Raw genomic sequence first — 230,686 nt, forward strand, 5'->3', positions numbered from 1 at the left:
CCGCCCTCAAGGACGCGCATTTCCGCAATAGCGGCGCGCCCCTCGGCCTGCCGATGGGGGAACTCCCCTTCGATGGCCCGATCCGCTCGCATATGCGCGACAACGCCCCCCTTGCCGACCATGCCGCGCAGGAACGCGAGGTTCTGGAGGTGGTGGAGCGGATGCTGACGGAAACCCCGTCGATCGGCGCCATCGTATCTGAATGCGCCAACCTGCCCCCGTTCTCCGCCGCTATCCGGCAAACCTTCGGGCTGCCGGTCTATGATATCGTCTCGCTGGTCGAATGGATGTATGCCGGGCTCAAGCCGCGCCGCTTCGACGATGCCACGCGGGCGCGCTGATGCCGCCGACGTCGACCCATGACCTCATCGTCGTCGGGGGTGGGCTGATCGGCTCCGCCATTGCCTGGGGTGCGAGCCGGGCCGGCGCGGATGTCATCCTTCTCGATGAGGGCGACGTCGCCTTCCGTGCGGCGCGCGGCAATTTCGGCCTGATCTGGCTTCAGGGCAAGGGGGTGGGCAAGCCGCCCTATATGCGCTGGTCGCTCCAGGCCGGACATCTCTGGCGCGAGTTCGCGACCCTTCTCGTCGAAGAAACGGGGATCGATATCGGCTGGAGCCAGCCGGGCGGCCTGCAATTCTGCTTCTCCGAAGCCGATATTGAGAAATGCCGGCGCATCGAAGCTGAGACACGGACCGACGGCGGCGACATCGCCATTACGGTGATGGATCGCGCCGGCGTCGAGGCGCTTGTTCCCGCCATCGGACCCGAGGTCATCGGCGGCGCCTATTCGACCCTCGATTCGCATGTGAGCCCGCTTTATCTGCTGCGCGCCCTGCAGCAGGGGCTACAAGCCCGCGGCGGTCACTACTGGTCAGCTGCGCCAGCCACCGCAGTCCGGCGGGACCAAGGCGCTTTCGCCGTCGAGACCCCGCGTGGCCGCGTGGCTGGCAAGCGCATCGTCATCGCGGCAGGGCTCGGTGCGGCGAAGCTCGCGCCCGAGGTCGGCCTCGCCATGCCGGTACGGCCCGAGCGCGGGCAGATCGTCGTGACCGAGCGGGTGAAGCCGTTCTTTCCCTATGTCGGATCCGGCGTGCGGCAAACCGTGGAAGGCTCCTTCCTGATCGGCAGCAGCCACGAGGAGGCCGGCTTCAGCGAGGCAACGGACGTCAGCACGGGCGCGGCCCTTTGTGCCTCCGCCATCCGCGCCTTCCCCCAGCTCGCAGAGGTGGGCGTGGTGCGGAGCTGGGGGTCGCTGCGGGTGATGACGCCCGACGGCATGCCGATCTATGAGGAATCAGAGCGCTGCCCGGGCGCCTACAGCGCCACCTGCCACAGCGGCGTGACGCTTTGCAGCGCCCATGCCCTCATCCTCGGCCCGGCGCTTGCCGCCGGCACATTGCCCGAGGCCGTTTCCTATTTCCGGAGCGATCGGTTCGATGTTCAGGCGCATTGACGGCGGCGACAACGGTACGGCCGGCGCCCTGTCCTTCGACGGACAGGCCATCCCGTTTCGAGCCGGGGACACGGTCGCAGCAGCCTTGCTCGCCGCGGGGGTCGCCGATGTCCGCGATAATCCCGTCGATGGCTCGCGGCGCGCGCCCTATTGCATGATGGGCGTCTGCTTCGAATGCCTTGTCGAAATCGACGGCCGGCAGAATCAGCAGGCCTGCCTCGTCGCCGCAAAGCCTGGCATGCGGATCCGCCGGCAGGCCGGTGCCCGGCTCCTGCCGGAGGGCGCGTTGTGAGCGAGCCCTGGGATGCGGTCGTCATCGGCGCGGGGCCGGCCGGCATGGCGGCTGCGTCGACGCTGGCCGAGGGCGGCGTGCGCACGCTCCTCGTGGACGAGCAGGCGGAGCTCGGCGGCCAGATCTATCGCGCGATCGAGCGCAACCGCGCCGATCCGGCGCTCGCCCGTATCCTCGGGCCCGACTATCTCAAGGGCGGGATGCTGGTCGACCGGCTCAGGGCGAGCCCCGCGCAACTGGCCCTCAGCACGCTCGTCTGGCGCATCGACGATGATCTGACGGTCTGGACGCGGACCGCCGGCACGGTTGCGGCCGTCCGGGCGAGCGCGATCATTGTCGCGACCGGCGCCATGGAACGGCCGGCCCCGACGGCGGGCTGGACGCTGCCGGGGGTGATGACCATCGGCGCCCTGCAGATCCTGCTCAAATCGGCGCGGCTCACCCCGTCCGGCCGCCTCGTTCTCGCGGGCAGCGGCCCGCTGTTCTATCTCTTCGCACGCCAATGCGTAGCGGCGGGCGTCAAGGATCTCACCCTGCTCGATACGGCGCCGACGCGGCAGATGTGGAGCGCCTTGCCCCTCCTGCCGAGCGCGCTCGGCGGCGAAGGCTGGCGCTATCTCACGAAGGGCGTGAAACTGCTGGCCGCCCTGCGCCTGGCGCGTGTGCCGGTCTATCGCGATGTGCGGGACATCGCCATCGAAGGCGACGGCCGTGCGGAGGCGGTCCGCTTCACCACAGGCCGACGCGCCCATCGCCTGCCGTGCGACACGGTGGGGCTGCATGAGGGCGTCATTCCGCACCAGCAGATGACGCGTTCTCTCGATGTCGCGCATGATTTCGACGAAGCGCAGCGCTGTTTCCGGCCACGGCACGACGCGTCCGGCCGCCTGTCGAAGCCCGGCATTTTCGTGGCCGGCGATGCCGGCGGCATCATCGGTGCGGAAGCGAGTGCCCAGGATGGGGCGATCGCGGCGCTCTCGGCCCTCCACGATCTAGGGCGCCTGACCGACGAGGCGCGCGACCGCCGCATCGCGGAGGCCGGGCGCGTGCGACGCGCGCATCTCACCGCCCGCCCGTTTCTCGACAGGCTTTATCAGCCGCGGGCCGCGGTTCTCGACCCGCCCGACGCGGTCACCGTCTGCCGCTGCGAGGTCGTCACGGCGGGAGCACTCCGCGACGTCGCCAATAAGGGCGCGCCTGGCCCGAACCAGGCCAAGGCCTTCCTGCGCTGCGGCATGGGACCATGCCAGGGCCGGCTGTGCGGACCCACCGTGACCGCGGTGTTCGCGCGCGAAACCGGCCTCGACCCGGCGGAGACGGGCTACTACCACATCCGCAGCCCGCTGAAGCCCATTACGGTGGGCGAGCTCGCAGGGGCGGCTGGCGCGGTGGAACGGGAGGGCTAAGATCCGAAGGGTTGATTCGTGATTTTCCCGCATGGGGGTCATCCGGAGGTCGAACGACTTTCTCGGATCCATGCTGGAGCCCTTGGACCGGAGCCGCGCCATGACCTCCCCCCTCAAGACACCGCTCTGGGACTTCGCGCTCGACCTTTACGGCCGCCCCGGCGTATCGCAGGCCTGCCTGACCTTGCAGGACGAGGCAGGCGTCGACGTCATCCATCTCATCGTCATTGCCTATGCCGACCACGTCGGTTCGCCACTGAGCGCGGACGAAATCCGCGCTTTGCACGAGGCCATGGCGGACTGGCGCACCGGCGCGGTGCTGCCACTGCGGGCCGCCCGCCGCTTCCTGAAGGCACCGCTGCCGGTCCTCGACGCGGAGAAGGAGGCCCTGCGTGATGCGGTGAAAGCCGTCGAGCTCAAGGCCGAACAGTTGCAGCTCGCGATGGCCTATGGCTGGCTCACTGCACGTGCAGACAAGGAAGGCTTGCCGAAGGAAGGCCTGCCGCTCGCGCAGGCCCTGGGCAACCTGCTGGTTTCCTCGCATGGCCAAGCTGGCATGCTACCCGCGGTTGAGCAGGCGCTCGCGACGGTGATCGACGCCGTCAAAACGATCGACCGGCGGTAACGGGTAGCTCGGAGCGAACGCCGCCGTCATCTGCCTCCGCCCTCTGCCGGCCCCGCCCCACACACATCTTGAAGCACCGCGTGTGGCGCGCCGACGGCGCGATGTCGTGCCCCGGACGCAGGCAAAATTTGAATGATAATCAAATTCCTGAACGACAGGTTCCGCGCGGGATGCCGCCGCGCGGAGCATTTCAAACTTGAACCGGCTCGCCCCGAGCAGTACCCGAATTTTATTATAATAGAAAATATTTGAAGTAATATTCAAATCGTGCAGAATGGCAGCCAAGATCGGAGCCCGCGTCGCGCCGTCTCAGAATAAATGGAGGTGGGAAATGTCCCAGATGCATCTTGGCGTGTTCGTTCTCGGAACGGGACACCATGTATCCGCTTGGAAGCTCCCCGACTCTTGGGGTAATGCCGAAGACCTGAGCCTGCTGCAGCACGTCGCAAAGACGGCCGAGCGCGGAAAATTCGATCTGATCTTCTTTGCCGATGCACTGAATACCGGACCGAACGTGCATCCCTCCATGATGGTGCGGCTCGAACCTCTCACACTTTTGTCCGCCCTTGCGATGACGACGAGCCATATCGGGCTCGCGGCGACGGCGTCAGCGACCTACAGCGAGCCCTACAATCTCGCGCGTCTGTTCGCGTCGCTCGATCACATCAGCGGCGGGCGTGCGGCCTGGAACGTCGTCACCGGCGCCTTTCCTGAAGCGGCCTTGAACTTCAGCCGCGATCACCATCCCCCGCATGCCCAGCGCTATGCCTCCGCGACGGAATTCGTCCAGGTCGCCAAGGGCCTCTGGGACAGCTGGGATGACGGCGCCATCGTCATGGACAAGCGCGAGGGCCGCTTCGCCGATACGTCGCGCATGCATGTCCTCGACCACAAGGGCGAATTCTATACAGTCAAAGGGCCGTTGAATATTTCGCGGCCGCCGCAAGGCCATCCCGTCATCATCCAGGCAGGCGCCTCCGATGCCGGCCGGGCGCTTGCCGCCTCGATTGCCGAGATCGTCTTCGCCGTCCAGCAGGACCTCAATGCGGCGAAAGCTTTCCGTGCCGATCTCCGCGAACTCGCCAGCCAATCAGGCCGCAATCCCGACCACATGAAGGTCATGCCCGGCGTTTCGCCCATCATCGGCGAGACCGAGGCCGACGCCAAGGCAAAGCTCGCCATGCTCGTCGAGATGATGGATCCGAAATCGGCACTCAAGGTTCTGTCAGAGCGCCTCGGGCAGGATCTGTCGGACTACCCGCTCGATGGCCCGGTTCCCGATCTGCCGCCGTCGAGCATGATGCAGGGACACGCCGTCACACTGACCGCGATGGCCAAGGCGAAGAACATGACCCTGCGGGAGTTGCGCGATTATGCGGCGGCGGCCATGGGGCACCGCCTGCTCGTCGGCACGCCCGAGATGGTGGCCGATGGGCTCGAGGAGTGGTTCGTCGCCGGTGCTGCCGACGGCTTCAATGTCATGCCGTCCTGGTTCCCCGGCGCCTTCGACGACTTCGTCGATCACGTCGTCCCCATCCTCCAGAAGCGCGGCCTGTTCCGCACGGACTATACCGGGCGGACGTTGCGCGATCACCTCGGCCTGCCGCGACCGGCCGCGCCGACGCGCTAGGTTCAATCGACATTCAAGAATTGGCGCAAGAGTTACATTGTCATCACCGGGCTTGTCCCGGTGATCTCCATCGGAAAGGTGCCTCGGTTCATCGGGATGGCAACGGAACTCAGCTATTGCCGAGTTCCGCGTTGGTCAAGTCGAAGTCGGGCAAGCCCAACTTCAATGACAAGCCCGGCCATGACGGCGGAGGACGCTGAATGTCGATTGAGCCTAGTCATCCAGCACAGGCGGGCGCCTGAGGCCATACTGGTCGAGCATGGCCGCGAATGCCTTGAGGCGCTCGCGGCGATAGGCATCGATGTCAAGATTTTCGTAGTCGAGAAACCCTTTGCCGGTCTTCAAGCCGATGCGGCCGTCCGCCATGTTGCGCTCGATGATGGCGGCCGGCGCATGACGCTGGTCATCGAGCGCCTTCGCCAGGTAATGGCTGGCATAGTAGAGAATATCGCCGCCGCCCCAGTCGATGAACTCAAGCAAACCCAGAACCGCGAAACGGAAACCGAATCCATATTTGATGGCCTTGTCGAGCTCTTCCGCCGTGGCCACACCTTCCGCGACCATGCGCGCGGCCTCGTTCATGGCAAGCGCCTGGATGCGCGGCACGATGTAGCCGGGGCTCGGGGCACAGGTCACCGGCACCTTGCCGACGGCCTCCAGCAAGGCGCGCAGCCGCGCCGTGACGGCCGGATCCGTCGCCTTGCCCGGCGACAGCTCGACCAGCGGTACGAGATAGGCGGGGTTGAGCCAATGGGCATTGAGAAATCGCTCGGGATGCTCCACCGCGCCGGAGAGATCGTCCACGAGGATCGTGGACGTGGTCGAGGCGATGATCGGTTCCGGCCCGGCGAGCCGGGACGCCCTGGCCAGCGCCTCGCGCTTGAGATCGAGCACCTCCGGCACGCCCTCGAAGATCACGGCGGCACCGGACAGCGCGGCACCTGCCTCGGCCTCCGGCACCACCGAAACCCTTGCCGCAAGCTGATCGACGGCCGCGCCGTCAAACAGGCCGAGCTCCGCCAGCATGCCAAGCGTGCTGCGCACCTCACCCAGCGCCTCGGCCGCGAGGCGCGCGAAATCCTCGGCCGGGCGGGCCTTGAGATCGACGATGGCGACGGGATGGCCGGCATAGGCAAAGACCGCGGCGATGCCGCGTCCCATGCGGCCGGCGCCGAGACAGGCGATGCGTTCGCGCCCACTCATTGGAAACCATTCCTCAAAAGCGTCTGCAGCGCGGCGCGGTCGTAGTTGCCGAAGCCGATGCCGGAAAGCGTGCGGCCGGTCTGCATGAAATCCTGACCGCAGACCGCGCCGCCGATCGCCGTGAAGGCCCGCATCAACGGCGTTTCAACGCCGGCCAGTTCCCCGACCGAACGGAAGAACGACAGGCCGATGCGCGTGTCCTCCATCATGTAGCGATGCTCTGTCAGCACGATGTTTTCGCGCCAGTCGCCGGAATCGGTGAGCCGGTCGTGCGAGCCGCGCCCATACATCCATTCCTCGCCCTCGCGCGCATAGTGATGGGCGAGCGGGAAATGCGGCCCGCCGTAGCCCAAAGCCTCGCGAATGGCGATGCGCTCCGCATCGAGCGCATCGGTCACGCGGCGGATGGCGGGCTGCGTGCCCTCCTTGTGGATGTCCCAGCGGGGGAAATGCTCCAGCGGCCCCGCGTTCATGGTGATGAGCGGCGGGTGGATGATCGGCCCGGCATTCATCAGCGCGCCGGACAGGGCATCGCCACAATCTTCGATCACGCCCGGAAAGGCCCGACCGATGACGTCGAGCGCATGGGCCTTGCGCGTGAGCGGGAAGACGCCGGTCGGCAGGCGCTTCGCGCGCACGGTGATCGCCACCTCGAAGGGGCCGTGCTTGCGCGTCAGCCAGGGCAGCGTGCCGGTCTCGGCGAAGGCGACCGCCGCGCGGTTGCCGGCATCATGGGCGGCCTTGGCGAAGATCATCGAGCCGAAAGTCCCCGGCGGCAGATAGACCACCTGGCCGTCAGTGAGATGGGGGGCGAGCCAGCGCGCAATATCGGGCTGGGCGGTCGCGGGCGCCGGGCAGACGATGAGTTCGGCATCACGCACGGCGGCGGCGATATCATCGGTGATGAGCCCGACGGTCGCCTCGTGCCGACCTGCGAAATCCTTGATCGCAATGGTGCGGCCGGCGGCGTTGTGGGCCTTCACCGCTTCCCCGTCGCGCCGCCACAGCCGGACGTCATGGCCCGCAAGCGCGAAATCTCCGGCCGCCGCGAACGAGCCGTTGCCTCCGCCAAGAACGGCAATCTTCATCACGGCAATCTTCATCAGGGATCTCCCATCACGCCTGTTGTTGCTTGAGAATGAAATGCTGCACCTTGCCCATGGCATTGCGCGGCAGGCTGTCGACGAAGACGATCTCGCGCGGCACCTTGAAGCGGGCGAGATTGTCGCGCGCATGGGCGATGAGCGCCTCGGCGTCGACCGCGCAGTCGCGGCGGACCACCACATAGGCAACCGGCACTTCCTGCCATCGCGGATCCGGGGCGCCGATCACCGCGACTTCCGCGACCGCGGCATGCTCGCCGAGAACACGTTCCAGCTCGGCCGGATAGATATTCTCCCCGCCCGAGATGATGACATTCTTCTTGCGGTCATGGATGTGGAAATAGCCGTCCGCGTCGCGCGTGCCGATATCGCCGGTGTGATACCAGCCGTTCTTCAAGGCCTCGCCCGTCGCGGCCTCGTTGCCCCAATATTCGAAGAAGACGCTCGGCCCGCGCACGACGACCTCACCGGCGGTGCCATGCGGCACCTCCGCGCCCTGGTCATTGACGATGCGGGCCTCGCAATGAAGGCCCGGCAGGCCGGTCGAGGTGCCGCGCGGCGCGCCGCCGAGGCGCGTGTAGACGGCGATCGGGCAGGTCTCGGTCGAGCCATAGACCTGCAGCACCGGGATGCCGCGCGCAGCGACCGCGTCGATCAGCGGCTGCGGCACGTTGACGGAGCCGGTGGACAAGGCCCGCAGGCTGGAGAGATCCGTCGTCGCCCAATGCGGGTGTTCGACCACCGCCTGGATGGTGGTGGGCACGAGCACCGTATGCGTCGGACGGTCCTTGGCGATCGCCGCCAACGTCGCGTCGGGCGCGAAACGGCGATGGATGGTGACGGTCGCGCCCAGCTGCAGCGCGGGCGTCGTCTGGATATTCAGGCCGCCCACGTGGAAGAACGGCAGCACCGTGAGGATATGGTCGTCGCTCGTCAGGCCGTGCATGTGCAGGCTCATGGCGGCGTTCCACACCAGAGCCTCCTGCCGCAGCACCGCTCCCTTCGGCCGCCCCGTTGTGCCTGACGTGTAGACGATCAGGAGCGGGCAGGAATAATCGATATGGGGATTGCGTCCGTCACCCGTGCCCACGGCCAGGAATTCGTCGAAGGCAATCGCATCCGGGGGGGCGAATTCAAGCCCGACGACGCGCGTCTCCGGCGCGGCCTCGGCCAGGGGAGCAAGCACAGCCGCGTAGGTCTCCTCGACGAACAGCACCTTCACCGAGGCGTCGGTGAGGATGAACACCTGCTCCGGCACCGCAAGCCGCCAGTTGATCGGCACGAGCATCGCCCCGAGCCGCGCGCAGGCATAGAGCAGCACGAGATAGTCGGGATGATTGGCGGCGAGGATCGCCACCCGGTCGCCGCGCCCCACGCCGAGATGCGACTTCAGCGCGCGCGCCGTTGCGGCGATCCGCTGCGACAGGTCGCGATAGGTGAGTGTCGCGCCCTCGAAGCGGATCGCCAGCTTGTCGGGCGTGAAGGCCGCGTTGCGGTCGATGAGATCCGACAGATCCATGCGTTTTCTCAGTCGTCCTTCTCGCCCGGCTCGTAGAGGGCCTCGCGACCGATGCGGTCGACGCAGATTTCGGCGGTCCAGGGCAGCATGAGCGCGCCGCAGCGGCTGTCGCGGTAGATGCGCTCGAGCGGCAGGCTCTTCAGCATGGCCTGCCCGCCGCAGGTGCGGATCGCCTTCACGGCGATCGCATTGGCGTTCTCCATCACCGTGTGCTGCGCCGCATAGGCACGCAGGACCTGCTCGCGGCTCGGATTGGCGCGCGCCTCCGTGATGGCCTGGAACCACAGCGCCTTGGTCTGCTCCAGCATGATGCGCATCTCGGCGACGGCGATCTGCTTGGTGGGGAACATGCGCCGCTTCACCGGCGGCATGCCCGGCAGTTCGCCGCGCAGATAGCCCACGGTGAAATCATAGGCCGCCTGCGCCAGCCCCATATAGGTCGGCGACAGGGTGATGAACATGTGCGGCCAGCGGCTCGCCGCCTGGAAATAGACGCCGTGCGGCATCAGCATCGCGTCCTCGGGCACGAACACATCCTTGAAGAGAAGCGTCCGCGAGACCGTGCCGCGCATCCCAAGCGGGTCCCAGTCGCCGACCACGGATACCCCTTCCGCATTGGCCGGCACAGCGAGATAGAGCGTGTTGCGCCGGCTCGCCGCCTCGCCCTCGGCGCGTTCCGTGCACAGCACGCCGTAATAGTCGGCAGCGCCCGACAGCGAAGCGAAGATCTTCTTGCCGTTGACGATGAAGCCGCCCGCGACCGGCCGCGCCTCCGTGCCGAAGGCGATGGCCCCGGCGGCCGCGGCCCCGCCCTCCGAGAAGGGCTGGGCATAGACCGCGCCGTCATTGACGATGCGCTGATAGTGGACGCTGCGGCGGGCCCGGTGCGCGGCGCGATCCGCGGGCGTCATCTCGAGCTCGTCGGCCAGGGGGCCGGACCACAGCGTCGAGCAGACATGCATGTTCCAGGAGAGCGCGGTCGCCCCGCAATAGCGGCCGAGTTCGGCGGCTGCGAGACAATAGGTCTGGAAGTCCGCGCCGAGCCCGCCCTCATCCTTTGAAATGCAGAGCCTGAGAAGCCCCTCGCCATGCATGTCGCGGAAATTCTCGATCGGGAAGGTCGCCTCCCGGTCGTGGAACGCGGCGCGCGGCGCCACCACGCGCTTGCCAAAGGCGCGGACCTTGGCGGTCAGCGCGGCCTGCTCGTCGCTCAGCCGGAAAGCGTCCGGCGCGAACAAGGGCGCGTCGATGGTTTCGCGGTCGAGACCGGTGGTTCCGGCATCATGGGCTTGGGCGCTCATCGGAACGTTTCCTTCATCGGTTCTGGTCGAGCTCTGCCAGACAATCGAGAATGGCGGCGTTGAATAGGGCTGGCGCCTCGCAGTTCGGCAGGTGGCCGACGCCGGGCAGAAGCCGAAAACGCGCGCCGGGGATGCGCGAGGCCATGCGCTCCATCATCTGGGGAGGCGCGTTGCGGTCATGCTCGCCGACGAGGCACAGCACGGGCACGCGGATAGCGCCGAGATTGGCGCGCTCGTCGAAATTCACGAGGCACAGCACCGCCGCGCGATAGGTCGCGGCAGGGGTCACGGCCATGGTCGCGATGGCGAGCGCGCGCCCCTGCGCTTCGGGGTGCGGCCCCATCATGCCGTCGACCATCTCCGGCGCGAGCTCCGCCATGGTCCGGCCGCTCGCGAGCGGCGCGAGCCGCGCGGCCACGAAAGCCTTCTGGAAGTCGCCCTGCGGGTTGCCGAAGGCGGGGCTGGTGCCGACCAGGACGGCGGCATGATAGGCGTCCGGTTTCCGCCGCAGCATCGTCTGCACCACCATGCCGCCCATGGAATGGCCGACAAGGACGGGCTTCAGTTCGCCGACCTCCCCGATCGCCGCCTCGACATCGGCGGCGAGCTCCTCGAAATCCATGGTGGTGACGGCCGGACGGGCGCCATAGCCCGGCATGTCGAGCGGCACGGGCCGGAAGCCCGCCGCAGCGAAAGCCGCCATCTGCGGATCCCATACCCGCGCGCTGCCGCCGATGCCGTGGATGAACACGACCGCGCGCCTTCCGTCATTCCCCTCGCCGAGGTGATCGCCTCGCGCGTCCGCGCTCATATGGGCCTCCCGAGCGTTCTTACGCAGCGTGCATGCTAGCAAACCCCATCTATATGAAAAGGAATATTTCTAGGCAGTGCCGGATAGAAAACAGGCGACCGCCCGGTCAGGCCCGCGGCCTGGCAGGCAGTCGCCTGGTGCGTATGATCGCCTTTGGAGTGCGAACAGGGCTGGCCTGCGGACCGATTCAGCCCTGCGTGACGCTTGCCGCCGCCTTGAGCCACAGCGCAACGGCCTCCGCGCCCGGATCCGGATAGCCCAGCGCGCGCGCCGATATAGCTGGAACGCCCCCGGCGCGGCATCATGTCGGCTGTGCGGGCAGCGCCCTTGCTGGCGGCCTCGGCGGCGGCGCGCAATTGCGCGGCGATCCCGCCGCCCGGGCCATGGCTTCGGCGGCCGGCCAAAGCGCATCCACCATGGTGCGGTCGCCCGCCTTGGCCCTCACATTCAGGCGCGGCCGCGAATGGCCCACGCGCGCGTCGTGAAGCGAAGGGTGCCGTCCTGCGCGGGGGCAAGGGTTGCGGCGAGCTTGTCCGCGAGATGCCGGCGCGTGTCCGGGCTCAGGCGCGCGCAATAGCCCGAGGCCGGCCCGGTGCCGAGGGTGAACGGGTGCCAGAAATCGTCGAAATTCCGGAAGACGGCCTCCGCCTCGATGGCCCGCGCCTCGACTGCAACGAACCCGCCGCGCTCCGCCAGCGCGCTGAGCTCAACGGGCGTGCAGAAGGGAAAGCGCTTGTTTTCCTGGAGCTCTTCCGCCGCGGGGTCGATCTCCGCCGCGGCGGCCCAGAAGGCGCGCACGAAGCCGAGCCCACCGCCCGGATAATCCCACACATAAAAGCCCACCGCGCCGCCGGGACGCGTGACGCGCCGCATTTCCGCAAGCGCCCGCTCGCGATCGGGCACGAAATTGAGCACGAGGGCTGATACCACGACATCGCGGCTGCCGGTCTCGACGGGCAGCGCGCCCGCCTCCCCTATCTGGAAGACGGCCCGAGGATCGTGCACATGGGCGCGTGCACGCTCGAGAAAGCCCTCAGAGGGATCGATGCCGAGGAGACTGCGCGGATTGGCGCGCGCCAGCACGGTCGCGGACAGCGCGCCTGTTCCGCATCCCACCTCGAGCCAGTCGCGCCCCTCGCCGGCATCGAGCCAGTCGATGAAAATCGGCGCGATCTGCCGGCTCCAGCGGCCCATGTAAAGGTCGTAGCTATCGCCTGCCACCCAGGCGTCATGACGGGATGTATCGGGCATGGCACGCGCTCCGGCCCCCGTGACCCGGCGGGAGGTTACACCCAAACCGCGCCACCGGGAACGCCGGCCCTTTCGCCGCAGCGCAACATGGCCTAAAGCCACGGGCAAAGTCCCTCGACAGGTTCCCGTGCGCGCATGATTCGTCTCGACAACATCGGTAAGCAGAACGGCAAGCAGATCGTCTTCATCGAGGCCGGCATGGCCCTGTTGAAGGGCGAGAAGGTCGGCCTCGTCGGCCCCAACGGCGCCGGCAAGACCACGCTGTTTCGCATGATCACGGGCGAGGAACAGCCGGACGAGGGCCAGGTCTCCATCGATCGCGGCATCACCATCGGCTATTTCAGCCAGGACATCGGCGAGATGGCCGGCCGCAGCGCGATCGCCGAGGTCACCGACGGCGCCGGCCCCGTCAGCACCGTCGCCGCCGAGCTGCGGGAGCTCGAGGCGGCGATGGCCGATCCCGACCAGGCCGACCGGATGGACGCGATCATCGAGCGTTACGGCGAGGTGCAGGGGCGCTTCGAAGAACTCGGCGGCTATGCACTGGAGGGCCGCGCGCAGGAGGTGCTGGCCGGCCTCGGCTTCAGCCAGGCGATGATGGACGGCGATGTCGGCGGCCTCTCCGGCGGCTGGAAGATGCGCGTCGGGCTGGCGCGCATTCTCCTGATGCGCCCGGATGTCATGCTGCTCGACGAGCCGAGCAACCATCTCGACATCGAGAGCCTGATCTGGCTGGAGCAGTTCCTCAAGGGCTACGACGGCGCCCTGATGATGACCTCGCACGACCGCGCCTTCATGAACCGCATCGTCACCAAGGTGGTGGAGATCGACGGCGGCGCGCTCACCACCTATTCCGGCGACTACGAGTTCTACGCCGCGCAGCGCGCGCTCAACGAGAAGCACCAGCAGGCGCAGTTCGAGCGCCAGCAGGCGATGCTTGCCAAGGAGATCCAGTTCATCGAGCGCTTCAAGGCGCGCGCCTCGCACGCCGCCCAGGTGCAGAGCCGCGTCAAGAAACTGGAGAAGATCGACCGCGTTGAGCCGCCGAAGCGCCGTCAGACCGTCGTCTTCGAGTTCCAGCCGCCGCCGCGCTCGGGCGACGATGTCGTCAGCCTGAAGAACGTGCACAAGCGCTACGGCAGCCGCAGCATCTATGAGGGGCTCGATTTCGCCGTGCGCCGCCGCGAGCGCTGGTGCGTCATGGGCGTCAACGGCGCCGGCAAGTCGACGCTCCTGAAGCTCATCGCCGGCACGACGACGCCGGATGACGGCACGGTGGCCATCGGCGCCAATGTGAAGATGGCCTATTTCGCCCAGCATGCGATGGAGGTGCTCGACGGAGAGGACACCATCTTCCAATCGCTGGAGCAATCCTTCCCGCAGGCCGGCCAGGGCTCGCTCCGCGCGCTCGCCGGCTGCTTCGGCTTTTCCGGCGACGACGTGGAGAAGCGCTGCCGCGTGCTCTCGGGCGGCGAGAAGGCGCGGCTGGTGATGGCCAAGATGCTGTTCGACCCGCCGAATTTCCTGGTGCTGGACGAGCCCACCAACCATCTCGACATGGCGACCAAGGAGATGCTGATCACCGCGCTCGCCAATTACGAAGGCACCATGCTCTTCGTCAGCCACGACCGCCACTTCCTCGCCGCGCTCTCCAACCGCGTGCTCGAAGTGAGCCCCGACGGCGTGCACCAATACGGCGGCGGGTACACGGAATATGTCGCGCGCACCGGCCAGGAGGCGCCGGGGTTAAGGGGGTGATGGGGGGTGAGGACAGCCAAGCTCTGATTATCCCACACTATTAGCGATGAATTATTGCCGGATGATACCCCACTAAGCGACGGCGAAAGCACGGTGAGAGAATTGCCCCGATCTGATCGGCCATTTTATCCAATAACATACGAAATTACATTGTCGCATGGCATGTAAGATTATCAACCTGTAGCTGTCGTATCGTCAATCGTCACGGCGATATTTAAACCATTCCTTAGCTAGAATCGAGAATCGTCGATAAACCGGTCCGCGAAACTATGCTCGGATCTAGGGCACCGCGGATGTCTATAGAACATAAAATTTGCTGAAAAAAAGCTCATCTGCTACCTTCCGTCAAGGGGATCGATCTACTGGGGCAGGAGCGAATGAATAAGGAAGCTCATTTTTCCGTCCATACGAGGTTGACTAGAATCCTTGGAGAAACATATCGCTCTAGTGAAGTCGCTATTAAGGAACTTGTTGATAATGCCTGGGATGCAGACGCCCAACATGTGTGGATCAATCTGCCCGATCCGTTATCAAACGAAGCTATTGTTGTAAGGGATGACGGCACCGGAATGACATCCCGAGAGATACGCAGTGAGTATCTCAATATCGCGAGTGACAAACGCACTCGAACTGGTGAGAGAACGCCAGTATACCGACGAAAAGTGAAGGGAAGAAAAGGAATTGGAAAATTCGCTGGCTTGACCATTGCTAATAAGATGGAAATATCTACAGCAGCCCGCGGCTATATTTGCACCATTATTGTGGACAAGCAGGAGCTGATTGACAATCAAAACGATCTTGAAGCAGTTCCCCTTCCCTTCACTGAAGCCCCGCAGAATGAATCCGCGACGGGAACCACCATTACACTTTCGTCGCTCGACGATCGATTAAATTTTCCGAATCCTGATCGTCTTAGAGAGGTTTTGATACAAGAATACGGGCGAGAGGACAGATTCATCGTTTCTGTTAACGGAACCGCACTGTCCGTCGATGATGTACCGGGCCAGACCTCCCAGGCAGAGGAGGTTTTACCTAATGCCGGCAACATAAATCTACACTTCACTATAGCCGACAGCAAACGTCTTCCAAAACTTCCCGGAATTATTTTAAAAGTTGACGGGAAGGCGGTCGGACGACCTTTACTATTTGGTCTAGATCAAGATGATGAAATTCCCACCAAACTCGCCCGTCGCGTCTATGGTGAAGTCAATCTCAGCGGACTGTCGGATTTTGTTACCGCCGATTGGGGAGGCTTTATCGAGAACAGCAAGGCATTTCAGGAAGTACAGACTTATGTGCAGCTTGAAATAAAGAAAGGACTTAAGGATACGCATGCTCGCGAAATGAACCTTCAGCAGGCGCGATTAAAGAACGAACTACGTCAACGCCTGATGCGGCTTCCTGAACACCGCCGGCAGTATGCAGAAGAAGCCTTAAACCGAATACTTAGGCGCTTTTATGGAGAAAGCGATGAACGTGTTTCAACCATTGCAAGCGTAGCGCTGGACGCGATGGAACACGATGCGTACTGGGCCGTTTTTGAGCGCATCAGCGTATCCAGCCGTAGTGACGTTTGGTCATTCGCAGAGTCATTGGAGCAATTTGGTCTAGTCGAGCTATCTAGCATTGCCCAACAAGCGGTACGCCGCGTAAAATTCTTAGATTTTTTTGATCAACTCGCCAACAATCCAGACACGCTTGAGAAAGATGTTCACAAAGCACTGGAAACAAACCTTTGGATTCTCGGCCGCAATTACTCTGCAATGTCGTCTAATGCGACGCTTCGCACCATAGTCGAGACTTATTGCGGGACTTCGTTAGAAAGCGGCAGGGCCTCAAAGCGGCCCGACCTGTTGCTTTCGCAGCGCTACGGGGACGCCTACCTGCTAATCGAGTTTAAGCGCCCCAATCACAGCATATCGCGGGAAGACATCGCGCAAGCCGAGAAGTATCGGGATGATCTTTGCGTACGACTATCATCAACTACAAAAATGGAGATAATGATGATAGGAAAAGGCCGAGTTAACACCTTAGACACGAAGAATCTTCTGGAAACGATAAAAATTAATTCCTATGCAAGCGTGATATCTAATGCCCGGTCCGAATTAGAATGGCTTATTGCTTCCTTATCTAATCTTCGAGCCTAAATGTCAATTTGATACATCATAATCGGGCACGAAAGCCCTTCACAGCCCGCGAGTTCGTATATCATCATTTCCCCTCACCCCCCATTCGCCTCCCGCACATGCACCAGGAGCCCCTGGCCGCCGCGTTCGATGTCCTCGCGGCTGGCGGCGCTGGCTTTGTCGGGGTCGCGTTCGCGCAGCGCGCTGATGAGGCGCAGATGCGGGTGGGGTTCCCAGTCCGGCAGACCCTCGTCGTAGAGATGCGAAAGGATGGGCCCGCAGCGCACCCATAGGCCCTCGACGATATCGTAGAGAATGGGCAGGCGCGCCATGCGGCAGAAGGTGAGATGGAACTCGGTGTTGAGATCCACCGCCTGCACGAAGTTCCGGCTCGCGTGGCATTGGGAAATCTGCGCGTGGATGGCGACGAGGGCCTCGATCTCGTCTGCTGTCGCCACGAGCGCCGCCGCCGCGGCCGCGCGCCCCTCGAGATCCGTGCGGATGGCGCGGATCTCCTGCAGCTGCTCCAGCGTCAGGGTCGGCACCACCACCGAATTGCGGGCATCGAGCGCCAGCGCCTTCTCGCCGACGAGCCGCAGCAGGGCCTCGCGCATCGGCGTCGCGCTGATGCCGAACCTCACCGACATGGGCCGGAGCCTGAGCCGCTCGCCCGGCCTGAGCCGCCCGCGCATGAGCGCGGCGCGCAGATCCATATAGGCGCGCTCGCTCAGGTTCTCCTTGACGATCGGCTGCACCCAATCGCCCGTCGCCGGGGTTTTCTCATTATTGTTTGGCATCCGACTTGACACAGACCAGTTTCCTCGCCCAAAACTGTTATAACAAATTACTTATTGCATCAACCCAAGGCCCGGACCCACGCGACCGGGCAGCGACAGCCAAGGCCAAAACGGCCTTTGCCGGCGCGCGGGCTGATAAAGGGAGGAAGCGGTGATCGCGCTTCGCAAGACAACCTCGGCCTTTGGTGCCGAACTCGTCGAGATGGACACCGAGCCCACGCCGCGTGAGGGCGAGGTGGTGATTGCCGTGGCGGCGGCCGGCATCTGCGGCAGCGACATCCACGCCTATGAGTGGACGCCGGGCTACGAATTCATGACGGCCGCCATGCCGCTCACCATCGGCCACGAATTCGCCGGCACGGTGCAGGCACTCGGCGCTGATGTCACGGGCTTCAAGCTCGGCGACCGCGTCACCTGCTGGCCGACCGTGAGCTGCGGCCATTGCCCCGCCTGCGATGCGGGCACGCCGGAGCATTGCCAGAACCGCAGCATCATCGGCCTGCATATCGACGGCGGCTTTGCCGACCGCGTCCGGGTGCCGGCCATCAACTGCCGGCGCATTCCGGACGATCTGCCGTTCACGGTCGCGGCGCTGACGGAGCCGCTCTCGGTCGCCGTCAATGCCGTCGACGTGGGCGATGTGGCGCCCGGCGACCGGGTGGTGGTGCTCGGACCCGGCCCCATCGGCCTCGGCATCGCCTTCGTGGCGCAGACGCGCGGGGCGAAGGTGCTGCTCTGCGGGCTGAACGATGGGCTGCGCCTCGACAAGGGGCGCGAGATCGGCATCGCCCATTGCGTCGATCTCGCCGAGGAAGACCTGACTGATGCGGTGCAGCGCGTCTTCGGCGGCCCCGCCGACCGCGTCATCGAGGCAACCGGCGTCGCCCGCTCGGTCAGCGACGGGCTTGCCGTGCTGCGCTCGGGCGGGGTGCTGGTGGTGGCGGGCATCCATTCCGGTCATCTCGATCTCGATCTGACGCGATTCGTGCGGGACAAGAAGCAGCTTCGTGCCGCGCACGATACCACTGCGCAAGCCCTTGAGAATGCCATCGCGCTGCTCGCCGCCCATGCGGACGTGCTGGCGCGCCTCATCACCCACCGCGAGCCGCTGAGCCGCGCCATCGAGGCCTTCGAACTCGCCCGCAGCCGCCAGGCGGTGAAGGTGCTGCTCGTTCCGCAGCCCCCGTCGCAAGATTTGCCCGAACGGCAGGATCTGCCCCAAACCGCAGATCTTCCTCAAACGGAAAGTGAAATCGCATGACCTCGGTCACACGCGTCGTTGTCGCGCCCGTCCCCGGTGGTCCGGACGCGCTGAAGATCGTCGAGCGCGAGCGCCCCACGCCTGGCGAAGGCCAGGCGCTCGTCAGGGTGCATGCCGCCGGCATCAACCGCCCGGACGTGATGCAGCGGCAGGGCAATTATCCGCCGCCGCCCGGCGCGAGCGACGTGCTCGGGCTCGAACTCGCCGGCGTGGTCGAGAGCCTCGGCCCGGGCACCACGCGCCTCAAGCCCGGCGACCGGGTGATGGCGCTCGTCGCCAGCGGCGCCTATGCCGAATGGGCCGTCATCGACGAGACGGTGGCGCTGCCCATCCCGGACGGCATGTCCTTCATCGAGGCCGGCGCCTTCCCCGAGACCTATTATACGGTCTGGTCGAACCTCTTTCAGCGCGCGGGCTTGAAGGCCGGCGAGACCGTGCTCATCCATGGCGGGACGTCCGGCATCGGCACCACGGCCATCCTGCTCGCCAAGGCGCTCGGCGCGCGGGTTCTCGTCACGGCGGGCTCGGATGAGAAATGCGCGGCGAGCCGCGCCGTCGGCGCCGATGTCGCCATCAACTATCGCACCGCGGATTTCGTGGAGGCCGCGCGCGCCGCCACCGACGGCCGGGGGCCCGACGTCATCCTCGACATGGTCGGCGGCGACTATATCCCGCGCAATCTCGACTGCATCGCCGCGGACGGGCGCATCGCGCAGATCGCCTTCCAGCATGGCTCGAAGCTCGAGCTCGACCTCTTGCCGCTCCTGATGAAGCGCATCACCTTCACAGGCGCGACGCTCAGGGCGCGGCCCGTCGCCATGAAGGCCGCCCTCACGGCCTCGCTCGCCGCGCATGTGCTGCCGCTCATCGCCGCCGGCAAGGCCAAGCCCCTCATCGATTCAACCTTCCCCTTCGAGCGCGTCGCCGCGGCCCATGCCCGCATGGATGCCGGCGAACATGTGGGGAAGATCGTTCTCGTCATGCAAGAGGGCGCCTAGGCGCCAGGAAAAGCAGGCGCCTCGGCGCCACACCAACACGGCGCAGGAGCGCCACGGAAGGAAGCAGGAGCATGAACGCAGTGACCAAGCCCGCGCCGCGCGCAGCCAGCAATATCACAGGCGCGCATCTGATCGCCGCGGCCTTGCAGCGCCATGGCGTACGGGAGATCTTCGGGCAGAGCATTCCCTCGGCGCTCTTTCTCGCCGCGCCCGACTACGGCATCCGCCAGGTCGGCTATCGCACGGAGAACGCGGGCGCGGCCATGGCCGACGCCTATGCGCGCATCTCCGGCAAGGTCGCCGTCGTCACCGCGCAGAACGGCCCGGCCGCGACGCTGCTGGTGCCGGGCCTCGCCGAGGCGCTGAAGGCCTCGATCCCGGTGGTCGCCATCGTCCAGGACGTCAGCACCAAGTTCACGGACAAAAACGCCTTCCAGGAACTCGACCATTTCGCCTTGTTCGGCGGTGTCGCCAAATGGATCCGCCGGGTGGCGGACCCCGCGCGCCTCGACGACTATGTCGACATGGCCTTCACCGCGGCCGCCAGCGGCCGCGCCGGCCCGGCCGTGCTGCTGGTGCCGCTCGACGTGCTGGATGAGCGCCCGGATTTCGCGCCCGAGGCGCCGCAGCGCGCAAGCCATCTCGGCACCTTCCCGCTGGACCGCACCGCCGCCGACCCGGCGCGCGTCGCGGAGGCGGCCAAGCTGATCGCCGCGGCCAAGGCGCCGATCGTCATCGCCGGCGGCGGCGTCCACGCCTCGCAGGCCTCAGCTGAACTCGCGGCCCTGCAGGCGCTCGGCATCCCCGTCGCGACGACCGTCATGGGCAAGGGCGCGGTGGACGAGACCGACCCGCTCTCCGTCGGCGTGGTCGGCTATTTCATGGCGCCGCGCGGGCGCTCCTCCCATCTCCGGGATCTCGTCACCGGGGCGGACGTGGTCCTGCTCGTCGGCAACCGCACCAACCAGAACGGCACGGACAGCTGGTCGCTCTATCCGCCGCAGGCGCGCTACATCCACATCGACATCGACAGCAACGAGATCGGCCGCAACTACGAGGCGCTGCGGCTGGCTGGCGATGCCAAGCTGACGCTCGCCGCGCTCACGGCGGCGCTCGAAGCCCTGAAGCCGGGCTCCTTCGCGGCGCGAAAGGCCGCCCTTACGGACAAGATCGCGAAGGGCCGCGCCGGGCACCTCGCGGACATGAAGCGCCTCGTCGATCTCGATGCGGTGCCGGTGCGCCCGGAACGGCTGATGGCCGACATCGACAGCGTGCTGACGCCGGAGAGCATCGTCGTCGCGGATGCGAGCTATTCGTCGATCTGGATCGCCAACTTCCTCACCGCCCGCAAGGCCGGGCAGCGCTTCCTGACGCCGCGCGGCCTCGCCGGCCTCGGCTGGGGCCTGCCCTTCGCGCTCGGCGCCAAGGCCGCCCGCCCCGATGCCCCCGTTATCGCCCTCACCGGCGACGGCGGCTTCGGCCATGTCTGGTCCGAGCTCGAGACCGCCCGCCGCATGAAGCTGCCGGTCGTCCTCGTCGTCCTCAACAACCAGATCCTCGGCTACCAGAAGCACGCCGAGCTCAGCCTCTTCGGCGATTTCACCGATGTCGTCGACTTCGAGGCCGTGGACCACGCCGCCATTGCACGCGCCTGCGGCTGCAGCGGCGTCCGCGTCGAGAATCCGGCGGATTTCCTGCCGGCCTTGCAGGAAGCGCTCGCGCGCAACGACGTCACGGTCATCGATGTCATCACCGACGAGCGCGCCTATCCGCCGATCACCGTCTTCGAAGGCAAGGACGCCCTGCATTACTGACCTTCAGACGATCCCACAAATAAATCACCCTGGGAGGGAACTATGAAACTGTCTCTATTGCTGAAAACAACAGTCGCGGCCGTGCTCCTCACGGCCACGGCGGCGCACGCGGATGTGAAGTTCGGCGCGCTCTATCCCTTCAGCGGCCAGCTCGCCCTGCTCGGAGACGAGAGCGCGCGCGGACTGGAAATCGCTGTCGATGAAGTCAACGCCGCCGGCGGCGTCCAGGGCGAAAAGGTCGTGCTGGTGCGCGGCGACGCGGTGGACAACAACCAGGCGATCGGCGAAGCCCGCCGCCTGATCTCCCGCGAGAAGGTCGCGGCGATCTTCGGGTCCTATTCGTCGGCGCGCTCGATTGCGGCGAGCCAGGTGGCCGAACTCTCCGGCATCCCCTATTTCGAGATGGGCGCGGTTGCCGATGAAGTCACCGGGCGCGGCCTGAAGTTCCTCTATCGCACCAACCCGACCGCCGAAGACATGGGCAAGTTGATCGTCGAGATGATCGTCAACAAGGTCGCCCCCGGCATCGGCAAGAAGCCGGAAGATCTCAAGATCGGCATCATCCATGAGGATTCGAGCTACGGCACGTCCGTCGCCGGGCACCAGAAGAAATACGCCGCCGAGGCAGGCTTGAATGTCGTATCGACGCAGGGCTACCCTGCCTCGACCGTCGACATGTCTTCACTCGTGCTCGATCTCAAGCAGCGCGGTGTCGACGTGGTGCTGCAGACCTCCTATCAGAACGACTCCGTGCTCTTCCTGCAGCAGGCCAACGAGGCCGGCTTCAAGCCCGCCGCCATCATCGGCGGTGGTGGTGGCTATTCCATGCAGCCCACCGCCGACGCCGTCGGGCACAAGGTGATCGACGGCGTGCTCGATGCGGACTTCACGCAGTTCCTCGTCAACACCAAATATACGCCCGGCCTCGAGACGTTCGTTGAGGCCTACAAAAAGAAATACGGCGAGGCGCCCCGCTCCGGCCACTCGCTCAACAACTATGTGGGTGCGAAGATCCTGCTCGACGCCATCAACAAGGGCAAAGGCTTCACGCCGGATGCGCTCGTGGCCGCCGTCAACACCATCGATATCGGCGAGGGCGTGACGGCTGCGGGCTACGGCCTGAAGTTCGGGAAGAACAACCAGAACGAACGCGCCAAGATGATGGGCATGCAGTGGCAGGACGGCAAGCTTGTGACCGTCTATCCGGAGGCCGCCGCCGTCGCACCGATGCGGCTTGCCAAGTAACGGGCCACTCCGGGGGATGCGCGCGTGTCCCCCGCTTTGCCCCGAAAGCGCGTCGCGATTGTCTGAATTCGCCCCGCGCTTCCGATTTTGGTTTATCGCATGGCGATGACGCGAGACCTTCAAACAGTCTGGCACGACATGCTTTAGCGAGGCGCGATGGATACCATTCTCCAATTGCTTGCCAACGGGCTGATGCTCGGCGGACTTTTCGCGATCGTCGCGGTCGGGCTGACGCTCATCTTCGGCATCGTCAAGGTCGTCAATTTCGCCCATGGCGAATTCCTGATGGTCGGGATGTATCTGACCTTCCTGGTGACGCGCATGCTCGGGCTTCATCCGTTCGTGGCGGTGATCGTCGTCGTTCCCGCGCTGTTTCTGATCGGCGCTCTGACCCAGCGTCTCATCATCCAGCCCCTGATGAGCGCACGCGATGACCACATCCAGATCTTCGCGACGGTCGGCCTGTCGACGGCCTTGATCAATCTCGCCCTTCTCGTGTTCGGCGCGGATATCGCCAATACGCCGGCGAGCGGTCTGCGGACGCCCATCGAGATCGGTCCCGTACGTGTCCTCTCCGGTCAGATCGCGATCTTCGTCGCATCGATCGCGCTGGTGATCGGACTGCAGCTCTTCCTGCAGAACACGGCAATGGGCCGCGCCATTCGTGCCGTCGCGCAGAACCGCTCCGCCGCCCAGCTCATGGGGATCAATGTCGACCGCATCTACATCCTGACCTTCGGCATCGGCGCCGCCTGCGTCGGCGTCGCGGCCGTGCTGATCGCCCCGCTCTATCCGACCTCACCGACCATCGGCACCTATTTCGTGCTGACCGCCTTCGTCGTCGTCGTCCTCGGCGGGCTCGGGTCCATTCCCGGCGCCTTCGTCGGTTCGCTGGTCATCGGGCTGATCGACAGCTTCGCGGGATTCTATATCGGTTCCGACATGCGCGAGGTCGCCGTCTTCGGCGTCTTCCTCCTCATTCTCATCCTGAGACCGGCCGGCCTGTTCGGTAAGCAGCTGAACCTGTCGCACGTTTCGCCATGACCGACGCCATGACAGAATTGCCATGGGCAGGATTGCCATGACAGACATCTCACTCGCCCCTCCCGCCCCCGCGCGGCTTGCCGGCTTGACGTGGCGCAACGTGTTCGCGCTTGCGGGCTTCCTGGCCGCCCTCTTCGTCATCCCTGTCGTGATCGATGATGACTTCATCTATCACATCTTCGTCACGCTCTTCATCTTCGCGGCACTGTCCACGGCCTGGAATATCGTCGGTGGCTTTGCCGGGCAGCTTTCCCTCGGCCACGCCATCTTCTACGGGATCGGCGCCTATGTCGGCATCATCCTGATGAACATGGGCATCAGCCCGTGGCTGGGTATGTTCGCGGGTGCCGCCGTCGCCGTGGTCGTGGCAGTTGCCATCAGCTATCCCTGTTTCAGGCTGCGCGGCCCCTTCTTCGCCTTGGCGACCATCGCCTTTCTCGAAGTGTTCCGCGTCCTGGCCCTGCATTTCCGGGAGCTCACGGGCGGCGCGACCGGCCTGATGATCCCGCTGAAATTCGGCTGGGAGTGGATGGTGTTCCGGGAGCGCCTGCCGCCGCTGATCATCGCCTTCGGCATGCTGCTCGTCTGCCTGGCCGTCGCCTGGTGGATCCGTTCGCATCGCATCGGCTTTCAGCTTGTCGCGACGCGGGAGCGCGAGTCCGCTGCGAAGGCGGCCGGCGTTGATACTGTCAAGGTGCGCCTCATCGCGGTGTCGGTATCGGCGGCCCTGACGGCCATGGTCGGCACCTTCCATGCCATGTATCTCACCTTCATCGAGCCGGCAGCGATGTTCTCGCTGCCCTTCTCGATCCAGATCGCCATGTTCGCCCTCATCGGCGGTATCGGCACGGTCTTCGGCCCGCTGCTGGGAGCCGTGCTGCTGGTGCCGATCTCGGAAGTGGCGCGCGGCTGGCTTGGAGCCCATGCGCTCGGTCTGCACGGCTTTGTCTATGGCGCGGTGCTGATCCTCGTCGTGCTCTTCATGCCCAACGGCCTGATGGGACTTCTCTCGCGCCTGAACAAGAGCAGCGAAACGAGCCGCCAGCGACAGGCCCAGACGATCACCGCGGCCCAGGCTCCGTCAGAACGGCCTAGCCTCGGTGACGCGATCGTCAAGGTTGAAAGCCTGGAGAAGCATTTCGGCGGCCTGCATGTCACCAACAATGTCGGCTTCACCCTGCGCGAAGGGGAGATCCTCGGCTTGATCGGCCCCAATGGCGCCGGCAAGACCACCGTGTTCAACATGATCTCGGGCTTTCTCGCCCCGGACAGTGGCTCCGTCTCCGTGCGCGGTGCCGACGGCACCTGGCACAAGCCGACGACACCCGCCGATTTCGCAGCGATCGGCGTCGGCCGCACCTTCCAGATCGTCCAGCCCTTCGCGGCCATGACGGTCGAGGAGAACATCATGGTCGGCGCGTTCCACCGCTTCAGTGATGTCCATGAGGCGCGCGAGGTGGCACGCGAGACGGCCCACCGCATGGGGCTCGGCCCTTGGCTCGACGCGGAGGCACGCGGCCTGACCATCGGCGGTCTGAAGCGGCTGGAGATGGCACGCGTCATGGCGATGAAGCCGCGGGTCCTGCTGCTCGACGAGGTGATGGCCGGCATTAACCAGACGGATGTCCGCCGCGCCATCGACCTGACCCTGTCGATCCGCGACAGTGGCGTCAGCATCATCGCCATCGAGCATGTCATGCAGGCGGTGATGTCGTTGTCGGACCGCGTCATCGTGCTTTCTTCCGGGCAGATCATCGCCCAGGGCAAGCCGCAGGAGGTGGTCCGCGATCCCACCGTCATCGAGGCCTATCTCGGCAAGGAGTTCGTCCATGCTCAAGCTTGAGACCATCGATGCCGGCTACGGCGCCACGACGATCCTTCACGACGTGTCGCTGGATGTGAACGCGGGCGAGGTGGTGACGATCGTCGGCGCCAATGGCGCCGGCAAGACGACGACGCTGCGCACCATCGCCGGGCTGATAAGGCCGACATCGGGACGTATCCTCTTCGAGGGGCGGGACATCACGCGCCTGTCGGCCCACGAGACGGTCGACCTCGGTATCACGCTCATTCCCGAGGGGCGCCAGCTCTTCCCCGAGATGACGGTGCACGAGAACCTGCTGATGGGCGCCTATCGCAGCGCCGCCCGCGAGAAACAGGCCGATACGCTGGAGGAAGTGCTCACGCTCTTCCCCCGGGTACGCGAGCGCCTCGACCAGAACGCGGCCTCGCTCTCCGGCGGCGAACAGCAGATGGTCGCCATCGCGCGCGGCATGATGGCGCGGCCGAAGCTCCTGATGTTCGACGAGCCCTCGCTCGGCCTCGCCCCCATCATCGTCGCGCAGGTCTTCGCGGTGATCGACACCATCGTCAAGACGGGCGCGACGGTCCTCATCGTGGAGCAGAACGTCTTCCATACGCTGAAAGCGGCGGATCGCGGCTATGTGCTTGAAAACGGGGAAATCGTCCTGACGGACAGCGGCAAGGCCCTGCTCGCCAATGATCATGTTCGCCAGGCCTATCTCGGTATCTGAACGTTCTTCGCGCCCGCACAACGACCAGAACTGCACAATCCTGAACAATTCCCAAATCCTGGAAACTCCCATGGCAATACGTGAAGTCAATTCCGCCGAGATCGCCGCGCGGCCGAGTCATCAGGACCGCAGGGTCCTTGTCACCGGCGCGGGTCGCGGCATCGGGCAGGCGATCGCCATCGGTTTTGCCCGCCGTGGCGCGACCGTCGGTGTCGCCGATGTGACCAGGGCCGACGTCGATGCGACCGTCGCAGCGATCGAAGCGGCGGGCGGCAGGGCCGTTCCGCTCGTCCTCGACGTCGCCGATTATGCCGCAGTGGAGAGCGGGCTGGCGGAAGCTGCCCGCGTGATCGGCGGGCCGTTCGACACCATCATCAACAATGCCGGTATATCGCCCAAGCACGATGGCGTCGCGCACAGGGTCTGGGAGATGGATCCGGCCGAATGGGGCCGCGTCGTCGCGGTCAATCTGTCCGGTCCGTTCAACACCATCCGCGCGCTGAGCCCGGCCATGCGCGAAGCCGGGCGCGGCTGGATCGTCAACATGTCCTCCGTTGCCGGCAAGACCTATTCCCCCATCGTCGCCTGCCACTATGCGGCGACGAAATCCGCCCTGATCGGTTTCACCAAGCATCTTGCCGCCGAGCTCGGGCCGTTCGGCATCCGCGTCAATGCCCTGGCACCGGGCCGGATCGAGACGCCGATGGTCAAGGCGGTGGCCGGCGCAGTGAATGAGGAGCAGGTGCGCCTGACGCCGATGGGCCGTCTCGGCGCGCCGGATGAAGTGGCCGACGTGGCACTTTATCTGACGTCGGCGGAGGCGAGCTTCGTCACCGGCCAGACCGTCGATGTTGCCGGCGGCCTCTATATGACGTGAAGTCGGCGGAGGCAAAAAACGACGACGGCAGGGGAACGGACCGCATGCAAGAGATCACCGGGCGCACACGGATACTCGGCATCCTGGCCGACCCGATCTACCATGTGAAGACACCGCAGGTGATGAACGCCCTGCTGGCGCGCCACGGCGTTGACGCCGTGCTGGTGCCCTTTCATGTCGCGCCTGCGCAACTTGCGACGTTGCTCGAGGGTCTGCGTACGATGCAGAACTTCGGCGGCTTCATTGCCACGGTGCCGCATAAGCCGGCGATGCTGGCGCTTTGCGACGAGACGACGCCGGAAGCCCGCCATATCGGCGCGGTCAATTGCGTCAGGCGCGAGGCCGATGGCCGCATGGTTGGCGCCATGCTGGACGGCATCGGCTTCGTCGAGGCGTTGCGCGCCTCCGGCGTCGAGCCGAAGGGCCTGCGCGCCTATCTCGCCGGCGCGGGTGGCGCTGCAAGTGCGATCGCCTTCGCCCTCGCCGAGGCCGGCGTTCGCGCGCTCACCATCGCCAACCGCACGCGCGACAAGGCCGAGGCGCTCGCGGGCCGCCTGCGCCATGTCTATCCGACGCTCGCCCTCAGCACGGATGCGGACCGGGTGAGGGAGCAGGATCTCATCGTCAATGCCACATCGCTGGGCATGCGCCCCGAGGACCCGCCGCCGCTCGACATTGCCCAACTCGAGAGCCGGCAGTTCGTCGCCGAGGCCATCATGGACCCGGAAATGACGCCGCTGCTCAAGACCGCGGAAGCTAGGGGATGCCGCATCCAGCGCGGCCTGCCCATGCTCGAATCCCAGATCGTCCTCATGGCCCGGCACATGGGCGCGCTCTGATTTTCTTTGGAAACCTGCAGCCATCCGGCCACCGGATGGCCGGACAGTGTCGCAGTAACCTGGACAACACCGCCATGACCGACATCTCCGCTGAAACCTTCGACTACATCATCGTCGGCGGCGGCACCGCGGGTTGCGTCCTGGCCAACCGGCTCACCGCCTCAGGTCAGCACTCGGTTCTGCTGCTGGAGGCGGGCCGTGAGGCGAGAAGCCCATGGGTTCCCATTCCGGCCGGCTTCAGCAGGCTTCTCACCAATCCCACCTATAACTGGCGCTTCCAGACCGAGCCCGAGGAGGCCACCGGCAATCGCGTCATCGCCGTGCCGCGGGGCAAGGGCCTCGGCGGCTCCACGCTGATCAACGGCATGATCTATGTGCGTGGCCAGCCCCAGGACTACGACGGCTGGGCGCAGCGCGGCTGCCTCGGCTGGAGCTTCGAGGATGTCCTGCCTTATTTCAAGCGATTGGAGGATTTCGACGGCGCCACAGGGACCCTGCGCGCCCGGGGCGGACCGCTGCCCCTCGTCGAGGTGTCCGAACGCCCCGCCATCGCCGAGGCCTTCATCGCGGCGGCCGGCCAGGCCGGCTTCCCGCGCAATCCCGATTATAACGCGGACCACCAGGATGGCTTTGGCTATTATCAGGTGAACCAGCGCCATGGCCGGCGTGTGAGCGCGGCGGAAGCCTATCTCAGACCCGCGCGCGGGCGTGCCAATCTCGCGGTGCGCACGGATGCCCATGTGCTGCACGTCGTACTTGAGGGCAGCCGCGCCGTCGGCGTCACCGCCCGCGTCGGCACCCAAACCCTGCGCTTCGCGGCTCGGGCGGAGGTGATCCTGGCCGCGGGCGCCGCCCAGACGCCCCAGCTGCTGGAACTGTCCGGCATCGGCGATCCCGCGATCCTCAAGGCCCTCGATATCCCCGTCGCGGCTGCGCTGCCGGGCGTCGGCGCGAACTACATCGACCATTTCTGCACGCGCATGAATTGGCGGGTGAAACAGCCCGTCACACTCAACGAGCAGACGCGCGGCGTGAAGCTCGGCCTCTCGGTGCTGCAATATTTCGCGACACGGCGCGGCATCCTCACGCTCGGTACGGGCCTCGCCTTCGGCTTCGTGCGCACGCGGCCGGAACTCGTCGGACCCGATGTGCAGTATTTCTTCATGCACGCGAGCTACGCCAACGCCGCCGAGCGCAAGCTCGACCACCTGCCTGGCATGACCATCGGCGTCACCCAGTTGCGTCCGGAATCGCGCGGCACCATCCACGCCGTCTCACCGGATCCGATGCGCGCGCCGGCGATCCGCCCGAATTTTCTGGCCGCGGCGGAGGATTGCCGCGCCATGGTAGAAGGCATGAAGATCGCCCGGCATATCGTCGATCAGGCGGCGATGGACCCCTATCGCCAGGTCGAGATGGCGCCGGGGCCGGATTGCCGCACGGATGCGGACTGGCTCGCCTTCGCCCGCCGTGACGGCCAGACCATCTACCATATCTGCGGCACCTGCCGCATGGGCCTGGACAGCCTCTCCGTCACGGATCCGGAACTGCGCGTCCACGGCGTCGCGGGCCTGCGGGTGGTCGATGCCTCGATCATGCCGACGATCGTCTCGGGCAACACGCAAGCCGCCGTCTTCATGATCGCGGAAAAGGCGGCAGACATGATCCTGGCGGCAGCGAAGCAAAGCGCGCAGCCGATGCGGTCAGCGGTTGGTTGACGCCATGTCATCAAGCCCATCGCCTCGACGGCCTCGCCGATATCCGTGATATGATCCCCCGTCGAGGAACGCGGCCAACGCGCAGGAGGAGGTTCAGCTTTGGACAGGGATCCCGTCATCATTGCCTCTATCGCGCGCACGCCCATGGGCGGCTTCCAGGGCGACTTGAAGGGCTGCTCCGCTCCTGATCTCGGCGCCGTCGCCATCAGGGCCGCGGTAGAGCGCGCGTCGCTCACCGGCGATGACATCGACGAAGTGCTGATGGGCCATGTGCTCAGTGCGGGCGTCGGCCAGGCGCCGGCGCGCCAGGCCGCTCTCGGCGCGGGCCTGCCGCAAGCCGTGCCCTGCACCACCATCAGCAAGGTCTGCGGCTCGGGCATGAAGGCGGTCATGCTGGGGCACGATCTCATCGCAGCCGGGAGTGCCAATGTCGTGGTTGCCGGCGGCATGGAGAGCATGACCAATGCGCCCTATCTGCTCGACCGCGCCCGCCAGGGCCTGCGCCTCGGCCACGGGCGGGTGCTCGACCACATGTTCCTCGACGGCCTGGAGGATGCCTATGACAAGGGCCGCCTGATGGGCAGCTTCGCCGAGGATACCGCGGAACATTACGGCTTTACGCGGCGGATGCAGGACGACTATGCGCTGGCCTCGCTGGAACGCGCCAGGCGCGCCATCGCCGACGGCGACTTTGCGTCGGAGATCGCGCCCGTTGCGGTGAGTGGCGGCTCGGTCGACATCGACGAGCAACCGGGCAAAGCGCGCCCGGAGAAGATCCCCACGCTCAAGCCCGCCTTCCGTGCCGACGGCACGGTGACGGCGGCCAATGCCTCGTCCATTTCCGACGGCGCCGCGGCGCTCGTCCTGATGCGGCTCTCGCAAGCGGAGCGGCGCGGCATCACGCCTGTGGCCGTCATTCGGGGACAGGCCGGTCACGCCCGCGCGCCGGCCTGGTTCACCACGGCCCCGGTCGGCGCGCTGGAGGCCTTGTTCGCCAAGACGGGCTGGAACAAGGCCGATGTCGATCTCTACGAGATCAACGAAGCCTTTGCCGTGGTGGTGCTCGCCGCCATGCGCGAACTCGACCTGCCGCATGACAGAATCAACGTGAACGGCGGCGCCTGCGCGCTCGGCCATCCCATTGGCGCCTCGGGCGCGCGCATCCTTGTCACGCTGGCCGCCGCCCTCAGGGCACGCGGATTGCGGAAGGGGATCGCGACGCTCTGCATCGGCGGCGGAGAGGCAACGGCCGTCGCCATCGAGCTCCTGTCATAGGCGCAAGCTGACGGGCGGACGGGCTGATGACCGGATGGCTCCAGAGCATTTTCCGATCAGTTTGAAACACCTGATCCACCAGCGTCATCCCCGGCCTTGTGCCGGGGATCCCGATAAGTAAGGCTCAGCGCTTCAATGAGATCGGAAAATGCTCTACAGCCGCGCGATCGCCAGGGCGAGCGTCTGGGCGCGCGTCAAAAGCGTGTCGAGCTCGATATATTCGTCCGGCGTATGCGATCCGCCACCGACAGGGCCGACCCCACAGAGCGTGGGGATGCCTTGGCTGCAGGGGATGCCGGCATCCGAACATCCACCCGAGAATTCCTCCCCGAAATGAAGACCCAGCGAGGCGGCGGCCGCGTCATAGGTCGCATAAAGCGCGCGTTCGGGCTCTGATTGGACGAGCGGCAGGAACTCCCCGGTGATCGTCAAGGTAGCGCTCGACCCGGCCACGTCTTCCGCAGCGACGATGGCTTCGACCGCGGCCAGCATCCGGTCCCGGTCGGCCGGATCGACATAGCGAAGGTCGAGTTCCGCGAAGGCATCCGGCGCAACGGTGTTGAGCGTCATGCCGCCCCCGACGACACCGACATTGACGGTGATGCCGGCCTCGAGGTCGGTCAGCGCATGGAGACGTAGGGTCTTGCGGGCCAGGGCCTCGATCGCGCTGATGCCATGGGTGAAATGCGATCCGGAATGCGCCGCGCGGCCGCGGACCTCGATGCGCATGAACAGGCCGCCCTTGCGTCCGACCGTCACATTGCCGCTTGGGCGGCCCGGCTCGCCGTTGAAAACCGCCCGCATGCCCTGCACCTCGCGGGCGATGACATCACGCGACCACGGCGAGGCGATCTCCTCATCCCCCGTGAACAGCCCGACGACCGGCCGCGACGCCGCGCCGAGAGCGGCCATGGCAGCGAGCACAAAGGCATTGATCACCAGGCCGCCCTTCATGTCGGCGACGCCGGGGCCATAGGCGCGATCGCCTGCGATGGTGAAAGGCCGCCGTGACGCCTCGCCCGTCGGAAATACCGTATCGCGATGGCCGAGCAGCATGACGGGGGCAAAGCCGGCGCTGCCACATGGCACCGTCGCACGAATGATGTCGCCAAGCGCGTCATGCGGGATGACCTCGCAGCTGACGCCCGCATCCCGGAGAAAGGCTGTGATCCGGGCACCGACCGCGTCGACACCCGTCTTGTCGCCGGTATTGCTGTCGGTATTCACGAGATCCGCAAGCAGGCCGACCATGGCCTCCCGTCGGGCGGCGAACCATTGCGACAACGCGGCTTCACGATCTGTCGAGTGCATGTGAACTCCCAAGGCTGGAACGACCCCAGCGCGAGGCGATGGACCACGGATCGGCGGCGTTTCAATCAACGTCCGCCAGATCCGCCCCGGAACTAGCCTTCCGTCCGCTTACTAAAGACTGGACGGCGTCAGACGGGCCGCGAGCTCTTCCTGGGCCTGTCTGACAGCCGTCAAATGTTCGGAGGGATTGGACGGCTGGGGCGCCGGATCTTCATTGTTGCGGATGCGGCGGACGGCTTCCTCGATCGTTACGCCAACGGCCTGAATGTGGGTCGTCATCGCCGCCTGTGCCGCGTCGCCGTCCCGCGCGCGCAGGGCGTCGAGGATCGCCAGATGCTGCTCCACATGCGCACGGGAATCCGGGCGTCCATAGAAGGGAAGCATCTCTTCGGTAATCGCATATTCGTAGAAATCGCCGATGATCTTGATCAGTCGATGGCTGTGCGATGCCCGCGCGATCGCGCCATGGAAAATGTTGTTCAACGCTGCGCGCTCGGCAACGGAGGTGGACTCAACCGCTGCGATACTCGCGTGGCAGACCGCGTCGATTTCGTCGATCTCGACGTCGCTGGCATGTTCGGCCGCAAGGCGCGCTGCATAACCCTCCAGAACCTGGCGGATACCGAAGATCTCATGCAGTTCCGTCGCCATGTCGGCAACCACCTTGGCGGTGCCGTCCTCCTTGATGAACCCCTGGGCAAGCAGGCGCGATATCGCATCGCGCACCGGCGTACGGCTCACGCCGAAATCCTCGGCGACGCGGCTTTCGACAAGACGTGTCCCTGGTGGGAGCGTTCCCCGCAGAATGGCGCGCTTCAACTGCTCATAGACTTGGGGCACGATCGTGTTGCGCGCTTTTATCTTGTCGAAGCTCATCGCTGTTCCATTCCTATCGCACGAAGAGCCGCCGATCCGATCGGGTGAGTCGCTCTGCTCCGGTCGGCGTCACCAGTATTGTATCGCTGAACGCCAAGCCCTGCGCGTAGGTGTACATATGAAAGACCATACCGGCCTCAAGCGTCCAGCTCGAGTCCGGAAGAAATGCACGCGTGAAGTCGCTGGTCTTCGGCAATCCAATATATCCCAAAGTGTACCCCGTAAAGTTCGTATAGGTCTCGCGCAACCGCGAATCAAGTACGGCCCGGCGCAGGATACCATCCACATCACGCGCGGCGGCCCCCGGCTTCATGGCGTCGAACTGCGCCTGCTGCGCGGCGAGCAGAATATCGGCCGCGCGCGCGAGATCCTCCTCCGGCGCGCCGATCACCGTCGAGCGCATGATCCGCGCGCCATAGCCGCGCACAAGGGGGATTGATTCCACATGCAGGATGTCGCCCTTCTCAAACCGATGGTCGCCCAGGCGACCGTGAAGGGAATCGGTTCTCTTGCCGGCAGCCAGCAATGCACTGCGCCCATTGTCCGCGCCTTCGCGAAGGGCGGTTGCATAGAGTGCCGCGGCGCATTCACGCTCGCTCACGCCCGGCGCCGCGGCCTCGATGCTGGCGATCAGCGCTGCATCGGCAATCCGTGACGCCTCCCGCAAATAAGCGATTTCCCGCTCCGACTTGATGAGGCGGATTTCCCAGATCACCTTGGAAAAATCGATGAAGTGCACGTTGGGGAGAGCGCTTTCGATGGCGCGGAAACGCCCGACGGGCAGAAAATGGGAATCGAATTCCACGGCGATGGCGCGGCTCGCCCATCCTCTCCTTTGAACAACAGCAGCGAGAATGGTGACGGGGTCTTCATCATCGCCGAAGGACACATAGTCCTCGACCCAGGACTGCTCGGTGAACGTCGGTGCATCCAGCGTCCGCACGATCACGACGGGGTCGCCGTCAAGCGGCAGGAGCGCCGGCTGGTAAATCGCCGCGGGTGGGACGTAGCCGAAGAGATAAGCCATGTGCTCGACGCAATCGACAAGCAGGACGTCCGCACCGCGCGTGCGCATCTCGTCGCGGACTTTGGCGATCCTGGCCTCGTATTCGGCTTTCGGGAAGGCTCTATGGGCCGTGTCCGCTTCGGGAGCTTCGCTCATCTTCATTCCCTCTTATCGCATGACCGTGAGGGCGCGGGTCGCATCGTTGAACGACCGCCCGCCCTCGTCGGTCACGAGCATGATATTCTCGATGCGCACGCCCCAGCGCCCTTCGACATAGATGCCGGGCTCATTGGAAAAGACCATGCCGGGCGCGAGCTTCAGCGTATTGCCTTTCACGATGTAGGGTTCCTCATGGGCGTCGATGCCGAGCCCGTGGCCCAGCCGGTGCAGAAAACGGGCACCATGACCCGCCGCCTCGATCACGTCCCGCGCGGCGCGATCGATCGCCTGCGCCTCCACTCCGGGACGGATCGCCCGGCTGGCCGCCTCATAGGCCGCATTGACCACGTCATAGATCGCGACGAAGGACGGATCAGGCGCGCCGGCAACCGGGGTGCGGCAGGTGTCCATGTAGTAGCCATCAAGCGTCGCCGCGAAATCGATCACCACGGGATCACCCGGCTGAATGACCCGATCGGAATGGTGATGCAGCGGCGATGCCCCGTTCGGGCCGCTGCCGACGTCGCACCACGCCATGGGATCAAAGCCCTGCGCGCTGACGAGCTCGCCGATCTGCCGCACCACATCCCGCTCGGTTACGCCGACGAGACGCCCATGGGCGAAGAATTCAGCCCAGATCGCATCGAAGCGCCTGCCGGCCTCCTCAAGGAGGGCGATCTCTTCTTCGCCCTTATGCAGCCGCGCGGCGGCCGTCATGGGTGAGGCATCAATGAAGCGGACATTGGGATGCAAGGCTTGCAAGCGGAGCAGAAAAGAGCTCCAGAAATGGCCATTGACAGCGATCGTATGCGCGCCGATCGCTTCACTGTAGTTGGCGACGAGGGCAAGCGGATACTCCGTCTCATCCCACGCGGCGATATCGAACGTCTCGGCGAGGTCCTGGACGAGCGGACTTTGCAAGCGCGGAACGACGATGCACGGGCGCCCGGCGCTTGGGATCAACACGGCATTGAAACGCTCCGTCAGCGGCAGTTTCCGGCCGATGAGGTGATACATATCGGCGGACGGCGCGATGATCGCGAGATCGACATCGCGTTCCGCCATACCCTCTCGCAACGAGGAGATACGGTCCAGGATGGAAACCTTCATGCGGACGATCCTTGGTGAGCGGATGGCCATTCGCCGTAATGGCGTCTGAAGAACATGAGCGGCACACCGCGGCCGGCCTCGCCTCGGAGCACCAAGCCGACGAAAATGCGGTGATCGCCGGCCTCGATCATCTTCATCACCTGGCACTCCGCATAGGCGAGCGCCCCGTCGATCAAAGGCACGCCGAGTTCCCCCTCGGTCGTGGCAAGGCCCGCGAACTTGTCGACGGCCCGGGATGCGAAGCGCTCGGCGATCGCCTGCTGGTCGTGGCCGAGGAAATTGACGGCAAACCGTTCACTCCGGGCGATCGCCTGCGCCGTGAAGCGATCCTGCCCGAGGCATACCAGGAGCTGTGGAGGGTTGAGCGACACCGAACTGACGGCATTCGCCGTGAGCCCGACCGGCTCGCCATCGGCGCTCAATGTGGTGATCACCGTGACGCCGGTCGGGAAAGAACCCATGATCTCGCGGAAGGCGGCCGATGAAACGACATCCCGGCTCGTCAGGTCATGGCGCATGGTCATCGCTGATCTCCCTTGCGTAATGCGGCACGCCGGTCCCCGGCGATCTGGATCGCTCCTGTCCTCATGCCCATCGCCGCGCCTTCTTCAGGAGGTTCGCGGCGACCATGATGAGCACCGTGAGGGCGATGAGAAAGGTGGATACGGCCGCGATTGTCGGCTCGATCTCCAGCATCACGCTGTTCCAGATCCGCACGGCCAATGTCTGGGCGTTCGGCCCTCCGAGGAAGAGGGGTATGACGAGTTCGTCAAACGAGGTCAGGAACGCGAACAGGCCCGCGGAGATGATACCCGGGGCGATCAAGGGCAGGGTCACCCTGCGAAAGGCCTGGAAGCGGCTGGCGCCAAGGCTCATCGCGGCGTTCTCAAGCCGGGAATCCACGCCCTGCAGGGTCGCGGACAGGACGACGACGGCGATCGGCATGACGACGATGGTATGACCGATCGCAATGGCGATGACCGTCCCGCCCATTCCGATGCGCGCGAAAATGAAGTAGAGCGCAATGGCCGTGATGATGACGGGCACGATCATCGGCGCCAGCAACAGGCCGTAAATCAGGGTCTTGCGCGAAAAGTCACTGCGCACCAGCGGGATTGCGGCGAGCGTGGCAATGATGACGGTGAGGACCGCCGAGAGCGTCGCGACCTGTATGCTGACCCAAATGGCTGCCAGCCAGTCCTTGTTGCCCAGGAACCTCTCGTACCATTGCAGGGAAAATCCGGGTGGCGGGAAGCTCAGATATTGCGCCGAACTGAAGGACACCGGAATGATGATCAACACCGGGGCCATCAGGAAGGCCAGCATGATCCAGGCGAAGACCCGCACGGGAAGGCCAGGGTTGAGAAGTGCGTCCGATCCCATCACATCCGATCCCATGACATCCAATCCCTTGACATCCGATCCCTTGGCTAGACCTTGCTCGAGAGGAGCTGCTTGAGCCCGACCACGCGCGCGTAGAGGCCGAAGCAGGCCAAAGTGATGACGAGCAGGATGACCGCGATCGCCGAGGCGAAGTTGAAATTCAGCAGAACGTCGACCTGATATGCGATGATCGACGCCAGCATCTGATCGCGATCCCCGCCCATGAGACGCGGCGTGATGTAGAAGCCGGCAGCCAGGATGAAGACAAGCAGCGAGCCGCCCGCCACACCGGGCATGCTGAGCGGAAAATAGATGCGCCAGAACGCCGACCAGCGCCCCGCGCCGAGACTCTGCGCGACGGCGACAAACCGGCCATCGATGCCGCGCATGACGCTGTAGAGCGTGAGCACCATATAGGGAAGCATAGTATAGACCATGCCGATCATCAGGCCGCTGCGATTGTAGATGAGTTGTATTTCGCCGAGGCCGAGACCCGCGAATACCGTGTTGATCACCCCATTCGGCCGCAGGATGACCATCCAGCCATAAGTCCGCACGAGAATGCTCGTCATGAACGGCAGCATGACGCATAGCATCATGAAGGAGCGGACCGTCGGGCCGGAATTCGCCAGCACATAAGCGAGGGGATAGCCGACGATGAGACTGAATACGGTCGTCAGGAAGGCGATCTCGATCGTCAGGAGCAGCACGCGTATGTAGATCGCGCGGGAAAAGAAGGCCTCGTAGTTCTGCACCGTGAAGCCGCCCTGGCCGTCGCGAAAAGACCGCAGGACCACATCAAACAAGGGATAGGCGAAGAAGATCGCAAGAAATGCCAGCGCCGGCAGCAGAAGCCAGAGCTGGCCGCCCGGCAAGGCCTTTCTCACCGGCGGGCGCTCTGCTGCAGCCTCGGAAACGCGCACCGTAGCCTGGCCGTCCACATCGAGGGCCATGGGTCAGTGGCCCCCGGCCTGCATGGGCGGCAAAATGCGGGCGTCCGCCCGCGTGGGCGGCAGCACGCGCGCATCTGAGCGCGACCAGCGCACACGCACCGCATCCCCCTCCGAGAAGCGCCGATGCTCCGTCCCCCGGCGGGCGGCCTTGACCACCAGCGTCTCCGCGAGGGTGGGACGGTTCTCGCCGACAGCCACGTGGTAGCGGATCGCATCGCCGAGATACGTGACGGCGGCAATCCGCCCGTCCCACGCATTTTCAGGTTCCTCGGGCCCATCCGGACTTTCAATGCTGAGGCATTCCGGCCGCAGCGAGGCCGCGACATGGTCCCCCGCCTGGAAGCCGGATGCGCGCGCGATGATGCGGCGTCCCGTCGGATGGTCGATGCGCAGCGTTCCGTCTTTATCGGCGGCCATGACTACGCCGCGCACCAGATTCGTATCGCCCATGAAACCGGCGACAAAAGCGGTTGCGGGGCGATCATAGAGGTCTTCGGGCGTGCCGTTCTGCTCGATGCGCCCGCCTTGCATGACGACGATCTGATCGGCCATCGTCAGCGCTTCCTCCTGGTCGTGCGTGACATAGATCACGGTGACGTCGAGACGGCGCTGCAGGGCCTTCAACTCGATCTGCAACGACGAGCGCAATTTCTTGTCGAGGGCCCCCAGCGGTTCATCCATCAACAGGACCCGCGGCTCGAAGACGAGCGCGCGTGCCAGGGCAACGCGCTGCTGCTGGCCGCCGGATAATTCACGCGGATAGCGCCCACCGAGCCCCGCCAGTTCGACGGTCTCCAGCATGCGTTCCACGCGCTGGGCGATTTCGGCTTGCGGCACGCGCCGCATGATCAAGGGAAAGGCAACATTGTCGAAGACGGTGAGATGGGGAAACAGCGCGTAGTTCTGGAACACCACGCCAAGATTGCGCTTCTGCGGCGGAAGAGCCGCGATATCGCGACCGGAAACGAGGATCCGCCCGCGGGTCGGCGCGACAAAACCGGCGATCATCATCAGCGTCGTCGTCTTGCCCGAACCACTCGGCCCGAGGACCGTGCAGAACCGGCCCGCACCGACCGAAAGATCGATTCCACTCACAGCCACGAAGTTCGCATAAGTCTTCCAAAGACTCTCCAGAACGATCGGGGTCCCGCCTGTTACGTCCTTGATATGGCTCATCAACACATACCCGCTGTTCTTGGACCGGACTCATCGCGTCATCATGCGACAGAGAGCCGAGAAAGCCATGCGCAATCGTGACCTTCAATGCAGGGCGCCTGCGGCGGATCGCAGGATCCCGTCCGAGGACGACGCGCCGGGCGACGACGACGCAGCGACCCCGGACATTTTCATTTCACGGTTATGAAGGGTCAGCAGCGCGTGCCGGTGCCGGCGCGCTGCCGGCTTCGACTAACCGAGCAGAAACTCTTCCCAGCGGGTCGCCACTTGCGCCCGGTTTTTCAGCCACCAGCCGGCATCCTGCTCGAAGCCCTTGCTGGCGATCGCCGGAAAGGTCGGCAAGGTCTCCGCAACGTCCTTCGCGATGAATTCGAAGGCGCGCTTGTTCTCGGGGCTCAACCCGATCTGCGGCAATGTTCTGGCCTGCGCTTCGGGGCTCGACGAATAATCGAGCAGGCGCATCGCCGCGTCGCGGTTGGGCGCGTTCTTCAGCACGGCCGTATATTCGGTCAACCGCATCGCCTGGTTCCACTCGATCGCCAAAGGTGCGCCTCCCTTGCGCAACGTCTCGACACGATTGGTCCACAGGCTGCCCAGCACGGCCGTCTTCTCGGCCAGCAAGGATGCACCCAGCGCACCGCTATCGAAGAACTTAACGATATGCGGCTTGATTTGCTTGAGCTTGGCGAAGGCGCGATCGATGTCGAGGGGATAGAGCTTGTCGACGGGAACGCCGTCGGCCAGGAGCGCAAACTCCAGGTTGGGCGCGATAGCCTTGGCGTCCTGCAGCATTCTCTTCCCGGGAAAGCGGCTGACGTCCCAGAAGTCCTTCCAGTCTTTGGGATGTTCATTCGGAAACGCTTGCGTATTATAGACGAGCGCTTCGGCGAAAGACGCATAGCTGAGGAAATCCGGCCCGACGGTGCCTATATCCTTCGGATCGGTATATTCGAAACGCGAGACGTCCAGCGGCTGCAGCGCGCCCTTTGCCTGGAGCGTGAGGATCGCGACGGCGTTGCCCTCGACAATATCGAGTTCACGCGAACCCGCCTCCACCATCGCCAGCAATTTGCCGGTATTCGCGGCTACGCCGACGACTTCGATGCCGGTTTTCTGCGTAAAGCTGTTCCAGGTGCCGGCCTGCAGGGCGTCCTGGTAGGATCCCCCCGAGGTCCGGACAAGAACCCGCCCGCCGCTCTGCGCGCGAACGACATGGGGAGCGGCAATGACCGCCGCTCCAGCCGTAAGGCCGCCCAAGATCGATCGACGGCTATAGCTATTTCGATGCGCTTTATCGGTCATTCTGTTCCCCTGTTATTGGTGGTTACCGACCCTTTACGCGATAGCAGAAAGCTTTTCCTCCCGATTGAAGCCAAGATCGCGCCATGTCACTGGCCGATCGAGCTTCTGACCATATTTTGTTTTTGAAAACTGGCGGCCATCGGTCAAAATGCCCGAAGCAAGCTGCCCCATGAGCTGCGTATCCCGAGTGTGCAGCATGCTGGCTTTCACCTCGCGCCAGAAACGCTCGAAGGGGTGGAAGGTGAACAGCGCACGCGCACCACAGATTTCGAAGGCCTTGTCTGCCGCATTGAGCGCGACTTTCTTGGACGTATGCAAGGCACGATAAGATGCCAACATCGCCTCGTCAAAGCGCTCCTGATCCCACAACCACACGGCATAGGTGTAGGACGAACGGGCAGCCTGCAGCCCGGAATCGATCTCAGCGAGGTTGTACATCAGAACTTCGTCGCGGCTGAGATAGTCCCTCGCCTTGATGAAGGCGACGATATTATCGACAATCCCCTGGGCGCAGCCAACGAGATGCGCCGCGTGGGAGCATTCGTAGGTATAAGGATCTTTCTGGACGAAATCGCCAGGCTCGCCCATCACGTCCTGCCAGGGGATGAATACATTGTCGAGCTTCGCCGTCCAGGAGACGGTACCGCGCAGGCCAATGGATTCGCTCCAGCTGTCTTCGAAGCTCAAACCAGCCGCCGTGCGCGGCACGATGGAAATCACCAGACCTTCGCCATTGCTCTTGGCCCCGGGCGCGAGCGCCCAGAAAGCGAGAAGGTCAGCCGCCGGCGCCATCGAGCAGAAGTGCTTCTCGCCCGAAGCGCGGAAGCCCCCTTCGACCGGCTCGAACAGCGAGTCGAACGTCAGTTTCGTCGCGACGTTTTCCGCCTTGAACTGGCGCGGATTGACCTCGCTGCCGAGCGACCCCATCAGGGCATCGTCGTTGACGATCTGGCCAAGCCAGCGCTCCTTCTGCTCCTCACTGCCCATGCGGCTGACGAGGCCGACCTGATGGAAGTGAATGAGCAGATTCCAGGCCGTTGTCGGGCATGTGCGCGCCAGCTCCTCGGCCACCGCGAACTGGGTCATGCCCAGGCTTCCGCGCACCTGCGGATTGAAGCCGCCGAACTCTTTCGGAACCTGCAGAAGATGGAACTTTTGCTTGATCAGCTCCGCGAAATTCTCCGCAGGAAAAGCGGCTTCACGGTCGTATTTGACAGCATTGGCCTGGAGCAGCGGACGCAGCGCGCGGGCCTTTTCCACCCATTCGCGTTGTTCAGCACTGAGCGAGAAATCCATGGTCTGCTCACCTCTGTATACGGGATACAGAACTCTGGACACGGAACATCCCACTGTCAAGGCCCTTGAACGCGCCATTGCTTCAGCTTGACTGGCGCGCATTGGCGAGGGCCGATCCCCGAGGGCCCGGGATGATCAAGGGCCCGGGATCGTCATGGGGGGAAGATCCTCTTGGGTCCAAGATCTTCTCGGGTCCAAGATCCTCACGGGTCTCGGATCATGATGGAGGAAAGATCGTCCGGGGTAAGACATCATCATGGACGAATGCATGGTGTCGAAGCCATCTTTGCCGCGTCGAGCCGGTGGAAGCCGCGTGCACGACAGCGGTCGCTCAGATGGCGTCATGTCCGGGATCGGCGTGACGGTGCAGGCCGACCGCAGCCGTGCACCGCCGCCGCATTCTGCCAGGCCGGCAAGCCCGCCGCAGGAGGGCGTGCCACCGACGGCCGCGGGCACTGATTTCGTCGCGACCCGCCGCGTGACGACGCATAGCGCCGCTCAGCCGTAGATAAGATTGGGCAGAAACAGACTGATCGCAGGAATATAGGTAATTATGAGTAACGACAGCAGCAACATTCCGAATATCACCCAGAAGTACCGCATGAATTCCGATGATGAACATCCAACGATCGTACTCGCCACGAAGATGAGTGTCGCCACGGGCGGCGTCAGCGCGCCCAAGGTCAGATTGAACACCAGGACGACGCCGAAATGCACGAGGTCGACGCCGAGCCCGGTCATCAGCGGCACGAGGATTGGCGTCAGAATGATCAGCAGCGGCGGGCCCTCCAGGGCAAGGCCGAGCAGAAGCAGCAGCACATTGATGATCATCAGGATCACGAACTTGTTGTCGCTGGTGGCGAGGAACCAGTTCGCTATGGTTTGCGGCAGGCGCTCCCAGGCAATCGCATAGTTCAGCCCCGTACTGGACGCCAGAATGAACATGATGATGGCCGTCAGGAGCGCCGATTCCTGAAATATCGCCGGCAGTTCCTCGAGTTTCAGCTCCTTGTAGACAAAGACACTTACGACGAGGCAATAGAGGGCGACGAAGGCGCCGAGCTCTGTTGGGGTGAACAGGCCTCCGCGCAGGCCAACCCAGACGAAGACGGGAAACATCAAGGCCCAGAAGCCGCGCCGGACCGCCTGTACCAGATCGGCCATCGTCGCTTTCGGCCGCAGCGGGATCTCGATGGCGTGCTGTCGCATGACGAGGAGATTGGCGATCATCAGCGCAATGCCGATGACGATCCCGGGGACGACACCGGCCATGAACAATCGGCCGATGGAGACCTCCGCCATGAGACCGTAGAGGATCATCATGATGCTCGGCGGGATCATGGGGCCGAGCACGCCGGCGACAGCCGCGACGGACGCCGCAAAGCCGCGCGGATACCCCTCCCGCACCATCTCGCGCGATACCGTCTTGGACAGGATGGCGGTATCGGCCGTCGCCGAGCCGGACACCGCGCTGATCAGCGCGCCGCCGAGGACGCCGACCTGCGCGAGCCCGCCGCGCATATGGCCCACGGACACCCGGGCAACATCGATGAGGCGCCGCGCGATGCCACCGCGCTGCATGATCTCCCCGGCGAGGACAAAGAACGGTATCGCCAGCATGGGAAACGACGCGGTGCCGCTCGCAATCCGCTGCGCGAACAGGGCCTCCGGCAAACCCGCGGCCACGAAATACAGCGCGCAGGGAATGAGAACGGCAAAGGCGATCGGCATCCCGAGGCCGATCAGGACCATGATACCGATGAGGAGGAGCGTCATGTCAAACCTCCGGATCGGTATAGGTTTTTAAGCGGACACATTCGGCGTCCTGCCAGTTGCGCAGGATGTCGATGATCTGCGCCGCCGAATGGATCGCCATGAGCGCGAAGCTTATAGGTATCGCCAGGTAAACATAGAAGTACGGGATACCGACCATATCGATTTCGCGATCCCAGGAATTCATACTCAAGTTGTATCCGATCCTTGTCATATGCAGGGACACGACAAGAATGGCGGTCGACATAAACAGATGTAGCCAGGGCTTGCCCGCCTGCGGAATGAAGATCGAGAACCCCTCGATACCGATATGCTGCAATTTCCGCACCGCCCCCGCACTCCCGATGAAGACGAGCCAAACGAAGAAGGCGGTTGCGAGCTCGGCCGAGCCGGCGAAGGAGACATTGAGTATATAGCGGCAGAGGACATCGATGATGACGAGTACGGTCATCAACGCGAGCAGAAAGCCTGGAAGGAAATTCTCGGCTCGTTGCACGAGGCGCTTGATCAACATGGGAACCCGTCTTCCTGGAGAAAATCCGACTTGGATTGGATCACCCGATACTATCCAAGGCGGTGAATGTGCTCGTTTATCGCAAGGCGGAGCACTTTTCAGGTCTGATAGAATTAAAGAACGCCCCAGCTGTCATGGCCGGGCTTTGTCCCGGCCATCCCGATGGGTCTGGCTCACACCTTCCCAATCGGGATCCCCGGCATAAGTCTCGCTGATCGGGATGGCCGGGGATGACGCCGGTGAGGCAGATGCTTCAAAGTGTCCGGAAAATGCTCTATGAACGTTCCAATTACATTTGCGCGCCGACGATGGCCCGCACCTTGTCGAGCAGGCCGGGACTCCAGTCCTTGTAGTCCTTGTAGATCGGCAGGACGGCCGCCTTGTAGCCCTCGATGTCGGGGGTGACGAATGTGACGCCGGCTTTCTGCATCTGGGCCTGGAGATCACCCTGGCGATCGGCACCCTGCTTGCTGTAGCGCTCGCCACCTGCCAGCATTTCCTCGATGAGGATGGCCCGCTGGTCGGCGGGAAGACTGTCAAACACGGTCTTGTTCATCATCAGCCCGAGCACCTGCTTGACATGCCCTGTCTTGGTGACGAAGGGCGCCGGCTCATAGAGCTTCGAGCTGTAGATCGAGCCCGTCGGCCCTTCGGCAGCATCCACCACGCCTTGTTGGAGGGCACTGTAGACCTCGGCAAAGTCGAGCGTGACGGGCGAAACGCCGAGCGCCTTGAAGGAATCGATATAGATCGGGATCGGCGCAAGCCTGAACTTCACATGCGCGAGATCGCTGACTTTTGGATATCCCTTGCGGCCGACGATATGGCGATCACCGAAGAACCAGTTGAAGGCGAGCATCTTGATGCCATTCTTCTCGCCCTGGGCCAGCCAGCTCTTGGCGAGATCCGACTTCAGGACCTTGGTGACCTCTTCATAGTCCTTGAAGACGAAGGGAGCGGAGAGGATACCAACGTCCTTGTTGGCATAATTCGCAAAATAGCCGGAATCGACGATCGTGATGATGGGCGCGCCCATCTTCACCTGCTCATGCACATCGCGTTCGCTGCCGAGCTGCCCGCCTGGAAAAAGCTGCAGCACAAGCTGCCCGCCGGTGCGCTCCTTCACCCGCGCCGCGACGTCCTGCAGGATGACGTTCTGCAACTCGGCCGCCGCTTGGCCGGTGCCGATGCGCAACACCGTTTCGGCCTGCGCGGGCGCGGCAATCGCCAGCGCTGCGGCCGTCACACAAAGTCCAACAAAGCTCTTGAATGCTTTCACGTGACCCTCCCAGATCTTCTTTCAGCAGGAACTGCCTGCCATCGACCGTATTGCGGGCACTATCCTCACCCGGCGGCAGCAATGTGCAGGTCGTGGACGCGGTTTTGCTCCAGGACAGACACAATGCCGCATTGTTTGTTCGTCGGCCCTCGCGACCGATCTCACCATCTTGGGAGACTGCGTCTCCGTCTCCTTGTACGCGGCCATTTCCGCCAGAGCGCCCGCCGCTCAGGTCGTCGCCTGCGCCTGCGTCACGTCCACGAGCTCCCGCATCGCCCTCAGCAACGCCGACCGCGTCGTCTCCTTTCTCAGGTAAGAACCGACATGGCGACCGGCCTCCTTTTCGAAGCGGCCGAAGCCCTTGAAGCGCGGCCGGACCGCGGCCTGCTCCAGCGTTTCCCGCACCGACGCGAAATAGCCGTTGAAAGCGGCATCGATCGCATCGTCGTGCCAGGCTGACGTCGTCGCCGGCTGGCCGTGGTGCCGGGCAAAGATGCCATCTTGCGTGTTCTGTTGCAGGAGAAATGCGACATAGGCTTTCGCGGCATCCGGATCCGGGCAGTGCGCCGTTATACCGACCGCCGCGCCGCCTACCAACGTCCCCGCGCATGGCGGTTCGACAAGCCCCGGGAAAGGACCGAAGCCGAGACGCCGCGGTCCGAAATCCGCCTCGCCATAGGTGGCATAGCCATAGGTCAGCGGGCAGTAAACGAGATCATCGCGGCTCACCATCGCGTCGTGCAGCGCAATGGAGTTGAAATGCCCGCTGTCGGGATGGCCATAGCCATTGACCTCGTCAAGGACATCAAGCGCCCGGGCGAAGACATCGAGGTCGAAGACAAGGCCCCCCTCCGGCGTCGCCGTCCAGCGCGCGCCGAGATTGTGCATCAGCGTGCCGGCCGCGAGAAAGCCGTGGTGATCGCCATTGGCAAGGCCGAGCCAAAGCCCCTGCCGCCGCGCGGCACGACCCAATGCAATCACCTCATCCCAGTCCTGCGGCACGGGACAGTCGAGCTGATTGAGAAGGTCCGGCCGAAATACGGCGTTCATGGTCGCCGCATCGACCGGCGCGCCCCACACCTTGCCCTGCCAGCGATAGCTCCGCAGCGACGGCCCCGCGTAAGTCTCCTCGGCCGCGCCGCCGGGAACCCGCGCGAGCACATCGTCCAAGGGAAGAAACAGGCCGGAGCCGGCGATCTCTCCGACGAAAGGATGGTCGAACACCAGGAGATCGCAGTCGCGGATGGCCTCGGCGAGCGGCTGGTGTTCGAAAGCGCTGAGGTCGCGCACCGCCCAGTCGACCGTGCGGCCAGCGTTGTCTTCGGCAAAGACGCGGCTTGCCGTGACCAGGGGATCGATCGCGCGCCGATGTCCCCAGGTGATGCCACGGAGAGGTTGATGCGACTGCCTCTCCGTCCTCATCATGCTCGCCCCCGTCACGATGACTTCCGCGTGCTGAACAGCTCCGCGCCCGCCTTGTCATTGCCGGCCGCGAAGCACAGGGCCATGAGTTCGTTCTCGATCTGGAGGCCGAGATCGAGATTGCCGTTCATCCCGGCGCGCACCGCGGCCTTGGTCGCCTGGGTCGCCACCGGCGAATAGCTCGCGATCTGCCGCGCAAGTTCGCGCGCCCGCGGCAGTTCCTGGCCATCATCGACGACCTCCTCGACAAGGCCGATCCGCAACGCCTCTTCCGCTGTGATGCGCTGGCCGGTGAGCAGGATGCGCATGGCCTGGCCATAGCCGACGAGGCGCGGCAGATATTGGGAGGTCCCACCGGCGCCCACCCACCCAAGTCCGATCTCGGGCGAGCCGAGAACCGCACTGCGCGCGGCGATGCGGACGTCCGAGGCAACGGCAAGTTCATGTCCGCCGCCGAGCGCCCAGCCGCGCAGCACGGCAATAACGGGCTGGCGAATGGCGCGGATCTGGGTGACATAGTCCACGCGGTTGCGCCAATCCCAGAAGTCCTCGTATTCCTTGAGCGTATTGATGTCGGTGCCGGCGCAGAAGGCGCGCTCACCTTCGCCGCGCAACACCACGACATGGATCGAGCGCGTCTCGTTGATCTCCTGGCTGAGCTCGCGCAGCAATTTGAACATCGCCGGCGTCATGGTGTTCAGCTTGGCTGGACGGTTGAGCACAAGCTCGGCGACATGGCCGTCCTGCTCGATGTAGATTTCCGCTTTCATCGGGCCGCTCCCGTGTTGTGCAGCGCCTGTCGCGCGCCAGCATCAAAGCCGAGCTCCGCGAGCACCTCGTCGGTATGCTCGCCGAGGCGCGGCGCTGTCTTGACCTTGCGTGTCTCCCCGGTGTCGATCGCCGGCGCCAAGGTGCGATAGGGGCCGCCGGCGTGGTCGATCTCCGTGACGAAGGGGCGGAACTGCTCATGGTTGGCGAGATCCGCATAGCTCTGGACCGGATTGACCCAGATATCGAGCGGCGTGAGCCGGTTGATCAGGTCTTCCGTCGTATATCGGGCAACATGCTGCGCAATCTGGCCGGCCGCCTTGTCGCGCCAGCGCCGGCGCGCCGCGACATCAGCGTGCGGAGGCGCCTCATCGGCGAGGCTAGCGAGCGCGGGATCGCCGAAGGCCTCGGCGAGCGCCGGGAACCGCGCCTGGGCGATCGCGAGGAAGCCGTCGGCGGTGCGATAAATCCCGTAGGGCGGCTCCATATAGACGCTGGCGAAAGGACGATCCGACCGCGGCGCCAGACGCCCGGTGTTGAGGAAAGTGGAGATCTCCTGGATCTGGATTTCGAGGGCCGCTGCCAGCAGCGACACTTTGAACTCGCGCCCCTTGCCCGTCCGCTGCGCCTCGATATAGCCGGCAAGCGCGGCCTCAGTCGCCAGATGCGAGGCGCAGGTATCGACCATGTAGACCGGCGACGGATGCGGAAGCCCATCATCCGTGCCCGCGTTGAAGGCCAGACCCGAGAATGACTGTACAAGGAGATCCTGGCCCGGCCGATCGACCATCGGCCCCTCGTCGCCATAGCCGCTGATGGCGACATAGACGAGCTTCGGATTGATGCGATTGAGCGTCGCAAAATCAATCCCGAGCTTGGCGGCAACGCGCGGCCGGAAGTTCTGCACGAGAATGTCGGACTGGGCGACGAGTCGGTGCAGAATCTCCTGCGACGACGGCTGCTTCAGATCGAGGCAGATGCCCCGCTTGCCCCGGTTGAGCATGAGAAAGGCGCTCGATTCCCCGCCATGACGATAGCCATCGATCGGCCATTGCCGGGAGAAATCGCCGGCCGGCGACTCGATCTTGATGACGTCGGCGCCGAGATCGCTCATGCGCGCTGTCGCCAGCGGGCCAGCCATGGCGATCGTCAGATCGAGCACGCGGACGCCCTTGAGAACGGAACTGCTGGAATGGGTTGCGGAGGACACGGGCACCTGCCTGGTTGAACAATCCATAGATCATAAATCATATATGATCTATGATCGCAAGAGCTGAATGTGCCATCGCCGGCAAATGGCAGCAGCGCCCGCCGAAGGGCGGGGCTTGTCTCTCCCAGCCCCGCTTTCCCCTTCCGGGAATCGGGCAAAGGCGGTAAAGGTCACGATGATGGAGCCTGTACGCGAGCCCGCTTTGCCCCTTTCCGTCCGCGCAGGCCGGAGCGATCTGCAGCGCTCCAATCTGGTCGACCAGATTCATGACGAGCTACACCGCCGGATCACCGACCGGCTGATGACTGCGGGCGAGCGCATCATCATCGACAAGCTCGCCGCCGAATTCGGCGTCAGCCTGATTCCCGTCCGGGAGGCTCTCGCACGCCTGAAGGTCGAGCGGCTCGTCACCCACGAATCCAACAAGGGCTACCGCGTCGCGCCGGCGCCGGAAGGCTTCGAGATGCGCAAGCTCTTCGAGGCACGGCTGATCGTGGAACTTGGAGCGCTCGAGCAGGGCTTCGGCAATCTCACGGATGCGCTCGTCGAGCAGCTCGCCGCCATCAACGCGACCATCCGCAAGGGCGACTATGGGCCCGAGTTCGCGAGCTTCCGCGACTTCATCGATCGCAATGCCCATTTTCATCGGCTGATCGTCGGGCTCGCGCAAAATCCGTTCATCGACGAGGCCTACAGCATGCTGGGCTATCATCAGCGCGTGGCCCAGACGCTGTTCGGGCGCGGCCCTGACAATCTGGACATGATCGTGCGCGAGCACGACGCCATCGTCGAGGCGCTGCGCAAGCGCGATCTCGCCGCCGCCAAACAGGCGCTCGGCGATCATATCCGCAACGGCATGGACCCCTATCTGGCGTAGTCGGACGCGAGGCGCACCAGACAATTGATACGACACCGCCCGTCTCGACGGTGGATGCTTTTGGTCGTCCGGTCGAGACGCATCGGAACGCGTCCCGGCCGGACTCGCTCCATCCGGTGTCCCTAGGACCAATCGAGCGCTTTCAGCCGTCATGGCCGGGCTTGTCATTGAAGTCGGGCTTGCCCGACTTCAATTTGTCCAACGCGGAACTCGGCTACAGCCGAGTTCCGTTGCCATCCCGATGTATCGAGGCGCCTTTCCGATCGGGATCACCGGGACAAGCCCGGTGATGACGATGGTATCTCTCGGGCAATTCTCGAATGTCAATTCACCCGAAGCCTGATCATCAAATGCTTATCAGCGTGGGCGACCACAGCATGTGCTATAGCGGCCCCCCTCACGTGACATCTCACAAATCACTTGTGACATGTCACATGCTGTGCTCAACTGGGCCTATGCTCGATCGATCGTCCCCATTCCTGACAACGCTGCCGCCTGGACCCGCCACCAAAGGCGCCGTCGCCAGCCAGGTGCTGCGCCACGCCCTACTGACCTGCGATCTCGCTCCGGGTTCGGCCTTTTCCGAAGTGGAGATCGAGACGCGGTTCCGGCTGGGGCGCGCGAGCATCCGCGGGGCGCTCGCGGGCCTTGCCGGCGAGGGGCTTGTCACCGCCCTTCCCAGGCAGGGCTGGCGCGCGGCGCCGATCACCGGGGCCCTGATCGGCAGTCTGATTGCAGCGCGCCGCCAGATCGAGCCGGCACTGGCGAACCGCAAGCTATCGCCCGCCGAAATCACTCGCCTCGATTCGCTCGTGATGCTCGATGCCGCGCTCGTTGGCAGGGGGGACGTCCAGGCGCTCACCACGGCGCGCATCACGGATCGGCAGATCATGGACGTGATCGCGCTCGGCGCGGGGCTCTTTCAGCGCAAATGGCTCACGGAGACCTGGGATCACTGCGCGCGGGTCCTGGCCTTTCTCGAGAAAGGCGAGTTGACGTACCACCCGCTCTCGCGCGCCAATCTCGTTTCCGCCCTCAGGGATGGGGATGCCCAGCTGGCCGGCGTCGAACTTCTGCGCGATATCGAAGCCTTCGAGCGTTTTGTCACGCGGGCGCTTCTCGAACGATCCGATCTCACGATCGAGAGCGCGGCACAACGGTCCGCGCGCCGCATGCGCGACAAGCCGGCACCCGGCGCGACAGCAAACGCGCAATCTGGCGAGACATCGAAGCCCTCACGCAGATCTTGAGCATGGCAGTCTAACAGCTATTGGGGACAATAAAATGGCGTCACGCAGCTCGAAAATTGCAGCGATTTTACTTGGATTGTCTCTTGCGTCGGCGCCTGGCGCCCTTCTTGCCAAGGACAGGCTGACGGTGGATCTCGTCAACGAGCCCTCCTCGCTCGATCCGCAGGTGCAATGGAATCCGGACAGCTACTACGTCTACCGCAATATCTTCGACAATCTTCTGACCCGCGACGACAAGGGCGACATTGTCCCGCAGGTCGCGAAGTCCTGGAAATACCTGTCGGATACGGAAATCGAATTCGACATTCGCGACGACATCACCTTCCATGACGGCAAGAAGCTGACCGCCGAGGACGTCGCCTTCAGCGTCCAGCGCATCACCGATCCGAAGTTCGGCAGCCCGCAGTTGGGCCAGTTCAACAAGATCATCAAGGCCGAAGCGACGAGCCCAACCAAGGTCAAACTGACGACCGACGGCGCCTATCCCGCCCTCCTCGCCCAGCTTACCAAACTGTCGATCGTGCCGAAGCATGTCGTTGAGGCCGTCGGCAAGGATGCGTTCAACCTGAAGCCGGTCGGCAGCGGCCCGTACACGTTCGACACCTGGCAGCGCGGCGTCCAGGTGACGCTCAACGCCAACCCGAACTACTGGGGCGACAAGGGGCCATTCCCCACGGCCGTGTTCCGCGCCGTGCCGGATGCCGCGACGCGCGTCGCCAATCTCCAGGCCGGCACCAGCGATCTCGCCGTCACGCTCGATTCCGATCTCGCCGAGCAGCTCAAGAATTCGCAGAAGGCGAAGGTGCTTTCGGTGCTCACCGAGCGCGTCGCCTATCTTCGCCTCAACCCGACGAAGCCTCCCTTAGACAACCCGAAAATCAGGCAGGCGGTTGCCTATGCGATCGACAAGGAAGGCCTCATCGATGGCATCCTCGGCGGCTATGACAAGCCGGTGCCGGAGATGCTGACACCGTCGCACGTGGGCTGGGTCGCCGACATCAAGGCCCCGTCGTTCGATCTGGCCAAGGCCAAGGCCCTGGTGGCCGAGGCCGGGCCTGTCGCTAAAACGGAGATCGAGCTCGCGACCTCACCCGTCTTCGATCAGCGCATCGTGCAGGCCATCCAGCAGATGCTGACGGAAGCCGGACTGAACGTGAAGATCAACATGTCCGACATGGCGAATTACCTGAAGCGCGCCCAGGGCGGCCTCGACGCCACGCCGGCGCTGAGCTTCGGCCGCTGGTCCTGCGCGTGCCAGGATGCCGACGGCGTGCTGTTCCCGCTCCTCCACAAGAGCAGTTCCTGGTCCGTCTATCGCAACGACAAGGCCGATGCGCTGCTGGAGGCGGCCCGCGCGACGCTCGACGAAAAGAAGCGCCTCGATGCCTATCGGCAGATCCATGAGATCGTCGCCGAGGACGTGCCGCTGGTGCCGCTGTACCAGGTTGCGGCGATTTACGGCGCGGCGAAGCCCCTCCAGTGGCAGCCCTCGCCCGGCGAAAGCCTGTTTCTCAACCGTATGAGCTGGAAGGACTAAACAGCTTTCAGGGAGAGCCCACTCCTTACAACGCACAATAATGGGCCGTGAAACACAAGTCTTTCAGATGGAACTTGATGGGAGAACGGTTATGTCGATACGAGGCAGGGGGCTCGTGGCGGCCCTTCTGGGATTATGCCTGACAGTCGCACCCGGCGCGCTGATGGCCAAGGACAGGCTGACGGTGGATCTCGTCAACGAGCCATCGTCGCTTGACCCGCAGGTGCAATGGAACCCGGACAGCTATTTCGTCTACCGCAATATCTTCGACAATCTGGTGACCCGCGACGACAAGGGCGACATTGTTCCGCAGGTCGCGACGTCCTGGAAATACCTGTCGGATACGGAAGTCGAATTCCAGATCCGGGACGACATCACCTTCCACGACGGCAAGAAGCTGACCGCCGAGGATGTCGCCTTCAGCGTCCAGCGCATCACGGATCCGAAGTTCGGCAGCCCGCAGCTCAGCCAGTTCAACAAGATCATCAAGGCCGAAGCGACGAGCCCGACCACGGTCAAGCTGACGACCGACGGTGCCTATCCCGCGCTGCTCGCCCAGTTAGTCAAGCTGTCGATCGTGCCGAAACACGTGGTGGAAGCCGTCGGCAAGGATGCGTTCAACCTGAAGCCGGTCGGCAGCGGTCCGTACAAGTTCGACGACTGGCAGCGCGGCGTGCAGGTGACTCTGAGCGCGAACCCCAACTACTGGGGCCAGAAGGGGCCATTCCCCACCGCCGTGTTCCGCGCCGTCCCGGATGCCGCGACCCGCGTCGCCAATCTCCAGGCCGGCACTGCCGACCTCGCGGTCACGCTCGATTCCGATCTCGCGGCGCAACTCAAGAATTCACCAAAAGCAAAGGTGCTTTCTGTTCTCACCGAACGCGTCGCCTATCTCGCGATGAACGTGCAGAAGGCCCCCCTCAACAATCCGAAACTGCGCGAGGCGGTGGCCTATGCCATCGACAAGGAGGGGCTCGTCGACGGCATCCTCGGCGGCTACGACAAGGCCGTTCCGCAGATGCTCTCGCCGGCCCATGTCGGCTGGGTCGAGGGTATCGAGGCCCTGCCCTTCGATCTCGCCAAGGCGAAGGCGCTCGTGGCCGAGGCCGGTCCCGCGGGCAAGCAGGAGATCGGGCTGCTGACCTCGCCGGTCTATGATCAGCGGGTTGTGCAAGCCATCCAGCAGATGCTGCGTGAGGCCGGCCTCAACGTCAAAATCGAGATGACGGACATGGCGACCTGGCTGAAGCAGATGCAGAGCGGGCCGGATGTCATCCCGCAGATGGCGTTCAGCCGCTGGTCCTGCGCCTGCCAGGATGCCGATGGCGTCCTGTTTCCGATCCTGCATTCATCGAGCGGCTGGGCGAACGCCAACGACAAGGTCATCGACAGTCTCCTCGTCGAGGCACGCCAGACCCTCGACGAGAAGAAGCGGCTCGACGCCTATCGCGGCGTGCATGAGCGGGTGCGGACCGAGCGTTTCATCATCCCGCTCTATCAGGTCGGCATCGTCTATGGCGCCGCCAAGGGCCTGCAATGGACGCCGACACCCAACGAGAGCATGTTCATCAACCGCATGAGCTGGAAGGATTAGGACCGATCGGTATCCAGCCGAAAGGGATAGATCTCGGCTCGAGTCATCCCCGGCGGCCAGCATAGCTGGCCGGGAAGGGGATCCAGACATCAAGCAATATGGTCCATGGATCCCCTTTCCGGCGCTCCGCGCCGCCGGGGATGACACCGAGGGTCCAGACCCACAACCGGCAGATGCCTGAATGCCGGCCGTTCGCCATCCAGCGCTTCCAAGGGGGCATCATGCTCCACGGGAGCGATATCATCTCGTTTCACCTTGTTGGGCAGGACTTGAGATAGATGCGACGTTTCCTCGTCCGGAGGGTAGGCCAGGTGATCGGCACGATCTTCGGCGTCGTCACCCTGATCTTCTTCCTCCAGCGCCTGACCGGCGACCCGACCTTCCTGCTCGTCCCGGAAACGGCGACGCAGGCGGATATCGATGCCCTGCGCCATTCGCTGGGCTTCGACCGGCCGCTCTTCGTGCAGTACCTGGATTTTCTTGGGCAGATCGTCCGGTTCGATCTCGGCCGCTCGGTCATCCAGAATATTCCGGTCTGGGATATCATCGCCTCACGCGTGCCCTATACCCTGCAGCTCGCGGGCGGTGCTTTCCTTGTTGCCTTCGGGCTCGGCATTCCCGTCGGCATCGTGCTGGCCTTGCATCGTGAACACATCGCCGCGCGGGTGCTCGCCGGCATCGTGTTGTCCGCCCAGAGCATGCCGACGTTCTGGAGCGGCATCCTGCTCATCATGATCTTCGCGGTCACGCTCGGCTGGCTGCCGCCGTCGTCGGCCGGCGGCATCGATCATCTCATCATGCCGTCCTTCGCGCTCGGCCTCCTCAGCATGGCCACTTTCGCGCGCATCACGCGCACGTCGCTTCTGGACGAGTTGTCGAAGGACTATGTCCGGACGGCACGCTCGCGCGGCGTCCCGATCGGCAGGCTGCTCGTCCGGCATCTCGCCCGCAACGCCTCCATCCCGATCATCACGGTCTCGGCGCTGGAGATCTCCAACCTGCTCGCCGGCGCCGTGATCGTCGAGACCGTCTTCGCCTGGCCCGGCCTCGGCCAGGTGACCGTCCAGTCCATCCTGGCGCGCGATTTCCTCGTGGTGCAGGGTGTCGTGCTGCTCGGCGCCTTCGTCACCGTGGCGCTCAATCTCGCCGCCGATCTCCTCTACAGCGCCGTCGATCCGCGCATTCGCCTCGATGGAGGACGGAGATGAGCGCGGTCACCGCTCCCCCCGCCGTGAGCCGTCCACGCGCGAGCCTCGGCAAGCAGGCTCTGCGCTGGGCGCCGATCGGCCTCATTCTCTTCGCGGTCCTCGTCGCCGTCTTCGCGCCCTTCATCGCGCCCTATGATCCGAATTCACAAAATCTTCTCGGCCGCATGAAGCCGCCCGGCACGGTATCCCGGAGTTTCCACTACCTGCTCGGCAGCGACGAACTCGGGCGCGACCTCTTGAGCCGGCTCATCTTTGGCGCGCGCGTCTCGCTCTTCGTCGCCTTCGCCTCCGTCATCCTGTCCGGCGTCATCGGCGTCCTGCTCGGCATGCTCGCCGGCTACGCGCGGGGCTGGGTGGAAGTGGTCGTCATGCGGCTCGTCGACGTCTTCCTGTCGATCCCGGCGATCCTGCTCGCCATCATCACAGTGGCGGTGCTGGGGCCCGGCCTCATCAATGTCATCGTGGTTCTGGCGCTGACGCGTTGGCCGCGTTACGCGCGGATCGCCTACGGCCAGACGCTCGGCGTCGCCAACATGCCCTATGTCCGGCTCGCCGCCTTCATGGGCGCGTCGGCGCCGCGTGTCCTGTTGCGTCACATCCTGCCGAACATCATCGGCGCCGTCACCGTGGTGGCGACGCTTGAATTCGGCCTCATGGTCCTGTTCGAGGCGGGCCTCTCCTTCCTCGGCATGGGGGTGCAGCCGCCGACGTCGAGCTGGGGCGCCATGCTCTCCTCCGGGCGCAACTATCTCGCCACCGCCTGGTGGATTGCCACCTTTCCCGGCATCTGCCTGTTCCTGCTCGTGCTGTCCGTCAATCTGATCGGCGACGATCTGCGTGATCGTTTCGATCCGCGTTCACAATGAGGCCATCATGGATTTCTTTTCCGACATCGCCGGCAAACGCGCCGTCGTCACCGGCGCCTGCGGGGTCGTCGGCCGCTGGATCGCCGCATCGCTGCGCGAAGCGGGTGCCGCGCTCTGCCTGACGGATACGGACGCTCAGGCGCTCCAGGATTATGCCGAGGAGCTCGGTCTCGGCAGCGGGAGCTTCACCTTTGCCGCCGATCTGACCGACGAGGCGTCCATCAACGGGCTTGTCAATACGGTCGAGGAGCATTGGGGGGCCGCGGACATCCTGGTCAACAATGCCGGCATCTATCCCAGCGGCTTCCTGCTCGACATTTCCACGCAGGATTTCGACCGCATCTTCGCCGTCAATCTGCGCGCGCCGTTCATTCTGACCAAGGGCATCGCCCTGCAGATGATCGCCAAGGGCATCAAGGGCTCGGTCATCAACATCTCGTCGGGCGCCTCCCGCAAGATGCGCCGCACCGTGGTGCCCTACTGCACCTCGAAGACGGCGCTCGACCGGCTGACCAAGGGCTTCGCCATCGAACTCGCGGAATTCGGCATCCGCGTCAATGCGCTGGAGCCGGGCTTCGCGGCGGGCTCCGCCGTCAGCAGCCTCACGGACGAGCATATCGCCAATACGATCGCGGCGATCCCGCTCGGCCGGCCCTCCTCGCCGAGTGACGTCGCCAACGGCCTCCTCTATCTCGCAAGTGAAGCCTCGGCCTATGTGACCGGCGCCACGCTGACCATCGACGGGGGGAACTCGATCGGCTCGCTGGCCGTCCATCAGGCCAAGAAACATCCGTTGTGAGCGAGGCCCCAATGCCCCATCCGTCTCACCGTCCGAACCATCCCCGCTACGTCTGGCCGGAGGGGAAACAGAGCGCCTTCTGTTTCTCCATCGACGTCGATGCGGACGCCCCCCTTCTCTGGAATCTCAGGGAGGGGGCGCCGTCGCCCCTGCTCGGCCATATGGAACAGCGCCTGTTCGGGCCCCGTGTCGGCATCTGGCGGATCCTCGATCTGCTCGATCGCTTCGGCATCAAGGCGAGCTTCTATGTGCCGGGAGCCGTGGCCGAGCAGCACCCGGACCTCCTGCCGGCCTTCGTCGCGCGCGGCCATGAGATCGGCCTGCACGGCTATTTCCACGAGATCGTCTCGCAGATCTCCGACGCGGAATTCACCGGCGCGCTCGAAGCATCGCTGGCGATCTTCCAGGCGCAGGTCGGTATCAAGCCGAAGGGCTTTCGCTCACCGGCCTGGGAAATGACGCCGCATATGCTCGCCGAAATCAAGAAACACGGGCTCTACGACAGCTCGCTGTCCGGCTTCGATCACCCCTATACGATCGGCGACGTAGTCGAGGTGCCGGTGCAATGGGCGATCGATGACGCGATCTACTTCAAGTTCCTCGGCGGTGGCGCCGATTCCTGGCCGCCACAGGCAACCCAGCCGATCCTCGACAACTGGCTCGACGAATGGGATATGCTGCAGGCCGAAGGCGGCCTGCTGATGCTGACCGTGCATGACTGGATCTCGGGCCGCGCCCATCGCATCCGCATGCTGGAGCGCCTGCTGGAGAGGGTCACGACAACCCAGGGCGCGTGGATCGCAACCGTCGGCGAGGTTGCCGCGTATCACGCGCAGTCGGCCAATGCGGCCCAGTTCAAAGTACCGGTGAGAACGCCCGAGCCGATCGCTGATCGGCGTTTCGGGAGATAGAGCATCATGCAGACCTTTTCGATCCATAAACCGGCCGTACGCTCGCGGCATGGCCTCGTCGCCGCCCAGAACCGCTATGCGGCGGAAGCCGGCGCCGCCGTCCTGGCGCGCGGCGGCAATGCGATGGATGCGGCCGTCGTCACGGCGCTCGTGCTCAGCATCGTCGAACCCTGGCTCTCCGGCATCGGCGGAGGCGGCTTCCTGCTCCATGCGGATGGAGCGACCGGCAAGGTCTCGACGCTCGATTTCAACGTGATGTCGCCGCGCGCGCTCGACCCGGCGGACTATCCCCTGTCGCGCGCCAAGACCGGCAACTGGTTCGACTGGCCGACGGTGGACGGCGAGAAGAACGTCTCCGGCTACACCTCCATGTGCGTACCCGGCGCCATTGCGGGCCTCGCAGAGGCCTTGGCGCGCTTCGGCACGCTCTCGTGGGAGGAGGCACTGCAGCCGGCCATCGCCCATGCGGAGCGCGGCCTGGAGGTGGACTGGTACACGTCGCTGTCGCTTGCCGTGGAAGCGGCAGCGCTTGCGCAATATCCGGCCAGCGCCGCCCTCTTCCTGGAGAATGGCAGGGCGCCGCGTGCCGGGGATGCCAACACGCCGCATTATCGCCCGATGCCGGAGAAGGCGAAGCTCCTGAAGCGCCTCGCCAGCGCCGGAGCGCGCGACTTCTACGAGGGCGAGGTGGCGCGGCTTCTCCTCATGGATCTCGCGGACGGCGGCTGCGTCATCGATGCCGAGGATCTCGCCCGCTATCGCCCGGTCTGGCAGGAGCCGGCGACCGGCCACTATCGCGGCCTCGACATCCAGGCCATCCCGGGTCTCAGCGGCGGGCCGACCTTCCTCGACGCCTGCCGTCGCCTGGCGGATTACGATCTCGGGGCCAGCGTGCCCATGGCCGACGCGGCGCTGGCCTATGCCACGGCGATCCGACAGGCGTACGAGCAGCGGCTGACGACGATGGGCCACGCGGCGTCGCCGGAGGCCGGCTGCACCAGCCATCTCAGCGTCGTCGACGCCGGGGGTACGATGGTTTCGCTGACCAATACGCTCTTGTCGCGCTTCGGGTCCAAGGTCGTGCTGCCGCGCACCGGCATCCTGGTGAACAATGGTGTCATGTGGTTCGATCCGCGGCCTGGCCAGCCCAATTCGATTGCGGGCGGGGTCAAGCCGCTGGCCAATATGTGCCCGCTCATCATCAAGCAGGACGGCAGACCGACGCTTGCCATCGGCGCGGCCGGCGGCCGAACGATCTTTCCAACCGTCCTGCAGATCATCTCCTATATGGCCGATCGCGGGTTGACGCTGGAGGAGGCCTTTCACATGCCGCGTATCGATGCGAGCACGCCGACAATCCGGATCAACGCCCGGGCCGATCGCGCCATCCCCGCGACCGTGGGAACCCGCTATCCCGTCGAGATCGTCGAGGATACGCTCTATCCCGTCAACTTCGCCATTCCATCCGCGGTCCAGCGCAACGGCGCGGAGAATGTCGGGATGGCTCATCCGACAAGCCCATGGGCCGCCGTCGCAGTTGGAGCACCTGATGGCCGCTGACACCGCCGCGCGCGACGGCGAACCGCTGCTCGCGATCGACGGCCTCTCCATCGCGATCGCCGGCGTCGACGTGGTGGACGGCGTCTCGCTGACGGCCCGCGCCGGGCGTATCCTGGCGATCGTCGGCGAAAGCGGCTGCGGCAAAAGCCTGACGGCACTGTCCATTCTTCGACTTTTGCCGAAAGCCGCGCGTATCGTGGCCGGAACGATCGATCTCGAAGGAACGGACCTCCTCGGCATCTCGGACGACGCGCTGCAGGGCATTCGCGGCAATCGCGCGTCGATCATCTTCCAGGAGCCGATCGCCTCCCTCAATCCCCTGATGCGCGTCGGCGCACAGGTCGAGGAGGCCCTCATTCTCCATCGCGGATTGTCCGGCAAGGAGGCCCGGCGCGAGGCGGTGGCCATGCTCGCCAGCGTCGGCATTCCGGATGCCGAGCGGCGCGCGCGGCAATATCCCTTCGAATTGTCCGGCGGCATGTGCCAGCGCGTGATGATCGCCGCGGCCCTGATCTGCCGCCCTCGCCTCTTGATCGCCGACGAGCCGACGACGGCGCTCGACGTGACGATCCAGGCGCAGATCCTCGATCTCATGAAGCGGCTGCGCGACGACGTCGGCACCTCGATCGTCATCATCACCCATGACATGGGCGTGGTGGCCGAGATGGCCGACGACGTCGCGGTCATGTACGGGGGACGTGTCGTCGAGAGCGGCACGGCGGACACCGTCTTTTCCGCGCCGGCCCATCCCTACACGCGCCTGCTGCTGGCGACGGTCCCCCGCCTCGATGGACATCGCAAGGAGATCCTGCGCACCATCGAGGGCATGGTCCCGAGCGTCGACCAATGGCCGCAAGGGTGCCGTTTCCGCAGCCGCTGTCCGCTGGAGAGCGACATCTGCGCGACGCGGCCCTTGCTCAGCCCGGCCGATGGAGCGGGCCATACCGCCGCCTGCTGGCACGCCGACCGCGTTGCGGAACTGGTTTGAGGGAGTGCGCACGATGAATGCCGCAAGGCCGCTTCTCAGCGTCCGCGATCTCCGGGTTCACTTTCCCGCCCACGGCTCCGACAAAGGCGTCGTGAAGGCGGTCGACGGCATCTCCTTCGAGGTGCCGGTCGGGCGCACCGTGGCCCTCGTCGGCGAGAGCGGCTGCGGCAAATCGACGACGGCCTACGGCATCATCGGGCTCGAGTCCGTGACCTCCGGCTCCATCATTTTCGACGGGCGCGAGATTTCCCGCCTCGACCATCAGGCGCGGCGCGCGCTCGCCACCGAGATGCAGATCGTCTTCCAGGATCCAAGCGCGGCGCTCAATCCCAAGATGACGATCGGCGAGAGCATCGCCGAGCCGCTCATCGTGCAGGGGTGGCGGAAGGCGGACTGGCGAAAGCGCGTGGCGGAACTGCTCGACAGGGTTGGCCTGCCCACGGCCTATGCCGAGCGGACGCCCAATGCGCTATCCGGCGGCCAGCGCCAGCGCGTCGTCATCGCCCGTGCGCTCGCCCTGTCGCCGAAACTGCTCGTGCTGGACGAACCCGTGTCGGCGCTCGACGTCTCCATTCGCTCGCAGATCCTCAACCTGCTCATGGTGCTGCAGAAGGAACTCGGGCTCGCCTATCTGTTCATCTCGCACGACCTGTCCGTTGTCCGCCACGTGGCGGACGAGGTCATCGTCATGTATCTCGGCACGGTCGCCGAGCGCGGGGAAACCGGCGTCCTGTTCGACCATCCGCGCCATCCCTATACCCAGGCGCTGATCTCGGCGATCCCCCTTCCGGACCCGAGGGCCCAGCGCGCACGCGAGCGCATCATCCTCAAGGGCGACCTTCCGAGCCCGTTCAATCCGCCGGCCGGCTGCCCCTTCGTCAGCCGCTGCCCCATCCGGATCGAGCCCTGCGACGCGATCCGCCCCACCCTGCAACCGGTGGAGACCGGCACGGAGGCGGCCTGCCTGGTCAGGGCGCCGGCCGCCGGTCCCGCGTCTCTGCCCGCGGCACCCGCCAAGGTCCTCAGCGCATGATCGAACGCAAGACCATGAAGGCAAGACCATGATCGAACGCAAGAACCCGCCGAACCTCGCCCCGCCCGTCGGTCGCTATCATCACCTGACGGTCATTCCCGCCGGCAGCGACATCCTCGCCATCGCGGGACAGGTCGGTCTCGACGAGAAAGGCCATCTCCCCGATACGGTCGAGGAGCAACTCGCCAATGCCTTCGCCAATGTCACGCGGATCCTCGCGAGCGAAGGCCTCGACCACCGCGCCGTGTTCAAGATCAACATGTGGCTGACGAAACCTGTCAGCCGCGAACGCTATGTCGCGATCTGGCGCGGCTTCCATCACGACGAGCCACCCGCCAGCATGTTCGCCTATGTCGCAGCGCTGATCAGCCCGGAATATCTTGTCGAAGTCGAGGCCTGGGCAGCCCGGCCGGCCAAGACGCCGCCCGCGGCCTGAGGGAGGCGCGACGGGCGCGGGCTATCCTTCAGGGTCGATTCAGCATAGACCTTGCTTCGGCCTTGGAGCTGGGAAGACGCGACCACAGGGGGAGCAGTGCAGTGACACCGGAAGACAGACTTGCCGCCTTGGGGCTGACGCTGCCGACGCCGCCAAAGCCCGTCGCCACCTATGTCCCCTACCGTATCGTCGGCGATATGCTCTATCTCTCCGGCCAGGGCCCCCGCCAACCGAACGGCGGCTACAGCGTCGGCCGTCTCGGCAAGGATGCGACCATCGAGCAAGGCTATGCCGACGCGCGCACCGTCGGCCTGCTGCTCATCGCGGTCGCGAAGGACGCGCTCGGCGATCTCTCCCGTGTCAAGGGCGTCGTCAAGCTGCTCGGGATGGTCAATGCCGAGCCCGATTTCGCCGATCATCCCAAGGTCATCAACGGCTGCTCCGACCTGTTCGTCGAGGTGTTCGGCGAGGCCGGCCGCCATGCGCGGTCCGCCGTCGGCATGGGCTCCCTGCCCAACCGCATGACGGTTGAAGTCGAGGCGATCCTGCAGATCGCGCCGCCGGCTTGATCCAAGTGCTTGATTTTAGAAAGAATCCAGCCAGCTACGAAACGGTTGACCGCCCGGTTGGGGCGCAATAGACCAATCGCGATCAGGATGGATCAGACATCCTGACACTGTCCAGCCCGCCACGACAGGGGATGTCGGCGGCGGTGCTTGATATCATGAGCGACCGTACGACCATGCTGGATTACATCAAGCGTATCCTGACCGCGTCCGTCTATGACGTTGCGGTGGAAACTCCGCTCGACCCGATGCCGCGCCTGTCCCAGCGCCTCGGCATCAAAGTTCTGCTGAAGCGCGAGGATCTCCAGCCGGTCTTCTCGTTCAAGCTGCGCGGCGCCTATAACAAGATCGCCCGGCTTTCAGCGGACGAGCGTGCGCGCGGCGTCGTCTGCGCCTCGGCGGGCAACCATGCCCAGGGGGTCGCGCTCGCGACGGCGCGGCTCGGCATTCGGGCCGTCGTCGTCATGCCGCGCACCACGCCCGCCATCAAGGTGAGCGCGGTGCGCAGCCATGGCGCCGAGGTCGTTCTCCACGGCGACACCTTCGACGAGGCGCGCGTCCATGCCGAAGCGCTCGTGGCGCGCGACAATCTCGTTTTCGTCCATCCCTACGACGACCCCGACGTCATCGCCGGCCAGGGCACCATCGGCGTCGAGATCCTGCACCAATGCGCCGGCCCGCTCGATGCGGTCTTCGTGCCCATCGGCGGTGGCGGGCTCGCGGCGGGCGTGGCCGCTTATGTGAAATTTCTCAGGCCGGACGTGAAGGTCATCGGCGTCGAACCCGACGACGCCGCCTGCATGGCCGCCGCCATCGAAGCCGGCGAGCGCGTTGTCCTTCAACATGTGGGCCTCTTCGCCGATGGCGTCGCGGTGCGCCAGGCCGGGGCCGAGACGTTCCGGCTGTGCCGGGACCTCCTCGACGGCGTCGTCCGTGTCACCGGCGACGAGATCTGCGCGGCAATCAAGGACGTCTTCGACGATACGCGCGCCATTGCCGAGCCCGCCGGCGCGGTCGCGCTGGCCGGGCTGAAGCGCTATTGCGAGGACAATGCGGCCCCCGGCGCGGTGATGATCGCCATCAACTCAGGTGCCAATCTGAATTTCGATCGTCTCCGCCACGTCGCGGAGCGCGCCGAGATCGGCGAGCGCAGCGAGGCGCTCCTTGCCGTCACCATCCCGGAGGAGCCGGGCAGCTACCGCGCCTTCATCCGCATGCTGGGCGACCGCTCCATCACCGAATTCAACTATCGCTACGCGCCCGGCGCCGACGCGCGCATCTTCGTCGGCGTGAAACTCGCGGACGGCGACCGGGAGAAGCAGCACATCATCGGCCATCTCACCGGCAAGGGGTTTCCGGTGGTCGACATGACCGATAACGAGCTCGCCAAGCTCCATGTGCGCCACATGGTCGGTGGGCGCGTGGCGCAGCTGGAGGACGAGCAACTCTATCGGTTCCAGTTCCCGGAACGGCCGGGGGCCCTGCTCGCCTTCCTGGAGGGCCTCAGGCCGGACTGGAACATCTCCCTGTTCCATTATCGCAACCACGGCGCCGACTATGGGCGGGTGCTCGCCGGCGTGCAGGTCCGCAACGGCGGGCAGGCGGCCTTCGAGCGCTATCTCGACACGCTCGACTGCCCCTTCTGGAACGAGACCGACAATCCGGCCTATCGCCTGTTCCTGGACGGCCGTCCCGCAAGCTGAACGACGGCGCTCAGCGCGCTGCGGCCAACGCGCTCGCGATGGCGTCTTTCAAGGCAAGACGCTCTTTGCGCAGGGTGTTCTCGACATCCTCGCTGACGGGCTCGATATTCGTCTCCGCCCGATGCACCCGGTCGTTGACCGCGTCATACTCCGCGAGGATCTTCGCGAATCCGGCATCCTTCGCCTTGAGTTCATGGATTGCCTCGAGCTGGCCCGGGAATTCTTCGCCGAGAGTATGGGGGGTATTCGACATATCAACTCCTCGCTGAGAGCATCGGACCAAAAAGTGGTAAGTGACGTTGATAGATCCGACGCACGAACAAAAAGATAGAGCGGCGCAGCCCTGAGAGAATCAGAGCTACGCCGCTCTATCCGTCATTTCAACCTAAGAGGTTGGATCTATGTCCGCATTGATCGGCATCAATTCGCCATCGCGGGCCGTCGCAGGCGGAGGCTAGCGGTTCGACTCCGACATTTGCATCCGCCCGATAGCACCCTCGGAGCAAATGTCGGAGTCAAGAAAACCACTAGCAAGTTATTGGTTCGCCCTCAGTCTCGATCCGTCAGAACTGCGCCGTCTCCGTCGAGTCGTGCATGGCCGTCGTCGAACTCTGGCCGCTGCTCAAGGTCGTCGCCACCGCGTCGAAATAGCTCGTGCCGACCTCACGCTGATGCCGCGTCGCCGTGAAGCCCTGGGCTTCCGCTGCGAATTCCGCCTGCTGCAGCTCCGAATAGGCTGCCATGCCGTCGGCGAGATAGCGCCGGGCGAGATCGAAGGTGGTGTAGCTCAGGTTGTGGAACCCGGCGAGCGTGATGAACTGGTACTTGTAGCCCATCGCCGCGATTTCGCGCTGGAAGGCCTTCATGGCCGCCTTGTCCATGTGCTTTGCCCAGTTGAAGGAGGGCGAGCAGTTATAGGCGAGCATCTGCTCGGGATGGACCTTGTGCACACCCTCGGCGAAGCGGCGCGCCTCCTCGAGGTTAGGCGTCGACGTCTCGCACCAGATGAGATCGGCATAAGGCGCATAGGCGATGCCGCGGGCGATCGCCGCCTCGATGCCGCCCTTGAGGCGATAGAACCCCTCCGGCGTACGCTCATCCGTGACGAAGGGCGCATCATAATCGTCGATATCGGACGTGATCAGCCGCGCGGCTTCGGCATCGGTGCGCGCCATGATGAGGGTGGGCACCCCCATGACGTCGGCGGCGAGACGCGCCGCATTGAGCGTGCGGATGAAGGCGCGCGTCGGCACCAGGACCTTGCCGCCGAGATGGCCGCATTTCTTTTCCGAAGCGAGTTGGTCCTCGAAATGGACGGCGGCGGCGCCGGCTTCGATCATCGCCTTCATCAGCTCGAAGACGTTGAGCGGACCGCCGAAGCCGGCCTCGGCATCGGCGATGATCGGCACGAAATAGTCGATCTCGCGACCGCCCGCCTCGCCGTCGCGCCGATCATGCCGTTCCATGGTCTGGATCTGGTCCGCCCGCTGCAGCGCGCGGTTGATGCGGCGCACGACCGAGGGAACGCTGTCCACGGGATAAAGGCTCTGGTCCGGATACATATGACCTGAGGTATTGGCGTCGGCCGCGACCTGCCAACCGGAGAGGTAGATGGCCTTGACGCCGGCCTTCACCTGCTGCACCGCCTGGTTGCCGGTGAAGGTGCCGAGCGTCGGCACGAAGTCTTCCCGGTGCAGGAGCTCCCACAGGCGGCGCGCGCCGTTCTCGGCGAGCGTATGGCGAACGGGCAGCGACCCGGCGAGCCGCAGCACATCCTCCGGCGTGTAGGTGCGGGCGATATTGCGCCAGCGATCCGGCGCCCAAGAGGGTGCGGGGAAGGCCTCGGCAGAGGTGGAGGGAGCCTTGTCGAGCATGGTCCTGTCTTTCGCTTTCTCAGAAAAAAATGCGCCCGCTGGCGGGCCTGTGTAAAACCGAGGGGAGCGCCGTTGCGGCGGCGCCCATCGGGCTGATCCGCCTCGGACATATCCACCTTGGGAGGATCCGCCTTGGGAAGATCAAAGCCTTGGGAAGATCAAGGCCTTGGGACGATCCGGCGGGATGCCTCAGCCAGCCGTCCGCCGCGCATAGGTGGCGGCGATCAGTTGCCGTCCCTCGAACATGCGCTGGCCACCGTCGGCATCCGCCATGGTGAAGCTGTGCCGGCCCGTGCGATGGACGATGGAGAACTGGCGCTCAGAAAGACCCTGTTCCTGGAAGGCCCGGTGGATCTCGGTCATGTCGGCACCGATGATCGTGACGAATTCGGTGTCGTCGTGGGGGTGCTGAATGTTCATGGCGAACCTCGCTGTTTGCTGTCAGTAAATATTTGACAAGCGCGGCCCGATAGCAAGATATATAACGATATGAGGGTGTTAAGCTGTAAACCCTTGTGAAGATCGGCATCCATTTTTGTAAAGCGCGTGATCGGGAACTCGCCTATGGCCAAGGACAATCCACAAATCGGGGCTCGCATCCAGCGGCTGCGCCGGCAGGCCAGAACATCCCAGGCGGAGCTCGCCGAGATCCTCGGCATCTCGCCGAGCTATCTCAATCTCATCGAGCACAACCGGCGCCGCATCACGGTTCCGCTCCTGATGAAGATCGCCGGTCATTTCCGGGTCGAGCCGGGTGAACTCGTCGAGAGTGACGAAACGCGCCTGACCGGCGACCTCATGGAGATTTTCGGGGACGATCTCTTCGCCGACAGCGCGCTGACCAACCAGGATATCCGCGATTTCGCATCGTCGAACCCCGCGGTCGGACGCGCCGTCGTGCGCCTGTTCGACCAGTATCGCCAGCTCAAGACCAACAGCCGGCTCGGCTCCGGCGCGGCCGCCGAGGTCGGGCACCACGTCGCCACCGACGCGGTCTCCGATTTCATTCAGCTCAACGCCAACCACTTCCCGACGCTCGAAGCCGCCGCCGAGCGCGTGCGCGCCGACATCGACCAGATGTCGGAGACCCTGGAGCACGGCCTGCGCTCGTATCTGTTCAATGTCTTCGGGCTCAACTGGCGTCCAGCGGCGCTGCCGCCCGGGATCATGCAGCGCGTCGACGCGGCCGGCCGCGAGTTCCTGACGGCCGAGGCCCTGCCCCCGGAAACGAGCCTGTTCGCCGCCGCCCACCATCTCGGCCTCCTGGCCGCAGCCCTCGACATGGAGCGGCTGATCGCGGAGAGCGAATTGCCGGCGGACGCGCCGGTGCTGGCCCATAATGCGCTCGCCAGCTATTTCGCCGCCGCGCTGATCATGCCCTACGAGCCTTTCCTCAAGGCATGCCGGGACATGCGCTACGACATCGAGCGCATCGGCCGGCGCTTCCGGGTGAGCTTCGAGCAGGTCTGCCACCGCATGACGACCCTGCAGCGCCCGGGCCAGGCCGGCATTCCGCTCCATCTCGTGCGCACCGACATTGCCGGCAATATCTCCAAGCGCTTCTCGCTGTCAGGCATCCATATTCCCCGCCATTCCGGCGCCTGTCCGCGCTGGAACGTCTATGGCGCCTTCCTGCAGCAAGGACAGATCAACGTGCAGATCAGCCAGATGCCGGAGGGCCAGCGCTACTTCTGCATCGCGCGGACGCTGACCAAGAGCGGCCCGCAATACAATGCGCCGCGGCGGCATTTCTCCATCGGCCTCGGCTGCCACATCAGCCAGGCGACGCAGATGATCTATTCGGACGGGGTCGATCTCAACAACCCGGCGCTCGCGGTGCCGATCGGCGTCGGCTGCCGCATCTGCCCGCGGCTTGATTGCGAGCAGCGTGCCCACCCGCCGGCCGACCATCGCTTCACCTCCGACGGCCGCGAAGGCGAACGCGGCGAGAGCATCTATGTCCGCCCGAACGCACAATGGGGACGGTAGATCAATCGATACTCAAGGAAAGCCGGCCCAAGTCCTGGCTATCATCAAGTCCTGGCTATCATCAAGTCCTGGCTATCATGTTGCAGGCAAGGTTAGCACCGGAACCTTTGTGTCATCCCCGGCGGGCTGCCCTGCAGCCCGGGAAGGGGATCCATAAACCGGCGCGCATGATCTTTGGATCCCCTTCCCGGCGCTACGCGCCGCCGGGGATGACACCAGCCGAGAACGGCTCTTCTTCGCTGATTGTCGATTTGCCCTGAAGCAGTTCCGTCTCCCGCAGGCTTGCTCCGATTCAAGAAGAAGCGAGACAATCCATCCTCACTATGGCCGCCCTCACGCCTTGAAGAGGCGGCCATCGGCGGGCTCCCAGGAGAGGGTGACGGGCGTGCCCTGGGCGAAGACCGGGGCGCCGGCGCCATGGGGCTGCTCGGCGGTGATCTCCACCGGTGCGGCATCGAGCCCCACCACATATTGCACGCTGGCGCCGCCGAAGATCATCTGCCGTACGACGCCCGTCGCGCGCGCGACGCCGGCTCCCGCTGCCCCGGCCGCTTCCGCCGCAGGTCCCGCGCCGATGCGCACCCGCTCGAAGCGCAGCGCCAGGATCGCCTCCCCGGACGGCATGTCCCCGATGGACGTCTCGCGCACCGCGGCGGCAAAATGGAGGTCGCCGAGCCGGACCATCGCCAGCCCATTGGCCGCGCCGTCCGCCGCCCCTTCCACCGTCACCGGCAGGAGATTGGCATGGCCGATGAAGCCCGCCACGAAGCGCGTCGCCGGCGCATCATAAAGCTCCTGCGGGGAGGCGATCTGCTCCACCCGGCCGGCGTTCATGACGGCGACCTTGTCCGACATGGCAAGCGCCTCGCCCTGGTCGTGGGTGACGAAGACGAAGGTCGTGCCGATCTCCTGCTGGATGCGTTTCAGCTCGATCTGCATCTGGTGGCGCAGCTTGAGGTCGAGCGCGCTCAGGGGCTCGTCGAGCAACAGCACCTTCGGCCGCTTCACCAGGGCGCGCGCCAGCGCCACGCGCTGCATCTGCCCGCCGGAAAGCTGGCCGGGCTTGCGCGCGGCAAAGCCCGACAGCCCAACCAGCGCCAGCGCATCCCCCACCCGGCTGCGGATCTCGGCGCGCGGCCGGCCTTCCGCCTCCAGCCCGAAGGCGACATTGGCCTCCACGCTCATATGCGGGAACAAGGCCCAGCGCTGGAAGACGATGTTGGTCGGCCGCCGATAGGGCGGCACGTCGGCCATGTCCTGTCCGGCGATGCGGATTGTGCCTTCATCGGGCGCCTCGAAACCGGACAGCATCCGAAGCGTCGTCGACTTGCCGCAGCCCGACGGCCCCAGCAGCGAGAAGAACTCCCCGCTGCCGATCCCGAACGAAATGGCATCGACCGCAAGATGCGAGCCGAAACGCTTCGTCACGCCGACCAGTTCTACCGTTCCTGACACGTGGCTAGGTCCCCTCGCGACCACCGCTGAGCGATGCTCCCATTGCCACGGGGGACTGCACCGCCGTCAAGCGATTCTCGCGCACCGGGCCCGTTCAGGTGTCTGTTCACTCCAGGTGCCTCTTCACTCCAAGTGCCTCTTCGCTCCAAGTGCCTCTTCACTCAATGGGTGTTGAGGAGCAGAAGGCCGACACCCGCCACGATCAGCACCATGCCGGCGATGTCCCGCCGGCTGGTGTCCTGGGCCATCAGGCGATGGGATACGGCCTGGGCGAACAGCACCTCGACGAGGGCCAGCGTCCGCACATTCGCGGCGCTCGTCAGCGAAAAGCCGATGAACCAGAACTGCGAGGCGAAGGCCCCCGTCAGGCCGGCAAGGATCGACACGCGCCAGGCGCGCAGCGTGGCGAGAAGCTGAGGCCGGTTGAAGGCCAGCATCCAGACGACAAGGATCGCCGATTGCAGGAAGAGACTGAGCGCCAGGATCGTCGTCGCACGCACCGCGAAGGAGCCCGACGGCAGGTCGATGATCGCCCCGCGAAAGCCGATGGCCGAGAGCGCAAAGAGCCCGCCGGCGACGATGCCCATCGCCACCGAACGGCCACTGAGCCAGTTCGCCGCCGATCCCGGCTTCACGGACAACAGGACGACCCCGGCGGTGGCGATGACGATGCCGGCGGCCGCCAAGGGGGTCGGGATATCCCTGAGGATCACCATGCCGGCGAGCGCCACCAGGATGGGCTCGGTCTTGAGCAGCGCGATGGTCACGGAAAAGGAGCGCTCCTTCATCGTCACGAGCATGAGCGCCGTGGCGAGGATCTGCGAGACAGCGCCCATGGCCGTGAACAGCACGGCCTGCGGACCTAGACGGGGCAGGCTTTCGCCGCCGACGGCGAGGACGAGACCGAGGAAGAGAAGCGAGAAGGGCAGCCCGTAGAGGAAACGGACCTGCGTCGCCCCGACGGTGCCAAGGGCGCCGGTCAGGCTGCGCTGCATGGCATTACGCGCCGTCTGGGTCAAAGCCGCGACCAGCGTTGCGGGAATCCACAGGAGTGACAGACTGAACACGCCGAACCTCGCCATTGCCCCGTTCGCCCTCTCGACCCCGTCGGGAGCGGCGAACACGCACCAGGCGCAATTCATCCAGGCTGTGACTGGGCAGGTGAGGCGGGCGCAGCGTAGTGCAACGCAGCACAGGCGCAACCGCCTTGAGACGCAGGGCTGGCTTGCACGACAGGGCCTGGCTCCGGGGCTCCGATGCCGCGGCCGAAGATCAGTGCGGCGGCATCCAGCCGTGTCGGATCAGCATCCATCATCGCCGCTAGAGCGGCTCGACCGAAACGATCTGGTAGGTATGCATGTGCTCGTCCTCGCTGATCGAGACATACTCCCCGGGCTGGAAGCTTTCCTTGTTGAACCGGAAGCCCGATTCGTCATCGGAAGAGCTGCCCTGATCGTAGTCGAAATACCAGCTGCCGCCGGGCTTGCGGGCGAGACGGCCATGCTGATCCGCCTCATGGGCGCGGAAGCGCCGGACGCGGCAGTGCTCGGCATGCTTCTTCCACGACGCGGCATCGATATGCCCATCCGGCAACAGCGGCGCGGCGAATTCGTAGCCATCAAGCGGGCTTCCCACGGGATGGCCGGGTTCGCGTGCCAATTCCAACCTGATCCTGCGAAAATTCGCGGGCAGCTCGACCATGTCAACCTCCTTAGGGCCCGGATCGGCCGGACCGGTATGTCTATTCTCAACGCGGCAGACCCCTCTGCCGTTGCCATCATGGTCCAGCTAAGCAGAAACAATCTGTTTCGTCCTGATCCTGATCAAGAAATCGTGCAGCACCGTGCGTTGGCGACGCATGGCGAGACATCGTCGCCATGTTGACTCCCCGTCAGATCTTATGTCTTATATAAGATATGAATATGAGGTCGTGTGGCGTCTGAACAATGGTGAAGGTCGCATTCGCGACACGCGCTCCCGACACCAGAGGAAAAATCCCGACTGCTGCACGGACACGTCAGCGGCCGAGCCCGAAAGCAGGCCACGACAGGCCAGCACGATCATTACAGGGAGGTTGGAATAGTCCCATGAGCATTCCGCAATGCCTCGTTCACACCCCCCAGGACAGCTGCGGGGTTGTGGTCGTTGAAGACTTGAAAGCGGGCACAGACATGCTGTGTCTGATCACCGAAAACGATACGACCTTTACACTCAAGGCCACGGGCGACGTGCCGATCGGCCACAAGGTCGCCCTCAAGGACATCAAGGCCGGCGACACCATCATCAAATACGGCGAGGATATCGGCAAGGCGATCGCCGATATCGGCAAGGGCGAGCACCTGCACGTTCATAACGTCAAGACAAAGCGCTGGTGAGGAACGAGGCCATGCAGAGCAATTCGGAAGCTGCAATCGCAGCCTCGACCGCCCAGACACAATCCCTCCTGGCCGATGGGGATTATGGCAAGCTGACATTTTACGGCTGGAAGCGCGAAAACGGACGCGTCGGCGTCCGCAATCACGTCGTCATCCTGCCATTGGACGATCTGTCCAATGCCGCCTGCGAGGCGGTCGCCAACAGCATCAAGGGCACGCTTGCCCTGCCGCATGCCTATGGCCGCCTGCAATTCGGTGAAGACCTCGAAGTCTTCTTCCGCACGCTGATCGGCATCGGCTCGAATCCGAATGTCGCTGCGGTCGTGGTCATCGGCATCGAGGAAGGCTGGACCAAGCGCGTCGTCGACGGCATCGCCAAGACAGGCAAGCCCGTGACCGGCTTCGGGATCGAAGGCCACGGCGACATCGCGACCATCGCCCGCGCCTCCTATGCCGCCAAGCAGTACCTGCAATGGGCGACCGAACTGCAACGGGAGGAATTCCCGATCAGCGACCTTTGGGTGTCCACCAAATGTGGTGAATCCGATACGACCACCGGCCTGTCCTCCTGCCCCACCGTGGGCAACATGTACGACAAGCTGATCCCCAGGGGGATCTACGGCGTTTTCGGCGAGACCACCGAGATCACCGGCGCCGAGCATCTCTGCAAGGCGCGCGCGGCGACCCCCGAGCTCGGCGAACGCTGGTACAAGATGTGGAAGGCTTATCAGGACGATGTGATCGAGGCGTACAAGACCGACGATCTCTCCGACAGCCAGCCGACGAAGGGCAATATTGTCGGCGGTCTCACGACCATTGAAGAAAAGGCGCTCGGCAATCTCGAGAAGATCGGCCGGAACTCGAAGTTCATCGATATCCTTGAGCCCGCCGAAGCACCTGCGAAGGGCCCGGGGCTCTACTATATGGATACCTCGTCGGCGGCGGCGGAATGCGTGACCCTGATGGCGGCCGGCGGTTATGTCGTGCACACCTTCCCGACAGGCCAGGGCAATGTCATCGGCAACCCGATCCTGCCGGTCATCAAGATCACCGGCAATCCAAAAACCATGCGCACCATGGCCGAGCATATCGATGTGGACGTGACGGGCATTCTGCGCCGTGACCAGACGCTGGACAGTGCGGGCGACGCGCTGATCAGCATGATCCAGCGCACGGCCAACGGACGCCTGACTGCCGCCGAATCCCTCGGTCACCGCGAATTCGTCCTGACGAAGCTCTATCGCAGTGCCTGAGCGGTCTTTGTCACAGTCCCCGCGGCGCTATAGTGGCTGAGCCGGCGCGAGCCGCGCACAGCCATATGCACCTATCGAGGCCAAGCCGATGATCGTGATCACCGAGTTCATGGATGAGGAGGCCATCCGCAGCGGTCTCGACGGGTTCGAGGTGCTCTATGATCCGAGCCTCGTCGATCGCCCGGACGATCTGGCCGTCGTCGTCGGCCAGGCGGATGCGCTCATCGTCCGCAACCGCACCCAGGTCCGTGGCGCTCTGCTCGACGCCGCCCGCAATCTCAAGGCTGTGGGGCGCCTCGGCGTCGGGCTCGACAACATCGACATGGCCGCATGCGCGGCACGCGGCATCGCCGTCTATCCGGCTTCCGGCGCCAACGACACATCCGTCGCGGAATATGTGATTACGACCGCGATGCTGCTTTTGCGCGGCGCCTATGGCGCGACCAGCGAGGTGGCGGGCGGCGCCTGGCCGCGCAACCGGCTTGTCGGGCGGGAGATCGCCGGCAAGCGCCTCGGTCTCGTCGGCTTCGGCTCGATCGCCCGCGAGACGGCGCGCCGCGCCGCCGCGCTCGGCATGACGATCTGCGCGTATGATCCCCATCTGCCGCCCTCCGCCGAGGCGTGGACGCAACCGTGGGGTCGTGTTGAGGCGCAGCCGCTGAATTCACTCCTCACCGAGGCCGATGTGATCTCCCTGCACGTGCCACTCACGGATGAAACCCGCGGAATGGTCGACGGCACCGCCATCGCCCGGATGAAGAAGGATGCCGTGGTCATCAATGCGGCGCGCGGCGGCGTGGTGGATGAAAACGCCCTGGCCGCTGCGCTCCGCGCCGGTCATCTCGGCGGGGCGGCGCTTGACGTCTTTGAGGACGAGCCGCTCGACGCGGACCGCGGCTCGATTTTCGCCGGCATTCCGAACCTCATCCTGACGCCGCATATTGCCGGGGTGACCGTGGAATCGAACGTGCGCGTCTCCTGGGTCACGGTGGACAACATCCGCCGCCATCTCACCGGGGCCTAGCCTGGGCGATGCCCCGCTTCTTCACAAAAGCCGTCAGCACTCCACGCTTTTGTCATCGCAAGCTGTTGTCGGAGCGCCGGGTTCCTCTTGTTCCGCAGCATAGTCTATTTTGAAAGTATGCCATGCCTGTCCTGTCACTTGCCGAAGCCCGCGATCTCGTCGCAGCCGCTCTTGTGCGTTCGCGCGTCAATGAAGCCAATGCGGCGAGTGTCGCTCGTGCCTTGGTCGCCGCCGAAGCGGACGGGCTGAAGGGTCATGGCCTCTCGCGCGTGCCGAGCTATGCGGCCCAGGCCGAGGTCGGCAAGGTCGATGGCTTCGCCCGGCCTGCCATTACACGTCCCGCGCCCGGCGTTGTTGCGATCGATGCCGCGCACGGCTTTGCCTATCCGGCGATCGACGCCGCACTCGCGGCGCTGCCCGAGGTCACGCGGAGCCAGGGCGTCGCCGTCGCGCCGATCCGCCGCTCGCACCATTGCGGCGCCGCCGGCCATGCTGTCGAGAGGCTGGCGGAGGGTGGGCTCGTTGCCCTCCTCTTCGCCAATACGCCGGCGGCCATCGCCCCCTGGGGCGGGTCCCGTGCCGTCTTCGGCACCAATCCCATTGCCTTCGCCTGCCCGCTCGCGGAAGCGGCCCCCATCGTGGTCGACCTGTCCGTGTCGAAGGTGGCGCGCGGCAATATCCTGGCCGCCAAACAGAAGGGTGAGGCCATCCCCGCCGGCTGGGCACTGGACGCCTCCGGCCAGCCGACGACAGATCCTGATGCGGCGCTCAAGGGAACCATGCTGCCGCTTGGCGATGCCAAGGGCACCGCGCTTGCGCTGATGGTCGAGCTGCTGGCGGCTGGCCTCACCGGCGCCAACTATGCCGCCGAGGCCTCATCCTTTCTCGACGCCGAGGGCCCTGCGCCGGACACCGGCCAGTTGATCCTCGCCCTCGACCCCGTGCGTCTTGGCGGGCCCGATGCGATCGCGCGCTTCGCCGTGCTGGCCGAGGCGATCACCGCACAGGACGGTGCGCGGCTGCCTGGCGCGCGCCGTCTCGCCCTGCGCGCCAGGGCGGAGGCGGAAGGCCTGACCGTCGCCGACGGCCTCATTGCGGATATTCGGGCGCTGTAGGCGCGACTGACTGAATGACACGAGGCGGGATCGGGCACGCCGGAACCAGAGGCCCGCGTGCCCGGATCTGTTCGATCAGTTCTTCGCTTCATTCTTGCCGATGACGGCCTGCCAGGTCGCGACCTCCCTGGCGAATTGGGCCTGGTGGGCCGCCGGCGTCCGCTGGTCCGCCGGGAAGAGCTGCGTGCCGACCTCCGCAAAGCGCGCCTGCACGTTCTTGTCATCCAGCGCCTGCAGCAGCGCCTTGTTGAGCGTCGCCACCACCTCGGGCGGGGTCCCCGCCGGCGCATAAAGGCCGTGCCAGATGGTGAACGCGAAGTCCTTCAGTCCTGCCTCCTGCAATGTCGGCAAGTCTTTCAGAACCGGGAGCCGCTCTTTCGAGGTAACCGCGAAACCCTTGACGGTGTTACCCTCGATCTGCGGGACGGCGGTGGTCGACTGGTCGCAGAGAACGTCCACCTGTCCGCTCATCAGATCATTCATGGCCGGGCCGGTGCCCCGGTAGGCGACCTGCGTGAACGTGACCCCGAGTGCCTTCTGCAGAAGCAATGTGCAGAGATGCGAATTCGACCCGACGCCGGCATGGGCAATCGTCGCCTTCATGCCATCCGCCTTCAGCTTGGCGATGAGCGCGGCCGCGTCATTGGCCGGATAGTCCTTCTTCGACATCAGCACCATGGGCCCGGAATTGACGAGCCCGAGAGGCGCGAAGGCCGTCATCGTATCGTAGGTGAGCTTGGGATAGAGCGAAGCGCCTGCAGCAAGTGCCACGTGGTGGATCAGGAGCGTATATCCATCGGGATCGGCCTTGGCGGCGCGTGCCGCGCCCGCGGTACCGCCCGCCCCGGCGACATTCTCGATCACCACCTGCTGTCCCAGGGACTGCGACATGGACTGGCCGACGAGGCGCGCGATCGCATCGCTCGGACCACCGGCCGCGAAGGGCACGATCAGGGTGATGGAGCGTGCTGGATAGGTTTCTGCATGGAGCGCGCCGCTGGAAAGGACCAGTGCAGCGGCCGCGATGGCTCTCGTCAGTATTCGCATGGGTTCGTTTCCTCCCGCCTCGTTTGAGCGTTGCATTTGCGTCAGATGCGCGTGTGCACGATCCGTCCGCCAGACTGTCGCTGGCTTGTGACGTCAGGCCCGATCGCCTGTCAGCCTTCTGCGGGCCGGACGATAATATAACAGATATCTTATATAACACTAGCGGTCGGCCTGAGAGCTTCATGCCGTGCATTTCCAAATTTACTGATCGAAATGAGAGATCATGTAGTGGAGCGAATTTGACATGTGAGTCCCGCCTGACATGAGGCTCCAGATCAAATGTCAAATTCAAAAGCTCCACTAAAACCATTAATTTGCTAGTGGTTCTCTTGACTCCGACATTGGCTCCAAGGCCCGTATCAGGCGGATGCAAATGTCGGAGCAGAACCACTAGTGTTGCGCTTATCGTTGTGAGGGACGATAAGCGTGCGCTGCTTCGCCTGGACGGCCAGCTCTGCTATAAGATAGAAGAGTTATTGAACCGCCGCCCCACTCGCCTGTCTCCGGGTGGGACGGGCCGGAAGCCGGGACGGAGCGGAGTGCCAAGTTTGACGAACCTGTGCGGCGTCGCCCAACGGCTCGCCCCCATCGCGCCGGCGCTGGCCCACCGCCGATGACACGCATTCTGGATCAGACAGAAGTCCTCGGCTTCCGGCCGCTCTATCGCCAGGTCCGCGACCGGCTCATCCGCAATCTGGTCGACGGTGTATGGGCTCCGGGCGAGGCGCTGCCCAGCGAAATGCAGCTCGCGGCGGATCTCGGCGTGAGCCAGGGCACCGTGCGCAAGGCGCTCGACGCCATGGCGGCCGAAAATCTCGTCGTCCGTCGCCAGGGCCGCGGCACTTTCGTCGCGCGCCATGATGAAGAGCGTATCCTCTTCCAGTTCTTCAAGCTTGTCCCCGACAGCGGCGTACCGAGCTTTCCCGATAGCCGGGTACTTTCCCTGTCCCAGGGTCGTGCCGACGCCAATGAGCGCTCGCTGCTCGCCTTGACGCCGGGCAGCAAGGTCATCCGCATCAAACGTGTGCGATCAATAGAGGACCGGCCGGTCATTGCGGAGACGATCAGCCTGCCCGCAGCGCTCTTCCCCGATCTCGCCGGCATGGCGGTCCCGAACAACCTCTATGGCCTCTATGCCATGCACTATGGCATCACCATTGCCAATACGCAGGAGAAGCTGAAGGCCGTCGGCGCCTCACCGGACGATGCGGCGATCCTTGGTGTGACCCCCGGAACGCCTGTGCTGAGGATCGACCGCCTGGCGCTCGCCCTCGACAAGACACCGGTCGAAAGGCGGCTCAGCATCTGCCTGACGCAGGACCTGCATTATCTCTCGGATTTGAGCTGAGAACAGCCCTCCGCGGGGACCTGCCCCCCGGGGGGGCGGGCGTGGGCGGTCGTGCCGCCCGTGGCAGGGTCAGCCGTTCTTCGCGACGCGGGCCAACAGCGTTCCCTCGCTGACCTGCTCGCCCGTCATCGCCTTCAACTCGGTCACGACACCGTCGAAGGGCGCCGTGAGCCCGTGCTCCATTTTCATGGCTTCCAGCACGATGAGGCGCTCGCCCTGGCGCACCGCGTCGCCCTCCGCCACGTCGACGCTGATGACGCGGCCGGGCATCGGCGCCAGCAGCGCGCCGTCGGACGCCGCGCCGCCCGTAGCCACATCGGCAGCCGGTGCCGCGAATGGCCAGGCCTCGCCGTCGGCGAACAGCACACGCGTGCCGTCGGGCATCACCGCGACAGTGTCGCCGTCCGCCGGGCCATCCTGATCGAGGATCACGCGATGCCCTTTCCCGGCGACCGTCACCGCGACCGTGCGCTGCGCCGGCGCCGCCATGCGGAAGCCCGTCAGCGCCGTCCAGGGTCCTCCGTCGCCCGGCTCAAGCAGCGCACGCGCGGCCGCCTGCAGAATGCCGGCGTCGGGCTCGCCGCCCGGCACGAGACGATCGGCGTGGCGCTCGATGAAGCCGGTATCAACCCGGCCAGCCGCAAAATCGGCATCATCGAGACAGCGCGCGAGGAAAGCGGCATTGGTTCGGACCGGCCAGACTTCCACCGACCGGCAGGCCTCGGCCAGAGTGGCCTGCACGGCGCGCCGTTCCGGCCCATGGGCGATGAGCTTGGCGATCATCGGATCGTAGTAGGGCGTCACCGCCCCGCCCTCCTCGACGCCACTGTCGACGCGCACCGTCGCCGGCAGGTGGAGACGATCGAGCCGTCCCGTTGACGGCAGAAAGCCGGTGGCCGGATTTTCGGCGTAAAGCCGCGCCTCCATCGCCCAGCCGCGAATGGCAAGGTCGTCCTGGCGCAGCGGCAGCGGCTCGCCAGCGGCGACCCTGAGCTGCCATTCCACCAGATCCTGACCCGTGATCGCCTCGGTCACGGGATGCTCCACCTGCAACCGGGTATTCATTTCCATGAACCAGATGCGATCGGCCCGCAGGCCCGCGGAAGCATCCGCGATGAACTCGATCGTTCCGGCGCCGACATAATCGACCGCCCGTGCCGCCGTCACCGCGGCCGTACAGATCGCCGCACGCGTTGCCGCGTCCATGCCGGGGGCGGGCGCCTCCTCGATGACCTTCTGATGGCGCCGCTGCAGGGAGCAATCGCGCTCGAACAAATGCACCACATGGCCGTGGCTGTCGCCGAAGACCTGCACCTCGATATGGCGGGGATTGAGTACGTATTTCTCGATGAGGACGCGGTCGTCGCCGAAGGCCGCGGCCGCCTCGCGCCGGCAGGCCGCAAGCTCTGCCGCGAAATCCGCTGCCGCATTGACGCGGCGCATGCCCTTGCCGCCGCCGCCCGCGACCGCCTTGATCAGCACGGGGTAGCCGATCGCATCCGCTTCAGCCTTGAGGCGTTTTTCGTCCTGGTCCTCACCGAGATAGCCCGGCGTCACCGGCACACCGGCTGCCTGCATCAGGCTCTTGGCGGCATCCTTCAGACCCATGGCCCGGATCGCCGTGGCGGGGGCGCCCACCCAGACGAGCCCCGCCGCGACGACCGCCTCCGCGAATCCGGCATTCTCGGAGAGAAAGCCGTAACCCGGATGGATCGCGGCGGCCCCTGCCGCCTCTGCGGCCGCGATGATCTTCGCGCCATCGAGATAGCTCTCGCGTGCCGGCGCCGGCCCGATGCAGATGGCCGTGTCGGCCTCGCGCACGAAGGGCATGGCGGCGTCGACATCGGAGTGGACGGCAATGGTGCGGATGCCGAGGCGGCGCGCGGTGCGGATGATGCGGCGGGCAATCTCCCCGCGATTGGCAATGAGAAGGCTCTCGAACATCAGCTACATCCGGAAGAGGCCGAAGCGCGGCTCGCGCGGGATGGGGGCGTTGAGCGTCGCCGCGAGGGCAAGCCCCAGCACGTCGCGCGTCTCGACGGGATCGATGATGCCGTCGTCCCAGAGCCGCGCCGTCGCGTAATAGGGATTGCCCTCGGCCTCATAGCGCTCGCGGACAGGGGCCTTGAAGGCGTCCTCCTCCTCGGCCGACCATGTGCCGCCATTGGCCTCCAGCGCGTCGCGGCGAATGGTGGCGAGCACGGAGGCCGCCTGCTCGCCGCCCATGACGCTGATGCGGCTGTTCGGCCAGGAGAACAGGAACCGTGGCCCGTAGGCGCGGCCGCACATGCCGTAATTGCCCGCGCCGAAGGAGCCGCCGATCAGCACCGTGATCTTCGGCACGGTCGCCGTCGCGACAGCCGTCACCAGCTTCGCGCCGTCCTTGGCGATGCCGCCGGCCTCATATTTGCCGCCGACCATGAAGCCGGAAATGTTCTGCAGGAAGAGAAGCGGCACGCGGCGCTTGCAGGCGAGCTCGATGAAATGCGCGCCCTTGAGGGCGCTTTCCGAGAAGAGCACGCCGTTATTGGCGAGGATCGCAACCGGCATGCCCCAGATCCGCGCAAAGCCGCAGACGAGGGTCGTGCCGTAAAGCGGCTTGAACTCATGCATCTCGGAGCCGTCGACGATCCGCGCGATGATCTCGCGCACGTCGTAAGGCGCACGCACATCCATCGGCACGATTCCGTAGATATCGTCCGGATCGTGGCGCGGCGGGCGCGGCGCGGCGATGTCGATATCGAGCGTCTTGACGCTGTTGAGGGTCGCGGCGATCTCACGCACCATGAGCAGCGCATGCTCATCGTTCTCGGCCACATGATCCACCACCCCGGACCGGCGACCATGGGTGTCGGCGCCGCCGAGCTCTTCCGCCGAGATGACCTCGCCGGTCGCCGCCTTCACCAGCGGCGGTCCGGCCAGAAAAATCGTGCCCTGATTGCGCACGATCACCGTCTCGTCCGACATCGCCGGCACATAGGCGCCACCCGCGGTGCAACTCCCCATCACGCAGGCAATCTGGGGTATGCCCTCGGCCGACATCGTCGCCTGATTGTAGAAAATGCGCCCGAAATGCTCGCGATCGGGAAACACCTCGGCCTGATGCGGCAGGTTGGCGCCGCCGGAATCGACCAGGTAGATGCAGGGCAAGCGGTTCTCCCGGGCGATCTCCTGGGCGCGCAGGTGTTTCTTCACCGTCATCGGGAAGTAGGCGCCGCCTTTCACGGTGGCATCATTGGCGACGATCATCGCCTCGCGTCCGGCGATCCGTCCAACCCCGGCGATCAGGCCGGCACCGGGCGCCTCCCCGCCATAGAGGCCATTGGCGGCGAGCCCGCCGATCTCCAGGAAAGGCGAGCCTGCATCGACGAGCCTGTCCACGCGGTCGCGCGGAAGGAGCTTGCCCCGCGCCACATGCCGCTCGCGGGCACTGTCCGGCCCGCCACGGGCTGCTGCCGCGATCCTGGCGCGGAGCTCGTCGGCAAGCGCACGGTTGTGGGCGGCGTTGCGGCGGAAGGTCTCGCTGTCGCGATCGACCGAGGTCGCGAGTGTCGTCATCAGCCGCACCATCTCCCTCTTTCACGGCGTGTCGTCCTGGCGTGCTGTCGTGCCCCGGCCGCGTTTCCCGGCAAGTTTGCGCCGGCTTGTAAAATCACGCCACTGAAATTGCGGGGGCCGGCGTTCCTAAGGGTTCACCGCCGGGTCACGCGCGTCGACCACGCCGCTGATGAGGTTGAGCCCGAGCAATCGGCGCGAATCGAGGTCCGGCTGGGCGGGCTTCAACCGGCTCGCCAGGGCAGCGATGCGCGCGCGATACTGACGGGCGAGCCGGACAGCCTCCTCATGCGCGATGGCCCGGAACGTCACCTCGCTGCCGGGAACGCACTGCGCGAGACGATCGAGATCGGCACTGATCACCGTCGCGATCTTGGGATAGCCGCCGGTTGTCTGGCGGTCGCGCATCAGCACGATCGGCTGGCCATGGCCCGGGACCTGCACATGGCCGCAGACGATGCCGTCGGAGACGATATTGTGGCCGCGCGCGGCGATGAGCGCCGGCCCTTCCAGCTGATAGCCCATGCGGTCGATGCGCGCCGACACGCGGTAACACTCGCCGAGGAAGCGGGCGATGGTATCGGGCGCGAAATAGTCATCCTGCGGCCCGAGGACGACGCGGATCGGCCCGTCCGCACGAGACAGACCATCGGTCAGGCCATCGATCAGAACCTGGGGCGCGACATGTCCGGCCGCCGCACAGGGCAGGCGATCGCCGGCGGCCAGGGGGCGACCGACCATTCCCCCCATGCCCGAGCGGCGATGCAGCGCGATGCTGCCGAGTTCCGGCGCGACGTCGAAACCACCCGCGACCGCCAGATAGGCAAAAAGCCCCGTGCGGCAGGGGCTCACGGTCAGCCTGTCCCCCTCACGCACCAGGGTGGAGGTGAACGGCGCCACGGGATGGCCTTGAACGGAGAGCGTCGCACCGCCACCGGCGAGCGATACCAGCAGAGGGCCGTCCGCGCAGGTCAGGGAACCTCCCTGCGCCATGAACTCGACCGCGCCGGTCTCCGCGCCATTGCCGACGAGCACATTGGCAGCCGCGAGCGCCAATCGGTCCATCGCACCTGCCGGCGACACGCCGAAACGCTGGTAGCCATACCGTCCCCCATCCTGAAAGGATGTTGCCGGCCCGCAGTCGCGCATCATGAGAGCGCTCACGACGCCACCATGTCGGCAACCGGTTCGCCGGCAGCGGCCGCCTTGTCGAGCACCCGCCAGTGGTCCTCGGCGATGGGCTCAAACACGATTTCATCACCCGACGCGATGAGAAAGGCCGGATCGCGACCGGGATGGTACGGCCGGACGGGCGTGCGGCCCAAGAGATGCCAGCCGCTCGGCCCTGCGATGGAGCTGATCGCAGCCTGGGCACCACCGATGATGACCGAACTCGCGGGTATAAGCGGACGCGGGTCTGACCGCCGCGGCGTCGCGAGCCGGGGGTCGAGGCCGCCGAGATAGGTGAAGCCGGGCATGAAGCCGATCATGTAGACCCGATAGACGGGCGCGCAATGGGCGTCGATCAAAGCGGATGGCGAGAGGCCGTGCCGGGCTGCGACATCCGCGAGATCCACGCCGAATGCACCGCCATAGACAACCGGAATGCGCCACCGCCGCACGGCTTCGCCGGTGGGCGGCAAATTGGCCGCCATCGCCAGGAGATCGGCCGCGAGCGCTTCAGGATCCGCAATGACCGGATCGATGTGGACGAGCAGCGAGCGATAGGTCGGCACCGTTTCGAGAACGCCGGCGACGGGGTGCGCCGTGAGCTCGGCATCCAGCGCCAGAACCTTGGCGTTGAGATCGGGATCGATCGTTTCCCCGAATTCGATCGTCAGCGCCGTATCGCCGCAGGGACGCACGCGCGGATAGGCGCCATGCCCTGCGGCCCCGCGGCTCTCGCGCCCCATATCACGCGCCCTGGTCGATGGGGGCGAGCCTCGCGCCCCTGCACATGGGCAACGCGACACGGCCACGCGCCGGAGCGGCGCCCACCACGGGAATGACCGTCAGGATGCCTGAACCCACACACATTTGGGCGCGACCGAGGGCGGTGATCGAAACGCCTGCACCCGCAGCCAGAAATCCCGCCAATACATGCATGGAATTCGTCTCTATCATTGGCGTGCAGGTCAAACCCACGTCCTCCCGTGCCGCGTCGAAGATGGCCCGGCTGCCGCCAAAAGCTGTCGGGGCAGCGATAGGATAGTCCAGGGGGTCGCGCAAGATGCTCGCCCCGGCCATCCCGACAGCTGACGCGCGTGCCCTTACGACCGGGATCACCGGCACAAAGCCGGGGGATGACGCCAGCGATGTCTGGCGTCTCAATCCGAACGGAACGCTCTCGGGCTATCGGATCGCGCTGGTGACCTCGACGCCGTCGAGGAATTCGACAGGGACACCCGGCTCGATGAGCTTGACCAGTTCCTCCGCATCCCAATTGGTCAGCCTGATGCAGCCGTGGCTATTCGTCTTGTCGATGCGGCTCGGTTCCGGCGTTCCGTGGATGCCGTAGGTTGGCTTGTCCAACCCGATCCAGACCGACCCGACGGGGTTGTTCGGCCCTGGCGCAATGCGCAGCGCCTTGGTGTTGTCGCCCTGCTGGAAATTCACCGCGGGGCGATACCAATATTCCGGATTGACCGCGACGGCTCCCACAAGGTGAACCCCGGTGGGAGATGGCAGGTCCCGGCTGCCGATGGTCGCGGGATAGGCGACGACCAGTTCACCGGCACCGCCGTAGCCAAGGAGCTGCTTGGTCGACTTGTCCGCGACCAGTCTGGCGACCTTGGCGCGGGGCTTTTTCTGGCGAACATCGGCAACGACGATCGTCTCGCCCGGCGCCTGGAACGTCGCGCCCGGATTGAGGCGCCGGAGCAGGTCCTCGTCCATGTGGAATTTCTCGGCGAGCAGTTCCACGGGGCCACGGTAGCCGAGCCGGTAGAGCGTCGCCAACTCGGCATAGTCCTTCGGCATATCCGGCACGAACGGCCCGGCGACATCCTCCACCTTGATCGCATAGGTCATCAGCGGCGGCTCGGCGCTCTCCCGCTCCAGCGCTTCCCAGATCGCCTGGTTGAGGACGCCGTTCACGGGCAGGTTCCGCATGGCCTGGAAGGCGGCAATGGCCTTCGCGACATTGCTGCCGAGATGCCCGTCGATCACCCCCGGAGATGCATGGGCCCGATCAAGCATAATCTGCAGCTTCACAATCGCGGGGCTGACCTCGGACTGCATCGGCAGCGGCCGCGGAAAGGCTGCCGCGCGCGTCACCGCGACCCATTCGTCGCGCGTCGCCGGGAGTGCCACCTTCACCGGATTTGTTGTTCCCGGCCTGTCAGAGGCCGGGGCGCCGACACCGGCGGTCTGAGCCCGATCCCGGCCAGCCTCGGGCGCCGCCAAAGCTGGCATGCCGGAGAACAAGGCACCGGAGATGAGCGCAAGGGCGACACTCGAACGCATAGTCATTCACACCCTACCGATACGCGTCGCGACCAGCCGCGGGGCGAAATGCGGACAACATCCGGCATCTGCCGCTGCGGGCGATCGGAACTTAGCGCATAGGGTTTAAAAGGGATTGAACGCCACGACAGGATGCAGCCGCAGTTCCCATCGCGTCGGATTCGCTCCCGACACCGGATACTCCCGAACATGACATGGAAAGGGACCCAGAGGCATGGGGGCATGACCGCCAGGTCCCTTTCCTGGCCGGCGCAGCCGGCCACGCGCAGAGGGAAGAAGAACAACGGCTATCGTCTTCAGACCCTCAAGGCGAAGAAGGCATCAGGGCCCTCCGGGCGGCATGCGCCCTGACATGACCTGAGTTGCGGGAGAGCGCGCGGCCAATCATCACGGCTCATGTGGTCGTCTAGCCGCCGTTGACGAGGATCGTCTGTCCGGTCATCCACAGACCTTCCGAGACGAGGAAGCGGATATCGCCGCCAGCGATGACCAAAGCCTTACCTTTGACAGCGTGATCGGTCATGACAATCGGATTCCTTCACCAACAGACGGCCGAATGTCCGCCGCCGCATGTGAGAGAGGATATCGTCTAGGATCAGCTGATAAAGTCGCGCATTTTGACATAAGCTGTCAGAAATCACGAACAATAGGAACCATCGTCCGTGGACCGTATCGAGCTTTTCCGCATCTTCACGCGGGTGGTCGAATGTTCGAGTTTCACCCGAGCGGCCGGCACGCTCGGCCTGCCGCGCTCTTCCGTATCAGCGGCGGTCATCGAGCTCGAGGGACGGGTGGGAGCACGCCTTCTCCATCGCACGACGCGCAAGGTTTCCCCGACGCAGGATGGCCTCGACTTCTACAAGCGGTGCCAGCGTCTTGTCGCCGATGTGCAAGAGACTGAGAATTTGTTTCGCCAGACGCATGCGGGTCTGACGGGCAAGCTGCGGATAGACGTTCCCGGACGCATCGGACGTCTCATCGTCGCTCCGGCGCTGCCGGATTTTCTCGATCGGCACCCAGGCATCGATATCGATCTTGGCGTCACCGATCGCGCTATGGATCTCGTGGAGGACAGCATCGACTGCGTCCTGCGCGTCGGCAACCTGAGCGACTCAGGTCTGATCGCCCGGCCCATCGGCAGGCTGCCGCTCATCAACGTCGCCAGCCCCGCTTATCTCGATCGCTGCGGCGTGCCGCGGTCGCCTGAGGATCTCGCCGGCCACTGGGCCGTCAATTATGCGTCGCCTTCCACCGGCCGGGTTGAAGATTGGGAGTGGGTCGAGGGCGATGCGCTACGTGCCATGCCCATGCGCGGCCGTGTCACCGTGAACAGCGCGGAAGGCTATATCGCGTGTTGCCTCGCCGGGCTTGGGCTGATTCAAGTTCCCGCTTATGACGTCCGGTATCATATCGATGCCGGCGAACTCATCGCCGTGATGCCGGAGCATTGCGCCGAGCCGATGCCCATGACGTTGCTCTACCCGCACCGTCAGCACTTGTCCCGGCGGCTTGCGGTCTTCGCAGATTGGCTCGAAGTCCTGCTGAGACGCGAACTCCTCGCGGAGGATCGCACGCACCGTGGGCGCGTGCGCGATCAAGCACATCCTCGCTCCGAGGAATAGCCGCGAGCGGCGGCGCCGGCCTCACAGGCGCCTCAGTAGGTCGCGCGTCCGCCGGAGACGTCGAACACGCCACCGGTGGTGAAGGAGCATTCGTCAGAGGCGAGCCAGCAGATCAACGCAGCCACTTCCTCGATCTGGCCAAAGCGCCCCATGGGAATCTTCGACAGCATGAAGTCGATATGGGACTGGCTCATCTGGTCGAAGATGGCGGTGCGCACGGCCGCCGGCGTCACGCAGTTGACGGTGACCCCGCTCTTGGCGAGCTCCTTGCCGAGCGATTTGGTGAGCCCGATCACGCCGGCCTTGGAGGCGCTGTAGGCAGGAGCGTTGGGGTTGCCCTCCTTGCCGGCGATGGAGGCGATGTTGACGATGCGCCCGTAGCTCTTCTCGAGCATGAAGGGCACCACGGCCTTGTCGCAATAGAAGAGCCCGTTGAGGTTGATGTCGATCACCCGCCGCCAGTCCTCCACCGGATAGGTCCAGGTGGTGGTGTTGGGGCCGGTGATGCCGGCGCTTGCGACCAGGATGTCGATGCCGCCGAATGTGTCAGCGGTGGTTTTCGCCGCTGCTTCGACAGCCTCCCAGTCCGACACGTCGAGCGCGATGCCGAGGCTCGCGCTGCCCAGCGTCGCCGTGGCGGCCGCGATGGCGGCCGGGTCGCGATCCCAGAGGGCGACCTTGCCGCCCTCGGCGGCGATGCGGCTCGCCACCGCAAGGCCGATGCCCGCGGCGCCGCCGGTGACGACCGCGGTGCGGCCCGAGAAACGTGTTGGATCGGTCATCACTTTTTCTCCCATGCGAGCATTGCGCCATGGCGATGACATTGGATGGCGTTATCGGCCCTCTGTATCACCGCCATTTTAATACCAACATATGGTATTTTATTTCATATTGTGGGATAATAAGAAGCTGAATCACAGCGATGTCAAGAAGCATTGTCGATTCAGGAACCCTGCGAGGCCTCGGGGGAGACCCGTGCAACGTATGGGGCGTTAGACGTGAGGAGGCTGAACGATCGATGCGGAAGCCCTTATCAACCGGCTCGCGAGAGAGCAGCGCTGAGCCCGGCCGGACGAAAGAGCACCGGCCGGAGATCCACAGCACCCAGGGCGCCCAAACGCTCATGCGGGGGCTCGACGTGCTGGAAGCGATTGCGGCCGGCGCCACGGATCTTCCCGCGCTCGCAAAGACACTCGGCACCACGCGCACGACCACGCACCGCCTCGCGTCCGCGCTCGTCGATCGTCGCTATCTCAATTTTACACCGCGCGAAGGCTACAGCCTGGGACCAAAGCTGCTCGAACTCGGCTTTCAGGCGCGGCGTGACATGCCCCTGAGCAAGACAGCCCATCGTCACCTCGTGCGCCTGGCAGAGCAAACGCTCGACACGGTCCAGTTAGGCATCCTGGATGACGGCGTCGTCTTTTACATCGACAAGGTGCCTGGCCAGCGCCGGTTTGAAATCCGCTCCACCATCGGCGATCGCCGCCCGGTGTGGTCAACCGGCCTCGGCAAGGCGCTCGTGCTCGACATGGACGAAGCGCGGTGGGCCGGCTTCTTCGACGCGCGCGGCGCCGGCCTGCCTCCGCCAACCCTCGAAGCGCGGGAAACCTTTCTTGAACAGATGCGGACCTATGCGCGAGCGGGGGTGGCCTACGATCTCGAGGAATCGGAACCGCAGCTGCGCTGCGTGGCAGCGCCGATCAGGGACGCCAGCGGCGCCATCGTGGCGGCGGTCAGCGTATCCAGTATCGCCCAGTACATGCAGCCGGAGCGGATGCAGACGCTTTCCCGTGACGTATTGGAGACGGCAATGACCATCAGTTCCGCATTGGGCTGGCGCGCGTCGGGCGGTCCGGTTGCGGACGATCAACGGCCTGAATAGGCTCGTCCGCCCGATACAGGCCTCGGAGCCAATGTCAGGCCTGAATTTCCTTCCGCCGAAGGAACCACCATACACATCCGCCGACGGGAGCATCATCAGGTGGCAACTGAATTCACGCCGATCGCCTCATTTCTTGGTGGCACGATGATTGGACTGTCGGCGGTGCTGCTGATGCTCTTCGCGGGGCGCATCGCCGGCATCAGCGGCATCGCGGCACGGCTGCTGCCGCCCTATGGCGATAGTCGTCCGACCGGACGCCTGGCCTTTGTCGCGGGCCTCATTCTCGCCCCGCTGGCCTATGCCGCGGTGGCTGGCAGCCTGCCGGCCCCGACGATTGCCGCCAGCCCATCTGTCCTGGTGGTCGCCGGGCTTCTCGTCGGCTTCGGTTCGGTCTGGGGCCAGGGTTGCACCTCCGGCCACGGTGTTTGCGGGCTCGCCCGCCTGTCGCCGCGTTCGATGGTCGCAACAGCCGTTTTCATGGCCGTCGCCATCATCACCGTCTTTCTGACGCGTCACATCTTGTAAGAGCCATGGCTATTCTGCTGCAATTCCTCACCGGCCTCATCTTTGGCCTCGGCCTCATCGTCGCCGGCATGGCCGACCCGGCGAAGGTCCTGAACTTCCTCGATCTCACCGGCACCTGGGACCCGAGCCTCGCCTTCGTCATGGCCGGCGCCATCGCGGTGACCTTCTTCGGCTTCCGGCTCGCCCTGCGCCGCCCGCAGCCGATCCTTGCGAAGCGCTTCCATCTGCCGACCGCGAGCGGCGTCGACGCCCGTGTCGTCGTCGGTCCGGCGATCTTCGGCATCGGCTGGGGGCTGTCAGGTCTCTGCCCGGGGCCGGCGCTCACCTTGCTCGGGTTTGGGCTGCCTTCGGCCTTCATCTTTGTCGCCGCGATGGCGGCTGGCATGGCCATCGCGCGCTGGCGCGATGGGAGGCAGGCGGCGGACGTCTCCGGGCCGCAGCGGGCGCCACACCAGACCTGACGGGCCTGCGCCGCAAAAAGGATAAGGGCAGCACATCGTGCCGCCCTTTCCGACCGTGAACAGGCGTGTGAGACCTGAGGACGCCTATTTGACCTCGGTGTCCTCGACGGTGATGCCCGACTGGAAGGTCAGGAAGCCCGGAATATTGGTGAAACCCTTGACGGTCTTGCGCAGGCCGAAGCTCTGGTCGCGCCACATCAGATAAACGAAAGGTGACAACTCGAGGGCGCGATCGACGAACTGGCCATAGATCTTCTCGCGCTCCGCGGGGTCGAGCGTCACACGGCCCTTGTCGAGCAATGCGTTGATCGTCGGATCGTCGAAATAGGCCGAGTTGTTCAGGCGCACGAGTTGCTTGCCGCCGTAGAAGAAATTGCTCAGCCAGTCCGCATCGGCGATATCGCCGGCGGTACCGGCCACCAGGAAGTCATAGTCGCCGGCGTTGTTCTTGGCGATGCGGCCGGACCAGTCCGGCAGGTCGAGCGTGACCTTGATGCCGATCTTGGCAAGTTCCGCCTGCACGGCAACGGCGGTGTTGTTGTGGAAGCCGTATTGCGAGGTCGACAGAAGCCGGGCCTGGAAGCCGTCGGGATAGCCAGCTTTCGCCAGGAGATCCTTGGCCTTCTGTATATTGTGGCTGAAGTAGTTCGCCTTGTCTTTGGAATAGCCGAGATAGCCTTCCGGAATGGCGATGCCGAACAGCGGCGTGCCGCGGCCGTTGAAGGCCGTGTTGATGATCGCCGAGCGGTCGATGGCATAGGCGATCGCCTGGCGCACTTCCGGCTTGGAGAACGGCTCGAACTTGGTGTTGAACTGCAACATCATGAACGGACCGGAGGTGCTCGCAAGCTTCAGATCGGGATTGGCCTCGATCGCGGCGGCATCCTTCCACGGCACGTAGTCGATGATGTCCACGTCGCCCGACTTCAGCGCATTCACGCGCGTGTTCTCGTCGCCGTAGAACACATAATGCACGTCATCGAGATGTGGCTTGCCCTGCTTGTAATAGCCGTCGAACTTTTCAACCGTGAGCTCGCGGCCACGCTCCCAGTTGGCGAATTTGAACGGCCCGGCGCCGATCGGGGTGGCGTTGGGATCGTTGGCATGCTGCTTGAGCCAGGCCGCCGGGACGATCGCCGATTCCGGCAGGGCGAGATAATGGATCAACGGCACGAACGGCTTCGCCAGCGTCAGCTTGACGGTCTTCGCATCAGGCGTTTCGATGGTGTCGATGATGCCGATTTCGTTCCGATAGGTTGCCTTGCTGTCGGGTGCCTTGATGCGCTCGAGCGATGCCTTGACGTCCGCGGCGGTCACCGGCGATCCGTCGTGAAATTTGGCGTCGCGCAGCTTGAAGGTATAGGTCAGCGCATCCGGCGAGACATCGTAGAACGCCGCCAGCTCGTTCGACAGCTTCCCGTCGGCGCCGTAATTGACGAGCCCGCGATGGATGGCCAGTCGAATGGTGCGCGCCGGCGTGCCGGCGTTGATGGTTGTGTCGAGCGTCGAAGGCTCGCCCGAGAGACCGAAATAGAGCGTGCCGCCGTCGGCCGCGAAGGCCTGGCTGATGGCAAGGCTCGATGCGAGCGCGAACAGCGCTCCCAGGACCCGCTTCTTCATGATGCTACCCCTTGCTGGTGTTATGGTTCCGCATGCTTGTTCCATGGCGGCTATTCCTCCCTGAGCCGTGGATCGAGGGTGTCGCGCAGCCGGTCTCCCAGGACGTTGATGGAGAGCACGGTCAGCGCGAGAAGAAGCGAAGGCCAGATCGCATACATCGGGTGCTGGCTGAGATAGCCGCGTGCCGTGCCGATCATCTGCCCCCAGGACGGCTCCGGCGGCACGATGCCGAGACCGAGGAAGCTCAGGCCGGATTCGAGCAGGATGGCGGCCGCCACGGTCAGGGTCGCCTGCACGACCAGCGGCGACAGGATGTTCGGCAGGATGGCGACACGCACCACGCGCTGCACCGAGGCGCCCATCGCGTGCTCGGCCTCCATGAATTCCTGCCGCGTGACCTGCAATGTCGCGGAATGGGCGACGCGGGCGAAATGCGGGATATAGAGAACGCCGATCACCACCGCGAGGCTGAAGACCCCGCTTTCCCAGAAGCCGACGGCAAGCAGCGCCAGCAGGATCGGCGGGAAGCTCAACATGATGTCGACGCCGCGCATGATGATGAACGACAGGGCCGGCCGGCTATAGGCCCCGGCGATGCCGAGGAGGGTTCCGAAAAAGCCGGCGATCACCGTCGCCCCGATCGCCACCAGCATGGTCGGCCGCACGCCGATCAGAAGTCGGCTCAGGAGATCGCGGCCGAACTCATCGGTGCCGAGCCAATGCGCGGCGGAGCTGCCCTGGTTCACCGCGGACGGATTGATGGCGTAGGGGTTCTGCGGCGCGAGCCACGTGCCGAAGATGGCAACGAAGACAACCGCGCCCAGGATCGCAAGGCTCGCCGCGAAGGCCGGCTGGCTGCGCGATAGGCTGAGGAGCCTGCCCGTCATGAGCGCCTCCTGCGGATGCGCGGATCGAGCAGGCTGTAGAAGAGCTCGACGACCAGATTGATGAGGATGAACAAGGCAGCGATCGCCAGCATGGAACCCTGCACCAGCGGATAGTTGCGGGCGGAGACCGCGCTGACGAGAAGCGTGCTGAGGCCCGGCCAGTTGAACATCGCCTCAACGAGGACGGTGCCACCCATCAGATTGCCGAGCTGCAGGCCGATGATCGTGACGATCGGAATGGCCGCATTGCGCAGCACATGCTGCCAGATGATGCGATGCTCGGACATGCCCTTGGCCCGGAGCGCGCGCACGAAGTCACGGCCGAGGATCTCGAGCATCGAGGAGCGGGTCATGCGCGCGATCGACGCGGCCAGGCCGAAGCCGAGCGCGAACGCCGGCAGGGCGAGCTTGCGGAAATGCTCGACCACGTTGCGCGAGATATCGGTATAGCCGCTCGCCGGCAGCCAGCCGAGCTGAATGCTGAAGAACAGCACGAGCAGCGTCCCCAGGATATAAACCGGAACCGAGATGCCGATCGTGGCGATCGAGGTCAGGACCGTGTCGCGCAGGGAACCGCGCTTCAGCGCCGCCGCAATCCCAAGCGGAACCCCGATCAGCGCCGCCACGATGATGGCGGCAAAAGCCAGTTCAAGCGTGCGCGGCAGGTTGCTCGTGACATATTTCGCAACCGGATAGCCGTTGGTCAGCGACTTGCCGAAGTCGAGATGCAGCGCGTTCCAGAGCCAGACGAAATACTGGCTGATCACCGGCTGGTCCAGGCCGAGCTGGCCGCGCATCGCGGCGACCGCCTCGGGCGAGGGGTTGCTCTCGGCGCCGAGCAGGAGCAGGACCGGATCTCCCGGCATGATATACATCACCGAGAAGATCAGCGTCGCGACCAGCCAAAGCTGGACGAAGGCCGTCAGCAGCTTGCGGCCCACGAGGACAAGAGCACCCGAAAGCGTCGCGTTCATGCCCGTCCCCTCCTCGCGCGCTCAGCGCCGACGGTGGGAACCGCATCGAGAAGAAGGCGCGTATAGGCGTGCTGCGGCGCCGCGAAAATCGCCTCGGCAGGTCCTGCCTCGACGATGCGTCCCTTCTGCATGACGGCGATCGTGTCACTGATGTGCTCGACCACCGACAGGTCGTGCGAAATGAAGAGATAGGTCAGGTCGAACTCAACCTGCAGGTCCTTGAGCAGGTTCAGGACCTGCGCCTGGACCGACACATCGAGTGCCGAGACGGCTTCATCGCAGATGACGAGCGACGGCTTGAGCGCGAGCGCGCGGGCAACCGCGATGCGCTGGCGCTGGCCGCCGGAGAACTCATGCGGATATTTGGCGGCCGCTGCGCGCGGCAGGCCGACGGCGTCGAGCAGTTGCAGAACATGCTTGCTGCGCTCGGCCGGCGTGCCCTCCTCGAAGATCGCCAGGGGAGCCCCGATCAGGTCCGCCACAGTCTGCCGCGGGTTCAAGGAGCCATAGGGGTTCTGGAAGACCATCGCGATCTCGCGGCGGAACGGACGCATGGCCCGCTCGGACAGCCGCGCGATATCCTGGCCCTTGAACAGGATCTGCCCGGAATCGGGATTGGACAGGCGCATGATCGCCCGCGACAGCGTCGTCTTCCCGCAGCCGGACTCGCCGACGAGCCCCAGGGTCGTGCGCGGCGCGATCGAGAAGCTCACACCGTCCACCGCATGCATGGCGACGGCAGCCGCCAGCGGCGTCGGCTTCACCCAATAGGACTTGCGCAGGTCCTTGAGCTCGAGAAGCGGGTGCGGATCAACCGCAACCGGCACGTCGCCCCCGGCTGGCCGCGTGCGCGGCTGCGGCCTGACGCTGCGGACATTGCCCGCCGCGTCCCGCTCGATAACGGGCAGGCGCTCCTGCCGCAGCCCGAGCGACGGCATGGAGTCGATCAGCGCCTTGGTATAGTCGTTCTGGGGATTGGTGAAGAGGTCAGGGGTGGCCGCCTCCTCCATCAGTTCGCCGGCATACATGACGGCGACGCGATCGGCGACTTCATAGATCACGCCGAGATCATGGGTGATCAACAGGATGGCGGCGCCGACTTCCGCGTTGAGCCCACGCAACAGGTCCAGCACCTGCTTCTGGACGGTCACGTCCAGCGCCGTGGTCGGCTCGTCGGCGATGATGATGCGCGGCTTGCAGGACACCGCCATCGCGATCATGACCCGCTGGCATTGCCCGCCCGAGAGCTCATGCGGAAAGGCACGCATGCAACGGGCCGGATCCGGGATATGGACCTTCTCCAGGAGCGCGAGGGCTTTGCGGCGGGCGGCCGCCTTGCCGATGCGCTCATGCAGCAGGATCGCCTCGACGATCTGGTCGCCGCAGGTGAAGATGGGGTCCAGCGATGCCATCGGGTCCTGGAAGATCATCGCCACATGGCCGCCGCGCAGCCTGCGCAATTCGGCCGGCGTGCACTTGATGAGGTCCACGCCGTCGACCAGCACCTCACCGCGCGTGACAACGGCGTTCGGCGGCAACAGACCCATGACGCCGAGCGACGTGAGGGTCTTGCCGCTGCCGCTCTCCCCGACCAGGCCGAGGATCTCACCGGGCCTGATGGTGAAGCTGACGTCACGCACGGCGGGTTTGAGACCCGCTGCGGTCTTGAAAGCGATGGAGAGGTTCCTGATCTCGAGCATCGCGCCTCCGCCTCACGTCAGCGTTTCGGCGTCGATGGGCGCGGCATGGCCGAACGCACCCTCGATCCGGCAGATCCGCGCCGCGAACTGGGCGCCATGGCCGAGCGCCGCGCGCAGGACATCCGGCGGCGGACGCATCCCCCGGCGCCAGCCGGAGGCGATGAGCGCCAGCATAGTGGCCGTTATGAAGGCGTCACCGGCGCCGAGCGTATCCACCACGTCCGTCGGCTCCGGCACGACCGTGATGAAGTGCTCACCATCATAGGCGATCGCGCCCTCTGCGCCGAGCGTCGCCAGGGCGAGGCCACAGCCCTGGGCCACGGTCTCGCGCAGCGCGAGCATCGCGCGCTCGCGACCGACGTCCCCGGCCGACAGCGCCGCGAAATCGAGATGAGGAGCGACCGGGGCAATCAGATCATCCACCTGCCAGCGGTAGGAGAAGTCGTAGGACAGGAGCGCGCAGGCCGGACGCAGCACAGCGAGCTGCGGATTGAGGTGGCTGTAGCAGCTCGTATGTACCAGCGCGAAGGTCGCGAGATAGTCGAGATCGGCCGCATCCGGCACGAAGGGATGTTCGCGCGCGACGCCGCCCCGGTTGGAGAACACGAACTCGCGGTTTCCGTCGACGATCCGCACATCCGCATGGCCGTTCGCGCCTTCGACGACACGGCAATGCGGGGTCGGTATCGCGAGAGCCTCGAGCGTGTCCCGGACATGGCGGGCCGCCCGGTCCGTTCCAAACGTCCCGAGATAGGCTGCGTCGGCGCCGAGCATCTTCGCATAGGCCGCGAAATTCAGCGCATTGCCGCCGGGATACATGACCCCAGCGTTGAGATAGCGATCGACGACATTGTCGCCGAGCCCCAGCACCCGCAACCCGCGCAGCTCGTCACGTCCGGTCATGCCGGCCTCCTGACCGCTGGTCGAAGAGGCAGGCGCCCGCCCGCAAGCCGCTGTCCACGCGATGCGGCATGCGCGCGCGGTGGTCCGGCAAGAGTGCTGGCGGGCGCTTCGCCATCAGTAATCGACCTTCCACATATAGCGGCGCACCGAGAGCGGATGCTCGCGCAGCACCGAAAGCGTATGGGCGAACCAGTACCAGGTGACGCCGATGACGAAAGGCGACAGAAGCGGCGATACGTCCTCGTAGCGGCCGGCGTCGAAGGTGATGATCTTGTCCGTCACGCGGCGGGTGAATTTCAGCGCGCGCTGGTCGATCTTGCGGTTCTCGCCATTGTCCATGAGGAAGATATAGGCCATGTCCGCGTCGGCGACCTCGAATGGCCCGTGGCGGAACTCGCCGGAATGGATGTCGGAGGCGTCGAGCCACAGCATCTCGTTGAAGATGCAGATCGAATACTGGTAGTTGAGCGCCGAGAGAATGCCGCTAGAAAGAACATAATAGATGTTCTCGTCCTTGTAGCGGCGGGCGAGCTCCATGCCGCGCTCGCGCTCGGCATCCTTGATCTCGTGCAGGCGGGCCGGCATTGCCTCGAGGTCGCGCAGAAGACGCGCACCAACCGGATTGCCGAGATATTTCAGGAGATGCGCCGCGAAGAGATAGGCGACCAGGGTCTTCGGCATGCCCGGCAGTTCACGGCTGTAGGGCAGCAGGTGATCGCAGATCTTGGCCAGCCCGCTCTCATGGCCCGACGTCAGGGCGACAGTGACCGCGCCGGTCGTCTTGGCCCAGCGCGCGGCAACAACGGTGTCTTCGGTCTCGCCGTTATGCGAGGTGAGCAGCACCACGGCCTTCTCGTTGACGGGCTTGGGGCGCCGTGTCTCGAACTCCGTCGCATTGATGCGCTCGATGCGCAGATCACAGTATTTGTCGAGGATATACTTGACGGGCTCAATGTAGGAATTGGAGCCGCCGGCGCCGACGAGATAGACGGATTCGATCTCGCGCGACGAGAAGATCGCGTTCACGAGCGTCTCGGCGACCGGGTTGCCGTCGCGGAACGCCATCTCCAGGACGCCCTTGAGATAGTCCCCCTCCAGATAGTTGGGATTGGGCGCAGACTTGATCTCTGCGTCGCTCGGCGTCAGGTTTTCGAGGGCCATGTCAGTCATTCTCCAGAGGCTTCAGGTCGGGACGCGCGACCGAAGCCACCACCGCCCGGCGTTTGCAGGAACAGGCTGTCCCCGCGGTTCATGAGGATGTTGGTGATCGAGATGTCGTATTCGGTTGTCTTGCCGTCCACCGTCCCGAACTTGAGATGGGCCACCTCGCCGGCGCCGCCGCCGAAAACGCCGTCCGCGGGCGTCCGCAGACCCTCGCTGGAGGCATTGGCGCGGATGCCGTCGGTCATCGCGACGACCTCGCGGATGATGCCCATGCCGCCGACGGTATGCCCCTCGCCGCCCGAGCCATCGGCCAGCGCGTAGCGGCGGACCATGAGCGGATATTCGATCTCGAGCGCCTCGGCCGGCAGGTTCGACGTATTGGTGATATGCACCTGGATGCCGTTCATCCCGTCATGGGTCAGGCTCGCGCCCGCGCCGCCCCCCACCGTCTCGAGATAGACGAAGTTGCCTTCACGCATCTTGTGCGGGCCGAAGAAGATCATCGTCGCATTCATGTCGGCGGACGAGGCGAAGACCTTTTCCTTCGGCAGGACATCGGCGAAGGCCTGGAAGATCGCACGCACAACCCGCTGGCAACTCGTGGAGCGGATGCCGACGGCGGCCGGGAACTTCGGCCGTACGAGCGTGCCCTCCTCCGCCACGATGGTGACGGGAAGCGCCATGCCCTCGTTCGGCGGCAGCGTCGGGTCGAGCAGGGCCTTGATGGTGTAGTAGCAGGTGGCATCAAGCGCCGTCTTCGGGATGTTGACGGCGCCGCGCGCCTGCACGTCGGTGCCGGTGAAGTCGAAGGTGATGCCGTCCTCCTCGACCTTGATGGCGACCTGGATACGGCAGGGCTCATGGCCCACGCCGTCGCCATCGATGAAGGCCTCGCCGGTGTAGACCCCGTCCGGCAGGTCCTTGATGCGCTTGCGCAGACGGCTTTCCGAATAGGCGATGAGATCGTCGACCGCCCTCTCGACCGTCGCGATGCCGAACTGGTCGGCGAGCGCCACCAGCTTGCGCCGGCCGATCTCGTTGGTGGCGATCTGCACCTTGAGATCCAGCACGCGCTCCAGCGGATCGCGGCTGTTGGTGCTGATCAGCTTGACGATCTGCTCGTCGAGCACGCCTTCGCGCGCGATCTTCAATACGGGGATGCGCAGGCCCTCGGCGAAGATGCTGGTCTGGCTCGGATCGCAGGAGCCCGGCACGCCGCCGCCGACGTCGGAATGATGGCCGAGATTGGCTGCGAAGAAGCAAAGCCGCCCGTCGTGGAAGACCGGCGTCAGAATGGAGATGTCGGGCGTATGCGAACCGCCGGCGAGATAGGGATCGTTGCAGATGAAGGCGTCACCCGGCCGGATGTCCTCGGGCTTGAAATTCTCCAGCACCGCGGCCACGCCGCCCTGGAGCGAGCCGAGATGCACGGGGATGTGCGAGGCCTGCACGATCAGGCGGCCCTTGCCGTCGAACAGGCCGACGGAGCAGTCCTTGCGCTCCTTGATATTGGTGGAGAAGGAGGAGCGGACGAGGCTGAGGCCCATCTCGTCGGTGATCGACATGAACCGGTTGGAGTAGACCTCCATCTCGATGGCGTCGAACTCGCGCGGAGGCTTGACGTGCTGCTGCATCACGCACGACCCTTCACAAACTTGAGGATGATGTTGCCGTAGGCGTCGACGACGCCCTCCTGGTCGGGAAGCACATAAGCCGTCGAGGTCAGTTCCTCGATAATGGCCGGCCCGGAGAAGGCCTCGCCCTGGGGCATCAGCGCGCGCTTGTAGACCGGCAGGGTCAGCCAGCCGCGCTCGGGGCCGACATAGACCTCCCGCTCACCCACCTTGGCCGCGGCGATGGAGCCCGTCGCGCTGGCCACCGTCTGCAGCGGGCGACCGGCATGGCCGATGGCCTGGACGCGCAGGTTGACGATCTCGACCGGATGATCGTCGAGTGCATAGCCGTAGACCACTTTATGCGCCTCGGCGAAGCGGGCCGCGAAATCCTGGGCCGTGGTGAGCACGCCTTCCACGCGGATCTCGTGGTTCTGGCCGGCGTAGCGGGCTTCCACGATATGCTGCAAGGCGCGCTTGTCATCGGGAATGGTCTCGGCCTCCAGCCATGCGCTAGCCTGTTCTTCCAGCGCGGCGACAGCCGACGTGATCTCTTCCCAGCTTTCGCCTTCCGCGCGCTTGATCTGGGTGGAGACGAAGTCGCGCGTGACGTCGGACAACAGCACGCCGCGCGCGCACATGGTGCCCGGCGATTCCGGGATGATCACGGTCTCGAGCCCGGTCTCGGCCGCCACCAGCGCGGCGTGCAGCGGGCCTGCGCCGCCGAAGGCCATCAAGGCGAACTGCTTGAGGTCATGGCCCTTGTCCATGGACACGGCCCGGATCGCCCGCGCCATATTGGCCACCGCGATGCGGATGATGCCCCAGGCCGTATCCTCGACACTGCGGCCGATCTTCTCGGCGACCGCGCTGACCGCCTTGAGTGCGGCCTCGCGATCGACCGGCATGGCGCCGTCGAGCAGGGCGACGGGGTTGAGCCGCTGCAGGACGATATTGGCGTCGGTGATGGTCGCCTCCGTGCCGCCCTTGCCATAGGCAGCCGGGCCGGGGACGGCGGCTGCGCTTTGCGGGCCGACCTTGAGGCCACCGGCATCGTCGAGCCAGGCGATGGAGCCGCCGCCGGCGCCGATCACGCTGACGTCGACCATGGGACAGCGGATGGAATAGCCCGCCACGTCGCGGTCGGCGGAATAGGCCGGCTTGCCGCCCGCGATCAGCGCGACGTCGGTGGACGTGCCGCCGACGTCATAGGTGATGATGTCGGGGAAGGCGGCAGCCTTGCCGACGAGGGCCGCGCCGACGACGCCGGCCGCCGGGCCGGACAGGCAGGTGCGCACGGGATAGTTGCGCGCCGTCTCGGTCGACATCAGGCCGCCGTTCGAATGGATGGTGTAGGGCTTTGCCTCGACGCCGGTCTTGCGCGACCGCTTCATGAAGCGGTCGAGATAGCCATCCATGCGCGGCATCAGATAGGCGTTCATCACCGTGGTGGAGATGCGCTCGTATTCGCGGAACTCGGGCAGCACGTCGCTCGACAGGCTGATGAAGACGTCGGGCAGGAATTCCCGGATGATCGCCGCGGCGCGCTGCTCATGCGCCGGGTTGCGATAGGCATGCAGGAAGCCGATCGCGATGGCCTCGACCTCCTCTTGCCTGAAGCGGCGCGCGGCAGTCGCCACGCCGTCCTCGTCAAGGGGCAAGATCACCGCGCCATCCGGGCCGAGACGCTCGGTGACTTCGAGGCGCAGGGCGCGCGCCACCAGCGGGTCGGGCTTGCGCACGCTCATGTCGAACAGATCCGGCCGGGTCTGGCGGCCGATCTCCAGCACGTCGCGGAACCCTTCCGTGGTCAGGAGACCCGTCCTGCCGCCCCGACGTTCGATGACCATGTTGGTCGCGACGGTGGTGCCGTGGCCGAAATGCACGACGTCGGCAGCCGACAGCCCGCGCTCGGGGAAGCTTGCGATGCCGGTCTCGATGGCCTCGGACGGATCATGCGGCGTCGATGACACCTTGAAATGGCGCATGGCGCCCGTTTCGTCGTCGAGCACGGTGAAATCCGTGAAGGTTCCGCCGACGTCGATGCCAACCCTGATAGTGCCCATGATGATGCGGCTTCGTCTTTCCGGCGGCCGGGACAGCCGCCCTCTCCGTTGATCACCCACACTGTAGGAGGGGCTTCCCTATCCCGTAAAATTCAATTATTCGAGCTTTCCATTCCATAATGGAATGATGATGGAGGCTTTGCGAAGCATGCGCCGGATCAAGCTGCGCCACCTCGATACCCTCGCGGCCTTCATGAAGACGGGCTCGGTCACGGAAGCCGCACAGGTCCTCCACACGACCCAGCCGAACGCCAGTAAATCATTGAAGCAGCTTGAGGATTTCGCGGGCGTGCGGCTGTTCGAGCGCCGGGCCGGGCGGCTGCGCCCGACGCCGGAGGCCGAGCTCCTCTTCACCCACGCCGCCCGGCTGATGGACGAGCTGACGGTTTTCGAGAATCTGTCCCTCGACCTGACGACGATGGCGCAGGGTTACGTCAATATCGGCATCCTGTCGGCCTTCAGCACGGCGCTCATCCCGATGGCGATGGAGCGTTTCAACAGCCAGTATCCCGGCATCCAGGTGCAGGTCGACCTGCTCGATTCCGACAAGATTCACAGCTACGTGAGCCGCGGAAACTACGACTTCGGCCTCGTCCACCACCCCGAGCACGAATCGGACCTGATGACCCAGACGCTGAAGACCGCGTCGATGGTGTGCATCATGCCCAACGCGCATGAGCTTTCCAAACACCGCATCATCCTGGCGAGCGATCTGGCCGGGCAGCCCTTCGTCACCTATCCGCGGTCCGTGCCCTTTGGTGCCGCGATCTTCCGCTCGCTGTCCAACGAAGGCGTGCGGCCCTCCAACTACCTGATATCCAACCAGAGCCAGTTGATACGCCGGCTGGTGGAGCGCGGGCGGGGCGTGGCGCTGGTCGACCATTTTTCGGTCTGGGATGCCGGCGAATTCGACCACATCGCCGTGCGCCAGTTCGAGCCGCGCATTCCCGTCTCGATCGGCATGATCATTCCGAAACGCCGACCGCTGTCACTCGCAGCCCAGACCTTCGTGAACGTGTTGAAGGACGTGCTCACCCCCGAGGCCCTTTCGCCGCCCGGCACACCGAAGTCTGCCGAAGTCGGCGATGGACTATGATACGGGCATACATTTAACGACAAATAAAATAATGCGTAAATATTAATATACTCATCCAATTTCCAGTTCTATTATTATAGTTAAGCGAATAAAATAAAATCTATATTCATTTCTTGCAAAAAAATAATCTTGAAATAGGCATCTCCGGCGCGCGGCTGGGCCCGCCGCCTGCCGACCCCGGCTGCCCCGGCCGGACGGCCAGCTTGCAGGATGCCTATGCGCTGTGCATAGTCTGCCCCAAGCGGGCCGGAGAAGCCCACGGACAAAGGACATGCAAAGGGGACATGCAAGCGGCGTCGACCGACCCGGAAACAGCGTTCCGCCATGGCTGCTCCGGCATCCAGGCCTGGCTTGTAAGCTGGTTCCGAGCCCGGTGATGCGGCCTGCCTGCCATCGTCGTCCTTAGCAGCGCTTAAGCCGTTGTCGGTCATCGGGAGGGACGCATGAACAGACAGCGCGAAATGCGTCACGCGTGGGAGGCGTTCCTCGGCAAGGGGGAAGCCCCTCCCGGGCTCCCTTCTGCCCTTGTCGCATCCTGGATGCGCTCACGCGCGCTGGGCGTCAGCACGTCGCGTCGCGAGGCTCCCATCTCCACCGAGCCGGAAATCTACCGGCGACGGTCTATCAGCAAAGCCCTCCTGTCGGCCGCACGCCCCGCGCTGAACCGCTCCGGCCTGTTTCTCGCCGAAGCATCGTCGATGATGATCCTGACCGATGCCAGCGGCTTCATCGTCGAGACCGCGGGCGACCCGCGTATCGTGGACAATGGCCGCCGCAACCATCTCGAGACCGGCGGGCGCTGGGACGAGGCGGTCATCGGCACCAATGCCATCGGCACGGCCCTCGTCGACGGGAAGCCGACCGAGATCCGCGGAGCCGCCCATTTCTGCGAGGATGTCCAGCGCTGGACATGCGCCGCCACGCCCGTCCGCCATCCCCTGGATGGCGAGATCCTCGGCGTTGTCGATATCTCCGGGCCGGTTGCGCATTTCAATCCGCAGAGCCTGGCGCTCGCCATGTCCATCGGCCAGGAGATCGAGGCAACCCTTGGGCAGGCAGCCCGCACCGAGCATGAGCTCCTCCTGCGCGGCTTCGTCTCCAAACGGTCGATCTGGTTGAGCGAGGACATCCTCGTCATCGACAAGCGCGGTTTCGTCGTCCACGCCGCCGAAGGCGCCCGCCGGCGGCTGGATGCAGACCCGGACGGCCTCAAGCGCGAGTTGCGGCAAATCATCGGTTCGACCGCGCGGGACGACTGGGAGGAGAATTGCCGCCGGCGCTTTCCCAATGCCAGCGTGGAGATCGTGCAGAACGAGGGCGACGCGATCGGCTGCCTCATCGTCCTGCATCGCCCGCGCGGCCGGCCTGCCGCACCGCAGCCGAAGGAGACCGTCGAGCCTGGCCTGGGCTTCGACAGCATCCTTGGTGGAAGCACGGCCATCGCGGAAGCGCGGACGCGGGCCCGCAAGCTTGGCGCCAACAGCCTGCCGATCCTGATCGAGGGCGAGACCGGCGTCGGCAAGGAGCTGTTCGCCCGCGCGATCAAGAGCGCCGGGCCCGCCGCTGACGGCCCCTTCGTGCCGCTCAATTGCGGTGGCATGCCACGGGATCTGATCGCCAGCGAGCTGTTCGGCTATGCCAAGGGCGCCTTCACCGGCGCCGATGCCAACGGCCGGGCCGGCCGGATCGAGCAGGCCGACGGCGGCGTACTCTGCCTCGACGAGATCGGCGAGATGCCGCTCGATCTGCAATCCTATCTGCTGCGCGTGCTGGAGGACGGGATCGTCTATCGTATCGGCGAAGCCGTGGGACGGCGTGTCGATATCCGCATCCTGTCCATGACCAATCGCGACCTCGGCGCGGAGGTAGAGGCCGGGCGCTTCCGGCGTGACCTCTATTACCGCATCGCAGCCGCACGGCTGCGCATTCCGCCGCTGCGCGAGCGGCGGGAGGATATAGCCACGCTCGCGCTCAGCTTCGCAGCGAAGGCGGCGGGACGGCTCGGCAGGCCAGCGCCGGACTTCGCGCCCGCGCTGCTCGAACGCCTCACCGCCCATGATTGGCCGGGCAATGCCCGCGAACTGCGCAACGTCGTCGACGCCATGGTCGCCTTGGCCGAGACCGATCGGCTCGAATGCGCCGACCTGCCGCCGGAGCTTGCGCTGGGTCCCGCGCCTGGCACGCAGTCTACCCCGCGGGCGGCAGCGCCGCGTCCCGCCGCGAAGGCCGATCTGCGCGCGGCCGAGCGCGCCGCCATCCTTGCCCAGGTCGAGGCTTGCGGCGGCAATCTGACCGAAGCTGCGAAACGCCTCGGCATCGCGCGGTCAACCCTCTATCTCAAGCTCGCCGAATATCGGGCCGCGCCGTCGTCCGAACGATGACGCGACGTCCGTCGATCGGACGGACCAGCCGTCCGGCGTCCGACGATCGGACGGTGTGCGGACGCGAATAGCGACCTTCGCACATGCGGCAAGCGACTGGAAAATTTGAAGCCGCCACCCAGCGAGGGTGTTGGCACGCTCCCTGCCCTCCTTTTGATACCGGCTCGTCAGAGGCCGACCTCACAAAGGAGGACGCTCGTGAACATCCATACGCCCACCGAAAGAAGCGTGCAGGTGCTCGGCATCGATGCCGGCGGCACCATGACCGATACCTTTTTTGTCGATTCCGACGGTGATTTCGTCGTCGGCAAGGCCCAGAGCACCCCGCAGAACGAGGCGCTCGGCCTGATCGCCTCCAGCGAGGACGGCCTCGGAGCCTGGGGCCTGTCGCTCGATGCAGCGCTGAAGCAGCTCCAGACCGGCGTCTATTCCGGCACCGCGATGCTCAATCGTGTGGTCCAGCGCAAGGGATTGCGGTGCGGCCTCATCGTCAATCGCGGCATGGAGGATTTCCACCGCATGGGCCGGGCGATCCAGGCCTATCTCGGCTACGCCTATGAAGACCGCATCCACCTCAACACCCATCGCTATGATCCGCCGCTGGTGCCGCGCAACCTGACGCGCGGCGTCATCGAGCGTGTCGACATGTCGGGGACGGTCGTCATCCCCCTGCGGGAGGAGACCGCGCGTGAAGCGGCGCGCGAACTGATTGCGGCCGATGTCGAAGGCATCGTCATCAGCCTGCTGCATTCCTACAAGAACCCCGATCACGAACGCCGGGTGCGCGATATCGTGACGGAAGAAATCGCAGAAAGCGGCAAGTCGATCCCGGTCTTCGCCTCCGCGGATTACTATCCCGTGCGCAAGGAAACGCATCGCACGAACACGACTATTCTCGAGGGTTATGCGGCCGAGCCATCACGCCAGACGCTGAAGAAGATCTCCGACGCCTTCAAGGAGCATGGCACGAAGTTCGACTTCCGGGTGATGGCGACGCACGGCGGCACGATCTCCTGGAAAGCCAAGGAGCTCGCCCGCACCATCGTCTCCGGGCCGATCGGCGGCGTCATCGGCGCCAAATATCTCGGCGAGGTGCTGGGCTACAACAACATCGCCTGTTCCGACATCGGCGGCACATCCTTCGACGTGGCCCTGATCACCCAGGGCGAACTGACGATCAAGAACGATCCGGACATGGCGCGGCTCGTCTTGTCGCTGCCTCTCGTCGCCATGGACTCGGTCGGTGCCGGCGCCGGATCCTTCATCCGGCTCGATCCCTATACCAAGGCGATCAAGCTCGGCCCGGACTCGGCCGGTTACCGGGTCGGCGTCTGCTGGAAGGAAAGCGGCATCGAAACGGTGACGATCTCCGACTGCCACATGGTGCTCGGCTATCTCAACCCGGACAACTTCCTCGGTGGCGCGGTGAAGCTCGACCGGCAGCGCTCGGTTGATGCCATCAAGGTACAACTCGCCGATCCGCTCGGTCTCTCCGTCGAAGATGCGGCGGCCGGCGTCATCGAACTGCTCGATTCCGACCTGCGCGACTACCTGCGCTCGATGATCTCCGGCAAAGGTTACTCGCCCCAGAGCTTCGTGTGCTTCTCCTATGGCGGGGCCGGACCCGTCCACACCTATGGCTATACGGAAGGGCTCGGTTTCGAGGACGTCATCGTCCCGGCCTGGGCGGCCGGCTTCTCGGCCTTCGGCTGCGCTGCGGCTGATTTCGAGTATCGCTACGACAAGTCGCTCGACATCAACCTCGCGCCGGATGCGCCAGCCGCGCAACGCGAAGCTGCAGCAAAGACATTGCAAGCCGCATGGGAGGAATTGACCAGGAACGTGCTCGAGGAATTCAAGCTCAACGGCTACGAACCTGAGCAGGTGACACTGACTCCCGGCTACCGCATGCAGTATCGCGGCCAGCTCAACGACCTCGAGATCGAATCGCCGCTCGGCAATGCCGGCACGGCCGATGATTGGGAGCAACTCCAGGACGCGTTCAACGCCACCTATGGCCGCGTCTATGCCGCCTCGGCGCGCTCGCCCGAACTCGGCTATTCCGTGACTGGCGCCATCATGCGCGGCGCGGTGCCGATCCCCAAGCCGAAGATCCCGAAGGAGCCGCTCGAAGGCGAGACCCCGCCCGAGGACGCAAAAACCGGCACACGCAAGTTCTACCGCAAGAAGCGCTGGGTCGATGCACAGCTCTACCGCATGGAGGCCCTGCGCCCGGGCAACCGTGTCACCGGTCCCGCAATCATCGAATCCGACGCCACCACCTTCGTCGTTCCCGACGGCTTCGAGACCTTCCTGGACGGACATCGCCTCTTCCACCTGAGGGAAGTCTGACCGGTCCCAGAACGCGCAAAATCCGAAGGAATACGATCATGAACGTCAATGTTCGAGAGAAAGACCTCGCCTCGACGACGCGCGGCATCGTGCGCGGCGGTGAGACGCTCAAGGAGCACCGCGACCGCCTGATGGAGGCGACCAAGCGGACGAAGCACTACGCAGGCCTGGAGACGATGGAGCTGCGCGACAGCCAGCCCATCCTCTACAACAAGCTGTTCTCGCGTCTGCGCGCCGGCGTCGTCGACGCCCGCGAAACCGCCAAGAAGATCGCGGCTTCCCCGATCGTCGAGCAGGAAGGCGAACTCTGCTTCACCCTCTATAACGCGGCGGGCGACAGCATCCTGACCTCGACCGGCATCATCATCCATGTCGGGACCATGGGGGCCGCGATCAAATACATGATCGAAAACGGCTGGGAAAGTAACCCCGGCGTCAGGGACAAGGATATCTTCTGCAACAACGACTCCCTGATCGGAAACGTTCATCCTTGCGATATCCATACCATCGTCCCGATCTTCTGGGAGGGCGAATTGATCGGCTGGGTCGGCGGCGTCACCCACGTCATCGACACCGGCGCCGTCGGGCCTGGCTCGATGGCGACGGGGCAGGTGCAGCGCTTCGGCGACGGCTACTCCATCACCTGCCGCAAGGTGGGCGAGAACGACACGCTGTTCCGCGACTGGCTGCACGAGAGCCAGCGCATGGTGCGCACCACGCGCTACTGGATGCTCGACGAACGCACCCGCATCGCCGGCTGTCACATGATCCGCAAACTGGTCGAGGAGGTGATTTCCGAGGAGGGCATCGACGCCTATTGGAAATTCGCCTACGAGGCCGTCGAGCATGGCCGGCTCGGATTGCAGAACCGCATCAAGGCGATGACCATCCCCGGCACCTACCGGCAGGTCGGCTTCGTCGACGTGCCCTATGCGCATGAGGACGTGCGGGTTCCCTCCGATTTCGCAAAGCTCGACACGATCATGCATGCGCCGTCCGAGATCACCATTCGGGGCGATGGCACATGGCGCCTCGATTTCGAGGGGGCGAGCCGCTGGGGCTGGCATACCTACAATGCCCATCAGGTCTCGTTCACCTCGGGCATCTGGGTGATGATGACCCAGACGCTAATCCCCTCCGAGATGATCAACGACGGCGCGGCCTATGGCACCGAGTTCCGCCTGCCGAAAGGCACCTGGATGAACCCGGACGACCGGCGCGTCGCCTTCTCCTATTCCTGGCACTTCCTGGTCTCGGCCTGGACGGCGCTGTGGCGGGGATTGTCGCGCTCCTATTTCGGGCGCGGTTATCTCGAGGAGGTCAATGCCGGCAACGCCAATACGTCGAACTGGCTGCAGGGCGGCGGCTTCAACCAGTATGACGAGATCCACGCCGTGAACTCGTTCGAATGCGCCGCCAACGGCACCGGGGCGACCGCCGTCAGCGACGGCCTCAGCCACGCCGCCGCGATCTGGAACCCGGAAGGCGACATGGGCGACATGGAGATCTGGGAGCTGGCCGAGCCGCTCGTCTATCTCGGCCGCCAGATCAAGGCGTCTTCCGGCGGCGCCGGCAAATATCGCGGCGGCTGCGGCTTCGAGAGCCTGCGTCTGGTCTGGAATGCCAAGGACTGGACCATGTTCTTCATGGGCAACGGTCACATCTCCTCCGACTGGGGACTGATGGGCGGCTATCCCGCGGCGTCCGGCTATCGCTTCGCCGCGCATAACACGGGGCTGAAAGACCTGATCGCTGAGGGCAAGCCCATCCCGCTCGGCGGCGACACCGATCCCGAGCATCCGGTCTGGGACGGGCTCCTGAAGGATGCCCTCATCAAACGCGACAAACAGGCCATCACCACCGAGGAAATGTTTGCCGACTATGATCTCTACCTCAATTCCATGCGCGGCGGGCCGGGCTTCGGCGATCCGATCGACCGCGAGCCGCAATCGGTGGTCGACGATCTCAACGGTGGCTATCTGCTCGAGCGCTTCGCCTCCCAGGTCTACGGCGTGGTGGCGAAGAAGGGCGCCGACGGGGCCTTCGTGCTCGACACGGCGGCCACCGACAAGCGACGCAAGGCCATCCGCAAGGAGCGGATCGCCATGTCCGTGCCGACCGCGACATGGCTGAAGGGCGAGCGCGAGAAGATTGTCGCCAAACAAGCGGCGACCCAGGTCCAGCAGATGTTCGCGGCGTCCTTCAAGCTCGGTCCGCGTTTCGAGAAGGATTTCCGGACGTTCTGGAACCTGCCCGCAAGCTGGAGCCTGACCGAGGAGGAGATCGGCATCCCGCACTACGGCTCGCATTACTCCATGGACGTCTCCGAACTGCCCGACGTCAAGACGGTGCAATTCGTCGAGGAGTGATGAAGGCGCCGGGCCGGCTTCACGCGCGGCCCGGCTTGCCCGCCCGTTCAACAATCAACATTTGAGGAAACAGCCATGGCCTATACCCGCGCCAAGATCGCCGATCTCGTCGACGGCAAGATCGACCACGACACGCTCCACCAGATGCTCTCCACCCCGAAGGATCCGGAACGCTTCGCGACCTATATCGAGATCCTGCAGGACCGCGTGCCCTGGGACGACCGCATCGTGCTGCCACTGGGGCCGAAGCTCTACATCGTCCAGCTCAAGACGTCGAAGCAATGGATGATCCGCTGCGAATGCGGCCATGACTTCTGCGGCTGGCGCGAGAACTGGAAGCTGCATGCGCGCATCCATGTTCGCGACACGCCGGAAAAGCTGGAACAGATCTATCCGCGGCTGATGGCGCCCACCTCGACCTGGCAGGTGCTGCGCGAATACTACTGTCCGGAATGCGGAACGCTGCATGATGTGGAGGCGCCGACCCCCTGGTATCCGGTGATCCGTGACTTCGAGCCGGACATCGACACCTTCTACAAGGACTGGCTCGGCCTGCAAGTTCCCGAGCGCGCCGAGGCGGCTTAAGGCTATCGCGGGCGCGGTGAAGTCATCGCCGCGCCCGGGGTGCTGCGCCCGCCGCATGGCGAGCACCATGCCTGAACGTGGCCCGCCGCATTATTCCGTTCGGGCCGGCGCCGGCCCGAACAGGCGCGACGTCCAATCCTCCACCGCACGCGTCGCGAGACGGCGCTCGGCAAGCCGCTGCCAGCTCTCCGGCAAGCCCGGCAGATCGGCCATCGCCGTCAATTCGGCGTCGTCCAGCGGCGTGACATAGAGCAGCCGCCACAGCCGCCTGATCGTCCATTCCGGCCAGTGACGATCAAGCAGCACGAGGCTGTCGCCCGGTCCGACCTGTCCCGGCTCGATGACGCGATAGTACCAGCCCGTTCTGCCGCTCGCCTGCACACGCGACGCCATGTCGTCGACGCCGAAACGGATATTGAGCTTCCAGCAGGGCTGCCGCCCCTGGGAGACCTCGACCACGGCACCGCCCAGCCGGAAGACGTCCCCAACCGCCACCGCAGCCTCATCGAGGCCCGAGATCGAGAGGTTCTCGCCGAAGGCGCCGGGCCGGGCGAGCAGGGGCATGGGCCCGATCTCGCGGCGCCAAGCCTCATAATGCGCGAAGGGATAGTGGTGGACGGCCTTGTCCGGTCCGCCGTGATGCCGCCGGTCTCCCTGCGCGTCACCCTCGAAACCGCCAAATCCCAGTTGCAGCGGGGCGTCCACGGGGCGCTTGTCGATGCCGCTTGGGGTGTCGGTCTGCCCGAGCGGCCGAACAGGGCCGACAAGCAGATTGTCGAGGCGCAACTTCATCATAAAGGCTCATATGGTCACCGCAGCACCATAGAGGGAGCATCGCCATCGGTCACCTGTGGCTTCTCGGCCTTATGCCTTGCAAACGGTTGAGATCCCCGGAACGCATCGCCACGACAGCACGGGGACGCGCTGCTGTTTTAAGGACTATTCACAATTTTTGATTGCGCGTCGAGACGCCGCGCGCCGCCGATGCCGTCGTAACGCTCTGAAACTCCGGATATTCGGGCATTGGAACGCCGGACGATGAATTTTATTCTGTTTCAATTCGCCTTGCTTATATTCAAAAAGCCCATAGGATAGAATTATCAGAATGGACGTGCGATCGCGCGCCGCGAAGGCCGGGGCTCGCACGGCTTGCACCATGAACGAAACGGGCCGCCCGGCACGCGCCGGAGGGAGTGGGATGCTGCCTGCGCCATCATTCGGGACCGAATAAGACTCATGAAGCCTGCGTCATTCGACTACATCAGACCGGGATCACGCGCCGAAATCCTCGCCGCCCTCGCCGCCCACGGTGATGACGGGAAGATCCTGGCGGGCGGCCAGAGCCTGGTCGCAGCGATGAATTTTCGTCTGGCGCGCCCCGAAGTGCTCATCGACATCAACGGGACGAAAGACCTCGATTACCTCCAGCCGTCCGGCGACAGCCTTGCGATCGGCGCGTTGACGCGTCACGCGGCCTTCCACAAGCCGGTGGTCGATGGCCCGCTTGGCCCGTTGCTGGCCAAGGTCGTCCGGAACATTGCGCATTATCCCATCCGTCAGCGCGGCACCTTCACCGGAAGCCTCGCGCATGCCGATCCGGCGTCCGAATGGTGCCTGGTCGCGACGACGCTTGACGCCGAGATGCTCATCGTCAACGCCGAAGGCGAACGGCGCTGCCGCGCCGGGGATTTCTTCAAGGGGACCTTCACCACGGCCGTCGGCGCGCAGGATCTTCTGGCCGAAGTCCGGCTGCCCTTGCTCGACGACGGCTGGCGCAGCGGCTTCTACGAATTCTCGCGGCGAGCGGGTGATTTCGCGCTGGCGATGTCGCTCGCCGCGCTCAAGTTGGAGAACGGACGCATCACTGAGGCGCGGCTCGGCGTCGGCGGCGTGGCCGACCGGGCAATCCGATTGCACGCCCTCGAAAACGAGCTCGCCGGCAAGGCTCCGTCGCGCGAATTGTTCGAGGATGTGGCGGCCTCAGCGAAAGCCGCGATCAAGCCGAGCGAAGATATCCACGCCTCCGCCGATTATCGCCGCGACCTCATCCGCACCGTCGTTCTCAGGGCCTTGACGGAGGCCGCGGCATGAGCTGGATCGGCCGATCCCTGCCGCGGCTCGAAGACCCCTCGCTCCTGATGGGGCGCGGGCGCTATGTCGCGGACCTCGCGCGCGGGGCAGCGTCGGTAAAATTCGTGCGCAGCCCGGTTGCCGCCGGGCGCATCCTCAGCATCGACGTGCCAGACGGCGAACTCGTCTTCACGGCAGCGGATCTCGACGGCGTGAAGCCGATCTGTCCCATCCTGCACCGGCCGGACTATATCGCGGTCGAACAGCCCATATTGGCCAAGGACAGGGTGATGTTCTGCGGCCAGGCGCTGGCTGTCGTGGTCGCGGAGGACCAGGGCCTGGCGGAGGATCTCGCCGAAGAGGTCTATGCCGACATCGACGCCGAGGATGCGATCGTCGATATGGAGGCAGCGCTTGCCGAAGGCGCGGTGGCGGTCCACGCCCACGCACCGGGCAATGTCCTCGTCGAGGGGGTGCTGCGCAGCCCCGGCCTCGACGCTGCCTTCGCGGATGCGGCCGAGATCGTCACACTTGACCTGCGCTCCGGCCGGCAGTCGGCGATGCCGCTGGAAGGGCGCGGTGGCGTGGCGCAGTACGACCGGATTTCCGGGCGTGTGACGCTCTACGCTTCGGTGCAGATGCCGCATATGCTGCGGACGGGTCTTGCCGACGTGCTGCAGATCCCGGAAGCGGATCTCAGGGTCGTCGCCCCGGATGTCGGCGGCGGCTTCGGGCAGAAGATGTCGCTGTTTCCCGAATATGTGGCACTCGTCTGGCTCGCGCGAAAGCTCGAGCGCGACGTCGCCTGGATCGAGGATCGCCGCGAGAACTTCCTGGCGTCCTCCCACAGCCGCGACCAGTCCTTCCATGTGCGCGGCGCCTTCGCGAAAGATGGTACGCTGCTCGGCATCGACGCCGACCTGAAAAGCAATGTCGGCGCCTTCTCCTGTTATCCCGTGACCTGCGGCGTGGAGCCGCTGATGGCGCTGGCCGAACTGCCAGGCCCCTACAAGGTGCCGGAATATGGCGTCCGCTCGCGCGGCGTCACCACCAACACGGGCATGATGGCGCCCTATCGCGGCGTCTCAAGGCCCATGCTGACGCTCACCATGGAGCGCATGATGGATGTCGCGGCCAGGCGGCTCGGTATCGATCCGATTGAAATCCGCCGCCGCAACCTCATCGACAGCTTCCCGCACCGCTCGCCGACCGGTCTCGTCTATGACGAGGGCAGCTACAAGGAAGCCATGGACCGGGCCGTCGCGGCGATCGATCTCACAGGCTTCCGCGCCCGGCAGAAGGAGGCACGCGCCGCGGGACGGTATCTCGGCATCGGCTTTTCCGTGTTCAGCGAACGCACCGGCTACGGCACGCCGGCTTATGCCGCGCGCGGCATGAACATCGTGCCCGGCTATGAGATCGTCTCCTGCGCGATGGATCCCTCCGGTTTCGTCGAGGCGCGGATCGGCTCCTCGCCGCACGGGCAAGGTTTGAAGACGGCACTCGCCCAGCTCATCGCAGACGAGCTCGGCGTCGAGCCGGGCAAAATCAAGGTCTTCTCCGGGGATACCGACGCGACGCCCTATGGCTGGGGCACCTTCGCCAGCCGCTCGATGGTGATCGCGGGTGGAGCCTGCAAGCTCGCCGCCGGCAAGGTCGCCACCAGGCTGCGCTCCGTCGCGGCGGTCATGATGCAGGCCAGTGAGGACCATATCGTGCTGGAGGACGGGCTGGCCCGTGTCACGGGGACGAACCAGTCTCTGCCAATTCCCGAGGTCGCACGCGCCGCCTACCACCAGAGCCATCGGTTCCCTCAATCGGGACCGGGCCTGATCGAGAACGCGACCTACGATCCCGGCGGCACATTCTCAAATGCCTGCCATGCCTGCATCGTCGAGGTCGATATAGAAACCGGCGGCGTCAAGATCGAGCGGTTCATCGTCGCCGAGGATGCCGGCCTCCTGATCAATCCGATGATCGTCGACGGCCAGATTCACGGCGGCGTCGCGCAAGGCATCGCCAATGCGCTGTTCGAGGAGTTGATCTACGACGAGACGGGCAATCTGCTCACCGTTTCGCTCGCCGATTATCTTCCGCCCACGATGGCCGAGGTCCCGACAATCGAGATCGAGCATCTGGAGACGGTTTCCGACGCCACGATCACGAAGGCCAAAGGTGTCGGCGAGGGCGGCGCCATCGGCGCGCCGGCCGCGATCATCAATGCCATGGTCGATGCGCTGTCGCCCTTCGGTATCGAGATCGTCCGGATGCCAGCCACCCCGCAATATATCCGCAAGCTGATCCGCGAGGCCGAACGAGACGCCCATGGCTAACAAGCATGTCATCACGCTCATCGTGAACGGCAAGGATTACACCCTGTCCGTGGAGGCGCGGCGGACACTCGCCGATGCCCTGCGCGACGATTGCGGGCTCACGGGGACGCATCTGGGTTGCGAGCATGGCGTCTGCGGCGCCTGCACGGTTCTGGTCGATGACAAGCCGGTGCGCTCCTGCCTGATGTTCGCGGTGCAGGCAGAGGGTTGCTCCGTACGAACCGTCGAAGGCCTGGCGAAGGGTGACGCGCTGCATCTCCTGCAGAAGGCCTTCTGGGAGAACCACGGGCTGCAATGCGGCTTCTGCACGCCGGGCTTCCTGATGCTGGCCGCGGGCGCGCTTGAGGCCGACCCGGACCTGAGCGAGGAAGAGATCCGCGATATCCTGTCGTCGAACCTCTGCCGCTGCACCGGCTACCAGAACATCATCAAGTCCGTCTGTCTTGCTGCAAACGAGATGCGTGCATGTCCGCCATCGGCCGATCGCTGAAGCGGCTGGAGGATCGCCCGCTCCTGACCGGGGACGGGTGTTTCGCCGCCGACAACCGCGCCGATGGTCAGGTGCATATGCGCATCGTGCGCTCGCCCATCGCCTTCGGCCGCATCCTTGATATCGAGACGGACGAAGCGAAGGCGCTTCCCGGCGTGATTGCCGTATGGACGGCCGCCGATATTGCCGATCTTCCGCCGATCGACTTTCGCATGACGCGCATTGCCGGCCTCGAGCCCTATCGGCAGCATGTTCTGGCGCGCGACTATGTGCGCTATGTCGGTGATCCCGTTGCGGTTGTGTTCGCCGACAATCCCTATATCGCCGAGGATGCAGCCGAACTCGTCTTCTGCGATATCGAGGAGGAGACGCCCTGCCTCGATGCAACCGCGGACCCGGTCGCCTTCATGCCGGAACGCGATCCCGCGCTTTTGAGCGAGGCGGCGGTCATCACCAAATCCTACGGCGACATGGAGGCCGCCTTCGCGGGCGCGGCCGCCATCATCGAGATGGAACTGAAGGTCGGGCGCCATACGGGCGTGCCGCTGGAGACGCGCGGAGCACTCGCCGTGCGCGACCCGGAAACGGGTGTGCTCACCATGTATGGCGCGGCGAAGGTGCCGCATTACAACCGGGACAGCATCGCCCGCATGCTCGGGCTGGAGCCGGAGCAGGTGCGGCTGAGCGAGGGCCATGTCGGCGGCGGCTTCGGCATTCGCGGCGAGCTCTATCCGGAGGACGTTCTGGTCTGCGCCGCCGCCTGCCGGCTCGGCGTGCCCGTCAAATGGGTGGAGGACCGGCGCGAACATCTCATGGCGGCCAATCACTCGCGCGACCAGGTGCATCGCATCAAGGCGGCCGTCGATGCGAATGGCTTCGTACGTGGGCTCGTGGACACCTTCTATACCGACCAGGGCGGCTATGTCCGCACCCACGGCGGCACGGTGTCAGATCTCGCTGCAGCGCTTCTCCCGGGGCCTTATCTGATCCCGGCCTATCACGTCGAAGGCCATATCCGGCTGACCAACAAGACACCGTCCGGCACCTATCGCGCGCCCGGCCGCTACGAGACCACCTTCGTCCGCGAGCGGCTGATGGATGCCATCGCCGCCAGGCTCGGCCTCGATCCGATGGAGGTGCGCCGGGTCAACCTCATTCCCGAGGATCGGATGCCGTTCGACCGCGGCATCGAGGCGCTCGGCACCCATGTGCTCTATGATTCGGGCAAGTATCACGACCTGCTCGATCGCACCCTGACCCGTATCGGCTATCAGGACCTCAAGGCTGATCTGGCCCGCAGGCGCGTGGCCGGCGAAGCTGTCGGCCTCGGCATTGCCTTCTTCGTCGAGAAGAGCGGCCTTGGCCCGCATGATCTCGTGACAATGGCGGTCCAGCCCGATGATACGATCGAGATCGTCACCGGCGCGGCATCCGTCGGCCAGGGCGTTGAGACCGCGATGGCGCAGATCTGCAGCGACGTGCTCGGCGTGCCGATCGAACGCATCCGCGTCATCCATGGCCAGACCGATCGCATTGCCATCGGCTTCGGCGCCTTCGCCTCCCGCGTCACGGTGATGACGGGCTCGGCCGTGAAGATCGCCGCCGAAGCGCTCAGGGATAAGGCGATCGCACTTGCCGCGCCCCTGCTGCAGGCCGATGTCCGCACGCTCACGCTCGAAATGGGATGCGTGGTGTCCCGCGATTCGGGTGCAACGATCGGACTTGCCGAAATCGTCGCACAATCCGGCAAGGACCTCGACGCCGAGGGCCTCTTTCGCGCCGATCACATGAACTATCCCTACGGCATTCACGTCGCGCAGGTGCGCGTGGACGAAGCCGTCTCAGGCATTCAGGTGGAGCGCTATCTCGTCGCCTATGACGTCGGGCGCGCGATCAATCCGATGCTGATCGAGGGGCAGATCGTCGGCGCGGCCGCGCAAGGCATCGGCGGCGCGCTTCTCGAGGAGTTCATCTACAACGAGGAAGGCCAGCCGCTCGCCACAAGCTTTGCCGACTATCTTATGCCGACCTGCCACGAAATGCCGCCGGTCGAGGTGCTGCTGCGCGAGGATGCGCCGAGCCCCCAGAACCCGCTCGGCGTCAAAGGCGCCGGCGAAGGCGGCATCACAGCTGTCGGCGCGGCCATCGCGGCGGCCGTCGACGACGCGCTCGGCAGGCCGGGGCTGATTACGAGCCTGCCGATTTCACCGCGCCGCCTTCATGCCCTGCTGCGACGGTGACATGCTGGATGTCGATTGGCCCTAATCGCGCTGCAGATTGATCCAGAGGGTGCGAACTTGTTCCTTGCCATGGTTCCAGATGCGGTGGGGGCGGCGCGAACTGTAAGAGATGAGGTCGCCGCCCTCCACCACATGCAAGAGCCCGTCGACCTCGACGGTGAGCTTGCCCTCGAGGACGAAGCCGTATTCGAAACCGTCGTGCGTGATTGGCTTTTCGGTCGCGCCCGTATGCGGCGCGTATTCGTTGATGGCGATGGAGATGCCCCGCGCGCGATCCTCCTTGATCAGCCTGCGGATCACATGAGCCGCCGTCTCGATGACACGCTGCTCGGAACTCGTGACGACGAGTTTCTCGTCGTCCACAGCCTGATCGACGATGAAATCCGACATCTGCACGCCCAGCGCGCTGGCGATCACGATCAGCGACCCGATCGAAGGGGAAGCCCGACCGCGCTCGACCAGGCTGAGCATCGACGCGCTCAGCCCGCAGGCATCCGCAAGCGCCTGCAACGTCATATTGCGCGCCTGCCGCACATCGCGAATGCGAAGCCCGATTGCCGCGAGCGTACTGGCGGTCGTCCCAGCGGGATCGTCCTGGGGGGTCAGCGAAGGCTCACTCACGATGTCCGTATCCTTGATCATTTGACAGTCGTCGTCACCGGCGCACAGCGAGCGGCGAATAGCACTTGCACGGCGGTCGATTTTGATCATACTAAAATATGTGAATAATATTCAAATGGAAACTCGAGCCGTGGCTTGCCCCCCATCCCATAACACAGTCCGCGTTTTGAACAGCGCGGCCGACTGTCCCGACCTCCCGATCGTGGTCGGTTCAGGCCGCGCCAAAGTGGTGATGTGGCCCGGCAACGGCGCCATCCACCGGACCTTTCACGTGATCGAGCTGGAGCAGAACGACAAGACGATCGACCTCGCGCATCCGTCCGACAGCGCCTATTACGTCGCCGCCGGCTCCGGCGTCATCGCCGATCTCGTCTCCGGCGAGCGCATGCCGCTCATCGAGGGCGCGATGGTGCATATCGACAAGGGCGACCGTTACCGCTTCGAAGCTACCGCAACGGCCGGCCTCAAGCTGATAGGCGGCCCCTGCCCCGCCGACCCGCAGCTCTATGCGCATCTCGCCAAGGCCGGGGAGACCGTGTGATGGCCATCAGGATTTTTCATCGCGACACGCCCTCGTTGCGCCTTCCGCTGATCTCCAAAGACGCACGCTTCGTCATATGGCCAGGCACCGGCGCTTGGCACGCGAATCTGAACTATGTGCGGCTGGAAGCCGGCGAAGCCAATACGCCGCATGTCCATACGATCTCGGAGGATACGATCTTTATCCTTCAGGGCGAGGGCACCGCTTACGACTATACGAACGACATCGAGCTAACGTTTCACGCGGGCTGCGTGGTGCATGTGCCCGTTGGGGTCAAACATGCCATCGCCGCCGACCGGGGCGTCGAGGTGGTGAGTGTCGGCGGCCCAAGCCCGGCGGATGTGCCATTGCTCAAGGCGGTCGGCGCCTTGCCGGCAGATGCGGAACCGCCGGCATGACTTTCCCGGTCGCGGTCGTTCAGTTCACAGCCATGCCCGGGCGAGCGCTGGAGAACCGGGCGCGCAGCCTGCAACTGATCGAGAATGCGGCCGCCGACGGCGCGCGCGTCATCGTGCTGCCCGAGCTCGCGGTCTCCGGATACACGCTGAACCCTGACGATCTCGCAGCCGCGGCCGAACCGTTGGACGGGCCGACCCTGGCCGCCTGGACTGCGGCTGCCAAGCGCCTCGGCGTGGTGATCGCCGGCGGCTTCTGTGAGAGCGACGGAGACCGTCTCTACAATTCCGCGCTGCTTGTCGGGCCGGATGGCCTCCTGCTGCATTACCGGAAGCTCCATCTCTTCGACGGCGAGAAGCTCATCTTCACGCCGGGAGATCGAGGCCTCACCGTCGCCACCACGCCTTTTGGCCGTATCGGGCTGTGCGTCTGCTATGATCTGCGCTTCGTCGAAGTGATGCGTGCGCTGGCGCTGCAGGGCGCCGAGCTCATCGCGGTGCCGACGGCCTGGGTGCGCGGCTTCGACAAGGTCGATCGCGACGGCGACGGCCTCATCGGCCAGGCGCGCGGCGCGATCGTGCAGGCCAATCTCAATCAGGTCTATATCGCTTGCGCCTCACAGGGCGGGGAAGCGGGCGACATCGCCTTTCTCGGCTCGTCGCTTGTGGCGGACCCCTATGGGCGCATCCTGGCGGGCCCTCTGGCGCAGGACACCGAGGCCGCGGCCATCGCGCCCATGGACCCCGCCATCGCTCAGGCCGCATTGGTGCGGAGCGAGCGGGTGAAGCCGCGAGAGGACAGACGAACCGATGTCTATGGCGTGACGCTTGGAGGACGAATGCTCTGATGTGATCCGGATCCACCTTACGGAACGGATCTGCAAGCAAATCCTGGCGCCGGACTGTGTGTATCACGCCACTCGTTAGTGGCGCGATCGATTCCAGAGGAACGTAATTCGACGCCGAAGGCTCGGGATATCATCGGGCCACTTGCCAATATTTCCATTATTCGACCGGGGGCTTCGAACACCAGCGGCCGGCGCGCTGCCACGCCGTCATCAGGCACGCCGATGACCGCGCATGACGCAGTTCATTGTCCCCGCCGTTCTCTGAGGAGGTATCAGCCATGAAGATCGCACAGGAATTCACCGTGGCACGTCCGATGCCTGCCGTATGGAGCTTTTTCCACGACATCCCCAATGTCGCACGTTGCCTGCCCGGCGCGGAGTATCTCGGCCCGAAGGAGGGCGGCAAGCATACCGGCAAGGTCTCATCCAAGATCGGCCCTTTCCAGGCGAGTTTCGAGGGTGAGGCCGATGTCGTCTATGACGACGACGCCAAGTCAGTCCATGTCGAAGGCAAGGGCGTCGACAAGAAAGGCGCGAGCCGTGGCAAGATGATCATGGATTGCCGCCTCTTCGCCGAAGAAGACAAGACGAAGGTCGTCGTCGACGCCGACGTGCAACTCTCCGGCGCGATCGCGCAGTTCGGCCGGACAGGCATCATCACCGAGGTCGCCAACGTGCTCATCGCCGACTTCGTCCGCAACGCCGAGGCGGCGCTGGCGGCTGACAATACGGCTGACATGGCCGCTGCGCCAACCCCCGCTTCGGCGCAGGAACCCGAGACGGCACGCGGCGCCGCCCCGTCGTCGGCCCAGACGGTCGCCAAGCCGATCAGCGGCTTCGGCCTGATGGTCGCCGTCCTGAAATCCTGGCTCGCGTCGCTGTTCGGGCGCCGGGCTCACTAAGCTTTTCAACGCATCGTCTTCGCGCAAACCGGCTTTTACGTCGCGCGAACGGGCTCTCATCCTATCCTAGCTGGAGACAACCGATGAAGATCATCGACCTTTCCCATCTCATGAATGTCCATACGCCGGGCTGGGTGGGTTATGCGGGCAACAAGATGTACTATGCCCAGAACCTTCAGACGATCCACATCGTCGCCCAGCGCATCGACACGGCGCTCCATGTCGGGACGCATATCGACGGCGCCATGCACGGCACCGACGGCATGGGCGACATGGCCTCCTATCCCCTCGACTTCCTGGTCGGCCCCGGAGCCGTCGTCGATGTGTCCGAGCACATGGATGACTGGGCGGTCATCACCCCTGAGATGATCGAGAGCGCGCCGGTGGATGTAAAGGACGGCGACATCCTCATCATCCACACCGGCTGGCATCGCTATTGGGAAGGCAAGCCGCAGCAGGATCTCGTCAAGTATTTCTGCATGCATCCCGGCGGCAAGCAGGAACTCCTCGACTGGATGATCGCGAAGAAGATCAAGTGGTTCGGCATCGATTGCGGTTCGGGCGACCATGCCATGAACACGACGATCCGCCGCATGCGTCCTGATCTCGCCAAGCAGTTCGAGGAAAAGGTCCGCATGAGCTGCGATGAGTTCTTCGGCAAGAACAGCTATGTGCACAAGCGTTCCGGCCGCAAAGTCGTGGAAGACTATTTCCCCTTCCATTCGCAAGCCTTCCAGGAAGGTTTGATCCACGCCGAGAATGTCGGCGGCGATATCGAGCTCATGCTCAACCAGCGCGCAGTGATCGGCGCCTTCCCCTGGCGCTATGAAGGCCTCGAGGCCTGCCCCTGCCGCATCGTCTGCTTCCAGGGCATCCCGGAAGATGTCGAAGCCATCGGCGACGTCGCCAAAGCCATCTTCGGTCCGCGGCAGATCGCTTCGGGCATGATGTCCGGCGGACCGGACGGGCGCTGAACGGAGAGAGGCGATGCTGATCGGCGTTCGCGACATCGCGGAGATGACGCCCGCACAGCGCGCAGTCCACGATGCCATCGCATCCGGGCCACGCGCCGGGGTTCCACTGCCGTTCCTGGCCATGCTCGACGTGCCGGATCTCGCGCATGCGATCCAGTCGGTGGGCGCGGCGATCCGTTTCTCAGGCGCGTTGCCCGCGCCGTGGCGCGAGGTGGCGATTCTCGCCACCGCGGCTGCGTTCGGCTCCGGCTACGAGTGGGACTACCATCTCCCCATCGCGCGCGACCTGGGCGTGGCGGAAGCGACGATAAGCGCCGCCGCATCGGGGCGTCCGGAGGATGCTGCCACGCGCGAAGACCATGCCATTATAGCGCTCTGCCGCGACGCTGTCTTGAACAGCAAAGTCGATCAGGACAGGCTCAAGGAATTGGTCGGGTATGTCGGCGCCGCGGCGGCAAGCGAGCTCGTTGCGATCGCCGGTTACTATCAGTTGCTTGCGTTGTTTCTTGCGGCAGGCGCGCTCGATCACCCCGTTCAGCTCTGAAGCCGTCACAGTCGGCCAGTACAAGCCTGCCCGCGTCACCATGCCTGAGCGCGGTGACGCGGCGCCTACACAACACCCGCGATCGCCGTTGTGCGCTCAAGGCGTCGAGCGGACGCTCTCCGGCTTCTTATCGTCAACGAGCAGCGTCGCGGCGGCGAGATCCTCGATAGCCGTACCGACGGATTTGAACAGCGTGATCTCAGCGTCGCTCGCTCGCCCGGCCTTCGCGCCGCTGGTCAGTTCGTGGAGATCCGCGCAGACCTCGGACGCCTGCCATTGTCCGGCCGCGATGGGCTGGAGCAGGTCGCCCGCCTCGGCGAGCGCGCCCGCGTAGGTATCCACGAAGACCCGGCTACGCCGCACCGCCTCGTCGTCACTCTCCCGCATCTGCGGCGTGAAGGCACCGACGAGATCGAGATGCGTGCCCGGCCGCAGGTGTTCCCCGAGAACCAGCGGGACGCTGGACGTGGTGGCGCAGCTTATGATATCGGCCTGCGCGATCGCAGCGGGTAGATCGCTGATTGCGGCGGCATCGAAGCCTTCGCCCGCCAGCCGATCGGCCAGCGACAGCGCATGCTCCGGCGTGCGTCCCCAGACCAGGACCCTCTCGATCGGCCGCACGGCGCGATGCGCCATCGGCAGATGCGCCGCGACATGGCCGGTGCCGACGATAAGCAACGTACGGCTGTCCGCGCGCGACAGATAACGCGCAGCAAGCGCAGAGGCCGCCGCCGTCCGCCTGTTCGTCAAGGCCTCGCCTTCGATCAGCGCGCGCGGCTCGCCCGTCTCGCCATCGAACAGAACATAGAGGGATGAAACGGCACCAAGGCCACGCGTGGCATTCCCGGGGAACACGGTCACAAGTTTCACGCCCAGCGCCTTGCCGCGATGCCAGGCCGGCATCGTCAGGAGGTGACCTGGCGCGGGGTCCACGCCGACGTCGTAGCTGCACCGAACGGGCATCGGCTCGCCGCCACGCCGGAAAGCATCGGCGAGAGCTTCGATCAGCCTGGGATAGTCGAGGCCTTTCTCCACATCCGCATAAGAATAATGGCGCAGCACGCGATACGTCCTCCTGGTCGGTCCCCATCAAGCGGGAACGCCGGCGGATCCCGGGGGGAATCGCGGCGTTCCGAATGCCCGGACTGTTTCATATCAGAACGACCCGATCGGCCGCATCCTGGAAATCCGCGTCTACCAGCCGCTTCAGGCGCGATCGCTGGCGCATCGACCTCGCCCGCCCTGTCGCGAGTTGGCCCACGCGGCGGCAGCGGGCCCCGCGGCGGAAAATGGCGCTTGACATGCGACACGTAACGCCGTTACCGTAACGACGTTACTGATAATCATCCAAAACCTGGGAGGGCTATATGCGCCTTGGCTTGGCCGAGATTGACGGCGTGCGTGCGTTGGTCGCTCTTCGCGATGGCGTTGTCGTCCGCCCTGGTGGCGGGCTACCAGCCGATCCACTCGCGATCCTCATCGACCTGTCGCTCAGGGCAAAGGCCAGCGCGGCGATTGCGAGCGCGCCAGCCGTTGATCCCGCATCAATGCGACTCCTGCCGCCATTGGCGGAATTCGGCAAGATCATATGTGTGGGGCTGAACTATGCGGATCACGCAGCTGAAAGCCCCTATGATCGGCCGAAGTTTCCGGTCTTCTTCCTGCGCGTGGATACCGGCATTATTGGGCCGAATGATCCGATTATACGTCCTCTGATTTCTGATCATCTCGACTTTGAAGCCGAACTGGCTGTTGTTCTCGGGAGCGGTGGGCGGCGTATCGCGGAGGAACAGGCGCTCGGTCACGTCGCAGCCTACACCGTGTTCAACGATGGCTCGATCCGCGACTGGCAGTTCAAGGGGCCGCAATGGACGCTCGGAAAGAACTTTGACAACACTGCGCCGATCGGTCCCTTCCTCGTGTCGTCCGACGCGGTGCCCACGGACGGAAAAGGCCTCAGAATTACCACGCGCCTGAATGACGAGATCGTCCAGGACGCCAATACAAATGACCTTCTTTTCCCCATACCGGAGCTGATCGCACGTGTATCCGAAGCGATGACGCTCAAACCCGGCGATATCATCGTCACCGGGACCCCCGCCGGCGTCGGCTTTGCCCGCAAGCCGCCCTTGTTCATGAAGGCCGGCGACGTCTGCGAGGTCGAAGTCGAGGGCATCGGCAAGCTCGTCAATCCGATCGTCGACGAGGCCGCATCGTGAGCGGGGATGTAAAATCCGGTAGAGATGCGGGTGACCTGCGTATCGCTGCAGATGTCGGCGGCACATTCACGGACGTGGCCGTTTTCGACGAAGCAACCGGCGCAATCCGTCTGGGCAAGACCCTGACGACACCGGCGAGCCTCATTGCGGGCATGAACCGCGGCGTGGAAAAGGCCGGCGCACAATTTGCCGACGCCGGCTTGTTCCTGCACGGCACCACGGTCGCCATCAACGCACTTCTTGAACGCAAGGGCGCACGCACCGCCCTTGTCACGACGAAGGGCTTCCGGGACATCTATGAGATTGGCCGGATCAACCGGCCCGAAGCCTATAACCTGTTCTTTCGCAAGCATCGGCCGCTGGTCGAGCGCGCCCTGCGCATCGAGGTCGACGAGCGTCTGGACGCGGCCGGGGACATCCTGCGGCCACTCGACGACGCCGAGGTGGAACGCGTCGCTGGCGTGCTGCGCGACGAGAAGGTGGAAGCGGTGGCAATCCTCTTCCTGCATTCCTACCGCAATCCGGCCCACGAAATCCGTGCGCGTGACCTGCTCAGTGCCATGTTACCGGGTGTTTTCGTCACGGCTTCGCATGAACTCTCACAGGAATATCGCGAATTCGAGCGGTCGTCGACAGTTGCGGCGAATGCTTACGTCGGCCCGCGGGTCATGCGTTATCTCGCGGAAGCCGAGGATGTACTGGACAGCGTCGATTTCACCGGCAAATTTCTCATCGTCCAGTCCACCGGCGGCCTCTATGACGCAGCACAGGCCAGCCGCGAGTGCATCCGCATGCTGGAATCGGGCCCGGCAGCGGGCGTCATCGGCACCCGCGCCCTCTGCGCCGAAATCGGCCTCGGCAACGTCATCGCCTTTGATATGGGCGGTACGACAGCCAAGGCCGGCGTCATTCTCGACGGCGCCGAACTGACGGCTAATCAGGTCATGGTGGGCGGTTACGCGGAAGGATTGCCGATCCAGATCCCGATGATCGACATCGAGGAGGTCGGCACCGGCGGCGGCTCGATCGCCCGTGCGGTGCACGGCCAGATGCGGGTCGGGCCAGACAGCGCCGGCGCCGTGCCCGGCCCCGTCTGCTACGGCGGAGGTGGCAGCGAGCCGACCGTCACGGACGCCAATCTCCTGCTCGGGCGACTCGCACCCGATCTGTTTCTGGGCGGCGAAATGCAGCTCGACGTCGAGGGCGCGCGCCGCGCCATGGATGAGCGCGTGGCGCGTCCGCTCGGCCTCACGACCGCCGAGGCGGCCGACGGCGTTATCCGCATCGCGGTCACCCAGATGGCGAATGTCGTCAAACGCGTGACGACCGCGCGCGGGCTGGACGCGCGCGATTTCGCCATGGTCGCCTATGGCGGGGCGGGGCCGCTTCATGCGGTGCTCGTGGCACGCGAACTCCAGATTCCGCGCGTCATCATTCCCAATGCACCGGGCCATTTTTCCGCCTACGGAATGCTGGTCAGTGACCTGCGCCGTGATTTCGTGCGCACGCTCTTCGCCCGGCTCACGGAAGCTCCCTTCGACGTATTCGATGCGATTTTCAAAGAAATGGAGCATCAGGGACGAGAGGAAATCGAGGCAGCGGCTCCCGGGAAGCTGGAGATTCAGCTCAAATATGCAGCCGACATGCGCTATGTCGGCCAGGAACATGCGGTCACGGTGGAAGTACCGGTTGACGCCTTCGCGCGCAGGGATTCTGCCGCGATCAAGACCGCGTTCGATGCCGTGCATGCAGCGCGATACGGCTATTCCTCGCAGGACGAGCAGGCGGAAATTGTCAGCCTGCGCCTCTCGGCAATCGGCCATATCGTCAAACCATCGCTGGCAGCAGTGCCGGAAGCACAACATGGCATCGATGCGGCGCTGATCGGGATCCGCGTGGTCGATTTCGGCGCGCTCGGCGGTCGCCATGACACCCCGGTCTACGACCGCGCCAGGCTTGCCGCCGGCCATCGCATCACCGGCCCTGCGCTGATCCAGGAATATGCCTCGACCACCGTCCTGCCGCCGGGCGACGTTGCCCGGGTCGACACGCAGGGCAATCTCGACGTCGCGGTGGAGGTCGGCTCATGAGCACGTCATACAAAGGTCCCGATCCGGTCACGACTGAGATCATCCGCAACGGCTTCATCGCTGCAACTGAAGAGATGAAGACGAACCTGATGCGGACGGCGTATAACATGATCATCTACGAGGCGCTCGACTTCACGGTCGGTCTCTTCGATCGCCATGGCAACACCGTGTCGATCGGCCTCGGCCTGCCGATGTTCATCCGGGGCATGAGCGAGACGATCAAGGCGAAGCTGGCACATTTCGGTGCGGACGGCATCGCGCCGGGCGACGTGCTCCTCACCAACGACGCCTATACGACCGGCAGCCATCTCAACCACATGACATTCTCCGTGCCGATCTTCCACGACGGCCGATTGATCGGCTTCTCGGCCTGCATGGCCCATTGGCAGGATATCGGCGGCACCCTCGACGGGATGACGACCGACATCTTTTCCGAAGGCTTGCAAATGCCTCTCGTCAAGGCGTGGCGGGCAGGCGTCCCGAACGAGGAGATCCTGTCGATCATCCGCATGAACGTCCGCCTGCCCGAGCGGGCAATGGGTGACCTGAAGGCGCAGGTGGCCGCCGTCAGGACGGGCGAGAAACGCTTCCTCGAACTCGTCGCCAAATATGGTGAGGCGGCTGTCGACGGCGCCATCGCATCGATCTTCGACCATGGCGAGGCGGTGGCGCGCGCAAGCGTCGCGCAGATCCCGGATGGCGTCTATGAAGCGGAAAGCTTCATGGACGACGACGGCATCGAAGCTGGTCGCCGTATACCGATCCGCGTCAAGGTGACGGTGGCGGGCGATGCGATGACCATCGACCTGACGGATGTCGGCGCCCAGGTCCGCGGGTTCTACAATTCCGGCGAAACGGCCGGGCGCTCTGCCGCCCAGGTCGCCTTCAAATGTCTGACCTCGGGGCTGGAACTCCCGGTGAATGACGGCGCTTTCCGCAACCTCACGATCGTGCTGCCGGCGGGTCGGGTCGTGTCGGCGGAGCGTCCCGCGCCAATGCGCTGGTGGATGACCTATCCCATGACGGTGGTCGACACCATCTTCAAGGCGCTGGCGCCGGCGGTTCCGACCCGCGTGATTGCCGGGCATCACGCCGATCTCGTGATTGCCTCGATCAATGGCCGGCAGCCCCGTGACAATCAGCTCTATCTCTATCTCGGCGGCCTGATCGGTGGCGGCTGGGGCGCGAAAATGGGCGAGGACGGCATGAGCGCAACCGTCGCGATCAACGACGGTGACACCCACAACGGTCCCTCGGAACAAGTGGAGGCGAAATATCCGCTGATCGTGGAACGTTACGCCTTACGTGAGGACTCAGGCGGCGCCGGCAAATATCGCGGAGGTCTTGGCACGGAACAGGTCGTGCGCGCCCGCCACGACATCATGTTCAATGCCCAGATCGATCGTGTCGACTGCCGACCGTGGGGCCTTTTCGGCGGCCTGTCGGCACTCGGCAACGAGGTCCGGCTCGAGCGCGACGGTGAAGTCGAGCGCTTTCCGACCGGCAAGGTCCTCTCGCAGAAGCTCACCGCGGGCGACGTCTACACGGTGTGCTCGGGCGGCGGAGGCGGTTTCGGGTCACCGCTCGAGCGCAATCTCGCCGACCTCGAAAACGACGTCCGGCAGGGTTATGTCTCGCAAAAGGCCGCGGCCGAGTTCTACGGTGCTGTCTTCGACAAGGACGGCCGCATCGATCGCGACGCAACGGCGCTCCGGCGCGCCGACATGAGGCGGCGTGGCCTGCCGAAGGATCGCCCCTTCGCGACAGAGGATCATTCCGACTGGGGCGGCTGTCCCTATTGCGATAGGATGCTTTGGCCGCATCCCGAAGCCGAGCAGATGGCCCGCGAAGCGGCCGCCAACGGACTGAGCCGGTGGCGATGCTGCTAGACGGAGACATGTGGATGCGAAGTGTTGGTGCAGGCGAGCGGCGGGCGGCGGAGCGGTCTGGCGAGGATACGATCCTTGCCGTGGCGCGCGCTCTCGATCTGATCGAGCTCCTTTCCAGTTCCTCCGATGGAATGAGCCTTGCCGAGATTTCGCGCGAACTGGAGCTCAATAAGGCCATTATTGTACGGCTGCTCGATACGCTGGAGCATGCGGGCTATATCTGGCGCGACGATCGCGTGCAGCGCTTTTACTTGACCTATCGTGTGAGTAACATCGGCCTTCGCCATCTTCAGACCAGCCGGCTACTCGACCAATGCGCGGCAGTTCTGAAGTCGCTGGCCGAGGAGAGCGGCGAACTCGTCCGCCTCGCCGTCGTCGAGCCGGGTGGCGACAAGCTGACCTGGGTCCATCTCGTCTCGGGCGCCAAACGCACGCTGCAGATCGACCCGAACTATTCGCTGGAGATCAGCCTCCATACGCACGCGATTGCCAAGGCCTGGCTTTCGACCATGCCGATCGAACGCGCGATGGCGCTGATCGCGGCCCAGGGCATCGAGGCGCGTACGCAGTACAGCAAGACCGACCCGGAGGTGATCCGCGACGATCTTGAACAGGCGGCACGGCGGGGCTTCGCCGGCTCCTTCGAGGAGAACGAGATCGGCATCAGCGCGATCGCCGCGCCGATCTGGGCCGACACGCTCCAGGACGGCCGCGAATGCGTCGGTGCCGTCAGCCTCGCCGCGCCCACCAACCGCACGACGCGGGAAGACCTTGAGGCCTGGGGCCCGGCCCTCATCCGCACCACCGAGCAGCTCGGCCGGATCTGGCCGCTCGAGGCCCGCGCCCGATCCGGGCCTTTCCCGCAACGCTTTTGAGGAGGATGCACATGCCGCGTTTCGCGAACGACTTGCCGGCCGGCGTCATCCCGGCCGTGCTGCTGCCCTTCCATGACGACCTGTCGATCGATGAGGCAAGCTTCAAGGCCCATCTCAATGACGTCGCGGCGGTTGCGGGCGTCTCGGCCATCACCTTGAACGCACACTCGACCGAGGTCGCCTCCTGCAGCGCCGACGAGCAGCGCCGGATCATGGAGATCGGCGCCGAGACCGTCGGCGACCGCCTGCCGATCGTTCACGGCATATGGGCGGACGGCAGCCTGGAGGCCGCCGCCATCGCCCGCCGCGCCACGGCGGGGGGCGCATCCGCCCTGCTCGTTTTCCCGCCCGCGCCGTTCACGCTCGGCCAGACCGAGGCGATGGTTCTCGCGCATTTCCACCGGATCGCCGATGCGAGCGACCTGCCGCTCATCGCCTTCCAGTATCCGCGAACGACCGGCCAGGGCTATCCGCTCGCGACATTGCACAAGCTCGCCGATGAAATTCCGACCTTGCGCGCCATCAAGGACTGGACACCGATCGTGCCGCAGCATGAGGAAACGATCCGCGCGTTGCAGGGGCGCGATCGGCCCGTCAACGTGCTGTCCACCAACAGTGCGTGGCTCCTGTCCTCGCTCGTTCTGGGCTGTAACGGTCTTCTGTCGGGCTCGGGCAGCGTCATCGCCGATCTGCAGGCCAGGCTGTTCCAAGCCGTCCAGTCGAACGACCTCGCCGAGGCGCGCCGCCTGAACGACCGCATCCATCCGCTCGCACGCGCCTTCTACGCAGAGCCCTTCGTCGATATGCACAATCGCATGAAGGAGGCGCTCGTACTGCTTGGCAAGCTGCCGCGCGCGGTGGTGCGGCCGCCGCTTGTCAAGCTTTCCAACGACGAAATCGCCGGTATTCGCGCGGTCTTGCTGGAATCCGGACTGCTGGGGGGGACGCGGGAGGGCCGCGCCGCCTGACAGCTTCAACCGGCGACCGGCCGAAAGAGCGCGGCGCCACCTGGGGAGAGACACATATGAGCATGGTTCTGAGATCAGTGGCGCTCGCGCTGCTCGCTGGTACCGCGTCACTGGCCGCACAGGCCGAGGAAAAGCCTCCCGTCAAGATTGGCTTCGTTACCGAACTAACGGGCCCATGGTCGTTCTTCGGTACAAGTTGCGTCGCGGGTCTGAAACTTGCCGAACAACAGATCAATACATCCGGCAAACGGCGTATCGACTTTGTCATAACCGACAATCAGACGAATCCGGCGCAAGCCGTCGCCGCCTCGCGCTCACTCGATGTGCAGGACAAGGTCCTCGCCCTCTCCGGCCCGACGAGCTCCGACACCGGCCTCGCCCAATATGGCTATGCCGAGCAGAACAAGGTTCCCTTCATCGCCCCCGTGGCTGCCTTCCCGCAGCTCACGAAGCCGGGCACGCGCTATACCTTCCGTCTGGAGCCCAACGCCGCCGGCTGGGGCTACGCCATTGCCAAATTCGTGGAGCAACGCAAGCCGGGTGCCAAAATTGCGCTGATCTACTCCGACTATGCGCTCATGCGGGCTATCACGGCCGGCCTCAAATATCAGGCGCCGCTCTCCAAACTGAATATTGTCGCCGATATCGTCTTTCCCCAGGGCGCCAACGACGCAACCGTGCAGGCGGCGCAGGTGCTGGCCGCCCAGCCTGACTATGTCTTCGTCTCAGGCGCTGGCGGCTTTGACAATACGATTACCAATCAGCTCCTCGACCTCGGCATCAAGCCGGAGCAGATCATCCATCCCTTCGGCATCACCACGCAGGTCATCAACTGGGGGAAGCGCTCCGTCGGCTCGTTCTACGGCACGTTCTTCGATTCCAATCTCGACGCCTTGACCACCGAAGGAAAGACCTTCGTCGAACAGTTCACCGCGCAGAACGGGCGTCCTCCCTCCTATGTCGAGAATTTCTGCTACGTCACCGCGAATGTCATTCGCGAAGTGATCGACAAGAACCCCGATGTCGCCGATGACCGTGAGAAATTCCGCGATGCGATGTCGGCCTTGAAGACCAAGGAGACGACGTCGGGCATCCCGATCGAGTTCGACAAGAATGGCGCGCGCAAGGAGTATATCTACTTCATGCAGATCCAGGACGTCGGCGAGAAGAGCTATAAGGCCAAGCAGACCTTCTATACGGAATGGGATCCGGAAGTCATCCCTGTCTATACACTCGTGAAGTGATCGCCGCGCCGCCGGCACGATAGCCGGTGGCGTCCACCGGACGCTGGATCCCGCGACGATGCGCGCGGGACTGCGTATCACGGACCATGTTGGATGGGGCAATGTCTAACGCCAACCTGATCATTCTTCTGTCAACGCTCTCAACAGGCCTTATACTCGGCGCGATCTTCGCCCTGGTCGCGGCGGGCGTGACGATCGTCTATGGCAGCATCTGGATGCCGAATGCCGCCAATGGACAGTTCTTCGTTCTGGCGGCACTCTTCGGCTGGACGATGACGGTCGGCTGGGGGCTCAGTCCCTGGGTCGCCGCGCTCCTCGTGATCGGCCTGTCCGTACCGCTCTCGTATATTCTCGAAATACTGCTGATCCGTCGTTTCTACGACGTGCCGAACCGCAATATTTCCTATTTTGTCCTGAGCCTCGGCATCACGCAGATCCTCGCAGGGATCTATGCGATCACCTACGGGCGCTGGAGCGATCAGTTCCAGCTCCCGCCGCTTGTCGGCGGCATCACGCTGATCGGCCCCTTCCCCATCGCCAACAACCGGCTCATGGTTCTGGCGATCGCCCTGGCCATCCTCGCCGCGCTCTTCATCCTCCTGCGTTTCCACCGCTATGGCCGGGCGCTGCGCGCCGTCTTCCAGAACCGGGAGGCGGCCACATTGCGCGGCGTCAACGTCCGAGCCATCTACAGCCTGTCCTTCATCCTCGGCAATGCGGTGATTTTCGCCGGCGGCGTCCTCTTTGCACTCGCCTATTCCTTCGATCTCACCGTCGCCTGGACGATGGCGATCACGGCCTTCGCCATCATGATCATCGGCGGGCCCGGCTCCGTGCTGGGTGCCGTCGTGGTCGGCATGGTATTCGGCTTCACGCAGGCGATCGTCTCGATTTTCGCAAGTCCCACCATCGCGGCCTTTTCCTATCTCGGCGCGATGCTGCTGATCCTGCTTTTCAAGCCCTCGGGGGTTTTCGCACGATGACGGCTATGCCTGCCGAAAACACACCGCGCGGCCTTGCGGTTCACTGGCCCCTTGCCGCCTTCACCGTGGCCGCCGTGCTGGTGCCCACACTTCTTTCGGGCAACCGCTATCTCGCCTTTGTCGCCGGCATGACGCTGCTTCACATCCTGTGGGCGACCGGCATGAACCTGCTCTATGGTTACACAGGGCTCATGCCGCTGATGTTCGCGGGTCTTGCCGGTATCAGCGCCTATTTCGTGGTGAACCTTACATCGATCGGCTGGTCGTTCTGGCTGGCCTTGCCTGTCGGGACGCTCGCGGCGTCTGTCGCCGGCACGATCCTCGGACTGCCGTCTCTCCGGCTTAAGGGGTTTTACTTCACGCTGTGCTCGCTCGTCATCCAGACCGTTATCACGCTCGGCTTCGTTTATTTCGCCAGCATCACGAACGGCGACACCGGCATCTCACAAATACCGCGTCCCTCGATCCCCGGCGGCGGGGAGCTCACCGGCCTCGGCTATGAAATCGTCATTGCCGTCATGGCCGCGATCGGCATTGCGGTTCTGATGCTGATCGTACGCTCGCCCTTTGGGCGCCGCCTTGCGGCGATACGCGAGGACGACGGCCTTGCAGAGACGCTCGGCATCAACGTCACCTACCAGAAACTGGCCGCCTTCTTCATAGGCTCCCTCTATGCGGGTGTCGGCGGCGCGCTCTACGCTCCCTATATCGGCTTCATATCGCCGCGGTCGTTCGATGTGCTGATCTCGATGAATATCTGGCTGATGGTTGCGTTCGGCGGCCGCGGAACGATCTGGGGTCCGGTATTCGGCGCGATGCTGCTGGCGCCCATTCCGTTCCTTTTGCAGGATTACTATACCGTGAAGGATATCCTCTATGGCGTCCTGATCATTGCGGTCACCATCCTCATGCCGGGAGGCCTCGCGAGCGGCTTCAGGCGCAAGGTGCCGAAAGCGGCAGTCGCGCAGGACATCCCCGCGCGTCGGCTCGACCCGAGGAGGGCGGCATGAGCGATGTCCTTCTCGACGTCAGAAGCTTGTCGAAGCGCTTCGGCGGTGTCGTCGCCCTGCGCAGCATCGATCTGACCCAGTATAGCGGCGAGACATTGGGGATGATCGGTCCGAACGGCTCGGGCAAGACGACCTTCGTCAATTGCATTACGGGCCATCTCAAGCCTAATTCCGGCAGTGTCGGCTTCAGCGGCCGGGCCATAACGGCACGGAAGCCTTTCGAGCTCGCCAGGGTGGGTCTCACGCGGACCTACCAGGCCGTGCGGATCTTTGGCGAACTCACCGTGGCGGAGAACATCGCGATCGCGATGGTCGATGCCGTCGATCCGGTGTCGCCGGAGCGCTACGCGGAGCTCGCCGACTGGCTGAGAATTGCCCATCGCTTCCAGACACAGGCCGGCAGTCTTTCGCTCGATGAGCAGCGCCGGCTCGAACTCATGATGCGCCTTGTGCAACAACCGAAGCTCATCATGCTGGACGAACCCGTCGGCGGTCTGTCCTCCAGCGAGGTCAGGGCAATGATCGCGCTTCTTGCGGAGCTGAAAGCACACAGCACGATCTTCATCATCGAGCATACGATGAAGGTGATCCGCGAATTGGCCGACAAGGTCGTCGTGCTGCTCGCTGGCGAGAAGCTGGCGGAAGGTGCCCCCGCGGAGATTCTTGCGGACCAGCGGGTGATCGATCGGTATCTGGGGGGCGGAGATGCTTGAGGTTGCTAACCTGACTATCCGCTACGGCCCTTTTCTCGCGGTCGATGACCTGGCGATGAATGTCGGTGCCGGAGAAATCGTCGGAATTGTTGGTCCCAACGGCGCCGGTAAATCCTCCGTGGTCAAGGCGATCGGTGGGCTGGTGGCGCCGAAGACCGGTGCGATCACCTTTGATGGACAAGACCTGCTCGCCGTTCCGCCCTACCAACGCATCACCCGTGGCCTGTCGATCGTGCCGGAGGGGCGCGGGCTGTTCCCCCGCATGTCGGTTGAGGAGAACCTCGTCATCGGCGCCGATGCCATAGGCGACCGCGCGCGGCGGGATCGCAACCTCGATCGCTGCTTTGAGCTGTTTCCCATTCTCAAGGAGCGCCGCTGGCAGGCGGTCGGTACGCTCTCCGGCGGACAGCAGCAGATGGTCGCCGTATCGGTCGGCCTCATGGCCGACCCCAGGCTCCTCATCCTCGACGAGCCATCGCTTGGCCTGGCGCCGATCGTCATCGGCGAGATCGGACGCGCGCTCAGGCGCCTGCGCGAGGAGGGCCTGACGGTCGCGCTGTTCGAGCAGAATGCCAAACTCACCTGCTCGGTGGCCGATCGCATCTATATTCTCGCAACAGGCGCCGTCCGCTATCACGACAATGCCGAGACGCTGCTGCAGAACCCCGAAATCCTCGATCACCTGATGTGAGCAACCCATGTCAGCGCCAGCGAACACCCTGCCCATCGTCGACGCCCATCATCATATCTGGCGGCAGAAGGACCTCACCTGGCTGCAGGGCCCAAGCCAGCCCCGCATCTTCGGGGACTACGCGCCGATCAAGCGGGATTACCCGATCGACGAATATCTGACGGACATCGCAGGGACGGGGGTCGTGGCCTCGGTCTATGTGCAGACCAACTGGCCGCCGGGCGGTGCCCTCGCCGAAGTCGAATGGGTCGATGCGGAGGCGGCGCGCACCGGCTGGCCGCAGGCTATCGTCGGCTACGCGGATTTCCTCGACGATGAGGTCGTGACCCTGCTCGCGGCCCAGGCCCGTTTTCCACGTGTCCGCGGGATCCGTCAGCAGATTCATTGGCATGAGAAGACGCTGTATCGTTTCGCGGATCGGCCTGACATTGCCGATGATCCACGCTTCCGGCGCAATCTGGCAAGGCTTGCCGACCACGGCTGGCTTTTCGAATTGCAGATCTTCACGTCCCAGATGGCCTCCGGCGCACGGCTTGCCGCGGCACTCCCGGACATCACCTTCGTCCTCGAGCACGCCGGCATGCTGGAAGATCTTTCAGATGCCGGCAAAGCCCGCTGGCGGGATGGCATGCGACGGCTTGCGGATTGTCCCAATGTCGCGACCAAGCTCTCCGGCCTCGGGACCTTCGTCCATCGCAATGACGCCGCGCTCATCGCCGAAATCACCGCGGAAACCGTCGCGATCTTCGGTGCGGAGCGCTGCTTGTGGGGTTCGAATTTCCCGATCGAGAAGCTCTGGACAGATTATCCCAGTCTTGTCCGCTCCATCCGCGCGGCGGTGGCTGACTTGAGCGAGGGCGAACAGCGTGCCATTCTTTGCGACAACGCAGCGCGTCTCTATGGCCTTGCCGTCGCGTCGGAAATCTGACGGGTCTCTGCGCTGCGGGACGGAGCTGGTAAAGTTCGGCAGCCGCACTCACAGACGCGCAACTGCCCCGGCCGCCGGAAACAGCGTGCGCGCCGTCGTGCCGAGGATCGCCGCACGCCCGGCCGCGTCGAGGTCCAAGCGCCGCATAAGGCGCTGCAAACGCAGGAAACTGTCGCCGTAACCGCCATGAAGCGAGGCGACCGGCCAGTTCGAGCCGGCGATAAGCCGCCCCGGCCCGAAGACGTTCAGGAGATGGCCGAGGAACGGCAGGATCGCTTCATCCGCAAGCCCTGCCTCCCCTGCCTCATGGAAGTCGCAGACCTTGCAGACCGCAGAGGTCTCACGGGCCAGCCGCTCCATCCAGCCGGCCCATGGGAACAAGACGCCGCTCGCCACCGGCGGATTGGCGGCATGATCGATGATGGCGCGTAATGCGGGACGTCGCCGGAGCGTATCGAAGACCTCCGGCAAGTGCCCCGGCCTCGCGAGAATTTCGACGATGAGATCGCGCCGCATCAGGCGATCGAGCAGGATTTGCGTGTCGGGCGCATCGAGCCAGCCGGGCGGCATCACCGGCAAAGGCAGCCGCAAACCTGCAAAGAGCGCGTTGCTCATCCAGCGGTCGAGACGCGCCTCGACATCGTCCGTGGCCGGGTCGAGAAAGCCCACGATGCCGGCGACGGGCAAGGCGCCGCGCCGCGCCTCGGCAAAGAGCCGCTCCGTCTCGTCCGCATCCTGCGCCGACGACACGAGCACGACACCGGACACCCCGGCATCCCGGCATAGGGGCGCCGCATCTGCCAGCCCGAACGCCCGATCGAGCCGCGGAAAGCGCTGGCGGATCCTGACGGGGAAGCCATCGCCAGGCGTCCAGCAATGGAGGTGGCAATCGATCATCACAGACCTTCCGCAGTGGGGGTCGCAAGCGCGGCAACGGCCAAGCCGAGGGGCATGCCGGAAACGATCCCGCATCCACGGACAAAGTGCGTGGCGGCGTGATGGGATCAAGGGGGCGGCCGTCAGCCTCCCCGTCACCCCTTCACGGCGCCGGCGGCCAATCCACCGACGATGTAACGCTGAAAGATCAGCGCAAGCAGGAATGGCGGCAACGCCGTGAGAACGCCGGCGGTCATGACATAGTCGAACTGGATTGATGCCGTATCGACGAAGCTCGCGGTGACGACGGGAAGCGTCTTGCTGGCTGTCGTCTTGGTGAAGACGACCGCAAAGAGAAATTCGCTCCATGAGGCCATGAATGCGAGGATGGCAACGCAGGTCAATCCAGGACGGGCCAGCGGCAAGACCACATAGCGCATGGTCTGCCAGCGTGTCGCCCCATCGATGACGGCTGAGTCTTCCAATTCGACGGGCATCGTCTTGAAATAAGCCTGCAGCAGCCAGATTGAGAACGGCACCGTCAGAATGCAATAGGCCGCGATGAGGGAGAGCGGGGTATCGATGAGGCCGAAATTGCGCATCAGCAGGAACATCGGCACCACAAGCATGATGGGGGGAAGCATGCGGCTGCCGAGATAAACCATCAGCAGCGGCAACGACCGCCTGACGTTGAGGCGCGAGAAGGCATAGGCCGCAGGCGATGCGATCAGCAGGTTGGCGAGCGCGACGCACAAGCCGACGGTCAGGCTGTTGATCATCGCGGGAAAGATATCGAAGACGGCCGGCGCCCTGTTCTGCGCGAAGGCGATGTATTCCGGATCGCCGATGCCGAAAATGGTCGCATAGTTGCGCAGTGTCGGCGCCTGCGGAATGAAATGAGGCGGCACCGCCAGCATCTCCGCCTCCGTCATGAGACTGGTCGCGACCATCCAATACACGGGCGTGAACATGAACAGGAAGAAGAGCGCGGCCGCCGTCATGAGGCCGCAGGTTCGCAGGATGTCTGTCCGGCGAGAGATCATCGGGCCAACTCCCCGCGCTTCCACAAAAGCCTGATGTAGATGATCGACAGAGCGAAAGTCGTCAGCGCGATCAGATAGGCATAGGCATTGCCGCGTCCGAAATCCGCGAAGTTGAACGTCGTGACATAGGTCAGCCACGCCAGCACCGTCGTGCTGTCGCCGGGTCCGCCGCCGGTCAAGACGTAGATGATATCGAAGGTCCGCAGGGCCACCATGGTCTGCGTGATCAGCACGAGCAGGAGCGAATGGCTCAACCACGGCAGGGTAATCGCCGCGAAGCGCTGAAACACGTTGGCGCCATCCATCCGGGCCGCCTCATAGAGTTCGTCCGGTATCGTCTGGAGGGCTGCCAGAACAACGAGCGAGACGAAGGGAATGTGATTCCATGCCTGCGCGACGATCAGCGCCGGCATCGCCGTGTTCACGTCCGTGAGCCAGGAGCGATAGTCATCGAGCACGCCGGCGCCAACGAGCACGGCGTTGATGAGCCCGTAGCGCCCATCGAGCAGCCACTGCCAGATGAGGCCGTTGACCACTGGCGGGACCGCCCAGGGAATGAGGATGATGGCGCGCAGCAGCGCCCGGCCGGGAAAGACCTCGTTGAGGAGCAGGGCCAACAGCGTTCCGAGGACGATCGTCATGGTGATCGAGCCGAGCGAGAAGAGCGCCGTCGTCTGTGCGGCTCTCCAGAACTGCTCGCTGCCGAGTATGGATATGTAGTTATCAAGCCCGATGAAACGAAATCGCGCCGGCTGCCACAGGTTATACTGGTGCAGGGAGAGCAGGAACGAATAGATGATCGGGTAGAGAACAAAAGCCAGCAGCAGCAGGATGGCCGGCGTGTTGAGAGCAAAGAACAGGAAGGGCTGGGGCTCGCGTGGCGCCACCCATCGTCCCGGACCGGAGCGTGCCCGCGCGAGGCTCCACATCTTCCCGGGCTGGGCGTTTGTCGATCTGGCCAATGCTGGAAACGGATGCTCGCCCTTGACCGCCATGCTCAGCCTCGCAACGTGAGGTAGATGATGGCCTTCATCCGGGCGCCGTCCGGACCGTCCACCCGGCCGTTGAGCCGGAGCCAGGGCCCGACATGACTCAAGGGCAGCGACAGCAGCCCTGCCCGGTCCAGCGTGACAGGTCCCGCCTCGTGCGGGCACCAGGTCAGCCCCTCCGGGGAGATATCGGCCCTGACCGCCAGGGTGGCGCCCGCATCGGCTTCAAGCACATGGATGAACCAACGGGCCTCCGCCGCCCAGGCGGTTTCATAGGGCTCGGTCTGGAAATCGCCCGATAGCGGAACATTGCGTTCGATAACGGCCGTGAAAGCGCGAGGGAGCATCGGAATCACCAATCGACGGAGACGAGGACCGAATCGAGGAACAGGAAGTTGCGGACAGCCCTATGGGTCTTCACATCGATGGTGAAGTTGAGCAGGCGCTCCAGGCCCCAGTATCCATGCTCGAAACGTGGCACCGGAATGGCGCGGAGGTCCATGATCTTGTCGTTGACCTGAAGCTCCACATTGCGCCCGGCTTCCGTATCGAACAGATAGCGGAGATAGTGCCAATTCAACTTGGTCGGCACTTCGTTGTAGCACAGGGCCTGCTGGCCGTCGGGCACATCCGCCCAGTCGTCGGGATGCGCCACGTGATAGTCCTGGACGGGCGCACCCCCGCTCTTCTCCATCAAGGTCGTTGTCTGCACGGAGGTCTTGTAAAGCCACTTCCGCGTAAGCTCTCCGGACGCATTCGTGTTCTGATAGCGCAGAGAGCAATGATAACGCCGGCCGTATTCGCGGTCGCAGACGTCGTTTCCGATCGTGAAATCGCCGAAATCATAGACGCTGGGATCCACATTACCATCGGACACCTGATGGTCGGGCCTCGCGCCGATCCACTGCTCCGCCTTGAAGCAGAAATAGGTCTCGAATTGCACGAGGCCGGACTTGACCGACGTCGCGCGCTTGATGGCAAGCGCCATATGATTGGGCCGCGGTCGCGTGGCAAGCTTCAGGGCATAGGTCCCGCTTAGCGGACCATGCGTCCCGATGTCGAAGAACGAACATGTGCTGAGCTGCGGCGGACGCATATCGGCAAGGACCGTGCGCACATGATCGAGATCACCGTCATGGTTGCCGATGAGTTCGCACCAGCCGTTCACGCCGCAGTCGAAATCGTCATGAAAGAGGATGCGCGGCAGCGGATTGAACCGGCTGAGGGCAGGATTGGCGGCAACGAGCGCCGAGCGAAGGGCGGCAGCATCAGGCATGCGATTGTCCATCGGGAAGGGATACACCGCAAGGAAGCTAGCGCCACGCATACTTGTATGCAAGAACACAAATAATCTTGTATGCTTATTTTTCACGTGCTAAAACACAGCCATGATCGCCACCCCCCTCCAGACACCCGCATCGGCCTCCGTTTCGGAGGAGGTCTACCGTGCCATTCGCGGTGCTATTCTCGACCTCACGCTCGAGCCGGGGAGCACTATTTCCGAGAATGCGCTGGCCCGTGAACTCGGCGCTAGCCGCACACCCGTTCGCGAAGCCATCCAGAGGCTCGAGCGCGACCGGCTGCTGTTCGTGTTTCCGCAACGCGGCACCGTTGTCGCGCCGCTGGATCTCGACGAGTTCCGCTCGGCCTACTTCGTCCGCTCCTCACTTGAATGCGCCGCCGCTGCTGAGGCGGCCCGGCTCGCCGGGCCGGCCGACGTGGCCCGCCTGCGCCAGCATGTCGACGCGCACACGGCCGCGCTGGCTGTCGCGGACGAAAGCACCTTCTTCGCGCTGAACGATGCCTTCCACCTGGAGATCATGACCATTGCCGGTGTTCCCAGCGTCTGGAGCGTGGTGCAGAACGCGAAGGTGCATCTGGACCGCGTGCGTATCGCCCATCTGACACGCGCGAGCACTTACCCCCTCGCGCCGATCGTCGAGGAGCATCGCCAGCTTGTTGCGGCGATTGCAGCCGGCACGCCGGATGAGGCGGCGGCCGTCATGCATGCCCATATCGCCAAGGTGCTGCATCGCGTCGACCTGTTGCGGGATCTGCGGCCGGAACTGTTTGAGATGCCCCGCGAACTCACCGCGCAGATCAGAACCATCTCCGGCCCGGCCGCGGCCGGCCGGCGCCTGCATTCCAACGATAAATCACAATGACTCGTCTATTTGGGAGGAGCCCATGTATCACGATCCACGGAGGCCTTTGTCACGCCGCCGGCTGATCCAGATTGCCGCCGCCGGTGGGGCACTTGCCCTGGCGCATCGGGCCAATGCCCAGGACCGCAACGCGCCCGCCTCCCTCAAGCGTGGCGGGACAACCCTGCAGATGCGCGCCTGGGAGCGCTATCCGGCCGCCGACATCCCGGGCCTCAATCGCTATCTCGACGCGACACCTGGCCTTTCCATCGAATGGGTGAGCACACCCTATTCCCGCTACCGCGACCGCATGATTGCGGAATTCATTTCGCAGGCTCCGCTCGACATCGTTCAACTTCCGGAAAGTGAAATCGCCGCCTGGGCCGACAGCGGATGGCTCAAACCCCTCGATGGCACCCCCGGCCTCGATGCACTCCTCGCGGCAGCCACACCGGCGGCGCGAGAAGGGGTCAAGGGCGTCGACGGCAAGGTCTATGGCCTGCCCTATCTAAGCGATGCCTTCGGCCTGGCCTATGATGAGGACACATTGCACAAGGCCGGCTTCGACAAGCCCGCGCGCAATCTCGATGAACTCAAAACCCAGATGCTCGCCATCAAGAAGGCAGGCATCGACGAGTTTCCGCTTAGTCTCGCCATGAAGCGTCAGCCCGGCAACTTCTGGAGCCTGTGGGCCACCGTGTACGCCTCCGGCGGGGACATGTTCGACGCCGAGAATCAACCCGTTTTCGACAAGGCCGACAATCCGCTGAAGGCGATCCTGGAGTGGTACGCCGCGGCGCTCAACGAATGGAAGATCGTCGGCCAGGAGGATATGCAACGTGACTGGGGCGCGTCACGCACCGGCATTCGCACGGGCATCGTCAAATTCGGCTACATGGCCCAGTATGCCCTGGCGGAATTCAACGTCTGGCCGGATTCAAAAGTCGCCGGACGAATCAAGATGGCACTGGTGCCTGGCCTCGGTCCGGAATGCATTGCAACGGTCAGCTACGCTCATAGCGTCGGCCTCGCGGCAACGACAAGAAATCCGGATCACGCGTGGAATATTCTCAAATACTACGCCGGAACCGACAAGGACGGACAGTTCACCTTGCCGCGGGAGCGCCTGCTCGGCGAGGGGGGCCGCTCCCCCTATCCCGCCCTCTATCAGGACGCGGCGGTGAAGGAGCTCGTCGCCAAGATGACCGGCGGCGATGACGGCGACTTCCAGAAACTCTCGCGCCTGTCCCGTCTGCGCCAGGCGACCAAGACCGCATGGTACGCGGAGTGGGAGCTCTTCATGATGGCCCAGTTCCAGGAGGCCATGATGGGTCGCACGGGCATCGCCGAGGCGATCAAGAAGTCGGCGGATGAGGCCCGCCGCCTGGCCAAGGCCTGACGATCGGAAACCGATGCCATTATCTCTTGGGGACGCGGCCGCAATCCCGGAGCTGACCCGCGTGGATGGGATCGTCCGATCCCATCTACCGCCATGCGTTCGCCGATTGTGTATTGAAAAGCGATTGGCCCGCAACAAGCGGACTTGTTCGGGGCCGCGGGAGACGATCGACCGGACCCTTCATTCGGAGCATTGCAGGACGATCTTGCCGCTCATGCCCTTTTCCTGGGCTCGATGGGCATCGGCAATGGCCGCGAGCGGCATGTCCGTAGCAATCGTCGGGCGCAAGCTGCCCGCCTCAAGCATGGTTGTTATGTGGTCGACCGCCGCACCAATACTTTGCGGCGACAGGATATAGTTCGACACGAGCCGGATCAGGGCAGCTTTTCGCTGGAGAGCGTAATAGGGAATCACGGGGTTGGGCTGGCTCGTCGACGAATAGCTGACGATCATTCCGCCGGTCGCAATGACGCGCATGTCGAAATCGATGTTCGCTCCAAAATCGACCTCGATCAGCCTGTCGATCCCGTCTGGACAGGCGGCCAACACGGCCTCATCAGCATCCGCGGCGCGCGTGTCGATCACGCACTCCGCCCCGCCCGCGCGGGCGATTGCCGCGCGCGCATCTGAACGCGCTGTCGCAATCACCTGTGCGCCCGCGGCGCTCGCCATCTGGACCGCAAGCTCGCCGACCGCGCCTCCGCCCCCCTGCACAAGGACTGTTTTGCCGGCAACGGGCCCGTCCGCGAAGACGGCAAAATGCGCCGTGATGGCGGGAACGCCGAGGCAGGCCCCGACGCGGTAATCCACCCCGTCCGGAAGCGGTGCAAGATTGGCGACCGGCACCGCAAGCCATTCCGCAGCGGTCCCATATTCAATCGTTGGACGCAGAAAGGTTCGGCCCGGAACGCTCCACAGCCAAGCGCGGCGACCGACCCAGGGCTGTCCGACCGCATCGGCCGCGGCGACAACCTCACCCGCGCCGTCACAATGTGCGACGATCCTGTGGCCGGGCCACGCCGCGCCGCCCCAGCCGGCCCTGCGTTTGACATCCGATGGATTGATCCCGGAGGTTGCGACGCGCATCAGCACCTCGCCGGGGCGCAAGTCCGGCTTCGGGATGTCACCTATTGTCAGGACATCGGGAGAGCCAAAGCTGTCAAAGAACGCCGCGCGCATGGTTTCCTCGCCTCAACGGCCAATGGCCAGCCCTTGCATGCCCCTGGGGCCCGAGGCCGCCCGCAGGTGCCGGCCCTCGCGCGAGGCCGCGGACAAGCGCCCCTCGCTCCAGGCCGGGCCAACGCGCACCACATGACCCCTTGCCCGGAGTTCGTCGATCGTCGCCGAAGGCACATTCTCCTCGACCACGAGCAGCCCGGGTTCGGCCTGACGGGGCCAGAACGACGCCGGAAAATGCTCGCTGTGCCAGGCCGGCGCATCGATGGCCTGCTGCAGGTTCATGCCGCCATGGACGACCCGCAGGAAATACTGCAGGTTCCACTGGTCCTGCTGGTCGCCCCCCGGCGTACCCCAGGCGAGCCAAGGCTCGCCGTCACGCATCGCGAATGACGGCGTCAGCGTCGTGCGCGGCCGTTTTCCCGGCGCGAGTGAATTCGGCAGGCCACGCTGGAGCCAGAACATCTGCGCGCGCGTGCCGAGCGGAAAGCCAAGCCCCGGAATGACGGGCGAACTCTGGAGCCAGCCACCGCTCGGCGTGGCCGAGATCATGTTGCCGTCGCGGTCGATGATATCGAAATGCACCGTATCCCCACGTTCGGCGGGAAGGTCCGCCAGGGTCGGCTCCCCGGCCCCCTCGACTGCGGCAGGAACGGCAGCATGCGCGACGACGGGAATGGGCCGTCCGAGCTCCCCCACCTGGCCGGGACGAAGCGCGAGGGATGCATGCTCGCCGATCAACGTCCTGCGCGCAGCATTGTAGTCCGCCGATAGCAAGACCTCCAGCGGCACCGCAGTAAAATCCGGATCGCCATAGAAGGACTCGCGATCGGCGAAGGCGAGCTTCGCCGCCTCGACTTGCAGATGGATGAAATCCGCACCGCTGGGATCGAGGCCGTCAAGCCCGAATCCGGCCAGCAAGGCCAGTTGCTGGAGAAGCACCGGCCCCTGGCTCCAGGGCCCCGTCTTGTACACCGTGTAACGGCCGTAGTCGTAGCTGACCGGCTCCTCCACATGGGCCTGCCACCCTGCCATGTCCTGCCCTGTCAGCAGGCCGGGATTGCGGCGGCCCGACACGTCGAATACCCGCTCCGTCCGGCAAAACCGATCGATGGCCTCGGCGATGAAGCCCTGGCTCCACACGCGCCGCGCACGCTCGATCTCCTGCTCACGGCTGCCGCCCGCGGCCTCGCGGAGAACGCGGGCATAGGTGCGCGCCAAGGACGTGTTGGCGAAGAACTCGCCGACCTTCGGCACCGCATTGTTGGGCAGGAAGACTTCAGCCGAGCTCGGCCAATGCTCACGAAAAAGGGAGGCGACGGAGGCGATGCCGGCGGCGATCCGGGGAATGACAGGCACGCCGTGTTCCGCGTAGTAGATAGCCGGCGCAAGAACCTCCGCCAAACGCAGCGTGCCATAGTCCCGCAGCAACAGCATCCATGCATCGAATGAGCCGGGGATGCAGGCTGCAAGCAGCCCGGTGCCGGGCACGAGATCGAGCTCCATCTGCTCGAACGCCTCGATCGTCGCCGCTGCCGGCGCGGGCCCCTGCCCGCAAATGACGTCGGTGCGCCCGGAGCGGCTGTCGTGGACGATGATCGGCGTGTCGCCGCCCGGCCCGTTAAGATGCGGTTCGACGATCTGCAAGGTGAACGCCGTCGCCACCCCGGCATCGAACGCGTTCCCGCCGCGCTCCAACATCGACATCCCGACGGCGGTCGCGATCCAGTGCGTCGATGTCACCACACCGAAACTGCCTTCGATCTCAGGGCGCGTGGTGAAAGCTGGCGCGCGTGATGGCATCGCTGAACCCTTGCCATGAAGAATGGGAAACGCGTGGAACGTCAGGCCTCAGCCGCCTCCTGCAGCGGCTCGCGGGCAGCGTCCGCCCCATCGAGATATTCAAACCAGTCGCCCCAGGTCCACGTGCTCTTGAGAACCTCGGCGAGCTGGCAGGTTTCTATGCTGGTAATCGCCGGAATGCGCTGCGGCAGCTCTTCGCTGACGAAGCGGTGAAGGTCGCGAGTATCGCGGTGCAGCGTCTGGATGAACAGATCGACCGATCCGAAGGCGGACCCCACAAAGCGCACATTGGGATAGGAGGAGAGGATCATCCCCGCCTCCTTCACATGTCCCGGCTTAACGCGGATCAGGATCATCGCATAGACCTCGACGCCGAGTGCGAGCGGACTACCGACCGCCGTCACGCGGATGAGCCCCTCTTCCTGTAGTCGCGTCACGCGGAACCGCACTGTTCCCTCGGAAATATCGAGCTCGCGCGCGATATCCCGAAAGGTCCGTCGCCCATCACGGGCCAGGGCGGCGACGATCCGCCGGTCCAGTTTGTCCAATGGTCCGGGCACTCCGGGCTCCTATTTTGCCACGCTCAAATTTTCGGCGGTCCGCTCACGTTATATGCGCAGATCGTCTCCATCACCACATTGACGACCGTCATCAATCGACATATCATTTTCGCATTCCGCAATAACACGCAACTATTTTTACGCAAAGCGTAACGGACTGACATCACAGTCACCCATAACAGAGGGGACGGGGAATGAAGGTGTCTCGCATCATCGCGATGGCCAGCGCCGCGCTCGGCATCGGCTTGCTCACATATCCGGCCAAAAGCGCCGAGCCCACGGAAATCACTTTTTTCATCTGGGCCGGTTCGAACCAGGGCATCGTGCCGACTGAAGTCATCGAGAAATATCGGAAAGATCATCCGGATGTTAAGATCAACATCCTGGAATCGAATAATACGATCACTTATCCCAAGATGGTCGCGGCCTATCGCACCACACCGGACAAGCCGCTGGTTCATTGCGGGTTCTTTAACGTCGATTCGATCACCAAGGGTGATGTCGAGGGTCTATGGGCCCCTCTCGACCCGAAACGCGTGACGAATCTGGCCAATATCGAACCGAAATACGCCCGCCCCGATAACAAGGGCACGCCTTATATGATGTCCGGCATCGGCATTCTCTATAACAAGAATGTCGTGAAGGAACCGCCGACGACATGGGCCGACATGTGGGACCCCAAGAACAGGGGCCGCATCACGATGTTCGACTATGACAACCGCATGCTCGTGATTGCAGCACGGCTGAACGGCGGCGGCGAAGACAATATCGACCCCGGCTTCAAGGTCTGGTCGGAGAACGCCAAGAATTTCCGCGCTCTCGTGGACTCCAATGATGCCGTCAAGAACCTCCTTGTCTCAGGCGATGCATGGATGGCCCCTTGGTTCTCGGGCCTGTCCTATGTCTGGATCCGCGAAGGCGCTCCCCTCGGCTTCGCCATTCCGAAGGAAGGCACGATCGGCTTTCCGCTGTATCTCAGCATGGTCCAGGGCGTGAATCCCGCGCAGAAAGCCGTCTGCGAGGACCTGATCAACGCGTTGATGTCGCCAGCCAATGCCGGGCGTTATTCAAAGCTTACTTTTGCGGTATCGCTGGTGAAGAACGCCACGCTCGATGACGAGCAGAAGAACGATCCGCTGCTGAACGCGGAACTTGCCGCGACCTCCATTCCCTTCGACTACGGCTCCATCGGCCAGGATGCCGCGGAATGGCGCGAGCGCTGGGACCGCGAGGTCAAGTTCAAACTCCGTTGAGATAAGCCGGGCGGCAGACGCCGCCCGCACCCACGGCGACAAGGAATGCCACGTGACCTCCGACGTTGAATTCCGCAATGTCTCGAAATTCTTCGGGACCCATGCCGCAGTCGACAACATTTCTTTCTCCGTACCGGCCGGGAGCTTTTTCTCGCTTCTCGGCCCCTCCGGTTGCGGCAAGTCCACCACGTTGCGCATGACGAGCGGATTCGAATTTCCCGATCGCGGCGACATCCTGATTGCGGGTGAGAACATGGCCGGCATTGCCGCCTATCGGCGCCCGACGAACATGGTCTTCCAGCGCTGGGCGCTCTTCCCGCATATGACCGTCTTCGACAACATCGCCTTCGGGCTGAGCGTCGAGCGGCAGCCGCGCGACATCATCCGTCGTCGCGTCGGCGAGGCGCTGGAACTCGTCGGGCTCACACAATTTGCATCACGCAAGCCCCGGCAACTCTCCGGCGGCCAGATGCAGCGCGTTGCGCTGGCACGCGCCCTGGTGAAGCGCCCGAAAGTCCTTCTGCTCGACGAGCCGCTCGGCGCGCTCGATCTCAAGCTGCGCATGCAGATGCAACTGGAGTTGAAACGTATTCAGCGCGAGGTCGGCACCACATTCATCTATGTCACCCATGATCAGGGCGAAGCGCTGACGATGTCCGACCAGATCGCCGTGATGAACAACGGTCGCATCGACCAGCTTGGCTCACCACAGGAGATCTATGACCATCCCGCCACGCGCTTCGTGGCGGGTTTCATCGGCAATGCCAATCTGCTCCCCGTCCAACTCGCCGCAGAAGGCGCCGGCCGGAGTGCTGGAATGGCAACCGTGTCGATGGGGGGCTTTACCTTTCCGACACAGATCGCGCAGGAGCCGACCGGCGACAAAGGCTGGATCGTCATCCGCTACGAGCGCATCCGCGTCGGCGACGCCGCCCGCGCCATGCCGATCCGCACGCAGGCCCGCGTGCGCGACGCGATCTTTGCCGGCTCGACAGTGCACTATGTCATGGCGATCGAGCCGGCCGGCACAGAGATCACCGTCGAGACCGGACATGACGGCCTGTCCAGCCCGCTCATGCAGGGCAGCCTCGTCGACATCGGTTGGGAGCCGGGCGTGACGCGGCTGTTCGGCGATGTCTGAGGCAGCCACGGTCGATCTCGCGGCGCGCGGCCTCGCCGCACCGAAAGCTCGCGGCGAATGGCGCCGACGTGCCATGCCTTGGCTCATGCTGGCGCCGAGCCTGGCGTTGATGCTCTACGCCTTCGTTCTGCCGATGCTCACCTTCTTCGAGTATTCGTTCTATACATTCCGGCGCGGAAAGCTCCTCGACGAATTCTCGCTCACCACCTATCGCCGCTTCCTGTTCGATGCCTACTACCAGACCATCGTCCTCGATACATTGTGGATGGCCACGCTGACAACGCTGCTGGCACTCGCCATCGGCTACCCGCTGGCCTTCGCCCTGTGGCGCCTCGAGCGCCCCTGGATGAAACGATGGCTGTCCTTGATCATCTTCTCGCCAATCATCGTCAGCGTCGTCGTGCGCTCCTACGGCTGGATCGTGCTGCTGGCGGATCAGGGACCCGTGAACTGGATCCTGAAAACGTCAGGCCTCGCGGCCGAGCCGGTGACCCTCGTCTTCAACCTGGTCGGGGTCGTCCTCAGCCTGGCCCATGTGTTCCTGCCCTTTGTCGTCTTCCCCATCTATTCCTCGATGAGCCGGATCGACCCTGCCTTGCGCGAAGCGGCGATGGATCTCGGCGCCGGCTGGCTGCGCACGTTCCGCAGCATCACCCTGCCCTTGACCCTGCCGGGCGTCGTCGCAGCCGTGCAGATCGCCTTTACCCTCGCCCTCGGTGCCTTCGTCACGCCGGCCATGCTGGGTGGCGGCCGCGTGCTGGTTCTGCCACTACAAGTCTATAATGCCACAGCGGAGATCAACTGGCCGGTTGCAGCCGTCGGCGGGCTCGTCCTTCTGGTGATCGCGATCATCGTGGTCGCGCTCTGCAACCGTCTTCTCAAATACAGCGAGGCGTGAGATGCAGGCTGCAGCATCCGGCATTCGAATACGCTACCTTTTTCTCTGGGCATTTACGCTGCTCGGTGTTCTGTTCATCATCGCGCCACTCTTCGTCGTGGTCGTGAACTCCTTCTCGTCGGTCGCTTATAACGTCTTCCCGCCGGAAGGCTTCTCCCTGCGCTGGTACCAGAACCTCGCCGGCCAGGCGGCGTTCTATGCGGGTGCCTGGCGCAGTCTCGTTCTGGCCACACTGGCCACCCTCGGCGCGTTGATCATCGGAACCATGGCGGGCTACGCTCTTGTGCGCTATCGCCTGCCCATGCCGAACCTGGTGAAGGCTTTCATGCTGTCACCCATCGTCATGCCGAAGATCGTCCTCGGCGTGGCGCTGTTCATGTTCTTCGTGCGCATTGGCACCCTGGGCGGTTATTCGAGCCTTCTCTTCACCCACATGCTCGTCGTGCTGCCCTTCGTGATCTCCCTGATCGCCGCGGCTCTGTTCAGCTTCGACTGGACGTTGCAGGAGGCCGCGATGGATCTCGGCGCCGGTCCGTTGGAGACCTTCTTCCGGGTGATACTGCCGGAGATTTCGGTTTCCGTCGTGGTTGCCGGGGTCTTCGCCTTCGTAACCTCCTTCGACCAGGTCGAGACCACGCTCTTTCTCGTCAGGCCCGGCGATAATACGCTGCCCGTCGAAATGTTTCTTTACCTGCAGAAATGGCAGGATCCGACCATCGCGGCCCTGTCGACGGTTCTCATTCTCTTTGCCGTCGCCATCATCGGCGGGCTCAGCCTTGTTCTGCGCGACCAGAAGCTACCGCTCGATGTGGGCGGCTCTCGAACGGAAACCACGGCAAAGGAAACGACGGCATGAGCGCCCCTTCACTGAAAGCCGTCACCGAGGCCGTCGACGGCCCGTTGATGATGCGCCATATGCGTCTCTTCGATCGCTATACAAAGGTCGCGGGGACGCCGACCGAACTTGAAAGCCTGCGCTACTGCGAAGGTGAAATGAAGTCTTACGGCTTCACCACAGAGATCATCCTCCATGACGCCTATATCAGCATTCCCGTCAGGGGCGAGGTCATTCTCGACGGGCGCGCGTTGCGCGCCATCACGCATTCCTTCTCGCGACCGTCACCCGCCGCCGGCCTCACGGCCGAGGTGGTCGATCTCGGGTCGGGAACCGCCGCCGATTTCGCGCGCCAGGATGTCACCGGCAAGCTTGTACTGATCGACGGCATCGCCAATCCCGCCGCCGCGCTACGCGCCTCGCAGGCCGGCGCTGCCGGCCAGATCCATGTCAGTCCGCACGAACACCTTCACGAGATGTGCGTATCCCCGGTCTGGGGCAGCCCCACGCATGAGACGGTCGATCGCCTGCCGAAGACGGTCATTGTGCAAATCCCATTCGACGAAGGGCAGGCGTTACGCCGCCGGCGACAGGAAGACCCGTCGCTGCAGGTCACCGTCCACGCCGAGGTCGATACGGGATGGCGTAAAACGCCGATACTGGTCGCCGATCTGATGACCGGGCCGGAGCCACAGGAACAACCTTACATCTTCTATACGGGCCATCACGACACCTGGTATTACGGCGTCATGGACAATGGCGGCGCCAATGCCACGATGATGGAAGTGTCCCGGATCGCGGCGCTTCATCGGTCCGCCTGGCGGCGGGGCCTGCGTGTCGTCTTCTGGTCCGGCCACTCCCAGGGGCGCTATTCCAGTTCGTCCTGGTATTCCGACAAGAATTGGGAAGACATCGACGCCCGCGCCCTGGTTCACGTCAATGTCGACTCGACCGGCGGCCTCGGCAATACTGTCGTCGGGGACACAAGTTGCGCCGCTGAACTGCGACCCCTCGCGGCCGAAGCTGTCATGGCCTACAGCGGCCAGACGTTCAACAACAGGCGCCAGAGCCGCGCGGGCGATCAGTCCTTCTGGGGCATCGGTGTTCCCGGCATCTTCCAGAACATGAGCGAGCAGCCGGCTTCCCCGGATGCGGAGACGAATGCCTCCGCCTCGGTGTTCGGCGGCGGCAACCGCGTCGGCCACGGCACGGGATGGTGGTGGCACAATCCGGCGGACACCCTGGACAAGATCGATGAAGCGATCCTCGTCCGCGACACCAAGATCTATATGCACGCCGTGTGGCGGCTGCTCACGGACAGAATTCTGCCGCTCGACTATGCGGAACATGCCCGCTATCTCGCCGCGACTCTCAAGGAGTTGCAGGATGCGGCAGGCTCTCGCTTCGACCTTAGCCTGCTCATGGCGCGCGCGGCCCGGCTGGAGGCGCTGGCGAGCCAGCTCAACGCCCTTTCGCAGACGGCCGATGAAGGAAGCGCCGAGACCATCAACGCGACGCTGAAGGCGGTCGCCCGCGCGCTGGTGCCGGTGGACTACACGGAGAAGGATCGCTTCACCCAGGATCCGGCTCTCGCGGTTGGGGCCTATCCCGGGTTGCAGCCCATCCGGCAATTCGCGACGCTCGATCCCGACAGCGACGCCGCCAAATTCCTGCATGTCGGCATGATGCGAGCCCACAATCGCACCGCGACGGCCCTGGCGGAGGCTATCCGGGCCATCGAAGCCTGCCTTCACACTCTCGGCGCCACTGCGCGATAGGACGACATTGCCATGCTTCTGGACGGTCAGACGGCGTTCATCACCGGCGGCGGCGGTCGCCTCGGCCGGGCCATAGCCCGCTCCTGCCAGCGGGAAGGTGCCGCGGTTGTCATCGCGGACCTGAACCTCGCCGCGGCGAAGGCGGTCGCGGCGGATCTCGCCTCATCCGGCCGCACGGCCGCGGTCGCGGGCGACGTCTCCCGCAAGGACGACGTCCTGCGCATGGTCGATGAAGCGGAGGCTGCGCTCGGCCTGCCCGACATTCTCATCAATGCGCATGGGATCTTCCCGAACATCCCGGTTCTCGAGGTCGAGGTCGACGACTGGGACCGGATCTTTGCGATCAATGTGCGGGGGACAATGCTCCCGGTGCAGACGTTTGCGCAGCGGTGGATCGACAGGGGCGTCAAGGGCTCGATCGTCAACCTGTCGTCGGGCGCCGCGACGTCAGCCCGGGCGGGCGGCGCCGGATATAACGGCTCGAAAGCGGCCGTCAGCATGATGACTGAGGTGATGGCGATCGAATTCGGGCCGCACGGCATCCGCGTCAATGCGGTGGCGCCCGGCCTTGTGATGGACGAGGTCTGGGAGAGGGACAGCGGCGCGGATCTGCATCCCTATGCCGAGCTCATGCTGCGCGGCACCCCGCTCGGACGCACAGGACACCCGGACGATATCGCCGAGGCCGTCACGTTCTTGGCCTCGTCCAAGGCCTCGCCTTGGACGACCGGGTCGATCCTCAAGGTCACCGGCGGCTCGCACTGCGGCCGCACGCACATGCCGCTCTCAAGGAACATGCGGTGATGGCCTCCCCCTTCGTCATCATCGGTGCCGGGGCGATCGGCAGCATCGTCGGCGCGCATCTGATCCGCTCCGGTCACGACGTCGTCTTCATCGAGGCCAACGCGGCCCATGCGGATGCCATCAGGCGCGACGGCCTCAGGATCAGTGGCCATCTCGACGCGGTGGTCCGGCCCGCTGTACACGCGCCGTCAGCCTATGACGGACCGATGGAGCATGTGCTGCTCGCGGTGAAGTCGCGCGACACGATTGCCGCCCTCACGCCCTTCGCCGATCGCCTTGCGGCCGGCGGCTATGTCGTTTCACTGCAGAACGGGCTTGAGGAAGACAAGATCGCGGCCATCATCGGCAGGGAACGCACGATCGGCGCCTATCTCACGTTCGGCGGCTACTACAAGGAACCCGGCCATATCGTCTATGGCGGGCCCGGCAGTTTCAAACTGGGCGAGCTTGACGGCCGCGAGACACCGCGCGTCTTGGCGCTGCAAGCGGCCTTCTCCGCACAGCAGCCCATCGATGTTACGAACAATATCTTCGGTTATCTCTGGTCGAAGATAGCCTTGGGATCCGTTTACTTCGGCACGGCCATTGTCGATGCCCCTGTCCTTGACATCTACGACGACCCGCGCGCGCGGTCGATCCTGGCGGTCCTTGCGGGAGAAGCCGTAGGAGTGGCGGATGCGAGCGGTGTCCGGACCGAGAACTGCGACGGCTTCGACCCCAAGGCATTCCGGCTCGATCAGCCTGCCGACGAAACGGCACGGGCCGCGTCCTGGGACGCCCAGCGCGTCTATTGGCGGAGCCATGACAACACGCATACGGGGGTCTGGCGGGATCTGAAGATTCATCGCCGCAAGACAGAAGTGGAATTCCAGGTCGGAGCCGTCATTCGCATCGCCGACGACGTGGGCGTGCCTGTGCCGCATCTCAAACGCCTGAAAATGATCGTGGAGAGCATAGAGAACGGCGAACGCACGCAGGATTGGGGGGCGCTTTACGACATCGTAGCTTGACCACAGCCCTCCGCGCCGCGAACCTGTGAATCTGGAGACATGACCGCCCTTTCCTCCAGACGATATATGATATATTCGTTGGCGCGAACGGAGGGTGTGTGGCGTGGAAAGCTTTCTCGTTGAGCCGTCGTGGCTCGAAGCGAAGCTCGGCTCGGATGATCTGGTCGCGCTGGATTGCGCCTGGTTTGTGCCGGAGGCCGGCCGCAGCGGGCTGGACGCTTTTCGGGCGGAACATATTCCGACGGCGCGCCACTTTGATCTCAATGTCGCATCGGATGCGGCCTCGCCCTACCCCAACATGATGCCGAGCCTGTCCCAGTTTGCGGCCGTTGCCGGTGCGCTCGGCATCGACAATGCCACGACGGTGGTCATCTACGACGCAGGCTATGTATCCGCGCGCGTGTGGTGGATGTTCCGCCGCTTCGGCCATGAGAAGGTCTACATTCTCGACGGCGGCTTGCGCCGCTGGAAGGCGGAAGGCCGGCCGCTCGAGAGCGGCGAGCCAGCACCTGCTGCGGCCAGGACCTTCGAAGCCACGCCGCCGGTCACCGATATAGCCGGCTGGGTCGACGTGGCCGTCGCGCTGAGCGAAGGCACGGCCCAGGTGGTCGATGCCCGCACACCCGAGCGCTTCTCCGGCGCTCTGCCGTCGGGCTATCCAGGCCTTGCGCCGGGACACATGCCCGGCGCCGTCAATCTGCCCTGGACGACCATGCTGCATCAGGACGGCGATTACCGCTTCAGCTCTCCCGAGGAAGCGGAAGCGGCCTTCCGCGCGGCCGGCGTCGACCCGGACCAGCCGATCATCGCGACATGCGGTTCCGGCGTCACCGCCGCCGTGCTGGCCTTCCAGCTCCTGCGCATGGGAAAGACGGATTGGACGATCTACGACGGCTCCTGGAACGAATGGGGACGCCGCAGCGACCTGCCGCGGGAATCCCTCGGCACGGCGGACAATGCCAACGGCTGAGCCGTCCGCCGCCTTTCCTGTGATTGCCACGAGGAGCCACCGTGAGCGCTGCCTTCGACCATCTCATCGTCCTCGTGCATGATCTCGACGCGGCCGCGCGAGATTTTGAGAAGCTCGGCTTCACGATCAGCGAGCGTCACGACAGTGTCGCCGGATCCATGGAGAACCGCTTCATAAGTTTTGCGGATGGCTCCTACCTGCTGCTCAGCGCCTTTGCCGATCCTGCAGCGGCCGAGAAGCACCGGCTTGGCCCTCTCCTGCAACGCGGCGAGGGCTGGGCCGACTATTCCTTCGCCATCGCGGGCATCGAAGAGATAACAGCTCAGCTCCAGGCGCAGCATGCGCCGATACGGGGGCCGGTGCAGGTCTCCAATACGGTCGCCAGTGGCGAGAACTGGTCGCTCGACCTCCTGATGACGGGTATTGGCGCAGGCGGCGACGACGCCCTGCCGTTCATCGTCGAGGACCGCGCAGGGCGCATGCATCGCATTCCGGCCGCGCCCCATCACCGCAACGGAGCGACCGGCATCGCCGGCGTGAGGGTAGCGACCCCTTCAGCCGATACGGTGATCCAGACCCTGCAGGCCATCCTCGGCGAAGCGATCGCGCTCTCGCGCACAGAGGCGCATGGCCGTCCGGCGACGCGGCTGTCCTTTGGCACGGGTTGGGTCGAGGTTTTCGAGGATCTATCCGTCAACAACGGAACGGGCGGCCTCTTCGAGGCGGTCATCGCCACGCCGATCGCCCAGCAGGACCCCGATCCCAAGCTCACGCATGGCGCGGCCATCCGTTTCGTGGTTCCAGCAGGCAGTTGAATAAAGGCTTTGCAAGCCGCCCGCGTGTCATCCCCGGCGAGATTGGCAAAGCCAATCGAGGGAAGGGGATCCAGACATATCAAGCGCTTGACGCGTTGCCCTGGATTCCCTTCCCCTCGGGCCCTACGGCCCTCGGCCGGGAATGACACCGCCTCAAGGAAGCGCTGAGCTTTTCAAAAGCCTGTTAGATAAAGCAAGTCCGTCTCGACGAAAGGACTCACGCGGCGCTGGAGCTCTCGCGCGCGTTGATGGCGGCAAGGACGCGCTTGGCGCCATCGTCGATCGCACGCTCGATCGCCGCCCGTGCATCGCCGGCGGATCGCCGACGCAGGGCGTCGAGGAGCTCGTTGTAATTGACATGGACCGTCAGGGGCCGGCGTTCCTCCGGATAGAGATAGTTGAAACCGGGGCCTGCGCGCAGCCACAGCGTCTCGATGACGCTGATCAATGTCGGCATCGCGGCCGCACTGTAGAGAGCAAAGCGGAATTCCTTGTTCTTCATCAGGGCGGCGTGGGGCTCGCCGGCAGATTTTGCGGCCAGATATTGCGCCAGGAGCTCTTCCATCCGCGCGATATCGACGGCGGTGATGACAATCGCGGCTTTTGCCGCCGCAAGTCCCTCGACCGCCTTTCGGACTTCCGAAAGCTCCAAATATTGTGCAGCATTCAGCGCGGGTACGCGGAAGGATTGGGCGGGCTCGGCCGTGAGAATGCCCGTCGCGGCAAAGCGCACGAGCGCCTCCCGGACAGGGGTGATGCTCATCCCCAGCGTATCGGCAAGTTCCTTGGTGACAAGGCGCGTGCCAGGCTCCAGGCGCCCTTCGATCAGAGCATTGCGGAGTTCTTCTTCGACGTAGCCGACAAGGCTCTTGCGCGGCGCCGCGCTGAAGGAACCAATGCTCACAATGCCCTCATGCTTTGCATAGCTGCCTGAATTTTTACCATGGCACCCTCGCCGCTCACACCTTGTGCATCTCGGATATATCATATATCGTCACAACACTCACAGACTTTTCTGCCTTTTGTCGCGCAGCTTGCTGCAGCCACCAGAGAAAAGGTCACCGTCATGAGACAATTGAAAGCGTTTGCCTTGGCGGCGGCTGTGCTGCTGTCGACCTCCACCGCCTGGGTGCAAGACAGTTTGGCCCAGAGCAGCCAGATCACGATTGCACGGCCGGTCTCGACCACCGCAATGGACCCCGGCTTCCTCCGCGAAGCGGCGACGATCGTCGACAACATCTTCGACACGCTGGTCATGCGGGACAAGTCGATGCAGCTTGTTCCCGGGCTCGCCGAGTCCTGGAAGCCAATCGACGACACCACCTGGGAATTCAAGCTCCGCCAGGGCGTCAAGTTTCACAATGGCGAGGATTTCAACGCGGATGCGGTGAAATTCACGATCGATCGCATCATCGATCCTGCGGCGAAGTCGCCGACCCTGTCCTACATCAGGACCGTCGCAGGCGTTGACGTCATCGACCCCTACACAGTGCGCATCAGGACGACCGAGCCGGACCCGCTCCTGCCCACGCGCATGAGCCGTTACCCCGCCTATATCGTGCCGCCGGGCTATGTGAAGCAGGTCGGCAACGACGGCTTCGCCACGAAGCCCGTGGGTACCGGGGCCTACCAATTCGTCGAGTTCATCCCCGATCAGCACGTCAAGCTGAAGGCCAATCCAGGCTACTGGCGCGGCAAGCCGGCGATCGAGCAGGTGACGTGGCGGGCCATCCCCGACGGAACGGCACGCATCACGGCGCTTGTCACCGGCGAAGTCGATCTGATCGAGGGCGTGCCCGTCGATCTCGCGCCGATGATTGCGGGCAGCAGCGATGCCGACCTCGTCCAGGTCAAGAACGGCGGCCTGACCATCTATCTCGGCCTCGTCATGAAGGACAAGCCGCTCGACAACGTGAAGGTCCGTCAGGCCCTGAACATGGCGATCGACCGCAAGGGTATCGTCGACAACATCCTCAAGGGCATGGCGACGCCGAAGGGCACGCAGGTCGGCCCGGCCGACTTCGGCTATCTCGACATTCCTCCACCCGCCTATGATCCCAAGAAGGCCAAGGCGCTGCTCGCAGAGGCCGGTTTCCCGGATGGCTTCCGCATCAAGATGCAGTCGACCCTGCGCTACATGAAGGACGGCGAGGTCGCCCAGGCCATCGCGCAGCAGCTCGGCGACATCGGCGTGAAGGTCGACCAGGAGGTGCTGGACTGGTCCGTCTATGTGCAGCAGGTGCCACGCAAGGGGCCGATCTTCATGCTTGGCTGGGGTTCGACGCAGACGCTTGATGCCGATGCCGCGGTCTATGCCATCCTGCGGACCGGCGAGCCCTATTCGACCGCGTCCATCCCCGCGCTCGACAAGCTTCTCGACGAAAGCCGCAAGATTGTCGATCCTGAGGCGCGCAAGAAAGTCCTCCACGCTATTCAGGAGCTCTCCGCCGAGCAGGTGCCTCTGATTACGCTGTATCAAGAGGACTCGCTCTATGGCAAAGCAAAGAGCCTTAATTTCGAAGGACGGCCCGATGCGCGCATCCCGGTCTTCGAGATGAGCAAGCGCTGAAGACTATGACGCGGTTCTGGAACGCCGGCCGGAACGCCGACGCTATCTTTGCCATCAGCCTTCTGGTCGCCGTCTGTGCGCTCAGTATTCTGGTGCCGTTGCTCTGGCCGCTGGACCCGATCCGCGGCCAGCTGACGGCGACGTTCCGGCCGCCGATGAGTGTCGTCGGGGGGCAACTGCACCCCCTTGGCACCGACCAGCTGGGCCGCGATCTCCTCGCGCGGCTCGGCCTCGGCACCGCGATCTCCCTCGGCATCGTCCTCTTCGCTTCGGTCATCGCCGTGGTGCTCGGCACGACGCTCGGGATGATCGCAGGCTATTTCGGCGGCTGGCTGGATGTCGTGATCATGCGCGCCGTCGATATCCAGCTCGCCATTCCCTTCATCCTGCTCATCCTGCTGATCGTGGCCGTGGTCGGGCCCTCGATGCTCAACCTCATCGTCGTGCTCGGCGTCACAGGCTGGGCCATCTTCGCGCGGGTTGCCCGTGCGAGGACGCTGGAAGTGCGCGAGCTCGAGTATATCGACGCGTCGCGCGCCATCGGACTACCCAACTTCGCCATCCTCCTGCGGCATGTGCTGCCGAACATCGCTGGCTCGCAGATCGTCCTGCTGACGCTTGACCTGCCGCGGCTGATCATCCTGGAGGCCTCCGTCGGCTTTCTCGGTCTCGGCGTGCAGCCGCCGACGCCGACGCTCGGCAATCTGATCGGCGAGGGCCGATCCTTCATCCTCCTTGCCAACTGGCTCGTCCTGTACCCCGGCCTCGTCATCGGCTGCCTCGTCGTCGGCTGCAATCTCCTGGGGGATTGGCTGGTCCGCCGCGCCGACCGCAGAGGCGCTTGACCGTGAAAGCGCTGATCTTCATTGCCAACCGCGCCGCGCAGGGCATCATCGTGATGCTCGGCGTGTCGGCCATCGTGTTCTTTGCCCTTTTCCTGACAGGTGATCCCGCAGCCCTGATGATGTCGCCCGACGCCTCGCGCGCCGAGATTGAGGCCTTTCGCCAGGCGATGGGCTTCAATGATCCGATCTGGGTCCAATACGGGCGGTTCCTCGGTGGCGTCCTCTCGGGGGAGTTTGGCAATTCGCTGCGTTTCCAGCGCCCGGCGCTGGACCTGCTCCTCGAGCGCCTGCCCGCGACCGCGCTTCTCGCCTGCACCGCCCTGCTGTGGAGTTCGCTGCTCGGCTTTTTCCTGGGCACCATCGCCGCCGTCCGCAAGGACAGCGCGATCGATTTCGCCATCCGGGTGATTTCCCTGCTCGGACAGGCCATCCCGGTCTTCTGGCTGGCGCTCATCCTGATCATCGTCTTCGCGCTCAATCTGCGCTGGCTGCCGAGCAGCGGCATCGGCACGGCCAAGCAGTTGATCCTGCCGTCGATCGCGCTCGGCGCCTATTATCTTAGCGCCATCACCCGGCTGGTGCGCGCCAGTCTCATCGAGGTGCTGGGCGAGAACTACATTCGCACCGCCCGCGCGAAGGGCGTGCAAGGCTGGTCGCTCGTGGTCCACCATGCTCTGCGCAATGCGCTGATCCCGGTTATCACCGTACAGGGGATCTATTTCGCGTCCCTGCTCGGCGGCGCGCTCGTCACCGAGATCATCTTTGCCTGGCCCGGCATCGGGCGGCTGGCGGTGGAATCCATCCAGAATCGCGATTTCCCCGTGGTCCAGGCCGTCGTCCTCTTCGCGGCTTTCGTCTTCGTCGTCGTCAACTTCCTCGTCGATCTCGCCTATCTCTGGCTCAATCCGAGGATCAGGCTGTGACTTCGGCGCTTTCAGACCTCGCCCGGGACGCGCTCGACCTCACCGAAGCGTGGTGCCGGATTCCGTCGGTGCGGGGTGACGACCAGGCGCTCGACCGCCAGGCCGCCGCCATCAGCGACTGGCTCAATCGTGAGCTCGGCGCGGAGATCGTCAATGATCGCCGCCGCGACGGCCGGCCCGCCGTCATCCATGCGCGGCTCGATGTGGGCGCCCCCCACACCGTCATCCTCTACAATATGTACGACGTCATGCCCGCCGATCCCGCCGGCTGGTCCGTCGCGCCCTTTACCGGTGGCATCGTCGACCTGCCGGACATCGGCTCCTGTTTCATTGCCCGCGGGGCGGAAAACAACAAGGGCCCGCTGGCCGGCATGCTGGCCGTGCTGAAACAGATGGCCGACAGCGGCGCCTTAGCCGTCAATGTCGAGATCCTGGTGGATGGCGAGGAGGAAAGCGGCAGCGGCGCGCTGCGCGCCTATCTGCTCGATCCCGCCTGCCCCGTCCGCGCCAGCATCGGCGGGCTGTTCCCGTCGCTCTGCGAATACGGCGGCGGCCCGCCGCGCGTCTATCTCGGCTTCTCCGGCATCGCCAAGGGCGGGATCCGCGTGGAAGGCGGGGCATGGGGTGGTCCGCGCGCGGCCATCCACTCGAGCAATGCGCCCTGGATCGCCAATCCCGCGAGCCGTCTCATCGAAGCCCTCGCCCTGTTTGGACGGTCGCCGACCGGTGAACTCGACAGGGTCACGCTCGACGCGGAGGCGCGCTCGATCGTCGCCGCGCTTGCGGCAAGCTTTGACTTGCAAGCCGAATTGCGCTTCCGCAAGACCGATCGCTTCGCGCTGGACGGCGACGCGGAAGCCCTGCTGACGCATGTTCTGACGACCGCGTCCGCCACGATCAACGCGCTCGCGACGGAGCCCGTCGCCGGCGACGCCATCATTCCGGCCGCGGCCCGGGCGACATTCGACCTGCGCTGTCCGCCTCCCCTCGATCCCGCGCGCTATCTCGACGCCTTCCGCGAAACCCTACGCGCGGACGCCCTCGACGGCGTCATGCTGACCGTCGCGGATAGCTATCCCGGGACGCGCTTCGCCCGGGACGCGGCCGGCGTCGCGGCCTTGCTGGCGGCCTATGCGGCGACGTCAACACCGCCGCAAATCTGGCCCTGGGCGATCGGCGCGGCGCCCGGCTATGCCTTTGCACGCCACGCTGATTCGTTTCTCATCGGCGGCGCGGGGCGCGGCGGCAACGCCCATGGCATTGGTGAATTCATGACGCTGGAAGGCCTTGAGCGCTTCCTCACCTCCATTGCGATCTGGCTGGGCGAGATGGCTAAGGCACCCGCGCCGGAGAGGAGCCCATGATCACGTTGCGCTATCTCTCGCGCGCCGATGTCATCGCGGCCGGCGGGGGCGACTGGCCGCTGGCCGTCGCGGATGTGCGCGAGGCGACCCGCCTGCTGCGCACGGGCGAGGCCGGCATGGAGGCCGAGAGCGTGATGCCCATGGGCAGCGATCCACGCGCCAAGGCCTATGGCCTGCCGGCCTTCGTTGGCGGCTCCTATGATGCGGCGGGCCTAAAATGGGCGGTGCATCGACCGGAAAGCCGGGGCGATCTGCCGAGCATCACCAACACCACCTTCATCAATCGCCTCAGCGACGGACGCCCGCTTGGGCTGGTGGAGAGTGCCTATCTCACACGGATGCGCACGGCCGCCGTCTCCGCTCTCGCCATGGAGCATCTCCTGCCGAGCCCGCCTGCCCGCGTCGCCATTCTCGGCGCCGGCGCGCAGGCTGAGGCGCATCTCGCCATGGTGCTGGCGCTGTTTCCCTCCGTATCCGAGATCCGGATGTGGAACCGGACCGGCAGCAGGCTGGAGGCGCTCCTTGCGGGCAAGCCGTCGCGGGCCGGCGTCACGCTCGTCCGCTGCGCCGCGATTGCAGAGGCCACCGCGGAGGCTGACGTCATCCTGAGCTGCACGTCCGCGTCGGATCCGATCCTCGACGACAAGGCCGTGCGGCCCGGCCGGCTGATCGTTCAGGTCGGCTATCACGAGGTCTCCTTTGCCGCGATCGCCGCCAGTGACGTGGTCGCCGTCGACCTGTGGGGCGACTTTGCCGAGAAGAGCGCGAAAAGCCTGTTCCAGATGTATCGCGCCGGCCAGTTTCCGCCCGCGCGTGTCGCCGCCGATCTCGCCCGACTGGTCGTGGATGGCTGGCGCCCGCCGGCAGGGGCTTCGCTCTATTTCTCCAGCTTTGGCCTCAACCTGTTCGACATCGCCCTGGCGGCACGCGTCCTGAACCAAGCGGAGGTTGGGGGCATAGGCGCTACCCTGCCCTATCTCTAGGATCAATCCACATTCAGCACTTTTAGCTGTCATGGCCGGGCTTGTCATTGAAGTCGGGCTTGCTCGACTTCAACTTGTCCAACGCGGAACTCGGCAACAGCCGAGTTCCGTTGCCATCTCGATGTATCGAAACGCCTTCCCTATCGGGATCACCGGGACAAGCCCGGTGATGACGGTGGAAACTTTTTGCAGTTTTGAATGTCGATTCAGCCTAGAGCCATTCGGCGCAGCAGGAGACGTGCCCGCGGCGATGACGGCGAAACCACCGCGCCGCAGTTTTGACAGTTTCGATATATGATATATTTTCTTTCCATCCTTCTCTGACGCCGGCCCGTAGGCTGCGCGACCCTAAGGACATCCCATGAAGCTCGAAGACATTCCGCGCCTCTCCCTCGGCTTTCTCCCGACGCCGATCGAAAAGCTCGATCGGCTCAGCGCCGAGTTCGGCATCGATCTCTCCGTCAAGCGCGACGACTTCACCGGCTTCGGCGGGGGTGGCAACAAGGTCCGGAAGCTCGAATTTCTAATGGCCGACGCCGTCGCCCAGGGCGTCAAGGTCCTGATCACGACGGGCGGACACCAGTCCAACCACGCGCGGATGACCGCCGCGGCCGCACGGAAATTCGGGATGAAACCCATCCTCGTGCTGCGCGGCAACAGCCCGGCGGTGCTGCAGGGCAATCTGCTGCTCGACCATCTCCTCGGCGCCGAGATCGATTTCCTCGATCCGGACGCCTATTTCACCGAGATCAATCCGCGCATGCAGCATCACGCGGATCAGGCCACGGCCCGTGGCGAAAAGCCCTATATCATCCCACTCGGCGGCGCGAGTGCGCTGGGCGCAATGGGCTATGTCGCAGCCGTGAAGGAACTCGCCGCGCAATATACCGCCGCCGGAGAGGCCGCGCCCGATCTCATCGTCGCCCCGGTCGGCTCGGGCGGCACGCTCGCCGGGCTTCTCATCGGCTGCGCCCTGTTCTGGCCCGACACCAAGGTCGCCGGTATTGCCGTGAGCGGCAGCGCCGTGCCGTTTTCCGAGCGCATTGCCGTCATGGCCAATGCCGGGGCCGAGCTGCTCGATTTCGACAGGCGCTTCGATCCTGCCGATATCCGTATCGAGAACGACTATGTAGGCGCGGGCTATGCAATCCCGAGCCTAGAGGGCAACGCCGCGATCACCAAGGTCGCGCAGGCGGAGGGCATGTTCCTCGACCCGGTCTATACCGGCAAGGCCGTCGCCGGTCTGCTCGACTGCGTCAAACGCGGCTCCATCCCCCAGGGCAGCAAGGTGCTGTTCGTCCATTGCGGCGGATCGCCGGCCCTCTTCCCCCATGCGGAACTCTTGACGCAAGACCGCACAAACTGAAGCGGCCTCGGGCGTTCAGGCTGCCCCGGCCAGCAGGCGTTCGACCTCGTCGGCGTCCGGGCAGCCTTCGCGTCCGCCAAAGCGTGTCACCTTGACGGCGGCTGCGGCGGATCCAAAGCGCAAGGCCTGCGCGACGTCCTCGCCGCGGCCGATCGCCAGGGCGAGCGCGCCATGGAAGACGTCCCCCGCGCCGAGCGTGTCGCGGACATCCACCTTGAACGCGGGCATGTGCCGCAACTGTCCGTGCTCGAGCCAGTAGAGTCCCTTCGCGCCGTCCGTGACCACCGGGACCCCCGGCGTGCGCCGGGCCAGTCGCCTCAGGCCCTCTTCCACCTCCGGGCTCCCGGTATTCTCCGCGAGCGCCTGCCGCGAGAAGGCGGCGATGCAGGACAGCGCGAGAAGCTCATCGGGAATGACGGGAATGTCGCCGTCGAGGACCGTTGGAACGCCCGCGGCGCGCGCGCGGCGCATCATATGGAGCGCGCCATTCGACCAGCGGGCGTCGGCGAGCAGGGCATCGGTGCCCGCGGGCAGATCCACATTCGCGACCGTGGTGGGCAGGTTCGGATCGGTATAGCTGACGATCTGCCGCTCCCCGGCCCCGTCGATCATGATTGAGGCCAGGGTCGTCTTCGCGCCCGGATGAACCATCATCAGATCGGTGTTGATGCCGCGCGACCTCAGTTCGTCGAGCGCCTGCCGACCGATCGGATCGTCACCGACCCGCGCCATCAGATGCGCCTCGCCGCCGAGCCGCTGGATCGCCACCGCGGCCGTACCGGCATTGCCGCCGCCAACGGCATGAAAGCTCTTCGCGCGAAATTTCAATGGACCGACAGGGAAGCTGTCCAGGCCGAAGATGAAATCCATCGTCGTGGTGCCGACACAGACGATACGCGCCGGGCGTGGGGGAGAAGCAAATGTGTCCATCATGACGGAAGTATAGCGGCTCTGCAGCGCTATGACACAGGGGTCATCCATCCCATCGGCAGGATTGCCGGCGCGTCCATCGGCGTAACGATGATCGAAAGCTTTCGATCCGTTTCAGCGGGATAAAATAAACTTAACGCAGATATTGCTTGTGCCGCGCGGGCTCGTAGACGAGATCCGCGACAGGCTCGCCCTCCAGAATATGCTCCGCGATGATGCGATCGAGCATGGCTTCGTCAACGCCGCCGTAATAGCTGCCTTCTGGATATACCTGAATGACCGGCGCCAGATTGCACGGGCCGAGGCAGGTCGTCTTGGCGCTCATGGTGCCCCCCGCGACGTTGCGCAGGTCGAGCCGCGCCTGCGCGTTGCGCAGATGGCCCCAGAGGACGGCGCTTCCCGCGTTGTTGCAGGGACCGCCCTGGCAGACGAGAACGCGGCGCGCATGCGCCGGCACAACCGATCCCTCTTGGCTCGCCTTGGCCCGTGGCGGCACGGGCGGCGCCACAGCCGCTGCCTCCAACCCTTCTTCGAGCCATGCCGCGAAGGCCGGCAGCGCCGCGGGCAAGGGTCCGATGCGAATCAGCGGCCAGCCCGCCGGCTCCTCCTCCGCCCAGCGCTGGATGACGCGCAGAAGCCAGGCTTTCAGGCTGGGCTCGGCAGGCAGAAACAGCGGGATCAACCACAGTTCGTCATAACCGGCATCCCGCAGCCGGCTCATGGCCTCGCGCAGAGAGGGCGTCCCCTGTTCCGTGAAAGCATAGGACACATCCTCGACCGCAGCCGCTGCCCGCGTCTGTCGCAGGCGCGCGACATGATCCGCCAGTTCGGCATGCGGGGCGGCCGCGACGGCCGATCGGGCAAGGAGGATGGCCGCAATACGTGGTGCCGGACATGTCATGCGCGTGGCCCCTGTTCGATAGTCATAGATTGCGCTGGCGCTTCAGCACCACCACGAAGAACAATCCGCCGATAGCCGCCGTCATCACGCCGAGCGGCAACTCGCGGGGGGCCATGAGCCAGCGCGATGCCGCGTCGACCCAAACGGCGAATATCGCGCCCATCAGCCCGGCGATCGGCACCGTGCGCCGCATGCGCGCGCCGACCAGCCACCGCGCGCAATGGGGGATGATGAGACCGATGAAGCCGACCGCGCCGGAGGCCGCGACGAAGACACCGGTCATCAGCGCCGTCGCCGCGAACATTTCGAGCCTGAGCTTCTTCACGCTGACGCCGAGCGTGTGGGCGCCCTCGTCGCCGAGCGAGAGCGCATCGAGGTCACGCGCCCGGTGCATCACCCAGGCCGTCCCGAGGATGAGCGCGATGAGCGGACCGGCGAGGATGTTCCAGCGCGCGTTTCCGAAAGAGCCCATCATCCAGAAGATCGCGCCTTCGGCGCCGCGATCGCTGGCATTGAAGATCAGAACATTGGTCGCCGCCATCAGGACGAAATGCACGGCGACGCCGGTGAGAACCAGTCGCTCGGTCCCGAAGCCGCCGTTCTCGCGCGCCAGTACGAAGACCGCCGCCATCGACACCAGCGCGCCCGCGAAGGCTGCGAGCGGCAGGGTCAGCGCGCCGAGAAAGGCCCCGGTATAGAGGATGACCGTGACCGCGCCGACGGCCGCGCCGGATGAGACGCCGAAGAGATAAGGATCGGCGAGCGGATTGCGGGTGATGCTCTGCAGGACCGCCCCGACGATACCGAGCCCGGCGCCGACCATGGCGCCGAGGAGCGCGCGGGGGATGCGCAGATCGAGAATGATGTGCTGCTGTCCGCGCGACCAGCTCGCGACCTCCCCGGTCGGCGAGAGAGCTTCCCGCACGATCGCCAAGGCCGTGCCCGGCGGCACATGGACCGACCCGATGCCCACCGTGAGCACGGTCGACACCACGACGGCAATGCCCAGCATGACGGCGAGCGATATCAGCGGGTCCGGCCTCGCGGTGGCCGATCCAGTCCGCGCCGGGGAGGAGGTCATTGGCGCTCAGTCCTTGAAGAGTTCGGGATGGACAGCGCGCGCGAGCCGCTCCAGGGCCTGGACGTTACGCGTCGATGGCGAACGCTCCTGGTAGCTCATGAAAAGGAAATTGCGGTTCTTGACCGCAGATACATTCCGCAAGGCAGGTGCCGACGTCAGGTAGGCGATGCTTTGCTCGGGCGGAATACGCGGATTGGAAATGACGATCCATTCCGGATCACGCTCGATGACCGCGTCCCAGCTCACCGGTACATAGGAATCCTTGATGTCGTCGAAAATATTCTCGCCGCCCGCCAGATTGAAGAGATGGCGCGGCATCCCCTCCGCACCGATCGAGCGAGGCGGGGTATCGCTGTTGCAGTCGCCGCAATACATGATGCGGGGACGCCGCTTGGCCTGCGCCGTGCGCTCGGTCACCGCCGCGACGCGCTTGCGGAAATCCGCGACCATCGCCTCGGCCTTCGGCGTGACATCGAAGATGCGGCCGAGAGCAAGCGCGTCGGCGTACATCGTGTCCATTGAGATGGGCGGGCGCGGGCCGATGCGGATGCAGCTTTCGTAAAGCACATAAGTCTTGACGCCAAGGTCATCCAGCTTCTTCGGCGTCACGCCGGACGCCTCGCTGAAGCCATATTGCCAGCCGGCAAAGTAAAAATCGGCATCCTGGCCGAGAATGGCTTCCGTCGTCGGATAGCGCTCGGAAAACTGCGGCACGCGGGCAAGCCTGCCCTCCGGATCGTCGACGCCCTTGGCGACGCCGCCGATGCCGGCCACACCAACGAACCGGTCAATCAACCCCATGTCGAGAACGGTCTGGACCATGTTGAAATCATTGACCACGGGCCGCTTTGGCGGCGCGTCGAAGGTCACCTTATCGAAACAGGATTGGACCTCGACCGGGAAGGCCATCGCCTTGGACCCTGCCGCATCGAGAAGCCCGACCGCCGCCGCGACGCCAAAGAAGGCGCCCGTGATCGCCGGCCGCAGCCGCTGTCTGGAATATGTCATGGAAACCATCATCGGGAGTTGCCTGGAGAGTTGCCAGTGGAATGCCCTTATGCCGGGCCGGGAAGGTGAAAGCTCAGTCGCGGATGGCCCGTGCGCGGGTCCTGGTCGCGCTCGACATCGACGCCGTAGACCGAAGCGATGAGGGCAGGCTCCAGCACATGGTCCGGGGGGCCGATCCGGCGGATGCGCCCCTGATCGAGAAGGCAGAGGCGATCGCACCAGCGCGCCGCGATATTGAGATCATGCAGCGTGGCGACGACGGTGATGCCCAATCGGCGCGCCACATCGAGCACGGCGAGCTGATGGCGGATATCGAGATGGTTGGTCGGCTCGTCGAGGATGAGCAGGGATGGCTGCTGCGCGAGCGCCCGGGCAAAGAGCACGCGCTGTTTCTCGCCGCCCGAAAGCGGCGCGAAAGGCAGTTTGCGCCAGGCCAGGAGATCCACCGCAACGAGGGCCTGTTCGATCGCGGCTTCGTCATCCGCGCGCGCACTCCGCGGCAGCCGGCGATGGGGAAGGCGCCCGAGCGCCACCACCTCCTCGATGGTGAGCCCCAGGCCCGCTTCCGCGTGCTGGGCCAGCACGGCCACCGCGCAGGCGCGCCTGGCCGAATCCATGGCGAACAGATCCTGGCCATCGAGTTGGATGCTGCCGTTGTCCGGCCTGTGCCATGCGTAGAGGCACCGCAGCAGCGTGGATTTTCCGCTGCCGTTCGGCCCGATGATGCCGAAGCGCTCACCCGGGTTAAGCGCCAGGGCGACACCGTCGAGCAGCTTGCGCTGGGCGATCGAGAAGTCGAGATCGACAGCGTCGAGGCTCGCCCCACCGGTCATGGAGCGGTGTCCAGGTGTGGACACGGCCTGATACGGGGAAAAATCCGCCGGACGATCTAGCGAGGCCATGGATCAGTCATTCGTCGGCGAATGACGATCCAACCGCGCAGACGGCGCGACACACGTTTCCCATGCCTTGGGCATGGCTGATGGATAAGCCACAGGACCTCCTTTTCCGTCCCACCGACGGATTGGCACTATCGTGTTGGCCGGTCTCCTGGCTCGCGGTTGCTTGCGCCGGGCGCCTTCCCAGTCCATCCGGACCAGTGGCTCGATGCCCTTTGCCTGCCGCTTACAGTTGCGGGGGCAGCTGCGGCTTCGCGATGGAACCTCAAGGGTTGCCACGCTCACCGCATTCCCGTTTCACCCCGCCAAGGCGGGGCACCAACACAGCCTGCTTGTAGTGCACGCTCATCGCCACTGCAATGCAATTTCACGAGTGCTATCCGGTCGCATATGATATGTAATAACATTACATTTTCGATTGACTACACGACCTTCCGTAAAGGGTCAACGGCGGAATTTTTCCGCCGTCGCGCGCGAGGACGGAGCGGCTGTGCGACGGGATCGCCGCGCCATTCGCACTGCTCTAAACCCCGCGTGGGCCGGCGACCGCGCCGGCGATTGATCAGGCACCCGGCGCCTTGTGGATGGGGTCTACCCAGTACACCTCTTCAGGCCGCTCCACCGGATCGACGTCGGTGATATTGACCACCACCGCCTCGTTGTCCGAACGCACCAGCACGCATTCGAGGGGCTCGGCAGGGTCGGCATTGATCTCCTGATGCGGGACATAGGGCGGCACAAAGATGAAGTCGCCCGGCCCGGCTTCCGCCACATATTCGAGCCGCTCGCCCCAGCGCATGCGCGCCTTGCCGCGCAGCACATAGATGATGCTCTCGAGTTCCCCGTGGTGATGCACGCCGGTCTTGGCGTCGGGCTGGATCGTCACCGTGCCCGCCCAGATCTTTTGCGCGCCGACACGGGCGTGATTGATCGCGGCCTGTCGAAACATGCCGGGCGTCTGGGCCGTATTGGCATCAAGCTGGTCGCCCTTGATGACGCGGACGCCATCGTGCTTCCAGCGATCCGCCGCCGGCGCATCCTCATGCGCATGCGCATGATCGTGTGAATGCTCGCTCATTGGTCCATCCCGTCGTTGGCGCCGTGTCAGCACCGCTGGCTGCGCGCGGCTGATCAGCCGTCTTTTCCAGCCAATCTTTGACATCCGGATCATCTCTACGCCAGTCATAATCGCGAAAGAGCGCTGAGCGGCCACGGGCGACCCGCCGCGGACAACGGGGCATCGGCATCGACAGCGCGACCGGTTCGGGCTATCCCGGATCGGTAAGGCCTCCCACTGGTGGAGGGTCTCTTGCGACGGCTCAGTTCGAACGGGTGGATCCTCCATGCGCGATCACATCAGAAGCCCATTCCCGATGATGATAGGGCACCCTCGACCGGCGGGATCCGCATCATGAGCGCCGAGGCTGCGAGCACGACCGGCGATCCCTTAGTCCTTCGTTCCGACGTCGACGCGAGCGACACCCCGGAGCAGCTGCTGGCCGCACGCTATGGCCGAGCCTGGTCGGACCAGGCGCTCCCGTGGAACGAGGTCATCGCCACGTTGCTCAGCCATCGCTCCGTACGGGCCTATCTGCCGAAGGCGCTGCCGGATGGTACGCTCGAGACGTTGGTCGCCGCCGCCCAGTCGGCGTCAAGCTCGTCGAACCTGCAGACATGGAGCGTCATTGCGGTCACGGATCCGGCGCGCAAGGACCGCCTCGCCACCCTCGCAGCCGATCAGGATGCCGTGCGTGAAGCGCCTCTCCTGCTTGTCTGGCTCGCGGACCTCAGCCGCCTGCAGCGCCTCGGCGACGCGCGGGACCGGGCGGTCGAAGGCCTCGCCTATCTGGAGTTGCTGTTCGTCGCCATCATCGATGCCGCACTTGCGGCGCAGAATGCCCTGGTCGCGGCCGAGAGCCTGGGCCTTGGCGGCGTCTATATCGGCGCCATGCGCAACAGACCGGCCGAGGTGGCCGCCGAACTCGGGCTGCCGCCACAGGTCTTTGCGGTCTTCGGACTGTGCATCGGCTACCCCGATCCCGCGCGGCAATCCGGTGTCAAGCCACGGCTCGGACAGAACGTGGTGTTGCACCGCGAGCGATACGTTGTGCCCGCCCGCGATGAGGTGGCGGACTATGACGAAACCATGGAGGCTTTCCAACGGGAGCAAGCCATGGGGCCGATCCCCTGGTCCGAACGCGTCCTGCAGCGGGTGGCGGGTGCCGGGTCACTGTCCGGCCGCGATCAAATGCGCGCCATCCTCGAAGCGCTCGGCTTCGGCCTGCGCTGACAGCATGCGGTGAGCCGCGCGAAAGCGCGCTGGCGGCCATCCTCATGATCGAGCCGCCCGCGGGGCATCCGAGACCCGTGACGCGGGCCCCCCTCAACACTCCAGACCGGCGGCCGGGTCCAGTTCTTTCCTCTCGCCGAGCAGTATGCTAACCATCAAGCACGAGAGTGTTGCGCGCGCAGAGATGATCTGAGAGCATGCCCGAAGACGGTGACAGTACAGACGATAGTCGATACCGATTTAGTGGAATGAATTTGACATTCGGTCCCCGCTCGATGTCGGCCTCAAGATCGAATGTCAAATTCGAAAATTCCACGCGAATCATAAAAGCCCTAGTGGTTCTTCTGTTTCCAACATTTGCCCACGGCGTGGATGCGAAGGGGACGCAAATGTTGGAAACGAACCACTAGCCTGGTGCCGATTTTGCGTCGCCAGCACAACTCTCATGTCCTAAGCTACAAGTGGCAAGACGTGCGCCTCGGATATCTGGTCCGGGGCTTTTTGCGCTTGTCCGATACCCTGTAAGAAGGCCCACCGATGGAATTCCTCGCAGATCCGAATATCTGGATCGGCCTCATCACCCTTGTCGTCCTGGAAGTCGTTCTCGGCATCGACAACCTTGTCTTCATCGCCATCCTGGCCGACAAGCTTCCCCCCAGCCAGCGCAACAAGGCCCGCATTATCGGGCTCTCGCTGGCCCTCATCATGCGCGTCGGCCTCCTGTTCTCGATCACCTGGATCGTGACGCTGACGCAACCGCTTTTCAGCCTGGCCACCTTCTCCTTCTCGGGCCGCGATCTCATCCTGATCATCGGCGGCGTCTTCCTCCTGGCGAAGGGCACGATGGAGCTCCACGAGAGGCTGGAGGGAGCGCACAAGCCCAAGGCGGGGAAAATCGTTCACGCCGTCTTCTGGCAGGTGATCGTGCAGATCGTCGTGCTCGATGCGGTCTTCTCACTCGACAGCGTCATCACCGCCGTCGGCATGGCCGACAATCTCTGGGTCATGATCACCGCCGTCTGCGTGGCGATGGCCGTGATGATGGCCGCATCGAAACCGCTGATGGCCTTCGTTTCAAAGCATCCGACCGTCGTCATCCTCTGCCTGGGCTTTCTGCTCATGATCGGCTTCAGCCTGGTGGTCGAGGGCTTCGGACTGCATATCCCGAAGGGATATCTCTATGCGGCAATCGGCTTCTCGGTTCTGATCGAGGCCGCAAACCAGTTCGGCCGCCACAACAGGGAAAAGCTGATCACGACGGGGGACCTCCGCGAACGCACGTCAGAAGCGGTGCTGCGCATGCTCGGTGGCCAGGTGGGCGAGGCGCCGCTGGGAGAAACCATCGACGTCATCGCCGAGCAGGCAATGCAAGGGGCGGTGTTCAAGCCCGAGGAAAAGGAGATGATCCGCGGCGTGCTCGCCCTGGGTGAACGTCCCGTCAGCTCGATCATGTCGCCGCGCAACGAGGTCGAGTGGCTGGATCTCAACAAGAGCACGGACGAACTCCATGCCGCGGTCCGCAAGCTCACGCACGGCAGGGTCATCCTGGCGCGCGACAGGGTGGACGACTTCGTCGGCGTCGCGATCACCAAGGAACTGCTGAATGCCCTGATCGACGGCAGCGCCATCGATTGGGCCCGCGTCTCGCGTCAGCCGATCATCGTGCACGAGACAACCGATGTGCTGACGGTCATGGAGCAGTTGCGCCGCTCGCCGGTCCAGATGGCGATGATCGTCGACGAATACGGCTCCTTCGAAGGCATCGCCACACCGACGGATGTGCTCGAAGCCATTGCCGGGGAATTTCCCGACATGGATGAGGAAGCGGCCGCCCTCGACCGCCAGGACGACGGCACCTGGTTGGTCGACGGGTTCATCGACGTGCGCCAGCTCAGCGGCGCGATCGGTCACGATCTGGTCGACGACCAGAATCGCTACTCGACCCTCGGTGGCTACATCCTCACACAGCTCGGGCATCTGCCGGTGGCAGGCGAAGCCCTGGAGGCCGATGGGCTTCGGTTCGAGATCGTCTCGCTCGACAAGCGCAGCATCGGCAAGGTCCGGATCAGCCTGACCGATGACGCCGGCCGCTGACCATCGCGATCATGGCCCGCATGGATGCTGCGCGTCGCTGGCCGCTCTTCGAAGCCGCGCGCGTCGCTGGCGAAACCCGTCGGCAGCGACCGAACTGGACAAGCTTCAGGATTGGCGACGGCCCGCCCTCTCGCTCACAGGCTTTCCGCAAGGATCGGCCGGACTTCGAGTGAATTCTCGCCGCGGTGGAAGGCGACGGCCAGGCGGAAGGAATGGGCGACGCGTAGCGCCCGATCCATGAAAATCGACGCCACATCCGAGGGGCACAGCGCCCGGACCGTTGCCTGAAAGAGCGTGAGCCAACGCCGGAAATGCTCCTCGCCGAGGCCGGGGATGGCGAGATGCGGAGCAAGCGGCCGTCCCTCGTAACGGCCTGTGCGCAGCAGCATCGAGGACCAGAAATCGCACATCTTGGCCAGATGACGCGGCCATTGCTCGGCAGCGATCGCGCCGTTGAAGACGGGCCCCAGCAGTTCATCCTCGCGGATCCGCGCATAAAAGCCATGCACGACGGCATGGATCATCGCCTCGTCGAGAACGGCGGGAAGCGGCGTGCCGTCCGCCAGGAATGTGCGCGGCGCGGGTCGGCCCTTCATGGCTCTCGTCCTTTCTGCTCCGTGGTTCCCGCCTCGGCAGACCGCGAGCCGCCGGATGCGGCCCCTGCCCGATCGCCGTCGGGATCAAGGAAGATTCTCTCACCCGCGCCTTGAAGGTCGTCGTACTGGCTGGCGCGCAACGACCAGAAGAAGGCCGCAAGCGCGGCTCCGCCGAGGACGAGCGCCAGGGGAATGAGGAAAACGAGGCTGCTCATCGGCCGGGCTCCAATGCCGGCCCCAGTGCAGCTGCATCCCCGCCAGCGGGCCGCGCGCGGGGGCGGGCGGTCCATCCGGACCCGAGGCGCAGAGCATTCGCGACGACGATGACGGACGACAACGACATCGCCAGGGCCGCGATCAAGGGGGTCACCAGGCCGGCAATGGCGATCGGCAGGGCAATCATGTTGTAGATAACGGCCAGTGCGAAATTCTGGCGGATCAGGCGGCCGGCGTCCCGCGCCACGGCGACCGCCGTCGGCACCGCATCGAGACTATCACGCAGAAACACGAAATCCGCAGCGTTGCGCCCGATATCGGCGGCCGTGGCCGGTGCCATCGAGACATGGGCGGCGGCGAGCGCCGGGGCATCGTTGAGACCATCGCCAACCATCAGGACCTTGTGACCGGCGGCGGCCAGCGCCCTCAAGCGCTCCACCTTCCCGACCGGCAGCAACCGCGCCGCGAAGTCTCCCATGCCGAGCCGCCTCGCGACGGCGCTGACCACCGCCTCCCGATCACCGGACAGAATGGTGAGGCCGATGCCGGCATCGCGCAGCCGGCTGACGGCCTCATCGGCGCCGGGACGCAGGGTATCCTCGAAGGTGAAGCGCACGACAAGCGCCCCGTCGCGGCTCAGCACCGTCCCGGCCGCCCTGTCGGCGGCCGCGCCATCCGCGAGAGCCCATTCCCCTCGCCCCAGGCGATAGCGCGCGCCGCCGATCCACGCTTCGATGCCGAGGCCCGGCCACTCGACGACGTCCGCGAGGGGAATGGCGGTCACCGCGCTCTCGGCCGCGATGGCCTGCGAATAGGGATGCTTCGACCGCGCGCCGAGCGCCGCGGCGATGGCCAGCGCCCCACCGTCAATGGCGTCCCTGTCGAGAAGTCGTGGTCGGCCCAGCGTCAGGGTCCCGGTCTTGTCGAAGGCGATGGCGTCGATCTCGGCCAGGCGTTCGAGCCCCGCGCCATCCTTGACCATGATGCCATTCTCGAACAGGCGGCGCGCCGCCACCACCTGCACGATCGGCACCGCAAGCCCCAAGGCGCAGGGGCAGGTGATGATGAGCACCGCAATCGCGATGGTGACAGCCCGGTGCCAGTCGCCGGTCGCCGCCATCCAGCCGATGAAGGTCAGCAAGGCGGTGGCATGGACGACCGGTGAATAGAGCTGAGCGGCACGATCGGCGAGGCGGCGATAGCGGGCGCGACCGCCCTCGGCCGCTTCCATCAGGCGGACCATCTCCGCCAGGAAGGAGTTCTCCGCCCGAACCGACGCGACCACCGTCAGGGGTGCGGAGAGGTTGAGCGTTCCCGCCTGGACCGTCGCGCCGGGTTCGACCCGCCGCGGAACGCCTTCCCCGGTCGCGATGGCGCAGTCGAGGTCGGACATGCCCTCTTCCACCACACCATCGACAGGCACGCGGTCACCGGCGGCAAGCAGGATGCGCATCCCCGGCTCGATCGCCGCGACGGGCAGATAGTCCCGGCTGCCGTCCGCACGCAGCACCGTCGCGCCCCGTGGTGCGAGCCGCACGAGACCACGGACGGCGGCGCGTGCTTTGTCCCGCATCACATGGTCGAGCGTGCGGCCGATCAGGAGGAAAAAGATCAGCGAGGTCGCGGCGTCGAAATAGGCATGTCGGCCATTGTGGATCGTGTCATAGAGGCTGAGGCCGAAGGCAAGACAGACGCCGACCGAAATCGGCACGTCCATATTGGTGCGGCCATGGCGCAGCGCGCGCCACGCCGAGGCAAAGAAGATGCGCCCGGAATAGAGGAGGCAGACCAAGGCCAGCGCCGCCGAGATCCAGTGAAAGGCTTGGCGGGTTTCCGTATCGGCACCCGACCAGACGGAGACCGACAGCAGCATGATATTCATGGCCGCGAAACCGGCAACCGCCAGGGCGCGGATCAGGCGTCCGAGCTCCGGATCCTTGCGGCCACCATCCACCTCCGACAGGTGGCCGGGAAAGCCGAGCCGCTCCAGCGTCTCCAGCACATCCGGCGGCGCGGCGCCGCGCCATTTCACGGTGGCGCGCTTCGTCGACAGATTGACGCGGACATGGTCCACACCCGGCAGCTGCATCAGGCCGTGCTCGACGGTGCGGATGCAGCCGGCGCAGTGCACGCCCGGCACCGACAGATCCGTCTGATAGAGCCCGTCACCCAGATCCCGGCTTGCGAGCCGGACTTCCTCGCGCGCGGCGATGCGGGCGACGTCCGCCAGCGTGTCGACCGGTAGCGCGCAACAGCTCATGCGATCGCCCTGTAGCTGTGCCAGGTCGCATGGCCGAGCAGCGGGAACACGACGATCAGGCCAATCAGGCCGGTCGCCACGCTGAGAAGGAACAACGCCAGCACGATGGCCCCCCAGGCCAGCATGACGGGCAGATTGTTCCATACGAGCGAGATGCTTGTGCCCATCGCCGTGAAGGCATCGGTCTTCTCGTCAAGCAGCATGGGGATCGCGAAGGTGCTGATGGCGAAGGAGAAGGCCGCGAACAGGCCGCCGACGGCGCTGCCGACGACCAGCATCCCCCACCCCTCCGGGGTGTTGAGCAGCATGGCGACCACGCCGTCGAGGCCCGGAAAGGCCCTCAGCCCGAAGAACAGCGCGTAGATGATCACCGCCGCCCGCATCCAGACGAGCATCAGCAGGCACAGGATCGCCCCGGTGTACCAGACCTGCGCACCGGACGCCGCCTTGACGAACAGCATCCGCGCAAGACTGACGGACCGACCGTCCTCGATGTCGCGGCTTTTCTGATAGAGGCCAATCGCGACAAGCGGGCCCACGACCATGAAGCCGGCCAGCGCCGGGAAGAGAATATAGTCGAGCTTGAGCCGGAACAGCTCCCAGACGATGACAATGGATACGGCGAATATGGCCAGCCCATAGGCGAGGCTGGGCAGGGGCTTGTGCCAGAGGTCGCGCCAACCTTTAGCCAGCCAATCAAAGGCCGCACGGGCCGGCAGATTGCGCCGGCGGCGGGCGGCAAGCGGCAGTGGCATAGCCTCGATGGTGTCGTTCGTTCCCATACTGTCCCCTCCCTCAGCAGGCCGACCGGGCGGCACGGAAAGTACCTGCAGCCCCTGTCGATTTCTCGTGGGGCACGCAGTCCGGCTGCGAGACAACCGCCACATAGACGAGATGGGCATTGGCCGCGATGAGCAGCGCGATGCCGGCGCCGGCTATCGCCAGAGCCACAAAGCGCCAGTTGATGCGGGACACGTGGGGTGTCGTCGCTGGATGCCCGGTCATGGCTTTCCCCCACCCCCGGTTCCGTTCTTGCCAAGCGAAGCATCCTCAGCAAGAGACGCATCCTGGCCAAGAGACGCATCCTTTCCAAGAGACGCATCCTTTCCAAGAGACCCATCCTTGCCAAGAGACCCATCCTGGCCAAGCGTGCCGACGTAGAGCGTGAGCAGCTTGATGTCAGCCGGCGACAGGCGACCCTGCCAATGCGGCATATGTCCCTGCCGGCCGCCGTAGATCGTCGTATAGACCGACTGCGCGTCGCCGCCGTAGATCCAGTGCGGGTCCGTCAGGTCCGGCGCGCCGACATCGCGAATGCCTTTCCCATTCTCGCCGTGGCAGGAGACGCAGTTGGCCTTGAACACCTCCTTGCCGGCGGGAAGTCGCGCCTGCTCGCTCGCATTGAGCGGCTGGCCCGACAGCGAGCGGACATAGGCGGCAACGCTGTTCACCTGATCCGACGTCAGGATGCCGTCGCGCCCAAAGGCCAGCATCTGCGAGACGCGGGTGCCCCCGTCGGTGGAGTTGATGCCGGCGCGGATCGTCTGGGCGATCGTCTCGGGATCGCCACCCCAGAGCCACGCGCCCGCGGTGAGATTGGGAAAGCCGGGGCCTCCCGTTCCCTTCACGCCGTGACAGACGGCGCAATTGTCGGCGAAGAGCGTAGGCCCGGTTTCGCGCACATGGCGCATCAGGGCCTCGTCGCCGGCGATCTCGGCGAAGCTCTTATTGGCGATCTTATCCATCCAGCCGGCGCGCGCCGCCGCGGCTTCCTGAACCTGGCGGGTCACCACCTCACGCTGGTCAAACCCCAGAATACCCTTCGTATACGTACTGAAAAGCGGCCAGGCTGGCATGAATATCCAGTATATAATCGCAAATAGCGTCGTTACTGCAAGAAAAAACAGGACGAAACGCGGAACCGGCGTGTTGAGCTCTTCGATTCCATTCCATTCATGGCCGGTTGTCATCCGACCTGTGACGGGGTCTCTGTGTTCCGTTCCCATCGCCTAATCCCCCGGCCGGTCGTCTTTATTGAAAATGCTGTTCTTGGCCCGGTCGAAGCGCTTTCGATTCGAGGGCCACAGCGCATAGACCAGGACCACTGCGGCCAGCGCGATCAGGTAGAACAGGCCCCAGCTCTTCGAGAAGGCCACGAGCGTTTGATGATCGAACGTCATCGTCTCACTCCTGTGCCGCTGCGGTCTTCTGCGCCGCATCGGTCAGGCGGCCCAGCACCTGGAGATAGGCGACGAGCGCATCCATCTCCGTCAGCCGACCGGCGCTGCCATCGAAGGCGCGGACGTTGGTCGCCTCGCCATAGCGCGCCGTCACGCCGCTCGCATAGGGGCTGTCGGGATTGGCCTGTCCGTAGGCATCGGCGCCCGCATTGGCGATCATGTCGTCGGTATAGGGAACGCCTACCCTGCGCTGCGCGGCCAGATGCAAGCCGAGATCGTCGGTCTTGAGTCCATTGCGCTTCAGCCAGGCGTAGCGCGGCATCACCGATTGCGGCACGACATCGCGCGGGTTGATGAGATGCGCGACCTGCCAGGCGTCGGAATATTTGCCACCGACGCGCGCGAGATCCGGGCCGGTGCGTTTGGACCCCCACAGCATGGGGTGATCATATTGGGATTCGACCGCCAGCGAGAACGGGCCATAGCGCTCGACTTCGTCGCGCAGCGTTCGGATCATCTGGGAGTGGCAGGCATAGCAGCCCTCCCGGATGTAGATGTTGCGGCCGGCAACCTCCAGCGGCGTATAAACACGCATGTCGGGCGCCTGCTCGACCGTCTCGTGGATCGTGAAGAGGGGCGCGATCTCAACGAAGCCGCCGATGGCCGACACGCCGACAATGGCCAAGACGAAGCCGATGGCGCTGCGTTCGAGTTTCCGGTGAAAATTCGGCATCGTCTTATTCCCCCGGCACGAGTGCAGCGCTGGCCGGCACGTCGACCGTGTCACGCCCGGCCGCCTCGGCCCGCCGCGACATGCGGATCGTCATCCAGATATTGTAGGAAGCAACGACAGCCCCGGCGAAGAAGAACAACCCGCCGACCGTCCGCGCGATATAATAGGGACGCATCGCGACCAGACTGTCGATGAAGGAATAGGCGAGCGTCCCGCTGTCGTTATAGGTCCGCCACATCAGCCCCTGGATGATGCCCGAGTTCCACATCGCGAAGACGTAGATGATGGTGCCGATCAGCGCGAGCCAGAAATGCACCTCCACCAGCGCCGGCGAATAGATGCGCTCCTGTTTCCACATCCAGGGAACGAGCGCGTAGAGCGAGCCGAAGGTGATCATCGCCACCCAGCCGAGCGCGCCGGCATGGACGTGGCCGATGGTCCAATCCGTGTAATGCGACAGCGAATTGACGGCGCGGATCGCCATGAACGATCCCTCGAAGGTCGACAGTCCGTAGAAGACGGCCGCAACCATCATGAAGCGCAGCGTGGCATCGTCGCGCACCTTGTGCCACGCGCCGTTCAACGTCGCCAGCGCATTGCCGGCCGAGGCCCATGACGGCACCAGGAGCACGATGGAGAAGGTCATGCCGAGCGTCTGCACCCACTGCGGCAAGGCCGTATAGTGCAAGTGATGCGAGCCCGCCCACATATACATGAAGGTGATGCCCCAGAAGCTGATGATCGACAGCCGGTAGGAGAAAATCGGTCGCCCGGCACGCTTCGGCAGATAGTAATACATCATGCCCAGGAAGCCCGCGGTCAGGAAGAACGCCACGGCATTATGCCCGTACCACCATTGCGTCATCGCGTCCTGCACGCCGGAGAACAGCGAATAGCTCTTGGCATGCCCCAGCGAGACCGGCACCGCGAGGTTGTTGACGATGTGCAGGATCGCCACGACCAGGATGAAGGCCATGTAGTACCAGTTCGCCACATAGATATGCGGCTCCTTGCGGCGCTGCAGCGTGCGGATATAGATCAGGAAATAGACGACCCAGACGATGACGAGCCAGAGGTCTGCATACCATTCGGGTTCGGCATATTCCTTTGACTGGGTCACCCCCATGAAATAGCCGCTCGCCGCCAGCACGCAGAACAGGTTGTAGCCGATCAGCACGAACCACGGACTGAACTGATCCGGCAGCCGCGCCCGTGAGGTGCGCTGAAGAACATGGAGGGATGTCGCGATCAGGGCATTACCGCCAAAGCCAAAGATCACGCCCGAGGTATGGACAGGCCGGAGGCGGCCGAAACTGGCCCAGGCGGCATCGAAGGTCAGATCGGGCCAGGCGAGAAGCGCAGCCACCCAGACCCCAAAGAACATGCCGATCACGGCCCAGATCATCGCCAGAACGATGCCGGCCTTCGTCGGATCATCGTAGTATTGCGAAAGGCGATCTTCCGGGGGTTCCGGATCGAGATACCGGGTGGCCACCAGGGCGATGACCCCAAGACTGAAAGCCAGGACGATGAAGCCATGTGCGCCGATGAGATCGTTGCGCCCGACAATCGCCATGGCGAGCCCGCAAACGGCAATGAGCCCCGCTATCACAAGGGCGAGCCTTCGCTCCGAAACCGTTAGTCCTGAGACCATTTATTTGCCCTTCCCCAGGTTTAGGCGATCGCCTCGCTGATACCGAGCAAGGGCTTGAGCACAGCCCTGTTGCGGACGATGTCAGCGAGCGTGTACGTGTCGAGGACTGCGAGATAGGCCGCGAGCGCTTCGGCGAACACACCCTTCAGCCTGCAGGCCGGCGAGATCGCACAGGTGCCGCCGACCCCTTGCATGCATTCGACCAACGAGAAATCCTCCTCCGTCGCGCGCACGAGCGCACCGATATTGATCTCGGCCGGCGCCTTGGCGATACGGATGCCGCCGGATCGCCCACGGATCGTCTCGATCAAACCAAGGTTGCGCAACGTAAGCGCGACCTTGAGAAGGTGGTTCCGCGAAAGGCCATAGGTCACAGCGACATCATTCACCGTGCAGACACCGTCCGGCCGCAATGCGGCATAGATCAGCATTCTGAGCGCATAGTCGGTATGAAACGTCATGCGCATCGCTGGACGTCCCGCGGTGCGCGGAGCGCCGAGAGCGCGTCGATCGACAGCCCAACCAGCAACACAACCTTCAGGGCTTCCGCGGCGATGTAGAGGCGATGGTGAGGCGTGCCCGGCACCATGACTCCGGCGATTATCTGGCTGACCCGTGCATCGAGCAGAGGCAGCAACCATACGGCCTGGATGATCAGCACGAGAGCGAGGATGGCAATGACGCCCAGGCGCAGGTTGCGCGACTGCGGCGAGAGAAGTGTGGTTGCGAACACTATTGCGCAAAGGGCCCACTCGGTTTTCGAAAGCAATGCGAAGGTGACACGACCAACGTCGAGCGCGGTTGGCAGATCCAGCGATGGCGCCTGGAACTTCACCGGTGTTGCCAGAAACGATACGCCGAGCAGCCCCCCGAGCCAGATCATGGCGACAAAGCCAAATGCAATGTCGCTGAAACTCCGCCAAACGCTTTGATCGCGATCAAATTGCGGCAGGACCTTTTGTGAGTCACGTGCATCCGGCATTGCTCCTCCTGCATCGCAATCGCACCGGCCTTTAAAGCGGTATTATAGATGCCACTTTTTTCACAGACAAGAGCAAAGCCGGCCACGCCATCTCATGCCGCCGGTCTAGTCTAGGGCAAAGTCCGTCTTTCGCGGACTTGCTCCGCTCAACAATAGACGAGCAAATTCACCAACTTGGATGGTATCAAACGATTCCATCCAAGCCGGATTTGCTCTAATGCCACGACGATGCTGCGACTCTCGGAAGCGGGGTGCGTGATGACACGACACAGCCCCGGGGGACTGCCGGCAATATCTCACACGCGATCGGGATGCCCGCCCTGGCGCGGCGTCTCCGCCCAGGCGCGATAGCGCGGCGACGGCGTGACGTCTCCGCGCGCCATCAGGTCCACCCATACGCCACAGGCATCGAGGAAATGGTTCACGCCGACCGGCCACATGATGAGGCTCATGGCCTCAACCAGCGCGTCCTCCGAACCACCAAGGCGATAAATCGCGCGGATATGGGCGGCCAGGCCCCATTTATGGCCGAGTGCTGCTTGCATCCCGGCCATGGCGAGGTGGCTGAGCCCGGCCGGCAGGAGGCTCTCGTCGATCAGCGCCTCGAAATCCGCGAGATAGGCGTCCTGGCCGGCAAGTCCCGGGAAGGACGACGACCAGCTCCGGTCCATGAAGGCAAAGGCTTCGGCGCCGAAGGCGAAGGCAGCGAGCCGCGTCAGCAAGCGCGCTTGATCCTGCGTGCCGCCCTCCTTGAAGAAGAGCTCGACGTGGTGGGTGCCGATCGCCTCCTTCGCCGCAATCAGGATGGCCAGCCAGACGACCTCGCGCTCGAAGCCGGACAGATGCCTGTCCGTCTGCGTCAGCGCCTTGTACATGGCGAAATAGGCATCCTGGAGGTCCGGCGCGGCAACCGCCATCGCGCCGTGATGCGGCAGGAGAAAGCCTCGCCCCCGCCGCAGCGTCTCGATGCGTTCCTTGAGTTCGGCCGGGACGTCATTATCCTGCGCCATCAGATCAGCTCCGCCAGCGAAGGAGCCAGCCTTCCGTCACCTTGAGCAGCCCGTTGATGATCGCGCCGACGACAGCCAGGATCAGGATGCCGGCAAAGACCGAATTGGTGTCGAAGAGGCCCGTTGCCTGGGCAATGATGAAGCCGATGCCGCGGTTGGCCGACATGAACTCGCCAATGACGGTGCCGACCAGCGCATAGGGCACCGAAACCTTGAGCCCCGTGATGACCCAGGCCGTCGCCGAGGGAATGATGACCGTGCGCATCACGCCCCATTGCGAGGCGCCCATGATCTGCGTGGCGTGAATATAGATTGGGTTCACTTCGCGCACGCCGGAGAACGTGTTGAGAAACACGACAAAGAAAACGATCGACGCGGAGACGGCGATCTTCGACTCGATTCCGATGCCGAACCAGATGATGAAAAGGGGCGCCAGCGCGAGCTTCGGAATACTGTAGAGAGCGGTGATATAGGGATCGAGCACCTCGGCAAGAAAGGCAAATTTGCCGAAGAGAAGCCCGAGCGCAAAGCCGATCGCCGAGCCTATGAGGAAGCCGATGGCGGTCGCATAGAGCGTGATCGAAAGATGGCGGACAAGTTCGCCATTCAAAAGCCAAGTATAGATCTTGCCGAAGACCGCGCTGGGCGAGGACACGAAGAAGGGATCGATCAAACGGCCCGACGCCCATTGCCAGAAGGCGAGGAAAAAGACACCGAAAGCCAGCTGGCAGACATAGACCAGAACCTTGCGCCGCACGAGGCCGGCCTCGAAATCGCGCACGGCCTTCGATGGCGCACTCGTGCCGACTGCGGCCCCTTCATCGATCTGCATGGCCTGTCCTTTGCTCACAGATCTTCACCCTTGGCGATCTCCGGCGAGAGCTCACGCCAAAGATTATCGTAAGCAGCCTCGAACTGCGGAAGAAAGCGAACCTTGAAGACATCGCGCGGATAGGGAATATCGATCTGCTCGATATATTTGATACGCCCAGGACGCCCGGAGAAGACGACGACGCGGGAGGCCAAGGCAATCGCTTCGGCAAGGTCATGGGTCACGAAGACAATCGTCTTCTTGTGCTCCTGCCAGATGCGAAGGAGCTGCTGCTGCATCACCAGCTTCAGCTGGGCATCAAGCGCGCCGAAAGGCTCGTCCATCAGCAGCGTTTTCGGCTCATAGGCCAGCATCTGCGCCAGCGCCACACGCTTGCGCATGCCGCCGGACAGTTCCTTCGGAAAGGCCTTACCGAACCCGCGGAGATCGACGAGCGCGAGCATCTCCTCGACGCGCTTCTGCCGCTCCGTCGACGGCACGCCGCGATACTCAAGCGGAAGGCTGATGTTGCGCTCGACGGTCCGCCACGGCAACACGCTGTCGGCCTGGGTCAGATAGCCGACACGCCGGTTGATCGATGCAACCTGGCGGCCTTCGTGAACGATCTCGCCCGAGGTCATCGGAATGATGCCGGCGATCATATTGAGCAACGTCGATTTCCCGCACCCGGACGGGCCGACGAAGGCGACGAACTCGCCTTCCTCGATCGTCAACGAGACGTGGTCAAGCGCGACAACCTCGCGGCCGCGCCCCACGTATCGCTTGTCCACCTGCTCAATGCGGATGGCTGCCTCGGGCATCACAGTCCCTTCATCGCTGCATCCGCCACCGACGGATCACAGACCGTGTCGAAGGAAATGGTGCTCGGCAGGGCCGCGGCGCCCATCTGCTGGTTGACGGTGTTGATGAAAGCGATGTTCTTGTCGAGCAAAGCGCGCTTCGGGGTCGGATCATCGAAGTAGATCGCGCCGTTGTTCGCGAAGGCAAGGTCGAAGGTGGCCGGCTCGAGCCCCTCGAACCAGTCCTTGGCCCAGGCCTTGAACTTCTCCGGCTCGTTCTTGATAGACCGCAGGGAGAGCGCGATGCCGCGCGCGTAGCGTTCCAACGCGTCGCGCTTGCTGGCGATAGTCGCCTCGCCGCTCGACGCCACGATATACTGCACCTCCTTCATTTCAGTCGGCGGATTGAGCGCCATCTGAAAGAGATAACCACAGTCCTGCTTCTGCACAGCCATGTCGGCGGTGGGCGACGACAGGCAGAAACCTTCGATCACGCCCTGCTGCAGGGCGGCGAGGATCGCCGGCCCGCCGCCCTGGATCGGTACGAGCTGGAAATCCTTGTTGGCGTCGAGCCCGACCGTCGAGGCGAGATAGCGGAAGAGCGCGTCAGGCGCCGCGCCCGGGCCGGTCGTGCCGAGCTTGAGCCCCTTGAGCGCCTCGATCTTCTTGTTCTGCGGCGACTTTTCGTCGACGCCACGCTTCGCCAGGATGTCTTTTTTCAGGAGGATATGGCTCGCATACCGATTGACGGTCGCGATGAAGGTGCGGATCTGCAGGTTCTGGGTGCGCGCCCGCAGGGCCTCACCGGGATCGCCCAGCACGATGTCGACACCGCCGCCCTGTAGCGCAGCGATATTGGTGCCGCGATTGGACGCATTGGAATTGACCTTGACCCGCGCCTCGGTGAAGAAGCCAGCCGCGTTCGCATAGTCCTCGGCTGCCCAGAGCCAGGATTTGGACGTCGACCGCAAAGTCGTCAGCTCGGGCATCGAGGACTGGGCATAAACGGTCTTGGGCAGAAAACTCGCGGCCGCGAGACCTCCTGCTGAAGCCAGAACCGAACGGCGAGAAAAAACTGAATTGCTTGCCATGCTTCTCTTCCCCTTTATCTGTTGAGATTATGTCGTTATTGCCAAAGCAATTCGGCGTTCGATCCAATTTCGACGATCCGGTGGACCGCCCCCATGATGAGGGCGTGATCCTCCTCGTGGGGCAAGCCCGAAACCGCGAGCGCACCAACGATCTGCCGTCCGGCGAACAGCGGGACGCCGCCGCCCATGTCGATCACCGCCTTCGGATCCGCCCAGCCAACATCGGACAGGACACGCCCCGTCGCGCGCAGATGATGAAACCACCAAAGTGAACTATGTCCGCAGTTGAACACGGTATTGATCTTGAGATCGAGAAAATGCGCGTTGTCCAGACCGGTCCCGTCCTGTGCGAGCATCAGAACGGTCCGTCGCCCCAGGACGATCTTCACGCAGAGTGGGGCCGGCGCTTGCGCCAGCAAGTCCCGGCCGAGCTCATGCAAGACATCCGCGCCAAGCGCCAGCCTTGCTAAGAGACGCTCATCCGCCTCGATGGCGGCTTTGGCAGCCGCATGATCAACGCCCATAACGCTCCCCTCACGCTGCCAGCACGATGCCGCCCGTGACGTTCAAAATCGTGCCGGTCATGTAGGCTGAATGCGGTCCGCACAGAAAGCGGACCGGACCGGCAACGTCGTCGGCCGTCCCGATGCGCCGCAGGGGAATGGCGTCAGGATCGGGCTTCGAGAAACCCGCCGTCATCTCCGTGGCGATCACGCCGGGAGCAACAGCATTGCACAGAATACCATACGGACCGCCGTTGCGCGCGACATGGCGGGCCATCGCCGCAACCGCGCCCTTCGACGCGGAATACTCCGTGCCGACAATGACGCCGCCCTGATAATAGGCCATGGAGCTCACCAGAACGATGCGCCCGTAACGGCGCGCGCTCATATGCGGCCAGCAGGCGGCGATGGAGGCCTGGGTTCCATTGACATTCACATCGATGACACGATCCCACTGCTCCCAGTCGCCGGCGACCGTGCCGGGTGGGCAGATTCCCGCATTGCAGACAAGAATATCGAGACGCTTTTCGGACGCGATAATGTCATCGGCCAGCGCGACAGAGGCCGCCCGATCGACGACATCGAGCCGACACCCATAGGCCCGGCCGCCAGCCTCGGCGATTCCGGCGACAGTCTCATCGCAGGACAACAGATCAGCGGCATAGACGGTCGCCCCGTCCTCGGCGAGAGCCCGGCAGACCGCAGCGCCGATACCGCGCGCGCCGCCCGTGACGAGCGCAACCTGTCCCGCGAGCGGCCCCTTGCCTGAATCAACCTGCATCAAACCCTCTCCCCCGCTGTGCAATTCAAGGCATTGGCGCCTCGACGTGCATGCGGCCTTTACAAGTTGTTATTACCCTCAAGTTCTGTTATTCTTGTTATAAACAAAGTACAAGTTATTTGTCAAACGGGGCTTCCGTGGGATTCGACTTCATCATCGTCGGCGCTGGCTCGGCCGGTTGCGTCCTCGCCAACCGTCTGTCCGCAGACCCGCGTCATCGTGTGCTCCTGCTGGAAGCCGGCGGATCGGACTGGAACCCGCTGTTCCGCGTTCCACTGATGACCGGCGTGTTGTTGCGCAGCCGTTACGCCAATTGGTTCTATCGTACGGAACCCGAGCCCCATCTCAATAACAGGCAATTGTTTTGGCCACGCGGTCGCGTGCTCGGCGGCTCATCGGCCATCAATGGCATGGTCTATACCCGCGGCACGCCCCTCGACTATGACGGCTGGGCGCAGATGGGCCTGCCGGCGTGGTCGTTCGACAAGGTTCTGCCGGCCTTCAAGCGCAGCGAGAGCTATCAGCCAGGGGCGAACGCCTTTCACGGCGGCGGCGGGCCTCTGCCGATCTCGCGGCCGAACACCCCCAATCCTCTCTTCGATGCCTTCGTGGCAGCAGGCCAGCAGGCCGGCTATCCCTTCAATCCGGATTTCAACGGTGAAAGCCAGGAGGGTTTCGGCCGCTACGATTTCACCACCAGGAACGGCGAGCGCTGGAGCACGGCGCGCGCCTTCCTCGATCCCGCACGGCGCCGCCCCAATCTCACGATTCGCACGGATGCTCGCCTCCTGAAGGTTATCGTCGAGAACGGACGCGCGACAGGCGTCGAGGTCCTGGCCGGGCGCGATCGGCAGACCATCCGCACGGATGGCGAGGTCATTCTATCCTGCGGCACGGTGAACTCGCCCGCGGCGCTCATGCATTCCGGGATCGGCGACGGCGCGGTGCTTGCCGGTCTTGGCATCCCGGTCGTGCAGGATCTCAAAGGCGTGGGCAAGAACCTGCAGGACCACCTCCTCGCCAGGGTGGAACATGCCTGCCTCGAACCCGTCACGCTTTACGGCACGCTGCGCGGCGACCGGGCGGCTTTCGCCCTCCTCCGGGCGATCTTTCTGAAGAGCGGGCCGGCATCCTCCTTCCCGCTCGAGGGTGGCGCCTTCTTCAAGTCGGATCCTGCGCTTGACGAGCCGGACCTGCAATCGCATTTCCTCCCCGGCCTCTCGACGGCCGCACTCCGGCTGCCGTTTCTGGCCAAACCGAAGGGCCGCTACGACGGCCATGGGTTCTTCGCCAATGTCTACCAGTTGCGGCCGCACAGCCGGGGCGAGATCACGATCGGCAGTGCCGACCCGCTGGCGGCACCCCTGATCAAGCCCAATTACCTCTCGGATCCGGCAGATCTACGCGTCCTCCGGGAAGGTGTGAAGGCCCTGCGGCGCGTTTTCGCGCAGCCGGCGTTTGATCGCTTCCGCGGCCCCGAACTCGCCCCCGGCCCCGATGTGGTCTCGGACAGGGATATCGAGCAATGGCTTCGGGGGGTGGCCGACACCGTTTTTCATCCGGTCGGCAGTTGCCGCATGGGCACGGATGACGGGGCCGTTGTCGATCAGCATCTGCGCGTTCACGGGGTGGCGGGGCTGCGTGTCGTCGATGCGTCCGTCATGCCGCGCATGCCGTCGTCCAACACGCATGCGCCGACCGTGATGATCGCCGAACGCGCCAGCGACTTCATCCTCGGGGAGCCGGCGTGAGCACCGCGGCAAGCCTGCCGCGCTCGAGGCTTTCAACGCGCGGCACGGCTCGCCTCGTCGAAACCACCCTGGCCCGACAGATGCGCCCAGTCGTGGAACGATTGCGAAGCAGGGACTTTGCCGTCGACAATGAGCTCACGCCACACACGCGCGGCCTCGACGAAATGCGGGACGCTGCCGGGAAACATCGTCAGGGAGACCGCTTCCGCCAGATCCAGTTCCGGCACGCCATCCGCGTAGGCCGCCACGATCTGCAGGGCCAGCGCATCCCAGCCCGCCTTGCAGACGAACACGGCGGCCGCGGCCATGTGCACAAGGCGCATCGAAACGTCGCGCGCCGCGGAGCGCAAGGCGCGCTGATAGATGGCAGGCGGATCGCAGGCCGGCAGGTGGGAAAGCCAGTTCTTGTTGACGAACCGATAGGATTCGAAGCCGAGCGCCAGCGCGGTGACCGTCAGGATAACGTCGATCTCCTCGTCGGTGCCGCCCGCGGCCTTGAACTTGGCGATATGATGGGTGGCGATCGCCTCGTCGGTCGCGATCAGAATGGCGAGCCATACAAACTCGCGATCGTGGTGGCTCAAGACGCGGTCATCAAGGGCCATCGCGGTATAGGCGGCGTCATAGGCTTCCAGCAGCGCTGGCGCGGTAATGGCCATCAGTCCGTGGTGGGGCAGCAGATAGCCGCGCTTGGCACGGATGCCGGACAACAGCTCTGTCAGGTCGAGCGGCGTGGTTACCATCGAGACTTTTCCTCAAATCAGCATGCAAGGTCTTTCGGACATGACAAGTAATACAAGTCTGGCCTCCCGTCGCCTGCTTGTTACCGGTGCGGGTTCCGGCATCGGCCTGGCGTTCCTCCGTCTGGCGCTTGCGGACGGAGCGCACTGCGTCGCCCTTGTTCGCGACCAGGCCGAAGGCGACAGGCTTGTCAGGGAGGATGGCCTCGCCGGGCTCGCCGCAGAGAACGTCATCGCCGCGGATTTGACGGACTTCGCGCGGTCCGCCGACTGTGTGCAGCGCGCGGCAACCCGCCTCGGCGGCCTCGACGGCCTGGTGTCCTGCGCGGGCATTTTCGATCACCGGCCTGGGCTTGAGACGGACGTTGCAGATTGGCAGCGCGTCCTCGATATCAATCTCACGGCCGGTTTCACCCTCGCGCGCGACTGCGCGCTCGCCATGGGTGCGGGCGCGCCGAACGCCATCACATTCGTCTCAAGCCAGATCGGCATCGTCGGGCATCCGCGCGCGGCCGCCTATGCGGCGTCGAAAGCCGGACTGAACGGGCTCACCAAGGCGCTTGCCCTGGAACTTGCGCCGCGCGGCATTCGCGTGAATGCGGTCGCGCCCGGCCCCATCACGACCCCGATGACCGCCGTTGCCCGGGCCGATGCCGCCCGCGCGGAGAAACTGACGGCAAGCATCCCGCTTGGCCGCTTCGGTGAGGCCGATGAGGTCGCCGAGGCGCTGCGTTTCCTGACCTCCGCAGGCGCTTCCTTCGTCACCGGGCAGATCCTCTGTGTGGACGGCGGTGTGACGGCGGCTTAAGAGGAAGGCACAAAGCTGCTTGATATCGCCATCGTTGCGTGCAGGCTGCCGTGAAGAAAAAGCGTATCATCGTGACGGGGAAAGTGGAGCAACAATGGCGATCGGCATCACCAAGCGGCCGAAAGACGTGCGGCAGGAGGTCGCTGCTCCTCTGCATCATCAAGTCTATGTCGTCCTGCGGCAGCAGATCGTCGATGGCGACTACCCGGCCGGTAAAGCTTTGCCGTCCGAGCACAAGCTCGAAGACTTGTTCAACGTCTCGCGCATCACCGTGAGACGTGCCCTCGATCGCCTGGCGGCGGAAGGACTGATCGTACGTCGCCATGGCAAGGGCAATTTTGCGCAACCCGTGATCACCCCGCCACCGATCGACACCAGCCTGCGCGGCATGCTCGAGAACTTGCTCGCCATGGGTCTCAAGACGCGGGTCGATCTGATCGAATTCGACTATGTGCCGGCGACCGCCGAAATCGCCGCGCGGCTCGAACTGGAACCAGGTGCCATCGTGCAGCGCGCGGTACGCGTCCGGCGCCATGAGGATACACCCTTTTCGTTCCTCACGACCTATGTGCCCGAGGCTGTGGGGCGTCACTACGGAGCCGACCAATTGCTCGAAAGGCCGTTGCTGAGCCTGTTTGAAAAGGCAGGCCTAACGGTTGCGCGCGCGGACCAGACCATCACGGCGAAGCTCGCCGATACGCGGGTCGCGCCGCTGCTCGATGTCGACATCGGCGCCGCATTGCTCGGTATCCGGCGCATTGTCCGCGACGAGAATGGCACGCCCATCGAGTTTCTCGAGGCGCTTTACAGGCCTGACATCTATGAATACCAGATGTCGATGACCCGAAAGGGAAAAAAGCAGGAGTTCATCTGGTCCGATACTGGTTCCACGAACCAGTAGAAGGCGATCGGGCAAAGGTGCGATTGAACGCGCGGAGGGACGACTGAACGGAAACGACGAATTCGCAGCCTCACCGCGAGCGACGCGCGTTCAGGTGCTCGCCGCGATCGCCATTTCCCTTGGCCTCGTCGCCGCCCTCACGGTATCCCTGCCCTTTGCGCGCCGGCCCACACATGGCACAGAGATCATCCTGCCCGCCTACGCCGCCGCGACCTTCATTCTCGAAATCATCACCGCCGCGCTCCTCTTTTCACTGTTCAATGCGCAACGCACGCGCGCATTGCTCCTGCTCGCGGCAGGCTATCTGTTCTCTGCCCTGACCGTGCCGACCTGGGCGCTGTCATTTCCCGGCGTGTTCGACGGCCTCGGGATCGACCTCGGCTTGCAGACCACAGCGGTCCTCGCAAGCATGCGGCGGCTTGGCTTCCCCCTGTTCATTCTGGCCTATGCCCTGTCTCCCCTATGTGGGCAGGCGAAGGGGCCGCCGGGCCGCGCCATCGGCATCAGCATCCTCGGCGTCTGCCTGGCCGTGGCGTCCATGACGGGTCTCGTCCTCGCCAACTACACCCGGCTGCCCGCCTTCATGCTGGATGGTCGCCAGGTCAACGCCCTGTGGTTCCATGTCCCTTCGCTGGCGATGGGGCTCTACGGCCTCGACATTGTCCTGCTTCTCTACCGACGCCGGGCGTTGCTGGACATCTGGGTGTGCCTCGTCCTCTTCTCGCTCGTTATAGAATTGCTGTTGATATCCTATCTGGGCGGAGCGATCCGCTTCAGTGTCGGCTGGTGGACGGGACGTATCTACGGGCTCATCGCCGCGAGCCTGATCCTGCTGGTTCTTCTTTCGGAGACCACACGTCTTCATGCCCGTCTCATGCAGACCATCGCTGCCGAGCGACGCATACGCCAGAACCGCCTGATCGCCATGGAAGCCCTGTCCGCATCGATCGCCCACGAGATCAACCAGCCTCTCGCCAGCATGGTGACCAACGCCGACGCGGCCCTGCGCTGGCTCGCCAGGCAGGAGCCACGGATCGACAACGCCGAAGCCGCGCTGCGGCGCATCGTCGACGACGGGCATCGTGCCAACAAGGTTGTTGCCGGTATCCGCGCGACGTTCAGCAAGGGCACGCAGGAACGCGCCGCGTTGAAGCTCAATACCGTGGTGTCGGATGCGTTACGCACGGCCGCGCCAGAGGCCGGCCATTGGGGCATTGCGTTGGAACTCGACCTCGACCCGACGCTGCCACCCGTGATCGGCAACGCCGTCCAGTTGCTTCATGTGCTCCGCAATCTCGTCGAAAACGCCATTGATGCCGTAAAATCCGGCGGGGAGCGGCCGCGCCACATCCGTGTCACCACCCGGGCCGAGGCGATGGGCGAGGTGCGGGTGAGCGTGGAGGACAACGGCAGCGGGATCCCGCGCGCGATCGCCGATCGCCTGTTCGATCCCTTCGTCTCCACCAAGCCGGGCGGCATGGGCATGGGGCTGATGTTCTGCCGATCGGTGATTGAAGCCCACGGAGGCCGTATCTCAGTGGAATCGCGGGACCCGCGCGGCGCCATCTTCCATTTCACCCTGCCTGCCGCCATTGTATCGGCGGTGGAACCAGTCCCGTTCGATGTGAGTGCGCAGGTAAACCGATGACGGATTCCCTTGTCTATGTCGTCGACGATGACCATTCCATGAGGATGTCTCTCGACAGCCTGCTGTCATCGGAGGGATACACCGTGCGGACGTTCGAGTCGGCGCAGGCTTTCCTGGATGCAATCCATCCTGAGCTGCCCGCCTGCCTCGTCCTCGACGTGCGCCTGCGCGGCGCGAGCGGGCTCGAGTTCCAGCGCGAGCTTGGGCGCGCCGGCATCCTGACGCCGATCGTCTTCATCACCGGCCATGGTGATGTGCCGATGTCCGTTGCGGCCATGAAGGCCGGCGCCGTTGAATTCCTGCTGAAACCTTTCCGGGACCAGGATCTTCTCGATGCCGTTCACAACGGCATCGAGCAAGACCGCCGGCGACGCATGCTGGATCAGCAGATCGCGGAGTTGCGCGATCGCTATCAATCCATGACGCCGCGGGAACGCGAAATCATGCCCCTGGTCGCCAGCGGCCTGATGAACAAGCAGATCGCCATGGATCTCAAGCTCAGCGAGGTAACCGTAAAGGTTCATCGCGCCCAGGTCATGGCGAAGATGCGCGCGAAAACCTTGCCCGATCTCGTGCGCATCGTCGACCGGCTCGAGAGTGCTATCCCCAGGATGTAGGCGAGCGACCCCTTTGTAGAGTTGCGTTGACCGGGGCGGCTCGCGATGCTGCTTAGCATTCACGACAGGCAGAACGGGTCGCAGGACGAGCGGCGGCCCGACGAGAACGGATCATGTCGGATCGCAAAGTCTTTGCCATCGTTGATGACGATGAAGCCTGCCTTGCGGCGATATCCAGCCTGGTCAACGCACTCGGCTATTGCACGCGCTGCTTCGCGAACCCCGCCGATTTCCTCGCCTCGGATGTGTTGCGCAATGTGCAGGGCCTGATCGCGGATATTCGATTGCCTGGAATAAGCGGAGTTCTCCTCCATGATGCCCTGGTGAAAAGCGGCATCACATTGCCGACCATGCTGATGACGGCCTATCCGGATGACACGACACGGGCCCATGTCCTTCGGCATGGCGTATCGGCCTACGTCAGCAAGCCGGTATCGCCCGACGACCTGCTCGCCTTCCTCCAGGCTGCATTTGCCTAGAGCTGCGGTGTTCTTCTTGAATTCCCCGTCATTCCAAAGCTTCGCGTCAGTGAGGAACCCGCGCCGCCCCACGATCCGTTCAAGCGATCCTATACTCAGGTCCAATAGCCGTTAGATCTGCGGACAACTGTGCCGCCGGAGAACCTGTCGGTAAAATGGCTGTGCCCGCACGCAGAGGCCCCGCAAAGGACCCCCCAATGCCGACCGCCACGCCCGTTCCCGATAATCGCCTGATCGATCCAAGCAACCACGCGCTCATTCTCATCGACTTCCAGTCGCAGATGTCCTTCGCAACCCAGTCGATCGACGCCGTCACCCTGCGCAACAACGCCGCGCTGATCTCCCAGGCCGCGGCCGGCTTCAAGGTGCCGACGATCCTGACGACCGTTGCCGAAAAGAGCTTTTCGGGACCGATGTTCGATGAGATCACCGAGGCTTTCCCGGGCCAGGCGATGCTCGATCGGACATCGATGAATGCCTGGGAGGATGCCGCCGTCATTGCGCGGGTCAATGAAATCGGCAAGCCAAGGCTCGTGCTTGCGGGTCTGTGGACCAGTGTCTGTATCGTCGGCCCCGCCCTCTCCGCTCTCGCGCAGGGCTTCGAGGTCTATGTCGTTGCCGACGCCTGCGGTGACGTCTCCGCGGAAGCGCATGAGCGCGCGATGGCGCGCATGGTCCAGGCCGGCGTCGTACCCATGACGTCTCTGCAGTATCTGCTCGAGCTCCAGCGCGACTGGGGTCGGGCCGAGACTTACGACCTCACAACAGGTATCGCCAAAAGGTTTGGCGGCGCGTATGGTCTAGGCATCATCTATGCCAAGTCGATGTTCGGCGCGTCCGAGGGGCATTGAAGACCAGCTACGGCCCAGCGCGACGCCTTACTGTGCCTTCCGCCGCGGTTTGCAGAGCCAGGCCGTGATCGCTTCCATTGCAACACTGAAGGATCAGCCTCCATGCCCAGCATCACCACCAAAGACGGCGTCGAGATCTTCTTCAAGGACTGGGGTCCGAAGGACGCGCAGCCCATCGTCTTCCATCACGGATGGCCCCTGAGCGCCGATGACTGGGACGCGCAGTTGCTTTTCTTCCTCGCCAAGGGCTACCGCGTGGTGGCCCATGACAGGCGTGGGCATGGACGGTCCACCCAGGTCGGCGATGGCCACGACATGGACCACTATGCCGCCGATGCCGCGGCAATGGTCGAGCATCTCGACCTGAAGAACGCGGTTCATGTCGGCCATTCGACCGGAGGCGGCGAGGCGCTTCACTACACCGTCCGGCATGGCAAGGGCCGCGTCGCCAAACTGGTGCTCATCAGCGCCGTGCCACCGCTGATGCTGAAGACCGACGCCAACCCCGGTGGCCTGCCGATCGAGGTCTTCGACAGCTTCCGCAAGGCGCTGGCCGATAACCGCGCGCAGTTCTTCCTCGATGTCCCTACAGGCCCGTTCTACGGCTTCAACCGCTCAGGGGCGAAGATCTCGCAAGGCGTGATCGAGAATTGGTGGCGCCAGGGCATGATGGGCGGCGCCAAGGCGCATTACGATGGCATCAAAGCTTTTTCGGAGACCGACTTTACGGAGGATCTCAAAGCCGTCGAGGTGCCGACGCTCGTCATGCATGGCGACGACGACCAGATCGTTCCTTTCGCCGATTCCGCGCCTTTGTCGGCCAAATTGGTCAAGGGGGCGACACTGAAAGTCTATCCCGGCTTCCCGCACGGCATGTGCACCACCCATGCCGATACCATCAACGCCGACCTGTTGGCGTTCATCCAGGGATAAGCCGCGGCGCTGGCGCAAGGCCGAGATACCGATGGGGTGCGGGTGGCCCCCGAGTCGCCCCCCATCATGAGCCGGCGGTCACGGACCGGCCGCGCCGCCGCGCGGGCCCACGCTTACCCAAGGTGACATCATGGCCACCACCGCCGATCTCATTCTGTTCAATGGCAAGGTCACCACGCTCGACCGTGGCAATCCTCAGGCGGAAGCCGTCGCGATCAAGGATGGACGCATCCTGTTCGCGGGGGCCGATGCCGATGCCATGGCGCATGCGGGCCCCGAGACAGCAAGGATCGACGTGGCCGGACGTCGCGTGATCCCGGGGCTGATCGACAGCCACATGCACATCATCCGCGGTGGGCTGAACTACAACATGGAGTTGCGCTGGGACGGCGTGCGCTCGCTCACCCATGCCATGGACATGCTGAGGGCGCAGGTCGCCGTCACGCCACCCCCGCAATGGGTGCGCGTCGTCGGTGGCTTCACCGCGCACCAGTTCGCCGAGAAGCGGCTGCCGACACTTGACGAGATCAATGCCGCGGCGCCCGACACACCGGTCTTCATTCTCCACCTCTATGACCGCGCGCTGCTGAACGGCGCCGCCTTGCGCGCCGTCGGCTATACCAAGGACACGCCGGATCCGGCCGGCGGCGAGATCGTGCGGGATGCCCGGGGAAACCCGACCGGGCTCATGATCGCGCGACCCAACGCCACCATTCTCTATGCCACGCTCGCCAAAGGGCCGCGCCTGCCAGCCGAGTACCAGAAGAACTCGACGCGACATTTCATGCGCGAGGTCAACCGCCTCGGTATCACCAGCGTCATCGATGCCGGCGGTGGTTTCCAGAACTATCCCGAGGACTATGCGATCATCGAGGAACTGCATCGCGAAGGGCAGCTCACCCTGCGCATTGCCTACAACCTTTTCACGCAAAAGCCGAAGGAGGAACTGGGCGATTTCGCGGGCTGGGCAAAACAGGTCCGACCTGGCGACGGCGACGACCTCTATCGGCATAACGGCGCCGGCGAAATGCTGGTCTATAGTGCGGCCGACTTCGAGGACTTCCAGATGCCGCGGCCCGAGATGCCACCGAACATGGAGGATGATCTTGAGCCCGTCGTCCGCCTGCTCGCCGAGAACCGCTGGCCCTGGCGGCTGCACGCCACCTATGACGAAACCATAGACCGCGCGCTCGATGTCTTCGAAAAGGTGAACCGCGATATTCCGCTTGAGGGCCTCAACTGGTTCTTCGACCATGCGGAAACGATCTCGGATCGCAATATCGAGCGCATCGCGACGCTCGGCGGCGGCATCGCCATCCAGCATCGCATGGCCTATCAGGGCGAATATTTCGCGGAGCGCTACGGCCATCGCGCAGCCGAGCGGACGCCGCCGATCCGGCGCATGCTCGATATGGGCGTCACCGTCGGCGCCGGCACCGACGCGACACGCGTTGCCTCCTACAATCCCTGGATCTCGCTGTACTGGCTCGTCACAGGCAAGACCGTCGGCGGCCTCTCGCTCTATCCAGCATCGAACCGCCTTGACCGGGAAGCCGCGCTGACCTTGTGGACGACAGCCAACACCTGGTTCTCCAGCGAGGCCGGCAAGAAGGGCCAGATCAAGGTCGGCCAGCTGGCTGATCTTGCCGTTCTGTCGGCGGACTACTTCGCGGTGCCGGAGGATGCGATCCAGGACATCACGTCGGTGCTGACCTTGCTTGACGGGAAACCGGTGCATGGCGACGGGGACTTCAAGACCCTCGCGCCCGAACTGCCACCGCCGATGCCCGACTGGTCGCCCGTGCGCCAGTTCGGAGGCTACCAGGCGCGCTCCCGGCCGGACGGGCGAACGACAGCCTTCGCGCGGATGTGCGGCTGCGCGAATAGCTGCAATGTGCATGGGCACGGTCACGCGGCGGCCTGGGGTGCCGATATCCCCGCATCGGACGCGCGCTCGTTCTGGGGCGCGCTCGGCTGCGCATGTTGGGCCGTCTAGATCCAGCGGACCTGTGGACCTGTGCAGCGGTTTCGCGCCCGGCATTGCCCTCGACCATATAGGCTGTCGTATCCGTGGAGTAACACTTGGCCAAAGACATCGATACGCCCTCTGGCAGCGCGCCTCCTCCGGGCGGGTTTGCACCACTGCGGCGTCCCGTCTTCGCTGTGCTGTGGGTCGCAACCGTCCTCGGCAATACCGGCACCTTCATGCGCGATGTGGCGAGCGCCTGGTTGGTGACCGATCTGTCCTCGTCGCCAACCGCCGTTGCTGCGGTGCAGGCTGCGGGAATGATCCCGGTATTCCTGCTGGCCATTCCTGCGGGCGTGCTATCCGACATTCTCGATCGCCGCCGCTTCCTCATCGCGATCCAGATCATGCTCGGATGTGTGAGCGCGACCTTGATGCTGCTCGCCTATACCGGCCTCATGAGCATATCGCTGTTGATCGGCTTGACGTTCACCGGCGGTATCGGCGCCGCGCTCATGGGGCCGACATGGCAGTCCATCGTGCCGGAGCTGGTGCCGCGGTCGGAACTCAAGGCCGCCGTCGCGCTGAATTCGCTCGGCATCAACATCGCGCGGTCGATCGGGCCGGCGGCCGGTGGTTTCCTGCTCGCGGCTTTCGGCGCAACGGTGACCTACGGCGCGGACGTGGCAAGCTATCTCGTCGTGGTCGCCGCCCTCCTCTGGTGGAAACGCCCGAAAAATGCTGAGGACGACCTGGGCGAACATTTCGCGGGCGCCTTCCGTGCCGGCCTGCGCTATGCGCGGGCGAGCCGCGAGCTGCATATCGTGCTCTTTCGCGCTCTGGTCTTCTTCGCCTTCGCCAGTGCCGTGTGGGCCCTTCTCCCGCTCGTCACGCGCGAACTCCTCCATGGCGATGCCGCGTTCTACGGCGTGCTCCTCGGCTCGGTCGGCCTGGGCGCCATCGGGGGGGCGTTTGTGCTCCCGATCTTGCGTTCGCGCCTCGGCACCGATGGATTGATGCTGGCAGCAGCCATCGTCACGGGGTGCGCGGCGCTCGCGCTTGCGCTGGCCCCGCCACAATGGGCCGCTGTGGTGATCCTGCTCGCCATGGGCTGTGCCTGGATCATTGCCCTGACGACGCTGAACGCGACGGCGCAGGCCATCCTGCCGAACTGGGTGAGGGGGCGCGCGCTTGCCGTCTACCTGACGGTGTTCAACGGCGCGATGGCGGGGGGCAGCCTCTGCTGGGGCCTCATCGCGCAGGAGGTTGGACTGTCATGGGCGCTCGTGGCATCAGCGGCAGGCCTCGTCGTGAGCGGGCTGCTCGTCCATCGTGTCGCCCTGCCGAAGGGCGAAGCGGACCTGACGCCCTCGCACCACTGGCCGGAGCCCCTCATCGCCGAACCGGTGGCCGATGACCGCGGTCCGGTCCTCATCCTCATCGAGTACCGGATAGCGAAGCGTGACCGCGCGGCCTTTCTCGCTGCCCTGGAGAGGCTGTCTCAGGCCCGCCGCCGCGACGGCGCCTATGGATGGGGGGTAACAGAGGATGCGTCCGATCCGGAGACGATCGTCGAGTGGTTCATGGTCGAGTCCTGGGCGGAGCATCTGCGCCAGCATCGTCGCGTATCCAGCGCCGATGCCGATGTCCAACGCGAAGTACGCCGCTTTCATGGGCTCGACGATGGACCAAAAGTCCGTCATCTGCTGGCGGTGAACAGCAGGCATCGACTGGGGGTCTAGTCCGTCGCCCTGGAGCCGACAAATTTCATGCGCGGCCGCAACGCGGAGGGCACGGCTGTGAATGCCGTGCTTCCCGGTTGGATCAACACCGATCTCAGCCGCAGCGCCCGCGCCACCTTTCTCGAGCTGAACGACCGGGTCCTGGCGCGCACGCCGGCCGCACGATGGGGAGAACCCGTGGATTTCGAGGGTATTGCGATCTTTCTTGCGAGCCCCGCCTCCGCTTTCATCAACGGCGCCGGGATCATGGTGGACGGTGGCTACGCCACGGTCGGATAGCGGCGCTTACACGCGCGCCTATCCTTCGTCATCGGCAAAGATCTCCTTGCGACGCATCGAAACGCTGGGAAGCATCGCTATGACGAGCATGATCGCAGCCAGTACAAGCATCGTTGCACTGCGGCGATCAACCGTGTCGCAAATGTGCCGGCGGCGAAGGAACCGATCGCGGCGATCGCGAGCGCAGGGCCGGCCCGCCCCTGCCGGGCCATCTGATAGCCGTCTATCGCAGTGACCGCAAACGAGGCCTCGCCGGGCAGGTTGATCAGAATGGCCGTGGTCGAGCCGCCGTATTGCGCGCCATAGTAGACGCCGGCCGGCATGATCACCGATGCTTCGGGTGATACCTTGAAGGTAATGGCCAGGAGCATGGCGATGGTCGCCAGCGGCCCCACGCCCGGCAACACGCCGACCGCAGTCCCCAGGAACGCCCCGATGAAGCAAAAGAGCATATTCACAGGATTCAGCGCTGTGGTCATCCCAAGCGTCAAGTTGTGCAGAAGGTCCATGGCTCACCAATCCAGCCAAGGTCCACACAGAGCCACTGGCATCTGAAGTAATGCGATGAAATGGCGGCCCATCATCGGGAAGTATAAAATTACCTCTGAATAATCCATTTCAGCAGCCGGTGAGCATCATTCTGCCGTAAACCTCTCGCGCAGGAATGATATTCACCGTTCGTCTTTTACGGGCAGAACCATGGACCGCGTGTAGACGATCGCCGGCATCTAGAGCATTTTCGAGCGACGTGGACACCGGTTCGCGTGAAGAAAATGCGCTAAAACAAAGACATGGAGCATTTTCGCGATTCGGAGAAACGCGAAAATGCTCTAGGGATTCTTCGTGCCGAAGAGCTTCACAAATTCGTCCACCAGGACTGCTTCGTCTTTGATCATGGTGACGAATTGCTCCGACGTGCCGGGCATTGGGGTGGCTCCCGACTTGGCCAGCAGAGCGACGACCGAGGGGTCCGTGAGGCTCTGGTTGATGGCCGCATTGATCGTCGCCACGAGATCGGCCGGCATTCCGGGAGGGCCAAAGATCCCCCACCAGATTTGCGCCTTCTCCATGCCTTTGACGCCCACCTCCGCCATTGTCGGCGCTTTGGGCGCCCCTGGTGGATAATTGTCATCGGTATAGGCAAGGAGCCGCAGTTCCTTCCCCTCGATCTGTCCCAGGGTGCTCGCGATGGTGACAATCATCGCCTGGAGCCGGCCCGCGAGAAGATCGGTCTGGGCGTCAGAAGAGCTCTTGTAGTTGACCCCCTTGATCTTCAGCCCCGTGAGCTTGTTGAACAGCTCCATGTGCTGATGTTGTGTCGTTCCGATACCGGCATAGCCATAGAATGTCTTGTCGGGATTGGCCCTCGCATAGGCGATGAACTCGTCCACATTGTTCACGGGCAGGGCTGCCGGGACGACAAGCGCCGTCGGCGCACTGGCCATCGCGCCCAGTGGCGTCAGGTTCTTCAGGGGGTCGATATCGACCTTCATGATCGGTTTGAAGCCCAGGATGCTGTTCGGCATCTCGACCAATGTGTAGCCATCCGGGGCAGCCCGTGCCACGGTATTGACCCCGGTTACCCCGCCGGCGCCCGGCCGGTTATCGACGACGAAGGGCTGGCCGAACCGCTTCGACAGGGCGTCTCCCAGGGCGCGGGTGAACGTATCGTTGCTGGCGCCGGGCGCGTAGGGCACGACGAGAGTTACAGGACGCGACGGCCAGGCCTGCGCGAAGGCTGCGCCGGACGGCACAAGTGGCAGGAGGCCAGCGAAAAGAAGAGCTCTGCGGGAGATATCGAGCGGCATAGGTCCACCTCCATTGAAGCATCCATCTCTGTGGATTCACGGGAGAATATCACAGGCTCAAGGAGACCGGGCCAAGAGGGCGGCAGTTTCGCGGGGCGAAATTGGGCAGAGCGGCGCATTGTCTGGGGCGCCATGTTTGATACTCGAAAGTAACACTGCCACGCCTTGCGAAACAATCGCTAGACGAAGAGCATTGCGCCAGCTTTGGCCATGACTCGTGCTATGGCAGATCATGGGGACCTGGGAGATCAGGACGATGCGCGTTCGTCGGAGCAATCTCGCATGTGGCGCAGTTTTCACGGGCGTCGGGCTGTTTTTTGGAATCAATGCGTTGCTGGGCCTGCCGATCGGTCACGCTGCAGCGATGGGGCCCGGATATTTCCCGATCGTCCTTGGCACAATTCTTTGCGCCCTTGGGACGGGCATCGCGCTCGCCGGAGAGGATCACGAGGCGCCGGCCCTGCCGCCTATCTCATGGCGGGCGATCATACTCGTCACGGGCGCCGCGTTGTTCTTCGGGATGACCGCGCGCGGTCTCGGCATGGCGCCGTCGCTCCTCATCGCGACCTTCATGGCTGCGATGGCAACGGGACAACTGACGCCGCGCAATGCGTCATTCCTCAGCATTGTCCTCACCCTCTTCAACATCGGCATTTTCGTGTTTGCGCTTCGGCTACCCTACGCGATCATCGGACCCTGGCTCGGCTTTTAGGCGGGCGCCAAGGGTCGAAATAACGCGAATGCCCCTTGGTTCGGCGACGGCGCATCCCAGTCGCATTTGCACATCGCATACTGAACCATATACGCTTCACGACCTGTCGGGAATTTGCCAATGGATCTTTTCAGCAATCTTGCCCTTGGCTTTGGGACGGCGCTGACGCCAGGCAATCTCTTCTACTGCTTTGCTGGCGCATTGCTCGGAACCTTCATCGGCGTTCTGCCCGGTATTGGCCCGACAGCGACAATTGCCATGCTGCTGCCCCTGACCTACTATTTGTCCCCGACCTCTTCGCTCATCATGCTCGCGGGGATATATTACGGGTCGCAATACGGTGGCTCGACCACGGCTATTCTGATGAACCTCCCAGGAGAGGTGTCGTCGTCCGTCACCGCCATCGATGGCTACCAGATGGCGCGGCAGGGCAAAGCCGGGAAGGCACTCGCCATCGCGGCCATCGGCTCGTTCGTGGCGGGCACCTTCGCCACCTTCGTCATCGCGCTGGTCGCGATCCCCCTGACGCGGATCGCGCTGCAGTTCGGTGCTCCGGAGAACTTCTCCCTCGTGCTCCTGGGGCTCGTCACATCGACGGCCCTCGCGCATGGGTCCGTGGTCAAGGCCATGGCCATGATCGTGACGGGAATGCTATTCGGCATGGTTGGCACCGATGTCGATAGCGGCGCCTACCGCTTTACCTTCGGTGTCATCGACCTGACCGACGGCCTCAGTATCGTCGCCGTCGCACTCGGGATATTCGGCCTGGCCGAGACCATACGAAACGTCGAATCCATGCCGGTGAGTGGTTCGGGGACCGCCCCGATCACCAGCCTCATGCCGCGGTGGAGCGACATCCGTGAATCCATGGGCGCGATCGTCCGCGGAACCTGTCTCGGCACGGTCCTTGGCACGCTGCCGGGCGGCGGCTCAATCCTCTCTGCCTTCTTTTCCTACACGGTGGAGAAGCGGCTGTCCAAACACCCCGAGCGCTTTGGCAAGGGAGCGATTCAGGGCGTCGCTGGCCCGGAATCCGCCAACAATGCCGGCGCCCAGACCTCCTTCATCCCGATGCTGACGCTCGGCATTCCGTCTCACCCCTTGATGGCCCTGATGATCGGTGCCCTGATGATCCAGGGCATATCGCCCGGCCCCAATGTGGTGCGAGACCAGCCGGCGTTGTTCTGGGGCGTCATTGCGTCCATGTGGATCGGCAATGCCATGCTGATCATCATCAACCTGCCGCTTGTCGGGCTGTGGGTGTCGCTCCTGAAGATTCCGTACCGGCTTCTCTTGCCGGCGATCGTCATCTTCTCGGCGATCGGCGTGTTCACCGTATCCAACAACGGGTTCGACGTGGCGATCCTCGCGCTGTTCGGCCTGATCGGCTATGGACTTCACCGCCTGCAGTGCGAACCGGCGCCGTTCCTGATGGGGTTCGTCCTGGGTGGACCGCTCGAGGAGCACTTCCGACGCGCGATGGTCTTCTCGGACGGCGATCCGAGCATTTTCATACGCCAGCCCATCAGCGCAGGCTTGCTCGCCCTCGCCGCGCTGGTCCTCGTCATGGTGTCCCTGCCGGCCATCACCCGCAAGCGTGAAGAGATCTTTACCGAGGAAACCTGAGCCAGCCGCACGAGCCGCAAGGGCAGCCGCGGCGGGCCCCATCCGCAGAGGAAAGCACCATGTCCCACGACCAGCCGCCTCCCGTCTGGCTCATCACCGGCTGTTCCACCGGCTTCGGGCGCGAGCTCGCTACAGAGGTCGCGCAAGCGGGCCATCGCCTTTGCGCAACGGCCCGTCGCCCGGAGGATCTAGACGCCCTGGCCGACCGCTATCCCGGGAGCATCCTCACGACGGCGCTCGACGTGACCCGCCAGGATCAGATCGAGGCCGCCGTCGCGGCCGCCACGGCCCGCTTCGGCAGGATCGATATTCTCGTCAACAATGCAGGCTTCGGCTATGTATCGACCGTCGAGGACGGCGACGAGCGGCAGATCCGGGCCATGTTCGACACCAATGTATTCGGCCTTTTTGCGCTCTGCCGCGCGGTCATTCCCGGTATGCGGGCGCGTCGGCACGGCCATATCATCAACATCACATCGATCGCAGGGCTGAACGGCAATCCCGGCACAGGCTATTACGCGGCGACGAAACATGCCGTCGAAGGTGTCTCCGATGCGCTGATGCATGAGCTCACACCCTTCGGCATCCATGTCACCTGTGTCGAGCCCGGCCCCTTCCGCACCGATTTCGCCGGTCGCTCGCTGAAGGAAACACCTGTGTCGGCGCCGGGGTACGACTCCGCCCAGCAACGGGCCACATCAATCCGCGCCAGTTCAGGGCATCAGGCGGGCGACCCCGCGAAGGCCGCCACCATCATCAGATCGATTGCCCTGAGCGCATCGCCACCGCGCCATCTCCTGCTCGGCCGGAAGGCGCTGGAGACCGCGCGCGAGAAGATCGCACGGCTCGCATCCGATATCGACAGGTTCGAGAGCGTCACGCTAAGCGCTGATTATCCGCCTGGATCGTAACGCGACAGACGAGACGCAGGGCCGGCGCTATTCCTCGACGAGGATGTCCTCGCGCCCCTTGCGCACTTTCGGAAACAGCATGACGAGCACCATGACGAGCGCGCCCAGCAACAGGGCGACGGCGATGGGGCTCGATACGAATTTCCACCAGTCGCCGTCACCCAGGATGAGCGTGCGGCGAAAATTGCTCTCCAGCGGGTCGCCGAGGACGAATCCCAGCAGGAGCGGCGCCGCCTCGAAGCCGAGCTTGGAAAGCACGAGCCCGACCACCCCGAAGGCCGCCATGAAATAGATGTCTTCCGGCAAGCGGTTCACGGAATAAAGCCCGATACAGCAGAACAGGATGATCGCCGGAAACAACAGGCGATAGGGAACCTTCAGAAGCGATACCCAAATGCCGATCAACGGCAGATTGATGACGAGAAGCATGGCATTGCCGATCCACATGGACGCAACCATGCCCCAGAACAGATCCGGGTTCTTGGTGAAAACCTGCGGCCCGGGAACGATGCCCTGGATCGTCAAGGCGCCGAGCATGAGGGCCATCACCGCATTCGGCGGGAGGCCCAGGCTGAGCAGAGGAATGAAACAGGTCTGTGACGCGGCATTGTTGGCCGCCTCCGGTCCCGCGACGCCTTCAGGAGCGCCGCGGCCGAAGCGGCTGGGGTCCCGCGCGAGCTTCTTTTCCATGACATAGGATGCGAAGGGCGCCAGAAGGGTCCCGCTGCCGGGAAGAACGCCCAGCAAGGAACCGATCACCGTCCCGCGGGCTGCGGGCCCCGCCGAGCGCCTGATCTCGTCGCGGCTCGGCCACAGCCGCCCGATCGTCGATTGGACAATCGGGCGATCATCCGCCTTTTGCACGTTATGCAGGATCTCTCCAATGCCGAAAATGCCCATGGCAAGTATTGAAATGTTCAACCCCTCAAGCAGAGAGGGCAGCCCGAAGGTGAGCCTCTGGGCGCCCGTCTCCATGTCAGTGCCGACGGTTGCGAGGACTATTCCAAACAGGACGGCCAGTATGGCCTTGAGGAGGGAGCCACCCGCGAGCACGATGGCGAAGACGAGCCCGAGCACAATCAGCGCGAAATAATCCTCCGGTGCCAGGTAGAGTGCGACCTGGCCGAGCGGCTCTGCGAAGGTTCCGATGACAATCGTCGCGACGCAGCCGGCGACGAACGAGCTCAGGGCGGCGAGAGCGAGTGCGGCGCCGGCCCGCCCGGCCCGGGCCATTGCATTGCCATCGATGATGGTGACGATCGAGCCTGCTTCGCCGGGCATCCGCACCAGAATGGCGGTCGTCGACCCGCCATATTGGGCACCATAATAGATCCCGGCGAGCATGATCATCGATCCCACGGGGGGAATGCCGAATGTAAACGGCAAGAGGATCGAAATCGTCGCGATCGGACCGATACCAGGCAGTACACCAATGAGTGTACCGATCAGACAACCAAGCAAGCACAGCAGAAGGTTGTCAAAGGTGAGTGCAATCGAAAACCCAAGCCCGAGATCTGCGAGAAGCGATGTCATGGTTAAAACGCTCGATCAAAAACTCAAACCGGGAATCATGACGATCGGCATCGTCAGCTTCAACGCGTAGCTGAACAGAGCCACGCTCGCCGCGATGAGAAGGATGGACACCATGAGGAGTTGGCGCAGTCGCAGATCCGGAGCAGCAAGACCGGACACGATGAGCGTGAGGAGACCAGCGATGGCATAGCCGAAGAGCGGCGCGATCAATCCGAAGCCGGCAACGGCCAGAACAACGAGCGCGAGCGGTCGAAGCGGCATCCGCTCGAGGCCAGGCCCATGTTTCACGAGCCCACGCGCCACCAGCACGACACCGCCCAGCATAATGCAATACGTACAGATGCGAGGAAACAACGCCGGTGAAAAGGTCGAATAGCTTGTCGTTGTTATCAGGGAGAGGGTGCGCAAGATCACCGCTGCGATCGCGATGACCACAAGGCCAGCAACCACATCCTGCGGGCCCCGCACCCATTGTCTTCCCGCGCTACCCACTGGCTGTTGCATCGCGTCCCCCGGGCCGGCCATCCGCTCACTCCTTCTGCAGCCCCGCGCGCTGGATCATCTCCGCCCATCGGGTCATTTCGGACCGTACGAAGGCGTCGGCTTCGGCCTGTGTCATCGCCGTTGGCTCGAGACCAAGCTGCCGCAGCCGGTCGCGGACCTTGTCGGACGTAAGGATGATCTTCGTCAGTTCCGCGTTAAGCTTGTCGAGGATGGGCTGCGGCGTGCCCGCCGGCGCGAAGACGGCGAGCATCGAATCCGTCACGACGTCCAGCCCTTGCTCACGCATTGTCGGGACGTCCGGAAAGGCCTGCGTCCGTTTGGCCGTGGTCGTGGCGAGAAGGCGCATCTTGCCGGCCTCCACAGGTGCCCTTCCGCCGGCGATGTCGGTCACCATGATGGGGAGCCGGCCACCGAGGAAATCCGTCGTCGCCTCGACCTGGCCCTTATAGGGCGCTTTCCGGATCGAGAAATCGCCCGCCCGCGCGAAGGTCTCGGCGGTGACGAGCACACTGCTCTGCCAGAAGGGAAAGACGAGCTTCCCGGGATTGGCTTTGCCATAGGCAACAACATCGGCGATCGATTTGAACGCACTCTCGGCCTGCACCGCAATCAGCCACGGGCTGCGACCGATTGAGGCGACCGGCACCAGATCCTTGAGCTGGTCCAGCAGCGGCGCCTTCATCAGGTTGGGATTGAGGGAATAGGTGGATTGCGCGGTGAAGAGAAGCGTATAACCATCCGGCGCTGCCCGCGCGACGACCGCCGAGCCGATAGAACCATTGGCGCCAGGCCGTGCTTCCACCACGATCGATTGGCCGAGCGCCTTGCTCAGATCATCGGATACCGTGCGTGCGATGATATCGGTCCCGCCGCCGGCGCCGAATGGCACGATCATGGTTATCGGACGGCTCGGATAGTTGTCCGCCGCGGACGTGCCCGGCAGCGCCGCAAGACCGATCGCCCCTGTCAACACGATGGCCAGGGACTTTGAGAGTGAGATCATGGGGTTCCTCCAAAGTCTTATGTTATTTTATGTGTTCGACGCGGCGGCCGTCGTTCAATCGGGCCTGAAGAATGTTCTGGCGATATGGCGGACGCCGCCGTTGAGCTGAATGGGGTCGTCGCGCGTATTCATGTAATAGGTGGTCAGCAACAGTCCTGGCTTGACCTCGATGACGCGGGGGTAGCCAAGGTCCCAGCTGCCGCCGTCGTCGCGCAGGATGAGCTCGGAGCCCCAGCTGCGACCGCCGTCTTCGCTGACGCGAGCACGGATGCCATAGGGCGCGAGACGATAGCCGTAGACACAGACAATGCGGCCGTCGGCCATTTCGACGATGTCGCCCGGCGCGCCCCAATCATTGACCCGCGACAGGAAATGCCAGGTGCGCCCGCCGTCCTCGCTTTCAAACATCTCCGTCCAGAGCACGCTCGTCGGATCCCGTTGCGAACGCATGGAGCAGAGGATCCGCCCGTTCCTGAGCGGCAGAGGGCAGGGGTAGAAATAGCGATGCGCGCCAAAACGCGGACTGCCCTGCTTGGCGCTGACGGCGGTGCCGTCATCCTGTTCCGGCGTGATGAAGGACAGGAATTGCCAGGACTGGCCGCCGTTGGCACTGGCATAGACGAGCGGCCGGCGCGTCCAGCCGTCGGGGGTGACGCTGGTCAGGGCGATCAAGCTGACGCCGTCGGAGCGAACGGATGTGGAGCCCTGGCCGGAAAGGGAATGCAGCCCCCCGAGGGGCAGGACGACCGGCCGGCGCCACGAGCGTCCGCCATCCGACGAGAGAGAGATCCAGGGACGGGCGGTCGGCACGAAATGCGCCGGCACGGCCCCGGAAAGGATGAAGACGTTCTTGTCCAGAAAGTCGACAGGCTCCTCCTGACCGTAGTCAGGCGGGCCGTTTGCCGCAATGTCCTCGGCAGACGTCGACATGTCGAAGACCGTTCGGAGAGAAGCCTCATCCCATGACTCCCCACCATCCGAAGACCGGATGGTGGACACGCGGCCGCGTGACACCGACAGCATGTCGTGGTGCACATCATCGGGACTGGTGTAGACGCAGTCGTTGCGCGTGAACGCAGCCACGACATCGCCATCCGCCCCAAGCCACAGGCCCCCGAGAAAGGCCCAGGCCGCGAACTCGCTGTCGTTGCGATAGACAATGCCGTGTCTGGCATCTTGGACGGGCCTGGGGCGCTGGAAACGATTTGCCATCATAGTCCTGTTCATCTGATGCAGTCAGGGATCCGCGGGTGGACTGGTGGATTGTGGTTCCGTCGCGCGGTGTATCACGCCAAAGACCATCATGCCGATCAACCGGAGCCCCGCTTCTGAGAGATCATCTACAGTTTCAGAGCATCTCCGGCCAGCACCAGCCCGCCGGAAGTGCTCCGAATTTTCTTCTACGTATTTGCTTCACGCGAACCGATTTTCACTTGGCGCGAAAAATGCTCTATGCGCTTTTCTGCCAGGAAAGAAGCGTCCCCTTGGTCACTGTTTTCGCGCCCTGCAGGTCCGGCATGGGATACTCCTTCTCGTTGATCACGAAGCCCGGCTTGCTGGCGAAATCGAGCCGCGGCGGACAGAAGATATCGTAGAGTGAGGATTCTCCCTCGCCGACATCGCGCGATGTATGGACGACGTTGGCCGGGATGATGATGACGGAGGGCGTCGGGATCTCGTCATGATTGTCAGGCCGCCAGTCCGCCAGATTGGCATTCCACGGCCAGCGCAGATGATGGATCCACCGACCATGGAGTGTAAGCGACGCCTGTTCGAAGTCTTCGTGCCAGTGCGGACTGAGCGCTGTCGTATCCCGCCGCGTATGATAATGCGCGAAGAGGTTGACCATCATATTCGTGGAGCGGAACAGCCGCGGCTGGATGCGCTCGCCGTTCGGGTCGGCATAGGGCGCCAACGGATAATGACGCAGCTTGAAACCACCAACGGGATCCGGCCAGGGTTCGACGGGGGCGAGTTCTGGAGCACCGTCGGCGTATGTGGCGGCGTTCCAGGCCTTGTCCAGGAGATCCGTCGCATTGCTGGTGATGATCCGGGCGATCAAGCCTTCCGTTCGCGCGGTGATCGTGCTCGGGCCGGGCGGCACGATGGTGAGCGAATCGTCGCCGAGTTCGACCTCTTCATCCGCAGTTTTGATTGTCGCCTGCGTCCCAGGCGGCAGGATAACCATGTATTCATCAGCATTATTCTCGCGCGTCAGCTTGGCGCCGGGCTTCACCCGCGAAACCGCCACGACGAAATTGCCGCCGCGCGTGATCCACGTCTGCGTACCGGCGTCATCTGTCTCCTGCGGCTTCATGGTGTCGAAACAGGCGACCGATGCCTGACGTGCTGCATTCTCCGTCACCCTACTCTCCTTGCGAAATGCTCTGGCCTGTGCCGGATCCCGCCTTCTCTGCAGCGAAACCTCTCCAATGCACGGTAAGCAGGCCCCCCTCCCCTCGCCAACGGCTTTCAACGCTATTTCAATCACCGAAAACAACGCGCCGGACTGCCTTCGCCGGCCAGTGATCCGACGTCATTTTCGACGGATGAAACAAGGGAAATCACTGCCTTGCGATCAGTATCGTCGCGATATCGTTGGCCGATCACATCGCTCCCAGATGATTTCACACGAGGACCAAATGGACGTCCAAGATCACATGCGTGCAAGACAGGAGCTCGAAGCGCTCTTGATGGAATACTGGCATGACGTCGACACCAACTGGGGGCGCAATGCGAGCGAATACTATACGGACGATGCCGTGTTCGAGTCGACCTATGCCAGCTATCATGGCAAGGCAAAGATCAAGCAATTCTACCAGTATCGTCTGGATCGCGGACCGCGTGTCGCCGTCCACGCGGTGACCAACTTCCGCGTCGTGCTGGAAAGCCCGACCCGTGCCACGTGCAACTGGTATCTGCTTCTGTTTGCCGCGGACGGCAAACCGATCCTGCCGACCAACCCGCCGATCCAGATTGCCCATATGACCGATACTTGCGTCAAGCAGCCGGACGGCCGCTGGCTCTATGCCCACCGCAAATTCGACGCCTGGTTCGAGGGGGGCGTTCCAACCACCAATCCCAATCTCGACGACAAATAGCTCGGCGGGGACATCCCACGGCCATCCCGTGGGGGCGTTCTTGCGGTACCCGATCCCACAGGCAGTCAACTGAGGCCAAAATGAGCGTCTGGATGCGTTTCGACAAGCCACGGCCTTGCACCGATATGGATCATGGCATTGTTCACCGCGACAACGCCGCATTCTGTGGCTGGCCGTTCTATTGCGGGCTGTGGAAATTCCCCGATGGAAGCCTTCTTGCCAGCTTCAAGAAGATCGCGAAGACTTATGATCAAGCCGATGCGATCAGTCATACACAGCTCACCGTCGGACAGGGCCATCTCAGGACGATCCGGTCCTACGACCAAGGCCTCAGCTGGGACGACGACAGCCTGCAGACCGTTTTTGACCTGGGGACATCGGCGCAAGCGATCGCGCAGTCCGGCGGACACGACTACGCTGATGAATTGCCGGTCGATTTTCTCGATCCCAACGTCATCACGATGTCCGGTGCGATGCCCGCGCTGCTGAAATCCGACAGCCGCGCCTGGCTGCAGATCTCGACGGACGCCGGGCGCAGCTGGCGCAGGACGATCCTGCTCCCCTTGCAGGGTCTCAATTCATTGACCGGCCATGGCCCGCCGGCCGTGAGGCCGGACGGGGTTGCCCTGCTCGGACTTTCGACGACGACCCCCGACGGCTGGACCAACAGGCCGCTCCTCTATGCCAGCACGGACGGCCGGCGATGGGACTTCCTGTCCTTCGTCACGCCCGCGATCGAAGGCGGCTCGGCTGTCAGCGACAGGCAAGAGCTGGCACTCTTCGGCGCCATCCGCCACTTCTATACGCGCCCGCTCGTGCTCGCCGACGGCCGCGTACTCGCCTCTCTTCGGTTCCAAAGAGACGCCCGGGGCATTTTCTGGACCGATATCTTTGAGAGCGAGGACGGCGGGCGCACGTGGCATTTCCTGTCGCGGGTGAATGACTGGGGAGCGCCGGGCGACATCGTCGAGATGGCCGACGGCCGCATTGTCTGTGTCTACGGCTATCGTCTCGCGCCCTATGGCATCCGTGCTCGCGTCAGCGAAGACGGCGGTCGCAGCTGGGGCTCCGAGCTCATCCTGCGCGACGACGGCGGCAGCTGGGACCTTGGCTACCCCCGCATCATCGAGGTCAAGCCCGGTCAGTTGCTCACGACCTACTACATGAACACCCGCGACGACCCCATTCAGCTCAACGGCGGCGTCCGCCATATCGCCAGAACACTCTTCAGGCCCGATTGACAGGTCGCATCTCTTCCCCGGCAGCCCCCTACGACAAGCGGACCATTCCCATGGCCAAGATCATCATCAGCGCCGCTCTCACAGGCGCGATCCATACGCCGTCCATGTCGAAGCACCTGCCCGTCTCACCTCAGGCGATTGCGGATGAGGCGATCGCCGCCGCCGAGGCCGGCGCCGCGATCGTCCATCTGCACGCCCGCGACCCCGAGACCGGCAAACCCGATCAATCCCCAGAAGCGTTCCGGCCGATCGTTCAGGCGATCAAGCAGCGCTCCGACGCTATCATCAATCTGACCACCGGCGGCGCGCCGACGATGAGTATAGAAGAGCGCCTGGCTCCGGCGGCACAACTGAAGCCGGAACTCGCCTCACTCAACATGGGCTCGATGAATTTCGGGATCTTTCCCATGCTGGATCGCACAAAGGACTTCGCCCATGACTGGGAGAAGCCTTATCTCGAGGGGTCGAGGGATCGCATCTTCCGTAACACATTCGCCGATATCGAGCATATCTTGACCACGGGCACCGAGAACGGGACCCGGTTTGAAGTCGAATGCTACGACATCGGCCATCTCTACACCCTGGCGCATTTCGTCGACCGCGGCCTCATCAAGCCGCCGTTCTTCGTGCAGTCCGTTTTCGGGATCCTGGGCGGGATCGGCGTCCACGCCGAGGATGTCATGCATATGAAGCGAACCGCCGATCGTCTGTTCGGCGCAGACTATCGCTGGTCCGTTCTGGCCGGCGGCCGTCACCAGATCAGGATTGCCACCATGGCCGCCACGATGGGCGGCCATGTCCGCGTCGGTCTCGAGGATTCCCTCTGGATCGGGCCGGGTAAGCTCGCGCAATCGAGCGCCGAGCAGGTCGCTCTCATCCGCGGTATTGTCGAGGGGCTTGGCCTGGAGATCGCCACCCCCGATGACGCCCGGGCGATTCTCTCGCTCAAAGGTGCTGCAGGCGTCGGGTTCTGACTATCGCATTTCGCGGTACGAAATGGATAAGGCCACCGGACGAGTGCGGCTCCTTTCATGTTACAGTTCTCCCAAAGATAAGGCCTCCGGGACACGGACGCCACAATGGGAGATGCGCTATGGAAGGTTTAAGCCATCCTGCAATCATGGCTCATTCGGATGAAGCAAACGCCGCGTGTTTCGGCGCCCCCGAGCTCCGCGAGGAGAAAAGTCCCACCCGATGCCGGACGAATTCACGCCGCGGGCTCTCTGATCCGGGTCGTCGTTCCTATCCCCCCGTCGAAGCCGTCAGGCGTGCGCTCGAAATCCTGAGAGCCGTCAATCGGCTTCGCATCGCATCCGTCACGGCCATCCACGCCGCAACCCATCTCCCCAAGCCGACCATCATCCGCATGCTCGAAACGCTGATGGCCGACGGCTATGTCGCAAGGGACAACATGTTCGGCGGCTACCGGGTCACCTGCAAGGTGCATGAGCTCACCAAGGGCTACGACGGCATCTCGATGATCATCGAGGCCTCGCGCGCGCCGGCGATCGAACTCACACGGCGCATCAAATGGCCGATCGGCATCGGCGTCCTCGATGGGCTGGCGATCTCGATCCAGTTCTGGACGGGAGCGATCAGCCCCTGGGCGCACACCAGCACAGTTCTGGGGCTCAGGCCCGCGCTTCTCAGCTCCGCCATGGGGCGCGCCTATATGGCCTTCTGCCCGGACGACGAGCGCGAGAAGATCCTTGCCTGCCTGCGAACGGATCCGCTCCAGGATTTCGACCTCGAGAAGGAGACGAAATTCCGGCAGTTGCTCGCGCGCCTGCGCAACGGGGGCAGCTGCGGCTTCGCGGTACGCGACCCCCGGACCGAGCCGAAGCAGATGACGACCCTCGCCATGCCCTTGATGTTTGAAGACCGCGTGCTGGCCGCCATTTCCGTCAGTTTCTACAAGTCCGCAGTCCCTCTGCAGAACATCAGCAAGCAGATCGTTGCCCCGCTGAGCGAAACGCGCCAGAAGATCGAAGAAAATCTCGCGTTGCTCATGCGCGGCACCGGCATCCATGGGGACGCCATCGAACCCGTGCCCCATGGCCTGGCCCCACTTGCGCCCGGATAACGCGCGTGACCCGCGCTGGACATGCTTGCGGCGATGTCACCATGCGGCTGGGTCGCCGTAGTCCTGAAGCGCGGCGGCTGCAGCGGATTTGAGAAAATTCTGGTCATTGGACACGACGAAGGCGGTTGCGCCGAGCTGTCTCATGGCACGCGCATCCGCCTTGCTGGAGACGAGAACCATGGTCGTCATCCCGGCCTTTCGCGCCGCCGCGGTGATCTGCCTGACGGCCTCCTCCATTCGTTCCACGCCAAGGGCCGCCGTCAAATCACCGCGCCCGATGAAGAAGGCGTCGAGGCCTTCAACCGCGGCGATCTCGTCCAGCTGGCCAAGCGCCGCTTCATCCTCGATCATGGCGATACAGGTCGTCTGCGCATCCTGCGACGCGATGTGATCGGCAAATGCGGCGCCGCCAAAGTCGCCGGCACGCGTGGTGTTGGAAAAGCCGCGCGCCCCGCCACGATATCGGCATGCCGCAGCGATCATCCGCGCTTTTTCCGCGCAGTCCACATGCGGGACGAGAACGCCCGTCGCGCCAAGATCGAGGACCGAGAGGATGCTGGCCGCCGTCGGTTCGGCGACCCGCACCAGCGCAGCAATCCCCGACGCGCGCGCCCCGAGGCATGCGAGGTCGATCGTCCCGCGATCGAAAGGCGCGTGCTCCTGATCGATAATCACGAAATCATAGCCCACCGAGCCGATGATCTCTGTCGTATGACTGGAGGGTGTCTTGATGAAGGTGCCGAGCACATGCTCCTTGCGCATAACACGATTGCGGAATTCGATTGCCGCAGGACGGATGCCGGTCATCAACAACTCTCCCGTAGTTCATTGCGCGCGCGAGCCGCTGCAAGCGCCGGGCCCCGCGGTGCGCTACTCCTAACCCATGAGAAAAGGGAGGAAACCGAACCGATCGGGATTTTCATCCCGTGAAACATTGACATTCACCAATATCAACAACCGCATGACCACTGTTCATTGACCGATTTCGCTTTATCATTGCGATGAGCACATCGATTACGCCTCTTCTTTTCAGACCGCTATGTGAACAGTAACATCGCCAACGCGTTGCGTTTCCCCCTGAAAGCAGCGAAGGCCCCTCCCCCGGGCCTTCGCGCATGCAAGCCTCCGGGAGGTCGGGCGCAGATCTCGTTTCATGCGCCGAAATAATCCAACGACACGCGCGAATGTGCTTGGATCCCGCGATGGCCCACACGTACCATGATCGGGATAAAGGGGGTGCAGCGTGATCCATCAACCGCTCGTCGATTCACACTTTCATCTCTGGCGCGCCGATCTGCCCCTGACCGACACCGCCTGGCACCTCAAGGTCACTGACGCCAGCGTCGACGAATTCATCGAAATTCTTGATCGCCATGGGGTGATCTTCGGCGTCATCGCCGCCGCCAGCCTGCACGGCGCGTATAACGACTATGTCAGGCAGGCTTTGCGCGCTCACCGCCGTTTTCGCGCCACGGCGACCGTGACACCGCAAACCGATATCTACCAACTCGAGCGGATGCGAGACGATGGCTTTGTGGGAATCCGCTTCGTGTGGGGTCTCCTGGACGAGATACCAGACCTCCGATCTGGCGAATACAGAACGCTGCTACGCCGCGTCGCGGATCTCGGTTGGCATGTGCATCTCACGGATCGGGAGCATCGCATCGCATCGACCATTGCCGCGATCGAGGCCTCCGGTGCGAAACTCGTCATTGATCATCTCGGATTGTTCGACACGCCTGCGGGGATCAACGGAGAAGCCTTCAGGACCGTGATGGCCGCCGTCGAACGCGGGCGCACATGGGTGAAACTGTCCGCGGGCTTCCGCTTCGAACCCCCAGCGGCGCCCAAACAATATGCGCAGGCGCTGGTCGCCCTCACCGGAGGCGAGCGGCTGGTCTGGGGCAGCGACTGGCCTTTCGCCGCCTTCGAGGGCAAAGTGACTTACGCGGACACCCTCGCAGCGCTCGAGGATTGGGTGCCGGACCCGCTGGTCCGCGCGCGCATCTGCGGCAGCACGCCCTTGCGCCTCTATTTCACCTGAGCCAGGTCAAATTCAATAAATATGTATGCATTGCTCTATAATCAGAGAATGAACGCGTTCAATAGCACTGCGCTCAAAGAATTCTATAAATCGAGGGAGTGACGTCATGACCATGAGAGCCGCCAGGCGCCTTCTGCTATCCGCGACAATGCTATTGTCCTGCGCCGTCGCGGTCGGCTTGTCACCGGTGCAAGCCGCCACCTGCCCCGATGGCTTCCCAGCGAAGCCGATCCGTTTTGTTGTCGGCTTTGGCGCAGGCGGCGGGACGGATCTCATCGCACGATCGATCGCCAATGCTATGGAGAAGCAACAGAAATGGACGATCGTGGTGGAGAACAAGCCGGGAGCCAACGGGGGCGCCATGGCCGTCTGGCTGAAGAGCCAACCGGCAGACGGCAATGTCGTCGGTATCCTGGGCACCGATGCTCGTGGCCCTGTCCGACCGGCCCTACAACGACCTTGCGGGCTTGATCGCCTATGCCAAGGACAAGGGACGCGCCACAATCGCGGTGGCCGGCATCAACCAGGAGGTGCTCGTTCGCCAGCTTGCGCAGGAATACAACGTCAATCTCGTCCCCATCCCGGGTGCCGGCGCCGCCGAAGCCATGACCAGCGCCCTTGGCGGGCATGTTGACGCAACCACGCAAGGTACATTGCATGTTGCGCAGATCAAATCCGGAAAGATGAAGCAGCTCGCCTCCATCATCGACCGTCGGGTACCCTACGCGCCGAATTCAGCGACGCTGGCCGAACAGGGCTCGAAAGCGGAGCCTCTCAACTCTCACACGATGCTGATCACGCCGCGCGGCCTGCCGGACCCCGTGAAGACCTGCTTGAAGCAAGCCTTGGACGAGGCGATCCGGACACCGGACTACAAGGCACAGATGGACAAGTTCGAGAACGAGGCCCTGAATCTAGGCGAGGAGGGCAATCGTGACCTCAACGCAAGGCTCGCCGATTTCTACGCGAAGATACTAGCCAAGAACTAGTGGAGCGAATTTGACATTTGGGTCCCGCTCAACATCAAGCTCCAGATCAAATGTCAAATTCAAAAGCTCCACTAGAACCAATAACTTGCTAGTGGTTCTTGTGACTCCGACATTGGCTCCAAGGCTCGTATCAGGCGGATGCAAATGTCGACGACGAACCACTAGGATATTTTCGCGAGACGTGGACGCCGGTCCACGTGGAGCCACTGCGTGGAAACCGCGATTCCGCTTCTTTCAGGACAGCGGCGGAAGCAATCGACCTGCATAGGGTTTGGTGGGCTGAATGATCGTCAATCAAAAAGACCTTGGCGCCGGCTTGAGTTTTCTCGGCATGGCCATCGTCTATGGACGGGTTGCCTTGCGCGAATTGCCTTTCGGCAGCGCGCTCGCCATGGGACCGGGCTACTTCCCCATCGTCCTCTGCATGCTCCTTGGCGTCATCGGGTCTTTTCTGACAATTCGCGCGCTTTGCGCAGCGCAACGCATCAGCCTTTCCAGCCGCTTTTCCTGGCGCCCTGTCACCGCCATCTGCCTCGCCGTCATCATTTTCGGAACCTTCATCCGGGAGCTCGGTCTTTTCTTGAGTGTCTTCGGCACCGCCTTCATCTGCTCGCTCGCGAGCCGACAATTTGCCTGGAAAAGCGGTGTTTATCTCGCCGTTGTACTCGCGATCCTGTGTACCGGCATTTTCGCCTACGGCGTTCGCCTCCCGCTACCGGTTATCGGAACATGGTTCACGGGGTAGCGACATGGAACTTCTCGGCAATCTTGAACTCGGCTTTTCCGTCGCCCTGCTGCCGTTGAATATCGCGTTCTGCCTGCTGGGCGCCCTCTTGGGCACGATGATCGGCGTGCTGCCCGGCATCGGGCCGCTCGCGACGATCTCCATGCTTCTGCCCCTGACCTTCGGTTTGCCGCCCGTCACGGCGTTGATCATGCTGTCGGGCATCTATTATGGCGCGCAATATGGCGGCTCGACCACCGCGATCCTCGTCAACCTGCCTGGCGAGGCCTCTTCGACCGTCACCATGATCGACGGATACCAGATGGCGCTGCGCGGGAGAGCGGGGCCGGCGCTCGCCGCGGCGGCGATCGGATCTTTCGTTGCCGGGACGGTCGCAACGCTCTGTGTCGCCGTGGTGGCCACACCCTTCACGGCCCTCACGCTGAGTTTCGGCGCAACCGAATACTGCGCGCTCATGATCATCGGGCTCGTCTCATCCATCGCGCTTGCATCCGGATCGATCATCAAGGCCATCGGCATGATCTGCGCCGGGCTGCTCCTTGGCCTGACGGGGACGGATATCTATACCAACCAGCCGCGCTTCACTTTCGGCGTCGTCGATCTGCTTGATGGCATCGATTTCGTGGCACTCGCGGTCGGCGTCTTCGGTATCGGGGAGATTCTCCGCAATCTGGAAAGCGGGGAAACGCGCCGCGCCATCGTCGGCAAGGTCGCCAATCTGTGGCCGAGCCGCAGCGATCTCAAGCGCATGACGGGGCCAATCCTGCGCGGAACCGCGATGGGTTCCCTGCTGGGCGTGCTGCCTGGCGGAGGAGCCCTGCTCTCCTCCTTTGTCAGCTACAATCTGGAAAAGAAGATCTCACCCAATCGCGCGGAATTCGGACATGGGGCGATCGAGGGCGTCACCGCGCCCGAGGCGGCCAACAATGCAGCCGCGCAGACATCGTTCATTCCGATGCTGTCACTCGGCCTCCCCGCGACACCCGTCATGGCGCTCATGATCGGCGCCATGACCATCCAGGGCATTACGCCGGGTCCGAATGTGATCAGCGATAAGCCCGACCTGTTCTGGGGGTTGATTGCATCGATGTGGATCGGCAATGCAATGCTGATCGTGCTCAACCTGCCGTTGATCGGCATATGGGTCAGCCTTCTGCGCGTACCATACAACTGGCTGTTCCCGGCCATCGTCACGTTCTGCTGCATCGGCGTCTACAGCGTCTCCAGTTCAGCTTTCAGCGTCTACCTGATCGTCCTCGCAGGGCTTGTCGGATACGGCCTGCAGAAATTCGACTGCGAGTGGGCGCCGTTCTTTCTCGGCTTCGTCATCGGACCCATGTTCGAGCACCAGTTGCGGCGCGCGATGCTGATTTCGGGCGGTGATCCGCTGGTCTTCCTGACGCGTCCGATCAGCGCGACGCTCCTCGCGATCGCCGTTGTCGTTCTTATCATCATCGCGATGCCGGCCATCGCGCAGACACGAAAGCAGGTTTTCGTCGACGACGAAGCTTGAATGACAATCCCGAACCTCCAGGGAAACCGAGACCAATGGCATGTGTCCGTAGAGATTTCACCGTCAAGACCGTCGACGGCGTCCAGATCGGGATCCGCAGTGTTCAACTGAAGAGCCCGCCGGACGAGCCGGCAGTTCCGATGATACTGATGCATGGGACACGCATTCCCGGTATCAGCGAATTCGACCTGCCGGTTGCCGGGGGCTCGCTGGCTGAGGATCTCGCGCGGGCCGGTCACGTCTGCTACATCCCGGATGCTCGCGGCTTCGGCGCTTCAGCCCGTCCGGACGCGATGAACGAGCCCCCCCGCCCGACGAAACCGATCGTGCGGTCTCTGGAGATCACGCGCGACGTCGATGCCGCGGTGAACGCCTTGCGCGCCGAGACCGGCGCAGACCGCGTCGGCCTGTTCGGTTGGGGCACGGGCGGGACGGTGGTGTTGATCTACGCGGCGCTGTGGCCCGAGAACGTGAGCCACATCATCCTGTACAATCCGCTCTATGGTGGCGCTCCCGATCATCCTGAGATCGGCCGCGGATCCCGCTGGGAGGACCCGGAGAGACCGGCGCGATTCAACCAGAAAAAATACGGCAATTACTACTTCAATCAGGTCGATATGCTGCGCAAGGGCTGGGATAACCAGATTCCGATCGAGGACAAGGACGCGTGGCGTGATCCGGCAGTGCTTGCCGCCTTCGAGCAGGCGCTCCTCAATGGCGATCCGACAAGCCTCGATCGCGACCCTCCGACCTATCGCAGCCCGAACGGCATGTTGGAAGACAGTTTCTACATGGGCCTCGGGCATAAGCTGGTCCACGCCAACCAGGTGTATTGCCGTGTCATGGTGATCAGTCCGCAATACGACACCTGGACGAGACGCGAAGATCTCGCGGCTCTGAAGGACGATCTTATTCACGCGGAAGAGGTTCGCATCTGGGAGCCGGCGAATACCACGCATTATATTCTGCTCGATCGCCCAGAACGTGGCCGAGACGAAGCCTTGAGACGCATGGAAGATTTCCTGTCCCAAGGCAAATCCGGGTTGGATTAGATCAACCGATGCTGCCCAAGTCTTTGACTTGGCCCGTTATTGTGGAGGGGAGCAAACCCGCAAAAGACGGACTTGCTCCCGCAGGCTGATCTTAAGCAGAGCCGTTGCGCCATTCCGGAGCGGGCCAGGAGGCCCGAACCCGGATTGACGGCGAAGCGCGTTTCAAGACAATCGCGCAAGCATCCGGCCGATGTCCATCAGATCGTCTTCGCGCTGCGGCGTCCAGGCGCTAGAGAGATTGAGCGCAAGGAAATTGCCGAAGGCGCGGGTTACCGAATACATCGGCCCGGGAATGAAGGTGGGCCTGTCGCGCCGTCGCGACGACGTCGACAGGGCGCTGAAATTCTTGGGACCCCGGACCCAGCACATATACCCCCCCGAGGGCCGCGATACCGTGCAGGTATCCGGAAAGCGCTGGGATATCAGCGACATACCCTTGCGCACGCGCGCCGCGAGCGTCTGCTTCAACACATGCAGATGCCGGTCGTAGGAGCGTTTGCCGACAAAATCCGCAATCGCCCTCTGATGGGCCCATTGGCCCGCGGCGCCATGGCGTGGCCAGGCCGGCACGCTCGGATTCAAGCGATATTTCCCCGGCAAGGCGACCCAGCCGACACCGAAGCGCGGCCCGAGTGTTCCCGCGAATCCGCCGATCTGAAAGACCAGATTGCGGGAATCGAACGCTGTCAGATCAAAGACGGGAGCATCGTCGTTGTAGAGAAGCGCCTGCGCCGCAAGATTTTCGATGATGGGAACGCTCCTGCGGCCCGTAATGTCCACCAGTCGTTGCGCGACATCCAGCGAATAGGAAACACCCGTTGGGACATGGTTGATCGGTGACAGAATACAGACCGCGATATCCTGCGTGTCGAGGAGATATTCAAGCTGATCGGGATCAAGCCCGAAGCGCGGATGAGAATAGATCTCGACGATGCCGAGGCCCCGCCCGAGCAGCGCCGTGACCGTGGCGGGATCGGTGGGGGTTTCGACAAGAACCTTCTCCCCGGGTTTGGCGAGCAGATTCAAGCACAGGTCAAGCGCCGCGGCGACGTCCGGGGTGACCGTGATGTCGCGCATGCGGCGGGATGGCGCCCAGGCTCCCAGCCGCCGCGCGATAACTTCCCGCAGCGCGTCCAGGCCTTGCCAGGGCACCTCTTCGTGGCGGGCGACCTCGCGCCGCAAGGCGGACGACATCAGCCGATACAATTCCACGGCCGGCGTCAGATCGCTGCTGATGGCTGTCCCCGCGAGGCCCTCCCGTGGCAGGTCGTCAAAGTCCGACAGGAGCGCGTCGACCGCCTCCGGCTCGGTGTCCTCCGGGCTGAAATCAGCGGGCTCGGACGCAAACTCCGGCAGCTGCCGCGCACTGTCGGAGATGAAGAAGCCCGACCGCGGCCGCACCTCTAGGAGCCCCTCGATCTGGAGCACCCCATAGGCTTGATGCACGGTGACTGTACTGTAGCCAAGCTTCACGGCCATGTCGCGGACAGAGAGCAGGCGGTCGCCCGGCTTCAACGTCCCGGTCGCGATCCACTCCCTCACCTGCCCTGCGACGCTCTCGTAGCGGTACATTCTGTATTGGATCTGCCAAGATTCGTGAATTCTTATGATACACAGCCGGGCCGTCTGATGTCAGTTGAAACACGAGGCGAGCGTTTGACGATGCCTTCTCACACCAACACAGACGATAGATCTGTATTAGAAAAAAATTTTGATCCTGTCTATATTAATACAGACCCAATGCGGCTAGCCTGTCCCCCATAAGAACAATTGCCCCGGAGGAGACGCGGAGCATGACGAAGCACGTGGTCGGACGTGCCGCCGATATAGCGCCGGGTGAGCGCATGGTGGTGACGCTCAAGGGGCGCCCCATCGTGATTTTCAATCTATCGGGCGAATACTTTGGCCTGCTGAATCGCTGCCCCCATCAAAGCGCGGACCTGTCGCGCGGAATAGCGACGGGCATTGCGGATTCTGACGAGCCGGGCGACGCGGTGTGCACACGGTCGGGCGAATTCATCCGCTGTCCCTGGCACGGGTGGGAATTCGACATCCGCACCGGCCAGTCCTGGTGCGACCCGTCCAGGATCAAGGTGCGCCCCTTCACAGTGCGCGTTGAAGCGGGGCGCGCGCTCGTTGAGGGCCCCTACAAGGCGGAGGCCATCCCGGTGAGTGTCGACGGTGACTATCTGATCGTGGATGCCTGACCATGAGCGAAACCGCGCTGCAGATGACCTCCGATGCCGCCCGCTCACCCCATATCGATGTGACGACACAACGAACGAGCTCCCGCCGCTCACGCCTGGCAGATGTGCTCGATCGATATTTTCATATAACGGCCGTCGCTCCTACCGTGATCATCATGTTGCTGGTTTTCGGGGCTCCTTTACTGTTTTCATTCTATCTCAGCTTCCGCGGGTGGACCGCCACACGCAGCCTGTATGGCGGCGGCCTTGTTGGAATCGAGAACTACCGGCTGCTTCTGACCGAGCCGGCCTTCGTCGCAAGCCTTGTCCTGACGGTCATCTACACGATCGCGGTGGTGGCATCGGAGATGCTGCTCGGCCTCGCGGTCGCCACCTTGCTCATGAAGGACGTGCCGCTCATGCGGCTGGCGCGATCTCTGTTGATCATGCCGATGATGATGACACCCATCGTCGCGGCGCTGTGCTGGAAGCTGCTGCTCGACCCCGAATACGGCTTCGTCAACTTCCTGATCGGCAGCAAGATCGTCTGGCTGGGGAATACCACCCTGGCGCCCTTCTCGGTCGCGCTGGTCAATGTCTGGCAGAACACGCCCTATGTCGCTATCCTCCTGCTCGCGGCCCTGCGCTCCTTGCCGACAGAGCCCCGCGAGGCGGCGCAGATCGACGGCGCCAGCCGTTGGCAGGTGTTCCGCCACGTGACTTTGCCTGCGCTGCGGCCGGCCATTCTCGTAGCCTTGCTGCTGCGCACGATCTTCGAGTTTCGCTCCTTCGACAATGTCTATGTCATGACAGGGGGCGGTCCTGCCGGTTCGACGAATCTTCTGTCCATCTACACCTATGCGCTCACGTTCGGGCAGTTCGATTTCACCATGGGCGCAGCGGCGTCCTGGATCATGCTGGTGACCTGCCTCGCATTATGCGCCCTGCCCATTCTCGTCTTCAGGCTGACGGAGCCGCGCTGATGCATGCGACACGGATGTCCCCTGATCTCATTGTCCGCCTGCGGCGAGCCCTCCCCTACATCGGCATATATGCCGGAATTCTGGCTTTGATCGCCATTTTTCTGTTTCCGATCCTGTGGATATTCGGCCTCTCCCTGAAGACGCGCTTGCAGACCTTCGCGTCGCCGCCGCTGTTCTTCTGGCAGCCCACCTGGGAGAACTACGAGGCCGTGCTGGCCACGGCGAGCTTCCTGCCCGCGCTCTGGCATAGCCTGCTGACGGCGGGCGGCGCCGTCCTGCTTTCGCTCGTGGTGGGCACGCCGGCGGCCTATGCCATGGCGCGCGTGTCCTTCCGGGGCAAGGCGACCATCTATTACGCGCTGTTGATGATGCGTATGCTGCCGGCCATCGCGGTCCTCATCCCCATGTTCATGCTGTTCTCAAGCCTCGGCTTGCAGAACACGACGATCAGCCTTGTTCTGGCCTATACCACCTTCGGCTTGCCGCTGGTCGTCTGGGTAATGCGCAGCTTCTTCGAGGAGATCCCGCATGAGATCGAGGAAAGCGCCACGATCGACGGCGCCAGCCGCTGGGCAATATTTCTCTATATCGTTCTGCCGCTCTCGCGGCCCGGCATGATGGCGATCGGCATTCTGTGTCTGCTTCTGGCCTGGAACGATTTTCTATTCGCCGCCGTGCTCACCAACAACGCCACCCAGACCTTGCCTGTGCTTCTGGCGAGCTATTCCACCGCCGACAGCGGGGTCGACTGGGGGCAGCTTTCCGCGGCCGGGATGCTGGTGGTGGCGCCGGTTCTGATCATCGCCGTCATGGCGCAAAGGCACCTGCTGGCCGGCCTGTCGGCCGGCGCGGTCAAAGGATAATCGGGAGGGAAAACAATGACATCATGCGATCAAAGGGGGCGGGGCATATCACTGTCACGCCGGCATTTTCTGCAAGGGACGGCGGCGCTCGGCGCCGGCGCCTCGGCGACCCCCCTCATCGGCGCGCCGGCGCTGGCTGCGGCCAAGCCCGACAAGATTGTCGTCACGGGCTTGAAGATCAACTGGAACCGCACGTTCGAGCAGGAAATCGCGCCGCTGTTCGAGAACAAGACGGGCATCAAGGTGCAGTTCGAGTGGCTGCCCATCGATGCTCTGGCGGCCCGCCTGAAGACCCAGCTCAGCGCAAGCGACGGCGGCATCGATGTCGCCTGGTTCAACACCGGCAACGTCAATGCCATGGCCAGCGGCCTCGCCGATCACACTGCTCTTTTCAAGGAGTTCGGCGCGCCCGATGGCTATGATTTCGAGGATATCTTCTTGTCCTCGCGGCTCGGTTACACTGTCGGCGGCCGGCTTGTCGGCGTTCCGTTCCGCTATACCACCTATATCCAGCACTATCAGCCTGATATTCTCGAGAAGGCCGGGATCAGTAAAGCCCCGTCCACCTTCGCGGACTATCGCCAGGCCGGTCTCGCCGTGACCGAGAAGTTCGGTCCCGAACGCTTCGGCATCGGCATGTACGGCCGTGAATCCGAGGCCATGGTGCGGGGGTGGCATCCGTTTCTGTTATCGAGCGGGGGGCGTTACTACGATCCCAAGACTTGGGACATTCTGATCAACAAGCCGGAAGCGGTATCTTCGTTGCAGTTCTACGGGGGGCTCGCCAAGGACAAGGTCGTGCCACCCGAATATTCGACCTGGGAATGGGATGGTTTGACGGCCGGTGCCCAGGCGGATCGCTATGCCATGACAGTCACGATCGGCCCCTACGCTACCCTGATGGGCGACCCGGCGAAGTCCAAGACCGCGGGGAAATGGGCCTGGGCGAAAGTGCCGGGCGCGACCGATCCGTCACAGGCCACGGCGTCCGCCGGCGGCTGGGCCATGGGCGTGTCTGAGAATTCCAAGAACAAGCGCTGGGCCTTCGAATTCCTGAAGATGGCGACCAGCAAGGCGGCCATGAAGAGCACGACCAGGGATGGCAACGCGCCGCCGCGCAATTCGGTGCTCAACGACCCGGATGTCGTCAAGGCCCTCGGCTGGGCGCCAGCCTTTTCCGAGATGGCGAAGGTGTCCATCGCATTCCCGACGGCGGACGACCCGGTGTTCACGGTCTGCGACCAGCAGATCCGCCCCCATATATCGCGGGTTCTCCTCGGCCAGGCCACTGCGCAGGAGGCCATGGACGCGGCCGCGGCGGAGTGGAAGCGCACGCTGCGGCGGGCCGGTCTGATCTGAACAGAGGCGATGATCATGGTGAACACCGGCAGCGACAGCATGAAGATCGATTGCGATATCCATCCCGGCGTTCCCGGGGTGGAGGCACTGTTGCCCTACATGTCGGATTTCTGGCGCGAGCAATTCGTCAACCGCGAGATCGACGGCATGGAGTTGGCGAGCTACCCGCCGACCGCGCCGATCAGCTGCCGCCCGGACTGGCGGGAGAAGGGGCGGCCCCCCGGCTCAAGCCTGGAAACCGTGCGCAGACAGGCGCTGGACGGGCTGGGATTGAGCCTGGCGATCTGCAACCCGCTCTACGGCGGCCAGGTCGCCATGAGCGAGCACATGGGCACGGCGGTCTCAGCCGCCGTGAACGACTGGATCCGCCATGAGTGGCTGGACCGCGAGCCGCGCCTGCGCGCCTCCATCGTCGTGGCGGCGCAGGATCCGATCGCAGCCGCCGCCGAGATCGACCGCTGTGCGAGCAGCGATCGCCGGTTTGTCCAGGTGCTGATGCTCGTCGCCAACGAGCTGACCCTGGGGCGGCGCTACTACTGGCCGATCTTTGAGGCTGCGCAACGGCACGGACTGCCCATCGGCATCCATGCCGGTAGCATGCAGCGCTACCCCGCCACGCCGACGGGGTCGCCGACGCATCTTCTGCAGGACTACGCGAGCGCGCCGCAGATGTTCTGCGCTCAGGTGCAAAGCCTTCTGTGCGAAGGCGTCTTCAGCAAGTTCCCGGATCTCACCTTCGTGCTGATCGAGAGCGGCGTGGGCTGGGTGGTGCCCTTCATGTGGCGCTCGACGAAGACCTGGCGCGGCGTGCGCGGCGAAGTGCCGTGGATGAAGCGCCCAGCGATCGACGAGGTGCGGGATCGGATCCGCATGACCATTCAGCCGTTTGACGGCCCGGATGCCGGGCCTGACCTCGAACGGTTCATCGAGCAGTTGGGCTCGGACGATATCCTCTTGTTCTCATCGGATTATCCGCACTGGCATTTTGAGGGCTCCGACGCGATGCCACCCGGCCTCTCCTCGGAGCTCGCCCGCAAGATCGCCTGGCAGAACCCGCTGAATACCTATCCACGCTTGAGGGAGAGCCTGTCATGAGCACGGCCGTTTTGGACAGACCGGTTGCGGCGGACAAGGTCGGCGCCGGCATCATCGACTCGGACATTCATCCGGCCCCCGCACAGGGAGGCGAGACGCTCAAACCCTATATGGCGCGGCGCTGGCAGGACCATCTCGACCTATACGGCCAGCAGACCAACGGCCCCTATGCGAGCGTCTATGGCTATCCCCGCTACATGCCGGGAACGGCGCGGCGTGATGCCTGGCCTGAAAACGGCGGCCTGCCCGGATCCGATCTGTCCTTGATGCGCGCACAGCATCTGGACCGAAACGACGTGGCTCTCGGCATCATGGAGCCGCTCGGCTTCGGGCAATCCGCGCATAACGTGGAATTTGGCGCGGCGTTGGTATCGGCTGTCAATGACTGGCAGGTCGATGCTTTCGTGGATCAGGAACCGCGGCTGCGCGCGTCCCTGGTCATCGCCCATGAAGACGCCCGCGCCGCCGTTGCGGAGATCCGGCGTCGCGCACCGGACCGGCGCTATGCGCAGATCCAGCTTGTGTCGCTTGCGGCGGAGCCCTTGGGACGTCGACGCTATTGGCCGATCTACGAAGAGGCCGCGGCATACGGCCTGCCCATCGGCATCCACGTCGGTGGGCCGGCGGGCGCGCGCACGGCGAGCGGCTGGCCCGCCTACTATAACGAGGAGCATCTGTCGCTCGTCGCCACCATGCAGACCCACATGATGAGCCTGATCTTCGAAGGCGTCTGCGAATATTTCCCCCAGTTGAAATTCGTCCTTATCGAAGGCGGCGTGGCCTGGTCGATTCCGCTCAGGAAACGTATCGACAGGCTGTGGCGCAGCATGGGTTCCGAGGTGCCGCATGTGAAGCGTCCACCGTCGGACTATGTCGCCGAGAATTTCTACTTCTCGACGCAGCCGATTGAAGAGCCGGAGGCGCCGGAAGATCTGGTGCACATCTTCGAGCAGGTCGGGTGGGACAGGCTCCTCTATGCCAGCGACTATCCCCATTGGGACTATGATGATCCCAAATATGCATTCAAGACGGAGATGCCGGAGGACAAGATGAACAAGGTCATGCGCAGCAATGCACTTGGCCTCTATCGTCTTTAGTCGCGGCGCGTCTTAGGGTCAGGACCCATTAATATGATGGAAATGGCGCCTGAAACGGCAAAGAGATGCCGAAAAGAGATTCCTGGAGAGACGCGAAGGTCGATGGGGTTCCATCGGCCGAGTGGCTCGACGCCGCAGGTCGCAGCCGTTTCGGCGTCCTTCGGATGTGGTCCATTTGGCCGGCAACTGCGTCGCGGAGGGCTCGAAAGCCGAAAGGCTTCCTTCACCTCCGCTTCTTGTATCCGGCCAAATGGCCTCACACCATTTCAACCAGATGAATGGGTCCTGACCCTAATAGGGAGCGTGACTTGAGCAATGTGATGACGTGGGTCAGGGTGGCCACGACCGCTGCGGTACCGCTCGGCGAGATGCTGGGCGTGAGTGTCAATGGGTTCAAGCTGGCGATCTATCATCTGGACGACGACAGCTTCCGCGCCACCCAGAATGTCTGCACGCATGAATTCGCGTTGCTGAGTGACGGCTGGCTGGAAGGCTCGGAAGTGGAATGTCCGCTCCACGCCGGACGCTTCGACGTGCGCACCGGGCGGGCTCTGTGCGAGCCGCTGAAGCGCGACATCGCGGTCTTTGCCGTGGAGGTCCGCGACGGCGAGATCTTCGTGGCCCTCCCCCAATGACAGCGGGTCAACAAGCGATGCGAACGCACGTCGTCGTTGGCGCCGGCCAGGCCGGCGCGCATGCTGCCGTGGCGATGCGGCGGGCAGGCTTTGGCGGGCGCATCGTTCTCATTGGTGAGGAGGCCAGCCTTCCCTATGATCGGCCGCCGCTGTCGAAGAGCTTCCTTCTTGCCGAGGATGAGCCCAGGCTGACGCATTTTTTCGAGCCGGCGGTTTTCAGCAGTCTGCGCATCGAGGCCATGGTCGGGGTCAAGGTCGAGGCCATTGATCTCGCCGCCCGGCGGATTGCTCTGACCTACGGCGGTGGCCTTGATTTCGACGCGTTGCTCCTCGCCACCGGAAGCCGCCCCCGTTGCCTCAACGTACCCGGCGGCGAGCGTGGCCTGGCGATCCGAACTTTCGATGACGCCAGCCAGCTGCGCCAGCGGCTGATCGCGGGACAATCCGTGGTCTGTATCGGTGCCGGCGTCATCGGGCTCGAGGTGGCTGCGGCAGCGCAGGCCCGCGGCTGTTCAGTGTCCGTGCTGGATGTGGAACGCACGGTGATGTCGCGCTCCCTGGCGCCCGAGCTGGGGGTGCTGGTCCAGCAATTGCATGAGCACCATGGCGTCACTTTTGAGGGTGCCGTGGCGGTCGCGGCGATCGAGGGGGACAGCGTGGTGCTCGGCGACGGGCGCCGTCTGCCTGCGGATACGGTGGTCTGCGGCATCGGCGTTGTCCGCAATATCGACCTCGCCCGCGCCGCCGGCATCGCGACACGGGCGGGCATCCTCGTCGATCCCTACGGGCGCACCAGCGCGGACGGGATCTATGCCGCCGGCGAGGTCGCCGAATTCCCGCTCGCCGGTGGTCATGGGGTATGGGAAAGCTGGAAGCACGCGCAGGACCATGGCGCCCTGGTCGGGCGCGTCATGGCGGGCGCGGCCCAGCCGTACAACGAAGTGCCGTGGTTCTGGAGCGACCAGTACGGCGTCAATATCCAGGTTGTCGGTGATGCCACCGGAGCGGCGGCCGCACAGGTTGTCGACAGGGGCAAGCGGGACGGCCCCTCGTTCTGCGCCTTCTTTCTCGACGCGCAATCGCATGTGATCGGTGCCTTCGGCTGGAACGCACCCAAAGAGGTCGCGGCCGCGACGCGGATGATCCGCCGCGCCATGGCCATAACGCCTGATCGTCTTGCCGACCCGTCCGTCTCGCTTCAGACCGTTCTCGCGACGTCCTCCTCGCCAGCCGTCGCTCAGCTCGTTTAGGCCAAGTCCGCCCGGTGTCAGGTGCGTTCGACCACGACGGCGATGCCCTGGCCGCCGCCGATGCACATGGTGGCCATTCCGAAGCGACCGCCGATCCGCTGCAGTTCGTAGCAGAGCTTCACCAGAAGAATGGCCCCCGAGGCGCCAATCGGATGGCCCAGCGCCACCGCACCCCCATTCGGATTGACCTTTGCCGGATCCAGCCCGAGTTCCTGGGAGACCGCGCAGGCTTGGGCGGCGAAGGCCTCGTTCGACTCGATCACGTCGAGGTCGGAAACCGAGAGCCCGGCGCGCGTCAACGCCTGCCGCACGGCGGGTATGGGGCCGAGCCCCATCACGTCCGGTGCGACCCCGCCGAGGCCCGAAGAGACGATCCGCGCCAGCGGCTGCACGGCATGCCGGGCGGCGGCCTCCCCCGACATCAGCACGAGCGCGGCCGCGCCGTCGTTGATGCCGCTCGCATTGCCGGCCGTCACGGTGCCATCCTTTTGGAAAGCCGGACGCAGCCGCGTCAGATCCTCGAGCGACAGCTCGCTGCGAACATGCTCGTCGGTGTCGAACAGGGCCTCTTCTCGTCCCTTCCTGACAGCGACGGGAATGATCTGCTCGACGAACCGCCCTTCCGCGATGGCGCGGGACGCGCGGCGATGCGATTCCAGGGCAAAGGTATCCTGCACCGTCCGGTCTATCCCTCTCCGCGCGGCGATGTTCTCGGCCGTGATGCCCATGTGGCCAGAGCCGAAAGGATCCGTCAGCGCGCCGATCATCATGTCGGTGGCCGCCATGTCGCCCATTTTCTGCCCGCTGCGGCTTTGCGTCAGCAAATGCCCCGCGCGGCTCATGTTCTCGGTGCCGCCTGCGAGCACGATCTCGGCATGACCGAGGAGTATCTGCTCCGAGGCCGTCACCACGGCCTGCATTCCCGATCCGCAGAGACGGTTCAAGGTCAGCGCGGGCGCCGTCTCGGGCACGCCGGCCCGCATCGCCACCACGCGCGACACATACATGTCCTCAGGCGCCGTATGGATCACATTGCCGAAGACCGTCTGGCCGATGTCCGACCCGGCGATGCCTGCCCGCGCGATGGCCTCCCGCGCCACGATCGCGCCGAGTTCGCAAGGCGAAATCCCGGCGAGCGCACCGCCGAAATCACCGATGGCAGTGCGAACACCCGAGGCGATGACAACCGTTCTGCTCATCCCGACGTCCCTTCATCGACAGCGATCCGGAGCCTGAGCTCTCGCCGTTGCACTTGGAACAGATCGCTTCACCCCGGACAACAGGAATTTCCCAAACTGCACACAAGCCCCGGCCGAGCCGAGCGGCGGCATGGTGACGGCTTCATGACGTGCCGGCTTTCGGGAGTGGCGGAGCCCCCAGGCGCGCGCCAGAGCATTTTCGCGTTTCTCCGAATCGCGAAAATGCTCCATGTCTTTGTTTTAGCGCATTTTCTTCACGCGAACCGGTGTCCACTTCGCTCGAAAATGCGCTAGTGGCGTTTCTGAGGTCGATGCCGGCCAGCCGTTGCTTCCCACGCCTGACCCGGCAGGAGCACGCGGATGTTTGATCGTCACGCATCATCCACGCCGCCCAGAGCAAAGCTCACCGCCGTGGCGGTTCTTTCATGATGAGGGCGACCGGCAAATCGACAAGAACGTCGGCGAGATTGAGATGGGTTGTGATTGTCACGGTCTGGCCGGACAGCACATCACGATATTCACCCCTCAATTGCGGTGGAATAGAGACATGCGTGCCCGCCAGCGCCGCGCTGGGGATCTGCGGCGTGCTGTCGAGCAGCCGAAAGGCCGTCCTTGTCGCGATGCTAATGGCGGCGCGACGTCCGACCTGACGCGCGAAGGCGACAATTGTCGCGGCTCGCGGCCCAGTCACGGTGAGCGGCTCCAGCGCGCCTTCTATGAAGAGCTCCGGATCGAGCTTCCGGGCGCGCAGCGCGAGCGCCACGACAGCCTGTTTGACGCGGCCGTCCTGCCAATGGGCGGCGCGCTCGGCGGCCGTGGAGAGGGTCGCGAGCGCTGCCTGGCGCGCGGCAAAATCGACCGGACGGCGATTGTCCGGATCGACGAGGCTGAAATCCCAGAACTCCGTTCCCTGGTAGGTATCCGGCACCCCGGGCAGGGTCAGGCGCAGCAGGGTCTGGGCGAGGCTGTTGGCCGCGCCGGCAGGTGCGATGCGCCGGACGAAGAGTTCCGCTTCCCCGCTGAAAGCACAGCGCGCGGGATCGAGCAACGCGGCCAGGAATTGCCGCTGAGCCCCTTCATAGGCCACGTCGGGCGATGTCCAGCTGGTGCGCAGTTTGGCCTCCCGCAGCGCCTTTTCCTGCCATCCCGCCAAGCGCTCGACAAACAGCGCGAGGCCATCATGATCATCAGCGCGCAGGGCATAGGGCCACGCGCCGATGATCATCTGATAGAGCATCAGGTGTTCGCCGGCCTCACCCGTCGCGCCGACCTGCATACGCAACGCGCGATGGTCGTTCCGCCATGCCTCGACCTGCTCCGCCCATTCCCCGGCGCATTCGGAGAGAACGGCGAGCCGCGCCCGCAGATCCTCGCCGCGCTTGTGGTCATGGGTCGCCGTCGCCAGCATGGCGCCGGGAAATTCCCGCCCGCGACGGCGGGACCTTGTGAGGAAGGCCTCCGCATCGCGAGCGAAAAGCCCGGCGTTCGATCCCACCTCGTTGCGCGAGAGGAGCCTGCCATGGCGGTAGAACGCCGTGTCCTCCACGGACTTGGCGGCCAATGGCGCCGTCAGCTGCTGGAACCGCCTGATAGCCGTGACCCGCTTGGCGCGTTCCTCGTCGGAGCCGACCGCATCCGGAGCCTCGCCGCCGAGCCAGGCGTCGATCGCCCCGAGAGCAGCCGCGGCGTCCTCGGAACAGGCGGCCTGCACCGCAGACAGCGCTTTCTCCACGGCCCAGGCGTCCTGCGCCGGCCGGCCGGCCGCCCCGGCATAGGTGCGATAGACGGGAAAATGGACGACGAGCGCGCGCAGGGCTGCCGCGATCGCGTCCGCTTCGATCCCCGCCTGGCGCGCCTGCGCGACCGCGGCGAGGGCGGCAACGGCGCGTTCGAATTCCGGCCGCAGACTGCCGTCCAGAAGTTCGTCCCGCGCCTTCCTTTCCTCGGCATGGAAGTCGAGCGTGCGGCCGCTGGCCTCCTGCCAGAGGCGTGTGAGCGGCAGTTCCCCATCCGGATGGTGCAGGAACGACCCGACCTCGTCCATGAAGTCATAGC

The 230,686-nt window shown here is 64.3% G+C and carries 210 protein-coding genes, 3 pseudogenes and 1 riboswitch (2 of these 214 cut by a window edge); of the genes and pseudogenes, 120 read left to right on the forward strand and 93 right to left on the reverse strand.

Annotated features, from left to right (window positions below; genetic code table 11):
* The 6 genes from C7450_RS05400 to C7450_RS05425 form a co-directional block, all read left to right on the forward strand.
* Positions 1-341 carry the 3' end of an aspartate/glutamate racemase family protein gene (locus C7450_RS05400; RefSeq protein WP_110373386.1) on the forward strand. It extends 406 nt beyond the left edge of the window, so only the last 341 of its 747 coding nucleotides appear in the window; its start codon lies off the left edge, out of view; its stop codon occupies positions 339-341.
* Positions 341-1,456 (forward strand): NAD(P)/FAD-dependent oxidoreductase, encoded by a 1,116-nt coding sequence (locus C7450_RS05405; protein WP_110373387.1) that lies wholly within the window; start codon positions 341-343, stop codon positions 1,454-1,456. Before C7450_RS05400 ends, C7450_RS05405 begins: the two co-directional genes overlap by 1 nt.
* Positions 1,440-1,748, forward strand: coding sequence for a (2Fe-2S)-binding protein (locus C7450_RS05410; protein ID WP_146227266.1), 309 nt, complete (start codon positions 1,440-1,442; stop codon positions 1,746-1,748). Before C7450_RS05405 ends, C7450_RS05410 begins: the two co-directional genes overlap by 17 nt.
* Positions 1,745-3,154, forward strand: coding sequence for an FAD/NAD(P)-dependent oxidoreductase (locus tag C7450_RS05415; protein WP_245449495.1), 1,410 nt, complete (start codon positions 1,745-1,747; stop codon positions 3,152-3,154). The genes C7450_RS05410 and C7450_RS05415 overlap by 4 nt, the downstream gene beginning before the upstream one ends.
* 100 nt (positions 3,155-3,254) lie before the next feature.
* Entirely contained in the window at positions 3,255-3,779 is a 525-nt protein-coding gene (locus C7450_RS05420) for a TIGR02444 family protein (RefSeq protein WP_170147073.1), read from the forward strand.
* Positions 3,780-4,110: 331 nt separating this feature from the next.
* Positions 4,111-5,409: an LLM class flavin-dependent oxidoreductase gene (locus C7450_RS05425; RefSeq protein WP_110373390.1), complete on the forward strand. Its 1,299-nt coding sequence runs from the start codon at positions 4,111-4,113 to the stop codon at positions 5,407-5,409.
* A gap of 213 nt (positions 5,410-5,622) precedes the next feature.
* Here C7450_RS05425 and C7450_RS05430 read toward each other — a convergent pair whose 3' ends face one another.
* From C7450_RS05430 to C7450_RS05460, 6 genes are all read right to left on the reverse strand, one after another.
* Entirely contained in the window at positions 5,623-6,612 is a 990-nt protein-coding gene (locus tag C7450_RS05430; RefSeq protein WP_110373391.1) for a 3-hydroxybutyryl-CoA dehydrogenase, read from the reverse strand.
* On the reverse strand, positions 6,609-7,700 hold the full coding sequence (locus C7450_RS05435; RefSeq protein WP_110373765.1) for an NAD/NADP-dependent octopine/nopaline dehydrogenase family protein: 1,092 nt from the start codon (positions 7,698-7,700) through the stop codon (positions 6,609-6,611). The genes C7450_RS05430 and C7450_RS05435 overlap by 4 nt, the downstream gene beginning before the upstream one ends.
* Positions 7,701-7,728: 28 nt before the next feature.
* Complete coding sequence (locus C7450_RS05440) at positions 7,729-9,234, reverse strand: class I adenylate-forming enzyme family protein (RefSeq protein ID WP_110373392.1); 1,506 nt, start codon at positions 9,232-9,234, stop codon at positions 7,729-7,731.
* An 8-nt stretch (positions 9,235-9,242) separates the two neighbouring features.
* The gene (locus tag C7450_RS05445) at positions 9,243-10,535 is read right to left on the reverse strand and encodes an acyl-CoA dehydrogenase family protein (RefSeq protein ID WP_110373393.1); all 1,293 of its coding nucleotides are present in this window, start codon (positions 10,533-10,535) and stop codon (positions 9,243-9,245) included.
* A 13-nt stretch (positions 10,536-10,548) separates the two neighbouring features.
* On the reverse strand, positions 10,549-11,346 hold the full coding sequence (locus C7450_RS05450; protein WP_110373394.1) for an alpha/beta fold hydrolase: 798 nt from the start codon (positions 11,344-11,346) through the stop codon (positions 10,549-10,551).
* A 447-nt stretch (positions 11,347-11,793) separates the two neighbouring features.
* Positions 11,794-12,597: a class I SAM-dependent methyltransferase gene (locus C7450_RS05460; protein WP_110373395.1), complete on the reverse strand. Its 804-nt coding sequence runs from the start codon at positions 12,595-12,597 to the stop codon at positions 11,794-11,796.
* 135 nt (positions 12,598-12,732) lie between these two features.
* Here C7450_RS05460 and C7450_RS05465 point away from each other — a divergent pair, with 135 nt between their 5' ends.
* Together C7450_RS05465 and C7450_RS05470 are read left to right on the forward strand one after the other, a co-directional pair.
* The gene (locus C7450_RS05465) at positions 12,733-14,355 is read left to right on the forward strand and encodes an ABC-F family ATP-binding cassette domain-containing protein (protein WP_110373396.1); all 1,623 of its coding nucleotides are present in this window, start codon (positions 12,733-12,735) and stop codon (positions 14,353-14,355) included.
* 377 nt (positions 14,356-14,732) lie between these two features.
* The gene (locus C7450_RS05470) at positions 14,733-16,502 is read left to right on the forward strand and encodes an ATP-binding protein (protein WP_110373397.1); all 1,770 of its coding nucleotides are present in this window, start codon (positions 14,733-14,735) and stop codon (positions 16,500-16,502) included.
* A 74-nt stretch (positions 16,503-16,576) separates the two neighbouring features.
* Here C7450_RS05470 and C7450_RS05475 read toward each other — a convergent pair whose 3' ends face one another.
* A complete protein-coding gene (locus C7450_RS05475) occupies positions 16,577-17,278 on the reverse strand; it encodes a GntR family transcriptional regulator (RefSeq protein WP_110373398.1) in 702 nt (233 codons plus the stop codon).
* Positions 17,279-17,429: 151 nt separating this feature from the next.
* On the opposite strand from C7450_RS05475, the gene C7450_RS05480 reads away from it, so the two are divergent.
* From C7450_RS05480 to C7450_RS05530, 11 genes are all read left to right on the forward strand, one after another.
* On the forward strand, positions 17,430-18,539 hold the full coding sequence (locus C7450_RS05480) for a zinc-dependent alcohol dehydrogenase (RefSeq protein WP_110373399.1): 1,110 nt from the start codon (positions 17,430-17,432) through the stop codon (positions 18,537-18,539).
* Positions 18,536-19,537: an NAD(P)H-quinone oxidoreductase gene (locus C7450_RS05485; protein ID WP_110373400.1), complete on the forward strand. Its 1,002-nt coding sequence runs from the start codon at positions 18,536-18,538 to the stop codon at positions 19,535-19,537. The genes C7450_RS05480 and C7450_RS05485 overlap by 4 nt, the downstream gene beginning before the upstream one ends.
* A gap of 71 nt (positions 19,538-19,608) precedes the next feature.
* Positions 19,609-21,351, forward strand: a complete 1,743-nt coding sequence (locus C7450_RS05490) for an acetolactate synthase catalytic subunit (protein WP_110373401.1) — start codon at positions 19,609-19,611, stop codon at positions 21,349-21,351.
* Positions 21,352-21,393: 42 nt separating this feature from the next.
* Positions 21,394-22,596, forward strand: coding sequence for an ABC transporter substrate-binding protein (locus C7450_RS05495; RefSeq protein WP_110373402.1), 1,203 nt, complete (start codon positions 21,394-21,396; stop codon positions 22,594-22,596).
* Positions 22,597-22,752: 156 nt separating this feature from the next.
* Entirely contained in the window at positions 22,753-23,640 is an 888-nt protein-coding gene (locus C7450_RS05500) for a branched-chain amino acid ABC transporter permease (RefSeq protein WP_110373403.1), read from the forward strand.
* 37 nt (positions 23,641-23,677) lie between these two features.
* Positions 23,678-25,483 (forward strand): branched-chain amino acid ABC transporter ATP-binding protein/permease, encoded by a 1,806-nt coding sequence (locus C7450_RS05505; protein WP_110373766.1) that lies wholly within the window; start codon positions 23,678-23,680, stop codon positions 25,481-25,483.
* Positions 25,470-26,174, forward strand: coding sequence for an ABC transporter ATP-binding protein (locus tag C7450_RS05510; protein WP_110373404.1), 705 nt, complete (start codon positions 25,470-25,472; stop codon positions 26,172-26,174). The genes C7450_RS05505 and C7450_RS05510 overlap by 14 nt, the downstream gene beginning before the upstream one ends.
* A 70-nt stretch (positions 26,175-26,244) precedes the next feature.
* Entirely contained in the window at positions 26,245-27,051 is an 807-nt protein-coding gene (gene fabG, locus C7450_RS05515) for a 3-oxoacyl-ACP reductase FabG (protein WP_110373405.1), read from the forward strand.
* A 44-nt stretch (positions 27,052-27,095) separates the two neighbouring features.
* Entirely contained in the window at positions 27,096-27,890 is a 795-nt protein-coding gene (locus tag C7450_RS05520; protein ID WP_110373406.1) for a shikimate dehydrogenase family protein, read from the forward strand.
* Between the two features lie 74 nt (positions 27,891-27,964).
* A complete protein-coding gene (locus tag C7450_RS05525; protein WP_110373407.1) occupies positions 27,965-29,608 on the forward strand; it encodes a GMC family oxidoreductase in 1,644 nt (547 codons plus the stop codon).
* 99 nt (positions 29,609-29,707) lie between these two features.
* Entirely contained in the window at positions 29,708-30,883 is a 1,176-nt protein-coding gene (locus C7450_RS05530) for an acetyl-CoA C-acyltransferase (RefSeq protein ID WP_110373408.1), read from the forward strand.
* 153 nt (positions 30,884-31,036) lie between these two features.
* Here the strand turns inward: C7450_RS05530 and C7450_RS05535 are convergent, their stop codons facing one another.
* From C7450_RS05535 to C7450_RS05580, 10 genes are all read right to left on the reverse strand, one after another.
* Positions 31,037-32,194 carry a M20 family metallopeptidase gene (locus tag C7450_RS05535; protein ID WP_110373409.1) on the reverse strand — a complete coding sequence of 386 codons (1,158 nt, stop codon included), beginning with the start codon at positions 32,192-32,194 and terminating at the stop codon, positions 31,037-31,039.
* A gap of 111 nt (positions 32,195-32,305) precedes the next feature.
* Positions 32,306-33,070 (reverse strand): GntR family transcriptional regulator, encoded by a 765-nt coding sequence (locus tag C7450_RS05540; protein ID WP_110373410.1) that lies wholly within the window; start codon positions 33,068-33,070, stop codon positions 32,306-32,308.
* A gap of 13 nt (positions 33,071-33,083) precedes the next feature.
* On the reverse strand, positions 33,084-34,232 hold the full coding sequence (locus C7450_RS05545; protein ID WP_170147074.1) for a M24 family metallopeptidase: 1,149 nt from the start codon (positions 34,230-34,232) through the stop codon (positions 33,084-33,086).
* Between the two features lie 12 nt (positions 34,233-34,244).
* Positions 34,245-35,345, reverse strand: a complete 1,101-nt coding sequence (locus C7450_RS05550; RefSeq protein WP_110373412.1) for a M24 family metallopeptidase — start codon at positions 35,343-35,345, stop codon at positions 34,245-34,247.
* Complete coding sequence (locus C7450_RS05555) at positions 35,342-35,869, reverse strand: flavin reductase family protein (protein WP_110373413.1); 528 nt, start codon at positions 35,867-35,869, stop codon at positions 35,342-35,344. Before C7450_RS05555 ends, C7450_RS05550 begins: the two co-directional genes overlap by 4 nt.
* A gap of 61 nt (positions 35,870-35,930) precedes the next feature.
* Positions 35,931-36,728 carry an ABC transporter permease gene (locus C7450_RS05560; protein ID WP_110373767.1) on the reverse strand — a complete coding sequence of 266 codons (798 nt, stop codon included), beginning with the start codon at positions 36,726-36,728 and terminating at the stop codon, positions 35,931-35,933.
* Between the two features lie 47 nt (positions 36,729-36,775).
* Positions 36,776-37,681, reverse strand: coding sequence for an ABC transporter permease (locus C7450_RS05565; RefSeq protein ID WP_110373414.1), 906 nt, complete (start codon positions 37,679-37,681; stop codon positions 36,776-36,778).
* Positions 37,682-37,684: 3 nt separating this feature from the next.
* Positions 37,685-38,857 (reverse strand): ABC transporter ATP-binding protein, encoded by a 1,173-nt coding sequence (locus tag C7450_RS05570; protein WP_110373415.1) that lies wholly within the window; start codon positions 38,855-38,857, stop codon positions 37,685-37,687.
* Positions 38,858-39,088: 231 nt separating this feature from the next.
* Positions 39,089-40,159 (reverse strand): ABC transporter substrate-binding protein, encoded by a 1,071-nt coding sequence (locus tag C7450_RS05575; protein WP_110373416.1) that lies wholly within the window; start codon positions 40,157-40,159, stop codon positions 39,089-39,091.
* A 33-nt stretch (positions 40,160-40,192) separates the two neighbouring features.
* Entirely contained in the window at positions 40,193-41,455 is a 1,263-nt protein-coding gene (locus tag C7450_RS05580; protein ID WP_170147075.1) for an acyl-CoA dehydrogenase family protein, read from the reverse strand.
* A 343-nt stretch (positions 41,456-41,798) separates the two neighbouring features.
* On the opposite strand from C7450_RS05580, the gene C7450_RS33450 reads away from it, so the two are divergent.
* Positions 41,799-41,963 carry a hypothetical protein gene (locus C7450_RS33450; protein ID WP_170147076.1) on the forward strand — a complete coding sequence of 55 codons (165 nt, stop codon included), beginning with the start codon at positions 41,799-41,801 and terminating at the stop codon, positions 41,961-41,963.
* Here C7450_RS33450 and C7450_RS05585 read toward each other — a convergent pair.
* The 6 genes from C7450_RS05585 to C7450_RS05610 all read right to left on the reverse strand — a co-directional run bounded on the left by C7450_RS05585 (position 41,954) and on the right by C7450_RS05610 (position 48,421).
* Positions 41,954-43,231: a TRAP transporter large permease gene (locus C7450_RS05585; RefSeq protein ID WP_110373418.1), complete on the reverse strand. Its 1,278-nt coding sequence runs from the start codon at positions 43,229-43,231 to the stop codon at positions 41,954-41,956. The two genes, C7450_RS33450 and C7450_RS05585, sit on opposite strands and share 10 nt — an antisense overlap.
* Before the next feature lies 1 nt (position 43,232).
* Positions 43,233-43,739, reverse strand: a complete 507-nt coding sequence (locus C7450_RS05590; RefSeq protein WP_170147077.1) for a TRAP transporter small permease — start codon at positions 43,737-43,739, stop codon at positions 43,233-43,235.
* A gap of 292 nt (positions 43,740-44,031) precedes the next feature.
* Positions 44,032-45,021 carry a C4-dicarboxylate TRAP transporter substrate-binding protein gene (locus C7450_RS05595; RefSeq protein ID WP_170147078.1) on the reverse strand — a complete coding sequence of 330 codons (990 nt, stop codon included), beginning with the start codon at positions 45,019-45,021 and terminating at the stop codon, positions 44,032-44,034.
* A gap of 228 nt (positions 45,022-45,249) precedes the next feature.
* A complete protein-coding gene (locus C7450_RS05600) occupies positions 45,250-46,446 on the reverse strand; it encodes an ABC transporter substrate-binding protein (protein ID WP_110373421.1) in 1,197 nt (398 codons plus the stop codon).
* Positions 46,447-46,457: 11 nt separating this feature from the next.
* Positions 46,458-47,213 (reverse strand): enoyl-CoA hydratase/isomerase family protein, encoded by a 756-nt coding sequence (locus C7450_RS05605; RefSeq protein WP_110373422.1) that lies wholly within the window; start codon positions 47,211-47,213, stop codon positions 46,458-46,460.
* The gene (locus C7450_RS05610) at positions 47,210-48,421 is read right to left on the reverse strand and encodes a CaiB/BaiF CoA transferase family protein (protein ID WP_170147079.1); all 1,212 of its coding nucleotides are present in this window, start codon (positions 48,419-48,421) and stop codon (positions 47,210-47,212) included. Before C7450_RS05610 ends, C7450_RS05605 begins: the two co-directional genes overlap by 4 nt.
* A gap of 175 nt (positions 48,422-48,596) precedes the next feature.
* On the opposite strand from C7450_RS05610, the gene C7450_RS05615 reads away from it, so the two are divergent.
* The 14 genes from C7450_RS05615 to ilvA all read left to right on the forward strand — a co-directional run bounded on the left by C7450_RS05615 (position 48,597) and on the right by ilvA (position 63,749).
* A complete protein-coding gene (locus C7450_RS05615) occupies positions 48,597-49,298 on the forward strand; it encodes a GntR family transcriptional regulator (protein ID WP_170147080.1) in 702 nt (233 codons plus the stop codon).
* A 434-nt stretch (positions 49,299-49,732) separates the two neighbouring features.
* Entirely contained in the window at positions 49,733-50,548 is an 816-nt protein-coding gene (locus C7450_RS05620; protein ID WP_170147081.1) for a GntR family transcriptional regulator, read from the forward strand.
* 34 nt (positions 50,549-50,582) lie between these two features.
* Entirely contained in the window at positions 50,583-52,085 is a 1,503-nt protein-coding gene (locus tag C7450_RS05625; protein WP_110373426.1) for an ABC transporter substrate-binding protein, read from the forward strand.
* Positions 52,086-52,176: 91 nt separating this feature from the next.
* Entirely contained in the window at positions 52,177-53,679 is a 1,503-nt protein-coding gene (locus C7450_RS05630) for an ABC transporter substrate-binding protein (protein ID WP_110373427.1), read from the forward strand.
* Positions 53,680-53,957: 278 nt separating this feature from the next.
* Entirely contained in the window at positions 53,958-54,887 is a 930-nt protein-coding gene (locus tag C7450_RS05635; protein ID WP_110373428.1) for an ABC transporter permease, read from the forward strand.
* The gene (locus C7450_RS05640; RefSeq protein ID WP_110373429.1) at positions 54,884-55,753 is read left to right on the forward strand and encodes an ABC transporter permease; all 870 of its coding nucleotides are present in this window, start codon (positions 54,884-54,886) and stop codon (positions 55,751-55,753) included. The genes C7450_RS05635 and C7450_RS05640 overlap by 4 nt, the downstream gene beginning before the upstream one ends.
* A 7-nt stretch (positions 55,754-55,760) precedes the next feature.
* Positions 55,761-56,552, forward strand: a complete 792-nt coding sequence (locus tag C7450_RS05645) for an SDR family NAD(P)-dependent oxidoreductase (RefSeq protein WP_210206372.1) — start codon at positions 55,761-55,763, stop codon at positions 56,550-56,552.
* A gap of 11 nt (positions 56,553-56,563) precedes the next feature.
* Positions 56,564-57,463: a polysaccharide deacetylase family protein gene (locus tag C7450_RS05650; RefSeq protein ID WP_110373430.1), complete on the forward strand. Its 900-nt coding sequence runs from the start codon at positions 56,564-56,566 to the stop codon at positions 57,461-57,463.
* 6 nt (positions 57,464-57,469) lie between these two features.
* A complete protein-coding gene (locus C7450_RS05655) occupies positions 57,470-59,023 on the forward strand; it encodes a gamma-glutamyltransferase family protein (RefSeq protein WP_210206373.1) in 1,554 nt (517 codons plus the stop codon).
* Positions 59,013-60,011 carry an ABC transporter ATP-binding protein gene (locus tag C7450_RS05660; protein WP_110373432.1) on the forward strand — a complete coding sequence of 333 codons (999 nt, stop codon included), beginning with the start codon at positions 59,013-59,015 and terminating at the stop codon, positions 60,009-60,011. Before C7450_RS05655 ends, C7450_RS05660 begins: the two co-directional genes overlap by 11 nt.
* 13 nt (positions 60,012-60,024) lie before the next feature.
* On the forward strand, positions 60,025-61,044 hold the full coding sequence (locus C7450_RS05665) for an ABC transporter ATP-binding protein (RefSeq protein WP_110373433.1): 1,020 nt from the start codon (positions 60,025-60,027) through the stop codon (positions 61,042-61,044).
* Between the two features lie 28 nt (positions 61,045-61,072).
* Positions 61,073-61,480 (forward strand): RidA family protein, encoded by a 408-nt coding sequence (locus C7450_RS05670; RefSeq protein WP_110373434.1) that lies wholly within the window; start codon positions 61,073-61,075, stop codon positions 61,478-61,480.
* Between the two features lie 101 nt (positions 61,481-61,581).
* Positions 61,582-62,049: a RidA family protein gene (locus tag C7450_RS05675; RefSeq protein WP_110373435.1), complete on the forward strand. Its 468-nt coding sequence runs from the start codon at positions 61,582-61,584 to the stop codon at positions 62,047-62,049.
* 155 nt (positions 62,050-62,204) lie between these two features.
* Entirely contained in the window at positions 62,205-63,749 is a 1,545-nt protein-coding gene (gene ilvA, locus C7450_RS05680; protein WP_267214203.1) for a threonine ammonia-lyase, biosynthetic, read from the forward strand.
* Positions 63,750-63,759: 10 nt separating this feature from the next.
* Here ilvA and C7450_RS05685 read toward each other — a convergent pair whose 3' ends face one another.
* From C7450_RS05685 to C7450_RS05695, 3 genes are all read right to left on the reverse strand, one after another.
* On the reverse strand, positions 63,760-64,002 hold the full coding sequence (locus tag C7450_RS05685; RefSeq protein ID WP_110373436.1) for an HP1242/YdcH family protein: 243 nt from the start codon (positions 64,000-64,002) through the stop codon (positions 63,760-63,762).
* A gap of 310 nt (positions 64,003-64,312) precedes the next feature.
* Positions 64,313-65,623, reverse strand: a complete 1,311-nt coding sequence (aceA, locus tag C7450_RS05690; RefSeq protein WP_110373437.1) for an isocitrate lyase — start codon at positions 65,621-65,623, stop codon at positions 64,313-64,315.
* A 189-nt stretch (positions 65,624-65,812) separates the two neighbouring features.
* Complete coding sequence (locus tag C7450_RS05695; protein WP_110373438.1) at positions 65,813-66,043, reverse strand: hypothetical protein; 231 nt, start codon at positions 66,041-66,043, stop codon at positions 65,813-65,815.
* 144 nt (positions 66,044-66,187) lie between these two features.
* Here C7450_RS05695 and C7450_RS05700 point away from each other — a divergent pair, with 144 nt between their 5' ends.
* Positions 66,188-67,612 (forward strand): helix-turn-helix domain-containing protein, encoded by a 1,425-nt coding sequence (locus C7450_RS05700; RefSeq protein ID WP_110373439.1) that lies wholly within the window; start codon positions 66,188-66,190, stop codon positions 67,610-67,612.
* Positions 67,613-67,945: 333 nt separating this feature from the next.
* Here the strand turns inward: C7450_RS05700 and C7450_RS05705 are convergent, their stop codons facing one another.
* The 3 genes from C7450_RS05705 to C7450_RS05715 all read right to left on the reverse strand — a co-directional run bounded on the left by C7450_RS05705 (position 67,946) and on the right by C7450_RS05715 (position 70,768).
* Positions 67,946-69,067, reverse strand: coding sequence for an ABC transporter ATP-binding protein (locus C7450_RS05705; protein ID WP_210206374.1), 1,122 nt, complete (start codon positions 69,065-69,067; stop codon positions 67,946-67,948).
* A gap of 161 nt (positions 69,068-69,228) precedes the next feature.
* Entirely contained in the window at positions 69,229-70,134 is a 906-nt protein-coding gene (locus C7450_RS05710) for a DMT family transporter (protein WP_210206375.1), read from the reverse strand.
* Between the two features lie 253 nt (positions 70,135-70,387).
* Entirely contained in the window at positions 70,388-70,768 is a 381-nt protein-coding gene (locus C7450_RS05715; protein WP_110373442.1) for a hypothetical protein, read from the reverse strand.
* A 386-nt stretch (positions 70,769-71,154) separates the two neighbouring features.
* On the opposite strand from C7450_RS05715, the gene C7450_RS05720 reads away from it, so the two are divergent.
* The 4 genes from C7450_RS05720 to C7450_RS05735 all read left to right on the forward strand — a co-directional run bounded on the left by C7450_RS05720 (position 71,155) and on the right by C7450_RS05735 (position 74,834).
* On the forward strand, positions 71,155-71,442 hold the full coding sequence (locus C7450_RS05720) for a UxaA family hydrolase (RefSeq protein ID WP_110373443.1): 288 nt from the start codon (positions 71,155-71,157) through the stop codon (positions 71,440-71,442).
* Between the two features lie 11 nt (positions 71,443-71,453).
* Complete coding sequence (locus tag C7450_RS05725) at positions 71,454-72,695, forward strand: UxaA family hydrolase (RefSeq protein WP_110373444.1); 1,242 nt, start codon at positions 71,454-71,456, stop codon at positions 72,693-72,695.
* An 88-nt stretch (positions 72,696-72,783) separates the two neighbouring features.
* A complete protein-coding gene (locus C7450_RS05730) occupies positions 72,784-73,719 on the forward strand; it encodes a hydroxyacid dehydrogenase (protein WP_110373445.1) in 936 nt (311 codons plus the stop codon).
* Positions 73,720-73,841: 122 nt separating this feature from the next.
* The gene (locus C7450_RS05735) at positions 73,842-74,834 is read left to right on the forward strand and encodes an Ldh family oxidoreductase (RefSeq protein WP_110373446.1); all 993 of its coding nucleotides are present in this window, start codon (positions 73,842-73,844) and stop codon (positions 74,832-74,834) included.
* A 75-nt stretch (positions 74,835-74,909) separates the two neighbouring features.
* Here C7450_RS05735 and C7450_RS05740 read toward each other — a convergent pair whose 3' ends face one another.
* Positions 74,910-75,881: a tripartite tricarboxylate transporter substrate-binding protein gene (locus C7450_RS05740; protein WP_110373447.1), complete on the reverse strand. Its 972-nt coding sequence runs from the start codon at positions 75,879-75,881 to the stop codon at positions 74,910-74,912.
* Positions 75,882-76,494: 613 nt separating this feature from the next.
* Between C7450_RS05740 and C7450_RS05745 the strand changes: the two genes are divergently transcribed.
* Positions 76,495-77,229, forward strand: a complete 735-nt coding sequence (locus C7450_RS05745) for a GntR family transcriptional regulator (RefSeq protein ID WP_110373448.1) — start codon at positions 76,495-76,497, stop codon at positions 77,227-77,229.
* 69 nt (positions 77,230-77,298) lie between these two features.
* Here the strand turns inward: C7450_RS05745 and C7450_RS05750 are convergent, their stop codons facing one another.
* The 6 genes from C7450_RS05750 to C7450_RS05775 all read right to left on the reverse strand — a co-directional run bounded on the left by C7450_RS05750 (position 77,299) and on the right by C7450_RS05775 (position 84,255).
* A complete protein-coding gene (locus tag C7450_RS05750) occupies positions 77,299-79,173 on the reverse strand; it encodes an ATP-binding protein (RefSeq protein WP_110373449.1) in 1,875 nt (624 codons plus the stop codon).
* Between the two features lie 3 nt (positions 79,174-79,176).
* Positions 79,177-80,787: a carboxyl transferase domain-containing protein gene (locus tag C7450_RS05755; protein ID WP_110373770.1), complete on the reverse strand. Its 1,611-nt coding sequence runs from the start codon at positions 80,785-80,787 to the stop codon at positions 79,177-79,179.
* A 126-nt stretch (positions 80,788-80,913) separates the two neighbouring features.
* Positions 80,914-81,948: a 5-oxoprolinase subunit C family protein gene (locus C7450_RS05760; protein WP_342588492.1), complete on the reverse strand. Its 1,035-nt coding sequence runs from the start codon at positions 81,946-81,948 to the stop codon at positions 80,914-80,916.
* Positions 81,945-82,697, reverse strand: coding sequence for a 5-oxoprolinase subunit PxpB (gene pxpB, locus C7450_RS05765; protein WP_110373451.1), 753 nt, complete (start codon positions 82,695-82,697; stop codon positions 81,945-81,947). The genes C7450_RS05760 and pxpB overlap by 4 nt, the downstream gene beginning before the upstream one ends.
* A 1-nt stretch (position 82,698) precedes the next feature.
* Positions 82,699-83,013, reverse strand: a complete 315-nt coding sequence (locus C7450_RS05770; protein ID WP_170147082.1) for a LysR substrate-binding domain-containing protein — start codon at positions 83,011-83,013, stop codon at positions 82,699-82,701.
* Between the two features lie 123 nt (positions 83,014-83,136).
* Entirely contained in the window at positions 83,137-84,255 is a 1,119-nt protein-coding gene (locus C7450_RS05775) for a L,D-transpeptidase family protein (protein ID WP_110373453.1), read from the reverse strand.
* A 656-nt stretch (positions 84,256-84,911) separates the two neighbouring features.
* Here C7450_RS05775 and C7450_RS05780 point away from each other — a divergent pair.
* Entirely contained in the window at positions 84,912-85,871 is a 960-nt protein-coding gene (locus C7450_RS05780) for a LysR family transcriptional regulator (protein ID WP_110373454.1), read from the forward strand.
* Positions 85,872-85,903: 32 nt separating this feature from the next.
* On the opposite strand, the gene C7450_RS05785 is transcribed toward C7450_RS05780, so the two are convergent.
* Positions 85,904-86,653 carry an SDR family NAD(P)-dependent oxidoreductase gene (locus C7450_RS05785; RefSeq protein ID WP_110373455.1) on the reverse strand — a complete coding sequence of 250 codons (750 nt, stop codon included), beginning with the start codon at positions 86,651-86,653 and terminating at the stop codon, positions 85,904-85,906.
* 236 nt (positions 86,654-86,889) lie between these two features.
* On the opposite strand from C7450_RS05785, the gene C7450_RS05790 reads away from it, so the two are divergent.
* From C7450_RS05790 to C7450_RS05800, 3 genes are all read left to right on the forward strand, one after another.
* Positions 86,890-87,756: an IclR family transcriptional regulator gene (locus C7450_RS05790; RefSeq protein WP_110373456.1), complete on the forward strand. Its 867-nt coding sequence runs from the start codon at positions 86,890-86,892 to the stop codon at positions 87,754-87,756.
* A gap of 144 nt (positions 87,757-87,900) precedes the next feature.
* Positions 87,901-88,281 carry a YeeE/YedE family protein gene (locus tag C7450_RS05795; RefSeq protein WP_245449521.1) on the forward strand — a complete coding sequence of 127 codons (381 nt, stop codon included), beginning with the start codon at positions 87,901-87,903 and terminating at the stop codon, positions 88,279-88,281.
* A 5-nt stretch (positions 88,282-88,286) separates the two neighbouring features.
* Positions 88,287-88,742 carry a DUF6691 family protein gene (locus C7450_RS05800; protein WP_110373458.1) on the forward strand — a complete coding sequence of 152 codons (456 nt, stop codon included), beginning with the start codon at positions 88,287-88,289 and terminating at the stop codon, positions 88,740-88,742.
* An 84-nt stretch (positions 88,743-88,826) separates the two neighbouring features.
* On the opposite strand, the gene C7450_RS05805 is transcribed toward C7450_RS05800, so the two are convergent.
* The 8 genes from C7450_RS05805 to C7450_RS05840 all read right to left on the reverse strand — a co-directional run bounded on the left by C7450_RS05805 (position 88,827) and on the right by C7450_RS05840 (position 99,669).
* A complete protein-coding gene (locus C7450_RS05805) occupies positions 88,827-90,362 on the reverse strand; it encodes an ABC transporter substrate-binding protein (RefSeq protein WP_245449496.1) in 1,536 nt (511 codons plus the stop codon).
* A gap of 50 nt (positions 90,363-90,412) precedes the next feature.
* Positions 90,413-91,249 (reverse strand): ABC transporter permease, encoded by an 837-nt coding sequence (locus tag C7450_RS05810; protein WP_110373460.1) that lies wholly within the window; start codon positions 91,247-91,249, stop codon positions 90,413-90,415.
* Entirely contained in the window at positions 91,246-92,223 is a 978-nt protein-coding gene (locus C7450_RS05815; RefSeq protein WP_110373461.1) for an ABC transporter permease, read from the reverse strand. Before C7450_RS05815 ends, C7450_RS05810 begins: the two co-directional genes overlap by 4 nt.
* Positions 92,220-93,923 (reverse strand): ABC transporter ATP-binding protein, encoded by a 1,704-nt coding sequence (locus C7450_RS05820; protein WP_110373462.1) that lies wholly within the window; start codon positions 93,921-93,923, stop codon positions 92,220-92,222. The genes C7450_RS05815 and C7450_RS05820 overlap by 4 nt, the downstream gene beginning before the upstream one ends.
* A gap of 12 nt (positions 93,924-93,935) precedes the next feature.
* On the reverse strand, positions 93,936-94,826 hold the full coding sequence (locus C7450_RS05825) for a fructoselysine 6-kinase (RefSeq protein ID WP_110373463.1): 891 nt from the start codon (positions 94,824-94,826) through the stop codon (positions 93,936-93,938).
* Positions 94,827-94,940: 114 nt separating this feature from the next.
* Positions 94,941-95,987 (reverse strand): SIS domain-containing protein, encoded by a 1,047-nt coding sequence (locus C7450_RS05830; RefSeq protein ID WP_170147083.1) that lies wholly within the window; start codon positions 95,985-95,987, stop codon positions 94,941-94,943.
* A gap of 5 nt (positions 95,988-95,992) precedes the next feature.
* On the reverse strand, positions 95,993-97,624 hold the full coding sequence (locus C7450_RS05835) for a hydantoinase B/oxoprolinase family protein (protein ID WP_110373465.1): 1,632 nt from the start codon (positions 97,622-97,624) through the stop codon (positions 95,993-95,995).
* Positions 97,624-99,669, reverse strand: coding sequence for a hydantoinase/oxoprolinase family protein (locus C7450_RS05840; protein ID WP_110373466.1), 2,046 nt, complete (start codon positions 99,667-99,669; stop codon positions 97,624-97,626). Before C7450_RS05840 ends, C7450_RS05835 begins: the two co-directional genes overlap by 1 nt.
* Before the next feature lie 148 nt (positions 99,670-99,817).
* On the opposite strand from C7450_RS05840, the gene C7450_RS05845 reads away from it, so the two are divergent.
* Positions 99,818-100,765, forward strand: a complete 948-nt coding sequence (locus tag C7450_RS05845) for a LysR family transcriptional regulator (RefSeq protein WP_170147084.1) — start codon at positions 99,818-99,820, stop codon at positions 100,763-100,765.
* Between the two features lie 80 nt (positions 100,766-100,845).
* On the opposite strand, the gene C7450_RS33455 is transcribed toward C7450_RS05845, so the two are convergent.
* Positions 100,846-101,196 (reverse strand): hypothetical protein, encoded by a 351-nt coding sequence (locus C7450_RS33455; RefSeq protein WP_146227269.1) that lies wholly within the window; start codon positions 101,194-101,196, stop codon positions 100,846-100,848.
* A 12-nt stretch (positions 101,197-101,208) separates the two neighbouring features.
* Here C7450_RS33455 and C7450_RS05850 point away from each other — a divergent pair, with 12 nt between their 5' ends.
* From C7450_RS05850 to C7450_RS05865, 4 genes are all read left to right on the forward strand, one after another.
* On the forward strand, positions 101,209-103,146 hold the full coding sequence (locus tag C7450_RS05850) for a sigma-54-dependent Fis family transcriptional regulator (RefSeq protein WP_110373468.1): 1,938 nt from the start codon (positions 101,209-101,211) through the stop codon (positions 103,144-103,146).
* A gap of 198 nt (positions 103,147-103,344) precedes the next feature.
* Positions 103,345-105,498 carry a hydantoinase/oxoprolinase family protein gene (locus tag C7450_RS05855; RefSeq protein WP_110373469.1) on the forward strand — a complete coding sequence of 718 codons (2,154 nt, stop codon included), beginning with the start codon at positions 103,345-103,347 and terminating at the stop codon, positions 105,496-105,498.
* Positions 105,499-105,536: 38 nt separating this feature from the next.
* Positions 105,537-107,867 (forward strand): hydantoinase B/oxoprolinase family protein, encoded by a 2,331-nt coding sequence (locus C7450_RS05860; RefSeq protein ID WP_110373470.1) that lies wholly within the window; start codon positions 105,537-105,539, stop codon positions 107,865-107,867.
* Positions 107,868-107,942: 75 nt separating this feature from the next.
* Positions 107,943-108,452 carry an acetone carboxylase subunit gamma gene (locus tag C7450_RS05865; RefSeq protein ID WP_110373471.1) on the forward strand — a complete coding sequence of 170 codons (510 nt, stop codon included), beginning with the start codon at positions 107,943-107,945 and terminating at the stop codon, positions 108,450-108,452.
* 90 nt (positions 108,453-108,542) lie between these two features.
* Here the strand turns inward: C7450_RS05865 and C7450_RS05870 are convergent, their stop codons facing one another.
* A complete protein-coding gene (locus C7450_RS05870) occupies positions 108,543-109,244 on the reverse strand; it encodes an MOSC domain-containing protein (protein WP_210206394.1) in 702 nt (233 codons plus the stop codon).
* A 444-nt stretch (positions 109,245-109,688) separates the two neighbouring features.
* Between C7450_RS05870 and C7450_RS05875 the strand changes: the two genes are divergently transcribed.
* Genes C7450_RS05875 through C7450_RS05890 form a run of 4 tightly spaced genes read left to right on the forward strand, consistent with a single transcriptional unit; the run spans position 109,689 to position 115,585 of the window.
* Complete coding sequence (locus C7450_RS05875; protein ID WP_110373473.1) at positions 109,689-110,543, forward strand: FAD binding domain-containing protein; 855 nt, start codon at positions 109,689-109,691, stop codon at positions 110,541-110,543.
* A complete protein-coding gene (locus C7450_RS05880) occupies positions 110,540-112,855 on the forward strand; it encodes a xanthine dehydrogenase family protein molybdopterin-binding subunit (RefSeq protein ID WP_110373474.1) in 2,316 nt (771 codons plus the stop codon). The genes C7450_RS05875 and C7450_RS05880 overlap by 4 nt, the downstream gene beginning before the upstream one ends.
* Positions 112,848-113,345 (forward strand): (2Fe-2S)-binding protein, encoded by a 498-nt coding sequence (locus C7450_RS05885; RefSeq protein WP_110373475.1) that lies wholly within the window; start codon positions 112,848-112,850, stop codon positions 113,343-113,345. The genes C7450_RS05880 and C7450_RS05885 overlap by 8 nt, the downstream gene beginning before the upstream one ends.
* Positions 113,321-115,585 carry a xanthine dehydrogenase family protein molybdopterin-binding subunit gene (locus C7450_RS05890; RefSeq protein WP_110373476.1) on the forward strand — a complete coding sequence of 755 codons (2,265 nt, stop codon included), beginning with the start codon at positions 113,321-113,323 and terminating at the stop codon, positions 115,583-115,585. The genes C7450_RS05885 and C7450_RS05890 overlap by 25 nt, the downstream gene beginning before the upstream one ends.
* 21 nt (positions 115,586-115,606) lie before the next feature.
* Here C7450_RS05890 and C7450_RS05895 read toward each other — a convergent pair whose 3' ends face one another.
* The gene (locus C7450_RS05895) at positions 115,607-116,206 is read right to left on the reverse strand and encodes a cupin domain-containing protein (RefSeq protein WP_170147085.1); all 600 of its coding nucleotides are present in this window, start codon (positions 116,204-116,206) and stop codon (positions 115,607-115,609) included.
* Between the two features lie 130 nt (positions 116,207-116,336).
* On the opposite strand from C7450_RS05895, the gene C7450_RS05900 reads away from it, so the two are divergent.
* The 6 genes from C7450_RS05900 (at position 116,337) to C7450_RS05925 (ending at position 120,410) form a co-directional block, all read left to right on the forward strand.
* Entirely contained in the window at positions 116,337-116,747 is a 411-nt protein-coding gene (locus C7450_RS05900) for a cupin domain-containing protein (RefSeq protein ID WP_146227270.1), read from the forward strand.
* Positions 116,747-117,145, forward strand: coding sequence for a cupin domain-containing protein (locus C7450_RS05905; RefSeq protein WP_110373479.1), 399 nt, complete (start codon positions 116,747-116,749; stop codon positions 117,143-117,145). The genes C7450_RS05900 and C7450_RS05905 overlap by 1 nt, the downstream gene beginning before the upstream one ends.
* Entirely contained in the window at positions 117,142-117,990 is an 849-nt protein-coding gene (locus C7450_RS05910; protein ID WP_110373480.1) for a nitrilase-related carbon-nitrogen hydrolase, read from the forward strand. Before C7450_RS05905 ends, C7450_RS05910 begins: the two co-directional genes overlap by 4 nt.
* 278 nt (positions 117,991-118,268) lie before the next feature.
* Positions 118,269-118,892, forward strand: coding sequence for an SRPBCC family protein (locus C7450_RS05915; RefSeq protein WP_110373481.1), 624 nt, complete (start codon positions 118,269-118,271; stop codon positions 118,890-118,892).
* Positions 118,893-118,975: 83 nt separating this feature from the next.
* Positions 118,976-119,866 carry a cyclase family protein gene (locus tag C7450_RS05920; protein WP_110373482.1) on the forward strand — a complete coding sequence of 297 codons (891 nt, stop codon included), beginning with the start codon at positions 118,976-118,978 and terminating at the stop codon, positions 119,864-119,866.
* 13 nt (positions 119,867-119,879) lie between these two features.
* Complete coding sequence (locus C7450_RS05925) at positions 119,880-120,410, forward strand: carboxymuconolactone decarboxylase family protein (RefSeq protein WP_110373483.1); 531 nt, start codon at positions 119,880-119,882, stop codon at positions 120,408-120,410.
* Positions 120,411-120,506: 96 nt separating this feature from the next.
* Here C7450_RS05925 and lhpI read toward each other — a convergent pair whose 3' ends face one another.
* On the reverse strand, positions 120,507-121,469 hold the full coding sequence (lhpI, locus tag C7450_RS05930; protein ID WP_110373771.1) for a bifunctional Delta(1)-pyrroline-2-carboxylate/Delta(1)-piperideine-2-carboxylate reductase: 963 nt from the start codon (positions 121,467-121,469) through the stop codon (positions 120,507-120,509).
* A gap of 308 nt (positions 121,470-121,777) precedes the next feature.
* On the opposite strand from lhpI, the gene C7450_RS05935 reads away from it, so the two are divergent.
* The 11 genes from C7450_RS05935 to C7450_RS05985 all read left to right on the forward strand — a co-directional run bounded on the left by C7450_RS05935 (position 121,778) and on the right by C7450_RS05985 (position 134,020).
* Positions 121,778-122,629, forward strand: a complete 852-nt coding sequence (locus tag C7450_RS05935; protein ID WP_110373484.1) for a fumarylacetoacetate hydrolase family protein — start codon at positions 121,778-121,780, stop codon at positions 122,627-122,629.
* Positions 122,626-124,719, forward strand: coding sequence for a hydantoinase/oxoprolinase family protein (locus C7450_RS05940; RefSeq protein WP_210206376.1), 2,094 nt, complete (start codon positions 122,626-122,628; stop codon positions 124,717-124,719). Before C7450_RS05935 ends, C7450_RS05940 begins: the two co-directional genes overlap by 4 nt.
* A complete protein-coding gene (locus tag C7450_RS05945; protein WP_110373485.1) occupies positions 124,716-126,608 on the forward strand; it encodes a hydantoinase B/oxoprolinase family protein in 1,893 nt (630 codons plus the stop codon). The genes C7450_RS05940 and C7450_RS05945 overlap by 4 nt, the downstream gene beginning before the upstream one ends.
* A gap of 14 nt (positions 126,609-126,622) precedes the next feature.
* A complete protein-coding gene (locus tag C7450_RS05950; RefSeq protein WP_170147086.1) occupies positions 126,623-127,483 on the forward strand; it encodes an IclR family transcriptional regulator in 861 nt (286 codons plus the stop codon).
* Positions 127,484-127,494: 11 nt separating this feature from the next.
* A complete protein-coding gene (locus tag C7450_RS05955) occupies positions 127,495-128,451 on the forward strand; it encodes a dihydrodipicolinate synthase family protein (protein WP_110373487.1) in 957 nt (318 codons plus the stop codon).
* A 56-nt stretch (positions 128,452-128,507) separates the two neighbouring features.
* Positions 128,508-129,695: an ABC transporter substrate-binding protein gene (locus C7450_RS05960; protein WP_110373488.1), complete on the forward strand. Its 1,188-nt coding sequence runs from the start codon at positions 128,508-128,510 to the stop codon at positions 129,693-129,695.
* A gap of 101 nt (positions 129,696-129,796) precedes the next feature.
* Positions 129,797-130,678, forward strand: coding sequence for a branched-chain amino acid ABC transporter permease (locus C7450_RS05965; protein WP_170147087.1), 882 nt, complete (start codon positions 129,797-129,799; stop codon positions 130,676-130,678).
* 5 nt (positions 130,679-130,683) lie between these two features.
* A complete protein-coding gene (locus C7450_RS05970; protein WP_170147088.1) occupies positions 130,684-131,688 on the forward strand; it encodes a branched-chain amino acid ABC transporter permease in 1,005 nt (334 codons plus the stop codon).
* Positions 131,685-132,401, forward strand: a complete 717-nt coding sequence (locus C7450_RS05975) for an ABC transporter ATP-binding protein (RefSeq protein WP_110373491.1) — start codon at positions 131,685-131,687, stop codon at positions 132,399-132,401. Before C7450_RS05970 ends, C7450_RS05975 begins: the two co-directional genes overlap by 4 nt.
* Positions 132,394-133,092, forward strand: coding sequence for an ABC transporter ATP-binding protein (locus tag C7450_RS05980; RefSeq protein ID WP_110373492.1), 699 nt, complete (start codon positions 132,394-132,396; stop codon positions 133,090-133,092). Before C7450_RS05975 ends, C7450_RS05980 begins: the two co-directional genes overlap by 8 nt.
* Before the next feature lie 7 nt (positions 133,093-133,099).
* Positions 133,100-134,020, forward strand: coding sequence for an amidohydrolase family protein (locus C7450_RS05985; RefSeq protein ID WP_110373493.1), 921 nt, complete (start codon positions 133,100-133,102; stop codon positions 134,018-134,020).
* 48 nt (positions 134,021-134,068) lie between these two features.
* Here C7450_RS05985 and C7450_RS05990 read toward each other — a convergent pair whose 3' ends face one another.
* From C7450_RS05990 to C7450_RS06010, 5 genes are all read right to left on the reverse strand, one after another.
* Complete coding sequence (locus tag C7450_RS05990; protein ID WP_170147089.1) at positions 134,069-134,917, reverse strand: amidohydrolase family protein; 849 nt, start codon at positions 134,915-134,917, stop codon at positions 134,069-134,071.
* Between the two features lie 134 nt (positions 134,918-135,051).
* Complete coding sequence (locus C7450_RS05995) at positions 135,052-135,939, reverse strand: carbohydrate ABC transporter permease (protein WP_110373495.1); 888 nt, start codon at positions 135,937-135,939, stop codon at positions 135,052-135,054.
* Positions 135,936-136,934: a carbohydrate ABC transporter permease gene (locus C7450_RS06000; protein ID WP_110373496.1), complete on the reverse strand. Its 999-nt coding sequence runs from the start codon at positions 136,932-136,934 to the stop codon at positions 135,936-135,938. Before C7450_RS06000 ends, C7450_RS05995 begins: the two co-directional genes overlap by 4 nt.
* 2 nt (positions 136,935-136,936) lie before the next feature.
* A complete protein-coding gene (locus C7450_RS06005) occupies positions 136,937-137,275 on the reverse strand; it encodes a hypothetical protein (protein ID WP_110373497.1) in 339 nt (112 codons plus the stop codon).
* A 5-nt stretch (positions 137,276-137,280) separates the two neighbouring features.
* Positions 137,281-138,204, reverse strand: a complete 924-nt coding sequence (locus tag C7450_RS06010) for a DUF6772 family protein (protein WP_110373773.1) — start codon at positions 138,202-138,204, stop codon at positions 137,281-137,283.
* Between the two features lie 112 nt (positions 138,205-138,316).
* On the opposite strand from C7450_RS06010, the gene C7450_RS06015 reads away from it, so the two are divergent.
* Both C7450_RS06015 and C7450_RS06020 read left to right on the forward strand, forming a co-directional pair.
* Positions 138,317-139,093 carry a GntR family transcriptional regulator gene (locus C7450_RS06015; protein WP_110373498.1) on the forward strand — a complete coding sequence of 259 codons (777 nt, stop codon included), beginning with the start codon at positions 138,317-138,319 and terminating at the stop codon, positions 139,091-139,093.
* Between the two features lie 22 nt (positions 139,094-139,115).
* Positions 139,116-140,471 carry an extracellular solute-binding protein gene (locus tag C7450_RS06020; protein WP_170147090.1) on the forward strand — a complete coding sequence of 452 codons (1,356 nt, stop codon included), beginning with the start codon at positions 139,116-139,118 and terminating at the stop codon, positions 140,469-140,471.
* 180 nt (positions 140,472-140,651) lie between these two features.
* Here the strand turns inward: C7450_RS06020 and C7450_RS06025 are convergent, their stop codons facing one another.
* From C7450_RS06025 to C7450_RS06035, 3 genes are read right to left on the reverse strand one after another with little or no spacing between them, the layout of a single operon-like run.
* Entirely contained in the window at positions 140,652-141,650 is a 999-nt protein-coding gene (locus C7450_RS06025) for an NADPH:quinone reductase (RefSeq protein WP_110373500.1), read from the reverse strand.
* 12 nt (positions 141,651-141,662) lie between these two features.
* Complete coding sequence (locus C7450_RS06030) at positions 141,663-143,450, reverse strand: gamma-glutamyltransferase family protein (protein WP_110373501.1); 1,788 nt, start codon at positions 143,448-143,450, stop codon at positions 141,663-141,665.
* A gap of 41 nt (positions 143,451-143,491) precedes the next feature.
* Positions 143,492-144,010 (reverse strand): Lrp/AsnC family transcriptional regulator, encoded by a 519-nt coding sequence (locus C7450_RS06035; RefSeq protein WP_110373502.1) that lies wholly within the window; start codon positions 144,008-144,010, stop codon positions 143,492-143,494.
* Positions 144,011-144,204: 194 nt separating this feature from the next.
* Between C7450_RS06035 and C7450_RS06040 the strand changes: the two genes are divergently transcribed.
* The 9 genes from C7450_RS06040 to C7450_RS06080 all read left to right on the forward strand — a co-directional run bounded on the left by C7450_RS06040 (position 144,205) and on the right by C7450_RS06080 (position 153,514).
* Complete coding sequence (locus tag C7450_RS06040; protein ID WP_110373503.1) at positions 144,205-145,263, forward strand: ABC transporter substrate-binding protein; 1,059 nt, start codon at positions 144,205-144,207, stop codon at positions 145,261-145,263.
* Positions 145,264-145,315: 52 nt separating this feature from the next.
* Positions 145,316-146,404, forward strand: coding sequence for an ABC transporter ATP-binding protein (locus C7450_RS06045; RefSeq protein ID WP_245449497.1), 1,089 nt, complete (start codon positions 145,316-145,318; stop codon positions 146,402-146,404).
* Positions 146,397-147,302 carry an ABC transporter permease gene (locus tag C7450_RS06050; protein ID WP_110373505.1) on the forward strand — a complete coding sequence of 302 codons (906 nt, stop codon included), beginning with the start codon at positions 146,397-146,399 and terminating at the stop codon, positions 147,300-147,302. The genes C7450_RS06045 and C7450_RS06050 overlap by 8 nt, the downstream gene beginning before the upstream one ends.
* A gap of 1 nt (position 147,303) precedes the next feature.
* Positions 147,304-148,158: an ABC transporter permease gene (locus C7450_RS06055; RefSeq protein WP_110373506.1), complete on the forward strand. Its 855-nt coding sequence runs from the start codon at positions 147,304-147,306 to the stop codon at positions 148,156-148,158.
* Positions 148,155-149,915, forward strand: a complete 1,761-nt coding sequence (locus C7450_RS06060) for a M28 family peptidase (protein ID WP_110373507.1) — start codon at positions 148,155-148,157, stop codon at positions 149,913-149,915. Before C7450_RS06055 ends, C7450_RS06060 begins: the two co-directional genes overlap by 4 nt.
* 12 nt (positions 149,916-149,927) lie before the next feature.
* Positions 149,928-150,719: an SDR family NAD(P)-dependent oxidoreductase gene (locus C7450_RS06065; protein ID WP_110373508.1), complete on the forward strand. Its 792-nt coding sequence runs from the start codon at positions 149,928-149,930 to the stop codon at positions 150,717-150,719.
* Positions 150,719-151,729: a ketopantoate reductase family protein gene (locus C7450_RS06070; RefSeq protein WP_110373509.1), complete on the forward strand. Its 1,011-nt coding sequence runs from the start codon at positions 150,719-150,721 to the stop codon at positions 151,727-151,729. The genes C7450_RS06065 and C7450_RS06070 overlap by 1 nt, the downstream gene beginning before the upstream one ends.
* Positions 151,730-151,832: 103 nt before the next feature.
* The gene (locus C7450_RS06075; RefSeq protein WP_110373510.1) at positions 151,833-152,699 is read left to right on the forward strand and encodes a sulfurtransferase; all 867 of its coding nucleotides are present in this window, start codon (positions 151,833-151,835) and stop codon (positions 152,697-152,699) included.
* A 41-nt stretch (positions 152,700-152,740) separates the two neighbouring features.
* Positions 152,741-153,514: a VOC family protein gene (locus tag C7450_RS06080; RefSeq protein ID WP_170147091.1), complete on the forward strand. Its 774-nt coding sequence runs from the start codon at positions 152,741-152,743 to the stop codon at positions 153,512-153,514.
* A gap of 217 nt (positions 153,515-153,731) precedes the next feature.
* Here the strand turns inward: C7450_RS06080 and C7450_RS06085 are convergent, their stop codons facing one another.
* Positions 153,732-154,418: a GntR family transcriptional regulator gene (locus C7450_RS06085; protein WP_210206377.1), complete on the reverse strand. Its 687-nt coding sequence runs from the start codon at positions 154,416-154,418 to the stop codon at positions 153,732-153,734.
* A 162-nt stretch (positions 154,419-154,580) separates the two neighbouring features.
* On the opposite strand from C7450_RS06085, the gene C7450_RS06090 reads away from it, so the two are divergent.
* The 6 genes from C7450_RS06090 to C7450_RS06115 all read left to right on the forward strand — a co-directional run bounded on the left by C7450_RS06090 (position 154,581) and on the right by C7450_RS06115 (position 161,564).
* Positions 154,581-156,083, forward strand: a complete 1,503-nt coding sequence (locus tag C7450_RS06090; protein ID WP_110373513.1) for an ABC transporter substrate-binding protein — start codon at positions 154,581-154,583, stop codon at positions 156,081-156,083.
* A 5-nt stretch (positions 156,084-156,088) separates the two neighbouring features.
* Complete coding sequence (locus C7450_RS06095) at positions 156,089-156,928, forward strand: ABC transporter permease (protein WP_110373514.1); 840 nt, start codon at positions 156,089-156,091, stop codon at positions 156,926-156,928.
* Between the two features lie 2 nt (positions 156,929-156,930).
* Positions 156,931-157,851 (forward strand): ABC transporter permease, encoded by a 921-nt coding sequence (locus C7450_RS06100; RefSeq protein ID WP_245449498.1) that lies wholly within the window; start codon positions 156,931-156,933, stop codon positions 157,849-157,851.
* On the forward strand, positions 157,848-159,215 hold the full coding sequence (locus tag C7450_RS06105; protein ID WP_110373515.1) for a M20/M25/M40 family metallo-hydrolase: 1,368 nt from the start codon (positions 157,848-157,850) through the stop codon (positions 159,213-159,215). The genes C7450_RS06100 and C7450_RS06105 overlap by 4 nt, the downstream gene beginning before the upstream one ends.
* Positions 159,212-160,198, forward strand: coding sequence for an ornithine cyclodeaminase family protein (locus tag C7450_RS06110; RefSeq protein ID WP_110373516.1), 987 nt, complete (start codon positions 159,212-159,214; stop codon positions 160,196-160,198). Before C7450_RS06105 ends, C7450_RS06110 begins: the two co-directional genes overlap by 4 nt.
* A gap of 361 nt (positions 160,199-160,559) precedes the next feature.
* The gene (locus C7450_RS06115; RefSeq protein WP_110373517.1) at positions 160,560-161,564 is read left to right on the forward strand and encodes a 1-aminocyclopropane-1-carboxylate deaminase/D-cysteine desulfhydrase; all 1,005 of its coding nucleotides are present in this window, start codon (positions 160,560-160,562) and stop codon (positions 161,562-161,564) included.
* A 15-nt stretch (positions 161,565-161,579) separates the two neighbouring features.
* Here C7450_RS06115 and C7450_RS06120 read toward each other — a convergent pair whose 3' ends face one another.
* The 6 genes from C7450_RS06120 to C7450_RS06145 all read right to left on the reverse strand — a co-directional run bounded on the left by C7450_RS06120 (position 161,580) and on the right by C7450_RS06145 (position 167,461).
* Positions 161,580-162,497, reverse strand: a complete 918-nt coding sequence (locus tag C7450_RS06120) for a PfkB family carbohydrate kinase (RefSeq protein WP_170147092.1) — start codon at positions 162,495-162,497, stop codon at positions 161,580-161,582.
* A 130-nt stretch (positions 162,498-162,627) separates the two neighbouring features.
* Positions 162,628-163,395: a (2Fe-2S) ferredoxin domain-containing protein gene (locus tag C7450_RS06125; protein WP_110373519.1), complete on the reverse strand. Its 768-nt coding sequence runs from the start codon at positions 163,393-163,395 to the stop codon at positions 162,628-162,630.
* 22 nt (positions 163,396-163,417) lie between these two features.
* Complete coding sequence (locus C7450_RS06130; RefSeq protein ID WP_210206378.1) at positions 163,418-164,476, reverse strand: FecCD family ABC transporter permease; 1,059 nt, start codon at positions 164,474-164,476, stop codon at positions 163,418-163,420.
* A 6-nt stretch (positions 164,477-164,482) separates the two neighbouring features.
* Complete coding sequence (locus tag C7450_RS06135; protein WP_170147093.1) at positions 164,483-165,484, reverse strand: ABC transporter substrate-binding protein; 1,002 nt, start codon at positions 165,482-165,484, stop codon at positions 164,483-164,485.
* 47 nt (positions 165,485-165,531) lie between these two features.
* Positions 165,532-166,386, reverse strand: coding sequence for an ABC transporter ATP-binding protein (locus C7450_RS06140; RefSeq protein ID WP_210206379.1), 855 nt, complete (start codon positions 166,384-166,386; stop codon positions 165,532-165,534).
* Positions 166,387-166,507: 121 nt separating this feature from the next.
* A riboswitch (cobalamin riboswitch) is annotated at positions 166,508-166,721 on the reverse strand.
* A 224-nt stretch (positions 166,722-166,945) separates the two neighbouring features.
* The gene (locus C7450_RS06145) at positions 166,946-167,461 is read right to left on the reverse strand and encodes a cupin domain-containing protein (RefSeq protein ID WP_110373522.1); all 516 of its coding nucleotides are present in this window, start codon (positions 167,459-167,461) and stop codon (positions 166,946-166,948) included.
* Between the two features lie 333 nt (positions 167,462-167,794).
* On the opposite strand from C7450_RS06145, the gene C7450_RS06150 reads away from it, so the two are divergent.
* Together C7450_RS06150 and C7450_RS06155 are read left to right on the forward strand one after the other, a co-directional pair.
* Positions 167,795-168,673, forward strand: a complete 879-nt coding sequence (locus C7450_RS06150; protein WP_110373523.1) for an NADPH-dependent oxidoreductase — start codon at positions 167,795-167,797, stop codon at positions 168,671-168,673.
* A 537-nt stretch (positions 168,674-169,210) separates the two neighbouring features.
* Complete coding sequence (locus tag C7450_RS06155; RefSeq protein ID WP_110373524.1) at positions 169,211-170,767, forward strand: TerC family protein; 1,557 nt, start codon at positions 169,211-169,213, stop codon at positions 170,765-170,767.
* Between the two features lie 134 nt (positions 170,768-170,901).
* Here the strand turns inward: C7450_RS06155 and C7450_RS06160 are convergent, their stop codons facing one another.
* The 17 genes and pseudogenes from C7450_RS06160 to C7450_RS06240 form a co-directional block, all read right to left on the reverse strand.
* Positions 170,902-171,363 (reverse strand): group III truncated hemoglobin, encoded by a 462-nt coding sequence (locus tag C7450_RS06160; RefSeq protein ID WP_110373525.1) that lies wholly within the window; start codon positions 171,361-171,363, stop codon positions 170,902-170,904.
* Positions 171,360-171,578, reverse strand: coding sequence for a cbb3-type cytochrome oxidase assembly protein CcoS (gene ccoS / locus C7450_RS35005; RefSeq protein WP_110373526.1), 219 nt, complete (start codon positions 171,576-171,578; stop codon positions 171,360-171,362). Before ccoS ends, C7450_RS06160 begins: the two co-directional genes overlap by 4 nt.
* A complete protein-coding gene (locus C7450_RS06170) occupies positions 171,575-173,839 on the reverse strand; it encodes a cation-translocating P-type ATPase (RefSeq protein ID WP_110373527.1) in 2,265 nt (754 codons plus the stop codon). Before C7450_RS06170 ends, ccoS begins: the two co-directional genes overlap by 4 nt.
* A complete protein-coding gene (locus C7450_RS06175) occupies positions 173,836-174,621 on the reverse strand; it encodes a DUF2189 domain-containing protein (protein ID WP_110373528.1) in 786 nt (261 codons plus the stop codon). Before C7450_RS06175 ends, C7450_RS06170 begins: the two co-directional genes overlap by 4 nt.
* A gap of 13 nt (positions 174,622-174,634) precedes the next feature.
* On the reverse strand, positions 174,635-174,844 hold the full coding sequence (locus tag C7450_RS06180) for a hypothetical protein (RefSeq protein ID WP_110373529.1): 210 nt from the start codon (positions 174,842-174,844) through the stop codon (positions 174,635-174,637).
* Positions 174,845-174,981: 137 nt separating this feature from the next.
* Positions 174,982-175,845 (reverse strand): annotated as a pseudogene (gene ccoP, locus C7450_RS06185) (cytochrome-c oxidase, cbb3-type subunit III); the annotation flags it as partial.
* A gap of 3 nt (positions 175,846-175,848) precedes the next feature.
* Positions 175,849-176,019: a cbb3-type cytochrome c oxidase subunit 3 gene (locus tag C7450_RS06190; protein WP_110373531.1), complete on the reverse strand. Its 171-nt coding sequence runs from the start codon at positions 176,017-176,019 to the stop codon at positions 175,849-175,851.
* A 4-nt stretch (positions 176,020-176,023) separates the two neighbouring features.
* A complete protein-coding gene (gene ccoO / locus C7450_RS06195) occupies positions 176,024-176,752 on the reverse strand; it encodes a cytochrome-c oxidase, cbb3-type subunit II (protein WP_110373532.1) in 729 nt (242 codons plus the stop codon).
* Positions 176,753-176,756: 4 nt separating this feature from the next.
* Positions 176,757-178,406 (reverse strand): cytochrome-c oxidase, cbb3-type subunit I, encoded by a 1,650-nt coding sequence (ccoN, locus tag C7450_RS06200; RefSeq protein ID WP_110373533.1) that lies wholly within the window; start codon positions 178,404-178,406, stop codon positions 176,757-176,759.
* Positions 178,407-178,426: 20 nt separating this feature from the next.
* Complete coding sequence (locus tag C7450_RS06205) at positions 178,427-178,873, reverse strand: Rrf2 family transcriptional regulator (protein ID WP_110373534.1); 447 nt, start codon at positions 178,871-178,873, stop codon at positions 178,427-178,429.
* Positions 178,864-179,388 carry a DUF4149 domain-containing protein gene (locus C7450_RS06210; protein WP_110373535.1) on the reverse strand — a complete coding sequence of 175 codons (525 nt, stop codon included), beginning with the start codon at positions 179,386-179,388 and terminating at the stop codon, positions 178,864-178,866. Before C7450_RS06210 ends, C7450_RS06205 begins: the two co-directional genes overlap by 10 nt.
* Positions 179,389-179,684: 296 nt before the next feature.
* Positions 179,685-180,398 carry a carboxymuconolactone decarboxylase family protein gene (locus C7450_RS06215; RefSeq protein ID WP_110373536.1) on the reverse strand — a complete coding sequence of 238 codons (714 nt, stop codon included), beginning with the start codon at positions 180,396-180,398 and terminating at the stop codon, positions 179,685-179,687.
* A gap of 4 nt (positions 180,399-180,402) precedes the next feature.
* A complete protein-coding gene (locus C7450_RS06220; protein ID WP_110373537.1) occupies positions 180,403-181,230 on the reverse strand; it encodes an ABC transporter permease in 828 nt (275 codons plus the stop codon).
* Positions 181,231-181,244: 14 nt separating this feature from the next.
* Positions 181,245-182,030: an ABC transporter ATP-binding protein gene (locus C7450_RS06225; RefSeq protein WP_110373538.1), complete on the reverse strand. Its 786-nt coding sequence runs from the start codon at positions 182,028-182,030 to the stop codon at positions 181,245-181,247.
* The gene (locus tag C7450_RS06230) at positions 182,030-183,100 is read right to left on the reverse strand and encodes an ABC transporter substrate-binding protein (RefSeq protein ID WP_110373539.1); all 1,071 of its coding nucleotides are present in this window, start codon (positions 183,098-183,100) and stop codon (positions 182,030-182,032) included. The genes C7450_RS06225 and C7450_RS06230 overlap by 1 nt, the downstream gene beginning before the upstream one ends.
* Positions 183,101-183,135: 35 nt before the next feature.
* The gene (locus tag C7450_RS06235) at positions 183,136-183,624 is read right to left on the reverse strand and encodes a heme-binding protein (protein WP_110373540.1); all 489 of its coding nucleotides are present in this window, start codon (positions 183,622-183,624) and stop codon (positions 183,136-183,138) included.
* 10 nt (positions 183,625-183,634) lie between these two features.
* Positions 183,635-184,384: an SDR family NAD(P)-dependent oxidoreductase gene (locus C7450_RS06240; RefSeq protein WP_110373541.1), complete on the reverse strand. Its 750-nt coding sequence runs from the start codon at positions 184,382-184,384 to the stop codon at positions 183,635-183,637.
* Between the two features lie 137 nt (positions 184,385-184,521).
* On the opposite strand from C7450_RS06240, the gene C7450_RS06245 reads away from it, so the two are divergent.
* Positions 184,522-186,135, forward strand: coding sequence for a GMC family oxidoreductase (locus C7450_RS06245; RefSeq protein ID WP_245449499.1), 1,614 nt, complete (start codon positions 184,522-184,524; stop codon positions 186,133-186,135).
* A gap of 32 nt (positions 186,136-186,167) precedes the next feature.
* Here the strand turns inward: C7450_RS06245 and C7450_RS06250 are convergent, their stop codons facing one another.
* Positions 186,168-186,878, reverse strand: a complete 711-nt coding sequence (locus C7450_RS06250) for a carboxymuconolactone decarboxylase family protein (protein ID WP_110373543.1) — start codon at positions 186,876-186,878, stop codon at positions 186,168-186,170.
* A gap of 40 nt (positions 186,879-186,918) precedes the next feature.
* Here C7450_RS06250 and C7450_RS06255 point away from each other — a divergent pair, with 40 nt between their 5' ends.
* The 10 genes and pseudogenes from C7450_RS06255 to C7450_RS06300 all read left to right on the forward strand — a co-directional run.
* Positions 186,919-187,683: an SDR family NAD(P)-dependent oxidoreductase gene (locus C7450_RS06255; protein WP_170147094.1), complete on the forward strand. Its 765-nt coding sequence runs from the start codon at positions 186,919-186,921 to the stop codon at positions 187,681-187,683.
* Between the two features lie 94 nt (positions 187,684-187,777).
* Positions 187,778-188,584, forward strand: coding sequence for a GntR family transcriptional regulator (locus C7450_RS06260; RefSeq protein ID WP_110373545.1), 807 nt, complete (start codon positions 187,778-187,780; stop codon positions 188,582-188,584).
* Positions 188,585-188,678: 94 nt separating this feature from the next.
* Positions 188,679-190,232, forward strand: coding sequence for an ATP-binding protein (locus tag C7450_RS06265; RefSeq protein ID WP_245449500.1), 1,554 nt, complete (start codon positions 188,679-188,681; stop codon positions 190,230-190,232).
* Positions 190,229-190,849 (forward strand): response regulator transcription factor, encoded by a 621-nt coding sequence (locus C7450_RS06270; protein ID WP_110373547.1) that lies wholly within the window; start codon positions 190,229-190,231, stop codon positions 190,847-190,849. Before C7450_RS06265 ends, C7450_RS06270 begins: the two co-directional genes overlap by 4 nt.
* Positions 190,850-190,962: 113 nt before the next feature.
* A complete protein-coding gene (locus C7450_RS06275) occupies positions 190,963-191,328 on the forward strand; it encodes a response regulator transcription factor (RefSeq protein WP_110373548.1) in 366 nt (121 codons plus the stop codon).
* Between the two features lie 197 nt (positions 191,329-191,525).
* On the forward strand, positions 191,526-192,179 hold the full coding sequence (locus C7450_RS06280) for a hydrolase (RefSeq protein ID WP_110373549.1): 654 nt from the start codon (positions 191,526-191,528) through the stop codon (positions 192,177-192,179).
* 102 nt (positions 192,180-192,281) lie between these two features.
* Positions 192,282-193,112, forward strand: a complete 831-nt coding sequence (locus C7450_RS06285) for an alpha/beta fold hydrolase (protein WP_110373550.1) — start codon at positions 192,282-192,284, stop codon at positions 193,110-193,112.
* A 130-nt stretch (positions 193,113-193,242) separates the two neighbouring features.
* A complete protein-coding gene (locus C7450_RS06290) occupies positions 193,243-195,108 on the forward strand; it encodes an amidohydrolase (protein WP_110373551.1) in 1,866 nt (621 codons plus the stop codon).
* An 86-nt stretch (positions 195,109-195,194) separates the two neighbouring features.
* A complete protein-coding gene (locus C7450_RS06295) occupies positions 195,195-196,820 on the forward strand; it encodes an MFS transporter (RefSeq protein ID WP_245449501.1) in 1,626 nt (541 codons plus the stop codon).
* Positions 196,821-196,877: 57 nt separating this feature from the next.
* A pseudogene (locus C7450_RS06300) lies at positions 196,878-197,099 on the forward strand (SDR family oxidoreductase); the annotation flags it as partial.
* A 122-nt stretch (positions 197,100-197,221) separates the two neighbouring features.
* Here the strand turns inward: C7450_RS06300 and C7450_RS06305 are convergent.
* Together C7450_RS06305 and C7450_RS06310 are read right to left on the reverse strand one after the other, a co-directional pair.
* Positions 197,222-197,608 (reverse strand): annotated as a pseudogene (locus tag C7450_RS06305) (tripartite tricarboxylate transporter permease); the annotation flags it as partial.
* A 321-nt stretch (positions 197,609-197,929) separates the two neighbouring features.
* Positions 197,930-198,907, reverse strand: coding sequence for a Bug family tripartite tricarboxylate transporter substrate binding protein (locus tag C7450_RS06310; protein ID WP_110373554.1), 978 nt, complete (start codon positions 198,905-198,907; stop codon positions 197,930-197,932).
* Between the two features lie 256 nt (positions 198,908-199,163).
* Between C7450_RS06310 and C7450_RS06315 the strand changes: the two genes are divergently transcribed.
* From C7450_RS06315 to C7450_RS06325, 3 genes are all read left to right on the forward strand, one after another.
* Positions 199,164-199,619 (forward strand): tripartite tricarboxylate transporter TctB family protein, encoded by a 456-nt coding sequence (locus C7450_RS06315; protein ID WP_170147095.1) that lies wholly within the window; start codon positions 199,164-199,166, stop codon positions 199,617-199,619.
* Between the two features lie 120 nt (positions 199,620-199,739).
* Positions 199,740-201,245 (forward strand): tripartite tricarboxylate transporter permease, encoded by a 1,506-nt coding sequence (locus C7450_RS06320; RefSeq protein WP_110373556.1) that lies wholly within the window; start codon positions 199,740-199,742, stop codon positions 201,243-201,245.
* 59 nt (positions 201,246-201,304) lie between these two features.
* Entirely contained in the window at positions 201,305-202,156 is an 852-nt protein-coding gene (locus C7450_RS06325) for an oxidoreductase (RefSeq protein WP_110373557.1), read from the forward strand.
* Positions 202,157-202,183: 27 nt separating this feature from the next.
* On the opposite strand, the gene C7450_RS06330 is transcribed toward C7450_RS06325, so the two are convergent.
* The 5 genes from C7450_RS06330 to C7450_RS06350 form a co-directional block, all read right to left on the reverse strand.
* On the reverse strand, positions 202,184-203,689 hold the full coding sequence (locus tag C7450_RS06330) for a tripartite tricarboxylate transporter permease (RefSeq protein ID WP_110373558.1): 1,506 nt from the start codon (positions 203,687-203,689) through the stop codon (positions 202,184-202,186).
* A gap of 15 nt (positions 203,690-203,704) precedes the next feature.
* Positions 203,705-204,157: a tripartite tricarboxylate transporter TctB family protein gene (locus tag C7450_RS06335; RefSeq protein ID WP_170147096.1), complete on the reverse strand. Its 453-nt coding sequence runs from the start codon at positions 204,155-204,157 to the stop codon at positions 203,705-203,707.
* Positions 204,158-204,218: 61 nt separating this feature from the next.
* Positions 204,219-205,196 carry a Bug family tripartite tricarboxylate transporter substrate binding protein gene (locus C7450_RS06340; protein ID WP_110373560.1) on the reverse strand — a complete coding sequence of 326 codons (978 nt, stop codon included), beginning with the start codon at positions 205,194-205,196 and terminating at the stop codon, positions 204,219-204,221.
* A 54-nt stretch (positions 205,197-205,250) separates the two neighbouring features.
* Positions 205,251-206,411, reverse strand: coding sequence for a sialidase family protein (locus C7450_RS06345; RefSeq protein WP_210206380.1), 1,161 nt, complete (start codon positions 206,409-206,411; stop codon positions 205,251-205,253).
* A gap of 235 nt (positions 206,412-206,646) precedes the next feature.
* Positions 206,647-207,561: a hypothetical protein gene (locus C7450_RS06350; protein ID WP_110373562.1), complete on the reverse strand. Its 915-nt coding sequence runs from the start codon at positions 207,559-207,561 to the stop codon at positions 206,647-206,649.
* 277 nt (positions 207,562-207,838) lie between these two features.
* On the opposite strand from C7450_RS06350, the gene C7450_RS06355 reads away from it, so the two are divergent.
* The 4 genes from C7450_RS06355 (at position 207,839) to C7450_RS06370 (ending at position 211,621) form a co-directional block, all read left to right on the forward strand.
* Positions 207,839-208,297: a YybH family protein gene (locus C7450_RS06355; RefSeq protein WP_110373563.1), complete on the forward strand. Its 459-nt coding sequence runs from the start codon at positions 207,839-207,841 to the stop codon at positions 208,295-208,297.
* An 80-nt stretch (positions 208,298-208,377) separates the two neighbouring features.
* A complete protein-coding gene (locus C7450_RS06360; RefSeq protein WP_110373564.1) occupies positions 208,378-209,538 on the forward strand; it encodes a sialidase family protein in 1,161 nt (386 codons plus the stop codon).
* Positions 209,539-209,588: 50 nt separating this feature from the next.
* Entirely contained in the window at positions 209,589-210,512 is a 924-nt protein-coding gene (kce, locus tag C7450_RS06365) for a 3,5-dioxohexanoate:acetyl-CoA acetone transferase (RefSeq protein WP_210206381.1), read from the forward strand.
* Positions 210,513-210,631: 119 nt separating this feature from the next.
* On the forward strand, positions 210,632-211,621 hold the full coding sequence (locus tag C7450_RS06370; RefSeq protein WP_110373565.1) for a helix-turn-helix domain-containing protein: 990 nt from the start codon (positions 210,632-210,634) through the stop codon (positions 211,619-211,621).
* A gap of 36 nt (positions 211,622-211,657) precedes the next feature.
* On the opposite strand, the gene C7450_RS06375 is transcribed toward C7450_RS06370, so the two are convergent.
* Positions 211,658-212,428, reverse strand: coding sequence for an HpcH/HpaI aldolase family protein (locus C7450_RS06375; protein ID WP_110373566.1), 771 nt, complete (start codon positions 212,426-212,428; stop codon positions 211,658-211,660).
* A 436-nt stretch (positions 212,429-212,864) separates the two neighbouring features.
* On the opposite strand from C7450_RS06375, the gene C7450_RS06380 reads away from it, so the two are divergent.
* The 5 genes from C7450_RS06380 to C7450_RS06405 all read left to right on the forward strand — a co-directional run bounded on the left by C7450_RS06380 (position 212,865) and on the right by C7450_RS06405 (position 217,964).
* Positions 212,865-213,665 (forward strand): amidohydrolase family protein, encoded by an 801-nt coding sequence (locus C7450_RS06380; RefSeq protein ID WP_110373567.1) that lies wholly within the window; start codon positions 212,865-212,867, stop codon positions 213,663-213,665.
* 398 nt (positions 213,666-214,063) lie between these two features.
* The gene (locus tag C7450_RS06390) at positions 214,064-214,654 is read left to right on the forward strand and encodes a tripartite tricarboxylate transporter substrate-binding protein (RefSeq protein WP_110373569.1); all 591 of its coding nucleotides are present in this window, start codon (positions 214,064-214,066) and stop codon (positions 214,652-214,654) included.
* Positions 214,655-214,937: 283 nt separating this feature from the next.
* Positions 214,938-215,399, forward strand: coding sequence for a tripartite tricarboxylate transporter TctB family protein (locus C7450_RS06395; protein WP_110373570.1), 462 nt, complete (start codon positions 214,938-214,940; stop codon positions 215,397-215,399).
* 4 nt (positions 215,400-215,403) lie between these two features.
* Complete coding sequence (locus C7450_RS06400; protein ID WP_110373571.1) at positions 215,404-216,912, forward strand: tripartite tricarboxylate transporter permease; 1,509 nt, start codon at positions 215,404-215,406, stop codon at positions 216,910-216,912.
* A 35-nt stretch (positions 216,913-216,947) separates the two neighbouring features.
* Positions 216,948-217,964 carry an alpha/beta hydrolase gene (locus C7450_RS06405; protein ID WP_110373572.1) on the forward strand — a complete coding sequence of 339 codons (1,017 nt, stop codon included), beginning with the start codon at positions 216,948-216,950 and terminating at the stop codon, positions 217,962-217,964.
* Between the two features lie 162 nt (positions 217,965-218,126).
* Here C7450_RS06405 and C7450_RS06410 read toward each other — a convergent pair whose 3' ends face one another.
* Positions 218,127-219,536: an aminotransferase-like domain-containing protein gene (locus tag C7450_RS06410; protein ID WP_110373573.1), complete on the reverse strand. Its 1,410-nt coding sequence runs from the start codon at positions 219,534-219,536 to the stop codon at positions 218,127-218,129.
* A 221-nt stretch (positions 219,537-219,757) separates the two neighbouring features.
* Between C7450_RS06410 and C7450_RS06415 the strand changes: the two genes are divergently transcribed.
* The 8 genes from C7450_RS06415 to C7450_RS06450 all read left to right on the forward strand — a co-directional run bounded on the left by C7450_RS06415 (position 219,758) and on the right by C7450_RS06450 (position 227,432).
* Positions 219,758-220,171 carry a Rieske (2Fe-2S) protein gene (locus tag C7450_RS06415; protein ID WP_110373574.1) on the forward strand — a complete coding sequence of 138 codons (414 nt, stop codon included), beginning with the start codon at positions 219,758-219,760 and terminating at the stop codon, positions 220,169-220,171.
* 2 nt (positions 220,172-220,173) lie between these two features.
* Entirely contained in the window at positions 220,174-221,133 is a 960-nt protein-coding gene (locus C7450_RS06420; protein ID WP_110373575.1) for a carbohydrate ABC transporter permease, read from the forward strand.
* Complete coding sequence (locus tag C7450_RS06425) at positions 221,133-221,996, forward strand: carbohydrate ABC transporter permease (RefSeq protein WP_170147098.1); 864 nt, start codon at positions 221,133-221,135, stop codon at positions 221,994-221,996. Before C7450_RS06420 ends, C7450_RS06425 begins: the two co-directional genes overlap by 1 nt.
* Positions 221,997-222,011: 15 nt before the next feature.
* A complete protein-coding gene (locus C7450_RS06430) occupies positions 222,012-223,355 on the forward strand; it encodes an ABC transporter substrate-binding protein (RefSeq protein ID WP_110373778.1) in 1,344 nt (447 codons plus the stop codon).
* A 15-nt stretch (positions 223,356-223,370) separates the two neighbouring features.
* A complete protein-coding gene (locus C7450_RS06435) occupies positions 223,371-224,450 on the forward strand; it encodes an amidohydrolase family protein (protein ID WP_110373779.1) in 1,080 nt (359 codons plus the stop codon).
* A complete protein-coding gene (locus tag C7450_RS06440; RefSeq protein WP_110373577.1) occupies positions 224,447-225,547 on the forward strand; it encodes an amidohydrolase family protein in 1,101 nt (366 codons plus the stop codon). The genes C7450_RS06435 and C7450_RS06440 overlap by 4 nt, the downstream gene beginning before the upstream one ends.
* A gap of 320 nt (positions 225,548-225,867) precedes the next feature.
* Complete coding sequence (locus tag C7450_RS06445) at positions 225,868-226,182, forward strand: non-heme iron oxygenase ferredoxin subunit (RefSeq protein ID WP_110373578.1); 315 nt, start codon at positions 225,868-225,870, stop codon at positions 226,180-226,182.
* A gap of 17 nt (positions 226,183-226,199) precedes the next feature.
* Positions 226,200-227,432, forward strand: coding sequence for an NAD(P)/FAD-dependent oxidoreductase (locus tag C7450_RS06450; RefSeq protein WP_170147099.1), 1,233 nt, complete (start codon positions 226,200-226,202; stop codon positions 227,430-227,432).
* Positions 227,433-227,449: 17 nt separating this feature from the next.
* Here C7450_RS06450 and bktB read toward each other — a convergent pair whose 3' ends face one another.
* Complete coding sequence (bktB, locus tag C7450_RS06455) at positions 227,450-228,631, reverse strand: beta-ketothiolase BktB (RefSeq protein ID WP_110373580.1); 1,182 nt, start codon at positions 228,629-228,631, stop codon at positions 227,450-227,452.
* 403 nt (positions 228,632-229,034) lie between these two features.
* On the reverse strand, positions 229,035-230,686 hold the 3' portion of the coding sequence (treY, locus tag C7450_RS06465) for a malto-oligosyltrehalose synthase (protein WP_110373582.1). Its footprint extends 949 nt past the window's final position; the window shows 1,652 of its 2,601 coding nt (coding positions 950-2,601); the start codon falls outside the window, past its right edge; its stop codon occupies positions 229,035-229,037.

This window comes from Chelatococcus asaccharovorans (assembly GCF_003201475.1).
GTDB lineage: Bacteria > Pseudomonadota > Alphaproteobacteria > Rhizobiales > Beijerinckiaceae > Chelatococcus > Chelatococcus asaccharovorans.

What these genes read in the sequence shown, in the direction of transcription:
- C7450_RS06425 (WP_170147098.1), top strand. Translation starts at nt 221,133, where the DNA reads ATGCATGCGACACGGATGTCCCCTGATCTCATTGTCCGCCTGCGGCGA.
- C7450_RS05975 (WP_110373491.1), top strand. Translation starts at nt 131,685, where the DNA reads ATGAGCGATGTCCTTCTCGACGTCAGAAGCTTGTCGAAGCGCTTCGGC.
- C7450_RS05650 (WP_110373430.1), top strand. Translation starts at nt 56,564, where the DNA reads ATGCCCCATCCGTCTCACCGTCCGAACCATCCCCGCTACGTCTGGCCG.
- C7450_RS05910 (WP_110373480.1), top strand. Translation starts at nt 117,142, where the DNA reads ATGACTTTCCCGGTCGCGGTCGTTCAGTTCACAGCCATGCCCGGGCGA.
- C7450_RS06285 (WP_110373550.1), top strand. Translation starts at nt 192,282, where the DNA reads ATGCCCAGCATCACCACCAAAGACGGCGTCGAGATCTTCTTCAAGGAC.
- C7450_RS06280 (WP_110373549.1), top strand. Translation starts at nt 191,526, where the DNA reads ATGCCGACCGCCACGCCCGTTCCCGATAATCGCCTGATCGATCCAAGC.
- C7450_RS06260 (WP_110373545.1), top strand. Translation starts at nt 187,778, where the DNA reads ATGGCGATCGGCATCACCAAGCGGCCGAAAGACGTGCGGCAGGAGGTC.
- C7450_RS05645 (WP_210206372.1), top strand. Translation starts at nt 55,761, where the DNA reads ATGGATTTCTTTTCCGACATCGCCGGCAAACGCGCCGTCGTCACCGGC.
- C7450_RS05980 (WP_110373492.1), top strand. Translation starts at nt 132,394, where the DNA reads ATGCTTGAGGTTGCTAACCTGACTATCCGCTACGGCCCTTTTCTCGCG.
- C7450_RS05965 (WP_170147087.1), top strand. Translation starts at nt 129,797, where the DNA reads ATGTCTAACGCCAACCTGATCATTCTTCTGTCAACGCTCTCAACAGGC.
- C7450_RS06030 (WP_110373501.1), bottom strand. Translation starts at nt 143,450, where the DNA reads ATGCCATCACGCGCGCCAGCTTTCACCACGCGCCCTGAGATCGAAGGC.
- C7450_RS06360 (WP_110373564.1), top strand. Translation starts at nt 208,378, where the DNA reads ATGAGCGTCTGGATGCGTTTCGACAAGCCACGGCCTTGCACCGATATG.
- C7450_RS06315 (WP_170147095.1), top strand. Translation starts at nt 199,164, where the DNA reads ATGCGCGTTCGTCGGAGCAATCTCGCATGTGGCGCAGTTTTCACGGGC.
- C7450_RS05750 (WP_110373449.1), bottom strand. Translation starts at nt 79,173, where the DNA reads ATGTTCGAGAGCCTTCTCATTGCCAATCGCGGGGAGATTGCCCGCCGC.
- C7450_RS05860 (WP_110373470.1), top strand. Translation starts at nt 105,537, where the DNA reads ATGAACGTCAATGTTCGAGAGAAAGACCTCGCCTCGACGACGCGCGGC.
- C7450_RS05995 (WP_110373495.1), bottom strand. Translation starts at nt 135,939, where the DNA reads ATGATCTCTCGCCGGACAGACATCCTGCGAACCTGCGGCCTCATGACG.
- C7450_RS05700 (WP_110373439.1), top strand. Translation starts at nt 66,188, where the DNA reads ATGGCCAAGGACAATCCACAAATCGGGGCTCGCATCCAGCGGCTGCGC.
- C7450_RS05715 (WP_110373442.1), bottom strand. Translation starts at nt 70,768, where the DNA reads ATGGTCGAGCTGCCCGCGAATTTTCGCAGGATCAGGTTGGAATTGGCA.
- C7450_RS05660 (WP_110373432.1), top strand. Translation starts at nt 59,013, where the DNA reads ATGGCCGCTGACACCGCCGCGCGCGACGGCGAACCGCTGCTCGCGATC.
- C7450_RS06005 (WP_110373497.1), bottom strand. Translation starts at nt 137,275, where the DNA reads ATGCTCCCTCGCGCTTTCACGGCCGTTATCGAACGCAATGTTCCGCTA.
- C7450_RS05865 (WP_110373471.1), top strand. Translation starts at nt 107,943, where the DNA reads ATGGCCTATACCCGCGCCAAGATCGCCGATCTCGTCGACGGCAAGATC.
- C7450_RS05490 (WP_110373401.1), top strand. Translation starts at nt 19,609, where the DNA reads ATGAACGCAGTGACCAAGCCCGCGCCGCGCGCAGCCAGCAATATCACA.
- C7450_RS05685 (WP_110373436.1), bottom strand. Translation starts at nt 64,002, where the DNA reads ATGTCGAATACCCCCCATACTCTCGGCGAAGAATTCCCGGGCCAGCTC.
- C7450_RS06230 (WP_110373539.1), bottom strand. Translation starts at nt 183,100, where the DNA reads ATGGCAAGCAATTCAGTTTTTTCTCGCCGTTCGGTTCTGGCTTCAGCA.
- C7450_RS05745 (WP_110373448.1), top strand. Translation starts at nt 76,495, where the DNA reads ATGACACGCATTCTGGATCAGACAGAAGTCCTCGGCTTCCGGCCGCTC.
- C7450_RS05655 (WP_210206373.1), top strand. Translation starts at nt 57,470, where the DNA reads ATGCAGACCTTTTCGATCCATAAACCGGCCGTACGCTCGCGGCATGGC.
- C7450_RS06175 (WP_110373528.1), bottom strand. Translation starts at nt 174,621, where the DNA reads ATGGGAACGAACGACACCATCGAGGCTATGCCACTGCCGCTTGCCGCC.
- C7450_RS05835 (WP_110373465.1), bottom strand. Translation starts at nt 97,624, where the DNA reads ATGCAGCAGCACGTCAAGCCTCCGCGCGAGTTCGACGCCATCGAGATG.
- C7450_RS06275 (WP_110373548.1), top strand. Translation starts at nt 190,963, where the DNA reads ATGTCGGATCGCAAAGTCTTTGCCATCGTTGATGACGATGAAGCCTGC.
- C7450_RS05795 (WP_245449521.1), top strand. Translation starts at nt 87,901, where the DNA reads ATGATTGGACTGTCGGCGGTGCTGCTGATGCTCTTCGCGGGGCGCATC.
- C7450_RS06150 (WP_110373523.1), top strand. Translation starts at nt 167,795, where the DNA reads ATGAGCGCCGAGGCTGCGAGCACGACCGGCGATCCCTTAGTCCTTCGT.
- C7450_RS06255 (WP_170147094.1), top strand. Translation starts at nt 186,919, where the DNA reads ATGACAAGTAATACAAGTCTGGCCTCCCGTCGCCTGCTTGTTACCGGT.
- C7450_RS05555 (WP_110373413.1), bottom strand. Translation starts at nt 35,869, where the DNA reads ATGACCATGCGCCATGACCTGACGAGCCGGGATGTCGTTTCATCGGCC.
- C7450_RS05810 (WP_110373460.1), bottom strand. Translation starts at nt 91,249, where the DNA reads ATGACGGGCAGGCTCCTCAGCCTATCGCGCAGCCAGCCGGCCTTCGCG.
- C7450_RS05670 (WP_110373434.1), top strand. Translation starts at nt 61,073, where the DNA reads ATGATCGAACGCAAGAACCCGCCGAACCTCGCCCCGCCCGTCGGTCGC.
- C7450_RS06115 (WP_110373517.1), top strand. Translation starts at nt 160,560, where the DNA reads ATGAAGCTCGAAGACATTCCGCGCCTCTCCCTCGGCTTTCTCCCGACG.
- C7450_RS06055 (WP_110373506.1), top strand. Translation starts at nt 147,304, where the DNA reads ATGCAGGCTGCAGCATCCGGCATTCGAATACGCTACCTTTTTCTCTGG.
- C7450_RS05905 (WP_110373479.1), top strand. Translation starts at nt 116,747, where the DNA reads ATGGCCATCAGGATTTTTCATCGCGACACGCCCTCGTTGCGCCTTCCG.
- C7450_RS06215 (WP_110373536.1), bottom strand. Translation starts at nt 180,398, where the DNA reads ATGGCGCAGGATAATGACGTCCCGGCCGAACTCAAGGAACGCATCGAG.
- C7450_RS05870 (WP_210206394.1), bottom strand. Translation starts at nt 109,244, where the DNA reads ATGAAGTTGCGCCTCGACAATCTGCTTGTCGGCCCTGTTCGGCCGCTC.
- C7450_RS06270 (WP_110373547.1), top strand. Translation starts at nt 190,229, where the DNA reads ATGACGGATTCCCTTGTCTATGTCGTCGACGATGACCATTCCATGAGG.
- C7450_RS05925 (WP_110373483.1), top strand. Translation starts at nt 119,880, where the DNA reads ATGCTGATCGGCGTTCGCGACATCGCGGAGATGACGCCCGCACAGCGC.
- C7450_RS05725 (WP_110373444.1), top strand. Translation starts at nt 71,454, where the DNA reads ATGCAGAGCAATTCGGAAGCTGCAATCGCAGCCTCGACCGCCCAGACA.
- C7450_RS05585 (WP_110373418.1), bottom strand. Translation starts at nt 43,231, where the DNA reads ATGACGCTCCTCCTCATCGGTATCATGGTCCTGATCGGCCTCGGGATG.
- C7450_RS05560 (WP_110373767.1), bottom strand. Translation starts at nt 36,728, where the DNA reads ATGGGATCGGACGCACTTCTCAACCCTGGCCTTCCCGTGCGGGTCTTC.
- C7450_RS05960 (WP_110373488.1), top strand. Translation starts at nt 128,508, where the DNA reads ATGAGCATGGTTCTGAGATCAGTGGCGCTCGCGCTGCTCGCTGGTACC.
- pxpB (WP_110373451.1), bottom strand. Translation starts at nt 82,697, where the DNA reads ATGGGGCGCGAGAGCCGCGGGGCCGCAGGGCATGGCGCCTATCCGCGC.
- C7450_RS05665 (WP_110373433.1), top strand. Translation starts at nt 60,025, where the DNA reads ATGAATGCCGCAAGGCCGCTTCTCAGCGTCCGCGATCTCCGGGTTCAC.
- C7450_RS06410 (WP_110373573.1), bottom strand. Translation starts at nt 219,536, where the DNA reads ATGTACCGCTACGAGAGCGTCGCAGGGCAGGTGAGGGAGTGGATCGCG.
- C7450_RS05500 (WP_110373403.1), top strand. Translation starts at nt 22,753, where the DNA reads ATGGATACCATTCTCCAATTGCTTGCCAACGGGCTGATGCTCGGCGGA.
- C7450_RS06325 (WP_110373557.1), top strand. Translation starts at nt 201,305, where the DNA reads ATGTCCCACGACCAGCCGCCTCCCGTCTGGCTCATCACCGGCTGTTCC.
- C7450_RS05495 (WP_110373402.1), top strand. Translation starts at nt 21,394, where the DNA reads ATGAAACTGTCTCTATTGCTGAAAACAACAGTCGCGGCCGTGCTCCTC.
- C7450_RS05600 (WP_110373421.1), bottom strand. Translation starts at nt 46,446, where the DNA reads ATGATGAGGACGGAGAGGCAGTCGCATCAACCTCTCCGTGGCATCACC.
- bktB (WP_110373580.1), bottom strand. Translation starts at nt 228,631, where the DNA reads ATGAGCAGAACGGTTGTCATCGCCTCGGGTGTTCGCACTGCCATCGGT.
- C7450_RS05465 (WP_110373396.1), top strand. Translation starts at nt 12,733, where the DNA reads ATGATTCGTCTCGACAACATCGGTAAGCAGAACGGCAAGCAGATCGTC.
- C7450_RS05505 (WP_110373766.1), top strand. Translation starts at nt 23,678, where the DNA reads ATGACAGACATCTCACTCGCCCCTCCCGCCCCCGCGCGGCTTGCCGGC.
- C7450_RS06450 (WP_170147099.1), top strand. Translation starts at nt 226,200, where the DNA reads ATGCGAACGCACGTCGTCGTTGGCGCCGGCCAGGCCGGCGCGCATGCT.
- C7450_RS06095 (WP_110373514.1), top strand. Translation starts at nt 156,089, where the DNA reads ATGACGCGGTTCTGGAACGCCGGCCGGAACGCCGACGCTATCTTTGCC.
- C7450_RS05920 (WP_110373482.1), top strand. Translation starts at nt 118,976, where the DNA reads ATGAAGATCATCGACCTTTCCCATCTCATGAATGTCCATACGCCGGGC.
- C7450_RS06140 (WP_210206379.1), bottom strand. Translation starts at nt 166,386, where the DNA reads ATGGCCTCGCTAGATCGTCCGGCGGATTTTTCCCCGTATCAGGCCGTG.
- ccoS (WP_110373526.1), bottom strand. Translation starts at nt 171,578, where the DNA reads ATGAGCAGCCTCGTTTTCCTCATTCCCCTGGCGCTCGTCCTCGGCGGA.
- C7450_RS06445 (WP_110373578.1), top strand. Translation starts at nt 225,868, where the DNA reads ATGACGTGGGTCAGGGTGGCCACGACCGCTGCGGTACCGCTCGGCGAG.
- C7450_RS06010 (WP_110373773.1), bottom strand. Translation starts at nt 138,204, where the DNA reads ATGCCTGATGCTGCCGCCCTTCGCTCGGCGCTCGTTGCCGCCAATCCT.
- C7450_RS05915 (WP_110373481.1), top strand. Translation starts at nt 118,269, where the DNA reads ATGAAGATCGCACAGGAATTCACCGTGGCACGTCCGATGCCTGCCGTA.
- C7450_RS05430 (WP_110373391.1), bottom strand. Translation starts at nt 6,612, where the DNA reads ATGAGTGGGCGCGAACGCATCGCCTGTCTCGGCGCCGGCCGCATGGGA.
- C7450_RS05420 (WP_170147073.1), top strand. Translation starts at nt 3,255, where the DNA reads ATGACCTCCCCCCTCAAGACACCGCTCTGGGACTTCGCGCTCGACCTT.
- C7450_RS05990 (WP_170147089.1), bottom strand. Translation starts at nt 134,917, where the DNA reads ATGATCGATTGCCACCTCCATTGCTGGACGCCTGGCGATGGCTTCCCC.
- C7450_RS05470 (WP_110373397.1), top strand. Translation starts at nt 14,733, where the DNA reads ATGAATAAGGAAGCTCATTTTTCCGTCCATACGAGGTTGACTAGAATC.
- C7450_RS06420 (WP_110373575.1), top strand. Translation starts at nt 220,174, where the DNA reads ATGAGCGAAACCGCGCTGCAGATGACCTCCGATGCCGCCCGCTCACCC.
- C7450_RS06170 (WP_110373527.1), bottom strand. Translation starts at nt 173,839, where the DNA reads ATGAGCTGTTGCGCGCTACCGGTCGACACGCTGGCGGACGTCGCCCGC.
- kce (WP_210206381.1), top strand. Translation starts at nt 209,589, where the DNA reads ATGGCCAAGATCATCATCAGCGCCGCTCTCACAGGCGCGATCCATACG.
- C7450_RS05935 (WP_110373484.1), top strand. Translation starts at nt 121,778, where the DNA reads ATGCGCCTTGGCTTGGCCGAGATTGACGGCGTGCGTGCGTTGGTCGCT.
- C7450_RS06235 (WP_110373540.1), bottom strand. Translation starts at nt 183,624, where the DNA reads ATGGGCGTTGATCATGCGGCTGCCAAAGCCGCCATCGAGGCGGATGAG.
- C7450_RS06065 (WP_110373508.1), top strand. Translation starts at nt 149,928, where the DNA reads ATGCTTCTGGACGGTCAGACGGCGTTCATCACCGGCGGCGGCGGTCGC.
- C7450_RS05875 (WP_110373473.1), top strand. Translation starts at nt 109,689, where the DNA reads ATGAAGCCTGCGTCATTCGACTACATCAGACCGGGATCACGCGCCGAA.
- C7450_RS05885 (WP_110373475.1), top strand. Translation starts at nt 112,848, where the DNA reads ATGGCTAACAAGCATGTCATCACGCTCATCGTGAACGGCAAGGATTAC.
- C7450_RS06090 (WP_110373513.1), top strand. Translation starts at nt 154,581, where the DNA reads ATGAGACAATTGAAAGCGTTTGCCTTGGCGGCGGCTGTGCTGCTGTCG.
- C7450_RS06225 (WP_110373538.1), bottom strand. Translation starts at nt 182,030, where the DNA reads ATGCCCGAGGCAGCCATCCGCATTGAGCAGGTGGACAAGCGATACGTG.
- C7450_RS05740 (WP_110373447.1), bottom strand. Translation starts at nt 75,881, where the DNA reads ATGCGAATACTGACGAGAGCCATCGCGGCCGCTGCACTGGTCCTTTCC.
- C7450_RS33450 (WP_170147076.1), top strand. Translation starts at nt 41,799, where the DNA reads ATGTCCGGGATCGGCGTGACGGTGCAGGCCGACCGCAGCCGTGCACCG.
- C7450_RS05755 (WP_110373770.1), bottom strand. Translation starts at nt 80,787, where the DNA reads ATGACGACACTCGCGACCTCGGTCGATCGCGACAGCGAGACCTTCCGC.
- C7450_RS05520 (WP_110373406.1), top strand. Translation starts at nt 27,096, where the DNA reads ATGCAAGAGATCACCGGGCGCACACGGATACTCGGCATCCTGGCCGAC.
- C7450_RS06070 (WP_110373509.1), top strand. Translation starts at nt 150,719, where the DNA reads ATGGCCTCCCCCTTCGTCATCATCGGTGCCGGGGCGATCGGCAGCATC.
- C7450_RS06050 (WP_110373505.1), top strand. Translation starts at nt 146,397, where the DNA reads ATGTCTGAGGCAGCCACGGTCGATCTCGCGGCGCGCGGCCTCGCCGCA.
- C7450_RS06125 (WP_110373519.1), bottom strand. Translation starts at nt 163,395, where the DNA reads ATGACATGTCCGGCACCACGTATTGCGGCCATCCTCCTTGCCCGATCG.
- C7450_RS06110 (WP_110373516.1), top strand. Translation starts at nt 159,212, where the DNA reads ATGATCACGTTGCGCTATCTCTCGCGCGCCGATGTCATCGCGGCCGGC.
- C7450_RS05640 (WP_110373429.1), top strand. Translation starts at nt 54,884, where the DNA reads ATGAGCGCGGTCACCGCTCCCCCCGCCGTGAGCCGTCCACGCGCGAGC.
- C7450_RS06430 (WP_110373778.1), top strand. Translation starts at nt 222,012, where the DNA reads ATGACATCATGCGATCAAAGGGGGCGGGGCATATCACTGTCACGCCGG.
- C7450_RS06250 (WP_110373543.1), bottom strand. Translation starts at nt 186,878, where the DNA reads ATGGTAACCACGCCGCTCGACCTGACAGAGCTGTTGTCCGGCATCCGT.
- C7450_RS05800 (WP_110373458.1), top strand. Translation starts at nt 88,287, where the DNA reads ATGGCTATTCTGCTGCAATTCCTCACCGGCCTCATCTTTGGCCTCGGC.
- C7450_RS33455 (WP_146227269.1), bottom strand. Translation starts at nt 101,196, where the DNA reads ATGACCGACAACGGCTTAAGCGCTGCTAAGGACGACGATGGCAGGCAG.
- C7450_RS05625 (WP_110373426.1), top strand. Translation starts at nt 50,583, where the DNA reads ATGGCGTCACGCAGCTCGAAAATTGCAGCGATTTTACTTGGATTGTCT.
- C7450_RS05445 (WP_110373393.1), bottom strand. Translation starts at nt 10,535, where the DNA reads ATGAGCGCCCAAGCCCATGATGCCGGAACCACCGGTCTCGACCGCGAA.
- C7450_RS06415 (WP_110373574.1), top strand. Translation starts at nt 219,758, where the DNA reads ATGACGAAGCACGTGGTCGGACGTGCCGCCGATATAGCGCCGGGTGAG.
- C7450_RS05565 (WP_110373414.1), bottom strand. Translation starts at nt 37,681, where the DNA reads ATGGCCCTCGATGTGGACGGCCAGGCTACGGTGCGCGTTTCCGAGGCT.
- C7450_RS06375 (WP_110373566.1), bottom strand. Translation starts at nt 212,428, where the DNA reads ATGACCGGCATCCGTCCTGCGGCAATCGAATTCCGCAATCGTGTTATG.
- C7450_RS05845 (WP_170147084.1), top strand. Translation starts at nt 99,818, where the DNA reads ATGCGCCGGATCAAGCTGCGCCACCTCGATACCCTCGCGGCCTTCATG.
- C7450_RS05405 (WP_110373387.1), top strand. Translation starts at nt 341, where the DNA reads ATGCCGCCGACGTCGACCCATGACCTCATCGTCGTCGGGGGTGGGCTG.
- C7450_RS05450 (WP_110373394.1), bottom strand. Translation starts at nt 11,346, where the DNA reads ATGAGCGCGGACGCGCGAGGCGATCACCTCGGCGAGGGGAATGACGGA.
- C7450_RS05985 (WP_110373493.1), top strand. Translation starts at nt 133,100, where the DNA reads ATGTCAGCGCCAGCGAACACCCTGCCCATCGTCGACGCCCATCATCAT.
- C7450_RS05605 (WP_110373422.1), bottom strand. Translation starts at nt 47,213, where the DNA reads ATGAAAGCGGAAATCTACATCGAGCAGGACGGCCATGTCGCCGAGCTT.
- C7450_RS05545 (WP_170147074.1), bottom strand. Translation starts at nt 34,232, where the DNA reads ATGAGCGAAGCTCCCGAAGCGGACACGGCCCATAGAGCCTTCCCGAAA.
- C7450_RS06040 (WP_110373503.1), top strand. Translation starts at nt 144,205, where the DNA reads ATGAAGGTGTCTCGCATCATCGCGATGGCCAGCGCCGCGCTCGGCATC.
- C7450_RS06205 (WP_110373534.1), bottom strand. Translation starts at nt 178,873, where the DNA reads ATGCGCATGACGTTTCATACCGACTATGCGCTCAGAATGCTGATCTAT.
- C7450_RS05435 (WP_110373765.1), bottom strand. Translation starts at nt 7,700, where the DNA reads ATGAAGATTGCCGTTCTTGGCGGAGGCAACGGCTCGTTCGCGGCGGCC.
- C7450_RS06390 (WP_110373569.1), top strand. Translation starts at nt 214,064, where the DNA reads ATGTCGTCGGTATCCTGGGCACCGATGCTCGTGGCCCTGTCCGACCGG.
- C7450_RS05785 (WP_110373455.1), bottom strand. Translation starts at nt 86,653, where the DNA reads ATGACCGATCCAACACGTTTCTCGGGCCGCACCGCGGTCGTCACCGGC.
- C7450_RS06400 (WP_110373571.1), top strand. Translation starts at nt 215,404, where the DNA reads ATGGAACTTCTCGGCAATCTTGAACTCGGCTTTTCCGTCGCCCTGCTG.
- C7450_RS06120 (WP_170147092.1), bottom strand. Translation starts at nt 162,497, where the DNA reads ATGATGGACACATTTGCTTCTCCCCCACGCCCGGCGCGTATCGTCTGT.
- C7450_RS05410 (WP_146227266.1), top strand. Translation starts at nt 1,440, where the DNA reads ATGTTCAGGCGCATTGACGGCGGCGACAACGGTACGGCCGGCGCCCTG.
- C7450_RS05815 (WP_110373461.1), bottom strand. Translation starts at nt 92,223, where the DNA reads ATGAACGCGACGCTTTCGGGTGCTCTTGTCCTCGTGGGCCGCAAGCTG.
- C7450_RS05615 (WP_170147080.1), top strand. Translation starts at nt 48,597, where the DNA reads ATGATGGAGCCTGTACGCGAGCCCGCTTTGCCCCTTTCCGTCCGCGCA.
- C7450_RS06320 (WP_110373556.1), top strand. Translation starts at nt 199,740, where the DNA reads ATGGATCTTTTCAGCAATCTTGCCCTTGGCTTTGGGACGGCGCTGACG.
- C7450_RS05805 (WP_245449496.1), bottom strand. Translation starts at nt 90,362, where the DNA reads ATGAAGAAGCGGGTCCTGGGAGCGCTGTTCGCGCTCGCATCGAGCCTT.
- C7450_RS05620 (WP_170147081.1), top strand. Translation starts at nt 49,733, where the DNA reads ATGCTGTGCTCAACTGGGCCTATGCTCGATCGATCGTCCCCATTCCTG.
- C7450_RS05830 (WP_170147083.1), bottom strand. Translation starts at nt 95,987, where the DNA reads ATGGCCCTCGAAAACCTGACGCCGAGCGACGCAGAGATCAAGTCTGCG.
- C7450_RS05890 (WP_110373476.1), top strand. Translation starts at nt 113,321, where the DNA reads ATGTCCGCCATCGGCCGATCGCTGAAGCGGCTGGAGGATCGCCCGCTC.
- C7450_RS06190 (WP_110373531.1), bottom strand. Translation starts at nt 176,019, where the DNA reads ATGACGTTCGATCATCAAACGCTCGTGGCCTTCTCGAAGAGCTGGGGC.
- C7450_RS05735 (WP_110373446.1), top strand. Translation starts at nt 73,842, where the DNA reads ATGCCTGTCCTGTCACTTGCCGAAGCCCGCGATCTCGTCGCAGCCGCT.
- C7450_RS06015 (WP_110373498.1), top strand. Translation starts at nt 138,317, where the DNA reads ATGATCGCCACCCCCCTCCAGACACCCGCATCGGCCTCCGTTTCGGAG.
- C7450_RS05840 (WP_110373466.1), bottom strand. Translation starts at nt 99,669, where the DNA reads ATGGGCACTATCAGGGTTGGCATCGACGTCGGCGGAACCTTCACGGAT.
- C7450_RS05550 (WP_110373412.1), bottom strand. Translation starts at nt 35,345, where the DNA reads ATGAAGGTTTCCATCCTGGACCGTATCTCCTCGTTGCGAGAGGGTATG.
- C7450_RS05570 (WP_110373415.1), bottom strand. Translation starts at nt 38,857, where the DNA reads ATGAGCCATATCAAGGACGTAACAGGCGGGACCCCGATCGTTCTGGAG.
- C7450_RS05730 (WP_110373445.1), top strand. Translation starts at nt 72,784, where the DNA reads ATGATCGTGATCACCGAGTTCATGGATGAGGAGGCCATCCGCAGCGGT.
- C7450_RS05880 (WP_110373474.1), top strand. Translation starts at nt 110,540, where the DNA reads ATGAGCTGGATCGGCCGATCCCTGCCGCGGCTCGAAGACCCCTCGCTC.
- C7450_RS05970 (WP_170147088.1), top strand. Translation starts at nt 130,684, where the DNA reads ATGCCTGCCGAAAACACACCGCGCGGCCTTGCGGTTCACTGGCCCCTT.
- C7450_RS06345 (WP_210206380.1), bottom strand. Translation starts at nt 206,411, where the DNA reads ATGATGGCAAATCGTTTCCAGCGCCCCAGGCCCGTCCAAGATGCCAGA.
- C7450_RS06025 (WP_110373500.1), bottom strand. Translation starts at nt 141,650, where the DNA reads ATGCGCGCGGCGTTCTTTGACAGCTTTGGCTCTCCCGATGTCCTGACA.
- C7450_RS05635 (WP_110373428.1), top strand. Translation starts at nt 53,958, where the DNA reads ATGCGACGTTTCCTCGTCCGGAGGGTAGGCCAGGTGATCGGCACGATC.
- fabG (WP_110373405.1), top strand. Translation starts at nt 26,245, where the DNA reads ATGGCAATACGTGAAGTCAATTCCGCCGAGATCGCCGCGCGGCCGAGT.
- C7450_RS06220 (WP_110373537.1), bottom strand. Translation starts at nt 181,230, where the DNA reads ATGCAGATCGATGAAGGGGCCGCAGTCGGCACGAGTGCGCCATCGAAG.
- C7450_RS05945 (WP_110373485.1), top strand. Translation starts at nt 124,716, where the DNA reads ATGAGCACGTCATACAAAGGTCCCGATCCGGTCACGACTGAGATCATC.
- ccoO (WP_110373532.1), bottom strand. Translation starts at nt 176,752, where the DNA reads ATGCCGAATTTTCACCGGAAACTCGAACGCAGCGCCATCGGCTTCGTC.
- C7450_RS05510 (WP_110373404.1), top strand. Translation starts at nt 25,470, where the DNA reads ATGCTCAAGCTTGAGACCATCGATGCCGGCTACGGCGCCACGACGATC.
- C7450_RS06000 (WP_110373496.1), bottom strand. Translation starts at nt 136,934, where the DNA reads ATGGCGGTCAAGGGCGAGCATCCGTTTCCAGCATTGGCCAGATCGACA.
- C7450_RS06160 (WP_110373525.1), bottom strand. Translation starts at nt 171,363, where the DNA reads ATGAAGGGCCGACCCGCGCCGCGCACATTCCTGGCGGACGGCACGCCG.
- C7450_RS05955 (WP_110373487.1), top strand. Translation starts at nt 127,495, where the DNA reads ATGCCGCGTTTCGCGAACGACTTGCCGGCCGGCGTCATCCCGGCCGTG.
- C7450_RS06340 (WP_110373560.1), bottom strand. Translation starts at nt 205,196, where the DNA reads ATGATCTCACTCTCAAAGTCCCTGGCCATCGTGTTGACAGGGGCGATC.
- C7450_RS05580 (WP_170147075.1), bottom strand. Translation starts at nt 41,455, where the DNA reads ATGGATTTCTCGCTCAGTGCTGAACAACGCGAATGGGTGGAAAAGGCC.
- C7450_RS05475 (WP_110373398.1), bottom strand. Translation starts at nt 17,278, where the DNA reads ATGCCAAACAATAATGAGAAAACCCCGGCGACGGGCGATTGGGTGCAG.
- C7450_RS05630 (WP_110373427.1), top strand. Translation starts at nt 52,177, where the DNA reads ATGTCGATACGAGGCAGGGGGCTCGTGGCGGCCCTTCTGGGATTATGC.
- C7450_RS06330 (WP_110373558.1), bottom strand. Translation starts at nt 203,689, where the DNA reads ATGACATCGCTTCTCGCAGATCTCGGGCTTGGGTTTTCGATTGCACTC.
- C7450_RS06020 (WP_170147090.1), top strand. Translation starts at nt 139,116, where the DNA reads ATGTATCACGATCCACGGAGGCCTTTGTCACGCCGCCGGCTGATCCAG.
- C7450_RS05535 (WP_110373409.1), bottom strand. Translation starts at nt 32,194, where the DNA reads ATGCACTCGACAGATCGTGAAGCCGCGTTGTCGCAATGGTTCGCCGCC.
- C7450_RS05950 (WP_170147086.1), top strand. Translation starts at nt 126,623, where the DNA reads ATGCGAAGTGTTGGTGCAGGCGAGCGGCGGGCGGCGGAGCGGTCTGGC.
- C7450_RS05425 (WP_110373390.1), top strand. Translation starts at nt 4,111, where the DNA reads ATGTCCCAGATGCATCTTGGCGTGTTCGTTCTCGGAACGGGACACCAT.
- C7450_RS05850 (WP_110373468.1), top strand. Translation starts at nt 101,209, where the DNA reads ATGAACAGACAGCGCGAAATGCGTCACGCGTGGGAGGCGTTCCTCGGC.
- C7450_RS06395 (WP_110373570.1), top strand. Translation starts at nt 214,938, where the DNA reads ATGATCGTCAATCAAAAAGACCTTGGCGCCGGCTTGAGTTTTCTCGGC.
- C7450_RS05825 (WP_110373463.1), bottom strand. Translation starts at nt 94,826, where the DNA reads ATGACCGGACGTGACGAGCTGCGCGGGTTGCGGGTGCTGGGGCTCGGC.
- ilvA (WP_267214203.1), top strand. Translation starts at nt 62,205, where the DNA reads ATGAGCGACCGTACGACCATGCTGGATTACATCAAGCGTATCCTGACC.
- C7450_RS05720 (WP_110373443.1), top strand. Translation starts at nt 71,155, where the DNA reads ATGAGCATTCCGCAATGCCTCGTTCACACCCCCCAGGACAGCTGCGGG.
- C7450_RS05575 (WP_110373416.1), bottom strand. Translation starts at nt 40,159, where the DNA reads ATGACCGATAAAGCGCATCGAAATAGCTATAGCCGTCGATCGATCTTG.
- C7450_RS05540 (WP_110373410.1), bottom strand. Translation starts at nt 33,070, where the DNA reads ATGAGCTTCGACAAGATAAAAGCGCGCAACACGATCGTGCCCCAAGTC.
- C7450_RS05820 (WP_110373462.1), bottom strand. Translation starts at nt 93,923, where the DNA reads ATGCTCGAGATCAGGAACCTCTCCATCGCTTTCAAGACCGCAGCGGGT.
- C7450_RS06155 (WP_110373524.1), top strand. Translation starts at nt 169,211, where the DNA reads ATGGAATTCCTCGCAGATCCGAATATCTGGATCGGCCTCATCACCCTT.
- ccoN (WP_110373533.1), bottom strand. Translation starts at nt 178,406, where the DNA reads ATGGTCTCAGGACTAACGGTTTCGGAGCGAAGGCTCGCCCTTGTGATA.
- C7450_RS05695 (WP_110373438.1), bottom strand. Translation starts at nt 66,043, where the DNA reads ATGAACATTCAGCACCCCCACGACGACACCGAATTCGTCACGATCATC.
- C7450_RS06130 (WP_210206378.1), bottom strand. Translation starts at nt 164,476, where the DNA reads ATGACCTCCTCCCCGGCGCGGACTGGATCGGCCACCGCGAGGCCGGAC.
- C7450_RS06370 (WP_110373565.1), top strand. Translation starts at nt 210,632, where the DNA reads ATGGAAGGTTTAAGCCATCCTGCAATCATGGCTCATTCGGATGAAGCA.
- C7450_RS05440 (WP_110373392.1), bottom strand. Translation starts at nt 9,234, where the DNA reads ATGGATCTGTCGGATCTCATCGACCGCAACGCGGCCTTCACGCCCGAC.
- C7450_RS06060 (WP_110373507.1), top strand. Translation starts at nt 148,155, where the DNA reads ATGAGCGCCCCTTCACTGAAAGCCGTCACCGAGGCCGTCGACGGCCCG.
- C7450_RS05790 (WP_110373456.1), top strand. Translation starts at nt 86,890, where the DNA reads ATGCGGAAGCCCTTATCAACCGGCTCGCGAGAGAGCAGCGCTGAGCCC.
- C7450_RS06240 (WP_110373541.1), bottom strand. Translation starts at nt 184,384, where the DNA reads ATGCAGGTTGATTCAGGCAAGGGGCCGCTCGCGGGACAGGTTGCGCTC.
- C7450_RS06405 (WP_110373572.1), top strand. Translation starts at nt 216,948, where the DNA reads ATGGCATGTGTCCGTAGAGATTTCACCGTCAAGACCGTCGACGGCGTC.
- aceA (WP_110373437.1), bottom strand. Translation starts at nt 65,623, where the DNA reads ATGCTCGACAAGGCTCCCTCCACCTCTGCCGAGGCCTTCCCCGCACCC.
- C7450_RS05485 (WP_110373400.1), top strand. Translation starts at nt 18,536, where the DNA reads ATGACCTCGGTCACACGCGTCGTTGTCGCGCCCGTCCCCGGTGGTCCG.
- C7450_RS06355 (WP_110373563.1), top strand. Translation starts at nt 207,839, where the DNA reads ATGGACGTCCAAGATCACATGCGTGCAAGACAGGAGCTCGAAGCGCTC.
- C7450_RS05775 (WP_110373453.1), bottom strand. Translation starts at nt 84,255, where the DNA reads ATGACTATGCGTTCGAGTGTCGCCCTTGCGCTCATCTCCGGTGCCTTG.
- C7450_RS05525 (WP_110373407.1), top strand. Translation starts at nt 27,965, where the DNA reads ATGACCGACATCTCCGCTGAAACCTTCGACTACATCATCGTCGGCGGC.
- C7450_RS06290 (WP_110373551.1), top strand. Translation starts at nt 193,243, where the DNA reads ATGGCCACCACCGCCGATCTCATTCTGTTCAATGGCAAGGTCACCACG.
- C7450_RS06135 (WP_170147093.1), bottom strand. Translation starts at nt 165,484, where the DNA reads ATGACATATTCCAGACAGCGGCTGCGGCCGGCGATCACGGGCGCCTTC.
- C7450_RS06440 (WP_110373577.1), top strand. Translation starts at nt 224,447, where the DNA reads ATGAGCACGGCCGTTTTGGACAGACCGGTTGCGGCGGACAAGGTCGGC.
- C7450_RS06180 (WP_110373529.1), bottom strand. Translation starts at nt 174,844, where the DNA reads ATGACCGGGCATCCAGCGACGACACCCCACGTGTCCCGCATCAACTGG.
- C7450_RS06210 (WP_110373535.1), bottom strand. Translation starts at nt 179,388, where the DNA reads ATGCCGGATGCACGTGACTCACAAAAGGTCCTGCCGCAATTTGATCGC.
- C7450_RS06435 (WP_110373779.1), top strand. Translation starts at nt 223,371, where the DNA reads ATGGTGAACACCGGCAGCGACAGCATGAAGATCGATTGCGATATCCAT.
- C7450_RS05460 (WP_110373395.1), bottom strand. Translation starts at nt 12,597, where the DNA reads ATGCCCGATACATCCCGTCATGACGCCTGGGTGGCAGGCGATAGCTAC.
- C7450_RS06310 (WP_110373554.1), bottom strand. Translation starts at nt 198,907, where the DNA reads ATGCCGCTCGATATCTCCCGCAGAGCTCTTCTTTTCGCTGGCCTCCTG.
- C7450_RS06145 (WP_110373522.1), bottom strand. Translation starts at nt 167,461, where the DNA reads ATGAGCGAGCATTCACACGATCATGCGCATGCGCATGAGGATGCGCCG.